We start from the raw sequence: 230,686 nt of genomic DNA on the forward strand, positions 1-230,686 counted from the left end.
GGCGGTGGATCGCTTCGATTTGTAAACGGTGTCAGGTCTGCGGCGGGCAGCGCGAGCCGCTGGCACCCTGCGCGATGTGCGCAGCGAGGCGTTTGATGTTGTTCTGTTGCGCGGTTACCAGTTCGTCGATGCTCGGCCCTGAAGGCGTCTGCAACACCGAGCGACAGCTCAGCAGGGCCGCGTCCGCCGCACCTAATGGGCGCACTCGCCATTTCACGTCGATCAAGGCGTACTGACCGGGAATCGAATCGAAGCGCTGCACGTCGATTCGCACGGAAGCGCGCTGCTGGCCGACGCCGCCGCTCAATTGATCGACCAGCGCACCGCGCAACTCATCGGCAAGGGTGGCGCTCCACCAATCGGTATCCAGGATGGCCACGCCGCTGTTGCCTTGGCGAATCACGATCTGCGCGCGATCGACCTGCGGCGGCACACTGATGCTTTCGATGGCGATGTCGGCGCCGTTGCGGCTGGCACCCGGTTGCGCCGGGGTCAGCGTATGGAAGCTGATCGGGTCGCTACGGCACGCGGCCAGCAGCACGAGCGCAGCGAGCAGGGAGATCTTCAACGGTAAAACCATGGATGCAGCTCCTGTGCTCAATTGCGTGGCGGTCCTTTGAGGTCCAGCGGCGCGGCGTTGTCGGGGCGTCCGCGAATCAGCGACTCAGGGTGGCGACCGAGGTAATCCGACAGCTCTCGCAACGAGCGCGACATGCGCCCGAGTTCGTCGAGGGTTTCGGTCAACTGCTCACGTTGCGGTGAATCCTCGGCCAGGGTCGAATTGGCGGACTGCAAGGTCTTGCTGACGTCGGCGAGGGTGCTCTGTACACCCGGCAGAGTCCTGGCGTTGAACTGCTTCAGGCCCTTGCGCAGCTCGACCAGATTGCCGTCGAGGTTGCTGGCGATGCGTTCAACCGGCAATGCGTTGATCTTGTTGACCATCGCCTCGAGTTTTTCCTGCAATTGCTCGAGGCTGCCGGGGACGGTCGGAATGGTGACCGGCCGTGCCGTAGGGTCAAAAGCGACTTTCGGCGCTTTGGGGTAGAAATCCAGGGAGATATACAACTGACCGGTGAGCAGGTTGCCGTTGCGGGCCTGGGCGCGAAGGCCATTTTCGATGAACGTGCCGATCAGGCGCGCCCCGGTGGCCTCGTCGTTTTCGTCGCCATGGTAAGCCTTGAGCATCTTCGCGTGGGCGCGACCCAGGCGCTGCGGATAGATGACGATGCCGACATTCACCGGGAAGGTGCGCTTGACCTCGTCGAAGTCGAGATTGACTGCCACCACCCGGCCGATTTCAACTCCGAGGAACTCCACCGGCGCGTCAACCTTGAGCCCGCGCAAGGCTTGATCGAAGCGCAGCGCCAGATATTGAGCCTTGCCGTTGGGCGGGGCGAGGGCGGTGGCTTGGTCGGCGAACAGTTCGAAACCCTTGTCTTCACTGGCTGGCGAATCGTTGGGACTGTAATCCGGAGCGCGGAAAGCGATGCCGCCCACCAGCAGGGTCGACAGCGACTCGGTTTTCACCGCAAAGCCGTTGGCACCGACATTGATGTCGATGCCGCTGGCGTTCCAGAAACGGGTGTTTTCGGTGACGTAGGCGTCATTCGGAGAATGCACGAAGACTTCGATGTTGACCCCTTTGCCGTCCTGGTCCAAGGCATAGGACACCACTTGGCCAACCGGGATCTTGCGGTAATAGACGGGGGAGCCGATGTCCAGCGAGCCGAGGTCGGCGGTGTGCAGGGTGAAGCGCTTGCCCGGTTCGCCATAGGTGATCGGCGGCGGGTTCTCCAGACCCTTGAAGTTTTTTGAGCGGGTATTGGCCTGGCCAATGTCGGCACCGATGTAGTCGCCCGACAGCAATGTGTCGATGCCCGATACCCCGCCGGCGCCGATGCGCGGACGTACCACCCAGAATTGCGAGTCCTCGCGGGTGAAGGCTTCGGCCTGCTTGGCGAGTTTGATCGTGGCGTTGACGTGTTTATGGTCGTTGGCCAGTTCAACATCGGAGACATGGCCGATGACTACGTTGCGGTACCTGACTTCGGTCTTGTTGGCGGTCAGGCCATCGCCGGTCTTGAAGGTGACGGTGATCGTCGGGCCTTCCTGGAGGATGTTGTGAATCACCAGCGAAATGCCCACCAGCACCGCCACGATCGGCACGATCCATACCAGCGAGATACCGAATCGGCGGGTTTTGATCGGCGCCTGACCGGGTGCTCGCGGCTCGTCGCTGGCTGACGACTTCATCCATGTCCTCCTCAATTAATCGGGCACTGAGCGTCAGGAACGCAAAAGCACTTCATCAATATAGAAGTGCTTGGCGATAGAGCAAATGTGTATAGCTGGCGTGGGACGCGATTGCAGTCCAGGAGCTGCCGAAGGTTGCGACCTGATCGTTCCCATGCTCTGCGTGGGAATGCAGCCCGGGACGCTCTGCGTCCCAAGATCGCAGCCTTCGGCAGCTCCTACAGGGGCCAGAGTCGTGGCGGGCTCAGCCGAGCATTTCGCGCAGGCGATACCAGAACATGCCCAGCGCCAACAACGGCGAACGCAACGCCGGGCCGCCGGGGAAGGTCATGTGCGGCACGCTGCTGAACACGTCCATGCCCTGGCTATGCCCGGCGTGAATGGCTTCGCCCAGCAATTTCGCGCACCAATGGGTGACGTTGAGGCCATGGCCGGAATAGCCCTGCGCGTAAAACACGTTCGGGTGCTGTTTGAGCCGGCCAACCTGGGGGAAACGATTGGCGGTAATACCGATCTTCCCGCCCCATTGGTAGTCGATGCGCACGTCGGCCAGTTGCGGGAACACCTTGAGCATTTTCGGTCGCATGTAGGCGGCGATATCCGCCGGATCGCGCCCGGAGTAATGACAAGCACCGCCGAACAGCAGACGTCGATCCGCCGAGAGACGGTAATAATCGAGCCCGACTTTCTGATCGCACAGCGCCAGGTTCTGTGGAATCAACTGCGCGGCACGGCTTTCGTCCAGCGGCTCGGTGGCGATGATGTAACTGCCGGCGGGCAGCACTTTGCCGCTGAGTTTCGGCTCGAGGTCATCCAGATGCGCGTTGCAGCCAAGCACCAGGCTGCCGGCGCGTACTGAACCGGTGGCGCAGCGCACCTCGACGGTCGGGCCATGGAGGATTTCCAGGACCGGACTCTGCTCGAAGATCCGCACGCCCAGCGACGCGGCGAGACGCGCTTCGCCCTGAACCAGATCAAGCGGATGCAAATGGCCCGAACCCATGTCGATCAATCCGCCGGCGTACACACCGGCGTCGACCACTTGCGCACGGATCTGCTCCGGCCCGACCAGCCTCGTTGCGTGGGCATAGTCGAGTTCGGCAAGGCTGTCCTGCTCTTGCTGGAGCGCGGCAAATTGCGCGGCGGTGTTGGCCAGTTCGCAAAAGCCCCAGCGCAGATCACAGTCGATGGCGTTTTCAGTGATGCGCTGGCGCACCAGCTCCACCGAATCGATGCCGGCGCGCTGCAGATAGCGCACGCCGTCCTGGCCGACGTAACGGGCGAAACCCTCGACTTCATGGCCGATGCCGCGAATCAGCTGCCCGCCATTGCGCCCGCTGGCGCCCCAGCCGATCTGTCGCGCTTCGAGCAGCACCACCGACAGACCACGCTGCGCCAGTTCAATCGCGGTACTGACGCCCGTGAAGCCGCCGCCGATCACGCAGACATCGGCAATCAAATCCCCGTTTAGCGCAGGGTAGGGCGTGGTCGCCCGCGCAGAAGCGGCGTACCAGGAGCGGGCGTGCTGTGAATTGTGCTGATTCATTTGTTCGACTTCACTTTGCTCCACGACCGGGTCATCAGCCGCATGATCGCCTGGGGCGGGGTCGAGGAAATGTAGAGTTTGTCGAGCACCGACTGCGGCGGATAAACCTCAGGATTGTTGACCAGTTCCTGATCCATGAACGGTTTGGCCGCCGGATTCGGGTTGGCGTAGCCGACGGTGGCGCTGACCTTGGCGATCACCTGCGGATCAAGCAGGTAATTGATGAAGGCATGGGCCTCTTTGGCGTTGCTCGCGTCGGCTGGGATCGCCAGCAGATCAAACCACAGGTTGGCGCCTTCCTTGGGAATGGCGTAAGCGATATTGACGCCGTTCTTCGCTTCCTTGGCGCGGTTGGCCGCCTGGAACACATCGCCGGAGTAACCGAACGCGACGCAGATGTCGCCATTGGCCAGGTCCGACACATACTTGGAAGAATGGAAATAGGTGATGTACGGACGGATGCTCAGCAGCTTGGCTTCGGCCTTTTTGTAGTCTTCAGGGTTTTCACTGCGCGGATCCATGCCCATGTAGTTGAGGATGGCCGGGAAGACTTCGTCGGCGGAGTCCATCATCGACACACCGCACTGGCTGAGCTTCTTCAGATTCTCCGGTTCAAACAACACGGCCCAGGAATCGATGTGGTCGATGCCGAGCACTTGCTTGACCTTGTCGACGTTGTAGCCGATGCCGTTGGTGCCCCACAGATAGGGCACCGAGTGCTCATTGCCTGGATCGTTTTTCTCAAGCAATTCAAGCAGTTTCGGGTCAAGGTTCTTCCAGTTTGGTAACTGTGAACGATCGAGCTTCATGAACGCGCCGGCCTTTACCTGACGGGCGAGGAAGTGGTTGGACGGCACTACCACGTCGTAACCGGTCCGGCCGGCGAGGAGTTTGCCTTCAAGGGTTTCGTTGGAGTCGAAGACGTCGTAGATCACCTTGATCCCGGTCTTGCTCTGGAAGTCGGCGAGGGTGGTTTCGCCGATGTAGTCGGTCCAGTTGTAGACGCTGACCTGGGGCTCGGCGTGGGCTGCTGCACTGAACAGCACGCTCAGCGCGACGGGAAGTATGGATTTCAATGGACGCATATCGACACCTCTTCTTGTAATGATCGTTCCCACGCTCTGCGTGGGAATGCCGCAACGGACGCTCCGCGTTCGGCTTTGGATGGGACGCAGAGCGTCCCGGGATGCATTCCCACGCGGGAGCGTGGGAACGATCAACTGTGCGGCCGTCTTCGCGAGCAGGCTCGCTCCCACAGGGACGGCTGCGCCGTCAGACGCTCAGCAGCAGGAACTCTCGCTCCCACGAGCTGATCACGCGCTTGAAGTTTTCATGCTCGGCGCGTTTGACCGCGACGTAACCGCGGACGAATTTGCTGCCCAGGTATTCGGCGACTTTCGGGCAGTCTTCCATCTGCGTCAGGGCTTCTTCGATGGTGATGGGCAGGCGCAGATTGCGCCGTTCATAGGCCCGGCCTTCGACCGCCGCGCTCGGCTCGATCTTCTCGACCATGCCGATGTAGCCGCACAGCAGGCTCGCGGCAATCGCCAGATACGGATTGGCGTCGGCGCCGGGCAAGCGGTTTTCCACGCGCATCGATTCAGGCCCTGAAGTCGGCACTCGCAGGCCGACCGTGCGATTCTCTTCGCCCCATTCGACGTTGACCGGCGCCGAGGTGTCCGGCAGGAAGCGGCGGAACGAATTGACGTTCGGCGCGAACATCGGCAGCACTTTCGGGATGTATTTCTGCAAGCCACCGATGTGATGACGGAACAGCTCGCTCATGTTGCCCTCGGCATCGGCAAAGATCGGCTGACCCGTCGCGATCTCGACCACACTCTGGTGCAAGTGCATGGCGCTGCCGGGCTCGTCGCCGATCGGTTTGGCCATGAACGTCGCGGTGACGTTGTGCTTGAGCGCTGCTTCGCGCAGGGTGCGTTTGAACACGGTGATCTGGTCAGCCAGATCCAGCGCATCGCCGTGGCGGAAGTTGATTTCCATCTGCGCCGGGCCGTCTTCGTGGATCAGCGTGTCGAGGTCCAGACCTTGCAGTTCGCACCAGTCGTAGACGTCTTCGAACAGCGGATCGAATTCGTTGGCGGCATCGATCGAGAATGACTGGCGACCGCTTTCCGCACGACCCGAACGACCCAGTGGTGCCTTGAGCGGCAGGTCCGGGTCTTCACAGCGTTGGGTCAGATAGAACTCCATTTCCGGCGCGACAATCGGCTTCCAGCCCTTGTCGGTGTAGAGCTGCAGAACTTTCTTCAGAACGTTGCGCGGCGACAGTTCGATCGGATTGCCAAACTTGTCGAAGGTGTCGTGGATGACGATGGCAGTCGGCTCGATTGCCCAAGGAATGACGTACACGGCGTCGGAAACCGGCTTGCAGACCATGTCGATGTCAGCCGGGTCGAGCAGGTCGTAGTAGATGTCGTCGTCGACAAAATCCCCGGTTACCGTTTGCAGCAGCACGCTCTCCGGCAGGCGCATGCCGCGCTCATGCAGGAACTTGTTGGTCGGTGCAATCTTGCCGCGGGCGATGCCGGTCAGGTCGCTGACCACGCATTCGACTTCGGTAATCTTGTGATCTTTCAGCCAGGTGAACAGCTGATCGAAAGGGGCGTTCATAAAGACCTCGTTATTGGTTTTGTAGACGCCGGGGAGGGCGGGTTTCATCTTCCGCCCCTTCCCCTGTGGCGCGTTGGCGACTATCTTGGGCGCGGCTTGCGATTCCATCTATCCACTTTCAGCAGCACCAAAGCGCACCAAAAGAGTGCGCAGGGTCACCCCATGACAACGTGCAATCAGCTTCAGGTTCAAGCGTTCAATACCGCCGATGTGGCCGAGCAAATCCGCGCTACACCGGGCTGGGTCCAGCATTACCAGCAGATGTCGCCGGGGCATTTCGCCGGGCAGATTCGCTATCTGGATCTGCAGGGCGTCGAGGTTTACGAAGAACAGATGAACACCCGGGTCGAACAGAATTTCAGCGCGCCATCCGGGGCTCTGGCGTTCTGTTTTGATCGCAGTGACAACGCGCTGTATCTGCTCAACGAAGAGAGCCGCAACATCTGGATCACCCCGGAGAACTACCGGGAAATCGCTGTGGTGTTCGGCCCGGATTTTGTCCGCGAGCACGGTTTGCAAGTGGCCAAGCTCGAAGGTCTGTTCATGGCGCCGCTGAACTGCGGACAGAACGCTTTGTTCAGCGGCTGGTTAAGCTCGATTCTCACGAAGTTGTCGCAAGCCTCTGATCCACTTGATAAAGATCGCCTGACTCGGCAACTGCTCGAGGACTGCCTGTTCATCCTCGACAACGCTCAAACCCGTCTTGATCGCGGAGGATTGCAGCAGCGCAACAACGAACGCCAAATCATGAAGCGAGTAGGGGAGTGGGCGGCTGATTCGCCGGAAGACACGGTCAATCTGCTCGAACTTTCTCACGTTGCCGGCGTACCGCTGCGCCAGTTGCAACAGGCTTTCAAGGCTTACACCGGGATGACCCCGAGCCACTGGTTGCGCCTGAGGCGGCTAAACAGTGCGCACCGTGAATTGCTCAAGCGTCGGCCGACGGAAACCACTGTTGCGGAAGTGGCGATGCGCTGGTCGTTCTGGCATCTGGGGCGGTTTTCCAGCAGTTACCGCGCGCTGTTCAAGGAGCTGCCGAGCGAAACGCTCAAGCGCTGAGCAGAAAAAGGCTTTGTGTCCTCGCAGAAGTTAAATAGAATCAGTCTCATTTGAATCTACCTTCGCGCAGGGTCTCTTGAGATGATTGAAGCCACGTCACCGTCGGAGCAGAGCCTGCAGCAGTTGTATCGCGAGCACCGCGGCTGGCTGGAAACCTGGCTGCGCCGGCGCATGGGCAATGCGTGGGATGCGGCGGACCTCAGTCAAGACACCTTTGTCCGCGTCCTGTGCAACGCGCCGCCACTGGCTGAATTGCGCGAGCCGCGCGCGTATCTGCTCACCGTCGGCAAACGGCTACTGAGCAATTTCTACACGCGGCGCCATCTGGAAAAAGCCTACCTCGATGCCTTGGCGCAATTGCCGGAAGCGTGCGCACCGTCGCCGGAGCAGCGCTGGTTGCTGCTGGAAACCTTGCAAGCGCTGGATGAATTGCTCGATGGTTTGCCGCGCCCCGTGCGCCGGGCATTTCTTTGGAGTCAACTCGAGGGCCTCGGCTACCGCGAGATTGCCGAGCGCTTGCAGATTTCCGAGCGCACGGTGAAACGTTACATGGCCCAGGCGTACGAGCATTGTTTGCTGGTGGATCTCTGATGCGCGTTGCACCCAATGATGAAATGCGGGAAGTGGCGCGGGCAGCGGCGCACTGGCTGGCACTGCTCGAGTCCGGTTGTGCCAGCGAGGAAGATCACGCGCGATTACAGCATTGGCGCGCCAGCGACAGTCGCCACGAGAACGCGTGGCAGAAAATTCAACAACTGCGTCAACGCTTTGCAGGCTTGCCCCCGGCGCTTGCCCTGGCCACGCTGGATCGGCCGGATCCGGCGCGGCGCGCTGCTCTCAAGCGTGCCTTGGGCGTGGCGGCGCTGGTGCCGGCGGTGTGGTTGATCGGACGCGAGCTGCCGCTGGAGGTCTGGCGCGCCGACCTGCACACCAGCACCGGCGAGCGGCGCAAAGTGCAGTTGGCCCAGGATTCTTCATTGCAACTCAACACCGACAGCGCGGTTAATGTCGATCTGCCTGCACGTCAGCTGACACTGATTCGTGGCGAGATGGCGCTCAACGTCGCGGGCGATTCAGCCTTTATCGTCAACGCGCCTTATGGGCGGATGATCGTCAATCACAGCGACATCTCGGTGCGCCTCAATGCCCGCGATTGCCAGGTCTGCGTGCTCCGTGGTTCGGTGCAATTGCAGCCGCTGCACGGCCCGGCGCTGGTATTGCAGCAGGGCCAGCAAGTCAGCCTGCAAGCTTCGGGCGCGGGAGCGGTGACGGCATTCGAAGCGTTGATGCCCGGTTGGCGCGACGGTGTGGTGATGGCGCAAAACCAGCCGCTGGGTGATTTCCTCCGCGAGCTGAGTCGCTACCGCTCGGGCGTGCTGCGCTGGGATCCGGCGCTGGAATCGCTGCGCGTCACTGGCAGCTTTCGCGTCGACGATACCGATCAAGTGCTGGCACTGCTGGCAGCCAGTTTGCCCGTCGATGTGCATACGCGAACGCGATTTTGGGTGTCACTGGTACCGCGTGCAGAAAAAACTGGCTGAAGCCTGTCCCTTTTTTTCGCCTCACTGGTCATTCCAGGCAAGTGAACAAAATCGAGAGCTTCTTCCAATGCCCGCAGTATTTCCAGGTCGTTTGCGTCCGTTGTTGCAGTTGAGCCTTTTGCTGAGCCTGAGTGCCAGCCCCATGTTGATCCAATCGAGCTGGGCCGACGATGGCAGTCGCCGCAGTTATCAGGTGCCGGCCGGTAGTCTGAGTACAGCGCTGACGCGCTTCGCCGGTCTCGCCGGCGTCAATCTCTCGGTAGATCCGGCGCTGGTCAGCGGCCGTAACAGCAATGGTTTGTCCGGTGAATATGGCGTGGAGGAGGGGTTCAGCCGGTTGTTGCTGGGTTCGGGTTTGCAGCTGCAACCGGTCGGCGATCAGGCTTATACGCTAGTGCCCGCAGCAGAAGGCAGCACCTTGCAGCTTGCGCCGACATCCATTCTGGGCGCGAGCGGTTCAGCGGATGCCGACGTGTTTGCTGGCGGTCAGGTCGCGCGGCGTGGCTCGCAAGGGTTGTTGGGTTCCAGAGATTTCATGGAAACCCCGTTCAGCATGACCACCTACACCAGCGAAACGGTGAAAAACCAACAGGCGCGCACGCTCGGCGATCTGATCAGTACCGACCCTTCGGTACGCGCCACCAACCCTGCCGGTGGCCGCTATGAGCAATTCACCATTCGTGGTTTCAGCCTGTTCAACAGTGATGTTGCCTACAACGGCCTCTACGGAATCTTGCCGACTTACACCATTGATATGGAAATGGCCGATCGCGTCGACATCCTCAAAGGGCCGAGCCAATTGATCAACGGGATTTCGCCACGGGGCAGTGTAGGAGGGGGGATCAACGTCGTGCCGAAACGCGCGACCGACAAGCCGATCACCTCGCTGACAGCCAATTACGCCTCCAACAACCAGGTCGGCGGCGCAGTGGATGTCGGACGGCGTTTTGGCGAAGACAATCAGTTCGGCCTTCGCTTCAACGGGGTTAAACAGTCCGGTGATACAGAATGGGATCATCAGAGTGTCGATCGCGACATGGCAGTACTCGGTCTGGATTTCCGTGGTGAACGCTTGCGACTTTCCACCGATATCGGCCACACCGAACGCGACACCGACGCACCGCAGGAACGCGTGCAAGTGGCGGCCAGTGCCAAGGTGCCGAACGCCCCTGATGTGCGCGATAACTATGCGCAACCCTGGAGCCGGGCGCGAACCAAAGACACTTTCGGCACGGTCAACGGCGAGTTCGATGTCAGCGATTCAGTCATGCTGTATGGCGGCGTCGGCGCCCGGAAAAGCAATCACGACTTCTTGCGCCACGCGGTGTCGGTGACCAATGACGCCGGCGACTTCAGCGTCCAGCCGCGCGACTTCACTCGCGACGAAAACGTTCGCACGGCTACCGCTGGGGTGCGCAACTGGTTCCAGACCGGACCGGTCAGCCATGAAGTGAACCTGGCGGCCAACTACTTTTATATGGACTTCGAAAACGGCGGCGCCCGTTACGCAGCCGGGCGCAGCAATCTCTACGACCCGGTGGAAATAGCCAGACCCGGCACGCCGACCCGCAATGACGCCAAGGTCTACACCGAAAATCGCTTCAGCGGCGTGGCCTTGTCCGACACGCTCGGGTTCTTCGATGATCGACTGCTGCTGACTCTGGGTGCGCGCTGGCAGCGGGTCAAAGTCGATGACTGGAGCGACGGCATCAAGGGCGACACGGCCTACGATGAGGAAAAAGTCTCGCCGTCGGGCGGCATTCTGTTCAAGGCGACAGACAAACTTTCGCTGTACGCCAACTACATGGAAGGTCTGAGCCAAGGCAAGATCGCGCCATCGACGTCGATCAACGAAGACGAAATCTTCCCGCCATTCATCAGCCGCCAGGTCGAAGTCGGCGCCAAGTACGACGCCGGCTCATACGCCCTGACGGCAGCGGTGTTCCGCATCAAACAACCTGCCTACGAAACCAATGCGACCACACGAGTCTTCGGCCCGAACGGCAAACGCGAAAACAACGGCGTAGAACTGAGCGTGTTTGGCGAACCGCTGAAGGGCTTCCGATTGCTGGGCGGTGTGATGTACATCGATAGCGAACTGACCCACACCACCAACGGCACATTCGACGGCAACCGCGCACCGGCGACACCGAAATACAACGTCAACCTCGGCGCGGAGTGGGATGTGCCGACTGTGCAGGGTTTGACATTGACCAGTCGTGCGATCTATTCGAGTTCGCAGTATCTGGATCAGGCGAACGACAAGGAAATCGACTCTTGGGAACGATTCGATGTAGGCACGCGCTATGCTTTCAAGCTGGACGAGAAAACGATCACCTTGCGCGCCAATGTCGAAAACGTGCTGGATAAACGCTATTGGAGCTCGGCGGGTGCATCGGATGATAGTGAGCCGGGGTTGACGCTTTCTACGCCGAGGACGTATCTGCTGTCGGCGGCGGTAGACTTCTAACGGAGCAGGGTAAGTGCGTCGATCGTCGTCGAAAATACGTTAACTACACTAAATGACCGTTTAGTTGAGCTAACAAAAAACCGTACCTGCAACGGAGAAGGCCATGATTCAGCGCAAGCCGAATGCTACAGATGTGATTGCTGCGCTGAATCTACAGCCCCATGTCGAGGGCGGTTATTACCGCAGAACCTATCAAGCCGATCACCGTGCCTGCCTCGAAACGCAGCAAGGCACGCGATATCTGCTGACCTCGATCTACTATCTGCTCACTGAGCAATCGCCGGCGGGCCAGTTTCATTTCAACCAATCCGACATCCTGCATTATTTTCAGTTGGGCGACGCCATCGAATACAACCTGATCCACGCCGACGGCTCACTGCAAACGCTGGTGATAGGCAGCGATGTTTTGGCTGGTCAGCAACTGCAATTGCACGTACCGGGTGGAATCTGGAAAGCCTCTCGATTGCTGGAAGGCTCGAATGGCTTTGGCTTGATCAGCGAAGCGGTTTCGCCTGGGTTTGATTTCGCGGACATGGAAGTCGGTAATCGCGCAAAACTCACGGCACAGCATCCGCAGCATGGAGCGCTGATTGAAATGCTTACGCGCGGTGAAGATTGAGAGTTGTAGATTGGGACAAATGCAGTTTGCAGGGAAAGCTGGTTTTGAAGCGACCGCGCAGATTCAAATCTCTCGGGCAACCACGCTAACCCTGTAACATCTTGTTACGTGTAATGTATATTATGTTAAATCATGTATGCGAATGGCCTCAGGCTTTAGATATCAGATCCACCACTCCCAACCTCTCAGTCTAAGCAACGCCATTCGTTTGCTGCTTCAACAACCAATGTCTCTCGGTAGTCCATCCGATAAAAACCTGAGCACCTTCGCTTGCTTGGCGAGCCTCGGTCAACGGTGCGCCAGAAGCCGCTACTCGCAATCCTCTAATCGCCGGCAGGAACCTTTCACGAAATGCACTAGGCTGAATCGCGAAATGAGCTTCGATACGTTCAATCGCGAAACGCATTTCTGCCTCATCGAGCATCGCTAGATAAAAGACCATTTGCCGCCAGGCATAAGCCGTATTTTTGATCACCACCAGGCTGGAGTGATAAAACCGCAACTTCATCTGCTGGCGTACGCATATCCATCTGAAGCATTCCTCGGCCATCGAAGCCAGGCGATGCTGCAACAGCGCCTTCAACCCGAGCTCACCAAACAACAGCGCAAGGTTTTGCGTCGTCAGGATCTGTTGTTGCTCGATGATTTTCCCGTTAGTCGCCGGTCGCCATGTCCCCAGGCCCGCATCAGCCCGCTGGGAGCACAATCTGGCCAATGCGTCCCTGGAACTAGCGTCAGGTCTGGAGAACCTTTTCCGCCTGGATTTCGGTTGATCAGGAAGCATCGCCAATTGGCTTGCATCAATGTCGTAGTAATTGGCGTATAGCGTGCCACCTGTCAAAGATGCCGCCTGCCTGGCAGCTCTTATGTACTTGTTCGAGAAAGCGCCCATGAAAATGTCCGAGGCGACTTCTTCAACAAAAGGCAGATCCAGCTTGGCCATCGCACCAAGCGCAGCAAATTCCTGAATGAGTTTGTTGGGCAGGATCGCTTGAGGAAAAGCGCAAAGAGTCATCGCTGCGCATTCGATCAGGGCCTGTCTGGCTGCGTCAGCGACCACCGCGTCCGTTTCTCGCTGGTCCTCAACAGCCGCCACCCACGGCAATTCATTCATCCTGACCTGACTTTCCAGATCCAACAGCAACAATGATCGGCGTTGTCGAAAGGCGCGATAGGTTGCTACAGAGAGCATCCGCAGCGACATATCGCGAAATCCTGCACTGCAGATCTCAGCCGTTATCGCTGGCAGCAGCCGCGCCACGGTATCCCCGGATGTAATCAATCCCTTATCGATCAACTCGGCAATTGTGCCCTTTCGACACCGCTCGACGCGTCGACGAATATCAGTAGGAATGCCGATACCTGTTAACAGCGAATATGCGGTCGCTTCTTCGCAGGTAACGGGTTGCAGCAGAGATGAAAAGTCGGAAACTCCGTCCGAACCGGGATACCTGCTCAGACGTGCGGCAACCGCTTTAGCAAATAGATGGTGCCCGGGTGAGGACACGTGACTGCGTTGAGACTCTCTGTGCTTTTGATGAGATTCGGATTCGGGATGACCATGCTTGCGTACGAAATCGTCGACGATCCTGCGAATTCGTCCGACTTGCCGTCCGGTAAGCAACGCCGCATCGCTGGCGCAAACCCCCAGCAGTGCAAACAACTCCCCTACCCGATCCCGCCGGTTTTCAGCTTCACACGGAGCGCTGGGGCAAGAAGCATCGAACTGCCGCTTCAGAATATTCGCCTGCTCAAACCAGCCCTCGGGGTACCGGCGACAAGGCCAATCATCCTGATACGTCAAAAGGAAAAGCGACACCGCCGCATCGTAGAGCGGCAAGCGAGTCTCGATGACATGTTTTTGCGCTGCCAGACGCGTCTGTGCTGGGCGGTTTGAAAGCACGGTTCTGACATCACCGACAGTAAAAACCTGCACTTGCCCTGCTGAAAGCGGCGAACCGTCAGAAGCCATCGGAAAGAATCGCAGCTGTTCAAAGAAAGGCGCTATCGCTTCAACCAGGTCCCATGCGTTCTCTGTACGTTGTTGGCCCAGCAACCAGGCCACCGTCAGCAGTGCAGCTTCTTCTGGCACCTCGATTCGATAATCCCCGCTCGCCAGCTTCGTTTGCAGTACCTCAATCCCCTCCTCCGTAAGGTGCCAAGTGTTGAGATCGAGTCGCTCGAAGCCAGGACGGATACCAGGAATCGAAGCAGCCAAATGTCGCTCGTACTCGGTCAGTGCGCCACCGGCCATGTACTGCCCAGTGGCAAAACCACCCGTGGCGACTTCCAGCGTGACCCACTCAGGCACATCCGCGAATGGAGTTCGTGAGCCATACGACGCAGATCCCTGCAATATGTGCTCGATTACATTGCGCCAGCGCTCGATGCGCTTGCTCGTCTGTCCGTTATCGTCGAGGCCCGATGCAGCGAGTGCCCGAGACAGTTGAAAGGCTGCATAGCCGGCACCTATGCCGGCATTCGCATTCGATTCCCTATCGTCCCTGAGCATGAGTCCTTCCGAGCCTGCGATGTTGTGGGTCCGGGGGCTGGATTCGAACCAGCGCCCACCCGGTTAAGAGCCGAGTGTTCTACCGCTGAACTACCCCGGAACAGAGCGCGGATTGTCCACCAGCGCTGAACGATTGTGAAGATCGAAAATATTGCCGCTTGTGAACCTGAACGTAATCAGGTGATCTCGGGAAGAGTCGTCAAGACCAGCGCAGTTCGATCGAGTCCTTTGCACCGGCGTCGCGAACCAATACGCCTGGAGCCCGACGACTTTATTTCGGGTTGCGGGATTGTCAGCGAGTTTAGCGCTACTGTGCGTAATCGATTACTTCGCCGTTCCAATAGCAATTGTACGGGCTGGAGCGGCCGCGATTGGTATTGCACTCAGAATTCGTTTGAGTTCGATCCCCAGTGCCTCCCTTCTGATTCTGCACTGATTTGCCAGGCTCCGACCCCATAGTCCGCATGATAGGTCGGGCTGATAAGCGCCGTTACTTTGTCTGCCCTAGGTTTCAGCAGCAATGAAACGTCAGGCTTGATGCCCTTCCACTGGAGACTGTCGTGATAAATGTGCGCTGACTCCATTGCATCCAGGAGGCTGGCGCGGGCGCTGCGATACTTCGCATCGAAAACCAAGAAGCGCTTCGTCGAAGGCGAGTCCAACGTCACGACGATGTCCGGATATCGCTCTCGCGATAAGCTTTGAAAACCGCGATGCGCAGGTTGATCAATCGCTGGGCATCGGACTTGGTAACATGCCTCAACGGTCACATCAGCCGCTATTCCCCGCCACACGATTTCTTTTAAACCCATCGATCGATATTCACGACTCCAGACGAGTTCAGGAAACTGACGTTGCAGCTGTGAGACTACAGTTACAAAGCACCACCGCTCATAAACCTCCCATGTTGGGCTGACCCACAGCGTCTCATCAGGATCCTTTCCCAACCAACCTGAACGCAACGCGTACCAACCAAACCGATAAGCTCGCGCGTATGCAGACGGATGCGGAGTCCAACCGCTTGACCGTGTGCGCACTCACCGACGTGCGATCACTCTTCAAGGTTGTTAACGGCCGCTGAGATATCTGTTTGAGCGCGCGGTGAAACCGATCCCCATAGCGCCTCAGCCTCGCAAACCAAGTCGTTGGCTGGCGCTCAGGCCATAATCGCTCGAACCAGAAAATCACCTTGGCCGGACACCTACCTGAGCTCTCAGTCGGCAAAGTTCATATCACTGCACATGAGTTCGTCTTTAGCATGGACGAGAGCAATCGTTGGCGCGCTGCCATGTGCCTCTCACCACACTCGATTCGCTCTTGGGGGCTTCACCCGCCTTAAACCCGGAGAGGCTGCGGACTTCTGAAGCTTTCGATGCCTCTCCGAGTAAAGGACGAAGAAAGATATGGAAATGCATGGCATCAAAAGCTACGGCGAGAGACTTCAGTTCGCATATACCCTTCGTGGGTTTCCAAAACTCTACGCGCTGTCACACCGAATCGGTGTGACGGACAGCGCCCTCAGTCGGTGGTTTCGTTCAGAGCCAATCAGCATGGAGAACTTCGCCAAGCTGTGCGTCGAGCTGAACGTCAATGCCGATTGGCTTCTGCTCGGCCGTGGACGGCACTCGCTCGGCGCCATGCATGACGCGCCGCATCGCAAAGCGCTCGCGGACGTGATTGAAAGAATGGCCGACAACGACGTTCGTAACCTCGCCAAGTTTCTTGATGAAGTAACCACTCCAGCAACTTGAGCGCCACGCAATATTTTCAGGGCAATTCGTGAGCAATGCTCAACCGACTGAGCTTCACGAAGGGTCCGATATTGATAACTTCTAGATGCCCGAGCAATGACGCCTGGGTATGAGCTGGAGATCATCATGTGCACTAAGGAATCTGCAAAAGCTGATGTAGAAGTGAAGTTCGAGTCCCAGAAAACGTTCAGCCTTTTCGGTCGGAACATCTCAACTTGCCAAGCGGCCCTGGGGGCTGGTGCTCACGTGCAAGTCACCAACACAGAAGGCCTGAACTACCATCTGAATGTTTTCGCGAAATGCGAGTGCGACGGACTTCTGAAGAGGCTCAACGTGGCAATCGACAAGTCCATAGGTAACCCTCCCGAAGGCTTGCGTGACGTCCCTTTCACTATCGACCGCACTTCCCATCCCGACTGGCGCTCTCGTCAAGCCTATCTTCGCGATGGTGTGGGATTTACGAGCAGGATCATCACCTGCGCATGGCCTGCCCTTGCGCCGCCTAAGCTGGGCAGCGTGGTAACCGGTGGAACTACGACGACAATCGACGCCACAGCCATCGACTCGCAGTTGGTTTATGCCATGACCGATGCTACCCCGGAGCAGGTCAGCGCATACTCCCACCTGAACCTCTACGCACAGGGGGCTGCGCGTGCGGTCCTGAAAAGCAAGGGCGTGGACATCACCAATACGGACTATCTGCAGACGAAGCAATGGTTCGATGCTGTGGTTTACCAACTGACCGATCTGGGCTTTACCGTAAAGGCAGCGAGTGGCGGCCAGGTCAGGCAGGATGTCTCTTCAGGTAACGTGGACATCGGTAGTTTGCTGACCACCATCGTTGGCACGTATCTGGGAGCGACGGAACTCGAGAGTTTCAAGCAGCTCGCGACGCTCTTGGCCAAGGATCCCAACGATTCGGGCACCCACGACTTCATGACCTTCTGGTGGAACAAGGCCAGCACTAAGGACGGCCGCACGACTGTCGCCTTTGGCCCCATCAAGAACGACCAGGGCATGGCTTCGGTGACGGTGGTTTACCTCGTGTTGGATGTGGAATTCACAGACTGGCACTCATTGTTTGTCAGCTACCACCATGAAGGTGTAATGATCCGCAGCGCAGCCATTACCCTGGATCTCGACATGGAGGTCTACAGCAACAATGAAAAAGCAATCTTCGACGCCATCTCCGGCGCAGTCGCCAATCACATCAAGACTCAGGAGCTGAGTTTCGACTGATAGTCGATCGATGCGGGGCTCCAGCACATATTCGCAACGCTGGAGCCCCGTTTTTTTGTGCAATGGCACTTTCCGCGCTGCCTTTCTTAGTCGACCGTGATCTGCCCTGAGGGACTGGCGCTAAGGAACGCGTAGACGGCTCACCACCCGATTAATCTCCCCTACCACCCGCCCCGTCGCCTCCTCGATCGTTCCCTCATTCCGACACAAAAACCAACCCTGATCGGCAGCGGCCACCTCAAACGCCTCAGTACAAGCGACATGCTCCTCCAGACCGCGAAGCACAGTACTGCTCAAGCCACGCCGTCGCGCCCCCGCCCTCGCCCACGAAATCTCCGCCGCCGTGACCACGCCAACATGCAGGTCGGGCACCTGAACGTTGCGATCACGGTTTAATTGCAGGATTTCAGCAAACGGGACTATCCGGCGAAACGCCGCATCGGACGGGTACCAGCGATCGATCAGGATGATGCTGTCGGCAGGCTGTTTGGTCAGCACGTGCTGGGAAATCCAGCTGCGGCTATCAGCCAGGCGTTGGCAAACTTCCAGTTCCAGATCCCGGTCAGGATGTCGGACGAGTCGGTTCACCAGATGCATTGTCTCGCCCCTGAACGGGTCGCTTTTTTTCTCGCACAACCGGATGACTTTCTGGTTGTCTGCCCTCAAGACTTCAGTGATCGCCTCCAACAGCGAGGTTTTGCCGACGCCTTTGGGGCCATCAAGAGAAATAAACAGCGGACGAGTCATTGTTCACAGGCTTTAACGGGAAGTGGTGAACACTCTAACGGATTTTCAGGTTGAACCTCTTCTGCTCAGGCGGACTCCCAAACCTGAATTCAGGAGAAACCTATGACCCAGACAGCTCTAGTCGTGGGCGCCAGCGGCATTGTCGGCAGCGCCATCACCCAGTTACTTATCGACAACCAGTGGCAGGTCGCCGCGCTGTCGAGGCATCCATCTCAACTTCAAGGCGTGATCCCTGTCGCGGCGGACCTTCAGGATCCAGCCTCTTTGGAACAGGCGCTGAGGGATGTGAAACCCACGCATGTGTTCATTACCACATGGTCGCGGCAAGCCACGGAGGCCGAGAACATTCGCGTCAATGCCGCCATGGTGCGCAACGTCCTCGCCGCCATTCGCCCAGCCAAAAGCGTCAAACACGTAGCACTGGTTACCGGCCTGAAACACTATCTCGGCCCTTTCGAAGCCTATGGTAAGGGCAGCCTGCCACAGACGCCGTTTCGCGAAGAACAGGGTCGTCTGGATGTCGAGAATTTCTATTACGCTCAGGAAGACGAACTCTTCGCCGCGGCTGAAAAGGATGGCTTCACGTGGAGCGTTCATCGCCCGCACACCGTCACTGGGGTGGCCGTGGGCAACGCGATGAACATGGCAACCACCCTCGCCGTCTATGCCTCGATTTGCAAACACACCAATCGCCCTTTCGTATTTCCAGGATCAAAAGTGCAGTGGGACAGCCTCACCGACATGACCGATGCGCGGCAATTGGCGAAACAACAACTGTGGGCGGCCACCACGCCGGCTGCGGCAAATCAGGCATTCAATATCACCAATGGCGATGTATTCCGGTGGAAATGGATGTGGAGCCGAATTGCCGAATACTTCGACCTGCCTGCTGCTGACTATCCTGCATCACCCTCTCCTCTAGAGAAGCAGATGGCGGACGATCAAGCCGTATGGACGCAAATAGTCGCGGAGCAGGGTTTGAAAGAATCCGATATCGATCGCCTGATCTCCCCATGGCATACCGATGCGGATCTCGGCCGGCCCATCGAAGTGGTCACGGATATGTCGAAAAGCCGCCTGATGGGCTTCACTGCCTACCAGGCGAGCGATCAGGCATTTTTTGACGTGTTCGACAAACTGCGCGAGATGCGCTTGATCCCCTAGGCGGTTCCAGACAGATAAGGTGGGCACCTGGCGTGCCCCCTCATTCAACAGTCATTGCCACGCCCTCGCCCCCACATCTGCGACTTTCATTCGCCCTGTGAAATCCTCCCGCCAGTCACCGGCAGAACGCAGCCAATCGTATATCCCAACTCCAAAATAGCGCCTTCGACAGGCACTGCTCTGTATCCAAGTGTGTACGGACGCAAACACGTTACACAACATTGATCTTCCCGCCCCCTCAGACACAAGCGAGATACACCAGCACGATGAACTGCGCCCACGGCCAGCGCAGTGCTCCTGTGCCTGACACCTGTCACTGGGAGCACCTGAACGGCTTCCACTTTCTTGACGACAAGTCGGAGGATTAAACCCATGCAAACAAACGCGTTATCGGTCTTGAATCGGCTGCAACTTAACCTCGATCGCGCTGGAGACTGGATCGCCCCTGTGAGCCTGCGCGTGTTTCTGGCCTGGGAGTTTTTTGAAGCGGGATGGGAAAAGTGGAACGGTGAGAACTGGTTCCCCAGCATTCAAGGGGCCTTTCCTTTTCCCTTCAATCAGCTGCCGGCTACGTTCAATTGGCAGTTATCCATGTGGGCAGAACTGCTCTGTTCCATTGCTTTGCTTGTAGGCCTGGGAACACGCCTCTCGGCACTGATCCTCATAGTGGTCACCGTCGTGGCAACTGCCGCAGTTCACTGGCCAGCAGAGTGGTCGACGTTGAGCGAACTGGCTATGGGCTACTCCATCAGCAACAAAGGCTACGGCAATTTCAAACTTCCTTTGATCTACCTCGTAGCCCTTCTGCCACTCGTGTTCACAGGCGCCGGCAAGCTGAGCCTGGATACATTCTTCGGTCGGTATCTCAAGCGTTTGAATGCACGCTGAGTGTTATCGCGTCATCAAGGGTATCGCTCTCAACCCCCACTAGTTAATCAGGAGTTTCACCATGACCCATATTGATAAAGTGCTGTACACCGGCAAAGTCCATACCTCTTCGGGTGGACGCAATGGCACCGCCCTCAGTGACGATGGCCGACTGGATATAAAGCTGTCGTCGCCTGGCACCTCTGGCGCCGGTACCAACCCAGAGCAGTTGTTCGCCGCTGGTTGGTCGGCCTGTTTTATCGGCGCGATGGGGCTTGCGGCGAACAAGCTGAAAGTCACCCTCCCGGGTGACCTTGCCGTCGACGCCGAAGTGGATCTAGGCACAACCGATGGTGCTTATTTCCTCCAGGCTCGCCTCAACGTCTTCCTTCCCGGGCTGGATCGCAACGTCGCTCAAGACCTGATCGATACCGCACACCAGACATGCCCGTACTCCAAAGCGACGCGGAACAACATCAACGTGGTGATCAACCTCGTTTGAGCAGAACCGTGGCGGGTTTCAATCGCCCGATTCACACCCTCGGCTGCCAACGGTGACCGTGGAGGTGCTGTGGATCGGGGGTTTCAGACGTCGAATCGGAGTATTTAGCTCATGCAAACGAACACTTCATCATCAACGCATTTAGATCCACAGCTTCCCCCTGCGGCGACCGTCGGGCTCGGGTTGCGCCGTGCGCTGCTCAACACGCTTCGTGACGCTCCAGTCGGGGATTTCGATTTTCTAGAGGTTGCTCCAGAGAACTGGATCGGCATCGGCGGCGCGCATGGAGCGGCCCTGCAGATGCTAGCTGAACGTTATCCGCTGTCATGCCATGGTCTGTCACTTTCGCTGGGTGGCAGTGCGCCGCTGGACGAGTCTTTTCTTGAGCAGGTCCGCGGGTTTCTCGATCGCTTCAACGTGCCGTTCTATAGCGAACACCTGAGTTACTGCAGTGACGATGGCCATCTCTACGACCTGCTGCCGTTGCCATTCACTGAGGAGGCAGTTCATCACGTTGCTGCGCGCATCCGCCGTGCACAGGACATTCTCGGTCGTCGTCTTGCTGTAGAAAACGTCTCCTACTACGCCGCTGCTCATCAGGACATGGACGAACTTGCTTTTACCAATGCAGTGCTTCGCGAGGCCGATTGCGACCTGTTGCTCGACGTTAACAATGTGTACGTCAACTCAGTCAACCACCGCTTTGATCCAGCGGTTTTCCTCGCCGGCCTGGAACCCGAACGCGTAGTCGCCATGCACGTGGCTGGGCATTACGACGAAGCCGAGGACCTGATCATCGACACCCATGGTGCGTCGGTCAAACCGGTAGTCTGGTCATTGCTGGGGCAGGCTTATGGCCTTTTCGGCGTGAAGCCAACCCTGCTGGAGCGCGATTTCAACTTTCCGTCCTACGACGAACTGGTGGCTGAACTGAATACCATCAGGCGCTTGCAACGCGACGCCAATGCTTTGGTGCGGGTGACCGTCGATGGCTGACTCCCCTTCAAGTTTGCACAGTCAGCAGCTCGCGCTGACCCGGTACCTGCGTGACCCGGACAGTTATGCGCCGCCAGCGCAGATGAATCCTGCAAGAGCGCAGGTCTACCTCAACCTGGTGTTGAACAATCTGTTGGGGTTGCTGGGTGGAACGTTTCCAGTGCTGATTGCCGTGCTGGGTGATGCCGGTTGGCGTGCGCTGGTACGACGTTTTTTGCGTGACTACCGCGCGCAAACACCACGCTTCGGAGAAATTGCTCGTGAGTTTGTAGACTTCGTAGCGAGCCTGGAAGACTCGCCCGGTCACGAACACCCTTGGTACCCGTTCTTGCCTGAATTGGCTCATTACGAGTGGGTGGAGATGGCGCTGCAACAGTTGGACGCTGCGCCTTTAAAGCCCAGTGATGCGGCGCATTTACTCGATCATCCCCTCAGGCTTTCCCCGCTCGTCTGGCCGCTGGCTTACACATGGGCCGTACATCGTCTCGGCCCAGGCCACTTGCCTTCTGAACCGCCAGAACAACCGACGTTGCTGCTGATCAGCCGTGTGCCGAGTGGCCAGGTGCAATTCTCCCAGGTCAGCCCTCTCGCGTTCCGTTTGTTGCAGCGGATCGAGCACTTCCCTGACATGGATGGACGAGCGCAGTTGCACGCTTTGGCTGCGGAGGCTGGGGCATCAGACGTGACCAGCTTCGTCGCTGACGCACTGGTGCTGCTGCGCCAGCTGCATGCGCAAGCTGTCGTCGGGGTAGCAGCGACACCCGTTTTAAAGCTGTTGTCCTGACTGACGCGCAAAGGCTGAGGTCGGTTTTTGTATCTCTATGTACCCAAACGCTAAGTCTTGGGATTGGCTTACAAATGCTCCGCTCGCCGATACATCGCCGATACATGACTCCCGCTAAATAGGCCTGCCCGAATAAGGTCGCTCTGTCGAAGTGGACGACGCGTGCGCCCTTCGCCTCGAGCTTCCTTGAGGGTCTATCCGCCCTGTGGCATGAACCGCGGCCTCGCCGCGCAAAGCATCTGGAGAAGCACTATGTACCGTAAACCAATGTCGAACAAAACCAGTCTCGGCCTGGCCGCAATTGCTTTAGCCGGTGGCATGAGCCTGGCATCGTCTGCCGCTTTTGCTGTTGAGCCATTGCCCCAAGGCTACCAACTGGCATCGGCCGATAAAACCGGCGAAGGCAAGTGTGGCGAAGGAAAATGCGGCGCCAGCGAAGCCAGCGACAAGTCCGCTACTGCCGAAGGCAAGTGCGGTGAAGGCAAATGTGGGGACGACTCTTTCGCTCGCACAGATACCGACCATGATGGCCTCGTCTCTCTTAAAGAGCTGCTGGCTGTGGCACCTCAGGGCGGTGAAGAATTCAAAGCGATGGACACCAACCACGATGGTTTTCTTTCGGAAGGTGAGGTCTACAAGTTCAGAACCAACCAGTACATTTCCAATGGCAAGAAAGTACCCACCGAGCTATTTACCCGCATGAGCAAAGCGCAGAACTGATTCCTCCCGCCGTAGCATTCGCCCTCCCCGCGCCTGCAGCCAGGGAGGGCGATCTACTTTCTGCAAAGCGCTCAATGTTAAATGCGGATTGATTACACAGCGTTATAAGTGATGTTCTCCGCCCCTGATTTATCCCCTGAACGCAACACTCTAAAGTCGATCCCACTGCTCCCCTCTTCATATCGATGGGGCGCCTACAGGAGACTTATCCCATGCCTTTCATCAGCGTTCGTATCACTCGCGACGGCGTTACCAAAGAACAGAAATCCCAAGTCATCGCCGAGATCACCAAAACCATGCAAACAGTCCTCAACAAGGACCCGCACCTCACCCATATCGTCATTGAAGAGGTCGACACCGATAACTGGGGCTATGCCGGAATTACCACCACTGAGTACCGCCAACAACTGACGGAGTCGAAGAAATGACTTTCCCCGTCAGTATCGACTTTGTGTCGGATGTCGTGTGCCCCTGGTGCGCACTCGGCGCCACAGCGCTGGAACAAGCCATCGCCAATGTTGCCGGCGAGGTTGCCGTAGAACTGACCTTCAAGCCGTTCGAATTGAACCCGGACATGCCGGCCGAGGGCGAGCACGCCATCAAGCACATGATGCGCAAATACGGGCGCAGCGCCGAAGAAGTCGCCACGCGCAATGAAATGATCGTCGCGCGTGGCAATGCCATCGGTTTTCAGTTCGACCTGGAAAAGCGCAGCCATTTCTACAACACCTTCGATGCCCATCGCCTTCTGCTCTGGGCCGTGCAGGAAGGCCGCCAGGTCGCGCTGAAGAAAATCCTGATCGAGGCTTATTTCACCAATGGCGAGAACCCCAGCGACCACGAAACACTGGTGCGCCTGGCCGGTGAAGCGGGACTTTCAACCACCCGCGCCCGCGAGATTTTGACTAGCGAGGCGTTCGCTCTCGAGGTCCGTGAACTTGAGAGCTTTTACCTTGAGCGCGGGATTAACTCGGTCCCGGCCATGGTGCTGAACGGCCGTCAGTTGGTGTCCGGATCGCTATCCGTCAAGGAATACGAACAAATCCTCAGGCAAGTCGCACGAGAGTCCGCCACTGCCTGACAAAGCGACTTAACTGCAATCTCAGTTATCAAGCATTTCGCCGGGGCTTGTTGAAGTGACCGCCCCACTTCCTTCCATCAACGTCAAGTGAACCGTCATGCCTCACGACTTGAATCAACTGGAAACTGCGCTGGCTGCTTACCCCCGAGTGGCGCTGCTGGAAGGCCCGACACCGATTCAGAAACTGTCCCGTCTGAGCCGGGCCGCCGAGCTGCATGGCTGCGATCTCTACGTCAAACGCGATGACCTGATGGGCCTCGGCGGCGGTGGCAACAAACTGCGCAAACTCGAATTTTTGCTTGGCGAAGCATTGGCCGAAGGCGCGGACACACTGGTTACCTGGGGCGGCTTTCAATCCAATCACGCCAGGCTGACCGCCGCCGTCGCGGCCCGCCACGGCTTGGCCTGCGAGCTTATTCTGACTCCGTCTGCGGTGCGCAGCGATGATGATTTTTGTCATAACGGCAACGTATTGCTCGATGGCCTGTTTGGCGCAAAGGTTCATCGACTGCCGCGCGGTTTGACGCCCGATAGCTACGCTGGCGAACTGCTCAGCGCGCTCAAAAGCCAAGGCAAAAAACCCTTCCTCATACCATTGGGCGGCTCCAGCCCCAGGGGCAGTCTGGGCTACGCCGCTTGTGCGGGAGAGATCCTCCGCCAGGCAGACGCGCTCGGTGTGCAATTCGAGCGGATCATCATCCCCAACGGCAGCGCAGGGACCCATTCAGGACTGCAGGCGGGTCTGGCACTGGCTCGATCATCAACCGAAGTGATCGGCTACTCGGTGTTGGCAACTGAGGAGCAGGCCACGGCCGCGACCCTGGGAAAAACTCGGGAAACCTTGCAGCTCCTGGACCCGTCCGCAACCCTTCTGCAAAGCGCAATCACTGTGGATGGCAGTCAACGTGGCGACGCCTACGGCGCACCCACCGAATCGATGCTCGAAGCGGTTCGACTGCTGGCCTCCGTTGAGGGCTTGCTGACGGATCCGGTCTACGGTGGCAAGGCCTTCGCCGGGTTGCTCGCTGCCGTGCGCCGGGGCGACTACCCGCCAGGAAGCAATCTGCTGTTTGTGATGACCGGCGGCTTGCCTGGCCTTTTTGCCTACCGCAGCGCCTTCAACTGACTTGAGCTTTTTCGTCGTCATAAAAAACTGATGCCCGGGCGAGCCCACGGCATCGGTCACTCAACTTGCGTGGAGTACATTGTCATGTCGAACGCCCCTTATCCGCTGAACCGCACCGCTTATCTGCTGGTCGATCCGTACAACGATTTTCTCTCGGAAAACGGCAAGGTCTTCCCCTTGATCAAGCCGATTGCCGAGCAGGTCGGGCTGCTCGACAACCTGCGAGCCCTCGATCGCGCCGTACGGGCGCAGAACATTCCGGTGGTCATCGTGCCGCACCACCGCTGGGAACATGGCGACTATGAAGGCTGGGACCATCCAACACCGACCCAGTGCAAAATCATGCACATGCACCACTTCGCACGCGGTGAATGGGGCGGCGAATGGCATCCCGATTTCGCGCCGAAGGACGGCGACATTGTCGTGCAGGAACATTGGGGCTCCAGCGGCTTTGCCAATACCGACCTTGATTTTCGCCTGAAGCAGAAAGGCATCACCCACGTCATCATCGTCGGCCTGCTCGCCAACACCTGCATCGAAGCGACCGCCCGCTACGCCTCGGAACTGGGCTACCACGTCACGCTGGTGCGGGATGCGACCGCCGCTTTCCGTGCGGAAATGATGCACGCCGCCCATGAGTTGAACGGGCCGACCTTCGCTCATTCAATCGTGACCACCCAAGCACTGATTGAGGCGCTGGCAGCGCAGGAGTAACGGCAGATGGACCTCACCGATTTCGCCAGTTTGCCGAGGTGGTGCGTCAAGGCCGCTTTCTGCAATGGGCGATCGGCCCCCGTCAAAAATGCACCTTGAGCAAGAGACTCAACGCGTTCTGGTCGGTAGGGAATCCGCTCGTGTCTTCAATCCCGTATTTATTCGACCAGTAATCCCACTCAAGTCCCGCATAAAAACGTTTTTGCTGTTGCCCCAGCGCCTTGCCCACGTCGTATTTGACTTGTGGGTTGAAGTGAAAGCTCCTGGCCACATAGTTGGAGGTGCCTTTGCTGCCGACGTCGTTGACGTACCACTCCAGATAGCCGTCGAAAAGAATGTCGGAGCGACCCACCGGGAGGGTCATGGACCAGGTCGGGTTGATCTGCCATTGACCTGAGGCCTTACCGGTGATGCCGTCGGGTTTGCGGTAGTAGGTATTCAGGGAAAAGCGATCGAAGCCTGGAAGCATGAGGTCGACAGCAGGACCCAGCAGGTATTTGCGATTGCGGTTTTCACCGCGCTCGTAGGTGGCGGCGATGAGGACGTCCTTGACGATGCCATAGCTCAGGGAGCGGTCACTGATTTTGCCCAGCGACAGCCGTGGGGAGAATTCACCGTAGTAGGAATGGCCGTCGGCACCCGAGAGTCCGCTGGACCATTTGTTGTCGACGAACATGAAGATATCGCCCCACGTCCAGCCGCTGGCGTGTTCGAAGCTCAGCGTTTGCTGAGTATCGTCGCCTGTGCCGTCGACTTTGAAATGCTGGCCGTAGAGGTAGCTCAAGCTGTTGTCGTTCCACAACAGAGGGCCAGCCTCGGCGCCGGCGCTGGCCAGCGCAAACAGCGGAGGCAGGCTGCGACGCAGCAGCGAAGGTGCAAGTAATGGAATACGCGATGCTTTCATGGGCTGCCCTTTTCAGGTGATTGGCGGATATCACCGGCAAGGCATGGCCGAGCTGCGGATCAAGCAGCTGCTCTGGCCCTCAAATTAACGAGGGGCGACCCTTGCCGGGTACGCGGCGTAATGCCGCCAGAGCAATGCCCTGCACCTCGGGTCCTGTTGAGAGCCCACTGTGCTGACCGCTTCTACTCGATTCCGGACTAAGCAGAGGTTGTGCCAACTGAGCGAATACAATCTTCAACCCTCATTCAGCACAATCGATGCGTAAAACTGAATACTTTGCAGCCATCGGTTGTGCACCAGATTGAGGCGCGCCCACTTGAATTCGCACCGTTGCGATTCGCCTACCCACCTCCTGCTGATTGCCTCGCCCGCCGGATCCCGTGAGGGCGGGCCTGCGACGGCTTGGCACACTTTTGGCTATTACCACTTTCGAGTAGAAGCGGTCAGTGCCAGCAATGGCACCGGGCATTGCTCTTGCGCCCTTCCCTGTGGGCGTACGTCCGATTGGATGCTTGAACGCGGCGCCAGCGCCCCGGGCAAGAGAGAAGTGTCAGCCGTGTAACTACGCATACGCGCCCTCTCTCCTCCCCTTGTTCTCTCCAATCGGTCCCGCGCTGGCGTGCCGATTGGCGCGCGGCGGTTTTCGAATCGTTGTGGAGAACACATCATGAAAATTCGCTTTGCCTTGGGTCAACCGCTTCGCTCGCTACTGGCCACGGCGCTTGTGCCCGCCGCCCTGATCGCGTCTCCACTGGCTTCGGCCAATGACAAGGTGGTGCTGCTCACTTCCTGGTATGCCCAAGCCGAACAGGGTGGTTTCTACCAGGCCCTGGCGGATGGACTGTATGAAAAAGAAGGCCTGGACGTGACCATCCGCATGGGTGGCCCGCAGGTCAATGGCATGCAGCTGCTGCTCAACAAGCAGGCCGATTTCATCGTCAACTACGACTTGCAGATTCTCAAAAGTGTGGAGCAAGGCATGCCGGTGGTGGCCGTGGCCGCGCCCTTTCAAGGTGACCCTCAGGGTCTGCTGACCCATGCCGATGTGAGCGGCCTGGATGCGTTGCAGAACAAGCAGGTGCTGGTTTCCACCTCCGGCCAGCAAACCTGGTGGCCGTGGCTCAAGGGCAAATATCAGCTCAAGGACAGCCAGGCCCGTCCCTACACCTTCAACCTGCAACCCTTCCTCGCGGACGCCAACACCACGCAGCAGGCCTATGCCAGCTCCGAGTTGTTCCAGGCGTTGAAGATTGGGGAGAAAGCCAACTTCTTCCTGTTTGCCGACGCCGGTTACCCGCCCTACGGCTCGACCCTGGCCACTCGCCAGGATGTGATCGATCAACATCCGGATCGAGTCCAGCGCTTCGTTCGCGCGTCCATGGAGGGCTGGAAGCGCTACCTCGACAACCCGAGCGCCAACCACCTGATCAAGGCCGACAACCCGAACATGAGCGATGAATTGCTCGCCTGGGGCTTGTCGACGCTCAAGCAATATCGCCTGGTCACCGGCGGTGATGCCGCCACCCAAGGCATCGGCGTGATGAGCGATGCGCGCTGGCAGGCCACGCGCAATTTCATGGTCGAAGCCGGCCTGCTCGGTGCCGATGCGCCTTGGCAGAAGGCCTACACCACGCGCTTCGTCGAGGACTTGAAGGTACTGCCTGGCGCCGAACAGTCCGCCAGCCGCTGAGCCTGATTGCAAGACTGTTGAACCCAGAGCCCGAGCCCAAGAGCCGGCTGAACGAATACCGTGAGGACACTTGTTATGTTGGTCACCAAACAACCTGTATTGCGCCGTTTCTGGTATGCCCTGCTGCCCATGACCGCGCTGGATGCCGGCCCGCAGCCCTTCACTTTACTCGGTGAGGCGCTGGTGCTGTGGAAGCGCCCCGACGGCACCCCGGTGGCCATGCGCGACCGTTGCTGCCACCGCACCGCCAGGCTCTCGAAAGGTTTTGTGAGCGAGGACGGTAACATCGCCTGCGGCTATCACGGCTGGGAATATGATTGCACCGGTACCTGCGTGAAGATCCCGCAAAACCCCGCTGGCATGATTCCGCCGGGCGCCTCGGTCCAGGCCTTTCACTGCCAGGAAAAATACGGCTACGCCTGGGTTGCCCTCGACGATCCTCTGCAACCAATCCCTGAGTTTCCCGAAGATGGCGCCCCGGGCTACCGGCGCATCTTCCAGTTTTATGAAGAGTGGAAAACCAGCCCGCTGCGGGTCATGGAAAACTCCTTTGACAACTCGCATTTTTCCTTCGTCCACAAAGCCAATTTCGGCCTTTTCGACCAGCCCGCGCCGGCCGGCTACGAGTTTCGCGAAACCGACTATGGCTTCGAGGCGGAGACCCGTGTGCCGATCCGCAATCCTGAGGAGAGCTATCGCATCACCGGCACCCGCGAGCCGATCACCCAGCGCCACCTGATCAACCGCTACTACCTGCCCTTCTCCCGGCGCTTTGGCTGCATGTACCCGGACAGCGGCATCCACCACATCATCTACAACTGCGCGACGCCCATGGAAGACGGGCGCCTGATGCTGGTCCAGTGGTTGTATCGCAATGACAGTGAAGAGCAATGCTCGACCCAGGAACTGATCGACTGGGACGCAGCGATCACCGCCGAAGACCGCGACATCCTCGAAGCCACCGATTACGACGCCTGTGTCGATACTCGCCGGCGAGTGGAACTGCACATGCCGTCGGACAAGCCTGGCCTGGTGATTCGCCGGCAATTGCTGGGCCTGCTCGAAGCTCACGGTGAAAGTGAAGTGTTCCTCAGCCATTGAAGTCAGCGCCCCGGTGTGCCGGGGCTTTACCGGACGCTCATGACCCAAGGGGAGAGCGCTATGTTGATGCAAACCATAACTGGGGCCAACGCCCTGCCACAGGCGTTGCCACGGGGCGACAGCGTCGGCGTGCAAACACCGCTGTTCGCCAATCAGGTGGAAAAAACCTACAGCAACGGTACCCAGGCCTTGAGCCGGGTGAAGCTGGCCATTCAGCGCGGCGAGTTCGTTTCATTGCTCGGCCCTTCGGGCTGCGGCAAGAGCACCCTGCTGAAAATGTTCGCCGGCCTCGAAGAGCCTTCCGCCGGCCACGTGCGCTGGTGGGGCAAAGACAGCCCGGCCAGCCCGACCCAAGGGCAAAGCCTGGCGATGGTGTTCCAGGAGGCGACCCTGATGCCTTGGGCGAAGGTCAGCGACAACGTGCGCCTGCCGCTGGATCTGGCCAATGTGCCCAAAGCCCAGAGCCAACCAAAGGTCGACGCAGCCCTTGCTCTTGTCGGCTTGGACCGCTTCAGCCAGGTGTACCCGCGGGAACTGTCCGGCGGCATGCAAATGCGCGCGTCCATCGCCCGGGCCTTGGCCACCGAGCCCAATCTGCTGTTGATGGACGAGCCCTTCGGCGCCCTGGATGAGTTCACCCGCAACAAGCTCGACAGCGACCTGCGTCAGCTGTGGGCTAGCCGCGACCTGACCGTGGTGTTCGTCACTCACAGCATTTTCGAGGCCGTCTACCTGTCATCGCGGGTGGTGGTGATGGGTGCGCGCCCGGGCCGAGTAATCGCCGACATCGAAATCGACGGCCCCTTGGAACGAGACGAGGCCTACCGCACCTCCCCGGCCTTTATCGCGCAGTGCGCACGCCTGTCCCGGCTGCTGGCCGAGGCCAATGGCGATCCTTGCTGACTTTATTGAGAGCCCGCTCATGAACCCGTCCTTTACTCCCTGGTTACGTCACCCCACGGTGTTGCGCATCGTCTCGCCGCTGCTGCTCGGCGCGGTATTGCTGGGTCTGTGGCAATTGGCATGTGTGGCCTGGAAGGTGCCGGTGTATCTGGTGCCCTCCCCGGTCGATATCGGCCGCACCCTGATCAGCGATGGCCCGATGCTGTTCGGTGCATTGTGGATGACCTTGAAGATCACTTTTTTCTCCTTTGCGCTGGCGGTGCTTATCGGCACCCTGGCGGCCTTTGTGTTTGTGCAGAGCCGCGTGCTGGAAGCCAGCCTGTTTCCCTACGCCATCCTGTTGCAGGTGACGCCGGTGGTGGCCGTCGCGCCGCTGATCATCATCTGGTGCAGCAATACCACGCTGGCGTTGATTATTTGCGCGACTTTGGTGGCGATTTTCCCGATCATCGCCAACACCGTACTCGGCTTGCGCAGCGTCAACCCCGGCCTGCTCAATCTGTTCCGCCTGAACCGCGCCAGCCGCTGGCAGGTGCTGTTGCGCCTGCGCATTCCCAGCGCCCTGCCGTGTTTTTTTGCCGGGCTGCGCATTGCCAGCGGGCTGGCGTTGATCGGCGCGGTGGTGGCGGAGTTCGTCGCCGGCACCGGGGGCACCGGTGCAGGGCTGGCGTATCAGATCCTCCAGGCCGGCTTTCAACTGAATATTCCAAGGCTGTTCGCTGCCCTGCTGCTGATCGCCTTGACCGGTGTCGCGTTATTCAGCCTGATGGCCGTGCTGGCCCGGTTGAGCCTGCGCAACTGGCATGAAAGCGAACTCGGCTGAACCTTTTAATCCGCCGCAGGCGTGGCGCATGGAGCCTCACATGAAGCTTGAAAATAGCTGGCTGGTACGTAACGCCAGCGCCATCCTCACCGGCTTGTCCGGTGCGGCGGCGCGCCACGCCGGGCCTGATATCCGTATCGTCGACGGCCGCATCAGCGCCATCGGCGCCCTGCAACCCCAGCCCGGCGAGCGAGTGCTGGATGCCACCGATTGCGTGGTCTACCCGGCGTGGGTCAATACCCACCATCACCTGTTTCAGTCGCTGCTCAAAGGCATTCCCGCAGGTATCGACCAGAGTCTGGGAGACTGGCTGGGTGCCGTGCCCTATCGCTATCGCGGCGCGTTTGACGAGCAAAGCTTTCGCCTCGCCGCTCGCATTGGCCTGGTCGAATTGGCACGATCCGGCTGCGCCACCGTCGCAGACCATCATTACCTGTACTTGCCGGGCATGGACTTTGACAGTGCCGAGGTGCTGTTCGAGGAAGCCGAACGGCTGGGGCTGCGGTTTGTTCTCTGCCGTGGCGGAGCCACGCAAGCACGGCAAGCCGAAGGCAAGTCCGTGGCCGGGCCGGAGACCCTGGAGCAATATCTGGACGACGTCGAGCGTCTCGTGCGGCGCTACCACGACCCGGCCGCCGATGCCTGGCGGCGGGTGGTGATGGCGCCCACCAGCCCGCCCTACTCCATGCCTGGTGAACACCTGCGCGAAACCGCCCGGGTCGCCCGGCGACTGGGCATTCGCCTGCACAGCCATCTGAGCGAAACCGTCGAATATCAAAATGAGGTGCAGCAACGCCACGGCATGTCGCCAGTGGCGTTCTGTGCCGAGCACGAGTGGCTCGGGCCGGACGTGTGGTTCGCCCATCTGGTGAAACTCGACGCCGAGGAAATCCGCATGCTCGGGACCAGCGGTACGGGCATTGCGCATTGCCCGCAAAGCAATGGCCGCCTGGGCAGTGGCATTGCCGATGTGGTGGCCATGGAGGCTGCGGGAATGCCGGTGTCGATTGGCGTGGATGGCGCCGCCTCCAACGAGGCCTGCGACATGATCAGCGAAACCCACGCCGCCTGGCTGATGCAACGGGCCAGACTTGGCGAACGGGCCCGCCCGCGTTATGCCGGCGGTGACGAGGAAGGCGGTGCCAGCGCGGCCACGGTGGAAGACGTGGTGCGCTGGGGTACGTCTGGCGGGGCTCGGGTGCTGGGGCTGGACGCCGTGGGCAGCGTGCAAGTGGGCATGGCGGCCGACCTGGCGATCTACCGCCTGGACCAGCCGCGATACTTCGGCCTGCATGACCCGGCGATCGGGCCGGTGGTGGGCGGAGGACGCCCGACGTTGCGCGCCTTGCTGGTCGCTGGGCGGTTGACCGTACACGACGACCAGTTGCCTGACTTCGACCTGGCCGAACTCGGCGCCCAGGCCCGGGACGCGGTGCGGCGGTTGCAGCAGGCCGCAGGCGTACGCTCATGAGCTGGTCTCCCCGGCACGTGCTGCCGTGCCAATACTCGCCCGCACCAAATGTCTGGTAAATGGAAAAATACGGCAGAGGTCGACTTGGGACTGTCCTCAGATAGTTTTATGGTCCCGGAGAAGAAAGCAGCGGACGGCGTATCACAAGGCGCTTCTACAACAATTGCTCGCGTAGAAAATCGATGAACGCCATCGTCCGCGCTGAACGTCGCCGCTCGCGGTTGAGTACGGCGCGGACAGGCAGCGCGCTGGTTTGATAGTTGTCGAGTACGGTACTCACCCTGCCCTGCTCGACGTCAGCTGTGAACAGCCATTGCGGTGAGAGGGAAATACCCAGGCCGGAGAGCACCATTTCGCGGATGGCCTCGCTGCTGTTGCTGGTGACGTTGCCCTGGATACCTACATCGAACGCCTGGCCGAGGTGCGTAAAGTGCCAACGGTCGTAATGCTCCAGCAACGTGAAGCCGATGCAGTTGTGTCCTGACAGTTCGCTGGGCTCACGTGGCACGCCGTGTAGATCCAGATAACCGGGCGCCGCATAGACACGCCGTGGGCTATTGCCCAGTGGCAGTGCCACCAATCCCTCGCTCTTCACTACGCCAATGCGGATCGCCAGATCGATGTTTTCCTTGAGCAGGTCTTCATTGTGGTCACTCAGCCGCAGGTCAATCCGCACATCAGGATGGCGTTGCAGGAAAGTCCCTATGAGCGGCGCAATGCATAACCTTCCATAACTGACCGGCGCGGCGACTCGTAAAGGGCCGGCAATCTGCTCTTGGCCACTGGTAAAGCTCCGTGTAGCAGTTTCGACGTGGCCGAGGATTTCCTGGCAGTGGTCGTAGAAGCGTTGACCTTGGTCGGTCAGGGCCAAGTGCCGAGTGCTGCGTGCGAACAATGGCCCACCCAGGTACTGCTCCAGCGCGCGCACTTGTTTACTCACCGCCGGCTGCCCCATGTTCAGTTCACGGGCGACCGCCGAGAAAGACCCGCGCTCCACGACGCGAACAAAGACATGCATGCTGTCGAACAGATCCATCGACGATTGGTTCTCTTTGGGGAATAAGTCATATGCAAATTGGGTTTCTTATCGGAATGATTAAAGCGCGGCAATCTGTAAGCGTCCATCCCAACACAGGTTCCCGTCATGAAACATTCCATGCTTGCCGCCATCGCCGAATCCGCTCAATCCCCGCTGGCCATCCGTCACATCGATCGCCCTGTTGCCGGTAAGGGGCAAGTATTGGTCAAGGTTCACGCCGCAGGGGTCAATCCGCTCGATACCAAAATTGCCGCCGGCGCAGGGGCCCACGCCCGCCAAACGCTGCCGGCCGTGCTCGGCCTTGATCTTGCCGGTACGGTGGTCGAAGTGGGCGAAGCGGTCGACGGGTTCACCCCGGGCCAGGAAGTCTTCGGCATGCCCGGCGGGATCGGCGGTGCCCAAGGCACCATGGCCGAGTACATTGCCGTGGATGCCCGCCTGATCGCGGTCAAGCCACAGACCCTCAGCATGCGTGAGGCGGCTGCATTGCCTTTGGTATTCATCACCGCGTGGGAAGGTCTGGTCGATCGCGCCAATATCCGCTCCGGTCAGCGTGTCCTGATTCATGGCGGCGCGGGTGGGGTCGGCCAAGTGGCTGTGCAACTGGCCAAGGCTCGTGGTGCCGATGTCTACGCCACCGGTTCGGCGGGCAGTCTCGACTTCATACGCTCGCTGGGGGCCACGGCGATCGACTATCAGGCACAGAGCGTTGAGAATTATGTCGAGCACTACACCGCCGGCGAGGGGTTCGACATTGTCTACGACACCGTCGGCGGCAGCACGCTGGATGCATCATTCAAAGCCGTGAAAGCCTATACCGGGCACGTGCTGAGCTGCCTGGGCTGGGGCCAGCACAGCCTGGCACCGTTATCGTTCAAAAGTGCCACCTACTCGGGGGTTTTCACTCTGGCTCCGCTGCTCACCGGCAAAGGACGCGAACACCACGGCGCTATCCTGCGCGAGGCCGCTGCGCTGGCCAATGCGGGTCAACTGACAATCCGCGTGGATCAACAGCACTTTGCGCCGCAAGACGTCAACGAGGCATTTCGCCAAGTCGCCGAAGGCCGCGGCAAGGGCAAGACGGTGATCGAGTTTGTGGCTGCATAGTTCCTTGTAATCTCTTCATAGCGCTAACGGCCAAAAGCGTCCGCCTTTGGCCGTTAGTTGCCACACAAGGGCAACCGCTTTCGGCCAAGAGCTGCCGCCCCCATGGTCTTCTCCAGCCCAAAACGCTGTCGCCAGTTGCTGCCGAACGTATGGCACACCTACTGGCATGGGCCGCACACCATATGGATGGCAACTCGACTCCTGTAGGCGGCTCTTTCTATGAGAGCTGGCCTCTCACCCATTTGTATTTACCTGGCCTGAACAAACCGCTGCTCAAGGTTTTCTTTTGCATTGCTCTTCGGGCGCACCATATCCCCAAGTGATGATGGCTTCGGCCTTATGTTCCCAAAGCGATTCATTACGCCCGACGTACTTGATGCCCATGCCACTGAGTTGCTGGTACATCAGCGATACGCTGTCGCCACGCTCGGCTATTAATGTTGGCGGATCAGTTTCGAAGAACCTGACAGTTACCTCGTTTGCAGGGTTGCCGTCGCATTCGTAAAAGACAGGCCCAGTGCCAGAGATCAGTCGGTACCGTGCTTGCAACTCAGCGATGCGGTTCTGGTATTCCATGCGCAGGCATGCACCGACGTCATCACTCTTCCAGCAATCGTCCCGCCCCTTGATCCACCCCCGCTGCTCTGCTTTGAGCATTGGAGGATGCTCGTTGCCGGCCTTAATACTCGCACTGGCATACACTGCCGAGAGTTTGCGATCGAGGGCAGATAATTCCTTGTCTTTAAATATCAATGCTTCGATACCGCCAGGCTCCGCCTTTGAGCAATCGTAAGATGGACCAGGTGGCGAATTGATAGCCGACGATGTTCCCGTGCGCGCCCCGGTCGACTGTATCGCACTGATTTGCTGATCAATGTAATTGCACCACTGCTCGGAGCTTCGCTCAGGGACATCTGACCCATCTTGAACCCCCAGCTTTATCTCGATCACTGACTTCCATTCATCAGAACCTAGATCCGGTCCGTGCCCTTGCATATCAGCCGTATGCAGAACCTTATCGACCGATTGATACCACGTGTTTGAGCATTGAGATTGCGCCTTGGCAACGCATGTGACGCCAATCAATAGCAAGACCAAATATTTGCGCATGTGCGGTTTGCCTGGATTTACGCAGTCGCCAACCACTCATCTTAGCCGGTCTCATCCGCTAGCGATCGGTGAGTCAATAGTGATTGCAGCATAAGAAGTCCTCGCTGCGCAGGCACGCCTGATGCGTCCAGGCCTCCAGCACAGTTCGGGTTTGCTCAGCAATTTCCAGATGTCGATATTTGGCGATTGTGTATGTACATGGTGGTGCCCTCCACGTGGGTGAAGGACCGGGGTGGATCAGTCGCGCGGCACCGTTGTCGGATTCGGCCAGAAGCAGACACTTAAAAGCTCAACGATCAGGTTCTCATGTCATGAAATCATCCGGCTGCCGTACCATCGGCACATCGACAAAACGGAGGTTGATATGGGAAATGGTCAGGGCAAAAGGGTCGTTGTCATTGGTGCAGGCATCGTTGGCGCGTCATTGGCGTATCACTTGGCAGGTAAAGGCGCGAATGTCACTTTGGTAGAAGCTGAAGATATATCTTCGGGAGTGACTGGCAGCTCATTCGCTTGGCTCAATACCTCACACCCCGAACCCGACCCGATCGCGCAACTGCGCGGTTCTGCCATCAAGGAGTACCACCGACTCGAAACGCAGCTACCTGGTCTGGAGATAAGATGGACAGGCGCCTTGTCTTACAGTGCGCTGGCGATTGAGGCACTGCCAGTCTCAGGTCACCAGGCTTCAGCAAACCTGGTGTCTCGATCGCAGATTCTCGACTTGGAACCAAATCTCAAGAACCCTCCCCAGTCTGCTCTGTATGCAGCTGAAGAAGGAGCGCTGGACGCAGTGGCAGCTACGCATGCGTTGATCGCAGGTGCGCAGGCATATGGGGCGAAGATTCTCACTCAGACGCGAGTGCTCGGTTTTGTAACCCAGGGTGCAACGGTGACTGGAGTCGAAACAACGATAGGCAGCCTCGATGCCGATATTGTCGTACTGGCAGCCGGGACAGGCATCACGAAACTGACAGACATGCTTGGAGTGTTCCTGCCAATAGAGGCCTCGCCTGCCATTTTCATCCGTTACAAATCACAACCCGACCTCGTACACACCCTCATATCCAGCCCTGAAATGGAAGTGCGGCAAAGTTCGGATGGTGCGTTGCTCGCGGCGGAAGATTATCTGAACGATGCCGTGGAAAATCAGCCGGCAGCGATAGCGCTTCGCACTGCCAAGACAATCCAGAACGAACTCCATGGTGTCGTCTCCATAGAACCGGAACGGGCTTGTGTCGGCCTCAGGCCCATGCCTGCCGATGGCATCCCCATCATCGGTTATCTCCCCAATATAGGTGGCGTCTACGTTTGTGCAATGCACCCTGGAATTACTCTGGCGGCGATAGTGGGACGTCTGGCCAGCGAGGAGATCATCGATGACAAGGTGTCCAGTGCCCTTTGCCCATGCCGGCCTGATCGATTTTTGCAAGCGGAGGGAAGCCTCTTGTGAGGCAGAAATCGGCCAAGAGCAGACGTTCGAACCCAAGGTGATGCGATGAAGGGACAAACCAAGAATGACTGCACCTCTGACCAGTAACGCAGCAACCCAGCCTGGGCCTATTACCGGGATCGGCGCGTCAGCCTGAACTGTGGCCAATTGTCCAAGAAACCCGGGGCGTCATTTCGCCCGAAACAGACACTACGCGCGACGTATTTGCCTGATGGCCCAACGCCTGAGTAGAATGCGATTCATTATCAATCATGTATGTCCCGGGATGCCGATGCGTAGCGACGAAACACTAGGTACTGCAGATCCAGGGCTGCTCTATCGCACCCACTTCTCGTGGTTACAGGGCTGGCTGATTCGGCGCATCGGCTGTCGCGACAACGCCGCAGATCTGGCGCAGGACACTTTCGTCCGTGTGCTCAAACACCGTCATCAGTCCGGCGCCCTGCGCGAACCACGTGCTTATTTGAGCAGCATTGCCCGAGGGTTGATGATTGATCAGTATCGTCGTCGCGAACTCGAACGCGCCTACCTGGAAAGCATCACGTTGCTGCCTCAACACGAGGTTCCCTCGGAAGAAAACCGGCTGATGATTCTTGATGCGCTCGAGCGCATAGACCGTCTGCTCGACTCGCTTAAACCAAGAGTACGCCAGGCGTTTTTATTTGCCCGACTCGACGGTCTGACCTGCGCGCAAATCGCCGCAAAGCTCGGTGTTTCCCGCGCGACGGTGGAGCGCGACCTGGCCACGGCCCTGCAACACTGCTACCGCTTGCGTTATGTCGAGGCCTGAGCCTGAGGCGCTGGATCCGGCCATTGTCGAGCAGGCGATCCAATGGCTGGTGCGCCTACGCTTCAATCAAGCCGATGAACAGACACAGCGCACGTTCGAGCACTGGCTGCAGCAGCGCCCGGAGCATGCGTTGGCGTGGCAGCGTGTGGAAACGCTTGGCGATGAATTCGAAGGCGTGCCAGCTCAACTGGCTCGACAAACCCTTAAGGGCGCCCAGCAGGGAATGCGCCGGCGGGAAAGCCTGAAGCTACTGGGCGTATTGGCGACGGTCGGCACGGCAGCCTGGCTCGGCCGCGACTACACCCCCCTGCCCTCCATGCTTGCACAGCAGCGCAGCAGCACCGGCGAGCAACGACGTTTCGAACTCGATGATGGCAGCCTTATCCAGCTCAATAGCGATAGCGCCGTCGACAGCGATTTCGACGCCCAGCGGCGCCTGATCATCCTGCGCCGAGGTGAAATCATCGTGAATGTCGGTGCGGATCAATACTCCCCGCAAGCACGACCGTTGTGGGTGCAATCACGCGACGGAATGATGCGAGCCCACAGCTCGCGCTTTCTGGTCCGCGAGCGTGACGACGGCACTCTGGTCGCGGCCCAGGAAGGATCAGTCACGGTGTTCCCCGGCTCCAGTCAAACGCCTGCGAGCCGCAACGTCCTGGCAGGAAACCAACTGCTGTTCACCCCAACCGGCACCCGAACGTTCAGGGACAACGGCCTTGATCCATGGGGTTGGGGTGACGGAGTGATCAGTACGAACCATATGCGCCTTGGTGACTTCATCGCAGAGTTGTCGCGTTATCGCCCAGGAGTCCTGCGCTGCGCGGAAGAGGTCGCTGATCGACGCGTTTCCGGCACCTTCCAGCTCGCCGACAACGATCGGGTCCTGGCATTGATCGCGCAGTCACTGCGCCTGCACATTGATTACCGAACCCGTTACTGGGTCACCGTAACCGCTGCCACCTGACTCCACCCGAATATTTTTTCGCTACCTGAAAAATAATGAGGTGGTTTCTCATTCTCGTTCGACCTCTAAGGAAGGCCGGAATACAGGCCAGTCTGCCGATATCCTTTCTTGGAGCGAGAAAATGAGTTCGTCCCCGGTTTCACAGCGCCATCCATTAAGTCGTGCCATGCACGGTGCGATCCTGGGTTTGATCGTGAGCAGCTACGCATTGCCATCGCTGGCGCAAACCTCGGGCGCTGATCACAGCAATCAAGTCAAACAGTGGAATATCGCCCCCGGGCCACTGGCGCCAGCGCTTGACCGCTTTGCGCGCGAGGCTGGCATCAGTCTTTCCTTCGACGCCTCGAGTGTTGCGAACCGCACCACGGCTGGCGTGAATGGCACGCTCGATACATCGGCAGCGCTGTCATCCTTGCTCCAGGGCAGCGAGTTGCAGATCGAACAGCAAGGCGCGAATGCTTACCTGCTGACCCCTCAAGCAAAAACCGCCGGCCCGTTAGAGCTCGACGCAACGGCCGCCGAGGACTACCGCCTCGCCCCGCTCATCATCAATGCCAAGGTCCGGGTCAGTGCCGACGACGACGCCAACTCGGTGGTTGCCAAGGAACTCTGGGTGGGCGGCAAGGTGGCAACCAGCATTCTCAATACACCGGCATCGGTGTCGGTGGTGACCAACAAGGAAATGCAGCAACGCAGCGTCAGCACCACGGAAGAAGCGCTGCAATACACGCCGGGCGTGGTCAGTGACTTCTATGGTACGGATGATCGCAACGACTATTTCCAGATCCGCGGCTTCCAGGCCACCACCTACCGTGACGGCTTGACCCTCAGCTCGATGCGCGGCGTACGCGAAGACCCATTCGCCTATGAGCGCATCGAGATTCTGCGTGGCGCCAACTCCACCCTGTTTGGCCCTGCGGACCCGGGCGGTTCGGTAAATTTCGTGACCAAACAGCCGCGCTTCGAGAAGTTTGGCCAAGGCTATGTGACCTACGGTTCGTTTGATCATGTCGAGACCGGCATCGATGTCGGCGATGCGCTGAACGACGAGAAAACCCTGGCCGGCCGTTTTACTGCCAAAGGCCAGAACAGCGATCGCGAGTACGATCATTCGCAGGACGACAACCAGTTGTTCATGGGTGGCCTGACCTGGGCACCGACGGATTACACATCGGCCACGATGATTCTGGACTACCTGAAAACCGAAAGTTCGCCCAACAGCGGCGGCTATCCACTGGATCGGGAATACGACCGCAGCAAGTTTTATGGCGAGCCCAGCTACAACTTCCACGATGTCGAGCGCACCAGCCTCAGCGGTAACGTCACCCATGATTTCGACAACGGCTTCGTGCTGCGCAGCAATCTGCGTTACAGCAAGTTGACCGATGATTTCGGCTACGTGTACCTCAGCGACAGCGCCGCACGTGTCGGTACCACCGTCGATCGCTACCTGTTCGGAACCGACACTGAAGCCGACCAGTTCAACGGCAATCTGATGCTGCAATACGATGCCCGCTTCGAGAACATCGACAGCAGCAGTCTGGTGGGCGTGGAGTACCTCGATTCGACCACCAAGGAAAGCTCGGTCTACGCCCTGACAACCCCGATCGACATTGCCAACCCGGTGTTTACTGGCGTTCCACGCTCAATCGCGCCGTATGCCGTCAACAAGCGAGACGCGACCACCAAGGCTGTGTTTCTTCAGCAGAACCTGTCGTTCTACGAGCGTTTCATCGTCACCGGAGGTGTGCGCAACGACTCGATGGACCTGACCAGCAAAGGCTTGCAATCCACCGAGAAAGACAACTTCTCCGAAACCTCCTACCGAGGTGCGTTGACCTATATCGTCAACGATGAAGTCTCCACCTATGTGAGCATGGTCGAATCCGTCTCGCCGCCGCAGGTCGGCGTGACACCGCAGACAGGCAGGCAGTACGAAGTCGGCGTGAAGTATGCGCCGATGGGGATGGATGCACTGTTCTCCGCCGCCGTGTACGACCTGACCCAGGAAAATGTCACCATCGCTGTGGTGCTGCCGAGCGGCATCATCGAGCAGCAGACGGTGGGCGAATCGAGGGCGCGTGGCCTCGACCTGGAGGCCAAAGCGCAGGTGACGCAGAACCTCAGCCTGATCGGTGGCTATTCCTACATGGAGTCCGAGGTACTGCGCGGTTCGTTGTATGACGGCAGTTCCCTGAAGGGCAACGAGTTCGCCACGGCACCCAAGCATTCCGCTTCGCTCTGGAGTTACTACGACGTACCCGCCACTGATGTCAGCGTGGGCCTGGGTGCGCGCTACGTCGGCGCTTATTACTTCGATGCAGCCAACTCCGGCAAAAGCGATGGCACTACCCTGTTCGACGCCGCCTTCAACTACAAGATCGCCAAGGGCACCGACCTGGCGGTGAACGTCAGCAACCTGCTGGATGAGCAGCACGTGGTCGGCTCCGGCACGGCGAACTTCTACAACCCGGGCCGCGAGATTACCGCCAAACTGAGCTACAACTGGTAATTAGGCGGGTAGCCTATTTTTTCGTAAAGGAAACGGTGCCCGCGTTACCGCGAGCACCGTTAACTACGGGCATACTCAGCTTGATCTACGCTTGAATGAAATCACGCGGAGAACCAGATCATGTCCCTCGCTCCCGGAAGTCTATTGGCCCTGGCTGTGGGTGTCTGCTTTTGCACATCCGTGCTCGGACAAGGGGCAGCAGACAGCGATTCTCCACCGGCGATACTGCCATTGGCATCCGAGAGTGCGCCGAAACTCATTGCCTACGCGCCGCTTGCCGAGCCGCTCGCCCGTGGAGTGGTCATCATCCAGTTTCGAACAGAGCACGCCAGGATCATGCCGGTATTTGGCAAGGTGGCTGCGCAGGTATCACCACGCTTAGGTCACCTTCACGTGACCGTCGATGACTGGAAAGGTACGTGGGCGCACACCAGTGAAGACCCGATTATCCTGGTCGGGCTAACCCCCGGTCCTCACAAGGTTCTCTTGGAAGTGGCCGACCCGACGCACCAGATCATCACCAGTACGACAGTGAGTTTTACAGTACCGGAGAATAAACCGACGGACGCTCCCCGTACTGACGATCATCACGCGGTAAAACCATGACCGCCGTGCTATCACCGTAACAGGCAACAATCGGCGTCTCTGCCAGCGATTGACTGGCTCAATATCTCCAGAAGACCGGGGTCACGAGCACCAACACCGTCAGGATTTCCAACCTGCCTAGCAGCATGCCAACGGTGAGTAGCCATTTGGCCGCATCCGGCAGTGACGAGAAATTACCTGCCGGCCCGATGATTGTGCCCAGGCCGGGGCCGACGTTACACACCGCCGTAGCGGCACCGCTCAGAGCGGTAATCCAATCAAGCCCGATCAGTGCCAGGCCCAAAGCGATGGCGGCAATCGTGATGGTGAAAAAAAACGAGAAGGTCAGCAGCGAACGGACGATCTCCTCGTCGATGGGATGGCCGTTGTATTTTTTCTGAATCACGGCCCGAGGGTGAATCAACTGCTTCAAGCTGCTGACCAGAAGCGCGGCAGCCACCTGAAAACGGAAGATTTTCAGCCCGCCTGCCGTTGAGCCGGAGCAGCCACCGACGAAGGTCAGATAGAAAAACAGCAACACAGCGAAGCTGCCCCACAAGGTGTAGTCGCCAACCGCAATTCCGGTGGTCGTGACGACCGAGGTCACATTGACCGCCACGATACGAAACGCGTCCCACCATCCGTAGTCGCTGTGAAAATACAGCCAGGTACCTACTGCCAACGATGTGACGAGCAGGAATCCAATAAACCCGCGTACCTGGTGGTCCCTGATCAGCGCACGCCGATTGCCCCGACAGGTTGCGACGTACAAGGTGAATGGCAGGCTGCCCAGGATCATGATGACTACCGCCACCCAGTGGATTGCTGGCTGCTCCCAGTGCCCGAGGGAGGAGTCCGACGTCGAGAACCCGCCGGTAGAGATCAACGACATTGCGTGGTTGATCGCTTCGAATGGGGTCATTCCTGCGAGCCAGAGCGCCAAAGTGCCGATACCCGTCAGGCCCAGATAGAGCAAAAGAATGTACTTGGCTGCGACATGAGAACGTGGTGTCACTTTCTCCGACCAGTCCGAGGACTCTGTCTGAAAAAGACGCATGCCGCCGACTCGCAAGAGCGGAAGAATCGCGACAGCCATTCCGATAAAACCGATGCCGCCTAACCAGTGCAGCATGGAACGCCAGATCAACAAGCCGGGAGAGGCGATATCCAGACCGGTGAGTACCGTCGAGCCAGTGGTGGTGATGCCCGACATCGTTTCAAAGAACGCATCGGTGTAGCTGATATCACTGATGAAAACCATGGGTAACGCTGCGAAGGCGCACACAACAACCCAGCTAGCGGTAGTCAACAGGTACATGTCCCTGGGCCGAAGATTGCCAGTCTCCGGACGCCCTCGCACGATCAACAGCAGACCACAGATGAAGGTAATCAGACTCGACCAGAGAAAGGCCGACAGTTCGTCGCTATGCTCATAGATCACCAGCGTCATCATGGGTATAGCCATGCTTACCGCCAGGGTGATCAAAAAAATACCCAAAATGAAGCCGATAAGCCGAATTGCTGCGAGGGACATCACGATACCGTTCCAAATTAGCGCCGCGCAGTATCGGATGCCCTCAATAAAGACTGCGTAAATTCTCCGTAAAATTTTGACCTGCAATCAGTCAGGCTGCGGGAGTCAAAGCGTGGCTATGAGTCAATTACAGGCCTTCGCAACAGGCCGGAAACGGCAGAAGCCGCCAGTGCCAGCCCTCTTCGCATCAAACGAGTCCCGGCCTGACGCTGCATGTTGCGCGTAAAATCTGGCTGCAGCATGCAGCGCCGTGCAAACGGGAGTTGATCTGCGCTGATCGCTCATCAGGAGGAAACGAGTTTCTCGTAATCAGAGAAGGGCTTGAGCGCGCAGTACTGCACGTGTAGCAGATTCCCTTTGACGTAAGGCAGCGCCTCGATGTAATCACGCGCCTCTTCGAAGGTGACGGACTCCAGTTCAAACGCGGCACCGGGACCATCGGCCAGCCCATGAACTGCGCGCACGATACCGCCAGCGAAGCCTTGCCAAACGTGCACTACCTCCGGTTTCGCCAGCCGCTTGAAGTCTTCTGCCGCTCCATCAGCACGGCGAGTCAGAATCACGAAGGTTTTCATGTCACCTCCTCCGTTTTCAGCTGCTTGCGCTGGATTGTTTCACCATAAGCAACGTGCGCCATTATGCCGCTCTGGCCCACGGCCACATTCGGTTTAAGCTCATTGCGGGGAGTGTAGTCCCCACCGTTTTGGGGCCGGAAGGGTATTGGCGCATCTGTGAACAAATCCTCGAGTCGGGTGCGCCAAGCCTCTTTAGCTGCGACGGCATCTGCGGCGGTCAAGTTGCCAGTGCCGTATATGGCGAACGTCGGCAGCACATCGAACCCAGGAAAGTAGAGCGAGCCGTGCGTGATCGGAAACAGCAATTGCTCGAGTGGTCCGTTGATGCCGCGCGGCGAGTAGTCTTCTGCGGGGCCGCCGACAGCGACTGACAACATGGCCCGCTTGCCTTTGAAAGCGCCGTCACCATAGCGGTAGGCGTTGCCAGCGTCCTTGTAGCCGTGGGCGAGTCCGGCTGCCCAGACGCGATCTATCCATCCCTTCATGATGGCAGGCATGCCGTACCACCAGAGCGGAAACTGGAAGATGACTACGTCTGCCGCTAGAACCTTGTCTTGCTCCGCCGCCACGTCAGGGCTTTGGCTGCGATGACGATAGGCGTGGGCGGACTCTGCTCCGAACGAGAGCCGCTGAGGGTTGGCCCGCTGAGGAAAGTCGTGCTCGTCGAATATCGCTTTCCAGCCCATGGCGTATAGATCGGATTGCAGGACCTCGTGTCCTTGCGCAGTCAAGCATTCAACAGACACATCCACCAGTTGCCGCGTTAGCGACGAAGGCTCGGGATGGGCATAGATGATCAGTACTTTTTTCGACATGAAGGACGGCTCCGCTGTGATTTCGAAGGAGTGTCGCGGGGCTCGGGCCATCTGTGAAATCGCAAAATTTTGCTGCTAACATAAGATCGATGGATACCAGACGCCTTGATCTAAATCTGCTTGTGACGTTGGAGGCCCTTCTCATTGAGCAGAACGTGACCCGGGCTGCCGCTCGTCTGCATTTGAGCCAGCCAGCAGTCGGCGCTCAGTTGAGCCGTCTGCGCGACGTCTTCAACGACCCTCTTCTGATCCCCGCGCAGCGTGGAATGACGCCCACCGTCAAAGCCTTGGAGCTGCTCGTGCCGCTTCGCCAGGCACTTGACCAGGTAAGGGCGACCGTCACTACTCATCTGAATTTCGAGCCCGCGACGGCGAGCCTGACGGTATCAATCGCCTGCACGGATTACGTGCAGGCGGTTTTGATCAAACATCTCGTTGTCGCCATGCGACGCGAAGCGCCGGGTGTCCGCATCGCACTGCGCGTCCTGGACGTACCACAGCTGGAGCTGCAGATGACCCGCGGCGAGGTGGATCTGGCCGTGATAAACATGAACGGGGTTCCGCCCGCACTGCACTCGCAACACCTCTATGATGAGAGTTACGTGCTGATCGGGCGTCGTGGGCATCCAAGCCTGCGCGCGGGCCTGACCGTGGATGAGTTCGCGCAGCTGGAACATGTCGTGGTGTCACTGCGCGGCGGAGGCTTCTCTACCTCGGTGGATCACGCCTTGGTAGCGCACGGGCTGCGGCGTAACGTCGTTCATTCAGCGTCGTCATTTCTTCCAGTACCGGAGTTGGTCGCGCAGTCGGATTGTGTGGCCCTGGTTCCAAGTCGTCTTGTAGACGGTCGCAGCGAGCAACTGCTGTGCGTAGCCCCTCCCTTGCCGGTGGAAGGTTTTGCGATTGGCTTGTTCTGGCATGAGCGGTCGGATGGGCACGCCGGCTTCAAATGGGTACGTGAGTTCATCACTCGCGTGGCCGATTCTCGTGCATCCGATTATGGCAACCCAAGAACTCTGACAACCTTAAAACCCGTCCAGACAAGCTAGCGTGTCGAGTACTCGATAGGTCAAAGGCTCGCTGGTTGGCTCGCTCTTGCAAGCTCGCTGAGGCAATAAATTTCCATCCATCTACGTATGGCCGATTATGGTTTTATCGGCATACCTGAATGACTGTTTTTGGCCGGAAGCTGCCTCCCAGGCAGCGAACCGTGAATGGTCACTCGTCAAACAAGGTCCAGCCATGGCAAATGCCGGCAAAGTCTTTTGCCGTAAAAAATAATGTCAGTTCCTTTGGGTCAAATTCTTTGTAGAGCCAATGCCCAGGAATGGGGCCTCTCGTTATCGCGTATTCCAAGCGGTATTTTTGAACAGGTCCAAAACCGATGGAGCGTGAGTTCAACTCAAACCTGTCACCTCTGTTGAGCGCCCATAGCTTTTCAACAAGGCAGTCATCAAGCACCACCTCTCCCGCTACCTCAATGAGATACTTTGAATGAAGTTTCTGTTGAAGCCTAATGCTTCTGGCCATGCATCAACCTACCTATGAATAGTCCGAGCATCGACGCAATAATACTTGAACATGATGACGAGCGCTTTGGGTTGAAAAAAGTTCGCTGGGCGTACGCTCTGGCCGATAGCTGCCATCCGCCACCGGCAGCTATGAGCTGAGACGCCCGCACATCGGCGCCACGCAAGCCGCTCACCAAACCTGACCCCAGGTTTGTCCTGCCTGAAATCCCAAACCCGCACAAAAAAATCACCGATTCATTGTCAGTTGATTTTTTTCGGCCTATCTTGAATAAAACCTATACAGCCAACCTGTATGCGTACAACCTTTTCACCCGACTGTGTCCTTAACCCGCACCGCCACGAGTAACCCGAATGAGCCCACTACTAGCCAGCCATTACCGTGAAATCCTCGTTGGCGTCGGTGAGAACCCGGAACGCGAGGGTTTGCTGGACACGCCCCAGCGCGCCGCCAAGGCGATGCAATACCTGTGCAATGGTTACGGGATGAGCCTGGAAGACGTCACCAATGGCGCGCTCTTCGAGTCGCAGAGCGATGAAATGGTGATCGTCAGCGACATCGAGCTTTATTCGCTGTGTGAGCATCACATGCTGCCGTTTATTGGCAAGGCGCATGTGGCGTATATCCCCACTGGCCGGGTGTTGGGGCTGTCGAAGGTGGCGCGGGTGGTCGACATGTTCGCGAGACGCCTGCAGATCCAGGAAAACCTCACTCGGCAGATTGCTCAGGCGATCCAGCAGATCACCGATGCCGCCGGCGTCGCGGTGGTCATTGAAGCCAGGCACATGTGCATGATGATGCGCGGCGTCGAGAAGCAGAATTCGATCATGACCTCCTCGGTCATGCTCGGTGCCTTTCGCGACAGCTCGACGACGCGGCAGGAATTTCTCCAGCTCATCGGACGGCGCTAGGCCTATACATAATCTGTTACCTGTACAAGCTCAAGGAGTAGGCACATGACCCGATTTCTGCTGGTGTTAGGACTGGCGCTCAGCATCGCAAGCTGCGGCAGTGTCGATGTTGCTCGTTACGCTGACCAGCAACCGGCATTGAATCTGGAGCAGTTTTTCAGCCAGCCCGTCAAAGCCTGGGGAATGTTCCAGAAGCGCAACGGCGAAGTGGTCAAGCGGTTTGAGGTCGATATTGCCAGCCGTCGTGAAGGTGAAAACCTGATCCTCGACGAGCGCTTCCGTTACAGCGACGGCACCCGTGAACGCCGAGTCTGGACCCTCACTCCCGGGGGCAATGGTCAGTGGAGCGGTCGCGCGCACGATGTGGTCGGGGTTGCTCAGGGCCAGATCGCTGGAAACACCTTCCACTGGCGTTATCGCCTGAACCTGCCAGTCGACGACTCGACCTACGAGATGAGCATGGACGACTGGATGTACCTGGTCGACGAGGACACGCTGATCAACCGCACGAGTATGTCCAAGTGGGGTATTGAGGTCGGCCAGGTGACGGTGTTCTTCCGGCGCCAGAACGCTGGGACGAAACCATGAGCAGTGGGTTGACCCTGGCCTCGTTCGGCGACGGTTATCGCGCTCTGGTGATCGGCGCCAGGGGCGCCCTCGGCACGGCGTTTTGCCAACATTTGAAACAGGATCCACGCTGCGCCAGCGTCCGTGCGCTGGGACGCCAGACTGTGCCGAAGCTCGACCTCGAGCAACCCGAAACGATCGCCAGCGCCGCCGCTGAACTGGCAGGCGAAGCGCCCTTTCACCTGATCATTCACGCGGCCGGCCTCCTCCATCGTGACCGGATCAAGCCGGAAAAAAGCTACAGCGCGATCGACGCCGAGTCGCTGCAGGCCGTGTTCCAGGTCAACACGCTGGGGCCTGCATTGCTGCTGCGCGACTTTCTGCCATTGCTTGCACCTCAAGGCGCGATGGCGATGCTTTCGGCAAAAGTCGGCAGCATCGGCGACAACCGTTTGGGCGGCTGGTACGCCTATCGCGCCTCCAAGGCTGCGCTGAACATGCTGATCAAGACCGCCGCCATCGAGCTTTCGCGCACGCGCCCGCAGAGTCGCTTGCTCAGTCTGCACCCGGGCACGGTGGTGTCGCCGTTGTCGCAACCTTTTCGCGGGGCCGCGAGCGCCCGCCCGGCAGACATTGCCGCCGGGCAATTACTGACTCTGATTGACACGCTGACGCCGGCCGACAGCGGCCATTTCTTCGCCTACGATGGAGAACGCCTGCCCTGGTAGGCAAGGAGTGAAGCATGAATCTGCAAACCCTCACCGAACGTGCGGCCAACAGTGAAGTTCGCGAACTGGAGCTGCTGTCACTCGAAGGTGGTTTTTATCTGGCGAGAATTCGCGTGGATCAAGGTCAGTTCACCTTGCTCGATGACGCGGCCAAGCCAATGCACCTGCGTTCGATCACCCACCTGCGCGACTTGCTACAAACCGTGCCGGCGTTTCCCTGCGTACTGGTGCAACAATGCGTGCACGACGAAATGTGCGGCCGGGATTCAGGGCCGGTTGAAGAGCTGCGCATTCCATTTTCGCTGACCACGCCTTTATGAGGCTCAAGCGCGGCGAGCACTGAATGGCAGGCTGATAAGGCGCGCGTCGCCCACCGGCGACGCATTTATCGAACCCCTGCCCCGTCCACGGGTCTGCTTCACATCGATTCCCTGGAAGTAAACCCCATGTCCACTCAACACACGCTTGTCCTGCTTGCCCGAGGCGGATACGCCGCGCGCGGCGTTCTGTATCTGATCATCGGCATCTTCGCGCTGTTGGCAGCGCACGACTCCACCAAACCGAAAGACAGCCACAATAGCCTCGAAGCATTACTCAGTCAGCCATTCGGCTATGTGCTGATCGGTGTTGTGGTCGCCGGCCTGCTGGCCTTCGCCGCGTGGCGTGCGTTGCAAGCGATCCGCGATGTCGACCACCACGGCAGCGAGTTCAAAGGTCTGGTCATCCGTGCAGGTTTGCTTGCTGGCGGTCTGGTCAACGCGGCGCTGGCCTTCTTCGCCTTGGGTCTGTTGGTGAGTGGTCTCAGGAGTTCGGGCGGTTCCGGCGATGGCAAGACCAAGGATCTGCTTGCGCAGCTGCTGTCGTTCGAGCATTCGAACCTGTTGATCTACCTGATCGCGCTGATCCCGCTGGGTGTCGGTATCGCCCACATCATCAAAGGCTGGAAGGCCTCGTTCGAGAAGTACTTCGAAGCGGATGACGAAGTGATGCGTTACGTGCGCCCGGTGTCGCGCTTTGGCTTGATCGCCCGAGGCGTGGTGTTTATCGAGATTGCAGTGCTGATGGCGGTCAGCGGCTCGGTTTACCAGGCAACCAATCCACCCGGCATGAAGGAAGCGCTGGATGCTTTGCAGAATCTTCCGGCAGGTGGCGTGCTGTTGATGCTGATGGCGTTGGGGCTGATCGCATTTTCGGTGTACAGCTTTTCCGAAGCGGCCTGGCGCCGGATCGAAATGGATGTGCCGTTGTAAGCGGCGATTCGAGGGGGCGTGTGCCCCCTCGACTGTTTCCCATCAAGTAAACAGATCAACACCCAACTGGAACGCTACCCACAGCGCCAGACCTGTAGCAAACAACAGCGCGATGTTTTCGAACAGGTTGTTGCGATACTTCTTGTCCAGCAGCGACTTCTGGTTGGACATGATCAGCAAGCCCAGGGAAATCACCGGCAAACCAATGATGTTCAACGCGCTGACGCCAATGGTCAGAGTCACGAAATCCGGCATGCCCGGCATCGACCAGATCAGCGGCGTGACCAGGATGAACAGCATGAACCACTTGTGCATCGGGTCATGATGGAACTCTTTGCCGTACTTCTCGCGACGCTCAGGGCGAACATGCTGGAAGGCATCGGTGATCAGCATCGGAAACGCCGTGGTCTTGCCTGAAATACTGGCGAACAGCGTCGCGAACACACCGATGAAGAACACGTACCAGCCGATCGGGCCGAAGAAGATTTCCAGCGCCTTGCCCAGATCGCCCAAGGTTTTCACCTCGATGCCATTGGGACGCAGGATTTCCGCGCCAACAATCCAGATCGCCAGGTTGATGATGATCCCGACGAACACCGCAAACAGCAGATCGTTACGTTGAATGCGCTTGTGCTGCGGCCCGGTCCAGCCTTTCTGGCGCATGACATAGGGATGCACGAAGTTGGCAATCGAACCGGCAACCGCGCCGATCACCGAAACCGCGACCAGCAACGCGCCATGCACGCCCTCGTCCGGCGGAATGCTGAAGCCGATGGTGCCTTTGATGATGCCGCTCACATCCGGGCCGGACATCACCGCCAAAGCGATGAACGCCAGGGTCATGATCGCCAGCAGCAGCTTCATCACGCCTTCGATCATCGTGTAGATGTTGCGCCCGACCAGCATCCAGACCGCCAGCACCACCGCCACCGAGCACAGCAATGGCTGATCGATCTTGAACAGCATCGCCAGAGACTCCCCTGCCCCCTTGATCATGTAGGCGTTCATCAAGTGCCCCATCAACAAGGCATAAACCAGCATGAACCAGGCGAACACCGGGTTGAGCTGGGCATAGCCCTGCAGAATGGTCATGCCCTGGTTATTGCACAACTGGAAACGGGCAATGATGTTGACGATCAGGTATCTGAGCAACAACGAGACGGCCAGCACCCACATCATGGCGTAGCCGTAGTTCGCACCGGCCACTGAAGACGTGATGAGATCGCCCGCACCGAGCCACGACAGCACGGCGATAATGCCGGGGCCGAGCAGTTTCAGCGTTCGCAGGAACAGGTTTTGCGGTTTCGCAGCGGCCTGATGATCGAGTGGAGCCATGCTCGTCATAGGGGTATCTCCGTTATTGTTTTTGTGAGAGTTGTGGCACTGCGCACATTAGGTAGGATGTCGTACAACAACGCTAATGGGAGAGTATGTAAAAATGTGTCAAAGCTCAATCATGACTACGCTCTCCGATCATTTCTGCTGATCAAAATCATCTATTACGCGCCTATCAAATAAGCATGGCGACTTTGCAGGCTTACCAAAAAGCCATTGATGCCCCAGTAAATCACTCATAGGATGACTGATCACAACAACAATAAGGCTGGAAATGATGAAAAGAACCCTCTTGTTCGCTGCGCTCGCCTCCACGTTGAGCGTGACGGCTAACGCCGCTACTTACGCTTACATCTCAAGCCCCGGCGACGGTCTGATCTCGCAATACCGTCTCGATCAGAACAACGGCGCACTCACCCTCGTTGAGCAGATCCAGGCCGGCGACCAGGTCAATCCCATGGCGCTCACCCCGGACGGCAAAGTGCTGTTTGCAGCCTTGCGGGTCAAGCCCTTCCAGGTCGTGGGTTATCGGATCGATCCCAAAAGCGGTCACCTGACGCAATTTACTCAGGCTCCTCTCGCAGAAAGCATGGCCTACCTGTCGACCGACCGAAAAGGACGCTACCTGCTCGCGGCGTCCTACGGCGCCGATACCCTCAGCGTCCAGAAGATCAGCAAGGATTACCAACCTTCCGCCGATATGGTTCGCTACAAGACAGGCCTGCACGCGCATTCGATTCGCACCGAGCCGAGCAATCGCTTTGCCTACGCTGGCAACCTGGGCACCGACAAGGTTCTGCAATACCGCCTGGATGCCAACACTGGTGAGCTCAGCCCGATCGGCAGCGGCTCGGTCAGCGTCCCGGAGAAAACCGGGCCTCGGCATCTGGCGTTCTCGGCGAACGGCAAATTCCTTTACGTGGTCGGTGAAATGAGCGGCACCGTGACTGCCTTTTCAATCGACGACACTAGCGGCGCGTTGGCGCAACTTGCTGAAGCCAATGGCATTCCCGAACGTTTGAAGCTGGCCCATGGCGAAGTCCGTGATGCGCGCAACAATGACTTGAAAGATGATCCGACCCCACGCATCTGGGCCGCTGACCTGCGCATGTCGCCGGACGGAAAACTGCTGCTGATGAGTGAGCGCACCAGCAGCAGCGTTTCGGCATTTGCCGTGGATCCGGGAACAGGAGCACTCAAGTTTCTCGATAACTACCCGGTGCAAGAACAGCAACCGCGCAATATCGCCTTCTCCCCAGATGGCCACTGGCTGCTGGTGACCGGAGAGAAAAGCGCCAAGGTCGGTACTTACGCGGTGAGCAAGGATGGCGCGCTGAAGCGTGTCGGTGAAGCGGCCTCCGGCAAAGGCGCCTTATGGATCGAGATACTGCAAACGCCTGATGCATGAATATCTGCGGAGCAGCAACTGCTCCGCAGCCCTGCAACTAATTCCCTGCCGCTTCGGTCATTAGCATTGCCGAGGTTGATGCATTTTCGCAGACCTCACTTTCAAGAGACTGCCCCCCGTGATCAGCCATCTCGATCGCCGCAACAACCGTTCGCTGGACAGTCTGAATTTCTTTCTCGCCGATGTCCGCGACGGCCTGGGGCCGTACCTCGCCATTTACTTGCTCGCCGTACACCACTGGGACCCGGCCAGTATCGGCGTGGTCATGACCCTCGCCGGTATTGCCGCGCTGGTCACGCAGACACCTGCCGGTGCACTGGTTGACAACAGTCGGGCGAAACGGGCGCTGATCATCATCGCCGCATTGTTGGTGACGGCGAGTTGTCTGCTGCTGCCCTTCATTTCGTCATTCAGTCTGGTGGCGTTGACCCAAGCCTTGAGCGCGGCGGCAGCGTCTATTTTTGCCCCGGCCATTTCTGCAATCACGCTGGGCATCACCGGCCCGCGAGCATTCACCCGGCGCACCGGTCGCAACGAGACGTTCAACCATGCCGGCAACGCGTGCGCGGCGTTATTGGCCGGTTTGTTTGCGTATCTGTTTGGTCCGGTGGCGGTGTTTTATCTGATGGCGGTCATGGCGCTGGCCAGCGTGATTGCCGTGCTGTTCGTCTCGGCCGAGGCGATTGATCATGACGTCGCGCGCGGCCTCCAGCCTGGCGATCAAAGTCATCAGCCGTCCGGGTTCAAGGTGCTGCTGAGCAATCGCCCGTTACTGATGTTTGCCCTGTGCTGCGCGCTGTTCCACTTGGCCAACGCGGCGATGCTGCCGTTGGTGAGCCAGAAACTCGCGCAAGCCAACTTGCACATGGCCACGCCGCTGACCTCGGCGTGTATCGTCGCCGCGCAACTGGTGATGGTGCCAATGGCCCTGCTGGCCGGTGCGAAAGCCGATGTCTGGGGGCGCAAACCGTTGTTGCTGGCGGGTTTTCTGATCCTGCCGCTGCGCGGGTTGCTCTACATATTCTCGGATGATCCGTATTGGCTGGTCGCCGTGCAGTTGCTCGACGGCGTCGGCGCCGGGCTGTTTGGGGCGCTGTTCCCGGTGATGGTCAAGGATCTGACTCTCGGCTCCGGGCATTTCAATGTCAGCCTCGGTGCACTGACGACAGCGTTTGGTCTGGGCGCGGCACTGAGCAACGGGCTGGCCGGTTTTGTCGTCGAGGCCGCCGGTTACAGCGCGGCATTTCTGACCCTTGCCGCAATTGCAGGAGCAGCGTTTCTGCTGCTGTTGATCGGTGTTCCGGAAACGCTGCAGCGGACTGAGAAATTCGAGTCCGCTGCAGTGATGGGCCAAACCTGAACTAATCGCCACCGCAGCCATCGCCTAAAACGCTGTAAGTGGCGACATGCCGCTGGCCGTGGCTGTCTTCATAGACGACCTCCACCGGAACAATTCCGCAGGCGGCGCTGGTGTCGGTGATGCTGATGGTTTTGGCGATATCCAGTGGCACGCCGGTCTGTGCAGGTTCGGTGGCAGCGAACACGTTGCCGGCGAGGATGGCCAGGGTCAAAGCAAAAAGCGTTTTCATGGTGTGATCTCTCTATAAAGGATGAGGAATTCAGGCCTGACGTTCAGTCAGCAATTGGCGCGCGGAATCGGCCATCACCGGCAGCGCTCCGGCAAGCATCAGGACGTCTTTGAGCACCAGGCGTCCGGCGCCGGACAGATAGGGAAAACCGTGCTGACCATCGCCCATAGCAGCGACCCAGGCTTCAGGTGTGGTGATCAGAAAGCTCAGGGTCACCAGCGGCGTAGCGAACGCCAGCGCGCCACCGAGCAGGCCGGTGCGGCGGGAAAGCCGGTTGGACAGGACCAGCAGACCGATGAGGATTTCCACCACGCCAAGCCCGGTGGAAAAGCCGTAAGTGTTGTTCGCGGTCTGCCAGGCGCGCTTGTCGGCGTTCAGCTCGCCCTCATGGGTCAGGTGCGCCTTGTAGTCCTGCGGGTGTTCGTAGAAGAACGACATCACCGGGCTGTTGGCGACGAAGGGCGTGATGCTGTCGGCTTCGTACGGGACGAATTTCAATGCGCCGATCCACAGAAAGACGATGGCGATGGCCACGCGCATCAGCGGGATGCCGAGGCGATCGAGTTTGCCGAGCTGTTGTAGTCCGGCGTTGATTGAGGTGAACATGCGACTTCTCCAGATCAATGAAAGTGGAGTCAGTCTGCGGTGCTATCGAATCGCGCTTTTGTCGGTCATGCTCAACGTCTTGCTCAATCGTCTCAACTTTGCGGATTTCTATCGTAATGGGTGCCAATGAACTCGCTCGATAAGCTCATCAGCCTGGCCAACGTGCGCGGCAGTCTTGATCTGCGTTGCCAGTTCCAGGGCGACTGGGCGCGCGATCATCAACAGGAAGCCTTGGGCAAGGCGCCCTATCACGTAGTGCTCAAAGGTGAATGCCGCGTTGAGCTGGCCAGCGGGCAACGCCTGGCGATGCGCGCCGGCGATATTCTGCTGTTGCCACGGGGTACGCCGCATGTGCTGCACAGTGCCGGCAAGAACGTAGCGCCGATGTCGCCAACGCTGATTTCCGGCGGGGTGTTGCCGATCTATCGGCTGGGTGGGGCGAGCGCCGATCTGGACATGCTCTGTGGTGGCTTTCATTACAACCGCGCGTCGATGCTGTTCGCCGCGCTCCCCGACTACCTGCTGATTGCCAACGATGGCTTGCCGATTGATGCGCCGCTGACCGCCCTGATTGCGCTGTTGCGCAGCGAAGCCGACAGCGAACAGCCGGGCGCGCGCTTTCTCCTCGATTCACTGTCCCAAGCCTTGTTCACCTTGATCCTGCGTGCGCACCTGGCCCGTGCCGATCAAGCCCAAAGCACCTTGGCGCTGCTCGGCGACCAGCGCCTCGGCCGCACCTGTCAGGCAATCTTGGCCGACCCGGCGCACGAGTGGACCATCGAAGCCATGGCCGATACCGCGAACATGTCCCGCGCGACGTTCATGCGCACGTTCGCTCGGGTCGCTGGCGTGTCGCCGTGGGTCATGCTGACCCAGTTGCGCATGGAGCTGGCGTTCAGTCTGCTCAGCCATTCGCATCTGGGCCTTAACGACATTGCCGTGCAGGTCGGCTACCAGTCGCAAGCTGCATTCAGCAAGAAATTCAAGGAAACCTACGGCGAGGCCCCGGGCAAAGTCCGCCGCGCGATCTGATTGAATGGATCGCTTTGTATCAGCGTGTAGCTTTCGCCGACACAGATACACACGCATGCGAAGTTCGGCCGTGCGCACACACAACTGACACATTTAGCGCGCTAAATACCACTGTCGCTTCCATTCCTACCTTAACCAATCGACAGGACATCACCATGAACAAAGTCTTCGCAACCCTCGCCCTTACCGCCGCCATGTTCGGCGCCACCGCTGCGTTCGCCGCGCCGGTCAAACCCACCGTGGTACTGGTGCACGGCGCCTTTGCCGATTCGAGCAGCTGGAACGGCGTGGTCAAGATTCTCGAGAAGGATGGCTATCCGGTGATCGCCGCTGCCAACCCGCTGCGCTCGGTCAAGGGTGATGCGCAATCGGTGGCGGATGTGCTGGCCAGCGTGAAAACTCCGGTGGTACTGGTCGGCCACTCCTACGGTGGCCCGGTAATCAGTGAAGCCGCTTACGGCAATGCCAATGTCAAAGCGCTGGTGTACGTCGCAGCTTTTGCACCGGAAAAGGGTGAAACCGCCGCTGAGCTGTCCGGGCGTTTCCCTGGCAGCACCCTTGGCCCGACCCTGTCGGCCCCGGTTGAGCTGGCCGATGGTGGCAAGGATTTGTACATCCAGCAGGACAAATTCCACGATCAGTTCGCTGCCGATGTGTCTCAGGCAGATGCGAAGTTGATGGCCGCCACGCAGCGCCCGGTGACCGTCGCCGCGCTCAACGAAGCCGCCACCGAGCCTGCATGGAAAACCGTGCCGTCGTACTTCGTCTACGGTGACCAGGACAAGAACATCCCGGCGCAAGCCTTGGCGTTCATGGCCGAGCGCGCGCACTCCAAGCAGACCGTCGTGGTCAAAGGCGCTTCGCACGTGGTGATGGTGTCCAACCCGAAAGCCGTTGCCAGCCTGATCGAAACGGCTGCGGCCGCGAAGTGATCCAGCGCTGAGTTGAACCTTGAAGCCTTAGCCGTGAACCCTGTTCACGGCTTTCAGCGCTGGGTGGTGTTGCAGCCGCTCGCTGAGAAAATCCACAAACGTGCGCACCTTCGCCGGTACGCGCGGATGTTTCAGATAGACCAGTTGCACAGGTAACGCCGGCGGCTCAAAGGCCTCCAGCACCAATTCCAGTTCACCGGCCGCGACCTGGCTGGCGACTTGATAGGACAGCACCCGGGTAATGCCCCAACCGGAGCTGGCGATGTTGATCGCCGCCTGATTCGCGGTGACCACCAGACGCGGTTCGAAGCGAAAACTCAACGGGCCATCGGCATGGGCGAATTGCCAATCGCTGAGCAAATGACTGGCGGACGACATGACGATATTGGCGCGGCTCAGCTCGTTCGGATGTTGCGGTCGGCCATAGCGGGCGAAGTAATCGGGGGTGCCGCAGATCACCTGACGGACCTCGCCGACCTTGATTGCATGCTGATTGTTCTCGTGCAGATGACCGATGCGCACGGCAACATCGATACCCTCTTCTGCCATGTTCACCACGCGATCAACCAGCAAAGCCTTCAGATGCACCGAAGGAAACGCATCGACGTATTGCGCCAGCAACGGCGCGATGAACAACTCGCCAAACAACACCGACGCGGTCACGCTCAAGTGCCCGCACGGCACCCGATAACTGCCGGCAGCGGCCTCTTCGGCTTCGTCGACGTCGCACAGAATTCTTCGGCAATCGTCCAGATAACGATGCCCGGCTTCGGTCAGGTGCAGGCTGCGCGTGGTGCGCGACAACAGACGCGTGCCGATGCGTTGTTCCAGCGCAGCAATGGCGCGGGTGACGCTGGGTGGCGAGGTGTTCAAACGCCGGGCCGCCGCCGCAAAGCCACCCTCCTCGGCCACGGCCAGGAACATGCGCATTTCCTGAAAACGATCCATAGCTGGGGACCTGTCGAAGATTTTGAAAACCCACCGGCCCCTGTGGGAGCGGGCTTGCCCGCGATGGCGTCCTGTCAGTCAACAACGATGCTGAATGACCCACCGCTATCGCGGGCAAGCCCGCTCCCACAAGGTTTTTTGGCGTGTGCTGATATCAAGCGCTTTGCAGGCCCACCGCTGTGCGCTGCATACCGACGAATTTCGGCAGCGCCTCGACCCGCCCAAGCCACGCCCGCACATTCGGATAATCCTCAAGCGAGACATTGCCTTCCGGTGCGTGGGCGACGTAAGTGTAGGCGGCCACATCGGCAACGGTTGCCTTGTCGCCGGCAAGGAATGCGCTGTTGGCCAACTCGTCTTCCATCACCTGCAACAACGCATGGGAACGCTTGATCGCATCAGCTGCGTCGTAACCGGCGCCGAATACCGTGATCAAGCGCGCAGTGGCCGGGCCGGAGCTGATCTGCCCGGCGGCCACCGATAACCAGCGTTGCACCTTGGCTTGCTCGACCGGATCGCTCGGCAGCCACTGGCCGTTGCCGTATTTGCTCGCCAGATAAACCAGAATGCCGTTGGAATCAGCGAGCACCGTACCGTTGTCGTCAATCACCGGCACTTGGCCGAAACGGTTGAGGGCGAGGAATTCAGGGGTTTTGTGTGCGCCCTTCATCAGGTCGACGAACACCAGTTCGGTCGGAACATCCAGCAGGGACAGCATCAACTCGACGCGATGCGAGTGGCCGGACAACGGATGACGATACAGTTTGACGGCTGACTGAGACATGACGTGCTCCTGGATTTTTTGAGGTCGACCCGCTGATCGTGTCGATGGGCTCATCCTGCTCCCCTGCCGCAAATCGCGGAATCCTCAGCAAATACAATCGAGCATTTCAGCCAGTGAAATAATCATCCTCGTCCTTAGGCGCGCGTAGGGATCATTTCACCGCGTGAAACAGTGGATTGCAGTTTCTGGCCATTCCCTCGCAACCGGCCGAGGGCGAACATGAGCCCACTTGAGCTTCAGCCCCTGGCGGCTCACCGGCCCGTTTGCACCCGAGGAGAATCGAAATGGACACAGCGTCGAAACCGCAGCCCTCGCCCTGGCATGAAGGTGAGCTGACCCTGCAACGTGCCGTCGGCGCGGTGGAAATGATGGTTGGTGTCGGCCAGCGGCAACTGGCCCGCGACTGGATGCCGGATCAGCACCGCGAGTTCTACGCGCAACTGCCCTTCGTCGTGCTCGGCGCCGTTGATGGCCAGGGCGACCCGTGGGCGACGCTGCGCACCGGTCAACCGGGCTTCATGGATTCGCCGTCGCCACAGGTTCTGAAGATCAAACTCGACGCCCAGCCTAACGATCCGGCGAATCAAGGCCTGCAGCCCGGCGACGCGATCGGCATGCTCGGCATCGAGCTGCACACCCGTCGGCGCAATCGCATGAACGGCAACATCAGCCGCCGCGCTGACAACAGCCTCGAGATCGGCGTGACACAGGCTTACGGCAACTGCCCGCGCTACATCAATCTGCGCCATTACGCGTTCGTCGACGAAACCACCGACACCGCGCTCGACCTGCCTGTCAGCGAACCCTTGGTGCGCGACATGATCACCGCCGCCGATTCGTTCTACGTGGCCACTTACGTGGTGCGCGACGGTGAGCGGCAAGTCGATGTGTCCCATCGCGGCGGCAAATCCGGTTTCGTCCATATGGACGAGGACGGCACCCTGACCATCCCGGATTTCTCCGGCAATCTGTTCTTCAACACCCTGGGCAACATCCTGCTCAACCCGCGCGCCGGGCTGACCTTCATCGATTTTGAAAGCGGCGATCTGTTGCAGATGACCGGTAGCGCGGAAGTGCTGCTCGATGATCCGCAAATCGCCGCGTTCCAGGGTGCCGAACGTCTGTGGCGCTTCAGGCCGCAGCGCATCGTTTACCGTCAGGCCGCGCTGCCACTGCGCTGGGCCGAGCAGCCGCAAGGCGACTCGCCCAATTCGCAAATGACCGGCAGCTGGGAGCAGACCCGCGAGCGTTTGCAGGCCGAGGCGCTGCGCAATCAATGGCGCGCGCTGCACGTCACGCGGGTGGTCGATGAGAGTCCGCAGATCCGCTCCTTTTACCTGCAAGCCAACGACGGCTTCGGCCTGCCGCGCTTCGAACCGGGCCAGCACTTGCCGATCAAGGTCTTGCTCGACGGTCAGGATGCCGCGTCGATCCGCACCTACAGCGTGTCCAGCGCGCCGTCGGACGAGTTTCTGCGTATCAGCGTCAAACGCGATGGCTCGGTCTCCTCGCATCTGCATGATCGGGTTCAGGCACTGGACTTGATCGAAGCCCGCGCCCCGCAAGGCGATTTCACCGTCGACGCCACCGAACGCCGGCCACTGGTGCTGTTGGCCGCTGGCGTTGGGGTGACGCCGTTGCTGTCGATGCTGCGCGAGGTGGTCTATCAGGGCAAACGCATCAGCCGCATGCGCCCGACCTGGGTCGTGCAAAGCAGTCGCACCGTTGAGGATCTTGCCTTTCGCGAAGAAATCGATGCCTTGGCTGCACGCGCCGGTGACAAGGTCAAGGTGCTGCGCGTGGTCAGCCAGCCGCCGCTGGAAGCAACAGCGCATGGTTACGATCATGCCGGGCGCATCGACATCGCCTTGCTGAAAAGCCTGCTGCCGCTGGATGACTACGATTTCTACCTGTGCGGCCCGGGCAGTTTTACCCAGGCGCTGTACGACGGCCTGCGCAAAATGCGCATTCCCGACGATCGCATCCACGCCGAAACCTTCGGCCCGTCGACGCTGATTCGCGATGTCGAAATCAGCACCCCAGCGCCGCCGCAAGTGCCGGTCGCGGAAGAGCCGGTCAAGGTGCTGTTTGCCACGTCCGGCAAGGAAGCACGCTGGGAACCGGGCAGCGGCACCTTGCTGGAACTGGCCGAGGCGCGTGGCTTGAATCCTGAGTTCAGCTGTCGCGGCGGCTCGTGCGGCACCTGCAAAACCCGCCTTACCAGCGGCCAGGTGCATTACCTCACTCCGCCCGCCATGCGCCTGGCGGACGACGAAGTGCTGATCTGCTGCGCCGCCCCGGCGCAGGGCAGCGACACCCTGGTGCTGGATGTTTGAATGTTGAGGAGGTGTGCCATGAAGCCGTTTGCCGAAACCAGCGTCGTTTGGCCGCAAGAGAAAACCGGACTGTCCGCCAGCGAATGCGAACGCAGTTTTTTGCTGCCGCAACTGATGGGCTCGCTCGCCGGTGAAACCTGCGCGTTGACGGGCTCATTCAATCAACGTGAGCATCTGCCTTCGAGCCCGAACGGCTGGTTTTCCCGTGGGCTCAAAGCGTTGTTTGCTTAGGCTTTGCCCACCGCCGCCACTCTGCCCGCCGGCCCGTGCTGGCGGCTGGTGACCAGGCCAATGAACGAGATCAGCAGCGCCAGGCCAATGGTCGAGGTCACTTCCAGGCGATGTTCAGGGGTGATCATCATCACCGCCAAAGCCGCGCAGATAAAGGCGATGACCAGCCAGGTGAGCCAGGGAAACAGCCACATGCGCAGGGTCATTTCGACCTTTTCCCGTTCCAGTCGGCGGCGCATGCGCAACTGCGAAATGGCGATCACCAGATACACCAGCAAGGCAATCGCGCCGGAGCTGGCGAGCAGGAACTGGAACAGCCCGGCCGGCATGAAATAGCTGAGTAACGTCACGCCTGCGCCGATCACCGTGCTGGCGATCACCGCCGCGCGTGGCACGCCGGCCGCCGAAGTCACCTTCAATGCCGGCGGCGCATCGCCGCGTCGGCCCAGCGAATAGAGCATGCGCGAGGAAATGTAGATCGACGAGTTCATGCAACTGGCCACCGCGATCAACACCACCACGTCGACGAGGAATTTGGCGTTGGGGATGTTCATCAGTTCCAGTGCGCGCTGGTAGGAGCCGACCGAGGCTAGTTGCGGGTCATTCCAAGGCACCACGGAAATCACCACGAAGATCGACAGCAGATAGAAAATGCCGATACGCCAGATCACCGAACGGGTGGCCTTGGCGATGTTCTGCGCCGGGTTGTTCGACTCCGCAGCGGCGATGGTCACCGCTTCGGTGCCGATGAAACTGAACATGATGGTGATGAACGCGCCAACCACCGCCGACATGCCGTTCGGCGCAAAGCCGCCGTGCTCGGCCATCAGCGTGCTCAAGCCACTGGCTTCGCGCTCGGGAATCCAGCCAATCAGCACCGCAAAGCCCAGGCCGATGAAACCGATGATCGCGATGACCTTGGCCATGGCGAACCAGAATTCGAACTCACCGTATTTCGACACGCTGAACAGGTTGGTGATCACCAGCAGCACGATCGACAGCAAGGCGAACAACCAGGCATCGACCTGGGGAAACCACTGATTGAGCACGTGACCGGCGGCCAGTGCTTCAATGGGAATCACCAGCACCCAGAACCACCAATACAGCCAGCCGATGGTGAAGCCGGCCCAGCGGCCAATGGCTTGATCGGCGTAGGTGGAAAACGAGCCGGTATCGGGATGCGCCACGGCCATTTCACCGAGCATGCGCATCACCAGCACGACCAGCAGACCGGAGAACAGATAAGCGAGCAGCACCGCAGGTCCTGCGGCGGCGATGGCGTGGCCTGAGCCAACGAAAAGTCCTGCGCCGATGATGCCGGCAATGGAAAGCATGGTGACGTGACGCGGTTTGAAACCTTGCGCCAACTGACCGTTGGAGTCCTTGGGGTTCAGACTAGTCATGGGTTCTTATTGTTCTCATGATCGACGTTTGGGCCACTGACTGTGCGTCAGGCGATCATCATTTCCTTAGGTCGACTCGGGCGAAAGCAGCGACGCAGACGCTTTGCCGACGAAATGATGCTTCACCTTACGTGGCCCGACCGCCGCGCAACTAGCCTGAGTGCGGCATGCCGATGTCTGATTTCGACATGCCACTCTCAGGCCACCATGAGTCGGCGGCAACCGCTGCGGCGATTTACAGCGTGTAGGAAATCCCCACCTGCACGGTTCGCGGCGCCCCCGGGTAGGCGTAAACGTTGCCGAAGGCGCCCTCTTCGTAGTCGCGATCGAAGATGTTTTTCACATCGAGATTGAGGCGCACCTTGTCGTTGACCTTGTAGAAGCTCAGCAGGTCGACCACGGTGTAACTGCCCATGGAAAACGCGGTGTTGGCGGTCTGCCCGGCGCGCTCGTCGACGTATTTCAGGCCGGTGCCAAGGCCAAGGCCTTTGAGCGCGCCGTCCTGGAACTCGTACATGTTGAGCAGGCTGAAGCTGTTCTTCGGGATGTTCAGCAGTCGGGTGCCGGAGCGCAGCGTGTTGTCCTTGGTCACCTCGGCGTCGACGTAGGCGTAACCGCCGACTACTCGCCACTCTGGGGTGAGATTGCCGGTGACATTGACGTCGAAACCACGGCTGCGCACTTCACCGGCAGCGACGCTGAAGGTGGAGTCCACCGGGTCGGTGGTCAGCACGTTGCGTTTTTCGATCTGGTAGATCGCCGCGTCGACGCTCAACTGCTGATCCAGCGCTTCCCACTTCACGCCCATCTCGTAGGACTTGCCTTTCTCCGGGGCGAAACCGCCGCCTTCGCGACTGGCGCCGGTGTTGGGTTTGAACGAGCGCGCGGTGTTGGCATAGACCGCCAGGGTTTCGGTCAGGTCGTAGGTGACGCCGATACGCGGGGTGACGGCGTTGTCGCTGGCCTGCCAGCTCTTGCCGCCGGGCACGTAGGTTTCGTAATCGTGCTCGAAGCGCTCGAAACGTGCGCCGGCCAGCACTTTCAGTTTGTCGGTCAGGGCTACCTGATCCTGCACGAATGCCGCGTAGGTCTTGAGGTTCTCTTTGTCGTGAGTCGGTGTGCGGGTCAGCGCCGGGCGTGGCTGGCCGTAGACCGGATTGAAGATGTCGATCGGGTAGGCACTGACCGCGCCGCTGGAGCGCTGGATGATCGACTTGTAATCGTAATCTTCATACTCGATGCCGGTGAGCAAGGTGTGCTGCAGACCGCCAGTGTCGAAATGCCCGGTGAGGTTGAGCTGGGTGTCCTTGTCGGTCCATTCCAGCTTGCGGTAGTTGAAGTTGCGCCCCAGCGTGCGGCCGTCAGCGGCGATGCCGTTGGCCTCGATCGCATTACCCTTGAGCGAGCCGTCGAGCCACTGGAAACCTCCGCCCAAGGTCCAGTCGTCGTTGAGCATGTGCTCGAAACGCAACTGCGCCATGTTGTTGTCGTTGTGCAGCTTGCCGACGTCCTTCTCGCCAAAGAAGGTATCGCGCGAGGCAGTGCCGATCTGCGCCGGGTAGCGCGTGACGCCGCGATCGAGCGGCGCGTTGTTGCGCATGAAGTCGCCTTCGAAAATCAGCTTGGTCGCATCGGTGGCCTGCCAGGTCAGCACCGGCGTGATGCCGTAGCGCTCGGTCTCGACATGATCGCGGAAGGTGTCGCCGCCCTCGCCCACCACATTCAAGCGATAGGCCAGGCGCCCTTCTTCATCGAGCGGACCGGAAGCGTCGAGGGTGCCGCGCTTCATGCCTTGGTCGTTCAACTGGCTGCCTAACGTAACGGTGCGCTCGGGCAACGGCTGTTTCGACACCACGTTGAAGGTACCGCCTGGGTCGCCACGGCCATAGAGCATGGTCGCCGGACCGCGCAGTACTTCCAGACGCTCGATGGTGTTGGCGTCGGGCATGTTCGGGTAGCCACGGTTGATCGGGAAACCGTTGCGGTAGAACTCACCCGTAGTGAAGCCACGCACGGTGAACGTGGTCAGGCCCTGCCCACCGAAATTGTTCGCCCGCCCGACGCCGCCGGCGTAATCCAGCGCATCCTGCAAACGCGTCGCGCCGAGGTCTTCAACGGCATCCTTGGTCACCACGCTGATCGATTGCGCGGTTTCATGAATCGAAGTGTCGGTGCGCGTGGCGCTGGCCGAACGGGTCGCGCGGTAGCCCTGCACCGGGCCGTCTGCCCTTTCGTAATCCGCTGTGCCGACCACGTCGGTGGCTTCCAGCTCAAGCGTTGAAGAAGTCGGTTCGGCTGACTCAGCCCACGAGGAAGAAGACAACGCCTGCAGCACACAAATGGAAAGCAGAGTTCGACGCATGAGGTAAAAACCTTTACGAATAGGCCAGAACGAAGGGCAAAACCGCCAGTGAAAACGTCGCGCATGGTATACGGTCGCATTAGTAATTGAAACGTATTCCTATTTGTCACATTGATCTGGATTGGTGAGCGAGATTCATCACTCCATCCTGAATCCGCGCATTATCAGTGGTGCGTCGATGGCCTAGGCTCGTAGAGATCCGACGTCAACCGATGGCTGCGCCGCGCTACGTGTGCGTCGCCAGCCTGTCTGGAAGGAATTTGCAGATGAAATTCGACACCCCGGCCGGCTCCAATCCGATCGACCAGCTGAAGGTGATCGGCCAACCTGCCGACCGCATCGACGGCAAGCTGAAAACCACCGGCACCGCCCCCTACGCCTACGAGCAAAACGCAGCGGTGCCGGACGCCGCCTACGGCTATATCGTCGGCGCCGGGATCGGCAAGGGGCGTATCGCCTCGATTGATTCGACGCAAGCGCGGGAAGCGTCCGGGGTGATTGCCATCGTCACTTACGAAAACGCCGGGGCATTGGCCAAAGGCGAGTTTTACGTAGCCAGGGCCTTGGCCGGGCCGCAGGTCGATCACTATCACCAGGCCGTGGCGATTGTCGTCGCAGACACCTTTGAACAGGCCCGCGCGGCCGCCGGCTTGCTCGACATCCGCTACGTGGCCGAAGCGGGTTCATTCGATCTGGCGGCGGCAAAAGACTCCGCCACTCCACCGCCACCGGCCGGTTTCGGCCCGCCGCCGCAAACCAGCGTCGGTGACTTCGAAGGCGCCTTCAACGCTGCGCCAGTGCAAATCGATCAGCACTACAGCACGCCTGACCAGGCCCACGCGATGATGGAACCGCACGCAACCATTGCCCGTTGGAGTGGCACGCAGTTGACCTTGTGGACATCGATCCAACAGATCAACTGGGGCGTGCGCGATCTGGCGAAAACCCTCGGCATCGCCAAGGAAGATGTGCGCCTGATCTCGCCGTATATCGGCGGTGGTTTCGGCGGTAAGGGCACGATTCTTTGCGACGCTGTGTTGGCATCCCTGGCCGCTCGACATGCCGGGCGACCGGTGAAAGTCGCGCTGCCGCGGCCGCTGATGTTCAACAACCTGACCCATCGTCCGGCGACGATTCAGCGCCTGCGCATCGGTGCCAACCGTGACGGCGTGATCACCGCGATCGGCCACGAGAGCTGGTCGGGCAATCTGCGCGGCGGACGCGCCGAAGCGGCTACCGCGTCAACCCGATTGCTTTACGCCGGTGCCAATCGCATGACCCGTTTGAATCTCGCCGTGCTCGATCTCGCCGAGGGTTCGGCGATGCGCGCGCCGGGCGAGGCACCGGGGATGATGGCGCTGGAAATCGCCATGGATGAACTGGCCGAAAAGCTGCAGATGGATCCGCTGCAACTGCGCATCCTCAACGACTCGCAGGTCGATCCGGAGCAACCGGCGCGGCCGTTCTCCAAACGGCAGTTGGTGGAATGCCTGAACACTGGCGCCGAACGCTTTGGCTGGCGTCAGCGCAACCCTCAACCCGCTCAGCGCCGTGAGGATGGCTGGCTGATCGGCATCGGGCTGGCCTCGGCGATTCGCGGCGCACCGACCACCGCTTCGGCGGCGCGGGTGCGTCTCGATCGTCAAGGCGTCATCACCGTGGAAACCGACATGACCGACATCGGCACCGGCAGTTACACCATCATCGCCCAGACCGCTGCCGAAATGATGGGCGTGCCGCTGGACCGTGTCGTGGTGCACTTGGGCGATTCGCGGTTTCCGGAATCGTCGGGCTCCGGCGGCCAGTGGGGCGCGGCCTCCTCCACTGCCGGCGTGTATGCCGCGTGTGTGAAACTGCGTGAAGCCGCCGCTCGCGCCGTCGGGATTGACCCGCAGCAAGCCGAGTTTGTCGATGCACAGATTCGCGCAGGCTCGCAGCAGGTTGCCTTGGCTCAGGCCGCAGCCAATGGCGAGCTGACGGGCGAGGACCGCATGGAATACGGTGACCTTGCCCAGCGCTTCGCCCAGCAGACTTTCGGCGCGCATTTCGCCGAAGTCGCGGTCAATGCGGCGACCGGCGAAATTCGCCTGCGCCGGCAACTGGCCGTGTGCGCCGCCGGGCGCATCCTCAACCCGAAAACCGCGCGCAGCCAGATCATCGGCGGCATGACCATGGGCGCTGGTGCGGCATTGATGGAAGAGCTGGCGGTGGATCATCGAATCGGCTTTTTCGTCAATCACGATCTGGCCGGATACGAGGTGCCGGTGCACGCCGACATTCCCCATCAGGAAGTAATCTTTCTCGATGAAGTCGATCCGTATGCAACCCCGTTGAAAGCCAAAGGCGTTGGCGAGCTGGGTATCAGCGGCGCGGCGGCGGCCATCGCCAACGCGATCTATAACGCGTGTGGCGTACGGGTGCGCGATTATCCGATTACGCTGGATAAACTCATCGGCGAGTTGTCCTACCCGGTCTGAGACTCGATCGCGCAGGATATCGCCCATGTACCCCACCACCCCCGATGGCCGCTATTTTGTGGTCAAGCAACAGCTGTGGCGTTGCAGCAACCCATCGTTGCCAGCCGCCGAACGTGAGACGTTTGTAGCCGAACTCATGTCCGCGCGGCGTGCGGTCAAAGAGGCGAAGCGTGCGGAGGATGCACAGGCGTTGAAGTCGGCGAGAGCTCGCGTCAACGAGGCCAAAGTCGCGCTGGGTGAGCGCGGGCCGGTGTGGTGGGATGACGGCAGCCCGGACTACAACCGTTTCAAGGTGAGCAATACACCGTATGCGCAGTGGTTTGCCCAACTGCCTGAAGAGGACAGCAGTTCTGCCTGAGTTTTGAATGATCTCCAATCTCACCAATCAACACAGATCTCCTGTGGGAGCGAGCCTGCTCGCGAATGCATTGGGTCAGTTAAAGAAGATGTTGGATGTGCCGCCGCCATCGCGAGCAGGCTTGCTCCCACAGGGATCTGCGGCGAGGCTCAGACTTGCAACAACTGCCGGGTCATCGCCATCGAAGTTTCCAGCGACTGTCCGGTTCGCTGCAATTTGTTCAGCAGGCTGGCGCCGAGCCAGAGCTGATACAGCGTCTCTGCCAACTTCCGCGCATCGCCCTCGGGCAGGCTTTTGTCATTTTGGCCTTGTTCGATGCATTCGGTGATGCGCGCGACGATGCGTTCGGCGCCGTCGCGCAAGGTCAGGCGCATTGATTCGGACAGGTCGGCGACTTCGGCGCTGAGTTTCACCACCAGGCATTCATCGCCGTGGCCTTCCACGGTGCAGCGGTTCTGCCAGCCTTGCCAGTAATCCATCAAACGTTCGAACGCAGTCAGCCCAGGCAATGTCAGGCGGCGCTCCATGTCGGCGAGGTAGTCGACGAAGTAATCCTCGAGCAGCGCCTGGCCATACAACTCCTTGGATTTGAAGTAGTGATAGAACGAGCCCTTGGGCACGCCGGCGGTCTGCAGGATCTCATTGAGGCCGACGCTGGTGAAGCCCTTCTCGGCCATCATCCGGTGGCCGGTGTCGAGCAAGTGTTGGCGGGTGTCGTCAAAGGTCGGCTTCATGGTGCGCAAAATTCCAGACAATAGACCAGTCGTATACTTTTCAGGACCGGGAGTTTGCCATAACCGACGGGCAAAAACATTTTCTGAAAAAATTACTAGACGACTGGTCTAATTGGAACCTATGCTGCGCCCCGAGACACAAATTCATGCGGTGCCGACGCTGAGCGAATTCCTCGCCCTGTGCCGATGCCTGACCAAACCAAGGGTGCTCTATGAAAATCTTGATGGTTCTGACTTCCCACGATCAACTCGGCAACACCGGCAAGAAAACAGGCTTCTGGCTGGAAGAGTTCGCCGCGCCCTACTTTGCCTTCAAGGACGCCGGCGCCGACGTCACCCTGGTATCGCCTGCCGGCGGCCAGCCACCGCTCGATCCGAAAAGCGATGAGCCAAGCGCGCAGACTGCCGAGACCGATCGCTTCCGCGCTGATTCGGCCGCGCAACAGGCGTTGGCCAACACGGGTCGCCTGGCTGATGTGAAGGCTCAGGATTTCGATGCCGTGTTCTACCCAGGTGGCCATGGCCCGCTGTGGGATCTGGCCGAAGACAAGGCCTCGATCGCGCTGATCGAAGCCTTCGACCGCGCCAACAAACCTCACGGTTTTGTCTGCCACGCACCCGGCGTGTTGCGTCATGTGGTGCGTGCTGACGGCCAGCCGATCGTCAAAGATCGCGACGTCACCGGTTTCACCAACGCCGAAGAAGCTGCTGTTGGTCTGACTGACGTGGTGCCGTTCCTCATCGAAGACGAATTCCAGCGTCTGGGCGGGCGCTATTCGAAAGTCGCCGATTGGCAGGTGCATGTGGTGGCTGACGGTCAACTGGTCACCGGCCAGAACCCGGCCAGCTCCGCCGCCGTTGCCGAAAAGCTGTTGAAGATGCTCGGCTGAATCCCTCGCTCTACCCCGATCAACGCCGCGTGCGTACCGCCCGGCGTTGTTTTTTTGCCCAGTCACTAGTCGACTGGTCTAATCAGATTCAAGGCTTACTCCATGAATAACGCTTTCTTCACGCCTGCCAAATTGGGCGCACACACCCTGAAAAACCGCATCGTCCTGCCACCTCTCACCCGCCAGCGCAGCACGCAACCGGGCAATGTCGCCAACGAATTGATGGCCGAGTATTACCAGCAGCGCGCCGGTGCCGGTTTGCTGGTCACCGAGGGCACCCAGATCGAACCGCGCGGCCAGGGTTATGCGTGGACGCCGGGCATTCACACGCCGGAGCAGATCGCCGGTTGGCGCAAAGTCACAGAGGCGGTGCACGCGGTGGATGGCGTGATCTTTGCCCAGCTCTGGCACGTCGGTCGGGTCTCGCACACGGCGTTGCAGCCTAATGGTGATGCGCCGGTGTCGGCCTCTGCGGTGGCGACGGACCGCGTCAGCGTGTTCATCGAAACCGCGCCTGGTGTCGGTGAACTGGTGCCGCCGTCCGCTCCGCGCGCGCTGAGCACCGATGAAGTGCAGGAACTGATTCAGCTGTACATCCAGGCCGCGCGCAACGCGATGGATGCAGGTTTCGACGGCATCGAACTGCATTGCGCCAACGGTTATCTGGTCAACCAGTTCATCTCCGCCCACAGCAACCTGCGCACCGATCAGTACGGCGGCTCACTGGATAATCGCTTGCGCTTCTTGCGCGAAGTGGTGGCCGGTGTTGCCGAATGCATCGGCAAGGACAAGGTCGGTGTGCGTTTCGCACCGTTGTTCACTACCACCGATGAAGCGCGGACGTATTTGGGCCTGGTCGAGGAAGATCCGCACAGCACTTACATTGCCGCGATCAAGATTCTCCAAGACGTCGGCATCGCCTACCTGTCGATCGCCGAAGCCGACTGGGACAACGCGCCAGCGATGCCGCAGACCTTTCGCCAGGCCGTGCGCGACACGTTCAGCGGCGCGATCATTTATGCCGGTCGCTACACCGCCGAAACCGGCGCGCAATTGCTTGAGTCGGGCCTGGCCGATCTCGTCGCGTTTGGCCGACCGTTCATGGCCAACCCGGACCTGCCGGCGCGGATTGCCCATGACTGGCCGTTGAACCAATTGAATCCGGCGACGGTGTATGGCGGTGGTGCCGAGGGTTATATCGATTACCCGACCTACCCCGCATAAGGACACAACACAAATCCCTGTGGGAGCGAGCCTGCTCGCGAAGGCGGTGTGTCAGTCAGCATTTGTATTTGCTGACAGTACGCTTTCGCGAGCAGGCTCGCTCCCACAATAGGATGTCAGTGGCCGCTAAAACCTATACATAACAAACAATCTGTATAACTATTGGAGTTCGAATCGTTCACCGGACTTAGCTCCATGCCCCCTGCCCACCGTTTGCTCCTGATCCTCGGTGACCAGCTGTCTTTCGACCTGGCCTCCCTGCAGCCACTCGATCCCCAGCACGACCTGCTGCTGATGGTCGAGGTCATGGAGGAAGCGACCCACGTCGCTCATCATCCGCAAAAGATCGCTCTGATCTTCAGCGCCATGCGCCACTTTGCCGAGGCGTTGCGCGATAAAGGCTACCGCGTCCAATACGTCCGCCTCGACGACCCGGATAACAGCGGCTCAATCCCCGGCGAATTGCAGCGCTGGCAAACCCTCACTGGTGCCGACGAAATCCACATCACCGAATGCGGCGACTGGCGCCTTGAGCAGTCAATCAAAGATTCGGGCTTGCCCGTGCACTGGCATTCAGACCGCCGTTTCCTCTGCTCCCGCGAAGAGTTCTCCCATTGGGCCAGCGGCAAGAAGCAGCTGCGCATGGAGTTTTTCTACCGCGAGATGCGGCGCAAGAGTCGGCTGCTGCTGAACGGGGACGGTACGCCGGTCGGCGGTGCGTGGAATTTCGATGCGGAGAATCGCAAGGCGCTGCCCAAACACGCCAAACCGCCCTACCCGGCACGTTTCGCCAATGACGCAATCACCCAAGAGGTGCTGGCGTTGGTCGGCGAGCGCTTTGCCACGCATTACGGCACGCTGGATGACTTCAACTACCCGGTGACCCACGCCGATGCCCTGGCCTTGTGGCAATACTTTCTCGACTATGCGCTGGCCGGTTTCGGTGATTACCAGGACGCCATGGCCAGTGATGAACCGTTTCTGTTTCATGCGCGGATCAGTGCCGCGCTGAACATCGGCCTACTCGATTTGCGCCAGCTGTGCAGCGATGTCGAGGCGGCTTACTGGTCGGGGAGCATAGGTCTCAACGCTGCCGAAGGCTTCATTCGGCAGCTGATCGGCTGGCGCGAATACGTGCGCGGTGTGTACTGGCTGAAGATGCCGGATTACGCCGAGGGCAACGTGTTTGCTAACACGCGTGCGCTGCCGGAGTTCTACTGGACGGGTGAAACGCAGATGAACTGCATGCGCCAGGCCATCGGCCAAAGCCTGCAACATGCCTATGCGCACCACATCCAGCGGCTGATGGTCACCGGTAACTTCGCCTTGCTCGCCGGGATTGCGCCGAAGGAAATCTGTGAATGGTATCTGGCGATCTACATGGACGCCTTCGACTGGGTCGAACTGCCCAACACCCTGGGCATGGTCATGCATGCCGACGGCGGTTATCTCGGCTCCAAGCCTTACTGCGCCAGCGGCCAGTACATCAATCGAATGTCGGATTACTGCGGAGACTGCGCCTACAAGGTCAAGGAAAGCAGCGCGGACGATGCCTGCCCGTTCAATGCGCTGTACTGGCATTTCCTCATGCGCCACGGCGACATTCTGCGTGGCAATCAGCGCATGGGCATGATGTACAAGAACCTCGACCGCATGCCGCTGGCCAAGCAGGACGCGCTGTGGCAGCGCGGGCAGATGCTGTTGGCGAAACTGGATAGCGGCGAAGCTTTCTAGTGCGCCTCAGGCCTGCCCGGCCATCCCGTTGCGCCCCGCCGCTTTCGCCCGGTACAGCGCCTGGTCGGCGGTCTGGATCAACGCCGGCAGCGAATCCAGCTGCGCGCCCGTCCCCACCGCCATACCGATACTCACCGTAATCCGAGCAAACGGACTGCCCGGGTGGGCGATGTTCGCCTGCTGCAAACGCTCGAGCATCAGTTGCGCCACCACGGTCGCACCGGCACTGTCGGTGGCCGGCATGATCACCGCCATTTCCTCGCCACCGTAGCGCGCGACCAGATCCGAGGGGCGTCGCACGCAGCCTTCAAGAATCTTGCTGACCGCTTGCAGGCAGGCATCGCCAGCGACGTGGCCCAAGGCATCGTTGAACAATTTGAAGTGGTCGATATCGATCATCAGCAAGGCCAGCGAGGTCCCGTCACGCTGCGCCCGCCGCGCTTCCACGGTCAGGGTTTCATCGAAACAGCGGCGGTTGGCCAGGCCGGTCAGCGCGTCCTTCAGCGCCAGCAATTCCAGCTGCCGATTGGACGCAAGCAGCTGCTGTTGGGCATCGCGCAACGCCTCTTCAGCCTCAGTGCGGCGGCGGATATCGAGAATCAGGAACCAGCCGATCAATCCGGTCAGCCCCAGCAGCCCGATCACTACCACCGCCGACAGCGCCGCTTCGATGCGCCACGCCGCCAGCGCTTCGTCCTTGCCCAGGGCCACGGTGGTGATCAGCGGCAGCGTTTCGCTTTTACGGAATGCGTACAGCCGCTCGACACCGTCGAGGCTGGAGGTGTAGGAGGCAGTGCCGACCGAGCGGTCGACGAGGTATTTGGCATAGATCGGCGAACTGGAGAAGTTGCGGCCCATGTCCTGCTCGCGGAACGGGTAGCGCACCAGCAGCGTGCCATCGGTGTAAGACAGACCGATCGCGCCGTCCTGGCCAACGTCGAGTTTGCCGAACACCCGCAGGAAGTTCTCCACCCCCAGCGTCACCGCTACCACGCCAGCGAACTGCCCGCCATCGTCGTTGAAGCGCCGACTGATAGTCACCACCCATTCGTGATTGGCACGGCTCTGGATCGGCGGGCCAATGAACGGCTCGCGGCTCGGGCTGTCACGGTGGTGAATGAAATAGGCACGGTCGCTGCTGTTGGCGCCCTCCGGAATCGGCCGATTGGAGGACATCAGCCAATGCCCGTTCCGGTCATAGATGATGATGCCGCTGAGCTGTGGCATCAGCGGCTGCTGGCGGTCGATCAGGCTCTGGATGCGCTGAATCTGCGCCGGGCCGTTGCCCTCGGTTTCCAGACGTTCGACCAGCCCGAGCAAGAGCAGCGAGCTTTGCCGGACGATGCCTTCGGTGTAGGTGTTGAGCGCCTGGGTCAGGTTCAGGCCATGCACATCGACTTCCGCCAGCGCACGCTCGCGCGAAGACCAGACTTTCCAGATCGTCAGCGAAGTCAGGGAACAGCCGATCACCAGCAGCAGGAGCATTACAAGGCGAGTATCACGCTTCACGTCAGTACCTTAAGGAAGTCCGGTATCCATTCCAGCCATCATTCGAACGTCGGCACTCACGGCGGCCACGTGTTCCGGGGCGCAAGCATACAAGCAGTGTGCAGCGGCTGCAGCAACAGAGTGTGCAGCGCTAAGCGGCGGGTTTGAGGATTTCCACGAGAAAATCGATGAACACGTTGATCCGGCTCGATCCACGGTGGTTGGGCAGGTACAACGCGTTGATGCAACTGCTGGCGCTGCCGGGGTTGACTTCATAGTGTTCAAGCAAGCGCGTCAGGCGCCCGGCGGCGACGTCGTCGCGCACCAGCCAGTCGGCCAGCAGCGCCACCCCGCCACCGCCAATTGCCGCTTCGCGCAAGATGTCGGCGTTGTTGCTTTGCAGGCGGCCCGCAACGTTGAGCTGAATCGGCTCTTCGTCGCCCTGAAAGGTCCAGTGATGATGGGTGCCGCCGTAATCGAAACGCAGGCATTGGTGCTCAAGCAGATCCCGCGGATGTTCGAGCACGCCGCTGCGCGCCAGATAATCCGGGCTGGCGACAATCCAACGCTGAAACTGCCCGACGCGTTTGCTGACGATGTCTTCACTGACCACCGTGGAACCGAGCCGCACTGAAACGTCGATCTGCTCGCTGAGCAAATCGCTGACCTGATCGCTCAACGACAGGCTGATCTCCAGCCCGGGATGGCGTTCAAGCAAGCGGCTCAGGTGCGGCGCGATCAGCCGGCGGCCAAACTCCACCGGCACGCTGATGCGCAAGCGGCCTTGTGCTTCACTGCCGCGATCGGCGACTACCGCATCGGCTTCGTCGATGGCATCGAGAATCGCCACGGCCTTCTCGAAATAGGTTTGACCGGCGACAGTCACGCTGGTGTTGCGCGTGGTGCGATTGAGCAGACTGGCGCCCAACTCGTTTTCCAGCCCCGCCACTTGCCGTGTCACCGAAGACGTCGAAATCCCAAGCTTGCGCGCCGCCGAGGAATAGCCCCCGCAGCGCACGGTTTCAACAAACATCTTCAATGCCAGCAACTTGTCCATAAGCGGGATCCGGTGGTGAGGGAACGCCGCTGATTGTGCATCAGTGCTCGCCACACGTCTTGTATCGTCGTGCTTGCCGGGCCTCATCGCGACCTCAGCCATCAGCCTTGCGGCTCAGGAACAACGCCAGCGCCAGCGCCGGCAACACCGCTACGGCGACGGCAGAGAGGTTCCAGCCGAAGTGTTCGTACAGCGGGCTGGCGACCAGTGAACCGAGCGCGCCGCCGACGAAGATGCTGGTCATGTACACCGCATTCAGGCGGGCGCGGCTGTGCGGGTCGAGGGCGTAGACCTCGCGCTGGCCGAGGACCATGTTCAACTGCACGGCAAAATCCAGCAGCACCGCACACACCACCAGCCACACGTAACCACTGCCCGGCAACGCGGCGATCAACAGTGACAGCGGCGCCAGCAGCAACGCCACCAAGGTACCGCGACGACCGTGCCCGGCATCGGCCAGACGCCCGGCAATCGGCGCAGCAATCGCACCCACCGCGCCGACCAACGCAAAGATCGCCACTTGCGCCTGGCTGAAGCCGTGATGACGCATCAGTTCAATCGGCGCGAGGGTCCAGAACAGGCTGAAACTGGCAAACAGCAAGCCTTGATACAGCGAACGCTGGCGCAACACAGGAAAGCGTCGGGCCAAGGCAAACACCGAACCGATCAACGCGACATAGGTGGCTTTGTGCGTCGGCACCCGGCGCGGCAGTGCCACAGCGGTAATCAGCGCGATTACCGCCATCAGTGCCGCCGCGCTGTAAAACACCCCGCGCCAGCCGAACACTTCAACCAACAGACTCGACAGCGGCCGCGACAGCAGAATCCCCAGCAGCAAGCCGCTCATGATGTTGCCAACGACGCGGCCACGGCTGGCTTCCGGTGCCAGATGCGCGGCCAGCGGCACAAGAATCTGCACTGCCACCGAAGTCAGGCCGATCAGCAAAGAGAGCAGCAGAAACAGCGACGGCGAATGAGTCAGGCCAGCGCACAACAGCGTCACGCTGGCGGCGAGGGTGAAGCCGACCACCAGACGGCGGTTTTCCATCAGGTCGGCCAACGGCACCAGCAGCAACAGGCCCAAGGCGTAACCGAATTGGGTCAGCGACACGATCAGGCTGGCATTGGCGCTGGACAGGCCGATCTGCGGCGCGATCAGTTCGACGATGGGTTGTGCGTAATACAGGTTGGCGACGACCGCGCCGCAGCAAAATGCCAGAAACGCGACCATCAGGCCGGAGAGTGAAGCAGGCTGTTCGGCGGGGGCCGCAACGGCAGGGTTGCCCGTAAGCATGGTGACACCTCGTTGAGTTCGGGAAAGTTGTGCCAAGGCTACGGTGAGCCGGCGGGGGCGAGAATCCGTGCCACTGGCAACGCACTGATGCGTGGCGCGCAACGTTGCTTGTGGCGCAACGCGCTGTTGCGCGGGCCGGTGATTCTCCGCTGCAAGGGTCTTCTCTACGCTTTGGCCCTGGCGCTGACGTCCGCATCGGCGCCCTTCCCGGCTGCTACAAGGAGCGTTTCCATGACCCGCACTTCACTCGTCCTGTCACTGTCCGCCGCGTTTTTCTGCCGACCATGAACAGCCATTTGCTCAAATCCAGAACCCTGTGGATCAGCGTCGCCGTGCTCGCGGTGCTCGGCCTGATCGTCGCCGTCGCGCTGATGTGGCGCCCGGCGATCGCGCCAATCAAACGCCCCACGTCATTCGATACTGCGCAATTGCAACGCGGTGCACGAGTGGTCGAGGCCGGCGACTGCGCGGTGTGCCACACCCGCCCCGGCGGCGAATACCTGGCCGGCGGGCTGCCGCTGGTGACGCCGTTCGGCACGCTGTACAGCACCAACATCACTCCAGATGCGCAGACCGGGATCGGCGAGTGGTCATTGCCGGCCTTCGAGCGGGCGATGCGCGAAGGCATTGCCCGCGACGGCCACTTTCTCTACCCGGCGTTTCCTTACGTGCACTACCGGCGCATGAGCTCCGAAGACATCGCCGACGCCTATGCCTACTTGATGAGCGGCCCCGCCGTACATGCGCCCGCCATGCAGAACCAGATGAATTTCCCGATGAACATCCGCCCGCTGGTGTCGTTCTGGAACCTGCTGTTTCTGCATGGCGAGCCACTGACGCCGCTGGCCGAACACAGCGCGGCATGGAATCGCGGACGCTATCTGGTCGACGGCCCAGGCCACTGCGCCGGCTGCCATTCGCCGCTGAACATGATCGGCGCGGAGAAATCCTCGGAGTATCTGCAGGGCGGCAGCGTCGATGGCTGGGAAGCGCCGGCCCTGGTCGGCCTCGGGCAACGCGCCAATCCATGGAATCGCGAGCAATTGGTCGGCTACCTGCGCGCCGATGTGGTCAGTGGTCACGGCACACCCGCCGGCCCGATGCGCCCGGTCAGCCTGAGTCTGGCGCGCTTGCCGGCCAGTGAAGCCGAGGCGATTGCCGACTACCTGCTGAGCCTGCAAAGCCCGCACGCGGTGACCGAAATCACCCCGAAAAAGCAGCCGAGCAGTCCAGCGGATCACAGCACCGGCGCCCTGCTCTTCAGCAGCGCCTGCGCCGGATGTCACGCACCCGCCGCGCCGATGCGTGAAATCGACGGCCGCCCAGGCCTGCAAAGCACTTCGGCGCTACAAGCGGCCAGCTCGCGCAACTTTCTCAAGACCGTGCTCGAAGGCGTGCCCGCCATTCCCGGCGCCCCCGGCCCGGTGATGCCGCCATTCGCCGCCAGCCTCGACAACGCCCAACTTGGCGCACTCGCCGCGTATCTGCGCGAGCAAGCCAAACCCGAGCAGCCATGGACCGACCTTTCTTCCACTATTGAAGCGTTACGTCAGGAGACGAAATGAGCCAGATCACTCTCACCGTCAATGGAGCCACCCAAGCGCTGGAGCTGGAGCCGGACATGCCGCTGCTGTATGCGCTGCGCAATCACCTGAACCTCAACGGTGCCAAGTACGGCTGCGGCCTGGGCCAGTGCGGCGCGTGCACGGTGATCGTCGACGACCAGCCGGTGTTCGCCTGCCTGACACCGTGCGCAGGCCTTGAAGGAAAAAAGATCCGCACCGTCGAAAGCCTCGGCAGCGCAGAGAAACCCGGCCCGTTACAGGCGGCGTTCATCGACAAGCAGGCGGCGCAATGCGGTTACTGCATTGCCGGCATGCTGATGCGCGCGCAGGCGTTGCTCGAACGTGATCCGCACCCGGACGAACAAACCATCCGTGAACACATGGCCGGCAATCTGTGCCGTTGCGGCACCCATTTGCGCATCATCGAGGCGATCAAGCAGGTGGCCGGGCACAACGGGAGCCGGACATGAGCGAAGCAAACGGCTTGAACCCCAGCCGCCGGGCCTTCCTGCGTGGCGGCGCGCTGCTGATGGCCTTCACCCTGATGCCGGTAGCGCGGCGTGTCTTGGCCGACACCGAAGTCGACACCCTCGGCACCGTGGTCCTGGCCCCCGATCTGCCCGGCAGCCTGCGCACCAACCCTTACCTGGACGCGTGGATTCGCATCGGCGCCGACGGCATCACCGTGTACACCGGCAAGGTCGAACTCGGCACCGGGGTGAAAACCGCGTTGCTGCAAATCGCCGCCGAGCGTTTGCAGGTGCCGGCCAGCGCCGTCAATTTGCTCACCGCCGACACCGCGCTGACGCCGAATGAAGGCTACACCGCCGGCAGCCACAGCATTTTCGACAGCGGCACCGCGCTCTACAACGCCGCCGCGCAAGTGCGAGAAATGCTCGTCGACGCCGCCGCGCGCCATTGGCAAGTCGATGCTGCGCAACTGAGCACCCGCGACGGCATCATCGAAGGGCCGAATGGTCAGCGCATGGCATATGCCGACGCGGTCAAGCATGTCGATGTGCACCAATACGCCAAGGCGCAATCACCGACGATGGCGGCGGCCGACTTCAAACTGATCGGCCACAACCTGCCGCGCCTGGACATTCCGGCCAAGGTCAGCGGCGGCGCGGCGTTCGTCCAGGACATGCGCCTGCCGGGCATGCTGCATGCGCGGGTGATTCGCCCGCCGCGTCCCGGCTGCACGCTTCAGGCGTTCGATGCCGCGTCCATCGAGGCGTTGAACGGCGTGGTCAAAGTGATTCGCGACGGCAACTATTTGGCCGTGGTCGCCGGTGATGAGTGGCAAGCGATCAAGGCCATGCGCGCCGGCATGGAAAGTGCCAAGTGGAGCGGCGGCGAAGCGATTCCCGAAGCCGCCGGGATTCATGATTTGCTCAAGCAATTGCCCTCCAAGCGCTATCCGATCAGCAACAACGGCAATCCCGGCAGCGCGACCGAGACTCGCTTCAAGGCGCGGGTGACCAAGCAATATTTGATGCACGGCTCGATCGGCCCGTCCTGCGCGGTGGCCTGGTTCAACGATGGCGTGCTCACGGTGTGGACCCACACCCAGGGCGTCTATCCGCTGCGCGCCGGTATCGCCGAAATGCTGCGGCTGCCGCCGGACCGCGTGCGCTGCATTCATACCGAAGGCTCGGGTTGCTACGGCCACAACGGCGCCGATGATGCCGCCGCCGATGCCGCATTGATCGCCATGCGCCTGCCGGGCACGCCGATCAGGGTGCAATGGATGCGCGAGCAGGAAAACCTTTGGGAGCCATACAGTTCGGCGATGGTCACCGAGGTCGATGCCGGCCTCAGTCAGGGCCGTTTGCAGGACTGGAACTACGAGCTGTGGACCACGCCGCACAACGAACGCATCGTCAATGCCGGGCGCCTGCTGCCGGCACGCCTGTTGGCGAAACCCTTCCCCTCTGCGCCGTCGGTGCCAATCGCCCAGCCCGAAGGTGATGGCGATCGCAACGCGGTGCCGCTGTACGAGCTGGGCGCGACGCGGATCAACATGAATTTCGTCACCACCATGCCGTTCCGCACTTCGGCCATGCGCTCGCTGGGTGCGCACATCAACATCTTCGCCATCGAGGCGGGTATCGATGAGTTGGCGGTCAAGGCCTGGCTCGATCCGCTGGCGTTGCGCCTGGCGCATCTGAGCGACCCACGTGCCCGGGCTGTGATTGAGCGCGTGCGCGACGAAATCGGCTGGCCACACAAGAGCAGCGAGCCCGGTGCTGGGATCGGTTTTGCCTTCGCCCGCTACAAAAACATCATGGGTTACTGCGCCCTTGCGGTGAAACTGCGGGTGCATCCGCAGACCGGCGAGATCCGTGTCGATCATGTGGTGACAGCGGTCGATGTTGGCCAGATTGTCAGCCCAGATGGCCTGCGCAATCAGGTCGAGGGCGGCATCGTCCAGTCGACAAGCTGGACGCTCTACGAACAAGTCGCCTATGACGCGGGCGGCATTCGCAGCTATGACTGGAGCGGCTACCCGATTCTGCGCTTTACGCAATTGCCGAAAAAAGTCGACGTGCACCTGCTCGATCAACCGGGCGAACCCTTCCTCGGTGCTGCCGAAATTGTCCAAGGGCCAATGGCTGCGGCGCTCGGCAACGCGGTCAGCAATGCCACCGGCCGGCGCTGGCTGAACCTGCCGCTGACCCGCTCGAGCCAACCCTCCTGAACCACGCCCGCGCTCGTCATGGATGAGCGCGGGTGCCGTTGCGTTGCGCGCAAAACTGCGTAGCGCCGGCCACGGATTATCAGCCCCGCCACCCCCGGTTAAGTTACCTGCACAGCGCGCGGCACCTGGCTGCCGCACTTGAACCCTACTCATCGAAATCCGGAGCTACCCATGACCCGTCGCCTGTTTCAACCCATCGCACTCGGCCCTTACACCCTTGCCCATCGCGTGGCGATGGCGCCCCTGACCCGCTCGCGCGCTGGCCAGCCGGGCGACGTGCCGACCGCAATGAACGCCGAGTACTACCGCCAACGCGCCAGTGCTGCGCTGATCATTACCGAGGCCACGCAGATCTCTCAGCAAGGCCAGGGCTATGCGTGGACGCCGGGGATCTACAGCGATGCGCAAGTCCAGGCCTGGCGCGAAGTCAGTACCGCGGTGCACGAGGCCGACGGTCTGATCTTCATGCAGCTGTGGCACGTCGGCCGGGTCTCGCACCCAAGCTTTCAGCCTGACGCCGGCTTACCGGTGGCGCCGAGCGCCCTGCCTGTGCCGGGCAAGACCTTTATCGTCGATGAACAAGGCAACGGCGTATGGGGCGATGTACCGGTGCCGCGCGCCCTCGAAACAGCGGAAATCGCCGACATCGTCGAAGACTATCGCCGCGCCGCGCGCAACGCGTTGAACGCTGGAATGGACGGCGTGGAGATCCATGCTGGCAACGGTTATCTGCTCGACCAGTTTCTCAACAGCAACAGCAACCAGCGTGATGACGCCTATGGCGGCAGCGTGGAAAACCGCGCGCGTTTTTTGCTCGAAGTGGTCGCCGCCGTTGCTGATGAAGTCGGCGCCGAGCGCGTCGGCGTGCGCCTGACGCCGATGGGGCGCTTCATGGGCATGGGCGATGACACGCCTGAAGCGACCTTCGGTTATCTGGTCGAAGCGCTCAACCAGTGGAATCTGGCGTACCTGCACCTGGTCGAGCCGGCCATGGTCGGCACGGTCAAGGACGAAAACTTCGACCCGCGCTGGGACGCGATCATTGCCCAGTTGCGCCAGACCTGGAACGGCGTGCTGATCCTCGCGGGCGGTTACGACGCCGAGTCCGCTGAACAGGCGTTGAAAGCCAATCGCGCCGACATCATTGCCTTTGGCCGGCCATTCCTGGCCAACCCGGATCTGCCGCGTCGGCTGCACGACGGGCTTGAACTGAACACGCCGGATCCGAGCAGTTTCTTCGGCGGCGATCAGCGTGGTTATGTCGATTATCCGTTTCACGCTTGAGTTTCTGAGGCGAAGTGCTGGCGTTCGGCTTTGGTATCGCGCCGGATTCACCCCTCATCGGAACGCCGCCCGCCCAGCCCTCTCCCCAGGGAGAGGGAGCTGATCTATGGAGCATTCAGAACCGGAGTTCGACCCGATATCAGCGTCTGGCGTAAATCGCCCAAACAGCTCGGTCAGTCCCCTCTCCCTCTGGGAGAGGGTTAGGGGCTTTTGATTCAGCTGCGCTGCGGGTTTTCTTCGGGCGCCTCGATGACTGGCAACGACGCCGTCATCGAAGCGTGACACACCGCCAGAATCTCCTCGGCCAGCGTTGAGTCATCCGGACAGGCGCGCGAAAGCATGATCGCGCCAACCGCGCGGGCCAGCAGGTCGATCATCCGGGTCCTGCCCTCACCTTGCGGTGCATCCGCTGCCATCGGGTATTTCTCGCCGAGCGTCTGCAACGTGCGCTCGATGCCTTCAGCGAACGCCGCTTTGACATCCCCGGACTGCCGCGCCGCATCGCCGCACAACGCCGCCATCGTGCAACCGGTGGAACGGCCGTCGCGATGGTCGCGCGACACGTACACGTCGATGAAATCCTGCACGCTCATGCTCTCGGCGGCAGCCGTGGACTGCGCCAGGCTGTTGGCCGAGGCTTCGGCCATCAGGTCGGCCTTGGAGCCGAAGTGTTTGTAGAAACCGCCGTGAGTAAAACCGGCGGCCGCCATCAGGTCAGCCACGCCGACCCCGTCATAACCGCGTTCGCGGAACATCACTGATGCCGTTTCGACAATGTGCTCGCGATTGGCCTGAGCCTGGGCTTTGGATACGCGCATATTGAATACCTCCAGCGCTGAAAATTCATGGGGCGATGATACATAGATGTTGGCCATAATCAAAACCGTTGACAGTTTAGATTTGGATCATCATCCTAAAGACCCGCAATCAGTCTTCAACTGACAAAGAGCCCACACCATGACTATTCGCCCTACTGTTCTGATCACTGGCGCCTCCACCGGCATCGGCGCCGTCTACGCCGCACGTTTCGCCCAACGCGGGCACGATCTGGTGCTGGTCGCCCGTGACCAGTCGCGCCTGGACACCCTTGCTGCCGGTTTGCGCGCTGAACACAACGTCAATGTCGAAGTGCTGCAAGCCGATCTGACCCGACTCAGCGATCTGCAAACGGTCGAGGCGCGTCTGCGTGACGACGCGCGCATCGGTATCCTCGTCAACAATGCCGGCGCCGCGCAGTCCGGCACCTTCATCGAGCAGAGCACCGACAGCGTGGCGCAACTGGTCGCGCTGAACACCACGGCGCTGGTGCGTCTGGCCAGTGCTATCGCCCCGCGTCTGGCCAAGGCCGGCGACGGCGCAATCATCAACATCGGCTCGGTGGTGGGCCTGGCGCCCGAGTTCGGCATGTCGGTCTATGGCGCGACCAAGGCGTTCGTACTGTTCCTCTCCCAGGGCCTGAGCCTGGAACTGTCGCCACAAGGCGTGTACGTGCAAGCCGTGCTGCCTGCCGCCACCCGCACGGAAATCTGGGACCGCGCCGGTATCGACATCAACACCCTCACCGACATCATGGAAGTCGGCGACATGGTCGACGCCGCGCTGGTCGGTTTCGACCGTCGCGAAGTCGTGACCATCCCGCCGCTGCACGAAGGCGAGCGCTGGGATGCCCTGCAAGCCGCGCGGCAAGGCCTGTTGGGGCAGATCCGCCAGTCGGCGGTGGCGCAACGTTATCTGACTCAGGCCTGACCTCACCCAGACCCGCCGCTATGCCGGCGGGTTTCTACCGACAAGAGCATCCGCAATGAAGGCATTTTTCATCGAGCGCTACGGCAAGCAGAACGGCCGGATTGGCGACCTGCCCGAACCGCTGGTTGGCGCTCACGACGTGCTGATCGAAGTGCGCGCGAGTAGCGTTAACCCGCTGGATCTGAAGATTCGCAGCGGCGAATTCAAGATGATCCTGCCCTATCAAATGCCTTTGATATTGGGCAACGATGTCGCCGGTGTGGTGCTCAGCACCGGTGCGGCGGTCAAGCGTTTCAAGCCGGGCGATGAGGTTTATGCGCGTGCGCCTGAAAACAGGATTGGCACGTTTGCCGAACGCATCGCTGTCAACGAACAAGCGGTCGCGTTGAAACCCGCCAATCTCGCCATGACCGAGGCGGCTTGCATGCCGCTGGTGGCGTTGACGGCGTGGCAGGCCCTGGTCGAAGTCGCCAACGTGCAAAAAGGCCAGAAGGTGCTGATTCATGCCGGCTCCGGTGGCGTTGGCACGGTCGCCATTCAACTGGCCAAACACCTCGGCGCTTTCGTTGCGACTACGACCAGCACGGCGAATGTCGCGTGGGTCAAGGCGCTGGGCGCTGATGTGGTGATCGATTACAAGCAACAGGATTTCGCTATTGAGCTGCGCGACTACGACGTGGTGCTCAACAGCCTCGGCGGCGATGTGCTGGAGAAATCGTTGAAGGTGTTGAAACCGGGCGGGCAACTGATTTCCCTGTCAGGGCCGCCGACTGCGCAGTTCGCTCAGGAGCAGGGTTTGTCGTGGCTGCTCGGGGTGCTGATGCGCCTGCTCAGCAGTGGTATTCGGCGCAAGGCGCGCAAGCGTGGGGTGGGTTATTCGTTTCTGTTCATGCGTGCCGATGGCGTCCAGTTGCAGAAAATCACTGCGTTGATTGAGGCAGGAGTGATCAAACCGGTGGTTGATCGTACTTTTCCGTTCGATCAGATAGCTGACGCCTTGCACTACGTAGAAAAAGGCCGGGCAAAGGGCAAGGTTGCCATCGCGGCCAACCTCAAAAGCCCCTCACCCTAGCCCTCTCCCAGAGGGAGAGGGAACTGACCGAGCTGAATGCGCGAGTAACGCCGACCTGAAATACCGAGGCGAACACAGGTCTCAAAAAGCCCACAAATCGGCTCCCTCTCCCAGAGGGAGAGAGGACTGACCGAGCTGAATGCGCGAGTAACGCCGACCTGAAATACCGAGGCGAACACAGGTCTCAAAAAGCCCACGAATCGGCTCCCTCTGCCAGAGGGAGAGAGGACTGACCGAGTTGAATGCGCGAGTTACACCGATCTGAGATACCGAGGCGAACACAGGTCTCAAAAAGCCCACAAATCAGCTCCCTCTCCCAGAGGGAGAGAGGACTGACCGAGTTGAATGCGCGAGTTACACCGACCTGAGATACCGAGGCGAACACAGGTCTCAAAAAGCCCACAAATCAGCTCCCTCTCCTCGGGGAGAGGGCTGGGGTGAGGGGTGAATCCAGCGCGGTGTCCAAGCATGTGCATTGCAATACCACGCTCAATCCGCCCCTCATGCTGAAACCTCGAGAAACCCCTCTCAACTTGCGTTTTGCTAATCCTGCACCACGCTTGATTCACAGAAGTGCACGGTTTCATGGCAAAACTGCGGTTAACTGAATGGTTAGTTACCGCTATAATCCCGCGCTTCATTCAAACGGGACTTTCAATGTGAACCACAGTCAACGCGTCTCAGGCGTTTCAACGTTCATTCTGGTCGGCCTTGGCGTGATCATCGCCCTGCTCGGTCTGGCGCTCGCGGTCGGCGGTGTGAAGCTGGTCAGCCTGGGCGGTTCCTGGTACTTCCTGGTCGGCGGTCTGGCGATGACCGTTTCCGGCGTACTGATCGCACTGAAGAAAACTGCAGGCGCCTGGCTGTTCGCCGCATTTCTCGTGGCCACCGCGATCTGGGCCGTGGCTGACGCCGGGCTGGTGTTCTGGCCGGTGTTCTCGCGGCTGTTCATGTTCAGCGCGATCGGCATGGTCGTCGCTCTGGTCTACCCGCTGCTGGCGCGCGCCAATGGCCGCGTGGCCGGTCGTGGCGCGTATGCCGTGGCCGCTGTGCTCGCGGTCGGTGTCGCGGTTGCGGCGGGCAACATGTTTGTCGCTCACCCGACGGTTGCCGCCACTGGCACTGGCCCGGGCCTGACTCCGGTCGAGCCGGCCAAGGCGCAGAAAGACTGGGCGCACTACGGCAACACCGAAGGTGGCAGCCGCTTCGCCGCGCTCGACCAGATCAACCGCAACAACGTCGACAAGTTGAAAGTCGCGTGGACCTACCACACCGGGGACGTCGCCGAGAGCGATGGCAACGGCGCCGAAGACCAGCTCACCCCGCTGCAGGTCGGCAACAAAGTATTCATCTGCACCCCGCACAACAACCTGATCGCCCTCGATGCCGACACCGGTAAAGAGCTTTGGAAGAACGCGATCAACGCGCAATCGAAAGTCTGGCAGCGCTGCCGTGGCATGGCCTATTTCGACGCCACCGCGACCATCGCTCAGCCGAGCAACTCTTCGATCATCGAAGCCAAACCGGCGCCGGCTGCCAACTGCCAGCGTCGTCTGCTGACCAATACCATCGATGCTCGCCTGATCGCGGTCGACGCTGACACTGGCGAGTTCTGCCAGGGTTTCGGCAACAACGGCCAAGTCGATCTGAAGGCCGGTCTGGGTGATGTTCCGGACAGCTACTATCAGTTGTCGTCCGCGCCATTGATGGCTGGCACCACCGTAGTGGTTGGCGGTCGTGTTGCCGACAACGTGCAGAGCGACATGCCGGGCGGTGTGATTCGCGGTTTTGACGTGATCACCGGCGCCATGCGCTGGGCGTTCGACCCGGGCAACCCGCAGGACCGCAACGCACCGGCCGACGGCAGCACCTATGTGCGCAGCACGCCGAACAGCTGGGCGCCGATGTCCTACGACGCGGCGACCAACACCGTATTCCTGCCGATGGGCAGCTCGTCCACCGACATCTATGGCGTCGAGCGCAGCGAACTGGACCACAAGTACGGCGCCTCGATCCTCGCGCTGGACGCCAGCACCGGTGAAGAACGCTGGGTGTTCCAGACCGTGCACAACGATCTGTGGGACTTCGACCTGCCGATGCAGCCGAGCCTGATCGATTTCGACAAGGACGGCCAAAGCGTTCCGGCGCTGGTCATCGGCACCAAGGCCGGGCAGATCTATGTGCTCGACCGCGCCACTGGCAAGCCGCTGACCGAGGTCAAGGAAGTACCGGTGAAAGCCGCGAACATCCCTAACGAGCCGTACTCGCCGACCCAGCCGAAATCCGTGGGCATGCCGCAGATCGGCGCGCAGCACCTGACCGAATCGGACATGTGGGGCGCCACGCCGTACGACCAGTTGCTCTGCCGTATCGACTTCAAGAGCATGCGCTACGACGGTCTGTACACCGCGCCGGGTACCGACAAATCGCTGAGCTTCCCGGGTTCGCTGGGTGGCATGAACTGGGGCAGCATCTCCACTGACCCGGTGCACGGTTTCATCTTCGTCAACGACATGCGCCTGGGTCTGTGGATCCAGATGATCCCGTCGCAGAACAAAGGCCAGGCCGCTGGCGGTGGCGAAGCGCTGAACACCGGCATGGGCGCTGTTCCGCTCAAAGGCACGCCGTACGCGGTGAACAAGAACCGCTTCCTGTCGGTGGCCGGCATTCCGTGCCAGGCGCCGCCGTTCGGCACCTTGACCGCGATCGACATGAAGACCCGGAAAATCGCATGGCAGGTTCCGGTCGGCACCGTTGAAGACACCGGTCCCCTGGGCATTCGCATGCACTTGCCGATCAAGATCGGTCTGCCAACCCTCGGCGGCACCCTGTCGACCCAGGGCGGCCTGATCTTCATTGCCGGCACCCAGGACTTCTACCTGCGCGCCTTCAACAGCGGCAACGGCGAAGAAGTCTGGAAAGCCCGTCTGCCAGTCGGCAGCCAGGGCGGCCCGATGACGTACGTTTCGCCGAAGACCGGCAAGCAGTACATCGTCGTCACCGCTGGCGGCGCACGCCAGTCGACCGATCGTGGCGATTACGTGATGGCTTACGCCCTGCCGTAACTCGCTGCCGCACAACCAACCTCCTCCAAGCGCGCGGTGCCCCAAAGCACCGCGTCGCCGTTTTATTGCGTTAAAGATTTCAGCAGGAAGGATTCACATGTCATCGGCTGTTCGCTTTTCTCGTACCAAGCTTTCCACTGGCCTGTTGCTGGGTCTGAGCTGCACCACTGCCCTACCCGCGCTGGCCGCCAGCGACTCCGATCTGCTGACCCGCAGCACCCTCACCGGTGACTGGGGCGGCTTGCGTCATCAACTCGATGAAGACGGCATCAAGTTCACTGGCGATTACAGCGGCGAAACCGCCTATAACGCCGACGGCGGCCTGCACCGTTCGGCGCGCTACTCGCAGAATATCAAGCTCGGCGTGCAGTTTGATCTGAGCAAACTCTACGGCGTCGACAACGCCGGCAAAGTGCAACTGACCATCAACGACCGGCGCGGCAACAGCGCGTCGGAAGATCTGGTCGGCAACCGGCTGCCGATTCAGGAAAACTACGGCGGTCTGTACACGCGCCTGACTGAACTGAGTTACGAGCGCAGCCTGTTCACCCCGGCGCTGAATGTGAAGCTCGGTTACATGGCGATGGGCAATGACCTCGGCGGCCTCGACAGCGGTATTTTGTGCAACTTCATGAACGCCGGTTTCTGCGGTCACCCGCTGAACATGTCCGGCGGCAGCGGCTGGACCAACTACCCCAACGCGCGTCTGGGCGTGCGGGTCAAATACGACCTGTCGCCGTCCTGGCAACTGCGTGTGGCGGCGTTCAACGTCGACCCCGAGAGCAACGGCAATTCCAGCCGCGCCTGGCATCTGGGGCCGAAGCACACCACCGGCACCGTCGTGCCGATCGAGTTGGTGTACAAGCACGCCGGCGAGCTACCGGGTGAATACAAGCTCGGCTATTACTACGACAGCTCTGACGTCAAACGCATTGGCAGCGACGATGAAGTCTCCGGTCGCGGTGGGCATTATCTGCTGATCGATCAGGCGGTTTGGCGCTCGTCGACTTCCGAGGGCCGCAGCCTGCATGCCTTCGGTCAATACTCGGCGGCCAGCGAAGCGGCCTCGCCGTTCAGCAAGTGGTACGGCACCGGCGTGGTTTTGTACAAACCGTTCGAAGGCCGCCCGCGAGACACCGTGGCCCTGGGCTATGGCCGCGCCGTGCCGAACCCGCGCAGCCGCGATTTGCAACAGGATGCCGCGCTGGCCAATGGTGCTGCGTTTCCGAATCTCGATAGCGCCGAGCAGTTGATCGAGTTGGGCTACGGCTACCAGGCCACCCCATGGCTGACGCTGCGCCCGAACCTGCAATACATCATCGAACCGGGCGCGTTTTCCGGGCAGGACATCGACAATGCGCTGGTGGTGGGCTTGCAGGTGAAGGCTGCGCTATAAGTCCCTGCAAAACACAAAACCACTGTGGGAGCGAGCCTGCTCGCGAAAGCGCTGGGTCAGGCGACTGCGATATTGAATGTAGCGCCGCCTTCGCGAGCAGGCTCGCTCCCACAGGGGATTTGTGTTGGATCAGGGAATTATGATTCGCCGCGCAATATTGTAGGAGTGAGCCTGCACGCGATGGCATGGGCTCAGGCAACAACTATCTTGAATGCTCCAACCAAGCCCTTCAGAGCACCGACCACCCGCCCCACCTGTCGAAATTAATTCCAGCCCATCGGTGAATTATTTCGTGTCCGCATGTATCTGAGCCAGAAGAGCCGGCGCCATCATGGAGATGGCATCGCAGCGGTAATCTGGATCAGCGAGCGGGAACAGCGCAATGAAATCACGCAAGAACACCGTCAAACCGATCGGTTTGAAAGACATCACCATTGTCGATGACGCCAAGATGCGCAAGGCGATTACCGCCGCCGCACTGGGCAACGCCATGGAGTGGTTCGACTTTGGCGTCTACGGCTTTGTCGCCTATGTGCTCGGCAAGGTCTTCTTCCCCGGCGCCGATCCCGGCGTGCAAATGATCGCCGCGCTGGCGACCTTCTCCGTGCCCTTCCTCATCCGTCCGCTTGGCGGTTTGTTCTTCGGTGCGCTGGGCGACAAATACGGACGGCAGAAAGTCCTCGCCGCGACCATCGTCATCATGTCCCTGAGCACCTTCGCCATCGGCCTGATTCCGTCCTATGCCTCGATCGGCATCTGGGCGCCGATCCTGCTGTTGCTGGCGAAAATGGCCCAAGGCTTCTCGGTCGGTGGTGAATACACCGGCGCCTCGATCTTCGTTGCTGAATACGCGCCGGACCGCAAACGCGGCTTCCTCGGCAGCTGGCTGGATTTCGGCTCGATCGCCGGTTTCGTTTTCGGCGCCGGCGTGGTGGTGCTGATTTCAACCATCCTCGGTGAACAGCGCTTCGAAGAATGGGGCTGGCGGATTCCGTTCTTCCTCGCCCTGCCGCTGGGCATGATCGGCCTGTATCTGCGCCACGCCCTGGAAGAAACCCCGGCGTTCCAGCAACACGTGGAAAAACTCGAACAAGGTGATCGCGAAGGCCTCGCCGGTGGCCCGAAAGTGTCGTTCAAGGAGGTCGCGACCAAACACTGGCGCAGCCTGATGACCTGCATCGGTGTGGTGGCGGCGACCAACGTCACCTATTACATGCTGCTCACATACATGCCGAGTTACCTGACGCACAACCTGCACTACAGCGAAAACCACGGCGTGCTGATCATCATCGCGATCATGGTCGGCATGCTCTTTGTGCAGCCGCTGATCGGTTTCATCAGCGACAAGATCGGCCGCAAACCCTTCATCGTCGTCGGCAGCATTGGCCTGTTCATCTTCGCCATTCCGGCGTTCATGCTGATCAACAGCGGCAGCATCGCCCTGATCTTCTCCGGCCTGCTGATCCTCGCGGTGCTGCTCAACTTCTTCATCGGCGTGATGGCCTCGACCCTGCCGGCGATGTTCCCCACGCACATCCGCTACAGCGCGCTGGCCAGTGCCTTCAACGTCTCGGTGCTGATCGCTGGTCTGACCCCGACTGCCGTGGCCTGGCTGGTGGAAAGCACCAACGATCTGTACATGCCTGCGTATTACCTGATGGTCATCGCCGTGGTCGGTCTGGTCACTGGCGTGACCATGAAGGAAACCGCCAACAAACCCCTGCGCGGCGCGGCCCCGGCGGCTTCCGACCTCGAAGAGGCCAAGGAACTGTTGCAGGAACACCACGACAACATCGAGCAGAAAATCGAAGACATCGATGCCGAGATCGCCGAGTTGGAGGCCAAGCGCAAAGTGCTGGTCCAGCAGCATCCGCGCATCAATGAATGATCCGCTGGACGCAGAAAAAATCGGCGGGGCCGTCACCCCGCCGATTACTCGAAGCGCGGCTTGGTGTTAAATAGGCGCCAGTCTTGACCTTGTCGCTTAAAGCCGTGCAACGAGAACCGCTATGAATACCCCTGCCCCAAACAACCACGCTCAACAGGTGACCCAATGATCGAAGTCACCGAAGTCTCCATCGCCCAACTGCGCGCCGCCCTCGAATCCGGCCAGACCACTGCCGTGGAGCTGGTGCAGGCCTATCTGGCACGCATTGATGCCTACGATGGCGCCGACACTTCGACGGCACTCAACGCCGTCGTCGTGCGCAACCCTGAAGCGCTGAACGAAGCCCGCGCCTCCGACGCCCGCCGCGCCAAAGGTGAAACCCTCGGCCCGCTCGATGGCATCCCCTACACCGCCAAAGACAGTTATCTGGTCAAGGGCCTGACCGCCGCTTCCGGCAGTCCGGCATTTGCCGATCTGGTCGCCCATCGCGACGCCTTCACCATCGAACGCCTGCGCGCTGCCGGGGCGATCTGCCTGGGCAAGACCAACATGCCGCCGATGGCCAATGGCGGCATGCAACGCGGCGTCTATGGCCGCGCCGAAAGCCCGTACAACGCCGCTTACCTCACCGCCCCGTTCGCCTCCGGCTCGTCCAACGGTGCCGGCACCGCCACCGCTGCGAGTTTCGCTGCGTTCGGCCTGGCTGAGGAAACCTGGTCGAGCGGCCGTGGCCCTGCGTCGAACAACGGCCTGTGCGCCTACACCCCGTCGCGCGGGGTGATTTCGGTGCGCGGCAACTGGCCGTTGACCCCGACCATGGACGTCGTCGTGCCGTTCGCGCGGACCATGGCCGACCTGCTCGAAGTGCTCGACGTGGTCGTCGCCGAAGACCCGGACACCCGTGGCGACCTCTGGCGCTTGCAACCGTGGGTGCCGATCCCGCGCGTCAGCGAAGTGCGCCCGGCTGCGTACAGTGAACTGGCCGCCGATGCCAAAGCCCTGGCCGGCAAACGCTTCGCCATCCCGCGCATGTACATCAACGCCGACCCCGACGCCGGCACCAGCGAAGCCCCCGGGATTGGCGGCCCGACCGGCCAGCGCATCAACACCCGCGCGTCCGTGATTGATTTGTGGAAGCAGGCGCGCCAAGCCCTCGAGGCCGCTGGCGCCGAAGTCGTCGAAACCGACTTTCCGCTGGTCTCCAACTGCGAAGGCGACCGCCCTGGCGCGCCAACCGTGTTCACCCGTGGGCTGGTGTCGAAAGAGTTTCTACATCATGAACTGTGGGATCTGACCGCGTGGGCGTTCGACGACTTCCTGCAAGCAAACGGCGACCCGAAGCTTAATCGTCTGGTTGACGTCGACGGGCCGAAGATCTTCCCGCACGACCCGGGCACCCTGCCCAACCGCGAAGGTGATCTGGCCGCCGGCATGGACGAATACGTGCGCATGGCCGAACGCGGCATCACGCCGTGGAATGAAATCCCAACCGTGCCTGATGGCTTGCGCGGTCTGGAGCAGACCCGACGCATCGACCTTGAAGACTGGATGGACAACCTCGGCCTCGACGCCGTGCTGTTCCCGACCGTCGCTGACGTCGGCCCGGCCGACGCGGATGTCAATCCTGCTTCGGCCGACATCGCCTGGAGCAACGGCGTCTGGGTGGCCAACGGCAACCTCGCGATCCGCCACCTCGGCGTTCCGACCGTCACCGTGCCCATGGGCGTGATGGCCGACATCGGCATGCCCGTCGGCCTGACCTTCGCCGGCCGCGCTTATGACGACTCGAACCTGCTGCGCTTCGCCGCCGCTTTCGAATCCACCGGCAGCAAACGCCAGATCCCACCGCGCACACCGCCGCTGGCTTAATGCACTGTGTCAGCTCCCACAAACCCTGTGGGAGCTGGCTTGCCAGCGATGGCGGCCTGACGGCCGCCAAAGTTCTAATTGACTACCCCCGACTCAAACTGTGGGAGCGAGCCTGCTCGCGAAAGCGCTGTGTCAGTCAGCATTTTCGTTAACTGACACTCCGCATTCGCGAGCAGGCTCGCTCCCACAGGTTTTGTGGTGAAAGCTGCCAACTCAGCACATCAACCCAATCCTCTTTGTTCCCAATCTTCGATCATCAGCGCCATTCGAATCACCACCGGCCCTGACCATGATCAACCGCGCGCCCTCCCGCCTCACCCTGCTTGCCATGCTCTGCGGTCTGACCGGCACCGCCCATGCCAGCGGATTTTTCGACGATGCCAAAAGCGATGTCCTGCTGCGCAACTTCTACCTCAGCAACGACTACCGCTCGCCCATGCCCTCCGGAAAAAACTACAAACAGGAGTGGGCACAGGGCTTTATCGGCAACTTCTCATCCGGTTTCACCGAGGGCACAGTCGGTTTCGGCATCGACGCCCACGCTTTCGCCGGCCTGAAACTCGACGGCGGCAAGGGCCACTCCGGTACTGGTCTGCTGCCCGTCGACAGCGATGGTCGCAGTGAACACGACTATTCCAGCGCTGGCGGTGCGTTCAAGCTCAAGGTCTCGCGCACCACTTTGGCCTTCGGCGAAATGACCGTGGAAACCCCGGTCTTCGACACTTCCGACAAACGCCTGCAACCGGAATACGCCACAGGCTTTTTGCTCAACAGCGCCGAGCTCGACAACGTCAATCTGGTCGCCGGGCATTTCACCGCGTTCAAGAATCAGGACAGCTCTTCTGGCCAAGGCGATTTCTACGGTTACGGCGCCAACACCGAAGCGGGTGGCATCAGCTTCGTCGGTGCCGATCTGTTCAGCTCAAGCCCGATCGGCGGCGCACTCTACGCCTCAGAACTGAGCGACACCTGGCACCAGTATTACGGCAACCTGCATTTTAAACAGTCCGGCGTGCTGCTCGACGCCAACCTCTACCACACCCGCGACACCGGCCGCGCAGTGGCCGGCGAGATCGATAACACCGCCCTTAGCCTCTCCGGCAAATACAGCTTCGGCCCGCATGCGGTGATGCTCGGCTGGCAGCGGATCAATGGCGACACGCCGTTCGATTTCGTCGGCGGCGACTCGATCTACCTCGCCAACTCGATCAAATACGCCGACTTCAACGGCGCCAACGAACGCTCCTGGCAAGCCCGCTACGACCTCGACCTCGGCGCTTTCGGCATCCCCGGCCTGAACTTCATGACCCGCTACGTCAGCGGCAGCCACATCGACGGTACGCACGCGCCCAAGGGCGGCGCCTACAACCCGTTCGACGCCGACAGCGGCGACTATCAACCGCAACAAGGCAGCGGCGGCAAACACTGGGAACGCGATATCGACCTGAAGTATGTCGTGCAATCCGGCGCCGCGAAGGATCTGTCGGTGCAGCTGTCGCACGTCACCCACCGCGCCAACGAGGCGCAGGCTGGTGATGATATTGACCGGATTTACGTGGTCGTTCAGTACCCGTTGGGTTTTTGAGGTAACACGATCAACCCGCCCACAGGTTCCTGCGTCGGCCACAAACCATGAGTTTGCTCCTTGAGATCAAAATCAAATGATTTCAGCGTACCGCAGCGCCTACAGCGGCTAGCCAAGTGCCATCACCTCGTTTATTCTGCGCCCCCGCATAAAAAGCCAAGCCAGGAAGGCATTGATTGACCTTCCTGTTTGTAGTCAATCAACGCAAGCAGATTCAGGGATGTACATGTTTCAGCTATTCAAACTCGGAGCGGCCGTCGTGCTCGCCGCGACGCTCAGCGGCTGCATTACCGAAAGCGCTTCCTGGGTCAGCGAACCCTTGCAACCCAAGGCAAGCGAGCCAGTCAGTTATCTCGTTGGCTCAATCGGGCCGCAATCACTCAAGCAATCAGCCGCTGACAACCAGCGAATCTTTTTCCGCAAACGCGGTTCCGAATACGGTGCGGCCGGCGTCTGGAAAATGGCCGGCGCTTACTCCACGCCGCAGGATGTTCAGGACGGTGTCGGCGCAGCGAGCGTATTCGTGCTTCCCCTGAAGCCGGGCGATTACGAGTTCTATGATTTCCAGTTCTTTTCCGCACGTTATCAACCTGGGCTAGGCACTGTTTTCACCTCGAGAGAGGCGCGGGAGAAATTCAACCTGCCGATGCGCCTGGAACCCGGCAAGGCCTATTACATCGGCGAGTTCCGCTCGTTCTGCCTGACAGCCGGTTTCTGCGCGTTCCGCTGGAGTGATCAGAACGCCCGCGATGCGCTGATTGCGCAACGTCTGGCGCCAGGATTGCCAACGCTGCAACCGCTGAAACTCGACCTGAACAGTGCTCAGCCCTACATCTTCACCGGCCCCATCCCGGGTATTGCCGTGGACGCCAAACCATGAAAAAAATCATCGCCCTCACCGCCGCCGCTCTGTTGACCGGTTGCGCGGCGACCAACACCTTGCCCGAGCGCACGCTTACGGACGCTCAGGATTATCTGCAGCCGATTCACGTGATGGTCGATGACCCGGAAAACGGCTCCAGCCTGCGCAACCACCTGCGTCAGACCGGTGTGTTCCGCACCATCGAAACCGGCAGCGGTAAAGCTGACGAGTACAACGTGCAGGTCAAACTCAATGTGGAACGTCACCTGCCGCCGTTTCCGGTGATTCTGCTGAGCACCGCGACGTTGTTCTTGCTGCCGCTGTCGAACGAATTCGATACGCAAACCGAATTCACCGTGTACCAGGGTGACAAGCGACTGAAGCAATACACCTATCGCAACATCACTCAAAAATACGTCTGGCTATTGGATCAGGGCGGCGAGATGCGCGAACAGAACCTCGGCCGCATCGCCCGCGCCTTCGCGCAGGATGTGCAGCAGGACCGGCTGATCCCGGCAGTCGCGCAATGAGCCGCGCGATGATAAAAGTCGCCGGCCTGCTCTGTGCCTCACTGATGCTGGGCGGCTGCGCCAACACCTTGCAGCCGCTCGATTACCATGCCGATCAGGCCTACGTGCCGGTCACGCTCGGCATGGGGCCGGCGTATACGCGCATCGACGAGCAGCATCAGCGCGAAACCGTCAGCGTCCTGAAAAAGACCGGCGCGTTCTCGATGCTCGACGGCGGTTACACCCGCAACGGCTACAGCCTGTTGATCACCGAACCCAGCGACGGCAAGGTCAACTGGCTGGCGCTGGTCAACGTCTTCACCCTGTTCACCTTCCCGATGCCCTACCACTACCAGGACAACCTGCGCGGCTCGGTCTTCAAGGATGGCCAACTGCTCAAAACCTACAACTACTCCCGCGAAGGCTGGAGCGTGATGACATGGTATGTGCCGATTCCCGGGGTCGAGAACAAACGGCAGATGCTCGACCAGTTGTTGGTGGAAATGGACCGGGACAAAGTGATTCCGTATCAGCCGTGAGGTTGGGTGATGGGGGCTGGTGCGGTGGACTGCGGCGCAATGAATTGCAATGTGGGAGCGAGCCTGCTCGCGAAGAGGCCATCAGGTTCGGCGCAATTCTTTGATTTAAACGAAGCTGTTTAAAAGACACCTGCGGATACGGTCTCAAGGCTACAAATCCTTGCGCCATTGCCTACAGCCAAGCCAGAATCCGCCGGCTTGTGCGCCTTGGGGGCGGGTTCTATTGTGGTGCGGTCGCTGACGAATCAGCGATCGGGTTTAGCGATCCGACTCATTACAGACGCACCAATGCCCAGTCTCAATTGCATTTTTCGATCTGCACTTGATGTCATGGTGGCTGTGCGTGGGAGACCTTCGGGTCTACCCGGGGTTTCTGTGACCCGGATCGCTAACCTGCGTACAGCCGCCACCTTTACTTGTTTAGCGATGAGCCGTGGCGGCTAAATCAACCACGGAGTCTCACCATGATCAAACCAACACCCAACCCACCCGAAACCGATCCCACCTCCCCCTACGAATCCCTCGACTCCAAAAAACTCCACGAAGCCGCCGATCGCGCCCTCGACCACTACCTCTGCCCACCCGGCTCTACCCCGCCACCCTTCAGCCCCCGCGCCATGTATGCCGTCACCGCCGACACCAAAAACGAAGACCTGCTGGCCAACGCCTGCGAAACCCTCGCCTCCGCCAAAACCATCGCCCAGGAGTTCGCCGGACTGGTGAAACCGTCACAGCGCCGAACGCTGATGGGGATCGCGCAGCTGATCATGCTCGGAGAGTTGGCGGTGAATCGGGTGCTGGATAATCTGGAATTGCCACAGTAGCGGGCCTCGCTAAAGGATGCTGAGTGAGGCGCCTTCGCGGGCAAGCCTACACAGGGTTTTCTGTCAATCACATGGCTTCGTTCACGCCGCCAACTTTGTGGGAGCGAGCCTGCTCGCGAATGCGGTGGGTCAATCTCTGAGATGTCGACTGATATACCGTTTTCGCGAGCAGGCTCGCTCCCACATAAGTTCGCGGCTGCCTCTGAATAACTGGCGAACCAAACGGGCCAGACTACGTTTCTCCTGCATTCAGAATCAAAAGATCGCAGCCTTCGGCAGCTCCTACATCGATTTGTAGGGCTGCGGAAGGCTGCGATCTTTGCTTTTGGGAGACTGGCGGAAGACAGCCGGAGTCGAACCTGCCCGGGAACGGATGCCGTCCCCAACCGGGTTTGAAGCCCGGCCGCGCCACCGGGCGCGATTGTCTTCCTGAACTCAGGGTGCGCAGGCGTTGGCCAGCGCGTTGTCGGGGCGGATCTGGCGGGATTCGCCGAGACGGCGGGTAAGGCCGAGTCGGTCGAAATACTCCAGATACTGAATACAGCGTTTGCGTCCCAAGCCTAGCGCATCACGGAAAGTTGTCACCTCAATCGCTGGATTTTCTTCGGCGAGTTTCAGCAGTAGCGCCGCCATTTGCCGCAGGACGATGTCGCTGATAAACAGGTCGCGCACCACCTGGTGCATCAGGCCCAGCCGTGCGAGTTTGCGCAGCAGCAGGCGGACACTGGCGTCGTCTTCGCCGAGCATTTTCGCGGCGTCGCGTACCCACGGTGGGTCGAAACCGGCCTGTTCGAACAACGGCTGTAATTGCTGCCAGAGGATTTCGTCGTCGGCATTCAGGCGCACCTGATGGTCGGGCAGGTGCAGCCAGGGGCCGCTGGCGAGGATGGAGCCGGCGTTGAGCAGTTCTTCGAGCAGGCTGATGAACGTCGAGCGTTCCAGTGCCAGCGCGCTGAAGCGGCGCAGGCGATCGCGGTCCGGCCCCATCTGGTCGGGTTCCTGTTCGTGAAATCGCGCCAGTTGTTCGAGCAAAGTGAATTTCAACTGGCCCCAGCGCTGCACGTTGAACAGCAGCGGACCTTGGCGGGTGTCGATCAGACGGATGTTGTCCGCCAGCGTCCACTGCGCGCGCGGGCGGTTGAACTGGCGCTCGAGGCGTTGCGGGTCGAGGCCGCCGGGGCTGTGGTTGAGCAGTGCCGGCAGGGCCTGTTCGAGGCTGACGCTAAGGGCAAGGGTTTGCAGTTGCGCGAGGCGTTCCAGGCTGCGGCGTTGGCGTGCCGGAGCGAATGGGTCGAGCACAACAGCGCCGCCCAATGTGCGCTGGGCGCTGGCGTCGCGCAGGATCAATCGATCGCCTTTCACTGCGTGCACCGGCGCGTTGATCAGCAGTTGCGCGAACATGCGCTCGCCGGGGCTCAGGCGCGGGCCTTGCAGCAAGGCGACGCGGGCGATGACATCTTGGGTGCCGAGGTGCAGATGCACCGGGTGGAAGTGTTCGAAGGTGCGCTCGCCCGGCAACAGATGAAAGTCGATGTCGATGCGCTGGGTCGGGGCATGCAGCCAGTCCGCCAGCAGCCATTGGCCACGGTGGATCTGCGCCAGTTCCAGACGTTCGCCGCTGAGGTTCAACGCCACGCGCTGGCCGGCGAAGGCTTGCTCGGCGACCTGGTTTTGCGCGTGCAAGCCCCGGATGCGCACCGATTTGCCTGCAGGCCCCAAGACAAGTTTGTCGCCCACCGCAACCGTGCCCGACAACGCCGTGCCCGTGACCACAATCCCCGCACCCGCGACGCTGAACGCCCGATCAATCGCCAGACGAAAGCCGCCGTAGCAACTGCGCGCCTGCACCTCGCTCTGCGCCTGCGACAACGCCGCGCGCAATCCATCGACGCCCTGCCCGCTCACGCTCGACACGGTAAAAATCGGCGCATCAGCAAATGGTCCGGGCGCGAGCAGGTCCAGGACCTGGCGCTGCACCTCTTCCACCCTGCCCGCTCCCGCCCGGTCGCATTTAGTGATCGCCACCAGCGCGCGGGGAATGCCGAGCAGTTCGACGATCGCCAGATGCTCGCGGGTCTGCGGCATCACGCCGTCGTCGGCCGCGACCACCAGCAACATCAGATCGATGCCCTGCGCACCAGCGAGCATGTTGTGGGTGAATTTTTCGTGGCCGGGCACGTCGATGAAGCCGGTCAGCCCGGCGCCCGCTGCGAGTTCGGCGTAGAGATAACCGAGGTCGATAGTCATGCCGCGTTCGCGCTCCTGCGGGCGGCGGTCGCCGGTTTGTCCGGTCAGCGCTTGCAACAGCGAAGTTTTGCCATGGTCGATGTGCCCCGCCGTGCCGACGATCACGGGTCGACCTGCAATTGCGGCAACTGCGCCAGCCACGCTGGCTCATCGTCGAGCTGGCGTAGATCGAGCCACAGCGCATCGGCGTCGATTCGTCCGAGCACCGGGGTCGGCAAACCGCGCAGCGCTGCTTCGAGATTGAGCAGATACCGCCCGCGCCAGCGCTTGGACACCTGCGGGCGGCAACACAGCGCTGCACTCGGCAAGCGCGCCACCGGTTGGCTGCCGCTGCCGATCATGCCCAACGCCTCGACTGCACTGACCTGCCAGACCTCGCCCAACACATCGGCGAGCAACGGTTGCAAACGCAGAGCCTGAGCATGAATCTCGGCCTGCGGCCGGGTCAGCAGACGCAGACTCGGCAGACGCTCGGCGAGGCGATCCGGATCGCGGTACAGACCGAGCACCGCCTCCAGCGCGGCCAAGGTCAATTTATCGACCCGCAGTGCGCGCTTCAGTGGATTCTTCTTGATCTTCGCGATCAGTTCTTTGCGCCCGACGATCAACCCGGCCTGCGGCCCGCCGAGCAATTTGTCGCCGCTGAAGGTGACGATGTCGGCGCCATCGAGCAATGCCTGACGCACCGTCGGTTCCGCCGGCAGGCCCCAGCGCGTCAGGTCGAGCAGACTGCCGCTGCCCAGATCTTCCAGCAACGGCAAGCCATGAGCGTGTGCCAACTCGGCCAGTTCCGCAGTCGCCACTCGCGCGGTGAAGCCTTCGATGCTGTAGTTGCTGGCATGCACGCGCATGATCAACCCGCTGCGCGGACCGATTGCCGCTTGGTAATCCCGGGCATGGGTGCGGTTGGTGGTGCCGACTTCGTGCAGGCGCACGCCGGCCCGGGCCATGATGTCGGGGATGCGGAAAGCGCCGCCGATTTCGATCAGCTCGCCACGGGAAATGATGCCTTCCTTGCGCGCGCCGAGGCTGTTGAGCGTGAGCAGCACGGCAGCGGCATTGTTGTTGACCACGGTGACGGCTTCGGCGCCGGTCAGTTCGCGGATCAGGCCTTCGATCAGGTCGTCCCGATCACCGCGCTTGCCGCTAGCCAGATCGAACTCGAGATTGAGCGGATAGCGTGCAGCCATCTCCACCGCTTCAATGGCTTCTTCGGGCAGCAAGGCGCGACCGAGATTGGTGTGCAGCACCGTGCCGGTCAGGTTGAACACCCGACGCACCTGACTGCGCTGCTGTTGCGCCAAGCGTTCGCCGACGCGGCCGGCGAGCACTTCGGGGCCAATTTCCACGGCCGCCAATTGCCCGCTTAACACGTCAGGCCTTAGCTCATCGAGCAACTGACGCAGACCAGTCAGCAACAAATCCCGGCCGTAACGCTCGGCCAACGGCGCGCACGCCGGATGACGCAACAACCCATCAATGGACGGCAACCGCAGGGCAACGCTGGAAGACATCAGCCACTCCTGATTTGACCGAAACAGGCCCTTTTGGGAGCAAGCTTGCTCCCAAAAGGGTTTCAGAAGTGTAGACGCACTGCCGGAGCTAGCCTGCTCGCGAATGCGGTGTGTCAGTTGGTGTGGATGTGGCTGACCTGACGCCTTCGCGAGCAGGCTCGCTCCCACAGAGAAATCCGGGGCTGACCGGGCTTTGTGATTCGGCACATAGACTTGTGGGAGCTGGCTTGCCAGCGATTGCGGTGGGTCCGTCAAAGAAGGTGGTGGATGTGCCGACCGAATCGCTGGCAAGCCAGCTCCAACAGGGATTCGGGGCGGAATGAACATTGTTGGTCACCACAAAAACCTGTGGGAGCGAGCCTGCTCGCGAATGCGGTGTGTCAGTTGGTGTGGATGTGGCTGACCTGACGCCTTCGCGAGCAGGCTCGCTCCCACAGGGAAATCCGGGGCTGACCGGGCTTTGTGATTCGGCACATAGACTTGTGGGAGCTGGCTTGCCAGCGATTGCGGTGGGTCCGTCAAAGAAGGCGGTGGATGTGCCGACCGAATCGCTGGCAAGCCAGCTCCCACAGGGATTCGGGGTGGAATGAACATTGTTGGTCACCACAAAAAACTGTGGGAGCACACCCCCTTCCCCAGTTTCGCTCTGGTCATTCGTCCCCCGGGGCCAGCAACAGATTGGGCGCCAGACGCTGATAGCCGTCCTGGGCCAAACGCATGTCCAGCAGCAAACTGCCGAGATCCGCCGACAACGCCTCGGCTTCGGCGTCGTTCTCCAGGTAGAGCAATTTCAGGTAGCTGTTGCAGCTCGGGCAGACTTCGGCGCGCAGCGGCGCCTGTTCGGCGCTGTGCCGGTCGTCTTCCTGGCTCAGATACTCAAGGCCCTTGCTCTGCTCGCAATACACGCATTTGACTCGCACCACATGCCATTCGCAGGCGCACAGCGAACACACCAGATAGCGCAAACCGTTGTGCTTGCCGCGATGGCGAATCACCCCGGCCATGGCCGGCGAACCACAGGCCGGGCATTGGCTGAGGCTGTCGCCGGGATTGAGTTGCAGATTTGGCACGCTGAGCAGCCAGTGGCTCCAGGCGGTTTGCAGCGCCGCGCCGAGAAACGGCACCAGCGCCGCCGGCACCAGCGAATACTGCCCACTGACCAGCGCCACCGCCCACGCGCGCAACTGGCCGGAACTGGCCCCGCGCAGAGTGTCCAGCGCGTCGATCACTGCAGGTTGATCCGCTGGCGCATAGCGCTGCAGCAAGGCGTCAAGCCACGGCTGCCAGGCATCTTCGCGCACCAAGGTATCTGCCGCGAATGGTGGCAGACCGTGTTGCTGACAGGCTTCGAAACGCTGCGCATCAAACGGCGCGGTGAGCGGCGGATCGTCGAAGACCTGCTGCTGCGCCCGGCACAATCCGGCCATCAGCCGTAGATAATCCGCCAACCCATTGCCCTCGGCCAGACGCTCGAGGCGTTCAGCGCGCAGGGCAAACAGGTTACGTGGCGGCAGATACAGAAACGGCGGCGAACTGGCCGCCGCCTCGATTTCCCCAGGTTCAAGAATGCTTGGCAAAAGTCAGCCCTTTTTTGTCATCGGTCGCTCGGGCACGTCCCGAGGCTGTTCGTCGCGGGTCACCTCGCGGTACCACAGTTCATGGTGTTTTCTCGCCCACGGCCGGCTGACCCAGCCATGCAACATGGCGTCGACCGAACCCTTGATCCACAAACCGGCGTAGATGTGCACGATGATGCTCAGCACCAGCACGAACCCGGCCAGCGCATGCAGCAGCATGGCCCAGCGGATCGTGGTGATGCCGAAGTACGCGCTGAACCACGCGCGCCAGATCACCAGCCCGGTGAACAGCAACGCGAGCATGCACAGCAGTAAAGTCCAGAACAGCAACTTCTGCCCGGCGTTGTATTTGCCTACCGGCGGCACGCTTTCTTCGTCGTTGACCATCACCCGGTTGATCCGCCGCAGCCACTGGCGATCATTGGCGATGAAGAAATTGGTGCGCCAGAAGCTGAACACCAGGCCGAGGAACAGCACGAACATGGCGATGCCCATGTACGGGTGCAGAATCCGCGTCCAGGTGCCGCCGCCGAACAGATTACTGAGCCAGAACAGCGACGGATGAAACAACGCCAGCCCGGACAACCCGGCCATGAAAAACAGGATCGCCACCAGCCAGTGATTGGTGCGCTGGTTGGCGCTGTAACGCAAGATCGTCTTGTTGCTCATGGCCGCTCCTCCCCGCGTGGATCGAAGGTGTGCACCGCCGGGTCGACCACGTGCACCGAGGTATCGGGTGGCGTCGGGTGTTCATCCTCCTCGACACGGTTCGGGCCGATGCGCACATAGTGGAAGAACCCGGCCAGCACCGCCGCACCCATCGCCAACAGGCCGAGGGGTTTGCTGATGCCTTTCCACAAGCCCACCAGCGGACTGATCGCCGGATGGTCCGGCAAACCTGCATAGATTTTTGGCGTGTCGGCGTGATGCAGCACGTACATCACGTGGGTGCCACCAACGCCTGCCGGGTCGTACAAACCGGCGTTTTCAAAGCCACGGCTTTTCAGGTCGACGATGCGTTCGGCGGCGTGTTCTTTCATGTCTTCCTTGGTGCCGAAGACGATCGCGCCGGTCGGGCAGGTTTTCACGCAGGCCGGCTCCAGCCCCACCGCCACCCGGTCGGAACACAGTGTGCATTTGTAGGCCTTGTGATCCTTCTGCGAAATGCGCGGGATGTTGAACGGGCAACCGGTGATGCAATAGCCACAGCCAATGCAGTGGTCCTGATCGAAATCGACGATGCCGTTGGCATGCTGAATGATCGCCCCGGGGCTCGGGCACGCGGCCAGACAACCGGGCTCGGCGCAGTGCATGCAGCCGTCCTTGCGGATCAGCCACTCAAGGTTACCGGCGTCGGTTTCGTGCTCGGTGAAGCGCATCAGCGTCCACGAATCCGCCGTCAGATCCTGCGGATTGTCGTAGGTGCCGTGGTTGTGGCCGACCTCGTCGCGCAGCTCGTTCCATTCCGAGCAGGCGACCTGGCAGGCCTTGCAACCGATGCACTTGGTCGTGTCGATCAGCTTGGCAACGCCCTGCTGAGTCCTTACCGACGGCGGCGCAGTGGTGGTGGCCGAGCGGGCAATGATGTCTTGGCTGGCCATTTACAGTTTCTCCACGTTGACCAGGAATGACTTGGATTCCGGGGTCTGAGTGTTGCCATCGCCGAGGAACGGCACCAGGGTGTTGGTCAGGTAACCGTGACGCGTCAGGCCGGTGAAACCCCAGTGCAGCGGGATGCCGATCTGATGCACGACCTGGCCGTTGACCTGCAGCGGCCGGATCCGTTTGGTCACCACCGCCACCGCTTCGATAAAGCCGCGCTTGCAGCTGACCCGCACGCGATCACCGGCAGCGATGCCCTTCTCGTTCGCCAGCACCTCGCCGATCTCCACGAACTGCTCGGGCTGGGCAATCGCGTTCAACTTGCAGTGCTTGCTCCAGAAATGGAAATGCTCGGTAAGCCGGTAACTGGTGCCGGCGTACGGGAAGTCCTTGGCTTCGCCGAGGGTTTCCCAGACCGAATCGAAGATCCGCGCCGCCGGGTTGCTGGTGGCCTTCTTGTTCTGCGGGTGCAGCGGGTTGATGCCGATCGGCGTTTCGAACGGCTCGTAGTGCTCAGGGAATGGCCCTTCGTTCATCTTGTCCACGGCGAAGAACCGGGCCACGCCTTCGGGGTTCATGATGAACGGATTCATCCCGGCTTCCGGCGGCACGTCGGCCTTGTAGTCCGGCACATCGGTGCCGGTCCAGGCCTTGCCGTTCCACCACACCAGTCGTTTTTTCGGGTCCCACGGTTTGCCCGCCGGGTCCGCCGAGGCGCGGTTGTAGAGAATCCGCCGATTCGCCGGCCACGCCCACGCCCAGCCCTGATGCTGGTGCATGCCGAATGGGTCGGCGTTATCGCGCCGGGCCATCTGGTTACCGGCCTCGGTCCAGCTGCCGGCGAAAATCCAGCAGCCGGACGCGGTGCTGCCGTCATCCTTGAGCAAACCGAAGCCGGCCAGTTGCGTACCGGCCTTGACCGTGACGCCGCTGGCATCGGTGAAATCGCTGACGGCGGTGCCGTTGATCTCCCGCGCCAGTTCTTCCGGCGAAGGCTCGTCGGGGATCTTGTACGGCCACGACAGTTTCAGCAGCGGATCAGGAAACTTGCCGCCCTCGCTCTGATAACGCTGGCGCAGGCGCAGGAACAATTCGCTCATGATGCGAATGTCGGTCTGCGCTTCGCCGGGGCCGTCGGCGCCTTTCCAGTGCCATTGCAGCCAGCGGCTGCTGTTGACCAGCGAGCCGTCCTCTTCAGCAAAACAGGTGGTTGGCAGGCGAATGACTTCGGTCTGGATTTCGGCGGTTTTCACATCGTTGTACGGCCCGACGTTCTGCCAGAACTCCGAGGTTTCCGTGGCGAGCGGGTCCATCACCACCAGCCACTTGAGTTTGGCCAAGGCGCCCATCACGCGGTTCTTGTCCGGTAACGCAGCGATCGGATTGAAGCCTTGGCAGAAGTAGCCGTTGACCTTGCCCTGGCTCATCAGATCGAACATTTTCAGCACGTCGTAGTTGGGGATGTCGAGCTTCGGCAAATGATCGAACAGCCAGTTGTTCTCGGCGGTGGCATTGGCGCCGTACCAGGATTTCATCAGGCTGACGTGGAATTTGCTGTAGTTCTGCCAGTACGAAAGCTGCCCCGGTCTGAGCGGAACCTGCGTGCGTTTGAAGATGAACTGACCGTAGTCCTGCTCGCTGTCGCTGGGCAGCGTGAGGTAGCCGGGCAAGGCGTTGGACAGCAGGCCGAGATCGGTCAGACCCTGGATGTTCGAGTGCCCGCGCAGCGCATTGACGCCACCGCCGGGCATGCCAACGTTGCCCAACAGCAGTTGCACCATCGCCGCGCTGCGGATGATCTGCGCGCCGATCGAGTGCTGCGTCCAGCCGAGGGCATAGAGAATCGTCATGGTCTTGCCCGGTGTCGAGCAGGTAGCGATCTCTTCCCAGATTTTCTGCATGGCGTCGACGGGCATGCCGCAGATCTGGCTGGCCAGGTCGATGTTGTAGCGGCTGTAATGCTGCTTCATCAGTTGATAGACGCAGCGCGGGTCTTGCAGGGTCGGGTCGACGCGGACGAAACCGTCCTCGGCGAATTCGTAACCCCAGCCGGACTTGTCGGTATAGCTGCGTTTTTCCGCGTCATAGCCGCTGAACAGGCCGTCTTCGAAGCCATAGCCGGCTTTGACGATGAACGACACGTCGGTGTAATTGCGCACGTATTCGTGCTGGATCTTGTCCTCGGTCAGCAGGTAATTGATCAATCCGCCCATGAAGGCGATGTCGGTACCGGTGCGGATCGGCGCGTAATAGTCGGCCACCGAAGCGGTCCGGGTAAAACGCGGGTCAACCACGATCAGCCGCGCGGCGTTGTGCGCCTTGGCCTCGGTCACCCATTTGAAGCCGCACGGATGCGCTTCTGCTGCGTTGCCACCCATCACCAGGATCAGATTCGCGTTGGCGATATCGGTCCAGGTGTTGGTCATGGCACCACGGCCGTACGTCGGGGCAAGACTTGCCACCGTCGGGCCGTGTCAGACACGCGCCTGGTTATCGAACCCCAGCAGACCGAGGCTGCGAATCACCTTCTGAGTGATGTAGCCGGCTTCGTTGGATGCCGCCGATGCCGCGAGAAAACCGGTGGTCAGCCAGCGATTCACCGTTTGCCCGTTGGCATTTTTCTCGATGAAGTTGGCGTCGCGGTCGGCCTTCATCAGGTCGGCGATGCGATCGAGGGCTTCGTCCCAGCCGATGCGCGTCCATTCATTGCTGCCGGGCTTGCGCACTTGCGGGTACTGCAAGCGGCCGGGGCTGTGAATGAAGTCGAGCAGGCCCGCGCCTTTCGGGCACAGCGTGCCGCGATTGACCGGGTGGTCGGCATCGCCTTCGATGTGAATGATGTTTTGCGCCACGTTCTTGCCGGCATCGCCCTGGCTGTACATGATCAAACCGCAACCGACCGAGCAATACGGGCAGGTGTTGCGGGTTTCACGGGTGTGGGCGAGCTTGAAGTGACGCACCTGCTCGGCGAAGGCCGCTGTCGGGGCCATGCCCAACGCGCCCAGGCTTGAGCCTGCAAGGCCGATACCGGCGACCTTGAAGAACTGACGACGGCTGAGATCCATCGTGCACTCCTGATCAGGTGGAACCCGGTACTTGTGCCGGGCTTTATCTGGACAATCACGGTTGCGACGCCTTGGCGCCGACTTTTTCACTGTAGACAAAGACCTTGCCGATTGTGTGAAAACCGACCGTCGGGTGTCTGGCCCGGATTTCCAGCCAGTACACACCCCCCCTGTGGGAGCGAGCCTGCTCGCGAAAGCGCTGGGTCATCCAACTCGATGCTGCCTGACCCGACGTATTCGCGAGCAGGCTCGCTCCCACACAGGTCGCGTTGCGCATAGAATGTCCGGCAGAACCAACTCCGCCTCGACGAGACCATGCATGACTTTCGATTTTGATCAGCTGTTCGACCGCCACCACACTGGCAGCACCAAGTGGAGCCGTTACCCGACGGATGTGTTGCCGATGTGGGTCGCTGACATGGATTTCGCCGCGCCGCCGGTCATCGTCCAAGCCTTGCAACAGCGCCTGCTGCACCCGCTACTCGGTTACAGCGTGGCCCAGGACAACCTGCGCGACGCCATCGTCGCCGACCTGTGGAACAAATACGCATGGCAGGTCAAACCGCAGGAGCTGATTTTCCTGCCGGGCGTGGAATCGGGATTCAACATGGCGCTCAAGGCTTTGGTGCAGGCGCAGCAGAATGTCGTCGTGCAAGTGCCGAACTATCCGCCGCTGCGCCATGCGCCGGGCCACTGGGGCCTGAACAAGGTCGAGCTGCAATTCGAAGCCCAGGCCGATGGCACTTACGCCACGCCATTGGACGCACTGCGCGAGTCACTGAAAGGCGGCGGCGCCCTGCTGTTGAGCAACCCGCACAACCCGATCGGCAAGGTCTTCGCCCGCGAAGAATTGCAGGCAGTGGCGGACATCTGCGCAGCGCAGGACGCGTGGATCATCTCCGACGAAATTCATGCCGAACTGTGCTTCGACGGCCGCGTGCACATTCCCACCGCCTCGCTGAGTCCGGAAATTTCCAAGCGCACGATCACCCTGATGTCGGCGAGCAAGGCCTACAACATCGCCGGTCTGAAGACCTCGTTCATGATCATTCAGGACGCCGCGCTGCGCGAACGCGTCAACCACGCCCGCTGCGGCATGGTCGACAGCGTCAACCCGCTGGGCATGGAAGCCACCCGCGTCGCCTACAGCGAAGCCGGGCCTTGGCTCGCGGAATTGAAAATCTACCTGCAGGCCAACCGCGACTGGCTGGTGAACGCCGTACGCACGCGGCTGCCGGGCGTGACCATCAATGTGCCGCAGGGCACGTATCTGGCGTGGCTCGATTGCACGGCGCTGGACCTGCCGGATCCGCAGCGGTTCTTCCTCGAACAGGGCAAGGTCGGGCTGAGTGCCGGGCTCGATTTTGGCGACCGGCATCAGCAGTTCGTGCGCTTGAACTTCGGTTGCCCGAGGGCACTGCTCGAAGAAGGGATTGCGCGGATGGAGCGGGCGCTGGCTAATCGCAATCTCTGATCCTGCCCCGAGATTCCCCTGTATAAATGACCCCCTGTGGGAGCGAGCCTGCTCGCGAAAGCGCAGTGTCAGTCGACATATTTATCGTCTGACAGACCGCTTTCGCGAGCAGGCTCGCTCCCACATTGGTTTTGCATAGCCAACTAAATCCAGCGCAAATCCGATCGAACTCAAGGCAAAGCCACCTGGTCAACCCGGAACACTGGCCTTGAAATCAGGAGACCCTGCGATGACTGACTATCCAAAACCACCCTTCCCGAAACAAGCCCAACCGGTGCCCGGCTCGCAACGCAAGATGGAACCGTATCCAGACTGCGGCGAGCAAAGTTACGTCGGTTCCGGCCGCCTCGCCGGCAAGATTGCGTTGATCACCGGTGCCGACAGCGGCATCGGTCGCGCGGTGGCGATTGCCTTCGCCCGTGAAGGCGCCGACGTCGCCGTGGCTTACCTGAATGAACACGAAGACGCCAAGGAAACCGCACGCTGGGTCGAACAGGCCGGGCGTCAGTGCATCCTGCTGCCGGGCGATATCGCCGAAAAGGCTCAGTGCCAGGCGCTGGTCGACAAGACCGTCGAGCGCTTTGGCCGCATCGACATTCTGGTCAACAACGCCGCGTTCCAGATGACCCACGAAAACTTCGAGGAAATCCCCGATGACGAATGGGTGATGACCTTCGACGTCAACATCACCGCCATGTTCAGGATCTGCCAGGCGGCGATCAAGCACATGCGCCCCGGTTCGTCGATCATCAACACCAGCTCGGTCAACTCGGACATGCCCAAGCCGACTCTGCTGGCCTACGCCACCACCAAAGGCGCGATCGCCAACTTCACCGGTGGCCTGGCGCAGATGCTCGGGCCGAAGGAAATTCGCGTCAACAGCGTCGCCCCAGGCCCGATCTGGACGCCGCTGATCGTCTCGACCATGCCCGACGAAGAAGTACAGAACTTCGGCGGCAGCACCCCGCTCGGCCGTCCGGGCCAACCGGTGGAAGTCGCACCGATTTACGTGCTGCTGGCCTCCGACGAAGCCAGCTATATCACCGGCCAGCGCTACGGCGTGACCGGCGGCAAACCGATGCTGTAACCGTGCAGCAGAAAAACTGAACCCGAGCGGCATGGCATCTCTCCATACCTTTAAGCGCCTACGGGCCAACAGGAACAGGAGGTTGTCATGTCCGCCCCCCTCGTCAGACTCTTCACCCAACCCAACTTCGCCTGGACCGATATCCGCCGCGAAGAGGAAACCCATCCCCGCCACTACCTCGCGCATCTGCTGCTGCTCGCGTTGATTCCCGCCGTGTGCCTGTTCATCGGCACCACTCAAGTCGGCTGGAGCCTCGCCGCGGGTGAGAACGTGCGCCTGAGCACGGCCAGCGCCCTGCAATTGAGCGTGCTGCTGTACGTGACGATTGTCGCCGGTGTGGCGGTTATCGGCGGGTTTATCAGATGGATGTCGCGTTCATTCGATGCGCGACCAACGCTGAATCAATGCATCGGTTTTGCCGCTTACACGGTGACGCCGTTTTTCCTCGCCGGGATCGCCGGGCTGTACCCGAGCCGCTGGCTGGCGATTCTGGTGCTCGGCGCGGCGTCAATCTATTCGACGTTTTTGCTGTTCGTCGGCCTGCCGACCTTCATGCATGAGCGCAAGGAGCAAGGCCTGTTGTATTCGGCGTGCGTGTGGGGCGTCGGCGTGCTGGTGCTGGTGACCATGCTGGTGTCGATGATTCTGCTGTGGTTCAACGTGCTCATCCCCGAGTACCTGCGCACGACCGTGAGCTGACCCGGTGCGCCTGTCCTTGAGAATTCACCGAAGTGAGCGGTCATGAGTTTCGGCATATGGGTCGCGGTGCTCGGCGCCGTGCTGCTGACGCTGGCCCTGACGTCGTCGTGGTTGCGCTGGATGCCGGTTACGACCTCGGCAGTGTGCCTGTTGCTGGGCATTGCCATCGGCCCCAGCGGCCTCGAACTTCTGAAACTGTCGCTGGAAGAATCATCATTGTGGATGGAGCACCTGACTGAAGTCGCGGTGCTCTTTTCCCTGTTCGTCTGCGGTCTGAAGCTGCGGTTGCCGTTGGCCCACAAGACCTGGCGTATCGCTTTTGGTCTGGCCGGGCCGGTAATGATTCTGACGATTATCGGCGTGTGCCTGCTGTTGCATTGGGGCCTGCAATTGCCGTGGGGGCCTTCCCTGCTGATCGGCGCGATTCTGGCCCCGACCGACCCGGTGCTCGCCGCACTGGTGCAGGTCAATGATGCGCAGGACGTCGACAGCGTGCGCTTCGGCCTCTCCGGAGAAGCCGGGCTCAATGATGGCGTGGCTTTCCCTTTCGTGATTCTCGGTCTGCTGTTGCTGCACGGTGACGGCAGCGCTGGCGAATGGCAGCACTGGGTGCTTCGCAGTCTGTTGTGGGCGGTGCCGGCGGGTTTGCTCACCGGTTACTGGATGGGGCGCGGCATTGGCCGCATCGCTCTGTTACTACGCATTCACAACGAGGACAGCACCCTCGGCCCGAACGATTACCTGACCCTCGCGCTGATCGCGCTGTCCTACGTGGTGGCCGACGCCATTGGCGGCTACGGCTTTCTCGCGGTCTTCGCTGCTGGCCTGGGTCTGCGTCAGGAGGAAGTGAAATCCACGGGCATCACCCAAGCGCCTGCCGAGCATCTGGTGCAGCCGGTGGTCGGTCATCAGAACGTCGAACCACAGAACGCCGTGCATGGCGACACGGAGCAGTTGGAAGACAGCCAGGTCGCGGCGGGAATCATGATGGGCGACATGCTCGCATTCGGCAGTCTGGTCGAGCGGGCGATGGAAGTGTTTCTGGTGACCCTGCTCGGCGTCGTGCTGATTGCGCATTGGGACTGGCGGGCGTTGTGGATCGGCGCCGTGCTGTTCGGTCTGATCCGACCGCTGAGCGTGGCGCTGATGCCGTGGGGCAATCTGCTCAGCGGGCCGCAGCGTTTGTTGATCGGCTGGTTTGGCATTCGTGGCATCGGCAGCCTGTTCTATCTGTTTTTCGCCCTGAACCATGGCCTCGATTCCGACGTGGCCAAGGTCTGTACCGACATCACGTTGTCGGTGGTGGCCCTGAGTATCCTGCTGCATGGCATCAGCACACAGCCGATGCTGGCGCGCTATGAAAGTCTGAAGCAACGAAAAAGCTGATTCTTCAACCGCTGCGCTTTGCCGAAAATCATCGAAGATTTTTCTACAAAAAAATGGATCGCCGGGCGCGACCCAAGGGTCACACCTTTAACCGCGCCAACCATCCAGCGCGACCCGGCAGGTTCGGTTCCCCTGCGGTGAACAGCCTATCAAACGGAACCCCGACACAAACAAGGTCACAGTCATGAACGAATGCTCGACTCCTGCGCAAATCAAGGCTTGCAGAGCACTGGCTCTGGAACGCAATCGTCAACTGTTCGAAGAAGCCCACGAACTGAACCGAGCGGCCAACGCGCTGCTGGAACAGACCCCGACCGACTTCGAACGCTTTGAGCAATACCGGGCACTGCGCAAGAAAGCCGATGCGAAATTTGAAGATGCGATTGATCATCTGTGTGTGCTGAATGAGGATTTTCCGCCGATTCCGGCAGCGGTGCAGAATGCTGTTACGCCGCGACGTGAGCTGGAAACCGCGTGATAAAAGTCAAAAGCCCCTCACCCTAGCCCTCTCCCCGAGGGAGAGGGGACTGACCGAGGTGTTCTCACGTGCTACACCGACCTGGCATACCGCGCCGAATGTAGATTTTGAAAAGCATGAAGATCTGCTCCCTTTCCCCCTCGCCCCCTTGGGGGAGAGGGCTGGGGTGAGGGGTAAGATCTCACAGACACCACAAAATCCAGCACCTGTCCCCTGCCCCCGACCAATCCACCTCAAGGATTGGTCACCTGAATAAACACCGCATACACCCCCAACATCACCCAGAACGTCGCAAAAATCCAAGGCGTGCGCACTGAGAACAGCAGCGACTTGCGATAGCCCTTGTGGCTCGATTCCATTTCGCTGAACAGTGGAGACTCGTCATACGCCGCGCCCATCACCGGCTCGCTGTGCAGCAACTGGCTCTGTTTGAAGTGCCAGTGATCAATGATGTCGTAAGCCGCGCGAATCCCCGGCCAGGCGTTCAGTGAGCTGAGCACGCCGAGCAGCGCCAGAAAAGGCGGCACGACAAGGGTGAACATCTTGCCCCACTCGGGATTGAGGTTGGCCATGCACGAGGCGAAAGCAATGACCAGAAACGACTGCGCCGCCAGATAGGCGTCGGTGCGGTTGGCGAGGATGCTGGTTTCGTACTGGATTTCCCGGCGATAGAAATCCAGGCGCTCCTTGGGTGAGCCAAACATCTTGGCGTCGTGTTCGGCCAAGGCTTCTTCAACAGCGCTTGGCTGGGTCAATATGCGAGACAAGAGACGTGCCCTCCAAAAGTGAACAAGACTTTTGGAAAGGCACGCGTAAGCACTAGTTCAGCCGGATCGACCAGCGCGTCACTTCATCGACTGGGCGATGATCTGGACCAGATTCAACTGGGTGAACGGTTTCGGCAGGCGCGGCAGATCGGCGGCGAAGCCTTCCAAACGTTCGGCGTATCCAGTGGCGAGAATGATCGGCAGATCCGGCTTGAGCATACGCAAGGCGTGAGCCAGTTGCGCGCCGCTCATTTTTGGCATGGCCATGTCGGTGATCACCAGATCGATGACTTCGCCCTGATCGAACAGCGCCAGCGCCTGGGCGCCGGAGGTCGCGCCGATGACGCGGTGGCCGAGGTCTTCCAGCAGCAGGCTGGTGCTGGTCAGCACCAGCGAATCGTCATCGACCACCAGCACGCTGAGCCTTGGGACCGCAATGGGCGCGGCGTTGCTGTACGCCGGGCGACTGGCCGTTTGCTCTAGCGCCACCGGAATCCACAGTTCGGCCGCCGTGCCGTGGCCCTTCTCGCTTTTGAGAGTAAAGCGCCCGCCCAACTGCTCGATGAAGCCATGCACCATCGACAAACCGAGCCCGGTGCCTTTGCCCAGGCCTTTGGTGGTGAAGAACGGATCGCGGGCGCAGGCCAGCGTGGCGGCGTCCATGCCTTCGCCGCTGTCGATCAGACTCAGGCAGACGTAACGCCCCGCTGCCAGGGTCGAATGAGTTTGTTCCAGTACCACTTCGGCTTGCGCCTGAATGACCACCGTGCCGCCCTCGGGCATGGCATCGCGGGCATTGGTGGCGAGATTGAGGATCGCCAGTTCCAGCTGATTGCTGTCGGCCAGCACTGGCTGCAGATCTTCGGGAAAGCGCGTTTCGATACGAATGCCCGGTCCGAGCGAACTGCGCAGCAGCCCGGTGATGCCTTGCACCAATTGCGGGATATCCACCGATTCGGTCTTGAGTTCCTGACGCCGGGCGAAGGCCAGCATGCGCTGGGTCAGCGAGACACCGCGCAAGGCCCCTTGGGTGGCGTTCTCCAGCAGACGGGCGATTTTCGGCGCGTCGCCGATGCGTTTCTGCACGATCTCGAGATTGCCGAGAATCACCGTCAACAGGTTGTTGAAGTCATGGGCGATGCCGCCGCTGAGTTGGCCGATCGCCTGCATCTTCTGCGCCTGGAACAACGCCTCGCGGGTCTTTTCCAGGGCTTGCTGCGCCTCGTGCGCCTCGGTCACATCGCGGGTGATCTTGGCAAAGCCGAGCAGCGTGCCGGTGTCGCCGCGAATCGCATCGACGACCACGTGGGCAAGAAACCGCGTGCCGTCCTTGCGCATCCGCCAACTGCGGCTCTCGAACCGGCCTTCGCGGGTGGCAATCTCCAGCGAGCGCTGCGGCTCGCCGAGTTCGCGGTCTTCGGGGGTGTAGAAAATCGAAAAATGCTGGCCGATGATTTCTTCCGGCAAGTAACCCTTGATGCGCTGCGCGCCCTGGTTCCAGTTGCTGACGCAACCTTCGGGGCTGAGCATGTAGATCGCGTAGTCGGTAACGCCCTGCACCAGCAGGCGGAACTGCTGTTCGCTTTGCTTGAGGGTTTCCTCGGCCATCTTGCGGTCGGTGAGGTCGCGAGTGATCTTGGCGAAACCGAGCAGTTCGCCGTTGGGATCGATGATCGGGTCGATCACCACGTGCGACCAGAAGTGCGTGCCGTCCTTGCGCACGCGCCAGCCCTCGCCTTCGAAGCGACCTTCACGGATCGCTGTGTCCAGCGCCCGTTGCGGCATGCCGTTGGCGCGGTCTTCAGGGGTATAGAAGCGCGAGAAGTGCTCGCCGATGATTTCCGCTTCTTCATAACCTTTGAAGCGTTTGGCGCCGGAGTTCCAACTGGTGATGGTACCGTCGGGGTCGATCATGTAGATCGCATAGTCGACAACCGCGTCGATCAGCAGCCGGAAACGGCTGTCTTCGATCGCTGCAGTTCTGTTGTTCTCACTCATCACACTCACCAGCCACTGTCATGGGCTGAAGTATGCGTGAATCCGTCGATTTGAAAAGCGCCGGTTCGCTTTTGATCGCCCACCAGCGCGGCAGCAGTTGCTGGATGCGGCTCTCGGCAAAGCGGTCGTCGATGAGCATGACCGTGCCGCGATCCTCACGGGTGCGAATCACCCGCCCGGCGGCTTGTACGACTTTTTGCATGCCCGGGTACAGATAGGTGTAGTCGTAGCCGGCGCCAAAAATGGCGGCCATGCGCCGCTTCATCTGCTCGTTGACCGGGTTGAGCTGCGCCAGCCCCAGCGTGGCGATGAACGCGCCGATCAGCCGCGCGCCGGGCAAATCGATGCCCTCGCCAAACGCGCCGCCCAACACCGCAAACCCCACACCCTGGCTGTCGGCGCTGAACTGGTCGAGAAACGCCTGCCGCGCGCCCTCGGCCATGCCCCGCGATTGCAGCCACAGAGTGATGTGCGGATGGCGCTCGGCCAATAAGGTCGCGACCTGTTGCAGGTAATCGAAACTGCTGAAGAACGCCAGATAGTTGCCCGGTCGCTCGCTGAACTGACGGGCGATCAGCTCGACGATCGGCTCCAGCGAGGCCTGGCGATGGTTAAAACGCGTGGAGATCTGGCTGACGATGTGCACCTGCAACTGCTCGGCGCTGAACGGCGATTCGACGTCGATGCACACCGTGTCGGCGGGCGTGCCGAGCAGGTCGGCGTAGTAGTTGCGCGGGCTCAGCGTGGCCGAGAACAGCACACTGCTGCGCGCCGCTGTCAGGCGCGGACCGATGAACGCCGCCGGCACCACATTGCGCAGGCACAGTTGCGACAGTGGACGCTTGCGGTCGAGGTCGCGTTTGCTGATATCGAACAGGTAATGCTCGTCGTACAGCTCGGCGACCCGGGCAAATTGCAGCAAGTCGAAATAGAAGTTCTGCAGACCGCTGTCGAGGCCTTGCGGATGTTCGTTGAGGTAATCGCCAATGGCCGCGCAACACAGCGAGATGGCTTGCAGGAGCTTGTCCGGCGCCTTGTCGTAGGCCTGATACGCCGCCAGTTGCGGCGCATGCAGCGCGTTCCATTCGCGGTTGACCCGTTGCAGGGCATTCTTCAGCGCGGCCGGCGCGGTTTTGCGCACGCTGGCGAGGGTGAACTGGTCGAGGCTGGCGCTGTACATCTGCCGGCCGCGCTCGACCAGGTTGTGCGCCTCGTCGGCGAGCACCGCGACTTTCCACTGATTGAGCTGGGCCAGACCGAACAGCAGCGCGCTGAAGTCGAAGTAATAGTTGTAGTCGGCAACCACCACATCCGCCCAGCGGGCCATTTCCTGACTGAGATAGTACGGGCACACGCTGTGCTGCGCGGCGACTTCACGCATCGCCGCCTGATCCAGAAGATTGATATGGCTGGCAGATTCGCGGGCAGCCGGCAGGCGATCATAAAAACCTTGGGCCAACGGACAGGATTCACCGTGGCAGGCCTTGTCCGGGTGTTCGCAGGCCTTGTCGCGGGCGACCATTTCCATCACCCGCAGCGGCAAATCCGGCGTTTGCCTGAATAACACCTGGCTGGCATCGAGCGCCAGCTTGCGTCCGGGAGTCTTGGCGGTGAGAAAGAACACCTTGTCCAGTTGCTGCGGCGCCAAGGCCTTGAGCATCGGAAACAGCGTGCCAAGGGTTTTGCCGATGCCGGTCGGCGCCTGGGCCATGAGGCAGCGGCCGGTGCTGACGGCTTTGAACACTGATTCGGCCAGATGTCGTTGGCCGGGACGAAAATCCGCGTGCGGGAACGCCAGTTGCTGCGCGGCCAGATTGCGCGCCTCGCGGTGGGCCATTTCCTGCTCGGCCCATTGCAGGAACAAACCGCACTGCTGCGTGAAAAACGTCTGGAGTGACTCGGCGCTGTGGGATTCGACCAGGCAGGTTTCCTTTTCGCTGACGACGTCGAAATACACCAGCGCCAGATTGATTTGCTGCAGTTGCAGTTTCTGGCACATCAACCAGCCGTAGATCTTCGCCTGCGCCCAGTGCAACTGGCGGTGATTGGCCGGTTGCCTGCTCAGGTCGCCGCGATAGGTTTTGACTTCTTCCAGGCAGTTTTGCGCCGGGTCGTAGCCATCCGCCCTGCCCTTGACCTTCAGCTCGCCGAATTCGCCTTGCAGCGCCACTTCGCTCTGGTACTGCTCGCTGCGCCGCGAGGCCACGGTGCGATGGCCGACGATGCCTTCGAGCGCGGTCGGTGACGGGGTGAAGCGCAGGTCGAGATCACCGGTCTTGGCGGTGAACTCGCACAGTGCACGCACGGCAACGCTGTAACTCAAGCGCTCTGCTCCGCCCATTGCACGTAACACACCGCCACCGGCATCTGGTGCTCGTGGCAGAACTCCAGCCAGCGCAGTTGATTGTCCTGCAAGCGGTCGCCGGGGCCTTTGACTTCGATCATCCGGTAGGTCTTGTGCTGCGGCCAGAACTGGATAAGGTCCGGCATGCCGGCGCGGTTGGCCTTGATGTCGAGCAGCAGGCGATTGAACCAGTGTTTCAAGTGTTCGGCGGGCAGACAGGCCAGCGCCTGCTCCAGCAAGGCTTCATTGAGCGCACCCCAGAACACGAACGGCGACTGAATGCCCCACTTGTCGACGAAGCGCTGGCGAATGGTCTCGGCGTAGCGGCCGTCATCGAGTTCGCCCAGGCAGGCCTGGAACAGCTCGGCGCGGCGCTCGAGGAAGTCTTCGCTGAGCAGATCCACCGGGCCGCGCTGGAACGGGTGAAAGAACGCACCCGGCAACGGCGCGAAGATCGCCGGCCAGCACAACAGGCCGAACAGTGAATTGATCAGGCTGTTCTCGACGTAATGCACCGGGCCGTCATCGGCATGCAAGTGCGCTTGTACGTGAAACTCCACCGACCGCGTCGGATCGACGCGTGGCAAGTGCAAGTCGAGGCGCTCGACCTCTCTGGCCTTGGCACGCTTGAGCGGCGGGCCACCGAGTTTGCGCCGCAGACGCGGGACGATGCGTTGCAAGCCCTGCTGCTCGGCGGCACTTTGCGGTGCCTGTTCGGCCAGCGTGCCGAGTTCCAGCGCCAATGCATATTCGCCGCAGCGTTCGAGCACACGGATCATCCGCAGCCGTGCGCCCGGGTAGGCGCAGTCGCGGTAAACACTCAGGGCCAGGGCAAAGTCGCCGATGCGCTCGGCGTACTGGCCGATCTGGAACAACGCCTTGGCTTGCCGGCGGCGCAGCCACGGGTTGTCGAATTGCACGGCGTCGATCTGTTCGACGATCTCGTCCAGCGCTTCACCGGCTTCAAAGCGCAACTGGCATTGATGCAGGAACAGGCAGGCGTCGACGTCTTCGCGGCTGCGCAGGCCTCGGGAGTCGGCGCAGAACTCGACTTTTTCATAAGTGAAGATGCCCAGGTCGGCCAGCACGAACTCCGACCAGTCCTGATACAGATTGCCGAAGAACATCAGGCGCAGGCGATCGCACAGGTCCATCAGGGTCAGGCTGAACAGCCGCTCAGCCAGTTGCGGCGCCCAGACACGCAGGGGCTGCGCCTCGCTGAACTGTTCGGCCAGCACCGGCAGCCACTCGTCCTTGCGCCCTTTCGGCTGTTCTATAAAGGTGCCGAACGCTTGCAGCAGCTCGGCCTTGAGCAGGACATCAAACAGCTCTGCCAGGGTCAGCGCAGCGTGTTCGTCGAGCCAGCCGTGTTCGAGCAACGGCCGCGCCGCCTCGGCAATGTCGCCGATTTCCAGATAGTTGAGTTTGCTCGCGCGAAAGTGAATGCCCTTGCGCATGACCATGCGCACCAGCAATCCCTGCGAGGCTTGCGGCAGCGTGTTGAAGTCGCGGATGAAGCCGTGCTCGCTTGCGCTCATCACATCGGCATAGCGAAGCCCAAGCCAATCAAGCACTTGCCGGAAGTTGTTGAGGTAATAGAACGGATCGTCGAGAGGGTTGGAGGTCACGGGAATTCAAAGCCACGGCAAGCGAACACTGGTTATGCGTACAGATAACAGCTCAGCCCTGCCCGGCGCAAACGGAAAAAGATCAATGGCATTTTTTCGCGCCGCCATCGAACTTTTCCGCCGCTGCTGGCACCAACCGCGTTACAGGGCCGACAATGCCCGCAATCACATTCAAGCAAGGAGTCAGAGGTGGGTATGAAAATCAAGATGCTGGGCATTCCTGTAGCGGTCGCAGCCCTGTTGGCGCTGGGCGGCTGTTCGACCCAGACCGTGGTGACGTTGCAGAACGGCACCCAGTACCTGACCGAGGACATGCCAAAGACCGAGACCGAGGACGGTTTCTATGAGTTCGAGGATATTTCCGGCGCCAAGGTCAAGGTTCGCGCCGATGAAGTCGCGACCGTTCGCAAGGAAGACTGACTTGGCCTGAATGATCGTTCCCATGCGCAGCAAAGGAATGCCTCCACGGACGCTCCGCGTTCGGCTCTTGAGTGGGACGCAGAGCGTCCCGGGCTGCATTCCCACGCGGAGCGTGGGAACGATCACACACTGGATCTGCGTCGTTCACAAATCCCCTGTGGGAGCGAGCCTGCTCGCGAAGGGGCCGGCACAGGCCCCGCATCAACCTCAGGCGATAACCACCCCGTCGTCGCTCAAACTCCCCAGCGCCACCCCCACCAACGTCACCGAATCCCCACCAAATGTCAGCACGGTATCCTGCCCGACCGCCGACGCGTGGGCACGGAAATCATCCCCCGGCAACACACCCTGTACGCCGAGAAACACCAGTTTGTCATCGGCCGTATAGCCAACGACCCGATCCTGGCCGAACGCGCCGTGGAACAGAAACGTATCCGCCCCGCCGCCCGATTCCAGCAGGTCATTGCCAGCGCCGCCGACAAACACATCATTGCCCGCGCCGCCGAGCAAATGATCATTGCCCTCAAGGCCAAACAGCCAATCGCCGCCCGCATGCGCCTTGAGCATGTCATTGGCAACCGTCCCTTTCATGCTCGACTCATAAGCGGTGAGGTTGCTGTCGACTTTCAGCCCCGTGGCCGTGACGCTGTGCAACACGTCGTCCTTGAACACGCCCCAGAGAAAACCCGGCTCTTTGCTGACAATGCTGCCGATGTCGCGGGTAATGCTGATCCCGCCGTTGGCATCGCGGATGTACAGGTTGCCGGCACCGTCGTTGGCGAAATCAAAGTTCTTCACTGTTTGCTGCAAGTCGAGCGTGTTGTTGCCCTGCCCGCCCAGAATGACGTTGTAGCCGCCGTTGTCGCGGAAGCTATCGTTGCCGGCGCCGCCCTCCAGATAGTCATTGCCGCTGCCGCCCTGAATCAGGTCACTGCCGTCACTGCCAATAATGAACGTGCTGCCCTTGTGGGTTTCGGCGTTACGGTTGAGGTCCTGTACCCAAGTGTTGGCCCGCGCCGGGTCGGAGAGGTTGGCGACGATGATCGTCGAGTCGCGGCTGGTCAGGTCGTAGAACTTCGACTCCAGCACGCGGGTCATGCCGTCGCCGTAGCCAGTGGGCAGGTGCGAAATCCAGGTCGGGACATTCAGGATCGAATACGGCAGCACGTTCCAGGCGTTCGAGGCGTAGTGATCGTTGAAACTGACGATGTTGTCGGTGGTCGAGGCATGCGGCGCGTCGTGCACACCCACCGAGGCACTGCTGAAGGTCGAACCGTCGAGGGCGCGAAACACCGGGTCGTTTTCGTAGCCGATATTCAGCACCTTGTCGCCGCTGCTCTGCGTCGGTGAGGCGTAGGCGATGTAGTTGGAATCGGCGAAGAAACCGCCCCACTTGCCAGCGCTCAAGTCAGCCATGCTGTTCACCGCCAGACCGCCCAGGCTGTGGCCGCTGACCAGCACGTCCTTGCCGCTGAGGCCGTTGGCCCGGGCGAATGCGACGACATCGTTGAGCAGATTGCCGAAAGCTTCGCCGACGTAGTTTTTTGCGTAATCGGCCGGGCCGAACGCTGCGAGCAGATCGTTGATCACGTCGCCAATCGAATCACCAATGAGGATTTCGCGCGGGCCGCTGGTGCCGCGAAAGGCGATACCCAGTTCGGTGAGGTGACCCTGAGCGTCGTACTTGCCGAGGATTTCCACTTGCGCGCTGGTGTAGCCGGCCTTCTCGCCGAAGAACGTCCCGCGTGCATCGGTCTTGCCGTCGTAGCCCAATTGCGCAGCGGTGATGGGCGTCCAGCCAGCCTTTTTCACGGCATCGAGGGCGAGTTTTTCCGAGTCGGGATTCCACGGGATACCGGGGATCACCCCTTGCGAATCGGTGCCGCCAATCAGTGCGGTGACCAGTGTCGCCGGCAGGCCAAGGCCGAAGCCGTTGTGCTGATAACCGGCGGCGAAGCCGTTATCGAGGTTGTGATAGGAATACAGCGTGATCGCCATAGCATCACTGAACAGCGCCGCGGAATCGGCTGTGCCGAAGTTCTTGTAGTCGTATACACCCATTGCCATTGCCTCTCTTGTTGTTGGAATTGTCAGAGATAGCTCACAGCCAGAGCGCGAGGCTCTGGAGCATTCGTTACATCTTGCACATCCTCTGTAGGAGCTGCCGAAGGCTGCGATCTTGTGGGACGCAGAGCGTCCCCGGCTGCGTTCCCACGCAGAGCGTGGGACGATCATGTGTACGCCGTACCTGTGGGAGCGAGCCTGCTCGCGAAGGCGGCAGCACATTCAACATCACAATCGCCTGACCCACCGTTTTCGCGAGCAGGCTCGCTCCCACAATGAGATCTCCTGCACCTTCGGAATCAGGCAAAGACGAAACTCGAGTCCGTCAGGTCAGTCACGCCGACGCCAATCAGCGTCACGGCAAAATCGCCGACCTTCAGCACGGTATCAGCGCCGGACTGCGCGGCATGCTGCTTGTAGTCATAACCCTGTCCCGCGCCCGCGACGCCCATGAACAGCAGTTTGTCGCTGCCTTGATAACCATTGATCGCATCGAAACCAAACGCGCCGCTGAACAGGAAGGTGTTGTGGCCACCCACCGCCGTCATCACGTCGTTGCCGGCGCCACCCACAAAAGTCACCTGCGACTTGTCGCTGATCAGTTGATCATCACCACCAAGCCCGAACAGCCAGTCGCCATCGGCCGTGGCATGCAAGGCATTGCCGTAGCCATCACCGCTGAGCGAATGGTTGTACTGGGTCAGTTCGCTGCCGTTGCTCAGGCCCTTGGCGGTGACGCCCCAGGTGATCTCCTTGCTGCCCCACCACGAACCGGCCTCTTTACTGACCAGCGCGCCGATGTCACGGGTCAGGCTGATGCCGCCGTAGGCGTCGCGCACGTACAGCGTGCCGTCGCCGTCGTTAGCGAAGCTGAAGTTCTGCAACGGTTTCTGCAGTTCGAAGGTGTTATGGCCCTGCCCGCCGAAAATGACGTTGTAGCCGCCGTCATCACGAAAACGGTCGTCGCCGCCCAGCCCTTCAAGAAAGTCGTTACCCGCCCCGCCCTTGAGCCAGTCGCTGCTCTGCGTGCCGATGATGAAGGTGCTGCCGCTGTGCGGCTCGCCGCTGCGGCCCAGGTCCTCGACCCAGGTCTTGCTCCGCGATGCCTCGTCGAGATTGGCGACGATGATTGTCGAGTCGCGCTCGGTCAGGTTGTAGAACGCCGAATCGATCACCCGATTCAAGCCATCGGCGTAGCCCAGTGAACTGTGCGCCGACCAGTTCAGCGGGTTGGCGATGCTGAACGGCACCAGGTTCTGCGCCGTGGAAGCGTAGTTATCGGTGAAGTTGACGAGGTTGTCGGTGGTCGATTCGTGCGGCTTGTCGTGCTTGCCCATCGACGCCGTGCTGAATGTGGTGCCGTCAAGCACGCGGAATACCGGATCGTTTTCGAAACCGATATTGAGCACCTGGTTGCCGGAGTTGCTCTGGGTCGGCGAGGCGAAGGCGATGTAATTGGCATCCTTGTAGAAGCCGCCCCAGTTGTCCCCGCTCAATTCGGCGACGCTGTTGACCCCGAGCCCACCGAGGCTATGGCCGCTGATCAGCACGTCCTTGGCGGCAATGCCGGTGGCGATCGCGAAAGCGGCGACGGCCTTGAGCAGATTGTCGAACGCGTTTTTCGCGTAGTTGCTCGCGTAATCCGAAGGCCCGACCGCCGCGAGCAGATTGTTTTTCAGATCACCGAAAGTGTCGCTGTAACCCAGCCCGCCGGTGCCGCGAAAGGCAATGCCAAGGCCGATCAACTTGCCAGCGGCGTCGTACTTGCCGAGCACTTCGGCCTCGGCGCTGGTGAAGCCATCCTGTTCCCCGAAGAACGTGCCTTGCACGCCGACCTTGCCCTGATAGCCCAGCGCCGTCGCCGTGACCGGTGCCCACGCCGTGGCCGGCAATGGTTTGCCGGTGGGCGTGTAGGCATACAGCGTCAGTGCGATGGCGTCGCTGTACACCCCTTTGCCGTCGGCATTTTTGTAATCGAACAATCCCATGTGCAGCGCTCCTTTTCCTTGAAAAACCGGCAGCCCAGAAGCGCTGCCGGTTACGCCTCAGAACTGCCAGTCGAGGGTCAGACCGACGCCGTGATCCCTCTCGTTCGAGCCGATCAGGCCGTTGTAGTCGAGGTTGACCCGCACGTCGCGATTGAGCGCCAGCCCGGCGCGCACTCCGACCACGGCAGCGTCACGATCCATCGACACGCTCTGCACGGTGAACGCGCTATTGCCGTTGGCGAAGGCCAGATGGCTGTCGGCATCGACGCTGCTCAGGTTGTGCTGCCAGCCGAGGCTTGCGCCCAGTTCCAGCTGATGCTTGTCCGACACAGCGAAGCTGCGCTTGGCGCGCACGCCGAGGGTCGACAGCACCACGTCGCGGTTGTCTTCACCACCCTTGAGCGCGGCAGCGTCACCCTTCTCGGTGAAGCTGTCGGTGTTGAGGTGCACGTAGGACAGATTGGCGAACGGCTCCAGGTTCATCGGTTGCAGGCCCAGATCGTATGCGGCCTCGGTGAACACTTGCGCGGTGGTCGCGTCACGTTTGGTTTTCTGTTTGCCGCTGACGTCGCCGAACTGCAGATCACGTTTGACGTCGATGCGATGCCAGCTGTAGGCGCCGCCGACGGTCAGGCGCAACGCGTCGATTTCATGGCCCAGATACGCACCCAAGTGGTAGCTGTCGACCGACGCCGACGAATGCGTGCCGCTGCCCATGCTCAACGAACTGTCGCTGTAACCTGTGACGAAACCGAGACGGGTATCTTCAGCAATCAGACCGTCGACACCGGCCAGCAGCCCACCGATGGAGCTGTTGGAATCGGCATTGTCGTGTCCGCCGTCACTCTCGCCCCACGAGCCGAGGACCTTGACCCAGACGTTGCTGCGATCATCAGTCGGCGCATCGGCGTTGAACAGATCACGCTCACGCAGGCGCTCGCCGACGGCTTCGCGCAGGTAGCGGCTGTCGTTGATCAGCAGCGTGCCGATGGCCGGGTGAATCTCGCCGGACAACTGTTGAAAGGCCTGCTGCGCCGACGCCGCGTTGGGCGACAGCAACAGGGTTTCGAACAGCGCATTGCCCGCCCCCAGACGTTCGGCGGCGGCACCGACGGCGCGCTGGTTCGGCGTCAGACCGACGCTGGCGAACGATGCCTCATTGCGTCCCACCGCCAGCTGAATGCCGCCCGCCGAGTAATCCAGTGTTCCGCCAAGGAAGGCGTAATTCGGCAAGACCTGACCGAAGCGCCCTTCAATGCCACCTGCCGCTTGCAGGATGTTGTAGCGGGTGCCGAGCAGGCTTTGCACTTCGCCGGTGCTGAGCAAGGTCGGGCTGTTTTCCAGCGACAGGCTCACCGTGGCGCCGTCGATGATGGCTTTGCCGCCCGCAACGATCTGATCGCTGCTGGTTGGCGACAGCTCTACGGCGTAGGTCGAACCCGGCGCGAAGGTCACGTCACCGGCGACGTTCAAGGTGCCGATGGAGTTGCCCGGCGCCACCGTACCGCCGCTGTTCACTGCCAGCGCGCCGATGCGGCCATTGCCGCCGAGGATGCCGCCATTGTTGACAGTGACCGCCGATTGCAGCGAACCGTTGATGGCCAGTCGACCCTGATTGACCAGGGTCGGGCCGCTGTAAGTGTTATTGCCGGTCAGCACCAGGGTGCCGATGCCTTGCTTGGTCAGACCGCCGTGGCCGCCGATGTCGTTGCGCCAGGTGTCGAGGCCGCACGTGATATCGATGCACACGCGTTCGGTGGGTTTGCCCTGATCGATGATCGCACCGATGCCCGGCAAGTCAGCCACGAACTGGCCGGACCCGTAAGCGCCCTGCACGCGGAATTCTTCGGGAATGTCCTGCTCGGTCACGAACATCGCCGGGCCGTCGATGGCCTTGCGCAGGTTGATCATGCCCCAACCGTACAAGGCGTCGATGCCCGGCGCACCGAGGTCGGTCGCAGTGGTGCGCAACACGCTGGCGACCTGGTCGCCGCTCATGTACGGAAAACGCTCCATCAGTACGGCAATGGAACCAGCGACATGCGGCGCCGCCATCGAGGTGCCGTTGTAATTGGCGTAGCTGGTGGTCAGGTTGCCGGCGTTGGTGCCTTCGATGATCGAGCTATAAATCTTGGTGCCCGGCGCCGAGACGCAGTAACTCGCCGTATAGCCGCAGCGCGAGGAAAACGTGCTGATCACGTACGGATTGGCGCTGGCGGTGTCCGGGTTCTGCTGCAACGCGGCGACGGTGATCCAGTTCGGCGCGATGTCCGGGACGAAATAACCCAGGCCGGCAATGGCGTCGGGATTGTTCAGGTTGTAATCGTTGCCGGCGGCAAAAATGGTGACGATGCCGCTGCGAGCGGCGGCGATGGCGCCGTCGTAAGCGCCGCCGGGTTTGGTGCCGAGCAGCGTGCGGATTTCGTTGAATTGCAATTGCGCGTCGTTGACGGTGAAGTGCGGATACGCCGGATCGCGGCCGCCGAGGTCGAAGCGGTCGGTGATGCCGATGCCCCAGCTGTTGTTGATGATCCGCGCCCCGCTGGCGATCAGCGCATCCCAACCGGCCTTGTACACCGCACCATCGTTGCCGCGCACGATGCCGTCTTCCGGGCCTGGGTCGCCGTTATCGGCGCTGATGATCTGCGCACCGAATGCAACACCGTGCATCACCCCGCCGTCGCGACTGCCCGCCGCGATGCCGCCGACGTGCGTGCCATGGGCGCCGAGCTTGCCGTTGGAGCCGACCGAGGGTGAACCGTCATAGAGGAACGCATCGCCGGCCTTTACCGGGATGTACGGGTCGGTGTATTCGCGAATGCCGCTGGTGACCAGGGTGACGACTTTGTTGCTGCCGGAGAACTCCGGATGTGCGGCGTAGACCGGCTGATCGAAGATGCCCAGCTTCACGCCTTTGCCGGTGTAGCCGGCGGCGTAGGCGTAATCCGCGCCGATCGCGCCCAAGCCCCAGTCAGCCTTGAATTCATTGCTGCGCCAGCTCGACGGGTCGCCGCTGCGGCCGTTCTCAACGTAAGGCGCTGCCTGCGCCATCGCACTGGCACAGAGCATGGCGACTGTCAGGGTTTTCAGGGCAAAGCGGCCACCCGATTGCGCGGGGGTATTATTGTTATCCATCCACGACCTTCCTTAGTGATGTTGCGAAAAATCCGGTTGTTTCAATAGTTGTGGCGAGGGGATTCATCCCCGTTGGGTTGCGAAGCGACCCCCAGGAATTTTTCCAACCTACGTAAACACAGGTTTTGCGACTGCTGCGCAGTCGAGCGGGGATAAATCCCCTCGCCACGGTGACTCAAACACATGCAATCAGAACTGCCAGTTCAGGCTCAGGCCAACGCCATGCAGCTGCTCGCGGCTGGCCAGTTGGCCGTTGTAATCGAGGTTGACCCGCACGTCCTTGCTCAAGGCCAGACTGGCCTGCACGCCGACCAGTGCGGCATCGCGTACCAGCGCCGAGCTTTCCACGGAATACGGCGTGCCGCCGCTGGCAAAACGCAAATGCTGCTCTGATTCGATATCGCTGAGGCTGTGCTGCCAGCCGAGACGCGCGCTGACGTCCAGCGCTTGCTGGTTCGAAAGGTTGAAGGTTTTGCTCGCCCGCACGCCCAAGGTGCTCAGCGCCACATCGCGTCGATCTCCAGAGCTTTTGAGCGCAGCGGCATCGCCCTTTTCGGTGAAGCCTTCGGTGTCCAGATGCAGGTAGGTCAGGTTGGCGAACGGTTCCAGCGCCAACGTTTGCAGCTGCAAGCGATACGCCGCTTCGCCGAAGACTTGGGTGGTGGTCGCGTCAACTTTGGCTTTCTGCTTGGCGCTGACCTCGTCGTATTGCAGATCGCGTTTCACATCGCCGCGATGCCAGCTGTAGGCCGCGCCAGTGCTCAAGCGCCAGGCGCCGATGTCGTGCCCGGCGTAAGCACCAAGGTGATAGCTGTCGACTTTCGCCGAAGAATGCGTGCCCGAGCCCATGCTCAAGGAGCTGTCGCTGTAGCCAGTGACCAGACCGATGCGGGTCTGCTCGTCCAGCGCGCCGTCGACACCGGCCAGCAGGCCGCCGATCGAGGTGTTGTAGCCCGCCGTGTCGTGGCCCGAATCGGTACTGCCCCAGGCGCCGAGTGCTTTGATCCAGCCATTGCTGCGTGTCGCCGATTCATCGTGCAGCCGCTCGCCGACCGCATCACGCAACTGGCGGCTGTCGTTGATCAGCATTGTCCCCAGCGCTGGGTAAATCTCGCCGCTCAGTTGCTGGAAGGCTTGCTGGGCCGAGGCTTGAGTCGGTGCACGAAGCACACTTTCGTAAACCGAATTGCCGGCGCCCAGACCTTCAACTGCAGCGGCCACCGAACGCTGGTTCGGCGTTTGCCCGACGCTGGCGAAGCTTGTGGCATTGCGCTGGATATTCAGCTGGATGCCGCTTGCGGCGTAGTCGAGGGCGCCGCCGATGAACAGGTAGTTCGGCACTACTGCAGCGAACTGCCCCTGCACGCCGCCGGCCGCTTGCAGGATGTTGTACTGGCGACCGAGCAGGCTTTGCGCTTCGGCGCTGCTGAGCAAGGTCGGGCTGTTTTCCAGCGCCAGGCTGACGCTGGCGCCGCTGACGGTTGCCGTGCCACCGGCAACGATGCGGTCACTGCTGGTGGGCGATAGCTCGACGGCGTAAGTCGAGCCTGGGGCGAGTGTCACATCACCAGCGACGTTCAAGGTGCCGATGGAATTGCCCGGTGCAACCCGGCCGCCGCTGTTGGCGGTCAACGCGCCGATGCGTCCGGAGCCGCCGAGGGTGCCGCTGTCGTTGACGGTGACCGCTGAGGTCAGCGAACCGTTGACGGTCAGCAGACCGCCGTTGACGGTAGTCGGACCGCGATAGGTGTTTGCGCCACTGAGCAGCAATTGCCCGGCTCCAGACTTGATCAGGCTGCCCTCATACACCCGGTTTGCCGCTGCCGCATCACGCAGCATGCCGACGGCGTAATCGGTCTGGTCCTGCTGACTGGCGCCGGCCGGGACACCGTTCTCCCAGCCTTTGTCCTGTAGGGTTTGCTGCCAGGCGCTGTGCTCGGCGAGGTCTTCGCGCTGGCGCTGGAGCAGCGCCTTGTCAGAGATGTCATTGCTCCAGACATCGCGCTGCCCTGCCCCCAGATTCGCGTCGAACGCACCTAGCAATTGCCCCGGCCCGCGCATTGCCCGGTTGAGGTTGGCGACGCCCCAGCCGACCCGCTCGTTCGGTGCGTCTGTGACCGAGCCATCGAGTTGCGTAGCGGTGGTCAGCAGCACCTCGAGCGTCTGCTGGTTGGTCATGTACGGATAACGCTCCATCACCAGTGCCAGGGCGCCGGTCGCGTGCGGTGCCGCCATCGAGGTACCGGACTTGATCGCATAACCGCCACCGGGAATGGTGCTGTCGATCTTCGCCCCTGGTGTGGTGATGCACCAGTATTTAGCGATGCCGCACTGGTTGTATTTCTGCTGATTGCTCTGATCGAGCCCGGACACCGCCAGCCAGTGACCTTCCAGATCCGGCTGAAAGTACGGCAGCGCCGAACGTACGCTGGCATTCGGGTAGCCGCTGTTGCCGGCGCTGAAGACATTGATCACGCCGCGCCGGGAAACATCGGCAGCGGCGTCGAGCCAGGTGCCCTTGTTCCAGTGCTGTGCGTAGGCGGCATGCAGATCCGCGAGGGTGCGGTAACTGACATCCGGCGGCTGACTGCCCCAACTGTTGTTGATCGCCCGCACCCCGGCATCGGCGAGGCTGTCGTAGACCGCTTTGAAATAACGCGGATCAGGGCCGGGGCCGAAGAGGAAACTGTCGTTCTTGTTGGTGTTGCCGACGTAGATTTGCGCGTTGTACGCCACCCCGTGCATGCCGCTGCCATCACGGGCGGCGCCCATGGTGCCGACCACGTGGGTGCCGTGGGAATCGTTGTTGGGGTTGAGCGTGCCGTCGACGTTGAACGCTGAGCCATCGACGTAGCTGCCGCTGGCGGTTACCGGGTGATAACGGTCGGCGGAGAATTCGGGGTGGGCGGCATCGAAACCGGAATCGAGCGCGCCGATTTTCACGCCCTTGCCGGTGATGCCGGCTGCGTAGGCCTGATCGGCCTGCATGCGTTCCAGGCCCCAGTCGCGCAAGAACTCGGCGCTGCGCCAACTGGCCGGATTGCCGGGCTGGCCGGGTTCCAGGTATTGCGCCTGCGTTGCCGAGGTCACCAGCAATAGCGTGCCGAGCGAAATCGGTTTGATGCGTACGTCCATGGTCATCATTCTCGTTTTTGTTGTTTTGTTCAGGGCTGATAGCGATGTCGCCTGTTCCCCTCACCCCAGCCCTCTCCCAAAGGGAGAGGGAGCCGACCGTGTTGTCTTCAGTTATTCAGCGACCTGGAAAACCAGTCGATTACGGATTCAGCACAGCTCGTTCAAATCGGTGCATCTCGCCAACCTTCCCGGATCGGTCCCCTCACCCCAGCCCTCTCCCAAAGGGGGAGGGAGCCGACCGTGTTGTCTTCAGTTATTCAGCGACCTGGAAAACCAGTCGATTACGGATTCAGCACAGCTCGTTCAAGTCGGTGCATCTCGCCAATCTCCCCGGATCGGTCCCCTCTCCCTCTGGGAGAGGGTTAGGGTGAGGGCTGTTGCGCGACCACAAATGCTTCGTCCACCCGCGCCAGATCCTGCTCATTCAGCGTCCCGGCGTAGTAATGCAATTTGGTCCAGGCCATCAGGTAGTCGTAGCGTGCCTGGGCCAAATCCCGGCGGGTGGTGAACAGTTGCTGCTCGGCGTTCAACGCATCGAGATTGGTACGTTCGCCGCCCAGAATGCTTTGTCGGGTCGAGACCACCAGCGCCTCGGCCGACTTCAGGGCCTTCTGATAAGCGCGCAATTTGCTCACCCCGGACAGGCAGGCGCTGAACTGGCGGCGCAGTTCGATCAAGGTTTCGCGGGTTTTGCCATCCAGTTCGTATTCGGCCTGCTCCATGGTGCGGCTGGCCTGCCGTGTCGAGGCCGACACCCCGCCGCCGGCGTACAGCGGCACGCTGACTTCAAGGCCGATGGTGTTGGTTTCGTAGCGCTGGTTATAGGTGTTGCCGCTTTCGGACTCGTTGTCGCGCATCGAGGCATAGGCGCTTACTTTCGGCAGATGTCCGGCGCGGTTGCGTTCGACTTCATAGCGCGCAACTTCCACGGCCTGACGCTGCGAAGCGAGGTTCGGGTTGTTGCTGATCGCCAGTTCATGCCAGGTGTCGAAGTTGGCCGGTTGCAGGGTGAAGGTCTGAAATTGCTTACCAAGCGGCGCCAGATCGCCGATGTCCACTGCCGGCACGCCGACCAGCGCCCCGAGCTCACGCAAGGCGGCATCCTGCTCGTTGCGCGCTTCGATTTCCTCGGCAGTCGCCAGCTCATAGCGCGACTCGGCTTCGAGAATATCGGTACGCGTGCCCTCGCCCTGCTTGAACATGTGTTCGTTCTGCTGGAACTGCTGTTCGTAGGCCTTCTTCTTCGCCTGGGCGATGTCGATCTGGTCCTGGGCGAACAAGGCTTTGGTGTAGTTATCCAGCACGCGCACCAACAGTTCCTGACTCTTGCCGCGAAACGCTTCGTCGGCGAACAACGACTGCGCCACGCCTTTGCGATACGCCGCGTAAGCCTCGTAATCGAGCAGCGGTTGCTGCACCGTCAGCGCCGAGCCGTAACTGTTGTAGTTGCGCTCATCGGTGCGGTTGCGCGCGCGATCATCCAGAGACGTCGCCTTGGACGAGTTGCGGCCCTTGTTGTAGGTGTAGCCGATCCGTGGCAGCAGCCCGGCGCGGCCAATCGCGCGGTTTTCCAGGCCAGCATCGCGTTCCTTGATTGCACCGAGAAACACCGGATCGTTGCGCAATGCCTGCTCGTAGATCTCAAACGGCCCCATGGCCGCGACTGCCGAGTGACTCGCGAGCAGCATCATTGCCGCCCCCAGCATTGAAAGCTTATTCATACAGCCGAACATCCTTATTCCTCGGTCAACGCAGAACCGGCGCGATCGAGCAGCGGTTTGAACAAATAGTTGAGAAGTGAACGCTCACCGGTGCGCACGAACATTTCCGCCGGCATACCGGGCTTGATCACCAGGCCGTTGAGCTTTTCCATGGCCTGATCGCTGACGCTGCTGCGCAACACGTAATACGGCACGCCGGTTTTCTCATCGACCATCTGGTCGGCGGAGATCAGGCTGACTGCGCCGGGCACGCGCGGGGTTTTGCTCTGGTTGAACGCGGTAAACAGAATGTCCACTGGCAGATGCGCGCCGACCTTGTCGATCAGGTTGACCGGCAAGTGCCCCTCCACTTCCAGGGTGGTGCCTTGCGGAACGATCTCCAGCAGGGTTTCGCCCTGACGCACCACAGCGCCTTCGGTGTGCACACCGAGGTTGACTGCCACGCCATCGGCGGTGGCGAGGATCTCGCTGTGTTGCAGGTCGAAACCGGCGGAGGTCAATTGCTCGGACAGGGTTACGCTTTTCAACTGCGCATCGGCCAGTTGCGTACGCACTTCCTTCTGGTATTCCTCGCCGTGCTGCTGCAACTTCAGGCGCGATTCAAGGATGCCCTGCTCCACGCGCCCGCTTTCGCCGGTGTTTTCCGCCAGTTGCTGCTGCACTTGCGACAGTTGCCGCTGGTAGTCCATCAAGCGGTTGCGCGGGATGTAGCCGTTGTCGGCCAGCGGTTGCAAGTTGCTCAACTGTTGCTGCAAGGAACTGGCCTGAGCATTGAGGTCGCTGCGCGCGCGGCGCATGCCGGCCAGTTGTGCAGTGGCGCCTTCGATATTGGCGCGCAGTGCCGCTTGTTCCCGGGAGAACGCTTCGCGGCGGCTGCTGAACAGTTGCCGCTGGCCTTCCAGCACGAGCGCCAGGCGCGGGTCCGGGTCGTTGCTCAGCTCGGCCGGAAAGGTCACTTGCTTGAGGTTGTCGCGCTCGGCTTGCCAACGCGCCAGGCTGGCCCAAGCCATGCGGTACTGCGCCTGCAGCGATTGCACGTCGGCGGCGACCTGCGTCTGATCAAGGCGGAACAACGGCTGGCCCTGCTTCACGATCTCGCCTTCGCGCACCAGAATCCGGCTGACCACGCCGCTGCTCATCGACTGCACGGCCTTGCGCTTGCCCGAGACCACCACCGTGCCCTGCACCGGAATGCCCTGATCCAGCGGCGCCAGTGCCGCCCAGGTGAAGAAACTGCCAGCGCCGACGATGGCCAGAATCCAGCCCATGCGCGCGAAGAATTTCGCATCACGCTCCGGGCGCTCGGTGAGGTAGGCGTGTTCCATGTTCGCTTCGTTTTCAGTGTTCATGCTGGCGCTGCTCATACACCCGAATTCCTTGTCGAGGGCTGATACTGCCGGCTCATGCTGAGCCCGCCCGGTGTTTGTGCGGCTTTTTCGCGTTGCTGTTCGTGCTGGCCGGAAAGTGCCTTGAGCACATCCTGACTCGGGCCGAACGCCTGCAAACGACCATCGTTGAGCACGAGCAATTTGTCAGCCTGAGCCAGCACCGAAGAACGATGGGTGACCAGAATCACCGTGGTGCCTTGCGCCTTGAGTTGCGCAATGGCGCTGGCCAGAGCGGCTTCGCCGACGGTGTCGAGGTTGGAATTGGGTTCATCGAGCACCACCAGACTCGGCGTGCCATATAGCGCGCGGGCCAGGGCCACGCGCTGTTTCTGGCCACCGGACAAGCCGCTGCCGTCCTCGCCCAGTTGCGTGTCGTAACCTTGCGGCAGGCGCAGGATCATCTCGTGGACACCGGCCTGTTGCGCGGCGGTGACGACTTTTTGCGGGTCGGCTTCGCTGAAGCGCGCGATGTTCTCCGCGATGCTGCCGCTGAACAATTCGATGTCTTGCGGCAGGTAACCGATGTAGGGACCAAGCTGGTCGCGGTTCCAGCGGTGAATATCGGCACCGTCGAGGCGCACCGTGCCGCCCAGAACCGGCCACACGCCGACCAGCACTCGAGCCAGCGTCGACTTGCCGGAACCAGACGCGCCGAGCACGCCGAGCACTTCGCCAGCACTCAGATTGAAATTGACCATGTGCAAAGTGGCCGCACGCTGCCCCGGCGGGCCGGCGCTGACTTGCTCGAAGCTGATCTGGCCTTTCGGTGCCGGCAGTGCCATCGCCTCGTCGCTAGGCGGAAACGCCTGCAACAGCGCATCAAGGCGCCGGTAAGCCAGCTTCGCCCCGCTCCACTGCTTCCAAACGGCGATCAACTGATCGATCGGGCTCAGCACGCGTCCCATCAGGATCGAACCGGCGATCATCATCCCCGCCGTCATGTCGCCCTTGATCACCAGCAACGCGCCCAGGCCCAGCACCAACGATTGCAGGCACAGGCGCAGGGTTTTGCTCAGCGAACTGATCACCGCGCCGGTGTCGCTGGCCTGGTTCTGCAAGCCGAGAAACCGCGAATGCACCCCGAACCAGCGCTTGCGCAGCGAGCCGAGCATGCCCATCGCCTGAATGGTTTCGGCGTTGTGCAAGTGACTGGTAGCCAACTGACTCGACTGCTGGGAAAAACCGGCGGCTTCGCCCAGCGGTTTTTTGGTCATGTATTCGTTGAGGCACGCCAGCGCGATCAACAACAGCGCGCCCGCCGTGGCCAGCACGCCGAGCCAGACGTTGAACAGGTAAATGACAAACAGATAGACCGGGAACCACGGCGCATCGAAGAAGGCGAACAGCGCCGGGCCGGTGACGAACTGGCGAATGTGGGTCAGGTCGCCCAGCGACTGCCCGGCGTTACCCTCGCCCTTGAACAGGTTGCGCTCGAACGCGGCCTGATAGACGCGCAGATTGAAGCGCCGCTCCAATTGGCTGCCGATGCGGATGACGATAAAGCTGCGGATCACTTCCAGCAGGCCGATGAAGGCGAAGAACCCGACCACCATCAACGACAGCATCGCCAGAGTGGTTTCGTTCTGTGACGACAGCACCCGATCGTAAACTTGCAGCATGTAGATCGACGGCACCAGCATCAGCACGTTGATCAACGCGGTGAAACAACCGACGCTGATCAGAATGCTTTTATAGTCGCCCAATGCCTTGATTAACGGAGCGGCCGGAGACTTCGCCATCTTCATTGATTCTTCCTGAGTTCATAGTCTCGTCGGTGCGGACGAGCATTCCATTGATATTTCGCGTACCTGCCAAAGATCATTTGCAAGTAGTGCTTACAATTTCATAACAAGTTGATCGGCTTCGCGGTTATAACGCTCGGTTATTGCAGTACATCAACTTCGCGCAACTACCCAGCCACCGCTTAGTGCCCGATGCGTTCGAGCAAGATAAGCAATTGCGAACTCAACCTGCTTGCGTAAGAGCCATCCCCCCGGCGGCTGAAAAAGGCGATTTTCGAACCCTCCTTGCCAGTGATGGCAATGCCATCGGGTTCTGGAAACCAACCAATCGGGGCTTCGCTCAACCATGCGCCCAGACAATCGGCGCCCTCGCCCAAGGTCTTGTCTGGCGCAAGATCGACAACGCATGTGTTCGACGGCTTGTCTTGCAACGACCGCGTTTCGGGCGTGTCGTGGTGACCGGTCAATGTGGCCTGCCAGCGCCCGGCGAATGCCGAGGGTTCTTCGAGTCTGAGGCTGCTTGCCATGCTTGTCGCTCCGGTCATCATCAGCGTGACTGCCATCAGCCATGCCATCGTCGTGTCAGTTAAAACGTATCGAGTCATAGGAAATTTCACTTCCGCTCGTAGCCTTGCTCGGGGATCAGGCCGATGCAAGCGAAGAAAGCGACGCACGAGGCGCCGCTTTCCTTTCACATCACGCCACGATGTCGCTGGTCGCTGCCTGGCCCACGGTGCTGACGATGAAGTCAGCCACGCCATGCCCGGAGAAATCCACCGACAACAGGCTATTGCCGCCCGACGAGGTCAACACTGCGTCGCCGGCCGAACCGGTGAAGCTGTTGACGAAGTGCAGGCCCGCACCGTTGGTGATGCCGGTCAGGTCGATTTTGTCCAGACCGCTGACAAAATCGAGGATCTGATCGATCGCACCTGGCTTGGAGTCCGAGCTGGCGGCGAACACGAAAGTGTCCGAACCGGCGCCGCCCCACAGCTTGTCGGCACCGCCAGCGCCGTACAGGATGTCGTTACCGGCACCGCCCTTGAGCTCGTTGGCCACGCTGTTGCCGATCAACAGATCGCTGCCCGAACCGCCAATCGCGTTCTCGATGACCGCGCCCTTGGCGATCGACACGTTACCGACCATGCCGCCAACGTCGGAGAACGAAGCGCTGTTGAGGTTGATCTTCTGGTTCTGGGTGAAACCGGAGAAATCCAGGGTGTCCTTGCCGCCGGCATCCCACACCGAGAACACCACTTTGTCGCTCGACGACGACGCGCTGAGGAAATCGCGGCCGGTATTGGAGTTGAAGCCGTAGGTGGTGTCGCCGGTGCGGGTGGTGGTGTTGGCGCCGTAGAGTTTCTGGATGGCTGCGATGTCGTCCATCAGCGGGCCGGACGAATAGGCTTCGACGCCGCCCTTGCTGAAGTTCTGGTTGGTGTTGCTCTCGCTCCAGTAACTCATGACGCTGTAGCCACGGGTGTCCTGGCCGTAGGTCGCGTCGTTGTAGGTCGGGTTGCCGTTGCCGGCGTTGTAGTCGCCAGGGTGAGCAAGGCCCAGGGTATGGCCGATTTCGTGGGTCAGGGTCTGACGACCGTAGTTGTTCAGATCCGGGTTCTTGTTCTGCGTGTAACCGCTGTTGATCAAGTACCACGAGGTGCCGTCATAACCGGCGCCGGTCCCCGGCAGATAGGCAAACGCCGCAGCGCCATCCTGGCCACCGCTGTAGTTACCGAAGGTCATGTGCCCGTCGCCGCCCGAGGCTCTCTCGGTGAAGGTGACATTGGCCACATCGGCCCAGGACTGCATGGCGAGCTTGGCCTGCGCCTGTTGCTGCGCGCTGAACTGACTGAACCCGGTGATCCCGTGCTTGTTCATCGTGCTGTTCGAGGCCGAGGTCAGGAACGTATAGGTGAGTTCGATCTTGCCGCTGCTGTCCTTGTCCTGATAGGCAGCGCCGTCACGCAGCAATTGCGTAGCCGCCTGGTCGACGGAGTACGAGGGTTTGCCATTGACCGTGAGGTTGCCGCCACGGTCGTACTGATGGCTGAAGCTATTGATCTGGTTGTACGCCGAGCTGAAGGCAGCCAGCTGGAAAGCTTGTTCGGCGGAATCAACAGCATTGGTTTTAACTTTCGACATAAACACACTTCCTTGTTTAGCAATGGAACAGTTTTTGTCCGACAGGACGATCTTTGGCGAGATCGTCCTATCACTCGCCCAATGAAGGCGTAACGAACCTGACACAATTGGAAATCTGTCGTAAAGGATTTTTTTGCGATCCAATTTGGTGGTATCAGGAAACTGCCGTAAACAAAGCGTGCGGGGAGGAAAGATTGTTTTTAGTTGTAGCGAGGGCGCAAATTGTCTGACGATTTTCTATTTAAATATTAAATATCGGTAAGTTTGGATTTGTTGGGCAAGTCACACTTTCAGTCAGCGGTGCCAGTGCTTTGATATCAACTATGCTGATTCATTGAATAACAAATGTGGGAGCGAGCCTGCTCGCGAAGGCGCCAAGCCAGTCAACATAAGAGTCGAATGACAAACCGCTTCGCGAGCAGGCTCGCTCCCACAGGGGTCTTGTACGTTGGCCTGAAAAAACTCAGCTGCCGGTACGAATCTTGTTCCAAACCCGCGTCCGGATCCGGTCGATATTCAGCGGCATCGCTTCCAGCGCGAACAGCTTGCCCATCATTTCCGGGCTCGGGTACACCTTGGTGTCGTTCTTGATCGCTGGATCGATGAGCGTGTCCGCCTGTTCATTGCCATTGGCGTAGTGCACGTAGTTGGTGATGCCCGCCATGACGTCCGGGCGCAGCAGGTAGTTCATGAAGGCGTAGCCGGCCTTTTCGTCCGGTGCGTCGGCGGGCATGGCGACCATGTCGAACCAGATGGCCGCGCCTTCCTTGGGAATCGCATAACCGATCTCGACGCCGTTCTTGGCCTCCTTGGCGCGGTTCTCCGCTTGCAGGATGTCGCCGGAAAAGCCGACTGCTACGCAGATGTCGCCGTTGGCCAGGTCACTGGTGTACTTCGAGGAATGGAAGTAGCTGACGTAGGGCCGCACTTTCATCAGCAAAGCTTCGGCTTTTCTGTAGTCTTCGGGATTCTTGCTGTGGTGCGGCAGGCCGAGGTAGTTAAGTGCCGCCGGGAGCAGTTCCGGGCCGTTGTCGAGGATCGCCACGCCGCACTTTTGCAGTTTTTCCATGTATTCGGGTTTGAAGATCAGATCCCAGGAATCCACCGGCGCGTCGTCGCCCAGCACCGCTTTGACCTTGGCGATGTTGTAGCCGATGCCGGTGCTGCCCCACAGATAAGGGAAACCGTGCTCGTTGTTCGGGTCGTTGGTCTGCAAGGCTTTGAGCAGTGCCGGGTTGAGGTTCTTCCAGTTCGGCAACTGACTCTTGTCGAGTTTCTTCAGCGCCCCACCCTGAATCTGCCGCGCCATGAAGTGGTTCGACGGGAAGACCACGTCGTAACCGGATTTGCCGGTCATCAATTTGCCGTCGAGGGTTTCGTTGCTGTCGTAGACGTCGTAGGTCACGCCGATGCCCGTGTCTTTCTGGAAATTCTTTGTGGTGTCCGGGGCGATGTAGTCGGACCAGTTGTAGACCTTGACCGTCTCGGCCGCGTGACTGACGGAAGCGGCCAGCAGCAGCGGCGCCAATGCGAGGGTTTTCTGGATCATGGGGCGATTCCTGTATGGGCTTTTTTTGTTGGCAGGCAATCAAAGGATCGAACAATCAGAAAATCAGCACGTAGCTCTTGCGCACGGTTTCCTGGATATCCCAGATCCCGAGCGTGTTGGCTGGCAACATCAGTGCGTCGCCGCCTTGTATGTGCAGGGTTTCGCCACCACCGTCGGGGGTGAAGGTGCAGCGCCCGGAAATGAAATGGCAGAACTCCTGCGCGGTGATCTGCCGCCGCCAGCGGCCCGGGGTGCATTCCCAGACGCCGGTTTCAACGCCGTCATCGCGCTCGACGCTGGTGGTCGAGGCAATTGCGACGGGCTCGCCGAGGGGCACGGCGACCGGGTTGGACTCCTCGAGTTCGAGCGCGGCGGTGTTCTTGAATTGGGTGATGCTCATGACGTGACCTGTTTATTGAGGGAAACGGCGTTCAGTGCATGAAACCTTCCATGAACCCGGCGACTTGGCTGGCGAGCTTGCGCCGCCAGGGCGCAGTCGCCGGATTGGCCAGCGTCTGGTCTTCATGCACGAAACTTTTGATGATCGCGTTGTAGCCGAGCCAGCGGCATGGCTCTGGCTCCCAGGCACGCAGCGCGTGAATGCCACCGTCGGGCAGGACCCACGGTTGTTGGGTCAGCTCGCTGTCGCGCTCGAGAATCAGATCGGCCAGGGTGCGCCCGCCAAGGTTGCTGGCGCCGACGCCCTCGCCGCCGTAACCGCCCGATAGCGCGATGCCGTTGGCGCGGTCGCAAAGCATGTGCGGCTTGAAATGGCGCGACATGCCGAGGTTGCCGCCCCAGGCGTGGGTGATCTGCACATTTTTCAGCTGCGGGAACAGTTCGCCGAACAGATAGCGGCGCAACTCGACTTCATCGCGAGTGAGGTTGAAGTCATGGCGTAGCTTGCCGGCGAACTGATAACCGCCACGGGCGCCGAAAATCAGGCGGTTGTCGGCACTGCGCTGGCCATAGGTGACCTGACGGCTGAATTCACTGAAGGCCTGGCCGCGATTGAGGCCGATTTCGTCCCAGGTCGCAGCGGACAGCGGCTCGGTGGCGACAATCAGACTTTGCACCGGCAACTGATAGCGACCAAGCGGCGGCAACGTCACCGAATAGCCTTCTACGGCCGGGACGATCCAACGGCTGCGCACGCTGGCCTTGGCAGTGCGCAAACTGCCGGATTGCCAGTGGGTAACCGGGCTGTTTTCGTAGATTTTCACGCCCATGTTCTGCACGGTACGCGCCAGGCCACGGACCAGTTTCGCTGGGTGAATGGTCGCGACATGGGGGGCGAAGATGCCGCCGTAGGGCTTGGCCACGCGGATCTGCTGGGCCAGTTGCTCAGGGCTCAGCCAGCGGTAATCGTCGTCAGTCAGGCCTTGGGCATGCAGCTTGCTCAGGTAATCGCGCAGCACGGTTTCCTGCTCTGGGTAGCGCGCCGCACAATAAAGCACCCCGCCCTTGCGGTAATCGCAGTCGATGCCTTCGCGTTCAACGACGATCTCCACTTCATCGGGGATGCTGTGCAGGAGATCAAACGAAGCCCTGCGCTGCTGCGGCGATAAGCCTGCGAGCAAGCGATCCTCACCCAGCAAGTTACCCATCAGCCAGCCGCCATTGCGTCCGGACGCACCGAACCCGGCGGTTTGCGCCTCGATGATGGCGATATCCAGGCCGGGCGCCTGTTTTTTCAGGTAGTACGCCGTCCACAGTCCGGTGTAACCGGCGCCGATGATCGCCACGTCGACATCCAGATCCCGCTCAAGCGCAGGGCGCGCCAGCAGCGGCTCATCGAGCTGATCCATCCACAAACTGATCGTGCGCCACGCCGACATGCCAGACTCCGCCACTGAAAACCTTCGATGGCGTAGATCCTAGTGGCTGCCTTCAGTGGATGTCTTGCGCGCGTGCCCGCAGAGAAATTTGTTTGGCGTAGGCCTTGGGCGACTGGCCGGTGTGCTCGCGAAAGCATTTGTAAAACGCCGACAGCGAATTGAAACCGGCGGCAAACGCCAGCTCGTCAACGCGCAATGGCGGTGCGGCGCTGTCCAGTGCACGCAGCAAATGCTGCAGGCGCGCCTGGTTGACGTAGCGATAAAAGCTTTGCCCGAGTACCTGATTGAGCAGATAGGAAATCTGATTGCGGCTGTACCCGCACTCCTTCGCCACCCTTTGCAGGTCAAGCTCAGGGTCCAGATAAGGCTGCTGCTTCTCGAAATACTGCTGCAGGTCTTCGGCCATGAAGCTCAGTTGGCGCGGTGACAGACCGAGACGACTGACCGCCGGACGGCTCGGTGCCGAACTGCCGTTGGTTTGGGTACGCACCAGCGAGGCGTATTCATTGACGCGCCATATCAGGCCGTCCTTGACCGTGATCGCTTCGCTGGAACGAAACGACACCAGGCCATCGCCGCCACGCAAGGTCACCTCGTACTGAATGAACGCGGTGTTGCCATCCACCCGGATGCGGTCGCAATGCTCGAGCAGTTCGTCGGATTCTCGCGGCATGCTCACGCGCACGTAGTCGCGTAACTCATCCAGTCTGAGTACGCGATTCTGAAAGAAATCGCTGTACTGGATATCGGCGTGATAAAGCGCCATGACGCTGTCCAGATCCCGGTGTTTCCAGCTCAGGTGATAGCGCATGACCGTGGCGGCCGTGGCCTGGGTCTGTTCTGGGCCGTCGTCATCGGCGTGCATAAGCGGCTCGGCAAAAAAGAACCGAGCTTGCCCAACTTCCTCTGCCGCTTCAATGGAAAATCCATGGTGGCATTTTGGCGATAATCGATGAGCCAGTGACTTACATCAAAAAATGCGAATCAATCGCTAAACGGACTGAAAAAACTCACAGTTTTTTCACACACGGATGCTACTTTTAAAGCTCAAGCACTGGTTGAGCCAATGAAGGCTCTTCCCACCTAACATGAGCAAAAGGAAGCGCTCGATGAAGCAGGCGGGCAACACCATGAATAAAGGGTTCAGCAAAGTCACCTTTCCAAATGCTTGCCAGCTGATGCGCTGGCATTTTCATCCCATGGGTTTCGAGGCGACGATGGATGCGCCGGGCAGCCTGATCGCCCGTCTGTTTGATCGTGCCAGCGGCGAAACCATGATCGCCATCGCTGGCATTCCCTGCGCAACGGTGATGAACGCGGCGGACGTCGAGCGCATCATCGAGGCCATCGAAGATGAGCTGGAAGCTTTCACTCCTCCGGAATCTCTCAAGAACTACGCATAACCGCCTGATTTAAAACAAAAAGCCCGCAGCGATGCGGGCTTTTTTATTGATCAGGCGCTGGCCTTCTCGGTTCGATGATCGACGAAGAACGGCTTGCCCTTGGCAACTCGATCCGATGCCCTCGGCATGTTTACCGCTTGGGTTTCCTGCGGTTCGACGTACCAGTAGCAATGGCTGACGGCGCGCGTGATACCAACGTAGGCAAGGCGCAGGATTTCGTCTTTTTGCGCATTGTCGTACGGCTCGCTATCGCCACTTTTGCCCAATCCCGCCATGCGATACACCTGGTTCTTGTACGGAGAACTGGTCAGATGCTGGCAATCACCCAGCAGGAATACCGCATCAGCCTGCAAGCCTTTGGCGCTGTGATAGGTCAGCTGTTTCAGCCGCCGCGCGTCATAGGGCAAGCTCGAATCCACATTAAGTACAGGCTGAATATGCTGCTCAATCAATAACTTATCGCTGCTTTTTCGATAAAGCATCAGGATTGAATCACCCCGCCGGTAATGCTCGGCCAGACGCTGCCCCAGCGCTTCATCGTCACGCTCAAGCACGTTGACCGGGTGAAGCGGCTTGGGCTCACCACTGGCCTTGGCCTTCTTGCCTGCGATCGCCGGCGCTGCACGGACAATGTGTTCAGCGGCGTCGATGATGTGCTGGTGGCTGCGGTAGTTGTCACTGAGCATGACCCGCGTGGTGCTCGGCGACGGAAATTCCTTGTTGAACTCCATGAAGTAACTCGGAGAACTGCCGCGCCAGCCGTAAATCGACTGCCAGTCATCACCGACGCACAATAGCGACGACCGCTGCGCCCCTCGCCCAACGTGCATGGCCGGGCCACGGCTGCGGATTTCATTGAGGCTGGCGCGAATCCACGAAACGATCTGCGGCGATACGTCCTGGAACTCATCGATCATCAAATGCGCCATAGGCCGCAGCAACTCATCGCTGAGCAGCTTGAGGTTTTCCGGCGAGTGCTCGCTGAACAACGCGAACATGCGGTTGTAGGTCATCACTGGCGGTTTCTGATCCAGCAGATGATCTTCAAATGCGCGCCAGAACAGGCTCAGGGCTTCAAAGAAAAAGCGATCGGGATCGTCCTTGGCGAAGCTCATCCGACTGACCGCGTCCGGCACATCCAGGCCGAGGTTTTCGATAAAGCCTGCTGCGGCGACAAAACAATCCAGCAATGGCGCGGATGCCAGCTCGCCTTTGACCTTGTAATCAAAGCCGGGACCGGCGCTGGCATCTCCGGCCAACGTCGCAAGAACGCGCCTGGATGACTCGTAACTATCCAGCCATATCAATGGCTTACGGCAGAAAGCTTGAAACAGAGTGCGCTTGACCGCCCACTCTGCACGGACACTCAGCTTGGCGTTGGGTCGAGTCAGCTGGGCGTTTTCCTTGGGATCAAAGCCGAGCACCACCCAGGCATCGAGGCTGGGAATATAGCCGTGAGCGTGGAACTTCGAGCCATTGATTTCGAAGGCCTGCCGATTCGGCTCGATGCCTTTAATGGGCCACGCCCCTGCACGAAACCATAAATCTTCAATCACATCGCAGAGCTCTTCATCGCGCTTGGCCGCCAGTTCGGTGACCGCCATGCGTTTCTGCACATCGGGGTGGTCGCGTTCCAGTTCCTTTAATTGCAAACCCGCGCGGGACAGCGGCTGGATCAATTGGCGGAAACGCTCATCCTCGTTGAACAAGCGGTGGTAGCAGGCATTGAGTTGCTGCCGTTGCGCGTCGTTGATCCGCAGGTCAAACGGATTGCTGTCGACCTCCTCTGCGCCACTTTGCGGGCGATCGCTGAGGTTCTCGAAGGCCTGCAAGCGCTCGAAACCCGGCAGGCTGCGCACCATCGGCAGGATGCGCGAGTGGAAGGTTCGCACCAGTTCGCGCGCCTGCTTGAGGTTCAGCGGCTGCCCCCACAACGTGAATATTTCGATGAGCTTGTTAATGAAGTCCTTGCGCGATTCACGGGTGAAGGTCACCACAGTCATCGAATCCAGCTCAAAACCCAGATAATGGCTGAGCAACAGTATGCGCAGCACCAGCGTGGTCGACTTGCCGGCGCCCGCACCGGCGACCACCGAGGTGGACGGCGTATCGCTGAAGATCATTTTCCATTGCGCGGCGCTGGGCTGGGCGTGGGCCGGGAGCAAACGAGCGACGTCAGCCTTGATGCGTTTTTTCAATTCGGCGGTGAGCGGCAGGCGCCAGTCATCGAACAGGTGGTTATCGACACTGGGCGGCCGATGCTCGGTGTTGCGGCTGTCGCGAATCAGCAGCACCTGACGGCCCTCTTCCAGCCCCTCGAGCTTGCCTTCCTTGAAGCCGTACTCGACGCCGGCTGTGTGGCCACTGCGAAATCCGTCGGCTTGCCCGTGCAGCCACGATGCCCGGTGCTGGGCGCGCAATTTTGTCAGACCGTGACCAAAGAATCGCGCAGCCAGACGCTTGAACCAGGGCATCTCGGCCAGTGGACGAAGTTCAGGGGGAAGATCGGGGGTGTGTTGCGCCACGCTGACGGACTCCAGGGTGTGAGGCTGTGGCGGCTATGGTGTCTGGATTTGCTGATGAGTTCTAGCGAAATGCTTACAGGTCATCGGTTTAGGCGACGAATTGAAAGTCGGATGAGACGATTTCGAGGCACATTCTCATCAAATAAACTGATCATGATGCGGCAGTTTTTGCGCTTTTTATCGATGATTGCCTGATAGATGATCGTCGTCATCAACCACGGGGCCCGCCCCCTGACGAACCTAATTTAAGGAGACGATCATGCTTGAACTCAGACCCTTCAGCTCGCTGGGCGGCGCCCATCATGGCTGGCTGGACGCGCATCACCACTTTTCGTTTGCCGAATACTACGATCCGCAGCGGATGAGCTGGGGAAACTTGCGCGTGTGGAACGACGACATCATCGCCGCAGGCACCGGTTTCCCGCAGCATCCGCACCGCGACATGGAAATCATCACTTACGTGCGTGAAGGTGCCATCACGCACCAAGATAATCTGGGCAACCAGGGCCGCACCGAAGCCGGTGATGTACAAGTGATGAGTGCCGGCACCGGCATCGCCCACAGCGAGTACAACCTAGAAGACAAGGAAACCAAGATCTTCCAGATCTGGATTCTGCCGACCGAAACCGGTGCGCCGCCGTCGTGGGGCGCCAAGCCGTTTCCCAAAGGCGAGCGCGAAGGTTTTGTCACCTTGGCCAGCGGCAAGGACGGCGACGATGAGAGCCTGCACATTCGCGCCAATGCGCGCCTGGTGGCGGCGAACATCAAGGCCGGTGAAACCGCCGAATACCGGCTAGACGAAGGGCGTCGCGCCTATCTGGTTCCGGCCACTGGCGTGATCGAGGTCAATGGCTTGCGTGCCCAAGCGCGTGACGGTGTGGCGGTGGCCCATGAGCAAGTGCTGACGGTCACGGCAATCGAAGACAGCGAGATCGTACTGGTCGACCTGGCTTGATCTGCAGGCAATAAAAAAGGGCAACCCTCATGGTTGCCCTTTTTCATGTGCGCATTATTTGCTGGAAATGGCGCCATCTACCAAAGTTTGCGCCTCGGCCACCAGTTGCTTGAGGTGGTCGTCGCCGAGGAAGCTTTCGGCGTAGATCTTGTAGATGTCTTCAGTGCCCGAAGGGCGCGCGGCGAACCAGCCGTTTTCGGTCATGACTTTCAGACCACCAATGGCCTGATCGTTGCCCGGTGCATGGCTGAGGATGCTCTGGATCTTCTCGCCTGCCAGCTCGGTCGAGGTGACCTGCTCCGGCGCCAGCTTGCTCAGCAGTGCCTTCTGCTCAGGGTTGGCCTTGGCGTCGACGCGTACCGAGAACGGTTCGCCCAGTTCGTCGGTCAGCGCGCGGTAGGCCTGGCTTGGATCGCGCCCGGTGCGCGCCGTCATTTCAGCGGCGAGCAAGGCAGGAATCAGACCGTCCTTGTCGGTGCTCCATACGCCGCCATCCTTGCGCAGGAACGAAGCGCCAGCACTCTCTTCACCGCCAAAACCCAGCGAACCATCGAACAGGCCATCGGCGAACCATTTGAAACCGACCGGCACTTCGTACAGGCGACGGCCCAGGCGCTTGGCCACGCGGTCGATCAGGCCGCTGCTGACCACGGTTTTGCCCACGGCGGCATCAGCGCGCCATTGCGGACGGTTCTGGAACAGGTAGTCGATGGATACCGCCAGATAGTTGTTCGGCGCGAGCAAACCACCGGACGGCGTGACGATGCCGTGGCGGTCGTGATCCGGGTCGCAGGCAAACGCCACGTCGAAACGCTCTTTCAGGCCGATCAGGCCCTGCATTGCGTGGCTGGACGACGGATCCATACGGATTTGGCCGTCCCAGTCGACGGTCATGAAACGGAACGTTGAATCGACCTGTTTATTCACCACTTCCAGGTCGAGACGATAGTGTTCGGCAATGGCCGACCAGTAGCGCACCCCTGCTCCGCCCAGCGGATCGACACCCAGACGCAGCTTGGCGTCGCGGATGGCATCGAAGTCGATGACGTTGATCAGGTCGGCGACATAAGTGTTCAAGTAATCGTGGCGATGGGTCGTGCTGGCCTTGAGCGCCTGCTCGTAGCTGATGCGTTTAACCCCGGCCAGTTTGTTCGCCAGCAGCTCGTTGGCCTTGGCTTCGATCCACTTGGTGATGTGGGTATCGGCCGGGCCACCGTTGGTTGGGTTGTATTTGTAGCCACCGCTTTGTGGCGGGTTGTGCGACGGCGTGATGACGATACCGTCCGCCAGGCCAGAGGTACGGCCGCGGTTGTAGCAGAGAATGGCGTGGGAAACTGCCGGGGTCGGGGTGTACTCATCGCCTTCGGCGATCATCACGGTGACGCCGTTGGCGGCGAGGACTTCCAGTGCGCTGGCGCCGGCCGGGGTCGACAATGCATGGGTGTCGATGCCGACGAACAGCGGGCCGGTGATGCCCTGGGCTTCGCGATACAGGCAGATCGCCTGGCTGATGGCCAGAACGTGCCATTCGTTGAAACTTAAATCGAACGAACTGCCGCGGTGGCCGGACGTGCCGAACGCCACTCGCTGGGTAGAAATCGATGCATCAGGCTGGCCGGTGTAATAGGCCGTAACCAGTCGCGGGATGTCGACCAACAGTTCTGCCGGTGCCGGTTTACCCGCAAAAGGACTGAGTGTCATGCAAAAACCTCTGAAATCGGAGTGGTTCAGGAAATGCAGCGCAGTTTACTGGCAGTTTGACCACTGTGCGACGGGATGTATCCGAAACTCGCCCGATGTTTTTTAACGTTATTGGCCGGGCGACAGGCGCAAGGCATCGCCGAGCAAGCCGATGACACTCGGCAAATCCCGCTCGCCATGGTTCAGCGCGCTCAAACGCAGATGATCCGCATGCAAGCCCTGCAGACTGAACAGCTCGCCCGGTGCGACGATGATCTGTTGCTTGAGCAGGCGGTGAAAGACGCTTGCCATGTCGACCGGGCGTAACGAACGTACCCACACCGTCGCCCCGCCCGGCGGCTCGCCAATCTGCAGGGTATCGCCCAGGCGTTCGCGCAGTGTCTGGATCAACACGGCTCGCCGCTCACCCAGCATCCGCCGCAACACGGATAAATGCTGATCAAGCCGTCCGCCATTCAACAGCCGCGCAATTGCCTTCTGGCGAATGGGCGACAAGCGAAACGCCCGCAGCAGAAAATGGCGCTGCAATTCCTCGCGCCAGTGACGCGACAAGACAAAGCCGAATGGTGCTTCGGCGCCGATGAATTTCTCGAAAGTGGAAAACACCAGCAGACGATCAGGATCGAGCCAACTGCGCAAACGCTGCGAATCATTGCGCTCGTCAAGCTCGCTGTAGCAGTCGTTTTCCAGTACCCAGACGCCATGATGATTGAGCAACTGCGCCGTGGCCTGCTGACACTCGCGAGTGAAACCGTTGCCTTGGGGCATGCTCAGCACGGAAGACAGCAGGATCAAACGAACCGGCTCGTTCTTCAGCAGTGATTCGAGTGACGACAGATCGAGCACGCCTCGGGCAAGCAATGGCCACTCGATCACGCGCACCCCGCACGACTCAAGCAGGCGCAGGATGACCCAGTCGCACGGTGATTCGACAATCACGGTGGCCTGACGCAATCCAAGCACCGAAATCAGAATCTCCAGGACGCCACGCAGATCAGCGCCGATATAAATGTCATCGGCATGCCAGAAGTGCTCTGTCGAGCTGGTATACCGCGCCGCCAGCGCAACCCGCAGTTCCAGTTCACCGCAAGGCTGCACGAATGTCTGCAACTGACGCGGGTATTGACGCAAAAGCTCACGTTCCGAGGTCAGCAACGGACTGTCCAACGGTTGCAGCGAGGCCGGTTCGTCAGCACTCAACACACACATCCCGGGACGCCTGGCGTTGACGTACACGGTCTCCAGCAGGTCATTGCCGTTGCCGGGTGCATCCATGCTGAACTGCGCTTGCGCGTAATACCCTGACTTGGCGATCGAATAGACCCGGCCTTCCTTTTCCAGAAGCGAATAGGCGTATTGCACCGTTGAGATGGAGACATTCAGCCGGTCCGCCAGTTGTCGCAAGGAAGGCATGCGTACCGCCGCACCACCCCCGGCAGCATCAATCAACGTTGTCAGATATCGATAAACTGCCTGATAAACAAAGTCGTTGTCCCGCGCGCCCTTCACACCCTCATTTCCGTAGATATTGGTTCACAATCCAGGCTCTGGCTCACCGTCAGCGTTCCGTCGACCGCTCGAACGGCGCAGCCGAACGCGCCTCGTCCGAACCCGAACTCTCCGAGGAGAATTGCGCAGGTGCATCAATCTGCACAGGACCCATTGCATACAGGCGGTTCAACAGCCTGACTGGCAAGCCGCTGACTTCCGTCAGCCACTTCATCACCTGCTCAGGTGCGTGCAGACCCTGCATGGCGCGGTGCAGGTCCGGCATGGCGACCAGCATGCCGGGATGACAATTGCGCAGGAAGCGTTCGAGACCTTTGCCGTTGTCGATGAACGGCGCAAACAGCAGGCACGCCAACTGCGTTTCGGTCAATCCGAAACCATTGCTGAGGTAATCCTCGGCAAGCATCCGCAGTTGTTCTGGCCCGCCGGCGTTGTCGTAGCTGGCCAGCAAGTGCTCGCAGACGGTTTCGGCAACCTGCTTTCGCCGCATGTCGGCCAGCGTGTGCCGGACGTAATCGTCGATGCCCGCCTCATAGGCGCGCCCCTCGATGAACCGTGCGTACAAACCTCGCACATGTGCCGAGATCAAAGGATCAGCAAACACCGCTTCGCCCTGGTACAGCGCCAGATCATCAGGTTCATAACCGAGAAACTCGCCCAACAGCGGCCAGCGATCCTCGAGCTTGCCGACCATCATGTCATTGATGTCGATAAAACTGGTGCGCCGGCAGGCTTCGAATTCGCCTTCCGGCCGCCACACGGTCCGGTCATCATCGGCACGCAGTTCCCGATAAAAGTCATCACCGAGCTCGTCGAGCAGAGGAAAAAGCGTTTCGAATCCGGCATTGACCAGGCCTGGAGCCGGTATTGCCACTCGCTGCATCGCGCGGTTCAGGCCTTCGAGGAAATGCTGCTGACTGCCTTTGGTTTCGGTGCTGATCATGGCGTCGACGCCGTTGTTCCAGCGCGCGATCTGGCTGTAGTACTCGGCCGTCGCCAGGTAGGCGTCATCCCATAATTCAGGTGTTTCCAGCCAGGTGCGACAGTGCCCCACCAGCAGCAGACTGACCCGGCTGGCCTCGCGCCCTTCATTGCTGACAGGCGTGCGATGGTCGAACGGCAGGACCTCGCGGTTATCCACCATCAGCACCTCGACCCGCGGATCGTCATAAAGGAATAGCGCGCTGTAGCTGCGATGCAGGTTTTGCAGGGCGAGCGGGCTGTCGCCATTCCAGCGCAGGGAAGCCACGCGCAGCTGAAAGGTCGCCGGAGCACGGCCGGCAATGGTCAACTGAGCGGCCCGGAGCAAGGCCAGGGTATAGCAGCCGTCCCGCAGGCCGGACTGAGGCACCAGCACCTTGAATTGCCCAATGTTTTCCATGCCGCCAGCGGCCACCACCAAGCGCTGTATCAGCAATTGCAATGCCGTGCGCTCGGCTCGGGAAAAGAAACTCAGCAAACGCTGCAATACTTGCTGATAGACATAGTTCATTGCCTGATCATGGATCGTGCTCATCGGTATTTACCCGGTATCAAAAGTTTCATGCCGCGCAGACATGACAGTAGGCGCGCGGCAATTGGATCAATAAGTAATAGACGCTGAAATGCTAACACTTACAAAGTTGTAGTTATTTGAAACACTTCACCTGAACAAAGCCTTCCAGATGCCAGGCTGGACGCTCAACCACCCGTATTCATTGGCCCTTCGTCACTCAACAATGTTCTGAGGAAACTTCCCACAACGTCCCACGCCAAATCATTACAAGAAAAAGAGAAGCAACTTCCGAATCGCCCTACAGCAATTAAACAGAAATTGACGAAGCCAGCTGAGCCAGCCATTTGATATTGCCTCGGACAAATTGAATGCACAGCCATAGCTCATTCCTTGAGATGAAAGTAATCATTCAATTATCAGTGCTTATAGTGTGATTAGAAGATACAGATGAACGGCAAAAACCAGTTCAGTTGCTGAAAAGGCCAATGCTTCGATATCGGGGAGGGTTTACTGACAGCGGAGGGTATAAACAGAAAAGAGTCCGTGGGGGCCACGGACTCTGATGGGTGGATTTACGCGGTTTCCACTTGCAGGGCCACTCGCTCGCGGCATGGGCATTCGTCCATGTAGCGATGCGCTTCGACGAACTCGTTGAACGGGAATACACGAGTCTTGAGCGGCAAAAGCACGCGGTCAGCGGTCAACTGGTTGATGTCACGCAAAGCACGCTGCAGAGCGACGTGGTCCTGGACAATGCCCAGCTCCGGCTTGCCGGTGAAGTTGCCGATGCAGTGCACAAAGAACTGAATGTTCTTCTGAAACGCTGCACACGCCGGGAACGGGGTCTGGTTACCACCTTGCAGCCCGTACAGCACCAGACTGCCGCGTGGCGCCAGCACATCGCCGAGCAACGACATCTGCGGGCCGCCAAGACCATCGAACACCACATCGACGCCGCGGTTGTCGGTGATCTTGTTGATACGCATCAACAGATCTTCCTCTTCGGTGACGATGACCTTCTCCGCACCGAGGGACAGCAGGTACTCCCGCTCCTCCGCCGATTTGGTCGCGGCGATCACTCGCACACCCAGCGCCTTGCCCAATTGCACAAACGACGGGCCGGCGCAGTGGCTGGCGTCAGTCACCAGCGCAAATTGACCCGGTTTGACCCGCGCCAGATCGGCATAAGCGAAGTAGGCGATCAGCAGCGGCGTGTAATGCACGCTCGCTTCGATCGGGCTGAGCACATCGGGATAACGGGTCAGCGCGGTGCGCGGCAGGACGATCGACTCGCCGTAAACCGGATAGTCGTTCGGGCTTTCCGCAGGAAAACTGGCCACTTTGTCGCCGACGGACAGGTCTTCGACATCAGCGCCCACCGCAGTGACCACGCCAGCCATTTCATGACCGAGGCCCGAAGGCAGACGTGCCTGGGACGACGCCAGATTCTGGCGCCACAGGGTGTCGTACCAACTGATGCCGATTGCCTCGACACGCACCTGCACTTCGCCAGGACCTGGCTGAGCAGCCGCATGCTCTTCGCATTTGAGCACCTCGGCCGGACCAAACTTGTGAAAACGGATCGTGCGGGACATCGCAAACCTCGTCAAAGTAACCTCTAATGCCATGAACTCTATCTGGGCTTTGGACCCAAGACCATCAGTGGCTATTAATAGTCGACATGCCTGTCATTGATTCCGCATCAAGGGCGGCATTGGCAAAATCCATGAAAAAAGGCCTGCCACCGTCGCAGTAAAGCTGAATTTTCCGGTGCAGAGTACCAGCCTTTCCCCGTAAGATTCATGCCGGCCATTGTTCTCATATGGCCGCCCTCGTCAAGTTTGATGACTCTGCCAGGACTCCAGATGAATCGTAATGACCTGCGTCGTGTCGACCTGAACCTGCTGATCGTGTTCGAAACATTGATGCACGAACGCAGTGTGACTCGGGCCGCGGAAAAATTGTTCCTCGGCCAACCGGCTATCAGTGCGGCGCTGTCGCGTCTGCGCAGCCTGTTTGACGATCCCTTGTTTGTCCGCACCGGCCGCAGCATGGAACCTTCCGCCCGCGCGGTGGAAATCTTCGCCCTGCTCTCGCCTGCCCTTGATTCGATCTCGACCGCCGTCAGTCGTGCCGCCGATTTTGATCCGGCGACCAGCACCTCGGTGTTTCGCATCGGTTTGTCCGACGACGTCGAATTCGCGCTGCTGCCCATGCTGCTCAAGCGTCTGCGCGCCGAAGCACCGGGCATTGTCCTCGTGGTACGGCGGGTCAATTACATCTTGATGCCGGGCCTGCTGGCCTCCGGCGAGATTTCGATTGGCGTCAGCTACACCACCGACCTACCGGCCAACGCCAAGCGCAAGGTCCTGCGCCGCAGCGCACCGAAGCTGCTGCGCGCCGACACCGTGCCGGGGCCGCTGAGCCTGGACGACTACTGCGCCCGACCGCATGCACTGGTGTCGTTCGCTGGCGACCTCAGTGGTTTCGTCGATGAAGAACTGGAGAAACTCGGACGCAAACGGCACGTGGTGCTGGCGGTACCGCAGTTCAACGGACTGGGCACGCTGCTGGCGGGCACCGATATCGTCGCGACCGTGCCGGATTACACGGCGGACGCACTGACCGCAGCTGGAGGGCTTCGTGCTGAAGATCCGCCACTGCCGACGCGTACGTTTGAACTGCACATGGCCTGGCGTGGGTCGCAGGATAACGACCCGGGAGAGCGGTGGTTGAGGTCGCGGATTCAGATGTTTTTTGGAGATCCGGATAGTCTTTAGGAACTACTTGCCACCCGTCACATCCAGAAAAGTCCCGGTGACAAACGAAGCCTCCGCGCTGGCCAGCCACAAAATGGCCCGCGCCACCTCTTCCGGCTGACCGCCCCGGCCCATCGGGATCGACTCCTTCACGCGATCCACCCGCCCCGGTTCGCCGCCGCTGGCGTGCATATCGGTATAGATGTGCCCCGGGCGAATGCAGTTGACCCGAATTCCCTCGCGCGCAACTTCCTTGGCAAAGCCGATGGTGAAAGTTTCCAGCGCGCCTTTCGATGCTGCGTAGTCGACGTATTCATTCGGGCTACCCAGGCGCGCCGAGGCAGAAGAAACGTTGATCACTGCGCCACCTGTGCCGCCGTGCCGGTAAGCCATGCGTTTTACCGCCTGCTGCGCGCACAGGATCGGTCCCAGCGCATTGACCGCGAAGATGCGCTGCATGCGTTCGAATCTCAGGTCCTCCATGCGTGACTGTTTCGCCAGCACGCCAGCGTTATTCACAAGAACATCGATACGCCCGAATGAGCGATCGAGGGCCGAGAACAGTTCAGCAACCTGCTCGGGGTCAGCACTGTCAGCACGCACCGCGAGGCCTCTGCGCCCCAATGCTTCGATATCCGCCACCACCGCCAGCGCGGCAGACTCGTTGGCAACGTAGCTGATGGCAACGTCATAGCCTTGCGCGGCGGCGAGTCGGGCGGTGGCGGCGCCGACTCCGCGACTGCCGCCGGTGATCAGAATCAGCGGTGCTTGCGAAAGGTTATTCATGCGACGTTTTCCCGAGCAGTTGGGCTGTGTCAGCCGATGATGATGGCGCCGCTGGCGATGACCACGCAGGCCAGCATCCTGCGGACGGTGAGCTTTTCACCGAGGAACAAATAGCCGAGCAATGCCGCGAACAACACGCTGGTTTCGCGCAAGGCTGACACCGCGCCCAGTGGCGCTTCGTTCATCGCGTAGATAACGATTGCGTAGGCCAGCAACGAGACCAGTCCGCCGACCGCAGCGGTCAGCATGCCGGGCCGTACGGAAAACAGACTGCGGGCGTCGCGCAGGCCGATATACACCAATGGCATCAACACACCCCACAGGGCGCTCATCCACACCGTGTACGCGAGCGGCGCACCGGAAAGCCTGGCGCCAATGCCATCGACGACGCTGTAGGCGGCGATGAAACAACCGGTGCCCAGCGCATACGGCAGGCTCGGCACCGACAGGCTGCGCCCTCGGAACGCCAACGAAATGATCCCCCCGGACACCAGACCAATGCCGAGCAGTTCGCCGGGGGTTATGGTTTCGCCGGCAAACAGCGCGGCGCCGAGGGTGATCAGCGCCGGCGACGACCCACGGGAAATCGGATAGATCTGCCCTAGATCGCCGACCCGATAGCTGCGCACCAGAAACAGGTTGTAGCCGACATGCAGCAGTGCCGAGAGCAGCGCATACCCCCAGCTCTCAGGTGCAGGCGCGGCCATGAAAAAGGCGGCGATGACGCAGACGATGGCGATGGCAACGCACATTATTGTCATCGACCAGAGTCGATCGGCGCCGCCGCGCAGCAACGCGTTCCAGCTGGCGTGCAGGAGCGCGGCGAACAGAACGAGGAGTACGAGATGGATTGGCATGCGGCATTCTAAGCATCCCTGGCATCGGCCTTACAGTGAAGTCTCCTCATTACACCGTGAGCAATTGCTCATACTTCAGCGCTGTGCGCTCTGCACCTTCAGCGCTTCACTGAGTAACCATTGACGAAATCTGAGGATGTGCGGCTGGGCCTCGATGCCTTTGGGGCAGACGAAATAATAAGCAAGCGGCGAAGTGAACGGCACATCGAACAGCCTCACCAGACGGCCGTCGGCAATTTCATTTTCGACATGGCCGCTGCGCACCAATGCAACGCCCTGGCCGAGCAACGCAGCTTCCACCGTCATGTTGGTATCACCAAACCTGACGCCTTCGCGCAGCGGTAAAAACTCCAGCCCGACGGACTGAAACCACACCTCCCATTTCGGCGCCAACTCGGCGCCGTCGCGAATGAGTAACGGCATCTGCAGCAACTCGGCGGGACTGCCCGGCCTGCCGACGCGCTGCAGCAGTTCGGGGCTGGCCACGGGAAAAACCTGTTCGCCGAACAGGAACTCTGAATACAGACCGGGGTAATTGCCCTTGCCCAAGCGGATTGCGACATCGGCTTCGCCATTGGCGAAGTGGATGATCTTGTCCGTGGTATCCAGCGACACCAACAGTTCCGGGTGCAGGCGCGACAGATTCGGCAAGCGTGGCAGCAGCCACTTCAACGCGAACGAATAGGTGGTGCTGACAGTCAGGCGAACCCTGTCCTTTTGCTCGCGCAGATCCTCCAGCGTTGCTTCAAGGCTGATGAAAAACTCGCGCACGATCGGCGCCAGCGTCGCCCCCGCTGTTGTAAGGCGTAACGCCTTGCCGCGCTCGAACAATTGCAAGCCCCAAAGTTCTTCGAGGTGCCGGAGCTGGTGACTGACGGCGCTCTGGGTCACGTGCAGTTCTTGAGCGGCAGCGGTGAACGTCGGGTGCCGGGTGGCCACTTCGAAAGCCCGCAGGGTCGCGGTCGGGGGCAGGTCGCGCATAAAAATGATCCGGGGACGATAAATGTCAGAGCATGAGGTTGCGCTCATGTTAGAGCGAAACTCCCTTGGTTGCCCGTTCCGCGATATTGGCGTATTGCTCCGGCAAGTGGGCGAGGTGCTGGTAACAGCGAGGTATTTAATCGCCGGATAATCCTCCGCGCGCAGCGTCGGTCGCAATCATTGCAGATCAAGCAACACAGAATTGCCTTCAGGCCGATTGTTAGCCTCCTAACGAAAGGTGCATGCTAGAGGGCTGCCTCGGCGCTTATATCATTCCGAATGATAGTTACCTTTGCTTCATTCGATTCGTGCCATCACACCCGCGCCGAGCATCATCCGCCCATCTTCAATACTTCGGCGGATTGCATCCATGGAACAATCACTCAAACATTTGCGCTTCCCGTTGGCCATGCTGGCCGTACTGGTGATGAGCGCCTGCGGCAAAACTCCGGAGACTGCCGGCGCCCCCCCCGCTGCCAAAGTCAGCGTAGCCAAGGTGCTGGAACAACCGGTCAACGAGTGGGACGAATTTACCGGGCGCCTCGAAGCGCCGGAAACCGTTGAAATCCGCCCACGGGTATCGGGCCAGATCGATCAGGTCGCGTTCACCGAAGGCGCGCTGGTCAAGAAAGGCGACCTGCTGTTCCAGATCGACCCGCGTCCGTTCCAGGCCGAGGTACGCCGACTCGAAGCTCTGGTTGCTCAAGCCCGCGCCACCGCCACTCGCAGCGAAAACGAAGCCGCTCGCGGTGAACGTCTGCGTACCAGCAACGCCATTTCCGCTGAACTGGCCGACTCGCGCACCAGCGCTGCCCAAGAGGCCCGCGCCGCCGTCGGTGCTCTGCAGGCACAATTGGACCTGGCCAAACTGAATCTGAGCTTCACCCGCGTGACCGCACCGATCAGCGGCCGCGTCAGCCGCGCCGAAATCACTGCCGGCAACCTGGTGACCGCCGACACCACCGCACTGACCAGCGTCGTCTCCACCGACAAGGTCTACGCCTATTTCGACGCCGACGAACGCGTATTCCTCAAATACACCCAACTGGCCCGCAACGGCCAGCGTGGCGCCACTACGCCGGTGTACATGGGCCTGTCCAACGAAGACGGCAACCCGCACCTCGGCCAGATGAACTTCGTCGACAACCAGGTCAATCCGAAAACCGGCACCATCCGTGGTCGCGCAGTCTTCGACAACGCTGACGGCACCTATACCCCGGGCCTGTACGCACGGCTGAAACTGGTCGGCAGCGGCACCTACAACGCCATGCTGATCAATGACGAAGCCGTGGGCACTGACCTGGGCAAGAAGTTCGTGCTGGTGATGGATGGCGACAACAAGACCGCCTACCGCGCCGTAGAACTCGGTCCGAAGATTGAAGGCCTGCGCATCGTCCGCAACGGTCTGAACAAGGACGACACCATCATCGTCAAGGGCTTGCAACGGGTTCGTCCTGGCTCACCGGTCACCCCTGAGGTGATTCCGATGGCCAGCGAGCAGACCCTCGCCGCCCTCGCTCAACAACGTCAAGCGCTGGAAGCCAGCAACCTGCCCAAAGTTGCCCCTTCCAAGGGTGCATCGGGTTCGGCTGCGAAGCTGGCTGCTACGACCCCACGCGGTTAAGGGACGACAACTCCGATGAATTTTTCCCAATTCTTCATTTCCCGGCCGATCTTCGCAGCGGTGCTGTCGCTGTTGATCCTGATCGCCGGTGCGATCTCGCTGTTCCAGTTGCCGATCAGCGAATACCCGGAAGTCGTGCCGCCGACCGTGGTCGTGCGCGCCAACTTCCCGGGCGCCAACCCCAAAGTCATCGGTGAAACCGTGGCTGCTCCGCTGGAGCAAGCCATCACCGGTGTCGAGAACATGTTGTACATGTCCTCGCAATCGACCGCCGACGGCAAGATCACCCTGACCATCACCTTCGCCCTGGGCACCGACCTGGACAACGCGCAGGTGCAAGTGCAGAACCGGGTGACCCGGACCGAGCCGAAGCTTCCCGAGGAAGTGACGCGCATCGGTATCACCGTCGACAAGGCTTCGCCCGACCTGACCATGGTTGTGCACTTGACCTCACCGGACAAGCGCTACGACATGCTGTACCTGTCCAACTACGCGATCCTCAACATCAAGGATGAGCTGGCTCGCCTGGGTGGTGTCGGTGATGTGCAGTTGTTCGGTATGGGCGACTACTCGCTGCGCGTCTGGCTTGATCCGAACAAGACCGCTTCGCGCAATCTGACCGCCACCGATGTGGTGACCGCGATTCGCGAGCAGAACCGTCAGGTCGCCGCCGGTCAACTGGGCGCGCCCCCTGCCCCGACCGCGCAAAGCTTCCAGCTGTCGGTCAACACTCAAGGCCGTCTGGTTTCCGAGGAAGAGTTCGAGAACATCGTCATTCGTGCAGGCGACGACGGTGAGATCACTCGCTTGAAGGACATTGCACGCATTGAACTGGGTTCCAGCCAATACGCCTTGCGCTCGCTGCTGAACAATCAGCCGGCGGTGGCCATCCCTATCTTCCAGCGTCCCGGCTCCAACGCCATCGACATTTCCAACGAAGTGCGCGGCAAGATGGAAGAGCTGAAGAAAGGCTTCCCGCAGGGCATGGACTACAGCATCGTGTATGACCCGACGATCTTCGTTCGTGGCTCGATCGAGGCGGTGGTGCACACCCTGTTCGAAGCGCTGATCCTTGTGGTGCTGGTGGTGATTCTGTTCCTGCAGACCTGGCGCGCCTCGATCATCCCGTTGGTGGCAGTGCCGGTATCGTTGATCGGTACGTTTGCGGTCATGCACCTGTTCGGTTTCTCGCTCAACGCCCTGTCGCTGTTTGGCCTGGTACTGGCCATCGGTATCGTGGTGGATGACGCCATCGTCGTGGTGGAAAACGTCGAACGGAACATCGAACTCGGCCTGACGCCGGTCGAAGCGACCAAGCGCGCCATGCGGGAAGTGACCGGGCCGATCGTGGCCACCGCACTGGTGCTGTGTGCGGTGTTCATTCCAGCGGCGTTCATTTCCGGCCTCACCGGGCAGTTCTACAAACAGTTCGCACTGACCATCGCTATCTCGACAGTGATCTCGGCGTTCAACTCGCTGACCCTGTCGCCAGCATTGGCCGCTGTGTTGCTGAAAAGCCACGACGCGCCGAAAGACCGCTTCTCGAAAGTGCTCGACAAGATCTTCGGCGGCTGGCTGTTCCGTCCATTCAACCGCTTCTTCGATCGCGCCAGCCATGGCTACGTCGGCACCGTGCGCCGGGTTATCCGTAGCAGCGGCATCGCCCTGCTCGTATATGCAGGCCTGATGGTACTGACCTTCTTCGGTTTCTCCAGCACGCCGACCGGGTTCGTACCCGGCCAGGACAAGCAATACCTGGTGGCCTTCGCGCAATTGCCGGATGCCGCGAGCCTGGATCGCACCGAAGACGTGATCAAGCGCATGTCCGACCTCGCGCTGAAACAGCCGGGCGTGGAAAGCGCCGTAGCGTTCCCGGGCCTGTCGATCAACGGTTTCACCAACAGCCCGAACGCCGGCATCGTCTTCGTGACGCTGAAACCGTTCGACGAGCGTAAAGACCCGAGCATGTCCGCCGGCGCGATTGCCGGCGCCTTGAACGGCCAGTACGCGAACATTCAGGAAGCGTACATGGCGATCTTCCCGCCACCGCCGGTACAAGGTCTGGGCACCATTGGTGGTTTCCGCCTGCAAATCGAAGACCGGGGCAACCTGGGCTACGACGAGCTGTACAAAGAAACCATGAACATCATCAACAAAAGCCACAACGTGCCGGAACTGGCCGGTCTGTTCACCAGCTACACGGTGAACGTGCCGCAGGTCGATGCCGCCATCGACCGTGAAAAAGCCAAGACCCACGGCGTGGCCGTCAGCGATATCTTCGACACCCTGCAGATCTATTTGGGTTCGCTGTATGCCAACGACTTCAACCGCTTCGGGCGCACCTATCAGGTCAACGTTCAGGCTGAACAGCAGTTCCGTCTTGAGTCCGACCAGATCGGTCAGCTGAAAGTACGCAACAACAAAGGCGAAATGATCCCGCTGGCGACCTTCATCAAGGTCAGCGACACCTCGGGGCCGGATCGGGTGATGCACTACAACGGCTTCATCACCGCTGAAATCAACGGTGCCGCAGCCCCGGGCTACAGCTCTGGCCAGGCGGAAAAAGCCATCGAGAAACTGCTCAAGGAAGAACTTCCGAACGGCATGACCTATGAGTGGACCGACCTGACCTACCAGCAGATTCTGTCCGGCAACACCGCGCTGTTCGTGTTCCCGCTCTGCGTACTGCTGGCGTTCCTGGTGCTCGCCGCACAATACGAAAGCTGGAGCCTGCCACTGGCGGTGATCCTGATCGTACCGATGACCCTGCTGTCGGCCATTACCGGTGTGATCATCTCCGGCGGTGACAACAACATCTTCACCCAGATCGGCTTGATCGTACTGGTGGGACTTGCCTGTAAAAACGCGATTCTGATCGTCGAGTTCGCCAAGGATAAGCAGGAAGAAGGCCTCGATCCGCTCGCTGCGGTACTGGAAGCCTGCCGCCTGCGTCTGCGGCCGATCCTGATGACCTCGTTCGCGTTCATCATGGGTGTGGTGCCACTGGTGTTCTCCAGTGGTGCCGGTGCCGAAATGCGTCACGCCATGGGTGTGGCAGTGTTCTCCGGGATGCTCGGGGTGACCTTCTTCGGTCTGCTGCTGACGCCAGTGTTCTATGTACTGATCCGTAACTTTGTCGAACGCGGCGAGCAGCGCAAAGCAGCCAAGGCGCACACTCTTCAAAAGCCACTGGAGGCGCAACAATGAGTCTGAAAGTCTTCCTGCCGAGTCTGCTGGTGCTGGCCCTCAGCGCCTGCGCCGTCGGCCCCGACTACAAGACCCCAGCTACGGAGGCGGCCAACATCACGACCGCCACCGACGGCGCCGCCGGGCAAAAGAACTTCGACCGTTCGAAATTCGAAGGCATCTGGTGGCAGCAATTCGACGATCCGACTCTGAACCAGTTGGTGAGCCAGTCGCTGCAAGGCAACCGTGAACTGCGCGTGGCGTTCGCCCGCTGGAAAGCCGCCCGGGCGATCCGCGACGACGCCAGCAATGATGCGATGCCGACCATCACCAGCCGCGCCAGCAGCGACCTGGGCAAGGGCCAGATTCCCGGCCAGACCACCGACCGGGTCAATAGCGAGCGCTATGACCTCGGTCTGGACATGGCCTGGGAGCTCGACCTGTTCGGCCGCATCCAGCGCAATCTGGAAGCCAGTGACGCCGACCAGCAGGCCGCCGAAGCCGATCTTTACCAGTTGCAAGTCACCATGATTGCCGAACTGGTCGACGCCTACGGTCAACTGCGCGGCGCCCAGCTGCGGGAAAAGATCGCCGTGGCCAACCTGAACAACCAGCAGGAGTCGCGCAAGATCACCATCAGCCTGCGTGACGCCGGTGTCGGTGATCAGCTCGATGTCGAACGCGCCGATGCGCGTCTGGCCAACGTCGAAGCCACGGTGCCGCAGTTGCAGGCGGAACAGGTTCGGCAGAAAAACCGTATCGCTACGCTGCTCGGTGAGCGCCCGGACAAACTGACCGTCGACCTGAGCCCGAAAGATCTGCCGGCCATCGCCAAGGCGCTGCCGATCGGTGATCCGGGTGAACTGCTGCAACGTCGTCCGGACATTCTCAGCGCCGAACGGCAATTGGCTTCGGCCACTGCGCGCATCGGCGTGGCCAAGGCCGACCTGTTCCCACGGGTCAGCCTCAGCGGCTTCCTCGGCTGGACCGCCGGACGTGGTTCGCAGATCGGTTCTTCGGCGGCCAACGCCTGGGCGCTCGGCCCGAGCATCACTTGGGCTGCGTTTGACCTCGGCAGCGTCCGCGCCCGTTTGCGCGGTGCCGATGCTGACGCCGAAGGCGCGCTGGCTAACTACGAGCAACAGGTGCTGCTGGCGCTGGAAGAATCGGAAAATGCCTTCAGCGATTACGGCAAGCGTCAGCAACGTTTGATCTCGCTGATCCGTCAGAGCGAATCGAGTCGCAAGGCCGCTGATCTGGCAGAAATCCGTTATCGCGAAGGCACCACCGATTTCCTCGTCCTGCTCGACGCTCAACGTGAGCGCCTGAACGCCGAAGACAGTCAGGCCCAGGCCGAAGTCGAGCTGTATCGCGGCATCGTCGCGATCTACAAGGCCCTCGGCGGTGGCTGGCAACCGGAGACAGTCGCCAGCAAGTAAAGGTTGTTAAAGAGCTCCTTTGGTTGGCCGCAACCAACCAAATTTTTTGCCCCGCGTATCATTCGGTCGCGGGGTTTTTTTATGCCACTGAATCACCAATCCCGTGTAGGAGCTGTCGAGTGCAACGAGGCTGCGATCCTTGATGGGAATGTAGCCGGGGACGCTCTGCGTCCCAAGATCAAAAGATCGCAGCCTCGTTGCACTCGACAGCTCCTACCAGGGGGATCAGGGTTCCAGTACCGTCACGGTGGCGGTTGTACCGGCGCGCAGGCGATGCTTGCCGGCAAAGTCACCATCAATGCCAATGCGCACCGGCACCCGTTGCGCGAGCTTCACCCAGGTGTAACTCGGGTTGATGTTTGCCAGCAATCGGCTGCCGGGCGCGTTTTCGCGGTCGGCGATGGCGAAGGCGATGCTTTCCACTGTGCCGCCGAAGCGCTCACCACTCATCAATTGAATGCGTACCCGATCACCCTCCGCGATTCGCGGCAGCTTGGTTTCTTCGAAATAGCCGCTGACGTAGAACGAATCGCTGTCGACCAACGCCAGCAGTGCCCCGCCCGCCTGTGCGTAATCACCCTGGCGGGTCAGCAGGTTGGTCACGTAACCGCTCACTGGCGATTCAACGCGGGTGCGCTGCAAATCCAGTTCAGCCTGGGTCAGCGCGGCAATTGCCAGTTGCACATTGGCCTCGGCCAAGCCGAGGTTGGCCTGATTGCGCAACAGATCCGCCTGGGCAACCGCCACGTCGGTACTGGCCTTCTCCCATTCTTCACCGGAAATCGCGAAGCCCTGCTTCAGCGTACGTCGCCGGCGCTCCTCGCTCTGGCGTTGCTTGAGCAACGCTTCACTGGCGACGATTGCCGCTTGCGATTGCCCCAGCGAAGCCTTGGACACTTCAACCGAGCGTCGGGCATGCTCGACCGCCAGTTGATAGCGCGCCGGATCGATCTCCAGCAACAATTGACCTTTGTCGACATGCTGGTTGTCCTGCACCGCCAGTTTGACGATACGCCCCGAAACATCCGCCGACAGCGTCACCACATCCGCCCTCACCCGAGCATCCCGTGTCCACGGCGCGCGGGTGTAATACTCCCAGGCAAACCAGCCGAGGACGATCGCCAGGATCACCACTGCCACGGTCATCATTCGTGCAACTAGTGCTTTCAAGACATCAGGCTCCCATCAACAGAATCAGCGTGGCGCAGACACAGGCGTACAGCGCGCCTTCGAACAGCGCTTCATGCCAGACCAGGCGCAGTACGCCCAGGCGGCGCAAGCACCAGTCCAGCAACATGAAAATCGGGATCGCCAGTAACAGAGCCTGGGCAATCGGCGGCAGATAAACCCCGCCAATTTCGAAATCAATGGGCAAGTTGCGGTTCTCCTTCCAGACCTTGAGGTTGCAAATGTTCGCCGTGGCGCTCGAGGAACGACACCACAATCAGCAGCGCCACACGCATGCGAAAAACCGACCATAAATGTTCATGGCTGGCGGCGTGCAGCTCGTCCAGCTCATCTCCGAGTTGGTGCAACGTCGCCAGCAGCGCCGGGAGCTGCACATCAGCGCGTCCGGCAACCAGGCGACCGGTCTTGCGTAACGCTGATGCCAGGCGCTGGCTGAACGCATCGGTGAGTAACGCGTTGTTCTGCGCCTGCTGCCTCAGCTGATGCATGGCCACGCCCAGGGCTACGCAAGCCAGGCTGATTTCATACAAGCGTTGCATGGCGCGATCGTTTGCCGCTGGCAGCAGGCCGAGCATGCTGGTCAGGCGATCGGTCATCCGACTCTCGAAGGCGAATTGTTGTTCATCGGTGGCCGGCATTTTGCTCAGTTGGTACACCTGCTCCCGCGCTTCGCCGTACAGGCGCCGGATGCGCAAGGCCGGGCGGAACGGGAAGATCAGCGCATAAACGATCAGGGCCAGCATCGCTGCACTGACATAGGCGCCGGCGAATTCGAACCATTGGATCGCCGTATTCTGGCCAGTGCCGGTGTTTTGCGGCCCGAGCATGAGAAAACTCGACAGCCCAAGGCCCATGCCGATGCCGGCGGTGGCCGGACTGGAAATGCCCACGGCAATGGCATACAGCAGCGGCGCCAGCAGCAAGGCCAGCAGCTCGAAATCACTGATCGCGGGCACCAGCATGAATTGATAGAACGCCGACACTACCAGCGCCAGACCCAAGCCTCGCGCATAGCTTTGCGCAGCGATCAGCGGACGCGGAAAAGTCGCCATCAGCGAGCAGAGAATTCCCACCAGAATCATTCCGCCGCGCGCACCATCCCACGCCGTTTCGATCCAGATCAATCCGCTGACCAACAGCGCGGTAAAGGCGCGAATGGCGTTCATCGAGGCCAGGGTGAAATCCAGATGCAACGGACTGCTCTGGCCGCGATAGAGGCAACTGGCCGGTCGCCCTTCCTGAATGGCGTCGCTCAGTTCGAGAATCTGCTCCAGTTGCTGCAGCAGGCGCGCCTGCTCCCAACGCAGCGCCCAGGCCAGTGAACGCAGGGCCGCACTCATGTTCTCGGTCTGCTGCTCGGCCTTGTACGCCAACGCTTCGAACTGTTGCTGCAAGGTGACGAAACGTTGCCGGTCCGCGCCAGACAGCGCACGACCCTGTTGCGCCAGTTGCTCAAGCAACGCCAGTTCCTCGGCCCGCAGTTGCTGCACCTCCAGCGGCAGATCGCCCTCCCAGCGTTCGATGAGCAATTCGCGCTGATGCCGTAGCGCGGTCAGTCGCGACGTCAGCAGCATCAGTTGATTGCCGAGCAGCAACACCAGATTGTCGGCATCGCGCAAACGTGGGGCATCGAAATACAAATGGCGCCGCAACCCCTCCAATGCGCTGATCTCGCCGAGCAGTTGCATCTGCCGACGCTGAAAATCGGCTTCGCTTTCTTCCGTGCGAAGCACTTCGGCGGCGTGGCTGGCGGCCAGTTTGATCACCTGATCGATTTTGGCGAAATAACCTTTGGCCACTGCTTCAGGCCGGGCTGTGAGCAGGCTCACCACGCACACGCAGGCAACGGCCAGCAGGGTTTCGGTGACGCGGGTGACCGCTAGCAAAAACGTGCCTTCCTGATCCGGGATCGCCAGCAAGGCCACCACCACTGCGGTGTAGCCACTGAGCACGAACGCCTGGGAACTGGTGTAGCGCAACAAGGTGCCGCCCGCTGTGCACAGCGCCAGCCACAACGCCAATGTCGTGATGAACGGCAGCGGCGCCTGAGGAAAAATCGCCATGATCAGCACCGCCACCGCGGCACCCACGGTGGTGCCGATCACCTGGCCGAAACTGCGCGCCAGTGCCATCCCTGCCAATGGCTGACTGACAATCACCACAGCCATGATCGACCACTTCGGTTGTTCGAGATCGAAAATGAACGCCAGATAAAGCGTCAACAGCCCGGCGGCGATGGTCCGCAGGGCAAACAGCAGAACAGCCTGACCGGGATGGATCAAAGCCTTGAAATAGGTGTACAGCGCAGACATGGGCACTCTCTTTAAAACGACTTCTGCAAGCGTAGACATTCCAGCAAAAGCCTGACGGATTTCACAGTCGACACGTGTTGTAGGACGATTCGCTGGCAACGGTTTGACTCACGCGCCAAGCTGAACGAAGCTTGCCGCTCTGCTCAAGTTCGAAGCTTTCGGAAACCCCGCATGACTCAGTCCCGCCGCAACCTGCTGATCGGCCTAGGCCTCGTACTGATCCTCGGCGTCGTCTGGCTGTCATGGCGCAGCAGCACACCGACCATCCCCGATGCTATCAAACATGGCTACAGCGAAGCGCTGAACGCCGCGCGCACTGGTGAACCCGGAGCGGCGCGCCAGTTGTACCAGCAATTGGGCCGCCCGGACATCTCGGTCAAACGCCGGGTCTGGCTGCACGGCGAGCTGCCCAACTACCCCAGCCCGCAGGCCTTGAAACTGGCTGACATCGACCTGCATCACGAAGCGCCGCAAGTGCGCGTCGCCGCGATCAAAAGCATCGTCGGGCTGGTGCCCGGCGGGCAACGCAGTCTGCTGCTCGGACCGTTGCTCGACGACGCAGAACAAACCGTGCGGTTCGCCGCGATCAATGCCCTGCTCGGCCTGAGCCCGGACGAGCTCGGCCTGTATTTCGCACCGCTACAGCAGGCTATCGACGGCTGGCAACAGACCTTGGAAAACCAGCCGGAAAGCGCTGCCAACTATGCGCAACTGGCACGTCTTTATATCCATAACGCCGAATACAAACAGGCCCAACAGGCGTTGGACAATACCTTGCGTCTGGAACCGGGCAACCTGGCGGCGCTGGTCATGCAGATCGATGTGCTTGACCGCCAGGGCCAGAGCGATGCCGCACGCCAGTTGCTTGCCCGCCAGCTCAAGGCGCAGCCAGATTCGGCCTATCTGCAACATGCCCTCGGCCTGTGGCTGCTGCACCACGGCCAGCGCGAATATGCCCTGCTCGGCCTGTCCAAAGCCGTCGAGCTGGAGCCGGACAACAAGGATTATCGCTACGACCTCGCCACCACTCTGCACAGCGCGGAAGAACTGGAAGCGGCGCAAAAACAGCTGCAGGAAATCGTCCAGCGCCACCCCGCCGACCGCAAGGCGCGGGTGTTGCTGATCAACTACTGGAAGGAAAGCGGCCAACTGCAGAATGTGCAGATCCTGTTGGCGCAACTGGAGCAGCTGAATCCGGACGACCCGGCCCTGCAACAAGGTCTTTAATCCAGTCAGGGCGGACTCAATTGGCCGCCCGTCCAAGAAAAAGCGGAACCGTGAACACGCCGTGAGGTCAAGTTACTCAGGCGGCTCACTCTAGCCAGCCGCCGGATTACCCTAGTCATAAGAGGGCGTTTTTTGACTACATCAAACGAGTTGATCAGTGCAAAGGCCGCCGTCGGCATTGTAGGTCTGGATGACATCCTTGCCGGTGGCTTGTCTCGCGGCCATGTGTTTTTGCTCGAGGGGGAACCCGGGACCGGCAAAACCACCGTGGCGTTGCATTTCCTGCGCGCCGGTGCGCTGGCCGGGGAACGCTGCCTGTACATCACTCTCTCGGAAACCGAGAAAGAACTGCGTCAAGGTGCGCTCTCCCACGGTTGGGAGCTGAACGAAAACATCAAGATCTTCGAGCTGACACCGCCGGAAAGCCTGCTCAATGCCGAACACCAGCAAAGTCTGCTGTATTCCTCGGACCTTGAACTGGGTGAGGCGACCAGGCAGATTTTCGAAGTGGTCGAACGTTTCAAGCCGACTCGCGTTGTGCTCGACAGTCTCTCGGAGATCCGTCTGCTGGCGCAGAGCTCGTTGCGCTATCGTCGGCAGATTCTGGCGATCAAGCATTACTTCGTGCGCTACGACGCCACCGTCCTGCTGCTCGACGACCTGACCACCGAGTCCCTCGACAAGACCGTGCACAGTGTCGCCCACGGCGTGATTCGTCTTGAAGAGCTGACACCGAGCTACGGCGCTGAGCGTCGGCGCGTTCGAGTGGTCAAGTATCGCGGGCAGAAATACCGTGGCGGTTTCCACGACTTCACCATCATGGGCGACGGCGTCCATGTTTTTCCACGCTTGGTAGCGGCGGAACATCGCGGCGACTACCCACGTCTGCAGCTGTCCAGCGGCATCCCGCAAATGGACGCCCTGCTCGGCGGCGGCATCGAGACCGGCTCAAGCACGCTGATTCTCGGCCCGGCCGGTACCGGTAAATCGCTGATCTCAATGATCTTCGCCGCCGCAGCGGTGGCCCGAGGCGAAAAAGCCGCGCTGTTCATTTTCGATGAAGAGCTGGGCCTGCTGTTCGAACGCATGCGTCATCTCGGTATCGACCTCAAAGCCTTGCAGGCCACCGGTAATCTGCTGATCGAACAAGTAGACGCCGCCGAATTGTCTCCCGGTGAGTTGTCCCATCGGGTGCGGCGTTGCGTCGATGAGCTGGGTATCAAAACCGTGGTGATCGACAGCATCAACGGCTATCAAGCGGCGATGCCGGAAGAAAACGCGCTGGTGCTGCACATGCACGAGCTGTTGCTGTACCTGAACCGCAAAGGCGCGGCGACTTTCATGACGGTCGCCCAGCACGGCCTGGTGGGCGATATGCAGGCGCCGGTCGATATCACTTACCTGGCCGACACGGTGATTCTGTTGCGCTACTTCGAAGCCCTCGGCAAAGTCCGCCGGGCGATCTCGATTATCAAGAAACGTACCGGCAACCACGAGTCGACCATCCGTGAATACCGGATTTCCTCGCGTGGCATGACCATCGGCCAACCGCTGGAATCCTTCCAGGGCGTGCTGCGTGGCGTGCCGACCTACATGGGAGCGAGCAATCCATTGCTTGAGGATGAAAGCTTGTGACGGTCAACACGCCGTTGGCCGAGCGGGTGCTGGTGCTGGCGCCCATGGGTCGCGACAGCCAGATCGCTTTGATGATCCTCAACGAAGCCGGCTACGGCGGCATGGTGGCGCCGAATCTCGGCGCTCTGTGCACCGAGCTGGAGGTCGGTGCCGGACTGCTGGTGATTGCTGCTGAAGCGCTGCGCGGACCTGAACTGGAAGGGCTAATCGCCTACCTTGACCAGCAGCCCGCGTGGTCGGACATGCCAATTGTCCTGCTGACTCATCATGGCGGCGATGAACAAGGCCCTCCGTCGCGCCTCAGTACCCTGCTCGGCAACGTGACGTTTCTCGAGCGCCCCTTCCATCCCGCGACGCTGGTCAGCCTGGTCTCCGCCGCCCTGCGTGGGCGACGACGACAATATGAAGCGCGCGATCGGCTGATCGACCTGAGTGAAAGCGAACGACGCCTGCAATCGACCCTGGAAACCCTCGAGCAGCAAGTCGAAGAACGCACCGCACAACTTCGCCACAACGAAGAAGCCCTGCGCCAATCGCAGAAAATGGAAGCGGTCGGCCAACTCACTGGCGGCATCGCTCACGACTTCAACAACATGCTCACTGGCATCATCGGCAGTCTCGAATTGCTGCGTCGACGTCTGGCCCGAGGCCGCACGGAAGACCTCGACAGCCTGATCGATCTAGGTGTGACGTCAGCGAACCGCGCCGCCGGCCTGACTCACCGTCTGCTGGCGTTCTCGCGCCGTCAGTCACTCGACCCGAAAGCCGTGCAAATGAACACGCTGGTGCTGTCGATGGGCGAGCTGCTGCAACGCAGCCTCAATGAAAGCATTCATCTGGAAATGCGCCTGGACGACAATCTCTGGGTTGCCGAGGCCGATCCCAATCAACTGGAAAGCGCCCTGCTCAACCTGGTGATCAATGCCCGTGATGCGATGCCCGAGGGTGGCAAGCTGGTGGTGGAAACCAGCAATCAGGTGCTGCATCGCGAATTCACGGCTGCGTACAGCAATCTGGAGCCAGGCGATTACGTGATGCTCAGCGTCACTGACAATGGCAGCGGCATGCCCCAGAGCGTGGTCAGCCGTGCGTTCGATCCGTTTTTCACCACCAAGCCGATCGGCCAGGGCACCGGCCTCGGACTGTCGATGATCTATGGTTTCAGCAAGCAGTCGCGTGGGCATGTGTCGATCGACAGTGAAATCGATGAAGGCACCACGGTAAAACTCTATCTGCCGCGTTTCCGGGGTGAGGAAGTAGAAATTCCCGTCTCGGATTCGCAGCAGGCTCCGTATGCGATGGATGGCGAAACCGTACTCATCGTTGAAGACGACCCTGCGGTGCGCGTATTGGTCAGCGCCGTGCTCAGTGAGCTGGGTTACGCGTTCGTCGAGGCCGGTGATGCCGACGGCGCCATGCCGATTCTCAATTCGACGCAACGTATTGATTTGCTCATCAGTGACGTTGGTCTGCCGGGGATGAACGGTCGTCAACTGGCGGAGGTTGGTCGGCAATATCGCCCAGGTCTGAAAGTGTTGTTCATCACCGGTTATGCCGAGCACGCGGCGGTGCGCGGTGGCTTCCTCGACTCGGGAATGCAGATGATCACCAAGCCATTCACCTTTGATCTGCTCACCGCCAAGGTGCGGGAGATGATCAATAGCTGAATCTATAGGAGCTGCCGAAGGCTCGGCAGCTCCTGCATGAGAATCAGGCCAGCAACTCCTGAATCTTTTCCTGCAACACATCCAGATCAAACGGTTTTTCCAGAATCGGTGCGCTGTTGGTAATCGGGCTGCCGGTCTCACGGATTTCCTGCGGATAGCCGCTGATGAAAATCACTTTGAGGTCCGGTCGCAATTTCACCGCCGGATCGGCAATCTGCACGCCGGAGATCCCGCCCGGCAGGCGGAAATCGGTAATCAGTATGTCGAGATGAGGTTTGCTGGCGAGGATCTCGAAAGCCTGCTCGCCATTTTCCGCTTGCAACACGCGATAGCCCTGCCCCGACAGGTAATCCGTCAGGACCATCAAGATAACCGGTTCGTCTTCGACGACGAGTACTACATCTTGCGCATCTACGCTCATGGGAAGCCTTTGTTCGGTCAATAGCTGCTGATACGACCGTGTGGTCACTCAGAGGTTGCGTCGGATATGCCGTTTTCCTGGATCGGCAGACAAACGCGAAACAGGGCGCCCTCGTTGATTTCACTCTCGACGACGATGGAGCCGCCATGGGCGGCGACGATCTGCTCGGAAATGAACAGACCCAGCCCGAGCCCGGCCACCACCGTCTTGGCGGACACCCGTTCGAACTGCTGAAAAATACGCTTCTGGTTCTCGGCGCTGATGCCGATGCCGTGGTCTTGTACCTCGACCCGGGCCTCGTCATCTTCGCGATAGACGCGCACCTGAATCGGGCTGCGACCACCGTAACGCAAGGCATTGGTCAGCAGATTGGACACCACTTGCTCGATGCGGAACTCGTCCCAGCAACCTTCTACCGGCGCCGATGCCTCGAAGGAAACGCTGGTTTCTGCCGCTTCCATTTGCGAGGCAAAATTCTGCAGGAGATTGCTGACCAGTTGCACCAGATCGAAACGACTCGGTCGGATCGACAGTTTGCCGGTGCGGATTCGCGAGACATCGAGCATGTCTTCGATCAGGCGAATCAGGCTTTTGATCTGCCGCTCATCGCGGTCGACCATCGCCTGCATCTTGTCGAGGGTGAACGCTGAGGCGTTGTCTCGCGCCAGATGCATTTTACGCAACTGGGTTTCGAGAATCAGGCCATTGAGCGGCGTACGCACCTCGTGGGCGACGATGGACATGAAGTCATCACGCATGCGCACCGCTTGTTCCAGCTCCAGCTGGGTGCTTTGCAGTTGTTGCAGCAGCGCTTCCTGCTCACGCCGGGCCTGCTCCAACGCCTCGACCTGCTGCTTCATCGCCTTGCTCTGGCGATACAGATCGACGAAAACGTTGACCTTGCTCTTCACCGCATGGATATCCAGCGGCTTGTGCAGGAAGTCCACCGCACCGCTTTCATAGCCTTTGAACGCGTAGTTGAGTTCTCGGCCGGCAGCGCTGACAAAGATGATCGGAATGTTCTTGGTCTTCTCTGTACCGCGCATCAGCTCGGCGAGTTCGAAGCCGTTCATGCCGGGCATCTGCACGTCGAGAATGGCCATGGCGAATTCGTGCTGCAGCAACAGCGACAGTGCTTCGTCCGCCGACAGAGCCTTGTAGACCGTGCGATCCTCGCGCTTGATCAGCGCTTCCAGCGCCAGCAGGTTTTCTGGCAGATCGTCAACGATCAACAGTTTGGCTTGGATATTACTCAGCATGCGATTCGTTCCAGCTCGACTAGCAGACGGCCGATGCCGTGAATGGGTAGGACATGATCCGGCTGCAGAACGTTCAGTGCAGCCTGGGGCATGGTGGCGACTTGTGCATCCTCGGGGTCTTGAACAATGGTCAGGCCGGCGCAACGCTTGACGTAAGCGAGCCCGCGCGCGCCATCGTGATTGGCGCCGGTCAGCAGGACGGCGGCGAGTGTCTGGCCATAAACATCGGCGGCGGATTCAAACAGGTAATCGATTGAAGGCCGCGAATGATGTACGCGGTCCTCCAGGCTCAGTGACAAGCTGCGATCCGCTTCGACCGACAAGTGATAACCGGGCGTGGCGAAATACACCGTGCCGGCTTCAATGTCCTGCTTGTCTTCGGCTTCTCTGACCGGCATCGCCAGGCGCCGGGAGAACACTTCGGCCAGATGACTGCGGCGTTCTTCCGGCAGATGCAAAACGATGATGATCGGCAGCACATAGCCTTTGCGCAACGGCCCGAGCAGGGTCAACAAGGCCTCGACACCGCCCGCAGAGGCGCCGATCACGACAGCCTCGATACGAGGCAGGCTCGGGGTGTCGTTCATGATTTGCGGTAGATCCGTTCTTGTTTGACCAACGCCTCGAACTGATTCGAATAGTTGGAAAAATCCAGGGTTTCCTTGCTGCCCAACACCAGAAAGCCGCGATGCGACAGTGATTCATGGAACAGCCCGAATGCCCGGTCCTGCAGCTTCTTGTTGAAGTAGATCAGCACATTGCGGCAGGAAATCAACTGGGTTTCGGAGAACACGCTGTCGGTGGCCAGACTGTGGTCGGCGAATGTCACGTTCTCGCACAGGCTCTTGTCGAAAATCGCGTAGCCATAGGCTGCGGTGTAGTAATCGGCAAACGAACGCTGGCCGCCGGCCTGCTGGTAATTGGCGGTGTAGGCGCGGACGTTTTCCATGGAGAAAATCCCTTGCTTGGCCTTCTCCAGCGAGCGCGGGTTGATGTCGGTGGCGTAGATGATCGTGCGGTCGAGCAGGCCTTCTTCGCGCAGCAGAATCGCCATCGAATAGACCTCCTCGCCCGTGCTGCAGCCGGCAATCCAGATCTTCAGCGACGGATAGGTGCGCAGCAGCGGCACCACTTCGTTGCGGATCGCCAGGAAGTGCGAAGGATCACGGAACATCTCGCTGACCGGGATCGTCAGCAGTTGCAGCAGCTGCATGAACGCCGTCGGGTCGTGCAGGACTTTCTCTTGCAGGGCCGAGATGGTCGCGCACTCGAACTGACTCAGCGCGTGCTGCACCCGGCGCTTGATCGAAGCGCCGGAGTAGTCGCGAAAGTCATAGCTGTACTTCAGGTAAATCGCCTCGATCAACAAGCGTAATTCGATTTCGCTGTTGCGCTCGGCTGAACTGCTGCGTTCCACTAGATGCGTTCCATTTTCGGTAACCACACACGTATCAGCGAGAACAGACGATCAAGGTCGATGGGCTTGGCCAGGTAATCGTTGGCGCCCGCTTGCAGGCAGCGCTCCTGATCGTCCTTCATGGCCTTGGCCGTTACCGCGATGATTGGCAACTTGCGCCAGCGCGGATCCTTGCGGATTTCCATGGTGGCTTCGAAGCCATCCATTTCCGGCATCATCACGTCCATCAGCACCAGATCGATGTCCTCGACTTCATGAAGTTTCTCAATCGCTTCGCGGCCATTACGGCCGATCACCACGACTGCGCCTTTGTGTTCCAGTGCACTGGTCAGGGCGAAGATGTTGCGCACATCGTCGTCCACCAGCAGCACTTTGCGACCTTCAAAGACCTTGTCGCGGCTGCGCGCGGTCTTGAGCATCTTCTGCCGTTCATGGGACAGCTGCGATTCGACTTTGTGCAGAAAGAGTGTGACCTCGTCGAGCAACCGCTCCGGGGAGCGCGCGCCCTTGATGATGATCGAGCGTGAATACTTGCGCAGCTCGGCCTCTTCATCGCGGGTCAGGTTGCGGCCGGTGTAGACAATGACCGGCGGGAACGAGCAGATGTCCTCGGTGGACATGCGCTTGAGCAAATCGTTGCCGAGCATGTCCGGCAGCTTGAGGTCGATGACCATGCAGTCGTAGATGGTCGTGCGCAGCAATTCCAGAGCGTCCTGGGCCAGGCCGACCGCCGTGATTTCAATGTCTTCGTCGCCAATCAGCCGCGCGATGCTTTCACGTTGCAGATCGTCGTCTTCGACCAGCAGCACGCGTTTGACCTTCTGCGTCAGCTTGGCTTCGAGACGGGCGAACACATCCTTGAGCTCTTCGCGGGTGGTCGGCTTCACTGCGTAGCCGATGGCGCCCATGTGCATGGCAGCCTCGACGCGGTCTTCCACGGAAATCACGTGCACCGGAATGTGCCGGGTTTCGGCGCGTTCTTTCAGGCGTTGCAGCACGGTCAGACCGGAGTGATCCGGCAGGCGCATGTCGAGCAGGATCGCATCCGGCACGAATTCGCGGGCCAGGTCGTAACCCTCGTCGGCGCCGTGGGCGACCAGACACATGTAACCCAACTCATGGGCCAGGTCATAGAGGATACGGGCGAAGTTCGGTTCGTCCTCCACCACCAGAATGCAGCGGGTGGCGAACGGCGCCTTGTCGCGATCGTCGGCGAAGCGCGGGATGACAGCCGGAATCGCTGACGCCAGCGGTGCCGCAACGGCCACTGGTGTAGCCACCGCAGGCGCTGCATGAAAGGTCAGCGGCGCGGCCGGCGTATCACCGAATTCGTGATACTGACGCGGCAACAGCAGCGTGAACGTGCTGCCCTGCCCCGGTACGCTGTCGACGCTGATCGAGCCGCCCAGCAACGTTGCCAGATCCCGCGAGATCGACAGGCCCAGGCCGGTACCGCCGTACTTGCGGTTGGTGGTGCCATCCGCCTGACGGAACGCTTCGAAGATACTTTCCTGCTGATCGGCAGCGATACCGATCCCGGAATCCTTGACGCTGAAAGCGATGTGATCATTCGGCTGCGCGGTGATACTCAGGCTGACGGCGCCGTGCTCGGTGAACTTGATCGCGTTGGACAGCAGGTTCTTGATCACCTGCTCCAGCCGCTGCCGGTCGGTGAACAGTAAGCCGGGAGCGTCCGGCTGGACCTCGACAGTGAAAGCAAGGTGCTTGTCGGCAGCAAGCGGTTCGAACATCGAGCGCAAGCCATCGACCAGACGATCGACGCGGGTGTTTTCGGCAATCACTTCAAGCTTGCCGGCCTCGACCTTGGAAATGTCGAGGATGTCGTTGATCAGGTTGAGCAGATCGTTGCCGGCCGAATAGATCGATTCGGCAAACTTGACCTGTTCCGCCGACAGATTCTGCTGCGGGTTTTCCGCCAGCAGCTTGGCCAGAATCAGCGAACTGTTGAGCGGCGTGCGCAGTTCGTGGGACATGTTGGCGAGGAATTCGGACTTGTACTTGCTCGAGCGTTGCAGCTCTTCGGCACGCTCTTCGAGTTGAATCTGCGCCTGATTCAACTCGGTGTTTTTCTTGTCCATCGCATCGCGCTGTTCGGCGAGCTGCTCGTTGGTCTGCTCCAGCTCCACTTGCTGGGTTTCCAGATGCGCCTGGGATTCCTTGAGAATCCGCGACTGTTCTTCCAGCTCTTCGTTGGCGGTCTTCAGCTCTTCCTGCTGCACTTGCAGCTCTTCATTGAGCTGCTGGGTTTCGGCGAGCACTTCCTGCAAGCGTTGACGGTAACGCGCCGCTTCGATCGAGGTGCCGATGTTGCCGGCAATCAGCTCCAGCAGCTCGATGTCGCGCTCGGACAGCGGACGCAGGAAACCCAGTTCGATCACGCCATTGACGCGGTCATCATCACTGGTAGGCACCACCAGCACACTGTGCGGCAGGCCTGCGCCGAGGCCGGAGCTGACTTTGAAATAGTCGCCAGGGACCGCGTCGAGACGGATCAGGCGTGCTTGTTCTGCGACTTGGCCAACGATGCCTTCGCCGCTGTAAATCGTTTGATTCAGTTCTTCCTGCTCGCGGGAGAAGCCATAAGTCGCCACACGCTTGAGGCCGCCATGTTCTTCGCGCACATAAAGCGCAGCGACGGCTGTGCCGAGGTATTGCGCGCAGAATTGCAGAATGTTGCGCCCCAGCAGGTTCAGCGTCAGTTGCCCCAACACCTGCTCGGCCAATTGTGTCTGGCCGTTGCGCAGCCACGCCTGCTTCTCCAGGCGTTCAGCGCTGGCCAGCTGCGCGGCGAGGTTGGCGCTGTAATTGGTCGACAGGTTGAGCAGATCACGGCGGCCGATGTAGGCCAGCAAACCGCTGATCCCGACGATGAAGATCAGATAAAGAGTGATGCTCCAGATGGTGGTGCGACGCACATCCTCGTTGCGCGTGGCGCGCAGCACTTGCTCGGTCTCGATGACGTCCTCGAATTGCTTGCGGATTTCATCTGTCAGGCGCTTGCCCCGCCCGGCCTTGACCGCGCCTCGATAATCACCGCTGCTGCGCTGCAGATCGATCATCGATTGCGCGTAGTTGGCCCATTCCACCTGCAAGGCTTGCAAACGGCGCAAGCGATCGGTCTGCACCGGATTATCGGCGGTCAGCTCCAGCAACGTATTGAGAGCGACGTCGATACGCGGCTTGGCAACTTCGTACGGGTCGAGAAAGTGCTCATCACCGCTAAGCAGATAGCCGCGCATGCCGGTTTCGAGATCGACAGTGAGTTTCACCGCCTCATTGGCGTTATTGATCACCCGGTCGGTATGCTCGACCCACTGGATGACGGACAGCAAATAGGTGATCAGTGAGACGAAAAACACCGCACTGAGCACGCCGACGCCCAGCGGCAGGCTGACGTTGCGACTCAGAAGTTTGCGGAACCGTTGTTCATCAACCGAGGACGGAGAGGACATGGGGCAGCCTTGTCGAACTGTTGAAAACCCGAGAGTTTGCCCCAAAACCCCGCCATGGATCCATTTTTCTCACACAAATGATGGCATTTTCCTACGCACACCTGCGCATTGGACGACGCCAACGGTTATCCTTGCCTCACCGCACTGACCTGTTCTTTTTTGTATCAGCTCGGGAACTTGTGGCTATGCGCCACTTACTCATGCAAGAGTCCGGCAAATTCGCTTGCCCGGTATCCCCCGATTTCATTTTTCTGAGAGTCCTGCCATGTCTGCCACTCCATCCACTATCCTGGTCGTAGAAGACGACTCCATCGTGCGCATGCTTATCGTCGATGTGCTGGAGGAGCTGGAATACACGGTATTGGAGGCTGATGACGGCAACGCGGCACTCGAAATCCTTGCGGATCCTGGCAAAGCCATCGATTTGATGATGACCGACTACGGCCTGCCTGGCATGAATGGCCGCGAACTCTCTCAAAAGGCCCGTCAGCTGCGCCCTGCTCTGCCCATCCTGTTCGCCAGCGGCTATGCCGAGAGTCTCGAAGTACCCGATGGCATGCATGTCATCGGCAAGCCATTCTCCATCGATCAATTGCGCGACAAAGTTAAAGGCATTCTGAAATAAACCTGATAAATGCCCGTCGCAGATGCAACTTGTCACATCCGAAAATAATCAGCAACTAACTAACACTGCCATTGCTTAACCTGCCAGCTCTATCCTGAATCATCTTTGGCCGCGTTAATAAATAACGAAATACAGCCAGGGAACTTTCGATACTCATTCAGGATAGTGCCCATGCAGTTCATTTCTTCCGACGTGCCTGCCGCCGTCGATTGCTCCGCTTCTGACAAACAGGAACGCGCGCTTATTGTTCAGTTACTTGTTGAAGCCCTTAAGGCAACTGAGTTTGAAGTCTCGGCCGACAGTTACTCGGCAAGCGCCTCGCTGCCGGTCGCCACTGTATTCAATGTGCAAGATCGCTTCATACCCCGGGTCATCGGCAGCAGTTTTGACGAACGCTGTGAACCAGCACGCAATGCCTTGAAAAATTTAATTGCAACCCCGGAGTTTGCGCAGCTGTTACGCAACCATTCTTTTTCAGCTGATATTCAACTAGCAGTGGATACCAACGCCGGAGTTCTCGTTGTTTATGACTCAGAGTTCGAATCCCATCGTTTCAGTATTGCACTGGATAATGCTGAAGTTTCGGTGTTTTCCGAAGAACTCGATATGCTCGCCGATTTGGCAAAAACCATCGGCGGCGTCGTTTATTCCGGCCAAGTGATTGGCATAGTGCAATGGTTGAAGTTCAACGGTTATGACGTGCCGACGAACATTGCCGAAACCCGGGCACTGATTGAATGGCTGGCCTTCGAACTGCCCGAGCCACCCGCCTTGGGCGACTACCACGAATTGCTCCACGCCGATGAGTCGTCACCGTTTCATTTATCGATAGCGAACCGCAAAGTCATAACCCAGACAGTGCATGAGCTGACCCAAGGTGCGACAAGCCTGTTGCAGGTACTGGCGTTCGCCAACTTCAACCTGATTCCGGCACAGGACATACGCGACAACGCGGACAAGTTCCTGCACAACTTCCTGAGGCGAAAAACCGCTCGCGCCCTGGGAGAAACCCTGCATGCACGCCTTGGCTGGCATCTGGAAGCCAATAACGCGGACGTGCGCGAACGCCAGGTCAATGAGTTAGTCATCGCTGCGCTGATCATCGACATGCAATTGCGCTCCGATCAGCCTCTTGTCGCCGGCTATGACTTCTATCAACCGGCGAATTCCACACTCAGCGCTGCCGAAGTACGCGTCCTGTTCGAACAGCATCTGGTTGATCTGGGCCTGAGCGAAGCGCACAACGCGCCACTGGCAGCGCATCTATTGATCGCGGGTGCAGCACCGGAGTTGCTGATCGACCAGATCCCGCCCGGGCTCACGCTGGACAAGCCAGGCTGGGTAACTGCACGCCAGAGCGCTGCCGTGGTCGAGCACGCCGCACCTGGCAGCTCGCGTGCAATGACGTTTGCACAACTCAAGGCGTTTTCCGAGCTGACCCCGGTTTCCGGTGAGCTCGACAAGTTGTACGAAGCGGCGGCGATCCCGGCGGTGGTGGACTGGGCGGTACTCAACGGAGTCATCCCTTACCGCAGCGACAAAGACTACGACAAGACCACGGTGATCAAGGCCAGCGCGTATTTCTCGCGTTACATGGAGGCTCTGGCCCAGTCTGAAACAGGCTTGTCCACCGCGCCACCGGACCGGCGCAAAATCGCTTTGCGTGCGCTGGAGCAAGTGATGCCCGCCGGCGCCTATCTCGAACAGCCGGCCTTCGAAATAAAGTACCTGGACAGTTTCGGCGAACGTAGCTGGCTCGAAGGGTTGAAGGCTGCGCATCCGGCGGGGATTCTTACCGAGTTCTGGAATTTCCTCGCCAGCGCCACTGACAACAACCAATACGCGATCAACGGCCTGTTGCGCCTACGCCTGTCGATTCTCGATCTGTATCTTTCCGGCGATCTGGTTGAAGACGGACAACTTTCGGACAAATTCAAGACCCGCGACAACTTCCACCCCCCGGCCGATGCCTTCACCCGCCTGGCCGAACTGCAATCGCCGTCGCAACTGTTTGACCAGGCGTTTGATCGTTACTACCGGAACGTGCGCGAGGGTCTATCGTCCCTGATCAAAATGGCGATCACGCAGATGCCAGAGCATGATCGTCAGGCCTTGACCAGCGGCCAAATGACCTTCTACACCGTCAGGAAGGAAGTCAATCCACTGAATACGCAGCAAGAAACGCAAATCCAGCGAGATGAGGCCAATGGGCGTTACGGGATTATTCTTTGCTGCGACAACGGTGATCGGCTGCGTGCTTACGAATTGTTCACGCTGCGCGGCGTCTGCTACGAGCGTCCGGATCTGGCGCTCAAGCTGCAAGACACCGGCCTCATTCATCAACGGCCGACCCTTTCATACACTGGCAGCAAGTACGATTTTCAAGACAAGAACAAAGCCAGCGAGTGGCCCCTCGATTACGCCGCCTACCGCGAAGGCAGCGAACCACGCCAGGGCATGACTTCCAAAGTAGTGGTGGAGAAGCTCTGGCAGTTGCAACTGCAAGAGACTGATGTGCGCGCGGTTCCGCTGTTCTTTTCTGCGCAACTGGATGAGATCGCCCAATGCGTACTGGATAACCATCCTGTCGCCCGCCGCGAAGAGTTGTATGCCGCACTGGATGTGCGCAACGGCCTGGAAGAATGGCGTGACACCAGGGAGATCGTCGAGAATCTGGCAATCAACGTCATCGTGCCGTTCAAACAGTGCATTGAAGACATTCGTTCCGGACGCACCGACCGTGTCGCCGAAGGCATTGGTGGCTGCATTCTGGATGGCCTGTCGGTCATCGGCCTGCTGGTCGGTCTTGGCGCGTCGGCAGCGAGCATCATCGCCAAGACCGGGTCAACCACCCTCAAACTGCTGAAAGTCGCCAAAGCCGTGGCCCGAGCGGCCGTGTCGCTGATCAACCCGCTCGACGGTTTGCCCGCCCTCGCCCGCAAAGGTTTTCGTCTGGTCAAACGCGGCGTGGTCTTTGCCGGTGAAACCGCGCTCGACACCGCGCACACCGCCAGCGTGCAATTGAAAAGGTTGATCCATGGCGTCGAGAGTCGGGACTGGATCAGGCTCTCCCACACCGGCGATGTGCGTCAGGCGACCTGGCGAGGCGCCGACGCGCTTGGCGAGGCGATCGACATCGCAGTGCTGGAACGCAACCAGGATTGGCATGCGCTGAGCATCCGCACCGGCGGTGCCTGGGGCCCGCGCCTGAAACTGCTCGACCTGGGTAACTTCGCCCCGTTGAAGCGCCTGTTCGGCCGCTTCAAGCCATTCAGTTACACCCGCGGTTATCTGAAAAAAGCCATTCCCCGCGCCCGGACCAAGCTGGACAACTCCATCAACGCGCTGTCGCAACCGTCTTCCAACGACGACATTCGCGCGGTGCTCAAGCATGTGTTCGGTAACGATTCCGATGAAGTGGCACAGCACGTGTCGAAACATCTCAGCGCGATGCGCAAGGATCTCGAGTCGATCAGTTTCAGCAATGTGACGTTCCGCCCGCATCAACCCGGCGTGATCGCCTCGCTTTCGCCACCGGCCTATAAGCGCTGGCAGACAGCGCTGCGCACAGGCGAAAAAATCGATGAGTCCGCAGGCCGGTTTCTGTCGATCTACCCGGACAATCTCGATGAGTTTTACAAGTTGTCGCGTTACGACGACGGCAGCGTCGCCGACGTGCTGATTCACGAAATGTCCCACGGTGGCCCGGACACCCTCGACCTGTACTACGGCAAGGTCTACCCGGAGTTGCATCAGGCGGAGTTCGATGCGGTCGGACTGCTGGAGCTGGCTCGGGACGCGCGCAAGGCGCATCCGGACAACCTGATCAATCCACATCACGCTCTGGCGCACCGACCGGGATTCGTCGAGTTCAACCAGGTAAAAACCAGTCTGCCGAAACTGGTCCAGGACCATCCGGCGCTGGCCAACGCTGAGTCATACATGCTTGCGGTATCGCTGCTCGATCAAGCACAAACGCGTCCGGCCATATTGAGCTTCAATGTGAAGACCATCGACGATGCCGTGCGCAACACCGCTGCAGGCAAGTTTCTACAAGGGCCGCTGCTGCTCAACCTCGCCAAACCGGTCATTTAAACGCTGAAACGGCTGGTCGGTGGACAGGGTGCATTTCAATCACTTCGCTGTGGTTTAATTGCGCCCTTTTTTCTTCCATGGGTCAGAGGATCAGTCGTGAGCCATTCGCGTACCACCAAAGTTCTGGTCATCGGCTACGTCTGGCCAGAACCGCGCTCATCGGCGGCCAGCGGGCATGTCATGCAGATCCTCGAGACATTTCTCGATCAGGGATGGGACATCACGTTCAGCAGCCCGGCCGGCCCGGGTGAACACAAAGCTGATCTGACGGCGCTGGGCATTCGCGAAGTATCGATCGAGCTCAACAACAGCAGTTTCGACGTGTTCATCAGCGAGTTGGCGCCGGATATCGTGCTGTTCGATCAGTTCATGATGGAAGAACAGTTTGGCTGGCGGGTGGAGAAACACTGCCCGGGCGCCCTGCGCCTCCTGGAAACTTCCGACCTGCAAAGCCTGCGGCATGCGCGTCATCAGCGCCTGAAGGACCGGCTGAAAAGCAACGACGAGCAGACTGATTTCACCGGGCTGTTTGCACCGGCATTGCACGAAGAATTCCAGCTGATGGCCGGCACCGATCTGGCCAAACGGGAAATCGCTGCGCTGTATCGGTGCGACTTGAACCTGATGATTTCCGAAGTCGAGATCGACCTGCTGGTGGAGGAATTTGGCCTGCCTCGGCAAATCCTGCATTGGTGTCCGTTGATGATTGATCTTCCGGACACCGCCCCGCCAGGTTTCGAAGAGCGGGAGCATTTCCTCAGCATTGGCAACTTCCGTCACGCGCCGAACTGGGATGCCGTGCTCTGGATGAAGACCACCCTCTGGCCGCTGATCCGCGCGCGCTTGCCTCGCGCGCAACTGCATATCTATGGCGCCTATACGCCGCCCAAAGCCACCGCACTGCACAACCCGGCCCAAGGCTTTCACATCATGGACTGGGCCGAAGATGCACTTGAAGTGATGTCGGCAGCGCGAGTCTGCCTTGCGCCATTGCGCTTCGGCGCGGGAATCAAGGGCAAACTGCTCGATGCCATGCTCTGTGGCACGCCGAGTGTGACCACACCGATCGGCGCCGAAGCCATGCACGGCGACGCTCCGTGGCCGGGAGCCGTCGCCCTCGACGCAAACACCTTTGCCGAACAGGCGGTGCAACTGTACGAAAATCCGGCGCGCTGGCAGCAGGCGCAGATTCAGGCTTCGGCACTTTTGCAGCAGCGTTATCAGCGCAGCGTACATGGCCCGCGTCTGATCAACCGGATAGATGATTGCCGACAACACTTGGCACAACTTAGAAACGACAACTTCACCGGCGCCATGTTGCGACATCACACACTCAAAAGCACTCAATACATGGCTCAATGGATCGAAGCCAAAAACCAGTTGAGCCCAACAGAGCGCTGATTACATCAATTACATGACTTGCATTAAAAGCCAACTTTCGCAATAACACGAACATGCTTATAAACATCCTGCGCGCAACTTACTAACCACTTCGCAGGATGTGCAACATGGAAAACTTCGACGATATACCAACCCATCAATGGATGGCTTATTCACCACAAATCGATAATCTTTCGTTATTTGAAATGACCCTGCCCGGCGCGCATAACGCCGGTTGTGACTGGGAAGCGTCTTACGCCCTGATTCCCGGGAAAAACTGGCTTGCCTGCCAAGACGTTTCGTTTTATTCGCAGTTGAATCGCGGCGCTCGCGCACTTGATGTACGCCTTGTTTACAACAGCAAGGCGAAACAACTGGCGAAGTTTCGTTTCCATCACAATGGATTCAACTCTTCGCGAACGCTTGAAGACCTGATCAGGGACCTTAAGGGGTTTTATGAAAGAAGCCCGAACGAGTTTATCGTTCTGGACTTCCATGAACTTTCCAACGCTACAGATCCATTCAACCATGAGGAGTTCAAAACAGCTTTGCTGGAGCACCTCGGGGAACGGATTATTCCCACCGACAATCTGCACCTGACAATCGGCGAACTCAAAGCCATCAATCCATTGCAACGCATCATGGTGGCCGCGCCGATGACCTGGGAAAGCGAAGACTTTCGTTTCTACAGACCAATCAATCACAAGTGGATCGGCAAATCACAGGTCAGCACCTCGGATCTTTATGGCTATATAGACAACGTACTGAGCACACCTGTCAGTACGCTTCGCCCATGGTCGCTGTCGGCAACCAGTTACACACTCGGCGGCCCACAGCGGATCCTCGACAGTCTTGACGAGTGGTTCGACCCGGAAAAATCCGATTGGGCGCGCAAGTGCAACATTATCAATTTCGACTTCATCAAAAATTCCAACATCGTGCGTTTCTGCCAAATGGCCAACCTGCAAAAGGCACGCGACAAGCTCAGCTGAGCGGTAACCAAGGACGGCCGGTCGGAAGTGGCACAAATGGCAAAAAACGAGGCATGATCGCGCAGCGATAATAAAAAAGTGCCCCGTCATGACCCGAACCGCTCGCGTGACCGACCCTTCCTACGAGTTGATGGACGACCATAACGGTTTGTCCATCATCTACCGCCAGCACGGCTTCCCCTGCCCGCTGGTGCGCTGGCATTTCCACAAGGAGTACGAGCTGCACCTGATCGTGGCCAGCTGCGGCAAGGTGTTCATCGGCGATTACATCGGCAACTTCTATCCAGAGACTTTGTTTTTGACCGGTCCCAACCTGCCGCACAACTGGATCAGCCAGGTCGCCGAGGATGAAGTGGTGGAGAAGCGCGACATGCTGGTCAACTTCACCGACGAATTGTTCGAGAGCGGGCACCAGGTGTTCGCTGAGCTGAAATCCCTGGCGCCACTGCTTGAGCGTGCGCAGTACGGCATCGAATTTCGTTGCAAGCGCACGATCCGTCAGGCCATGACACTGATGCAGCGGATCGCCGACAGCACCGGCATCACTCGCCTCGGGCACTTTTTCATTCTGATGGAATTGCTCGCGGCCAGTGATGACTTCCAATTGTTGTCCGGTGCCACCACGCCGCAACTGGCCGACGAACACAACATCGACCGCACCAACCGCGCGGTCGATTACATCTTCAGCCACTACGCGCGGGACATCTCACTGGAAGAAGTGGCCGAGCACCTGGGCATGACACCGACCTATTTCAGCCGGGTATTCAAGCAGGCCACCGGGCGCAACTTCATCGAATTCGTCAATCGCCTGCGCATCAGCAAATCCTGTGAGCTGCTGGCCGACGGCGACAAACCGGTGACCGAGGTGTGCTTCGAGTCGGGCTTCAACAATATTTCCAACTTCAATCGACGCTTCCAGCAACTCAAGGGCATGACGCCGTCGCACTATCGACGGCTGGCGGTGCAGCGACTGACTGAACAGAACCATCTCTGACGACACGCCACCTGTGGGAGCGAGCCTGCTCGCGAAAGCGGTCTGTCAGTGAAAAATCCTGTGGCTGACACACCATCTTCGCGAGCAGGCTCGCTCCCAAAAAAAACCGTGCCCCGGCTGGCGAAATCTGTACGCATTCGCTAACGCCCCCTCGCGCAAAACCCCTTCCCTGCGTTCCCCTGCCCAAACCCCAGTGCAAAAAAGTATCAACAAAAGTGCTAGGGATGATTTGTCAGCTCCGCCTTGGAAGGCTGTAATCAGCGCAGATTCTTCCTGCATTCGGAAGACACAAAAACAATAACTGTCCTTCTGCCCCGTCGGGTGCCAGAAAAGGAGTGCACGATGCAACCCACTGCAAAAGCTCTGCTCGCTCTCACCTGCATGACCCTCAGCAGCGTCAGCCTTGGCGCCCAGACCCTGACCATCGCCACCGTCAACAACAGCGACATGATCCGCATGCAGAAACTCTCGAAAACCTTCGAGAGCGAGCATCCGGACATCAAGCTCAATTGGGTGGTGCTGGAAGAAAACGTCCTGCGTCAGCGCCTGACCACCGACATCGCCACTCAGGGCGGCCAGTTCGACGTGTTGACCATCGGCATGTACGAAGCCGCACTCTGGGGCGGCAAGGGTTGGCTGGAGCCGATGAAGGACCTGCCGGCCAGTTACGCCCTCGACGATGTCTTTCCGTCGGTGCGCGAAGGCCTGTCGGTGAAGGGTTCGCTGTATGCGCTGCCGTTTTACGCGGAGAGTTCGATCACCTATTACCGCACCGACCTGTTCAAGGAAGCCGGGCTGACCATGCCGGAGCGGCCGACCTGGGAAGAGATCGCCGGGTTTGCGGAAAAGCTCACCCACAAAGACAAAGAGCAGTACGGCATCTGCCTGCGCGGCAAGGCCGGCTGGGGCGAGAACATGGCGCTGGTCACCACGGTCGCCAATGCTTATGGCGCACGCTGGTTCGATGAGCAATGGAAACCGGAATTCAGCGGCCCCGAATGGAAAAATGCGCTGAATTTCTACGTCAACACCATGAAGAAATCCGGCCCGCCGGGCGCATCCAGCAACGGTTTCAATGAAAACCTCGCCCTGTTCAACAGCGGCAAATGTGCGATCTGGGTCGACGCCAGCGTCGCCGGCTCGTTTGTCACCGACAAGACCCAGAGCAAGGTCGCCGATCACGTCGGTTTCACCTTCGCTCCGCATCAAGTCACGGATAAAGGCTCGGCGTGGCTGTATTCGTGGGCGCTGGCGATTCCGACCAGCTCCAAGGCCAAGGACGCAGCAAAAACCTTCAGCGCCTGGGCCACGTCCAAAGAGTACGGCGAACTGGTTGCCAAGACCGATGGCATCGCCAACGTGCCGCCGGGCACCCGCGCTTCGACCTACAGCGATGCTTACATGAACGCCGCGCCGTTTGCCAAAGTGACGCTGGAATCGCTGAAAGCCGCTGACCCGAGCAAACCGACGCTGAAACCGGTGCCGTACATTGGTATTCAACTAGTGACCATTCCTGAATTCCAGGCAGTCGGCACCCAGGTCGGCAAGCTGTTCTCGGCAGCCCTGATCGGCCAGACCACGGTGGATCAGGCGCTGGCGGCGGCGCAGCAGACCACGGAACGCGAGATGAAGCGAGCGGGTTATCCCAAGTAACCGCTGAATGCCTTGCTCCTGCCTCTTGTGGGAGCGAGCCTGCTCGCGAAGGCGTCGTGTCAGCCAACACACATGACACTGATCCGGCGCTTTCGCGAGCAGGCTCGCTCCCACATGGGGATCTCCATAGGTCTGTATGACTCGGTTGTGAATGCCATGAATACTTCAACTGCCAAAGCCCACATCGACCTGTCGCCACCGCAGCGCAAGCTGCGCGTGCGCAATCCCGGCTGGTTTCTGGTCAGTCCTTCGGTGGCGCTGTTGCTGCTGTGGATGATCGTGCCGCTGGGCATGACCCTGTACTTTTCGATGATCCGCTACAACCTGCTCTACCCCGGCGAGAATGAATTCGTCGGGCTGGAGAACTTCACCTATTTCCTCACTGATTCGGGTTTCATGCCCGGTGCGACCAATACATTGCTGCTGGTTGGCAGTGTGCTGCTGATCAGCGTGGTCTTCGGCGTATTGATCAGCGCGTTGCTGGAGGCCAGCGAATTCCTTGGGCGCGGCCTGGTGCGAGTCATGCTGATCTCGCCGTTTTTCATCATGCCCACCGTCGGCGCGTTGATCTGGAAGAATCTGATTTTCCACCCGGTCTCGGGGATCCTCGCCTACATCTGGAAGCTGTTCGGTGCGCAACCGGTGGACTGGCTGGCGCACTACCCGCTGCTGTCGATCATCATCATTGTTTCGTGGCAATGGCTGCCCTTCGCGATCCTGATTCTGATGACCGCGATGCAATCGCTGGATCAGGAACAGAAAGAAGCTGCACGCCTGGACGGTGCCGGCCCGATCGCGATTTTCTGGCACTTGACCCTGCCGCACCTGGCGCGGCCGATCGCTGTGGTAGTGATGATCGAAACGATCTTCCTGCTCTCGGTGTTCGCCGAAATCTTCACCACCACCAACGGTGGCCCCGGCTACGCCTCGACCAACCTCGCCTACCTGATCTACAACCAGGCGCTGGTGCAGTTCGACGTCGGCATGGCTTCGGCCGGCGGTTTGATTGCCGTGGTCATCGCCAACATCGCCGCGATCATTCTGGTGCGAATGATCGGCAAAAACCTGACTGACAAAGCGTGAGGCCTGCCATGACGCTCCAACAATCCCGTCGCCTGCAAAGCCTGCTGCTCGGCACGCTGGCCTGGGCCATCGCGATCGTGATTTTCTTCCCGATCTTCTGGATGGTGATGACCAGTTTCAAGAGCGAAATCGACGCTTTCGCCACGCCGCCGCAGTTCATCTTCACGCCAACGCTGGAGAACTACCTGCACATCAACGAGCGCAGCGATTACTTCAGCTTCGCCTGGAACTCGGTGGTGATCTCGTTCAGCGCCACCGCCCTGTGCCTGTTGATCGCGGTGCCGGCGGCCTACTCGATGGCGTTCTACGAAACCCAGCGCACCAAAGGCACGCTGCTGTGGATGCTCTCGACCAAGATGCTGCCGCCGGTGGGCGTGCTGATGCCGATCTACCTGCTGGCCAAGAGTTTCGGCCTGCTCGACACGCGCATCGCGCTGATCGTGATCTACACGCTGATCAACCTGCCGATCGTGGTCTGGATGGTTTACACCTACTTCAAGGACATCCCCAAGGACATCCTCGAAGCCGCCCGCCTCGACGGTGCGACGCTGTGGCAGGAGATGGTCCGCGTGCTGCTGCCGATCGCCAAGGGCGGCCTCGCCTCGACCGTACTGCTATCGCTGATCCTGTGCTGGAACGAGGCGTTCTGGTCGCTGAACCTGACCTCTTCGAATGCTGCACCACTGACCGCATTGATCGCCTCGTATTCAAGTCCCGAAGGATTGTTCTGGGCCAAGTTGTCGGCGGTCTCGACCCTGGCCTGTGCGCCGATTCTGATCTTTGGCTGGATCAGCCAGAAGCAACTGGTACGCGGCCTCTCCTTCGGTGCCGTGAAATGAACATCCCGAATCCAACCCTATCCCCTGTGGGAGCGAGCCTGCTCGCGAAAGCGGAGTGTCATTCAACCCTGATGTCGACTGACACGGCCCCTTCGCGAGCAGGCTCGCTCCCACAGAAAAGCCGATCTGGTTTAACCCAATAATAAATTGCGGAGGCCCATCTCATGGCCAACCTGAAAATCAAGAATCTGCAAAAAGGCTTCGAAGGTTTTTCCATCATCAAGGGCATTGACCTGGAAGTGAACGACAAGGAATTCGTAGTCTTCGTCGGCCCGTCGGGCTGCGGCAAATCCACCCTGCTGCGCCTGATCGCCGGCCTTGAAGAGGTCAGCGGCGGCACCATCGAACTCGATGGCCGCGATATCACTGAAGTCAGCCCGGCCAAGCGTGATCTGGCGATGGTGTTCCAGACCTACGCGCTTTACCCGCACATGACGGTGAAAAAGAACATGTCGTTCGCCCTCGATCTGGCCGGCGTGCCGAAAGCCGAAGTCGAGCGCAAGGTCGGCGAAGCGGCACGTATTCTTGAACTCGGGCCGATGCTCGAGCGCAAGCCGAAACAGCTCTCCGGCGGCCAGCGCCAGCGCGTGGCGATCGGCCGTGCCATCGTGCGCAACCCGAAGATTTTCCTCTTCGATGAACCGCTGTCCAACCTCGACGCGGCGTTGCGCGTGCAGATGCGTCTGGAGCTGCTGCGCCTGCACAAAGACCTGCAAGCGACGATGATCTACGTGACCCACGATCAGGTCGAAGCGATGACCATGGCCGATAAAGTCGTGGTGCTCAATGGCGGCAGGATCGAACAGGTCGGCTCGCCGCTGGACCTGTATCACAACCCGGCCAACCTGTTTGTCGCAGGCTTTCTCGGCACGCCGAAAATGGGTTTCCTCAAAGGCAAGATTGCCCGCATCGACGGCCCGAGCTGTGAAGTTTCGCTGGACGCCGGCACGCGCATCACCCTGCCGTTCAACGCTGCCAGCCTCAGTGTCGGCAGCGCAGTCACGTTGGGCATTCGCCCGGAACATCTGGAGCTGGCGCAACCCGGCGATTGCACGTTCCAGGTGACTGCCGACGTCAGCGAACGCCTCGGCAGCGACACCTTCTGCCACGTGACCACCAGCGCTGGTGAAGCCCTGACCATGCGCGTGCGCGGCGATCTGGCCAGCCGTTATGGCGAGCAATTGAGCCTGCGTCTGGACCCGACTCACTGCCACCTGTTCGACGCTGAAGGTGTGGCGCTGACCCGCCCACTGCGCGCTGCCGCCTGATTTCGAGACTATCCGATGAAACTCAACCAACAGAACCTCAACCGCCTCGCCGCCGAAGTGCAACTGCCGGGCTACAACCTGAGCGACACGCGCCAGGGCATCGCCCACATCGGCGTCGGTGGTTTCCATCGTGCGCATCAGGCGTATTACACCGATGCCTTGATGAACACTGGCGAAGCACTGGACTGGGCAATCTGCGGCGTCGGCCTGCGCCCGGAAGATCGCCGCGCTCGCGATGATCTGCGCGAGCAGGATTACCTGTTCACTTTGTTTGAACTGGGCGACAGCGATGACACCGAAGTGCGCGTCATCGGCGCAATCCGCGACATGCTGCTGGCCGAAGATGGCGCGCAAACGCTGATCGACAAACTCGCCGGACCACAGATCCGCATCGTCTCGCTGACCATCACCGAGGGCGGCTACTGCATCGACGACAGCAACGGCGAGTTCATGGCGCATCTGCCGCAGATTCAACACGACTTGGCCCATCCCGAGGCGCCGGGCACCGTGTTCGGTTTCCTCTGCGCCGCGTTGGCCAAACGGCGTGCGGCGGGCGTTCCGGCATTTACTGTGATGTCCTGCGATAACCTGCCCCACAACGGCGCCGTCGCCCGTAAGGCGCTGCTGGCTTTCGCCGCCCTGCGTGATCCGGATCTGCGCGACTGGATCGACCAGAACGTCAGTTTCCCCAACGCCATGGTCGATCGCATCACACCGATGACCAGCACCGCGCATCGCCTGCAACTGGCCGACAAACACGGCGTCGACGATGCCTGGCCGGTGGTCTGCGAACCGTTTGTGCAGTGGGTGCTGGAGGACAAATTCGTCAACGGCCGCCCGGCGTGGGAAAAGGTCGGCGTGCAGTTCACCGACGACGTATCACCGTACGAAGAGATGAAAATCAAACTGCTCAACGGCAGTCACCTGGCGCTCACTTATCTGGGCTTCCTCAAGGGCTATCGCTTCGTCCACGAGACCATGAACGATCCGCTGTTCGTGCGTTACATGCGCGCTTATATGGATCTGGATGTCACGCCGCAGTTGGCCCCGGTACCGGGCATTGATTTGAGCGAATACAAGGACACGCTGGTCGCGCGGTTTTCCAATCAGGCGATTGCCGATCAACTGGAGCGTGTGTGTTCGGATGGCTCGTCGAAATTTCCCAAGTTCACCGTGCCGACGATCAATCGCCTGATCGCCGATGGCCGCGAGACCAAACGTGCAGCGCTGGTCGTGGCGGCGTGGGCGCTGTATTTGAAGGGCGTGGATGAGAATGGCGATACGTATTCGATTCCGGATCCGCGAGCGGCGTTTTGCCAGGGGCTGGTGGCGGACGATGGGTTGATCACGGAGCGGTTGCTGGGTGTTGAAGAGATTTTCGGCACAGCGATACCGAAGTCGGCGGAGTTTGTTGCGGCGTTCGAGTGGTGCTGCCAGAGTCTGCGCGAGGTTGGAGTTTCGCGGACTCTGGAACGGGTGCTCGGCTGAAAAGCCCCTCACCCTAGCCCTCTCCCGGAGGGAGAGGGAACCGACCGCGTGGTTCTTCCGTTATTCATCGACCTGAAATTCCGAGTCGAATACAGAGTGTGAAAGGCATGAAAATCTGCTCCCTTTCCCCCTCGCCCCCATGGGGGAGAGGGCTGGGGTGAGGGGGTAGCTCTTGATCTTCAGCGCAATCTGACAGGCCCATACATGACAACAACAAAGCTCTTCCTGGGTATCGACTGCGGCACCCAAGGCACCAAAGCGATCATCCTCGATGCCGGCAGCGGCCAGGTGCTCGGTCTGGGCGCGGCGCCACACACGATGATCAGTGGCGCCAACGGCCGCCGCGAACAAGACGTTCAGCAATGGCTCGACGCGTTCGTCAGCGCCACCCGCCAGGCCTTGCAAGCGGCGAACGTCGACGGCCAGGCGATCCTCGGCGTTGGCGTCTCCGGCCAGCAACACGGTTTGGTCCTGCTCGATGAGCAAGGCGCAGTGCTGCGCCCGGCCAAGCTCTGGTGCGACACCGAAACCACGCCGGAAAACGAGCGCTTGCTCGCGCAAATGGGCGGCGAGCAAGGTTCGCTGGAACGCCTCGGCGTGGTCATTGCGCCGGGCTACACGGTGTCGAAACTGCTCTGGACCAAAGAGCAGCATCCCAATGTGTTCTCACGCATCGCGCGGATTCTGTTGCCTCACGACTACCTCAATTACTGGCTCACCGGCCGCGCCTGCAGCGAATACGGCGACGCTTCCGGTACCGGCTATTTCAACGTGCGCACGCGGCAATGGGATGTGCAGATCCTGCGCGACATCGACGCCAGCGGCCGTTTGCAAGCCGCGCTGCCGGAGCTGATCGACGCGCACGCCGCCGTCGGCACCCTCCTCCCGGCAATCGCCGAGCAACTCGGCATCAACCCCAACGCGGTGGTCTCGAGCGGCGGTGGCGACAACATGATGGGCGCCATTGGTACCGGCAATATTCAGCCCGGCGCGATCACCATGAGCCTCGGTTCGTCCGGCACGGTCTACGCCTATTCGGAGGAGCCGAACGTCAGCGCCGATGCCTCGGTTGCCACGTTCTGTTCCTCCAGCGGCGGCTGGCTGCCGCTGATCTGCACCATGAATTTGACCAACGCCACCGGTGCGATTCGCGAACTGTTCAGGCTCGATCTGCCGACCTTCAACCAACTGGTCGCGCAGTCGCCGATCGGCGCCGAAGGCGTGAGTATGCTGCCGTTCCTCAACGGTGAGCGCGTTCCCGCCCTGCCCCACGCTACCGGCAGCCTGCACGGGCTGACGATGGACAATCTGACCCAGGCCAATCTGTGCCGCGCGGCCGTCGAAGGCACCACCTTCGGTTTGCGTTACGGGCTGGATTTGCTTCGCCAGAATGGTTTACAAAGCCTGCGCATCTGCCTGATCGGCGGCGGCTCGAAGAGCGCGGTGTGGCGGCAGGTCGTCGCCGACATCATGAACGCCCCGGTGATCTGCACAGAACAAAGCGAAGCCGCCGCACTGGGCGCGGCGATTCAGGCAGCGTGGTGCGCGTCGCGCTCGAACGGCGATGATGTGTCCCTGGCCGATCTGTGCGAACGCTGCGTCAAACTCGACGCGCGCAGTGAAACCCTGCCGATCGCCGCCAATGTCGCGGCGTTCCAGCAGGCCTACGAACGCTATCAACAGCATGTCGCAACCCTATAACGAGCAAACAACTATGTACCTGGTGTGTGGCGAAGCCCTGTTTGATTTTTTCAGCGAAAACGACGCCAGCGGTCTGGCCTCGAAAGTCAATTTCAAGGCGATTGCCGGCGGCTCGCCGTTCAACGTTGCCGTAGGTTTGCGGCGTTTGGGCGTGGACTCGGCGCTGTTCGGCGGGTTGTCCACCGACTACCTCGGCCGACGTTTGCAGCAAGTGCTGCAGGACGAAGGCGTGCGCCCGGAATACCTGGTGGATTTCGCCGCGCCGACCACCCTGGCGATGGTCGCGGTAGGCGCCAATGGCTCACCGCACTACAGCTTCCGTGGCGAAGGCTGTGCCGACCGGCAACTGAGCGAGGCGCATCTGCCGACACTTGGCGACGAGGTGCGCGGCCTGCACATCGGCTCGTTTTCGCTGGTGGTGCAGCCGATTGGCGACACGTTGCTGAAACTGGTCCAACGCGAAAGCGGCAAACGCCTGATCAGCCTCGACCCCAACGTGCGCCTCAATCCCGAGCCGAACATCGAGCTATGGCGCGAACGCATCGCCACGCTGGTACGACTGGCTGATCTGATCAAAGTCAGCGACGAAGACCTGAGCCTGCTCTATCCCGAGCAGGATCCGCAGCATGTTATTGAAAGCTGGCTCGAGCATCGCTGCCAGATCGTGTTCCTGACACGCGGTGGCGACGGCGCAACGGTGTTCAGTCGCACCCATGGCTCGTGGTCGGTGCCGGCCAATCAGGTTCAGATCGCCGATACGGTAGGCGCCGGCGACACCTTCCAGGCCGCGCTGATCACCTGGCTGACCGAACATTCGCTGGACTCGGTCGAAGGCGTCCAGCAGCTCAGTCGAGAGCAAATCGACGGCATGCTCAGGTTCGCCGTACAAGCCGCCGCACTGACCTGCAGCAAAACCGGTCCGGATCTGCCCTATCGTCATCAATTGAGCTGAGCGCGTAGACTGTCGGCCTTTTTGCGCACGACGGAAAACAGCTTTTGAATCACAGGCACATCCTCGCCCTCCTGACCATGGCCACCCTGCTGAGCGGTTGCGGCACCTCGCCGCCCCGCTCCCCGGAAGACATCTGCGCAATCTTCCGCGAGAAAAGCGATTGGTACGACGCTGCGCAAGTCACGCAGAAACGCTGGGGCGTGCCGATCCAGGTGCCGTTCGCGATCATGTATCAGGAATCCGGCTACCGCTACGACGCCAAGACGCCGCGCAAATACCTGCTCTGGGTGATTCCTTGGGGCCGCGTCTCAACCGCTTCCGGTTATGCGCAGGCCAAGGATGAAGTCTGGGCCGACTACCAGAAAAGCACCGGCCGCAACTGGGCCGATCGCGAAGACTTCGACGACGCCATCGACTTCGTCGGCTGGTACATGGACAAGACCACCTCGATCAACGGCGTGTACAAATACGACGCCTATAACCAGTACCTGAACTACCACGAAGGTTGGGGCGGCTTCCGCAACAAGACCTACGCGAGCAAAGCCTGGCTACCGCCGACCGCGCGCAAGGTGCAGAACCGTTCGGATCTGTATGCGCAGCAGTATGCCGGCTGCAAGGAAGACCTCAATCGCGGGTTCTGGAGCCGGTTCTGGCATTGGTTGTAGAAGCCCTTCGCGAGCAGGCTCGCTCCCACAAGACCTTAGTGAACGCCGATTTTGTGTACACCCGAGAAACCTGTGGGAGCGGGCTTGCCCGCGATGGCAATCTCTCAAACACCATCAAAGTCTATGAAAGGCCCGATTTCACTGACCCAAACCGCCCTCCTAAGGGTTTTCCCTATGGCACTGACGCGCCACACCTACGCCATTTGCGCCTTGAATGAGGCCGTCTAATCCTGCAACATCCATCACCTGCTTATTCAACGGACGGAATTCAAGGCATGCTGGACGCCAATGCAACCCACATCACCCTCTCGATCGAAGACGCCAACGCCGACCTGCAAGTCCTCAGCTTCAGCGGTCGCGAAGCCCTCAACGAACCGTTCCGTTTCGACCTCGAACTGGTCAGCGCCCGCCCCGACCTGAAGCTCGAAGAGCTACTGCACAAGCGCGCGTGCCTGACGTTCGGCGCCACCGGAGAAGGCAAGATTCACGGCCAGGTCTATCGCATCGAGCAGGGCGACTCCGGCAAGACCCTGACCCGCTACAGCATCAGCCTGATGCCGCAACTGGCCTATCTGCAGCACAACCATGATCAGCAGATCTTCCAGCAACTGACGGTGCCGAAAATCATCGCCCAGGTGTTGGAAGATCGCGGCATTCTCTCTGACGCCTACAGCTTCCAGCTCGGCGCCGAGTACCCGGAGCGTGAGTATTGCGTGCAATACGACGAGTCCGACCTGCATTTCATCCAGCGCCTGTGCGAAGAAGAAGGCATTCACTTCCACTTCCAGCACAGCAGCAGCGGCCACAAACTGGTGTTCGGCGACGACCAGACCGTATTCCGCAAACTGAAGCCGGTCAGCTACCAGCAGGACTCCGGCATGGCCGCCGAGAAACCGGTGATCAAGCGCTTCAACCTGCGCCTGGAAACCCGCACCACCCGCGTCAGCCGTCGCGACTACGATTTCGAAAAACCCAAGCTGCTGCCCGAAGGCGCGGTCAAATCCGAATTTGCCCCGGACCTGGAAGACTACGATTACCCCGGCCGTTTCACCACCCGCGAGCGCGGCAAGTTCCTCTCGACCCGCGCCCTCGAACGCCATCGCAGCGACTACAAACTCGCCGAAGGCAAAGGTGATGAACCGACGCTGACCAGCGGCCATTTCCTCACGCTCGCCGAACACCCGCGCGCCGAGTGGAACGACCTGTGGCTGCTGCTGGAAGTCTTCCACGAAGGCAAACAGCCGCAAGTGCTCGGCGAAAACGTCACCAGCGACATCACCGATAACAAGAGCGATTTCCACCAGGGCTACCGCAACAGCTTCCTCGCCACCCCGTGGGACGCGCACTACCGCCCTGCCCTCGAACACCCGAAACCGAAAGTCCTCGGCAGCCAGACCGCCGTCGTCACCGGCCCGCCCGGCGAAGAAATCCACTGCGACCAATACGGCCGCATCAAAGTGCAATTCCACTGGGACCGCGACGGCCAGTCCGACGATAAAACCACCTGCTGGATGCGCGTCGCCAGCGGCTGGGCCGGCGCAGCTTACGGCGGCATTGCCGTGCCGCGCATCGGCATGGAAGTCCTCGTCACTTTCCTCGAAGGCGACCCCGACCAGCCCCTCGTCACTGGCTGCCTGTATCACAAGGAAAACGTCGTCCCCTACGACCTGCCCGCCAACAAGACCCGCAGCACCTTCAAAACCCTCAGCTCCCCGGGCGGCAAGGGCTACAACGAATTCCGCATCGAAGACAAAAAAGGCGCCGAACAGATCTACATCCACGCCCAGCGCGACTGGGACGAAAACATCGAACACGACCAGAAAATCCGCGTCGGCAACGAACGGCATGACACCGTTGAAGCTAACGTGTTGAGCGAGTTCAAGGTTGAAGAACACCGGATCACCCATCTGGACCGAATCAGCGAAATGCGCGCGGATGATCACCTGACAGTGGGTGTGACGCAGCATGTGAAGGTTGGGACTGGGCAGTTTGTTGAGGCTGGGACGGAGATTCACTATCACGCTGGTGACAAGGTGGTGGTTGAGGGTGGCATGGAACTCACCGCCAAGGCTGGTGGGAGTTTTGTGAAGGTTGATGCGGGTGGTGTCACGATTAGCGGCGCTGAGGTGAAGGTGAATTCGGGTGGTGGTCCGGGAGCCGGCACCGGCATTCAGATCCTCGCCCCATTCATTCCGGGACTCGCAGCCATTGATAACGCCGGACGCCTGATGCAAACGCGCGCTAACCAGATGATGCAGGCGGAATCCCTCGCCGTGACGCCGAAACTCAAAGCACCTACCGGCATCTGCGTCGAATGCCTGAAAAAAGCCATGCGTGAAAAACTCGCCCTGCAATCGGGGGCCAATTGATGACAAAGAGTGACGCAGCGAAAGCCTGGAGCGAAGCGCAAAAGAACGCTCAGTCGATATTCGCGATCGTTGAGATCGGCCTGTTGCCGGAACCCGCTCGATTGCAGTTCGTCAGAGTTGACCCGTCACGACGGCCGTTGATGGTGCAACCGGAATTCGCCGAACTGCGCAACTACGGCCCGTGGCTGGTCGACGTTAGCCACATGGAATTCGAGGCCTTTCTCGCTCACGAACACTTCACCGGCTGCACCGCGATGGCCAGTTGGATTCGTACCGACTGCCCAGCCGACAAGCTCGCCGCTCACCTGAGTGATGCGTTGCTGGCAAAAAATGAAGCTGGCGAAGTCCTGATGATCCGTAGCTACGCGCCAGAAGTCGTGCCGATGCTGCACGCACGCGATGATCTGCCTTGGCATGCGTGGCTGTTTGGCCCAGTGCAGGAGTGGTGGGTGCCAGCAGAAGAAGATCAATGGCACTGTCTGAAGGGACTCAACCTTGAAAAGCCCGGAAGATACGAGCCTATCTTTCTTGACGGAAAGCTGTGGACGGACATGGAGATCGATCCTCTACCCTACAGCCTCACCACTGAACTGGAAAAAGAAGCGCCTGAGGTCTTCACCAGCAGTTGTCACGGTGCCCGTTTGAAACAAGTGAAAGAAGCGCTGGACGCTGGCCGCGATGAAGGCTTGACCGAACCGGAAGACGTCACCCTATTTGCCAGCCTGCAATTGATGGACCGCGAATTTCCGTCGAACTGGCCGATGTGGGAGAAGGCGAAAGAACGGGCAATTGGAGAGAAGTTGCCGCTTGGTGTGGTGATGCGAGAGTTGTCGGCGTGAGTTTCATGATGAACATACTGATCAGAACTTTCTGTCTTATAGCTTTCTGGATATTCAAGATACATTGCTGGATAAGGAATTTAGGTAAATGTTCATAAGCATGAATACTCAACGGCAAAAAACCTGGCGTCGCCGCAACCTTGTCATCGGGGTATTCGTTTTACTGCTGCCTTTCATTGGATCGTATCTTTATAACCAGTTTCGTACGCCGGGTGCGATGTTGACTTCTGAAAACTATATGAAAAGACCAATTTTCAGTTTTTGGGTGAACGATTTTTGGGGCGGCAACTTAAGTGCGATGGGTAGCGGCGGGATCACATGCTGCCAAGCGATAAAGGGACCTACTGTAAAGATAACTTGGATACTAAGCACGACAGAAGAGCAAGAAAAGAGGGGCTTGAAACAAGAAACTCACGAAACGACTTTGACTCTTCCGGAGCAGCGTCGAACTGATCGATATCTCCATGTACGTTTTCTGGAAAATAACTCTGTTCAAATAATGTGGAGCCCGAACCTCGACAGTCCTTTTGATACCAATCCATCAGCAGCCAATTGAAAAACAAGGAGGTTTATGATGAACGCGACAAACCTTGATCGTGCTCAATCAATTTCTGCAAAAACTTGTCTTAATGCAACCGAGAGAAAATCTGTTCTGCCTTGCGAAGCTACGCTATACATTGGGTTCTTTTTTGACGGCTTTGGACGCAACCTAGTCGAAGATCTTAAAGAAAATCGCCTTACAAATGTCGCCCGTTTGTTTTTAGCTTATCCAGGTGATACTAAAAACTTAGAAGCTCAGCCGGAGGCACACTATCGAAGATTTTACATTTCCGGCTTAGGGAAAACTTTTGATGAATCCTTGGGCGGTAGTGCGCAGCTTAGCAATACTGGGCTAGACGGAGCATTAAACAGGGCCAAAGACAGCGCTATCAAAACTCCCGAAGACACGATAAAAAATAGCCCGCTTGACGCGATAAAAGACGTCGTTACGGGAAAAAAATGGTGGGAGAGCGCATACAGTAATCTAAAACCCGGGAGTCTTTTGTCCAGTTTGGCTAAAGCCGCAGCCCCAGCAACCCTGGATGTGTTTTCAGTCACGCGCGACAACGAAATTACGGCAACCTTTTTCAAAACGGGAGTTGATACGAGGCTAGAAGCCGCATTCAGTGTTTTGGAAGACGTGCTCACTAAAATCAAAGGCGAATCCGGAGCGCTTGTAAAAAAAATCTCGGTTTCTGTTTATGGCTTTGACTATGGGGCCACACTAGCTCGCGCTTTCGCTCATAAATTATTCGAGGAATGTGATCCAGCGACGACCATTTTTAAAGGTGCGAAGCTCGAAGTAAGTTTCGTTGGCCTTTTCGACTCTGTCGACCGTAGTGGCGAAAACTCCATTGTTATGGAGTATTTGATCCCGTTCGTAAACGTCGTCGACGACGGAGAGTGCCTTCCAGGCCCAGTTAAGTCAGCTTTACACCTCGTTGCAGCACATGAGTGCCAAGATGCTCGCCGATCCAGATTGATCGGTACGGGACCACTAACCCCTAGGTGGGAGGAGCGCTTGGTTCCTGGAACATCTTATGACGTAGGGGGTGGCTTGGGTAAACAAGATGTGCCACATAGTACTGAACTGCACTTAGCATGCCTCCACGAGATGTATGAAGCTGCAATCCGTGCGGGTGTACCGTTCCCAACTCTTGACGAAATAAAACGCACCGACACTAGCGTCGCCAAGCTTTTCACTTTGAATGACCATATAAATGGTATCAGCGCCATCGGTGCAAGCGCTAACTACATGAATAAAGCAGGAAATAAGAAACTGTCTACTGAAGGATTCCTTGCTCATCGACGCTTATATATCCAACGCTTGCGCAACTTATGGGAACTATATCGGGGACAGCATAAAGCTTATGATGATGAGGAAGAGCGCCTCCAACGCCCTATGTTGAACAAGGATGGTCCAATTGCACGCGCACTAGGAATTAGCAGCGAGAGCGAAGTAGAGGTAGCCAAACGCGAGCGAGCCATTAAACAAACGCAAAAAAACAAGGCAGCCCTTCGCGCCGAACTGAGTTGGCTTGAAGATATTGATCGAGAAGCGCAAAGGTTAAAAGTCAGCTTCCCCAGTGCTTCTGTTAAAGCTCTTTTGGATGAATGGTTCGTCACATCACCGAAGGGACTCAGCCCCGATGTTGAAGACTTACTTGAGTATTACATAAATGATCAATTCATGATTCAACAAATTCCTATAGGCACGGGCGCACCAATACCAAAATATTTCCGCATCCGAGAGTTCGACATCCCTAGTCTAAATAAAACAAAAGGTTTGGCACCTGACTATATGGACCAAATGAAGTATAAATCCTAGCCCAACAAGTTTGTCCGACGACTCAAGATCCGTTATGCCTGAAAATCGGATGGATAAAATAATGGCATTGAGCAAAAATCTAGCTAGGGACGGTCAAATCCGAATTCGCCACGGACCTGGAAGACTACGATTACCCCGGCCGTTTCACGACTCGCGAGCGCGGCAAGTTGCTCTCGACGCGCGCTGGAACGCCATCGCAGCGACTACAAGCTCGCCGAAGGCAAAGGTGATGAACCGACCCTCACCAGGGGCCATTTCCGTTTGGTATAAAGGAGTAAGCGGGAGAACAAGAGTATTGCAAAAATCGCATGTCACTGGATAGTTTCATGCCGGAAAGCGTTCAAAGCCTCTTTGACGATACAATTTTTGAAGTACGTAAAAACTATAAATCGCACGCAAAATTACTTGGCGCAAATCTGGCTGATTATTGTCAACAAAATTATGTCCCATCACCAACCTACTCGCTGAGTGGGGCGACACCCGATTTAAAAGGCTACCAATGAACAGACTTATAAAAATCAAATTAAATCAGATTATTCTAATGTTCAGCTTAGGTTTGATTTCAGTGTCGCCGTATAGCGCCAATTTTACCAATGCATCCGCAGTCCCTCAGCAAAGTGGACCAAGCGGAATCATTCTTTACAACCAGATGAAAATAGATGCGGCCATTCCACAGCTAGAGCGAGAGGCAAAAGACGGCGTAATAGAATCACAGTATTATCTTGCCGAAGCTCTTCGAAAGAAAAATGGATACATGACTCCCGAAGCCCAATTTTGGTATGAATCGGCAGCAGAGAAAAAAAACATATACGCAATGATTCAGTTGGGTCGAGCAAAAAAAGATCTTTGCGCAACGATGGGAAATTGCCCGTCGTCAAAAAAAACTCAAGCAGAATGGTTCGTAGAGGCAAAAAAAATAACGTTACCTAAGGCAAATGATGGCGATCCTGAATCTTTATACTTGATGTACGAAATCACGCTGGATCACCATTGGTTAGAAAAATCTGCTAATGCAGGCTATCCGCTCGCGCAATATTGGATGGCGATCAGCGAAAGGCAGGGAGAGGGTTACTTCTTTACTCCTGGAGGACGTGAAGCGTCGGTCAAAAAATGGCTGCTACTCTCTGCGGAAGGTGGCAACCCTAAAGCTATGATGCAATATCTAGAGACGCTTTATAAGCAAGGAGACATGGCGAGCATTCGACATTGGCTCGAGAAGGCTGCCGCAACAGGCGAACAAGCTGCAATGAGTAACTATGGTGCGTACATTTCACATACGCCAGATAAAGTAGGTTACTCTTTGGATTTAGTCAAAGGCTACGCTATTTTCTCTTTGTTAAAAGAACTCGGTGACGCCGGTGGCGTGCAAGATTATGTCGACCGTAAGATCGAAAAAATTTCTGAAAAGATGACACCAGAACAAATTGAAGAATCAAAAATCGTCGCTGAAGAATGGAAAACCAATCACCCACCGCTGTCTTTCTTCCCCGACAAGCTGAGTAATTGAGTATATTTTTAGGTTGTCCGCACCCAAATTCCATCTAGATAAATTATCGCCACTGCCCTTGATGAACGACTGAATAGGCAAAGACTTCAATGAAACTGCTGGCCACTGCGTTAACATTTTTAAGCCTAGTATCAGCCCAGTCAAACGCGCTTACGAACGAACAATCTCAGGCAAAAATCAAGGGCATTGAACTATACAATCAACACAAAGCCATCTCCGCAATTGAAACATTACAAATAGCAGCCGAAGGCGGTGATGATGAAGCACTTTACTATTTGGGAGAATCTATAAGAAAAAACAACAGATACATGACTCAAGAAGCGCGAAAGGCTTACGAGGAATCAGCAAAAAAAGGCAATATTTACTCTATGATTCGGCTCGGTGGCGCGGATCAAGATTTGTGCGTAACTATGAACAATTGTTCTTCCTCTGAGCAATCCCCTAAAGATTGGATGAACAAAGCCAAAAACCTTGCTACAGATCAGGCATCTCATGGTGACGCTGAGTCGATGTACCTACTATGGGAGATAACAGGAAACGATGAATGGCTTGAAATGTCCGCAGAAAAAGGTTTTGCATTAGCTCAATTTCGTTTAGCGACCAAGTATCAAGAGGGGGGAGGCATGTTCCTACTACCCTCTAGCAGATCAGATGAAATCGAAAAATGGATGAAAGCCGCTGCAGAGAATGGTTATCCACCAGCCATGATGGGATTTGCCGCTACCAGGATTGAAAAAGCCGATTTGTCATCATTTAGAAAATGGAATGAAAAAGCTGCAGCCTCAGGCTATGCATCTGCAGTTTTTGGTTACGCGTCATATATTGGCGAAGCTGAACCAAAATACGGGTTCGAATCAGACCCGGTAAAGTCATACGCACTATTGTCGAATCTACTGGAGCTTGATGGTGGTGGAAACGTAATAAACAACGTTAACGACGTATTGCCGGAAGTAGAAAAAAAGCTGTCAAAAGAGCAATTAGAAAAAGCAAAAGAACTCGCAAAAACGTGGAAGGCCACTCACCCACCGCTCTCGTTTTTTCCAGATAAGTTAGGGTACTGAAATTTAGCAGTACAGCCTTATCATTAATTTTTTTCAAGCACGTCAAAGCCCGTACCCTAATGATTCATATCGCAAACGACAAAATGCCCGAGACAAGGGAAAAGCAACCGTAAATAACTCAGCTCATGTTCACATCGGTTAACTCGGCCTTAACGCCACAGTCAGAGACTCCATATCACCGCACACCCTCAGCTCTCCCCCGCTGACGCCCAGTGCGGCAGGCTCGCCCGGATTCGTGCCGGGCGCCTATCCGTTACGCTGGAGTCCTCTCATGAACATTCGTCCCTTCCTGCTCACCGCCACCCTCGCCTGCACCTCATACGCCGCACAGGCCCAAGCCAACGACACCTCCGCCACATCGAATCAAACACCCTACCAATACGGCATGCCACTACACGTGGCGAAGGTGCTTTCGCTAACCGAGCCGCCGACCCTGGAATGCAAAGTCATCACCGCCGACATGAAATACATAGACAACACCGGCAAGCCCGCACAAATCAGTTACAGGAAATTATCTGACGCATGCAGTCAACAGAACTGACAGACGCTTCTGATTTTCCGGTTCGCCATAGGCGTGGGGTGGCTCCGGCGGTTATGCTCGGGGCCTTCCATACTGCCGCAAGGATTGGCCATGCAGTTGTCGTTCCGCACGTTGTCGAGCTTCACTTCAATCCTGTGTTTTCTGCTGGCGCTGGTCTGGGGATTTTTTCCGGAGGCGTTGCTGGCGATCTGGAGTATTGGCTATTCGGAAGGCACTGGCGTAGTCGCAAGGCGCAGCGCGGTGCTGTTTGCGGCGTTGGCGGTGATGTTTTGTTTGCTGCGCAATGCTCCGCCGTCAGTGGCACGCAGTGCACTGAGCAATGGTTTTATCGTCGGCTGTTTCGGTTTGGCGGCGTTGGGTTTTGGCGAATGGCTCAATGGCCATGCCGGCCCCGGGATTTTGCTCGCGGTGCTGGTCGAGTTCGCGCTGGGCCTTGGTTTTGTGCAGGCCCGGCGCGTGACGGTCGAACTGGGTGAGACGGTGGGTTAAACGGCTCGAGAACGAGCGCTGGTTTGATGTGTTGTGGTCTGTTGCGCGAGGTCGGAACGCAGGCCAGCGACCAGGTTGTTGATTTCACGGCAGCTGTTCAGGCGGCTGGCGTCGATTCCACTGACATAGAGATCGGCCTGGTCGGTTCGATGGTCGCCAAATACTTTGACGGACATCGACAAGTCTGGTGTCAACGTGCACTGGCAGCGTTTCGGCAGGAAGCTGCTTTCAATGATGTTGCGTAATTCCAAGGCAGATAAAAACATGGCGAACCCTCTCCTTTCTGTGCGATTGCCAATCAAGTATTCACGCTGACCCTCTGCTGCGCCTTCACGGGTGTGCCCCCGCTGTTTCCCTGGTGCGGCAAGTGGTGGTACTGCGAAATGCCCATTGGAGTGTAGGCGCCCAAATCCTGTGCGCCTCACCAAAAGAACGCATAAAACGTGCCTTTGATCGGTTCGTTTTGCTCCCTTCAAAATCAAGCACTTGGAAATGTGGCCAGTATCCTGCTATTTGCAAATTGCATGAATCGACCACCCGTCCACTGCAATCTGCAATCTCCGGGCAAATTTGCTTTCGCAGACTATGACGGCAAGAATGTCTCCCATTGCAATTCAACCCGCACGGAGGCCTCCATGAATTCTTTAAGCGTTTGCGCGATCACCGGCCTGTTGATCGCCAACCTTTCCACCCTCGCCCACGCCGCCAAGCTCGAAGACATCGCGCCGTATCCCAAAGCCGAAGCCGGGTTTACCCGACAAGTCATCCATCTGCCCAAGCAAGAGCAGGAAGAGAATTTCCAGGTAGAAATTCTCGCCGGCAAAACTCTGGAAGTGGATTGCAATCGCCAGCGTCTGGGCGGTGTGCTCGATGAAAAGAATCTGCAAGGCTGGGGCTATCCGTTCTATCGCCTGGAAAAAGTCATCGGCCCGATGAGCACGATGATGGCCTGCCCGCCTGGCAGCCAGAAAAAGCGCGCTTTCGTTCCGGTCGTCGGCGATGGCTTCATGTTGCGCTACAACAGCAAGCTGCCAGTCGTGGTGTACGCCCCTTCGGACGTCGAAGTGCGCTATCGCATCTGGTCGGCGTCGGACAAAGTCGGCACCGCCCTGCAGGAATAACCCGAGCGCTTGTTACGCCGGCACGCCGCAAGCAGCGGCGCGTTCGGCGACATGGCGCAGGCTGTCGAAGTTGATGTTGGCCCCGGAGTCGATGGCGACGAATGTCTGATCGCGAACCCCACTGCGCGCCACGTACTGCTTGATCCCCGCAACGGCCAGCGCCCCCGACGGTTCAGTGATCGAACGGGTATCGTCGTAGATATTCTTGATCGCGGCGCAGAGTTCGTCATTGCTGACCGTGATCACTTCATCTACGCAGAAGCGGCAAACCTCAAAGCCATACGCGCCAATCTGCGCAACCGCTACGCCGTCGGCGAAGGTGCCGACGCTAGGTAGAACCACCCGCTCGTCCGCATTTAAAGCCGCTTGCAGGCACGCCGAATGTTCGGATTCGACGCCGATGATCCGCACTTCCGGGCGCAGGTATTTGACGTAGGCCGCGATACCGGCGATCAAACCTCCGCCCCCGACCGGGATGAAGATGGCGTCCAGCGCGCCTTGATGCTGGCGCAGGATTTCCATTGCCACGGTGCCTTGTCCGGCGATCACGTCAGGATCATCGAACGGTGAAACAAACGTGCATCCGGTCTGCTCGGCCAAGTGCAACGCATGGGCCAAAGCAAAGGGGAAACTATCACCGTGCAGCAATGCGTCGGCACCGCGACTGCGCACGCCGAGCACCTTGAGCTCAGGGGTGGTAGACGGCATGACGATCGTCGCGGCAATGCCCAATTCCCGTGCCGCCAGCGCTACACCCTGCGCGTGATTACCCGCCGATGCAGTGATCACTCCCCGCGCTCGCTGATCATCGCTCAGTTGCACGAGTTTGTTGTAAGCACCACGGATCTTGAAAGAGAACGTCGGTTGCAGATCTTCGCGCTTGAGCAGGACCCGATTGCCCAATGCTTGCGACAATGCCGGCGCAGGCTGCAACGGGGTACGCACCGCAATGTCGTACACCGGCGCGGCCAGGATTTTCTTTACATAGTGCTCGAGCAGGGATTGCTGGTCGGGGCTGTGCGGCATGGTCGTCTCCTGACATTTTTCAGAACCCCGGAGACAGAAAGTAAAAACCCGCCTCTAGGGCGGGTTGGGTGCTGCAGTCGTGAGCTAGCCCGCCAAATAAGGAATGGCGGTAATAATGCTTGGCTGGCAGCGCGATACGGTGAAAGTCATGGACTGGAAATTAGCCTGCCGTTGGATGACAAGTCAATGGCCCGCTGCAGAACTTTGAATCTTCCGCAGAACTGAGCAGTCACTGCAAAGGAGAACAACAACTTCTGCTCCAAGCCGATGAAAGTGGAGATCGACCATGAATATCCGCCAAATGCTGTTCGCCGTCCCGCTGCTGGTCGCCGCCCTGTCCAGCCCTGCTGCTTTCGCCGTCGATGAAAGCGACGCCGTGAAAAAGCCCGAATGTCCGAAAGGCCAGGTGTGGGACAGTAAAACCCAGCAATGTGTGTTGCAGACCAGCGGCACAACGCAGCCCTGAAATTCGTCATACGGTTCAGGCCATGGCCGGCAACCACAGCCTGAATCGCGCCCCACCCAGCGGCGAACTCTCAACGGTAAGTGTGCCGCCCTGCGCTACGAGCGCTCGGCGGCTTATCGCCAAACCGAGGCCGAACCCACCCGTCGCGCGATCACGGCTGCGGTCGAGCCGATAGAACGGTTCGAAAATCCGCTCGCGCTCATCGTCGGGAATGCCGATGCCATCGTCGTCAACCCATATCTCACACCCGCCGGCAATGACCTGCACGCCAATCTGAATGCGCTTTTCGCAATAGCGCATGGCATTGCGCAGAAGGTTCTGGATGGCCCGGGCGGTCAGGCGCGGATCCAGCGCGAAGCGTTCGAGTTGACCGTGCAGCAGAACGTCAATCACGATGTCTGGCGACTCCAACTCCTCATCGACGCTGCCGAGAATGCTGTCGATGAATTCGTCCAGCGACACCTCGATGCGCTCAGGCGACTGCGCCGGATTCTGCAAACGGCTGTAGGAAAGCAACTCCAGCACCAATTCATCCAGCTCACGAATATGGGCGACCAAACTCTGCAGGCGCTCGCGGCTGGCAGCCGGCAAGTCTTCTGACAATGCCAGCGCCAGGCCGAAATCCAGACGCGTCAACGGCGTACGTAGCTCATGGGAAACGGCGTTGAGCAGATCACGTTGCTGGTTGAGAAGGTTTTCGATATCGCCGGCCATGGTGTCGAACACGTTGGCGAGGCTGCCGATGTTCGAACTAGGGGCGATTCTGGTTCGCTCGCTCAAATGCCCCTTGCCGAAGCGTTCGGCAGTGCCCTTCAAACGTTCAAGATCGCGCCAGTGCGGGCGCAACCAGAGCAGCAGGCAGCCGAGCAACATGGCGCCGATGAGCACATTAATGCTCCAGTACAACAGATCGACGTCGACCGGATCCGGCGGTACGACCATGCGCACGGCCATGTCCGCATTCAGCGGAGTCACCGCCAGCGTTCGCCAGCCCCAATCGCCGATGCGCACCACGTTCTCACCACGGTGCAACCGTTCCTGCTCGATGGGCGTGAACACCGGGTCGTCGATTGGCGTCAGGACGATGTGCAGCGGCTGGAATTCCTTGTCCATCGCCGCCGCAATCGCCGGCCATTGCTCTTGCGGCGCAGCATGAAACTGCTTGGTGATCAGCGATTGCAGACCTCGGGAGAATTCCAGATTGTAGGTGACGAAGCGATCCCGAAAGGCCATGACCACTAGATCCGGCACCAGATAGATCGCCGCACTATAGGAGACGATCGTCACCAGATACAGGCGAAACAGAATGCGAAACATCAGCTCAACATTCCCATTCGGAGCGGCTGAACAGATAGCCCTTGCCCCACACGGTCTTGATCTTGCGCGCCTCGCCGGCGTGATCATCGAATTTGCGCCGCAGCTTGGAAATCGCCACGTCCACCGAGCGGTCAGTGCCATTGAACTCGATGCCGCGCAGCCGCTGAAGAATCTGATCGCGACTCAGCACTTCGCCAGCGTGCCGGGCCAGCACCACCAGCAAATTGTATTCGCCGCTGGACAGTTCAACCGCTTGATCACGCCAGGTCACGGTGCGCTCGGACAGATCGATGCACAGATTGCCCATGACGATCCGATCGTTGACCGCCAGCGGTTCGCCGAGGCTGCTGCGCCGCAACAACGTGCGCACCCGAGCCAGCAGCACCCGTGGCTCGCAGGGTTTGGTGACGTAGTCGTCAGCGCCCATTTCCAGGCCCAGCACCTGATCATGGCTGTCATCGCGGGCCGTGAGCATGAGGATCGGCAGTGTCGCCGAATCGGCACGGAGCAAGCGGCACACCTGCAAGCCGTCGAGGCCCGGCAGCATGAGGTCGAGGATCACCAGGTCCGGCGGACTGATCCGCGCCCGCTCGCGCACATGGTCGCCACGGCCGATGACGCTGACGGAATAACCGTTGCGCTCCAGGTAGCTGGAAATCAATTCGGCGAGGGCGGTGTCGTCTTCGACCAGGAGGATGTTGGGCATGGGGTGTTCCAGAGAATGCTGTGGCGACAGTCGGGACTCATTCGCTCGCACATTGAAATGCGATCTCCTGTGGGAGCGAGCCTGCTCGCGAAAGCGATCGAACTGTCGCAATAAATTTCAAGGCCTGCAGGATATACGCCCTCGCGCACCACCGAGCAAAACCCTTACACAATTTCACACAGCAGCTACAAAGCTTCACCGCTAACCTCCCCGTCTGGCCGTAGGATGCGGCCTTCAATATTGGGGGTTGTACATGTCTGGAAAACTGCTGGCCGGGCTCGGCCTGATCGCATTGGCGCTGACGCTGAGCGCCTGTGACTCATCCTCGAACGCCGAAGAGCAAGCACCACCAGCCACCGTGCGCATCGAGACCATCAAAACCCAGCCATTGTCGATCAGCAGCGAACTGAGCGGCCGCATCGCCGCGCCACGGATTGCCGAAGTGCGTGCGCGAGTGGCCGGCGTAGTGTTGCAACGCACCTACCGCGAAGGTAGTGACGTGAAAAAAGGCGATGTGCTGTTCCGCATCGACCCGGCACCTTTCAAGGCGGATCTGGACAGTGCCGAAGCCGCGCTGCGCAAAGCCGAGGCCAACGCCTTTCAGGCCAGATTGCAAGAACAACGCTATGCGCAGTTGATCGAGGACCAGGCCATCAGCGGTCAGGACTACGACAACGCCCGCGCCGCTGCCCGGCAGACGGCAGCTGATGTCGCGGCCAGCAAAGCGGCGCTTGAACGGGCGAAACTGAACCTCGGTTATGCCACCGTGACCGCGCCGATTTCCGGCCGCATTGGCCGCGCGCTGGTCACCGAAGGTGCGCTGGTCGGGCAGAACGAAACCACGCCGCTGGCGTTGATTCAGCAACTCAACCCGATCCATGCCGACCTCACCCAGTCGACCCGCGAGCTCAATGAACTGCGCCGGGCATTGCGCTCCGGGCAGTTGCAGGAAGTCGGTCAGGATCAAGCGAAGGCCACGCTGATTCAGGATGACGGTAGCGTGTATCCGTTGCCCGGCAAGCTGCTGTTCAGCGACATCACGGTCGATCCCGGCACCGGGCAGATCATTGTGCGCAGCGAGTTTCCCAATCCGGATCTCGACTTGCTGCCGGGCAGCTTCATCCGCGTACGCCTTGAGCAGGCAACCATCCAGAACGGCATCACCGTGCCGCAACGCGCGGTGCAGCGTGACAGTGCCGGCATTGCCCAGGTGCTGACTGTCGATGAACAGATGCGCGTGGCGCAGCAACCGGTGCAACTGGGTGCGGTGCAGAACAATCGCTGGATTGTCACCGGCGGCCTGAAGCCCGGCGACCGTGTTGTCATCGAAGGCCTGCAACACGCCCGTCCCGGGGAAAAGGTGCAGATCGACGAAACCCCACTTCCACTTGCCCAGACCACTGGTCAGTAAGCAGGACGCTTCTATATGCCGCAGTTCTTTATCGACCGCCCGGTGTTTGCCTGGGTGGTCGCCCTGTTCATTCTGTTGGCCGGTGCGCTGGCCATTCCGCAGTTGCCGGTGGCGCAATACCCCGACGTCGCCCCGCCGCAAATCGAGATTTACGCCGTCTACCCTGGCGCCTCGGCGCAAACCGTCGATGAAAGCGTGGTCAGCCTGATCGAGGAAGAGCTCAACGGCGCCGATCACTTGCTCTATTTCGAATCGCAGAGCAGCCTGGGCAGCGCGACGATCAAGGCAACCTTTCAGCCGGGCACCAATCCCGAGCTGGCGCAGGTCGATGTGCAAAACCGCCTCAAGGTGGTCGAGTCGCGCCTGCCGCAAGCGGTCAATCAGCAGGGATTGCAGGTGGAGAAGGTCTCTTCCGGTTTCCTCTTGCTGATCACTTTGACCTCCAGCGACGGCAAGCTCGATGACGTGGCGCTCAGCGATTATCTGGCGCGCAACGTGATGAACGAGATAAAGCGTCTGGACGGTGTCGGCAAGGCGCAGTTGTATGGTGCCGAGCGGGCTATGCGCATCTGGATCGATCCGCAGAAGCTCATCGCGTTCAACCTGACGCCGGCCGATGTCAACGACGCCATTGTTGCGCAGAACGCCCAGGTTTCGGCAGGTAGCATCGGTGATCTGCCGTCACCTTCGACGCAGGAAATCACCGCGACAATTCTGGTCAAAGGCCAATTGTTGACTCCGCAGGAATTCGCCGACATCGTGCTCAAGGCCAATCGCGATGGCTCCACGGTGCGCATCGGTGATGTCGCGCGAGTGGAGATCGGCAGTCAGGAATATCAGTTCGGTACACGCCTGAACGGCAAGCCGTCCACCGCCGTTGGCGTGCAGCTTTCTCCAGGCGCCAACGCGCTGAACACCGCGACACTGGTGCGGGCGAAGATGGATGAACTGGCGCGCTACTTCCCGGCCGGCGTGGAATACAAGATTCCTTACGACACTTCGCCGTTCGTCAAAGTCTCGATCACCAAAGTGATCTACACCCTCGGCGAAGCGATGCTGCTGGTATTTGCAGTGATGTTCCTGTTCCTGCAAAACGTGCGCTACACGCTGATCCCGACACTGGTGGTGCCGGTGGCGTTGATGGGCACTTTCGCGACCATGCTGGCGCTGGGGTTCTCGATCAACGTGCTGACCATGTTCGGCATGGTGCTGGCCATCGGCATTCTGGTGGATGACGCCATCGTCGTGGTGGAGAACGTCGAGCGCATCATGGCCAGCGAGGGCCTGTCGCCCAAGGAAGCCACGCGCAAGGCGATGACGCAGATCACCGGGGCGATCATCGGCATTACTCTGGTGCTGGTCGCGGTGTTTATTCCGATGGCGTTCATGCAGGGTTCGGTAGGGGTGATCTATCAACAGTTCTCGCTGTCCATGGCCACCTCGATTCTATTCTCGGCGTTCCTTGCTCTGACGTTGACCCCGGCATTGTGCGCGACCTTGCTCAAGCCTGTTGCCAAGGGCGAGCACCACGAGAAGTCCGGATTTTTCGGCTGGTTCAATCGTCGCTTTGAGCAATTGACCGACCGCTATCAGGGTTGGGTCGGCTATGCGCTCAAGCGTACGGGTCGCTACCTGATGATCTACGTGGTCCTGCTGATTGGACTCGGAATCTGTTTTGCGCGCCTTCCCTCTTCGTTTCTGCCGACCGAGGATCAGGGCTACACCATCACCGATATTCAGCTGCCACCCGGCGCAACGAAGAACCGTACTGTACAAGTGGCCGAACAGCTCGAAGCGCACAACGCCGGTGAGCCGGGAATCAGTGACAGTGTGGTGATCCTGGGTTTCAGTTTCTCCGGTAGCGGGCAGAACGCAGCGCTGGCGTTTTCGACACTCAAGGATTGGTCGGAACGTGGCAGTGACGATACTGCCAGCTCAATCGCCGACCGCGCCAACGCGGCGCTGAGCCAGATCAAGGACGCCATGGCCTTCTCGGTGCTGCCGCCGCCGGTGGATGGCCTTGGCACGTCCAGCGGTTTCGAGTTCCGCTTGCAGGATCGCGGTGGTCTGGGCCATGCGACGTTGATGCAGGCGCGTACGGAACTGCTCGCCGCCGCCGAGAAAAGTCCGGTATTGATAAACGTCCGTGAAAGCGCGCTGGCCGAAGCACCGCAAGTGCAACTGATCGTAGACCGCAAGCAGGCGAATGCCTTGGGCGTATCGTTCGCCGACATTGGCAACGTGCTGTCCACTGCCGTGGGTTCGAGCTACATCAATGACTTCCCCAATCAGGGCCGCATGCAGCGGGTGGTCGTGCAAGCCGAAGGTGATCAGCGCAGTCAGGTGGATGATTTGCTGAAAATGCATGTGCGCAACAACGCCGGGAACATGGTGCCGCTGTCGGCCTTCGTTCAGGCCAACTGGATTCAAGGCCCGGCGCAGTTGACTCGTTACAACGGCTATCCAGCGATCGCGATATCTGGTGAACCGTCACCTGGGCACAGTACCGGCGAGGCCATGGCGGAAATCGAACGACTGGTTGCGCTGGGGCCGAAAGGTCTGGGTCAAGAGTGGACCGGTTTGTCGTTGCAGGAACGCCTGTCCGGCAATCAGGCGCCGATTCTGCTGGGCCTGTCGCTACTGGTGGTATTCCTGTGTCTGGCGGCGCTGTACGAGAGCTGGTCGATTCCGACCTCTGTATTGCTCGTTGTCCCGCTTGGTGTGCTCGGCGCGGTACTCGCCGTGACACTGCGCGGCATGCCCAACGACGTGTTCTTCAAGGTCGGACTGATCACCATCATTGGTCTGTCGGCGAAGAACGCGATCCTGATCATCGAGTTCGCCAAGAGCTTGTATGACGAAGGTCACGATCTGATCGATGCGACGTTGCAGGCCGCGCGTTTGCGTCTGCGGCCGATCGTGATGACATCGCTGGCGTTCATTCTCGGTGTGGTGCCGTTGGCGATTGCAACTGGCGCGAGCTCGGCAAGTCAGCAAGCAATCGGCACAGGTGTGATTGGCGGGATGATCACTGCGACACTGGCGGTAATCTTCGTGCCGGTGTTTTTCGTCGTGGTCATGAAGCTCGTACAACGATTCACCAAACAACGCTGATCAAACTGTGGGAGCGAGCCTGCTCGCGAATGCGTCCGGTCTGCCAACATTAATGTTGAATCTGCTGACGTCTTCGCGAGCAGGCTCGCTCCCACAAGGATTGGCCAACATCATGCGCAGTGGCCACATCTGTCATCGCTGGGCTAAGGTGGTGAAACCTCCCTCGCCTACCGAGCTTTCATGCGCTTCCTCGCCCGCACCCACCCTCGCCTTTCCGCTGCCGCCTCGCTCGGCCTCGCCAGCGGCCTGTTGGTCCCGGCCGGTTCCATCGTCAGCAAAATCCTCATTGGCTGGAACGTCGGTGTCTGGACATACCTGATTCTGATGTTCTGGCTGACCATACGCGCCAAGGCCCCGGACGTGCGACGCATCGCTGAAGTCGAAGACGAGAACGCCGGGCTGGTGCTGTTTGTGGTGTGCATTGCCGCGTTGGCCAGTCTCGCCACCATCACCCTTGAACTGGCCGGCAGCAAAGACCTGGAAACCTCACGCAAACTCATGCACTACGGGTTCACAGCGCTGACAGTGACCGGCTCATGGCTGCTGATAGGTGTGATCTTCTGTGTGCACTACGCCAGATTGTTTTACACCTGGGACGGCAAAGAGCCGGCGCTGCGTTTTGCTGAAGGACTGACCACCCCCAATTACTGGGATTTTCTGTACTTCTCGTTCACCATCGGCGTGGCTGTGCAGACTTCGGATGTGGGTGTTGCAACGCGGAATATTCGAAAGATTGTGCTGGCGCAGTCGTTGATCGGTTTTGTGTTCAATACGGCGATCCTCGGGTTCTCGATCAACATTGCAGCAGGATTGTTCGGCTGAAAAACACGGCTTGTTCTGGCAGTTCAAAGCTCACAAAAACGTACGCCTGTAAACTGTCAACACTGACAGTTTACAGGCGTACTGTATTCACGCTTCCATACAACATCCAGAAGTAGGACGGGTCAGTCTTTGGATGTCCCCAACCATATTGTATGGAGATAAAACTCATGAGCTATGCAGCCCGAGCCTACACGACGATCTCTCCGGTTTTAGCGCCGACCTATTTGTCAGCCACTATCAACGGCGATGCCAACCCAAACTACAGGTTTGTCAAAATCCCTCAATTCATGGAGTTTCGATCTACCTCTGTACCTTCCTTCGGGCCGAAGCCCTACCCGGAAGGCCTGCGTTACGTTCTGACAGCTGGACACACTAAGGATGGTGTGACGCGTACGCTTGAGTTTGTGTTCCCTTTTAAACCCCAATCGTTGACCTATGAACTCTCCAAAGATAGCGATGATGTCAGAAGTACCTACTATTCCAATCCTGCGACGGGTGATCTGCACGTCTCTGTGAGCGGGAGCCTGACATTGAAATATGACGACATTGAAAAAACCCTGAGTGGCACTTGGTCCGGCACATATGACCATGGTGGAGAGAGCGGCAACGAAGAGTTTCCGATCACTGGGGAGTTTGTCGCTAACGCAGACCTGAGCAAGAGAAAAAACGCTTACTGACTACGACAAAAAGGAAGCTGCGAGGCTTCCTTTTTTTAATGCTGATGCAATCAGAAACTGAAGCTCAGCCCAACACTCCCTCCTAGCTCCTGGTCAGCTTTGCTGCCCCTGCTGGTCCCTATCTCGCCATACAGTTGCCATTTGTTATTGGCCGGAACCCAATTGAGGCCCCCGGTCAGTTCGAGGCTGGTGCTGGACAAATCGTTGTTGAATCCAGTGTCATTCACGCTGACACGATTATTGTTGACGAATTCATGACTTAACGCCGCGTGCAGCCTGGGTTGCAATTTTCCGCCATTGTTCAGCACCACCTCGCGACCAACGGTCATTCCGACCTTGCCGAGCAATGAGCGGGTCTCGTTGCTGTCTACCTGCAGTCCGTTGTCCAACTTGTAGTCCTTGCCTTTTACCGTCGCAACACCAACCTGAGCAGAGGGCTCGATGAAGTAACCTCGGTTAAAGACTATATGCTTACCTACTTCGACGGTTCCACTGATGCCGAGATTATCGAAGTCACCCTTTGTTCGAGTGTCATCGCTCAAGGTGACTTTGACGTCATTACTGAAACGGTTGATTTTGCCAACGGTATCCACGTAATACCCGGTCGTTTCGTCATACCAGGACAGATACATCCCGCCATAGGTGCTGTTGATCGTGCCGGCGCTGCCGCGGGCCAGGTTAAGGCGAGTGGTGCTGTAGCCACCAAAAACCCCGATCAACCATTGGCCATCACCTATCGGTAGTGGCGTGTCCACCCCCAATGAGACGCCAGTCTGATTTTGTTTATAACCATCACCGTAGGCATTCTTGACGTTGTACTGATTGGCATGAGTGCGTATCCACAGGCCGCTGGTCGCGTTCTGATTATCTGAGTCCAGTGACGCAATCGATCGCGATCGGGGCTGAGTGCCGGCCATGCGACGGTCGCCGAGGCGGGTATTGAGAGTGGTCATTTCCGAATAGATAACAGTAGGAGCGGTACCGGCAATTGCCAATGCTGTTTGTGAACCAGTGCTCGGCGTTGTCCCATCAGGCCGCAGGAAAATACCTTCGCCCTCTCGCACCAGTTTGTACGCCAAAGCACCACGATCAACCTGACCGTTTCTCAGATCGAACTCAGCATCCCCGCCAGCGATGTTAGCCACTTGAAGCGGTGCACCGGTGACAGGTTCGCTGGCGCTTGCACCAACTACCAGCTCGTGACGGCCACTGGCTGATTCCGTGACATTGAGAAAGTCCGTTTCACCGGTGGACACGTCAGCATCCAAAAAAAACCGGCCGTTGCCTGACAGGTTGGCAACATCCAGGCGGACGAACTCGGCGGGCGTGCCGAATCTCACATTCCCGCCCTGCATTTCGAGATTCGATAACGAATTGCTGCCAACCAGGTTCCATTCAGCGCCACGCCCGATGGACATAGCACTGACGCCGGTAACCGAACCGTGCAGGATCGAGTCGTTATCCAGCATCACGACGCCAGTCCCGGAGCCCTGAATGTTACCGGTGAGTATGCTTCGGGTATCGAGCGAAACAGAATCGACGTTGGTCAAATCGCCGTCAAGGCTGGCATTGTTTTGCAAGAAAACCGCGGCGGTCCCGCCGTCAGCAACCGCTACATTGCCGGTCAACTGGCTGTCGTCGATTTGAAAGCGCGCTGCTGCGCCATCCATGACCTCGAGGATATTACCGTTGCCGCCGATCAGATTCGAACGGTTAGCTATCTCGATCAATACCGGTTGATCGTCCGGCGTCGCAAAATCGACTTTGATCGCTGCGCCAGTGCGGCCCTGCACGGTTGACCCATCAATCTTCAGTACACTCTGTGCGGTGACATCGCTCGGGTTCAGGACAGTATCCTCGCCAAAGATGATCCCATCCAGTTCTCCGATGACCTCGCTGGCTGCACTGATGTTGGCGTTGCCGCCGTAAAGTTCGAGGCCAACACCGTCTGCGTCGGTCCCTTCAACCCGGCTGTCCACCAGATTCAACGTACTGAGGGATGTCACCGCTGCACCCGAAAAACCGCCTGTCAACGTACTGCCAGTGACGGTCGCTGTTGAGCCAACGGGTATATTCAGGTCGCGCGCAAGCGACATTGCTCTGCCATCGCTGGACAGCGTACTGCCGGATACCACTGCCGAGCTGTCGGTCAAGCTCAGCGCAGTGTCGAAATTGCTAGCCGTCACCGTTGCCGCGTCCAGAGACACTCGGGCGTCTGCTGAGGCTTCAATCTGTGAAGTGCTGGCGGAAATCGCGTTTAACGTCCCACCGCCGACAACGATGTTCAGCGTATCACCGCCATTGACGTTAAGCGTGGCAGTGGCAGGGATGAACCAGGCTTCTGGCGTAGCACCGACGGATACGGTTTCGACTTCACCAGGATTGAGATTTCGGGAAAAGGCCGTCTCGGATATTGCGATCAGTAATGCTGCACAAGAGAGCGTGCCAGTGAGTTTCAAAACTGTCGGTCCCAAGCTATTTTCAAACGTCATATACACTTCTCGTTGAGGTTTATCGGGACGGAAGAAGGACGGTTCAGACGTACATATTCCATCAGACGACCTTTGTAGGCGACGCCGGAGAATACCTGCTAGTCTGGACTTTCTCTGTAGGACTAATCCTCTTAGTAGGTGGGCTTAATCGCCCACTCGCGACATTTCGAGCTATTTCTTGCTTCCCCAATTAAATTGCATTGCCTGAAGAGGTTGGCTCTCCGGCAATGCAATGATCGCGAATGCCGTTTATGGAGCAGGCGCAGGATCCCAGCCCGGTTCCGATTCGCAGTACAAGAAGTCAGCATTGAGCAGGTAGACAATCATTTCCTGAACTTCTGACGTGGTTACAATTGGCGTCGAATACCAGATTTTGACATAACCTGCGTAAAAGTCGGTCGGATCAGGCGTGGTAGCAGGTGGACGAGGAAGATTACGAATAAAAGGTGCGTATGGCACTTCCCAAAGCATCCCCTCCGTTAACTCGAGCGAAGTGATCGCACGAGTATCGGAAAAAACCGTATCCGGCGGTGCGTCTATGGTGTATTTATCGTCATGCCAGCCTTGCCAATTGAATGTGATATTCATCCCATCGGTGAAATGATCATTAGGTTTGATCTTGAACGTCGCAACGTGATCATCCCCCGTCAAGCTCTCGCAAATAATGTATGGGTCTTCGGTGCCATCTGTAGGTGGGCGTTGGAATTCTGGCTTATCGAGAACGATGACTACAGTATTGACAGTTACCGTCTCCTTTGCCGAGTCTTGAGTATTATTCCGGGCGGGGTTTTCATATGTCCACCAAGCCTCTTTAAGCCCGATACCACCCGGACCGACAACGGTATATGGCAAATCTATCTGAACGACATTATTGATATTCGACTGAGTCATTTGAATGGAATTAACGATAATTTCGCCTTGATCCCCAAGATACTTCAGGGTAACCAGATCGCCCGGTTCGGGATCGGGAAACGACGTCCCGGCGGTGACAGGCGAGACATCGATGTGAGCCTTGGCTGTCTGATCGACATCCTGAGGGCCCAGTAAGTTATCCGTGACAGGTGGCTGTCCGCGGACGATCAGTTTCCGGAATTCGGGATTAACTTCAGGGGGCGGGGTCGTCGGGTCGACGGTATAAGGCGGATGCGTCGAGAAATCTGTTTTGACAGTTGTTGATCCGTCGTCGATGGATAAGCCGCCACGCATCAAGTCAGCTTTGACGACCACGTCCAATTCAAAATTCGTACCCGTCTGGTTATCAAAGTATTGTTTGCTCAGACTCGACCAAGGAATGGTGAACTCCAGCTCCGTGAGTGCGTTGAATGGCAGATCCTGGGCTGGTTGAGCGCCGTATGTCAGGCTCACTACGTCGGTGCCGATTGTATCTACCAACCGGCTGACTTTTACCTTCACACCTGCACGCGCATCTTTTAAATCGATCAGACCATCTTCGTTTGCCGGGACGGTAATGACGCCCAGTTTGGGCAGTGGCAGAAAACGCACGTTTTTGAAATACACGCCCCATGCGCTCTGGTTGCCAGCAGCGTCAGTAATGATGAACCAGATGAAGGCCCGGCCGCTCGTTACCTTGCGTAGCTCTGCGGTCGGGATGGACAGCTTGCCATCGGTGGGCATCGGTCCGTTGAAAAAAGGGGGCACCTGCGGAGGGTTGGTACGTGTACCTGCCACGTACAGGGTCAACGTGTCATCCGGCTGAACGTTGGCGTAGCCGGTATCAATTTGTACCTGCAATCCCCCTTCGTTACCTGGCTGACCCGCCCATGTGTCATCCAGATCCCCGGGGGCATTTGGAAAGGTGGCTGGCGGAATTGTTCTGGCGCCTGGAACCTGTCCTGGATTTGTACCTGTTTGTGCAGGTTTCGCTTGCCAGGCACCAGTACGGTCGATAAAAAACTTCATCACCGGACCGGTCAGCGGGTTGAGCCCCCGCTCATACAGCACGCTACGCACCCAGATCGGCGTCGGCCCCACCGGGGTTGCATCCTCACCCAGAAATTCGGTAGGCACTGTGATCGGAAAATCTACAGGACGGCTGGCCACGTCGCCGAGGTTTACCCTGTTTAACCGCGTGAAGTCTGTCGGCAGCGGATTGGCAGGAGGCTGGGTTCGCGTAACGTCAAGGGCGATCTGATCTCTGCTGTTAGGATTCGACCACACATTGGTCTTGACCATAAGTGTCAGCGCGGCGCCCACAGGTATCGCAGCTATCGGAATGATGTCCTTGTTCGTGCCGCGCCCGTCTGGCAATTCGGGGGTAGGTGCGACCAGAACGCCCAAGGGTGTGCCTGACTCCGCAGTTTGAATACTTGTCATGTGCCTTCTCCATTGCGTAGAAAATGTTTTTTGATCCATGCATCTTCGACAATGGCGAATGTCGCCAACTGCAGTCGTAATATCGCTGCTACTGTTGCGGCCTGATCACTTCATCCAACTTGCATCCGAGCAATACTTGCTTTCTCCCGGAATTTTCCTGTCTACCTTCACCAGCCCGGTAAACGAGCGAAAGATAGGTACACCGTCGCGCAATAGTTGGTAATTAACTAAGGCCGAATCGTTTTCCTCCATGGGTTCTATATGTGAAGCAAAGGGCTTGATTACAATCTTCACTGGCTCCTTGGTCACAACATCTGTCACAACCTCAGTAAAGTTAAACACCTGTGTCAAAGGGTTTCCCGACCCGTTTAAAGAATCCCATGCCTGCCAATCCAGGCTGAGGACATCCGCAAGCTGAAACAAGTCATCGAAAGGAATTTCGATACGTACCCCTTCCCAGATAAACAAGGCTTCCGGATCGTCGGGATGGTTCTTGTAACATCCGATATATCCCCAGGCATCCGCATCGGGAAAAGTAACCTCCTTCAAAAGTTGCGGCGGCTTAACTATCGCAAAAGTCAGGCGTCGTGAAGGTGACGTAGTAGGGTTGATCGAACGTACTGTGTAGAAAAGCTCAAACGTAGCCACATCCGGAAGTTTCTCGGGAGCTACTGGAATACGAAACTCCGGTGCATCGTCCGCGGCCCCATACTCGCCAAAGGCGACGAAATCAGGGTTACCAACAATGAAAATTTCAACACGATCTTTATTCACGCCTGAAACAGGAAAGTTCGGCCAGCGGTCAATAATACAAACGATGCCCACCTGTTTTGCGTCCGGCGGCAATGTTCCGGCCGGGTCAAGCGGATCGACGCCTTCCACTCGTGGCAGGCTCAGAAGCACGCCGGGATTCAATGGATTGCTGGAGGTAGTCGGCGTTTCGATCGGCATGGAATTTCTCACTGGCTGGTCATCTAGGCCTGAAAGAAATTAAGCGCTGGTATTGGAAAGATGCCTACTGTCAGATCTGACAGGTAAAGCAACCGTTTGTCGGAAATCCATTTTGCCGTGACTGCTTCCGCTGCATTTGAAGGTTGACGGCTCAAGGTCAGATAGTGTCTTCTGAAACCGGTTTCAGCGGTATCCATGCCGTTAAAACGCTACATTTCAAAAATAAGGTCTGCCCCATTGAACGACTTCTCCGCCGCCCAGCGCAGCCGCGTGACCATGCTTGATGTTGCCGAACGCGCCGGTGTATCCAAGGCCAGCGTCTCGCGCTTCATCGGCGAAGACCGCGCGCTGCTCTCCGATGCCATTGCCCGGCGCATCGAGCAGGCGATTGATGAACTCGGTTACCGCCCCAACCAAATGGCCCGTGGCCTGAAACGCGGACGCACTCGGCTGATCGGCATGCTCGTCGCCGATATCCGTAACCCCTATTCGATTGCCGTGATGCACGGGGTGGAAACCGCCTGCCGTGCGCACGGCTACAGCCTGGTGGTGTGCAACACCGACCGCGATGACGAGCAGGAACGCCAGCATCTGGCGCTGTTGCGCTCGTACAACATCGAAGGGCTGATCGTGAACACGCTGGGCCATCACCGGGACGAACTGCATGAGCTGCGCCGCGAGATGCCTATGGTGTTGGTGGATCGCAAGGTCGACGGGCTCGACAGCGACATGGTCGGACTGAACAACTCGCAAGCAGTTGAAATGGCGCTCGCGCACCTTGAGCAGCGCGGATATCAGGATTTATTGCTGGTAACCGAACCGTTTGATGGCACCAGTTCGCGGATCGAACGGGTCAGCAGTTTTCAAGCGCAGATTGCCCAACGCTCGGCCCTGACCGGGGCGGTGCTGGAAACCGGCGATGATCTGAAGGCGCAACTTCAAACTTTTTTAAACACCCACGTTGACGGTCCGAAAGCACTGTTTTGCGCCAATGGCGTGGCGGCGCTGGCGGCGACTCACGCGTTGCGCGCACTCGGTGTGCGCTTGTTCGAGGATGTCGGGCTGATTGCTCTGGATGATCTGGATTGGTATCCGCTGGTGGGCAGCGGGATTACCGCGCTGGCACAGCCGACGCAAGAGATAGGCGCGCGGGCGTTTGAGTGTCTGCTCAAGCGCTTGCGCGGGGATGATGAGGTGGCGCGAATTGTGGATTTTGCGCCGGTGCTGATTGAGCGGGGTTCGACCCGAGGGATTGGCGGCGTCTGATCTGGCGCTTTCGCGAGCGGGCTCGCTCCCACAGGTGACCGTGTTGCAAATGTGCGGGCGAGCCTGCTCGCCAAAGGGCCTGCAAAAACACTACAGAATCACCTGATTTTTTTTGAACAAAAATGAAACCGGTTTCAGAGGTCAATAACAATGAATAAACCCGCCGTTTCCATCAGTCTGTCCAGCTACGGTGCCGAGCTCGTGCGCCAGCGTGGGCAGGATTGTTTTATCGACATCCTCGCGGCAGCCGGGGCGAATCGCATCGAGTGGCGTGAAGAGCTGCTGACCCGTGAAGACCCGGCGCAACTGGCTCAGGCTACCCAGGCGCAGGGCCTGCAAAGCATTTACTCCTCACCCACCGAACTCTGGCTCGCAGGGCAAGCGCAGCCAAATCCCGAACTGATTACCGCGCTGCAGCAGGCCCAGGCATTTGGCTCGAAATGGCTGAAAGTGTCCCTCGGTTATTTCACCGACAACTCTGACTTGCAGGCACTGGCCGAGCGACTCAAGCAAAGCCCGGTGCAACTGCTGGTGGAGAACGACCAGACCTTGCACGGCGGACGTATCGAACCGTTCCAGCGTTTCTTTACCGCCGTCGAGCAACACAACCTGCCGATCAAGATGACCTTCGACATTGGCAACTGGCACTGGCAGGACCAGTCCGCCGCCAGCGCCGCACGCGCGCTCGGCCGTCACGTCGGTTATGTGCATTGCAAAGCCGTTGCGCGCCGCGCCGACGGCAAACTGATCGCCGTACCGCCGGCCATCAGCGATCTGCATCTGTGGGAACAACTGCTGCGGCACATGGACCAAGGCGTTATGCGCGCCGCCGAATACCCGCTGCAAGGCGATGACCTGGTGCAACTGACCCGTGAACACGTCGCCGCCCTCGCCCGCCTCGGTCAATCGCGCCTGGAGCCTGCTCATGTCTGAGATCGATATTCTTTCTTTCGGTGAAACCATGGCGATGCTGGTCGCCGAGCAGACCGGCGATCTGGCCAAGGTCGAGCAGTTTCACAAACGGATTGCCGGGGCCGACAGCAACGTCGCGATCGGCTTGTCGCGCCTGGGTTTCAACGTCGCGTGGCTGAGCCGGGTGGGTAACGATTCGCTCGGACGCTTTGTGGTGGAAACGCTGATCAAGGAAGGTCTGGACTGCAGCCACGTCGAAGTCGATAAAAACCAGCCAACGGGTTTCCAGTTCAAATCGCGCAACGACGATGGCAGCGACCCGCAGGTCGAATATTTCCGGCGCGGTTCGGCAGCCAGTCATTTGTCGCCGAACTCCATCAGCGACAACCTGCTGAGCGCCCGCCATTTGCACGCCACCGGTATTCCGCCGGCGCTGTCAGGCTCCAGCCGGGAAATGTCCTTCGAGCTGATGACCCGGATGCGCAACGCCGGGCGCAGCGTGTCGTTCGACCCGAATCTGCGCCCGAGCCTGTGGGCCAGCGAGGGCGAGATGATCCGCCAGATCAACCGCCTCGCCGCCCTTGCCCACTGGGTCCTGCCGGGGTTGAGTGAAGGTCGCTTGCTCACCGGTTTCGACGACCCGGCCGACATTGCTGCGTTCTATCTGGATCAGGGCGCCGAGGCCGTGGCGATCAAGCTCGGGCCTGCGGGTGCTTATTACCGCACGCAGCTGGATCAGGGTTTCGTTGCCGGCGTGCCGGTGAGCAACGTGGTCGATACCGTGGGTGCCGGAGATGGCTTTGCGGTCGGCATGATCAGCGCCCTGCTCGAGCACCAGAGTTTTGCCGAGGCCGTGCAGCGGGCGAACTGGATTGGCAGTCGCGCGGTGCAGAGTCGCGGGGATATGGAGGGGTTGCCTTCTCGCTTGGAGTTGACCGCTGAATTCGCGAGCAGGCTCGCTCCCACAGGGGAACGCATTTCACATGTAGGAGCGAGCCTGCTCGCGAAGAGGCCCGCCTGATTACCGCAAATCAATGAACCTGCTGCGACAAAAACAACAAGCTCAGGAGTCACACCGATGAAAACTGCAACCCTCGCCACCCGCCGCTGGTGGTACATCATGCCGATTGTGTTCATCACATACAGCTTGGCCTATCTTGATCGCGCCAACTACGGTTTTGCCGCCGCGTCGGGCATGGCCGAAGACCTGATGATTACACCGGGTCTGTCCTCGCTGCTCGGTGCGCTGTTCTTTCTCGGTTACTTTTTCTTCCAGGTTCCCGGCGCGATCTACGCGCAAAAGCACAGCGTCAAGAAGCTGATTTTCGTCAGCCTGATCCTCTGGGGTGGTCTGGCCACGTTGACCGGCGTGGTGTCCAACGCCTATTGGCTGATCGTCATTCGCTTCATGCTCGGCGTGGTCGAAGCGGCGGTGATGCCGGCGATGCTGGTGTATCTGTGCCATTGGTTCACCCGTGCCGAACGTTCGCGGGCCAACACCTTTCTGATCCTCGGTAACCCGGTGACGATGCTGTGGATGTCGGTGGTGTCGGGCTATCTGGTGCAGCATTTCAGCTGGCGCTGGATGTTCATCATTGAAGGTCTGCCGGCGGTGCTGTGGGCGTTTATCTGGTGGCGTCTGGCCGACGACCGCCCGGCCCAGGCCAAGTGGCTCAATGAGCAGGAAAAACACGATCTGGAAAGCGCGCTGGCCGCTGAGCAGGTCGGGATCAAAGCGGTGAAGAACTACGCCGAGGCGTTCCGCTCGCCGAAGGTGATAATCCTGGCGCTGCAGTTTTTCTGCTGGAGCATCGGCGTCTACGGTTTCGTTTTGTGGCTGCCATCGATCCTCAAGGCCGGCGCGCAGATGGACATGATCGAGGCTGGCTGGCTGTCGGCGCTGCCGTATCTGGCGGCGGTGATCGGCATGCTCGCGGTGTCGTGGGGTTCGGACAAATTGCAGAAGCGCAAACGCTTCGTCTGGCCGCCGCTGCTGATCGCCTCCATCGCGTTCTACGGCTCTTATGCCTTGGGCGCCGAACACTTCTGGTGGTCGTACACGCTGCTGGTCATTGCCGGCGCCTGCATGTACGCGCCATACGGGCCGTTCTTCGCCATCGTCCCGGAGATCCTGCCGGCCAACGTTGCCGGTGGCGCCATGGCGCTGATCAACAGCATGGGCGCGCTCGGTTCTTTTGGCGGCTCGTATCTGGTCGGCTATCTGAACAGCTCCACCGGTTCGCCCGGCGCTTCCTATCTGCTGATGAGCGGCGCGCTGCTGCTGTCGGTGGTACTGACGATTTTCCTCAAGCCCGGCGCCAGTGATCGCGTCGTCGCCAAAGCCGCCGCCACACCGCGTGTGCCGGCGCATTCCTGAAAGGACTTTTGCCATGAAAAAACAGGTCGTGCTGTACAAGAAACTTTCGCCCGCGCTGATGGCGCGCCTGCAAGAGCAGTTGGACGTGACGCTGATCGAAAGCCTCGACGCCGATGGCCTCATGCAGTTGCGCGATGCCCTGCCCCGCGCCCACGGTTTGCTCGGCGCCAGTCTGAAACTCGATGCCGCGCTGCTGGATCTGGCGCCGCAGCTGGAGGCGATTGCCAGCGTCTCGGTGGGTGTTGACAACTACGACATCGAGTATCTGAACCGGCGCAAGGTTCTGCTGACCAACACCCCCGACGTGCTCACCGAAACCACCGCCGACACCGGTTTCGCCCTGATCCTCGCTGCCGCGCGGCGGGTGGTCGAACTGGCGAACATGGTCCGTGGCGGGCAGTGGAGCCGCAACATCGGCCCGGCGCATTTCGGCACCGATGTGCACGGCAAGACGCTGGGCATCATCGGCATGGGCCGAATCGGCGAAGCCTTGGCCCAGCGCGGGCATTTCGGTTTCGGCATGCCGGTGATCTACCACAGCCAGTCGCGCAAACCGGCGGTCGAGGAGCGTTTCGACGCACAATATCGCAGCCTCGAAGAGTTGCTCCAGCAGGCCGATTTCATTTGCCTGACCTTGCCGCTGACGGCGCAGACCGAACGCTTGATCGGCGCCGAGCAATTTGCGCTCATGCGGCCGGAAAGCATTTTCATCAATATCTCGCGGGGCAAGGTGGTTGATGAGGCGGCGATGATCGAGGCGTTGCGCAGCAAGCGGATTCGCGCGGCGGGGCTGGATGTGTTCGAGCGCGAACCGTTGAATCATGACTCGCCGTTGTTGCAGTTGAGCAACGTGGTGGCGACGCCGCACATGGGCTCGGCGACTCATGAAACGCGTGAGGCAATGGCGCGGTGTGCGGTGGAGAATTTGTTGGCGGCGTTGAATGGACAGCGGCCGGCGAATCTGGTGAATCCTCTAAACTGATCGTTGCTGATCGTTCCCACGCTCAGCGTGGGAATGCAGCCCGGGACGCTCCGCGTCCCTTCCGAAAGTTGGAACGCGGAGCGTCCCTAGAGGCATTCCCACGCGGAGCGTGGGAACGATCAGCAAGGCGCCGGGGCAGGCAATGCAAGACCCTCAGGCACTCCGCGCCTGCAACAGCTGCACCGCACACAACGCAATCCGCGCGCAGGCATCCGCCAGTTTGACCCGATCCACCACCAGCCCGATGCGAATATGCCCCGCCGCGCTCGGCCCGAACGCTTCACCGGCCAACACTGATACCCCGTAACCTTCCAGCAAGCGCTCGGCAAATGCCTGGGCGCCGAGGCCAGTCTGGCGCACATCGACCATCACGAACATGCCGCCATCCGGGCGAATCGGCTGCAACCCAGGGCAACCGTGCAAACGCTCGCACACCAGATCGCGCCGCAAGCGGTATTCCTCGCGCATCTGAGAGACTTCCGGCAGATCACTTTGCAGCGCCACTTGCGCGGCCTTCTGTACAAAATCCGGCAGACCGAAGAGCATGCTCAGCGACAGATTCACCAGATGCTCGGCCAAGGGTTTCGGGCCGATCATCCAGCCGATACGCCAACCGGTCATCGCATGGGATTTCGACAGACTGTTGATCGTTGCGGTGCGCTCGGCCATGCCCGGCAGGCTCGCCGGGCTGATGTGCTCGCCTTCATATAACAGCTCGCTGTACACCTCATCGCTGATCAGCCACAGATCATGACGAATGCACAGCGCTGCCAGCTCCTGCCAGATCAGCAAGGGCAAACTCGCGCCGCTGGGATTGTTCGGACTGTTGAGCAGCATGGCGCGCGTTCGCGGGGTAATGCGCTCGGCAACATCGGCCGGGTCGACACGGAAACCGTTCTCCGGGCGCACCGGCACCGCAATCACCTTGGCACCGCAGGCGCCAAACACACCTTCGTAAGTGACGTACATCGGCTCAGCGACGATCACCTCGTCACCCGGATCGAGCAGACACTGCGCCACCGAGTACACCGCGCATTGCGCGCCGGGCAGGACAATCACCTGATCAGGATCAACACGCTGACCACTGCGCTGGCGATGACGCTCGGCAATCAGCCTGCGCAGCTCAAACCGCCCACGCACATCGGCGTAATGGGTATCACCGGCCAACAGGCTATCGATCGCGCCATGGACGATCGGCAACGGCGTATCGAAATCCGGATCGCCGACGCTCAACAACAAAACATCAACGCCCTCGGCGCGCAGTTCCAGCGCTCGGTCGTGAATCTGCCAGGCAGCGGCACCCTCCCCGGCGATTCGTTGGGTCAAGGCTGAATAGCGCATGTACGTCTCCTGTTAGCGCGGTTTCCAGCCTTCACCGTATCTCAAATCACGAAACGCGCCACCATGGCGTTCAAATCCACTGCCAGTCGCGACAGTTCGTGGGTCGCGGCACTGGTCTGATTGGCGCCGGCGGCCGATTGCGTGGCGAGGTCGCGGATGTTGACCAGGTTGCGATCGACCTCACGGGAGACTTGCGCCTGCTCTTCCGACGCGCTGGCGATAACCAGGTTGCGTTCGTTGATCTGGTGAATCGATTGCGTGATCTGCTCCAGTGCCACGCCCGCCGCGCGGGCCATTTCCAGTGTGGACTGGGTGCGCTGATTACTTTGCTGCATCGACGAAACCGCTTCACCCGTGCCGTTCTGGATGCCGGCAACCATTTTCTCGATTTCCTGGGTCGACTGCGCGGTGCGATGGGCCAAGGCGCGCACTTCGTCAGCCACCACGGCAAAGCCACGGCCAGCCTCGCCGGCACGCGCCGCTTCAATCGCAGCGTTGAGCGCCAGCAAGTTGGTCTGCTCGGCGATGGCGCGAATCACGTCCAGCACTTTGCCGATGTCGCGCCCTTGCGCGGCGAGGCCTTCGATCATCTGCGCGGTGTTCTGCACGTCGTGGGTCATGGTCTGGATCGCGTCGACGGTTTTCACCACTTGATCGCGACCTTCGCGGGCGGCGTGGGTCGACTGGTTTGACGCTTCGGAAGTCGAGACGGCGTTGCGCGCCACTTCTTCCACCGCAGCGGTCATTTCGTTGACAGCAGTGGCGGCCTGTTCAATTTCGTTGTTCTGTTGTTGCAGGCCGCGCGAAGCCTCTTCTGTAACAGCGCTGAGTTCTTCGGCAGCGGCGCCCAGTTGCGTCGCGGAACCGGCGATCTGCTCGATGGTTTTGCGCAGGTTGGTCTGCATCGCTGCCAAGGCTTCAAGCAAGCGCGCCGGTTCGTCCTTGCCGTCGACTTCGATGGCTTTACTGAGGTCACCGCCGGCAATGGTTTGCGCAGCGAGCACGGCGCGGTTGAGTGGTGTGACGATGCTGCGGGTCAGCAACCAGGCAAGCAACACGGTGGCCAGCGCCGCGATGACGGCGACGATAATGATCCCGGTGATGGCGCTGTCATAGTTTTCACCGGCCTTAATGGCCGCCGCTCTGGCCCCGGCGGTATTCATGCCGATCAGCTTGTTGAGCTGCTCGCCCATCTGATCGGTGCCTTCCTTGATGCGGGTGTTGATCAAGGCACGCATTGCTTCCAGATCGCCCTGGCGCGACAGCTCAAGCATCCGGTTCTGCGCTTGCAGATAGTTATCGAGGGTGGTCGAAAACGTCTGGAAAACTGCGTGCTCTTCAGGACCTGCCGGCAACGCAGCATAGCTGGCCTGAGCTTTGCGCACCTTGTCGACCAGCACCGCGATGCGGGTTTCTGCCTCTTGCAGGCTGGCCGGTTCGCGATTGACCAGCACACGGAACGAGAGAATGCGCATGCGCAGGACGTTTTCCGTGACCACGCTGAGGTGGGTCACGCTTGGCAATTGGTTGGTGTCCATGTCGACCGACGCCTGACGAATGACCGTCATGCGGCTGACGGCGAATACGCCGAGGACAATCACCAGCAAGGCGATAAAGGCAAAACCGAGGAAAGCACGTGGCGCGATATTCAGGTTACGCAGGGACATGGTCGGACTCTCGAAAGAAAGAAACTACGAGCGTCCATGCCGTGAGCACTGGCCCATAGCGGGCGACAGTCCGGCGGCACTGAATTGTGGTTTTGTGTGCGCCTGACCGTTGTATCGGCCAGGCTTAAGGAAGGTTTCGGGTCTGCGGTAAATATTTTTCAGGACGTGGCAACAATCAAAAACTGCTCCGCTGCCCTTGGTAGGAGCTGTCGAGTGCAACGAGGCTGCGATCTTTTGATCCTGCTTTTAAAAGTCAAAAGATCGCAGCCTCGTTGCACTCGACAGCTCCTACATAGGCAAGCCGATCAGCGTTGGGCGGCGAGTTGCCAGACCCGAGCAATATCGGTGGCGCGTTCACGCAGCAGGCGCGGTGCTTCGGCGCAGGCTTGTTCGAGTGTCATCGGTCCGCTGGTCACGGCGAAAGCGGCGTCGATGCCGTGTTGATAGAGTTCCTGGTAGCCCTCGCCCAAGGTCCCGGCGATCACAATTACCGGCACAGCGTGTTGTTTGGCAACTCGCGCAACACCGAACGGCGTTTTGCCGCGAAGGGTTTGCGCATCGAAGCGGCCTTCTCCGGTAATCACCAGATCCGCACCCTTGACCGCGTCAGCGAGCCCGACCAGTTCCGCTACCACCTCGACGCCCGCCTGAAACTGCGCACCGAGAAAAGCCTTGGCCGCAAACCCCAGACCACCCGCCGCGCCGCTGCCCGGTTCATCGCGCACGTCTCTGCCCAATGCTTGCGCGCAGAGTTTGGCAAAGTGCCCCAGCGCCTGATCAAGTTGCTCAACCTGCGCAGGCGATGCGCCCTTCTGCGGGCCGAAAATGGCCGAGGCGCCGTGGGGGCCGCAGAGCGGATTGTTGACATCAGCGGCGATGTCGAAACGCACATCGGCCAGACGTCGATCAAGTCCACTCAGATCCAGTCGCGCCAGTTGCGCCAAGGCGAGGCCGCCGGGCACCAGCGACTGATTCTGCGCATCCAGCAACTTCACCCCCAGCGCCTGCATCGCCCCGGCGCCGGCGTCATTGGTCGCGCTGCCGCCAATCGCCAGAATCACCCGTTGCGCGCCGGCATCCAGCGCTGCACGAATCAATTCACCTGTGCCAAACGTGCTGCTGATGCAGGCATCGCGCTGTCCCGGCGGGACCAGTTGCAGACCGCTGGCCTCGGCCATTTCGATGATCGCGGTGTGGTTGTGCGGCAGCCAGCCCCATGCGGCTTCGACCGGCGCGCCCAGTGGACCGCGCACGCGGGTGCGGCGTAACTCACCTTCGCAGGCTGCGAGAATCGACTCGACCGTACCTTCGCCGCCATCGGCCATCGGGCATTTGATCAGCGTCGCCTGCGGCCAGACCTGGGCCAGTCCGAGGGCAATGGCTTCGGCAACGCCTTGGGCACTCAGGCTGTCCTTGAACGAGTCGGGGGCGATGACGATTTTCATGGGAGTTCTCCGGTTGCAGTGGCATTCATGCTGCCAGTCGGCCTGCGCCTTGACGCCGGTCGAGTGCACAAGTGGCGTCGGCGTTTATTGTTCATTTCCACAAAAGATATGTGTTGGTCGTACCGGCCTCATCGCTGGCAAGCCAGCTCCAACAGGGTTCTGCGGTGACTATGGAAGTTATGAACGCCTTCTGACCTGTGGGAGCTGGCTTGCCAGCGATGGCGGCCTCAAGGACAACTCATGGCAATGGATCAGTCTGCGGCAGCAGCTGCACCCCCAGATACAACGCCAGCATCCCGTCCAGCTTCAACGGATCAACCCCGCTCAACTCGGCAATCCGCTCCATGCGATAACGCAAACTATTGCGATGAATGCCCAACGCCTCGGCGCAGGCCTGGCTCTGCCCGTCGTGCTCGCACCAACTGCGCAGGGTCGCCAGCAACTGGCCGTTGCTGTCCTTGGCGATGACCTGGCGCAGCGGCTTGAGCAGTTCGTCCAGCGCATCATCGTTGCGATGACGCCACAGCATGACCGGCAAGCGATAACGATTGAGCGTCAGCAGTCTCGAATTCGGCAGCACGTCACGACCATAAGCGAGCAAATCGCCGACTCGTCGGTAACAGCGACGCAACCCGGCCAGACCATCCGCCTGCCCGCCGACGGCGATGCGCAAAATCTTCCAGCCGAGGCCATCGAGTTTTTCCAGCAGTCGATCGTGCTCGACGTTCT

General features: G+C 59.7%; 187 protein-coding genes, 2 tRNA genes and 3 pseudogenes (2 of these 192 running past the window's edge). 110 read left to right on the forward strand and 82 right to left on the reverse strand.

Annotated elements, in window-relative coordinates:
- Nucleotides 1-25 carry the 3' end of a tyrosine recombinase XerC gene (xerC, locus tag J2Y39_RS06180; protein WP_305965242.1) on the forward strand. 914 nt of this gene lie to the left of the window's left edge, so 25 of the gene's 939 nt are visible here — the last part of the coding sequence; its start codon lies off the left edge, out of view; it ends in the stop codon at nt 23-25.
- 6 nt (nt 26-31) lie between these two features.
- Here xerC and J2Y39_RS06185 read toward each other — a convergent pair whose 3' ends face one another.
- The 5 genes from J2Y39_RS06185 to J2Y39_RS06205 form a co-directional block, all read right to left on the reverse strand.
- Nucleotides 32-580 carry a membrane integrity-associated transporter subunit PqiC gene (locus J2Y39_RS06185; RefSeq protein WP_095180019.1) on the reverse strand — a complete coding sequence of 183 codons (549 nt, stop codon included), beginning with the start codon at nt 578-580 and terminating at the stop codon, nt 32-34.
- Between the two features lie 17 nt (nt 581-597).
- A complete protein-coding gene (locus J2Y39_RS06190; RefSeq protein WP_252886201.1) occupies nt 598-2,253 on the reverse strand; it encodes an intermembrane transport protein PqiB in 1,656 nt (551 codons plus the stop codon).
- 244 nt (nt 2,254-2,497) lie between these two features.
- Entirely contained in the window at nt 2,498-3,799 is a 1,302-nt protein-coding gene (locus tag J2Y39_RS06195) for an FAD-binding oxidoreductase (RefSeq protein WP_310215983.1), read from the reverse strand.
- The gene (locus J2Y39_RS06200) at nt 3,796-4,884 is read right to left on the reverse strand and encodes a polyamine ABC transporter substrate-binding protein (RefSeq protein WP_310215984.1); all 1,089 of its coding nucleotides are present in this window, start codon (nt 4,882-4,884) and stop codon (nt 3,796-3,798) included. Before J2Y39_RS06200 ends, J2Y39_RS06195 begins: the two co-directional genes overlap by 4 nt.
- Nucleotides 4,885-5,071: 187 nt before the next feature.
- On the reverse strand, nt 5,072-6,430 hold the full coding sequence (locus tag J2Y39_RS06205; protein WP_041480368.1) for a glutamine synthetase family protein: 1,359 nt from the start codon (nt 6,428-6,430) through the stop codon (nt 5,072-5,074).
- A gap of 162 nt (nt 6,431-6,592) precedes the next feature.
- Between J2Y39_RS06205 and J2Y39_RS06210 the strand changes: the two genes are divergently transcribed.
- From J2Y39_RS06210 to J2Y39_RS06230, 5 genes are all read left to right on the forward strand, one after another.
- Nucleotides 6,593-7,489, forward strand: coding sequence for a helix-turn-helix domain-containing protein (locus tag J2Y39_RS06210; RefSeq protein WP_310215985.1), 897 nt, complete (start codon nt 6,593-6,595; stop codon nt 7,487-7,489).
- An 81-nt stretch (nt 7,490-7,570) separates the two neighbouring features.
- Complete coding sequence (locus J2Y39_RS06215) at nt 7,571-8,080, forward strand: sigma-70 family RNA polymerase sigma factor (protein ID WP_256809803.1); 510 nt, start codon at nt 7,571-7,573, stop codon at nt 8,078-8,080.
- Nucleotides 8,080-9,030, forward strand: a complete 951-nt coding sequence (locus J2Y39_RS06220) for a FecR family protein (RefSeq protein ID WP_310215988.1) — start codon at nt 8,080-8,082, stop codon at nt 9,028-9,030. The genes J2Y39_RS06215 and J2Y39_RS06220 overlap by 1 nt, the downstream gene beginning before the upstream one ends.
- 67 nt (nt 9,031-9,097) lie before the next feature.
- The gene (locus J2Y39_RS06225) at nt 9,098-11,500 is read left to right on the forward strand and encodes a TonB-dependent receptor (RefSeq protein ID WP_310215991.1); all 2,403 of its coding nucleotides are present in this window, start codon (nt 9,098-9,100) and stop codon (nt 11,498-11,500) included.
- Between the two features lie 103 nt (nt 11,501-11,603).
- Nucleotides 11,604-12,119 carry a cupin domain-containing protein gene (locus J2Y39_RS06230; RefSeq protein ID WP_310215993.1) on the forward strand — a complete coding sequence of 172 codons (516 nt, stop codon included), beginning with the start codon at nt 11,604-11,606 and terminating at the stop codon, nt 12,117-12,119.
- A gap of 190 nt (nt 12,120-12,309) precedes the next feature.
- Here the strand turns inward: J2Y39_RS06230 and J2Y39_RS06235 are convergent, their stop codons facing one another.
- The 4 genes from J2Y39_RS06235 to J2Y39_RS26435 form a co-directional block, all read right to left on the reverse strand.
- A complete protein-coding gene (locus J2Y39_RS06235; protein WP_310215996.1) occupies nt 12,310-14,631 on the reverse strand; it encodes a hypothetical protein in 2,322 nt (773 codons plus the stop codon).
- Between the two features lie 25 nt (nt 14,632-14,656).
- Nucleotides 14,657-14,731 (reverse strand) — tRNA-Lys (locus tag J2Y39_RS06240).
- A 283-nt stretch (nt 14,732-15,014) separates the two neighbouring features.
- Nucleotides 15,015-15,668 carry a nuclease domain-containing protein gene (locus tag J2Y39_RS06245; protein WP_310215997.1) on the reverse strand — a complete coding sequence of 218 codons (654 nt, stop codon included), beginning with the start codon at nt 15,666-15,668 and terminating at the stop codon, nt 15,015-15,017.
- On the reverse strand, nt 15,562-15,819 hold the full coding sequence (locus J2Y39_RS26435; RefSeq protein ID WP_353956547.1) for a DUF2357 domain-containing protein: 258 nt from the start codon (nt 15,817-15,819) through the stop codon (nt 15,562-15,564). Before J2Y39_RS26435 ends, J2Y39_RS06245 begins: the two co-directional genes overlap by 107 nt.
- Nucleotides 15,820-16,034: 215 nt before the next feature.
- Between J2Y39_RS26435 and J2Y39_RS06250 the strand changes: the two genes are divergently transcribed.
- Both J2Y39_RS06250 and J2Y39_RS06255 read left to right on the forward strand, forming a co-directional pair.
- On the forward strand, nt 16,035-16,382 hold the full coding sequence (locus J2Y39_RS06250) for a helix-turn-helix transcriptional regulator (protein WP_310215999.1): 348 nt from the start codon (nt 16,035-16,037) through the stop codon (nt 16,380-16,382).
- 126 nt (nt 16,383-16,508) lie between these two features.
- Nucleotides 16,509-17,621, forward strand: a complete 1,113-nt coding sequence (locus J2Y39_RS06255; protein WP_252886207.1) for a hypothetical protein — start codon at nt 16,509-16,511, stop codon at nt 17,619-17,621.
- A gap of 120 nt (nt 17,622-17,741) precedes the next feature.
- Here J2Y39_RS06255 and J2Y39_RS06260 read toward each other — a convergent pair whose 3' ends face one another.
- Nucleotides 17,742-18,368 carry a dTMP kinase gene (locus tag J2Y39_RS06260; protein ID WP_310216003.1) on the reverse strand — a complete coding sequence of 209 codons (627 nt, stop codon included), beginning with the start codon at nt 18,366-18,368 and terminating at the stop codon, nt 17,742-17,744.
- A 102-nt stretch (nt 18,369-18,470) separates the two neighbouring features.
- Between J2Y39_RS06260 and J2Y39_RS06265 the strand changes: the two genes are divergently transcribed.
- From J2Y39_RS06265 to J2Y39_RS06310, 10 genes are all read left to right on the forward strand, one after another.
- A complete protein-coding gene (locus J2Y39_RS06265) occupies nt 18,471-19,532 on the forward strand; it encodes an SDR family oxidoreductase (protein WP_310216006.1) in 1,062 nt (353 codons plus the stop codon).
- Between the two features lie 372 nt (nt 19,533-19,904).
- The gene (locus J2Y39_RS06270) at nt 19,905-20,420 is read left to right on the forward strand and encodes a DoxX family protein (RefSeq protein WP_310216009.1); all 516 of its coding nucleotides are present in this window, start codon (nt 19,905-19,907) and stop codon (nt 20,418-20,420) included.
- 61 nt (nt 20,421-20,481) lie between these two features.
- Nucleotides 20,482-20,901 carry an organic hydroperoxide resistance protein gene (locus tag J2Y39_RS06275; RefSeq protein WP_310216012.1) on the forward strand — a complete coding sequence of 140 codons (420 nt, stop codon included), beginning with the start codon at nt 20,482-20,484 and terminating at the stop codon, nt 20,899-20,901.
- A 111-nt stretch (nt 20,902-21,012) separates the two neighbouring features.
- Complete coding sequence (locus tag J2Y39_RS06280; RefSeq protein WP_150742175.1) at nt 21,013-21,897, forward strand: DUF692 domain-containing protein; 885 nt, start codon at nt 21,013-21,015, stop codon at nt 21,895-21,897.
- Nucleotides 21,890-22,681, forward strand: coding sequence for a putative DNA-binding domain-containing protein (locus J2Y39_RS06285; protein ID WP_310216014.1), 792 nt, complete (start codon nt 21,890-21,892; stop codon nt 22,679-22,681). Before J2Y39_RS06280 ends, J2Y39_RS06285 begins: the two co-directional genes overlap by 8 nt.
- 252 nt (nt 22,682-22,933) lie before the next feature.
- On the forward strand, nt 22,934-23,401 hold the full coding sequence (locus J2Y39_RS06290) for a hypothetical protein (protein ID WP_041480354.1): 468 nt from the start codon (nt 22,934-22,936) through the stop codon (nt 23,399-23,401).
- A 212-nt stretch (nt 23,402-23,613) separates the two neighbouring features.
- Nucleotides 23,614-23,829: a 4-oxalocrotonate tautomerase family protein gene (locus J2Y39_RS06295; RefSeq protein ID WP_016774741.1), complete on the forward strand. Its 216-nt coding sequence runs from the start codon at nt 23,614-23,616 to the stop codon at nt 23,827-23,829.
- Nucleotides 23,826-24,482 carry a DsbA family oxidoreductase gene (locus J2Y39_RS06300; protein ID WP_310216017.1) on the forward strand — a complete coding sequence of 219 codons (657 nt, stop codon included), beginning with the start codon at nt 23,826-23,828 and terminating at the stop codon, nt 24,480-24,482. The genes J2Y39_RS06295 and J2Y39_RS06300 overlap by 4 nt, the downstream gene beginning before the upstream one ends.
- A gap of 97 nt (nt 24,483-24,579) precedes the next feature.
- Nucleotides 24,580-25,608: a D-cysteine desulfhydrase family protein gene (locus J2Y39_RS06305; RefSeq protein ID WP_310216019.1), complete on the forward strand. Its 1,029-nt coding sequence runs from the start codon at nt 24,580-24,582 to the stop codon at nt 25,606-25,608.
- A gap of 84 nt (nt 25,609-25,692) precedes the next feature.
- Nucleotides 25,693-26,322, forward strand: coding sequence for an isochorismatase family cysteine hydrolase (locus J2Y39_RS06310; protein ID WP_310216021.1), 630 nt, complete (start codon nt 25,693-25,695; stop codon nt 26,320-26,322).
- An 82-nt stretch (nt 26,323-26,404) separates the two neighbouring features.
- Here the strand turns inward: J2Y39_RS06310 and J2Y39_RS06315 are convergent, their stop codons facing one another.
- Nucleotides 26,405-27,226 carry an outer membrane protein OmpK gene (locus J2Y39_RS06315; protein WP_310216023.1) on the reverse strand — a complete coding sequence of 274 codons (822 nt, stop codon included), beginning with the start codon at nt 27,224-27,226 and terminating at the stop codon, nt 26,405-26,407.
- 667 nt (nt 27,227-27,893) lie between these two features.
- Between J2Y39_RS06315 and J2Y39_RS06320 the strand changes: the two genes are divergently transcribed.
- The 5 genes from J2Y39_RS06320 (at nt 27,894) to J2Y39_RS06340 (ending at nt 33,214) form a co-directional block, all read left to right on the forward strand.
- Nucleotides 27,894-28,916 (forward strand): ABC transporter substrate-binding protein, encoded by a 1,023-nt coding sequence (locus tag J2Y39_RS06320; RefSeq protein WP_310216026.1) that lies wholly within the window; start codon nt 27,894-27,896, stop codon nt 28,914-28,916.
- A 75-nt stretch (nt 28,917-28,991) separates the two neighbouring features.
- Nucleotides 28,992-30,017 (forward strand): aromatic ring-hydroxylating dioxygenase subunit alpha, encoded by a 1,026-nt coding sequence (locus tag J2Y39_RS06325; protein WP_133337697.1) that lies wholly within the window; start codon nt 28,992-28,994, stop codon nt 30,015-30,017.
- A 60-nt stretch (nt 30,018-30,077) separates the two neighbouring features.
- A complete protein-coding gene (locus J2Y39_RS06330; protein ID WP_310216028.1) occupies nt 30,078-30,920 on the forward strand; it encodes an ABC transporter ATP-binding protein in 843 nt (280 codons plus the stop codon).
- Nucleotides 30,921-30,939: 19 nt separating this feature from the next.
- Nucleotides 30,940-31,743: an ABC transporter permease gene (locus J2Y39_RS06335; protein ID WP_056786061.1), complete on the forward strand. Its 804-nt coding sequence runs from the start codon at nt 30,940-30,942 to the stop codon at nt 31,741-31,743.
- Between the two features lie 40 nt (nt 31,744-31,783).
- A complete protein-coding gene (locus tag J2Y39_RS06340) occupies nt 31,784-33,214 on the forward strand; it encodes an amidohydrolase family protein (protein WP_310216031.1) in 1,431 nt (476 codons plus the stop codon).
- Between the two features lie 154 nt (nt 33,215-33,368).
- Here the strand turns inward: J2Y39_RS06340 and J2Y39_RS06345 are convergent, their stop codons facing one another.
- Nucleotides 33,369-34,250, reverse strand: a complete 882-nt coding sequence (locus J2Y39_RS06345) for a LysR family transcriptional regulator (RefSeq protein ID WP_310216033.1) — start codon at nt 34,248-34,250, stop codon at nt 33,369-33,371.
- Nucleotides 34,251-34,358: 108 nt separating this feature from the next.
- Between J2Y39_RS06345 and J2Y39_RS06350 the strand changes: the two genes are divergently transcribed.
- Entirely contained in the window at nt 34,359-35,360 is a 1,002-nt protein-coding gene (locus tag J2Y39_RS06350; protein ID WP_310216036.1) for a zinc-dependent alcohol dehydrogenase family protein, read from the forward strand.
- Nucleotides 35,361-35,633: 273 nt separating this feature from the next.
- Here J2Y39_RS06350 and J2Y39_RS06355 read toward each other — a convergent pair whose 3' ends face one another.
- Nucleotides 35,634-36,470: an MliC family protein gene (locus tag J2Y39_RS06355; protein ID WP_310216039.1), complete on the reverse strand. Its 837-nt coding sequence runs from the start codon at nt 36,468-36,470 to the stop codon at nt 35,634-35,636.
- A 91-nt stretch (nt 36,471-36,561) separates the two neighbouring features.
- Nucleotides 36,562-36,636, reverse strand: a pseudogene (locus J2Y39_RS06360) (integrase); the annotation flags it as partial.
- Between the two features lie 198 nt (nt 36,637-36,834).
- Here J2Y39_RS06360 and J2Y39_RS06365 point away from each other — a divergent pair.
- The 5 genes from J2Y39_RS06365 (at nt 36,835) to J2Y39_RS06385 (ending at nt 42,798) form a co-directional block, all read left to right on the forward strand.
- The gene (locus J2Y39_RS06365) at nt 36,835-37,923 is read left to right on the forward strand and encodes an FAD-binding oxidoreductase (protein WP_310217314.1); all 1,089 of its coding nucleotides are present in this window, start codon (nt 36,835-36,837) and stop codon (nt 37,921-37,923) included.
- Between the two features lie 271 nt (nt 37,924-38,194).
- Entirely contained in the window at nt 38,195-38,713 is a 519-nt protein-coding gene (locus J2Y39_RS06370) for a sigma-70 family RNA polymerase sigma factor (RefSeq protein ID WP_310217317.1), read from the forward strand.
- Nucleotides 38,700-39,680, forward strand: a complete 981-nt coding sequence (locus J2Y39_RS06375) for a FecR domain-containing protein (RefSeq protein ID WP_310216040.1) — start codon at nt 38,700-38,702, stop codon at nt 39,678-39,680. Before J2Y39_RS06370 ends, J2Y39_RS06375 begins: the two co-directional genes overlap by 14 nt.
- A 121-nt stretch (nt 39,681-39,801) precedes the next feature.
- Complete coding sequence (locus tag J2Y39_RS06380) at nt 39,802-42,192, forward strand: TonB-dependent siderophore receptor (protein ID WP_310216042.1); 2,391 nt, start codon at nt 39,802-39,804, stop codon at nt 42,190-42,192.
- A gap of 120 nt (nt 42,193-42,312) precedes the next feature.
- Entirely contained in the window at nt 42,313-42,798 is a 486-nt protein-coding gene (locus tag J2Y39_RS06385) for a DUF6130 family protein (protein WP_310216045.1), read from the forward strand.
- Between the two features lie 58 nt (nt 42,799-42,856).
- On the opposite strand, the gene J2Y39_RS06390 is transcribed toward J2Y39_RS06385, so the two are convergent.
- The 3 genes from J2Y39_RS06390 to J2Y39_RS06400 all read right to left on the reverse strand — a co-directional run bounded on the left by J2Y39_RS06390 (nt 42,857) and on the right by J2Y39_RS06400 (nt 45,701).
- Nucleotides 42,857-44,311 carry a TrkH family potassium uptake protein gene (locus J2Y39_RS06390; RefSeq protein ID WP_252867630.1) on the reverse strand — a complete coding sequence of 485 codons (1,455 nt, stop codon included), beginning with the start codon at nt 44,309-44,311 and terminating at the stop codon, nt 42,857-42,859.
- Nucleotides 44,312-44,595: 284 nt separating this feature from the next.
- Nucleotides 44,596-44,886, reverse strand: coding sequence for a hypothetical protein (locus J2Y39_RS06395; protein ID WP_122706234.1), 291 nt, complete (start codon nt 44,884-44,886; stop codon nt 44,596-44,598).
- Nucleotides 44,883-45,701: an NAD(P)H-dependent oxidoreductase gene (locus J2Y39_RS06400; protein WP_252867631.1), complete on the reverse strand. Its 819-nt coding sequence runs from the start codon at nt 45,699-45,701 to the stop codon at nt 44,883-44,885. The genes J2Y39_RS06395 and J2Y39_RS06400 overlap by 4 nt, the downstream gene beginning before the upstream one ends.
- An 89-nt stretch (nt 45,702-45,790) precedes the next feature.
- Here J2Y39_RS06400 and J2Y39_RS06405 point away from each other — a divergent pair, with 89 nt between their 5' ends.
- Nucleotides 45,791-46,750 (forward strand): LysR family transcriptional regulator, encoded by a 960-nt coding sequence (locus J2Y39_RS06405; protein WP_310216049.1) that lies wholly within the window; start codon nt 45,791-45,793, stop codon nt 46,748-46,750.
- A gap of 169 nt (nt 46,751-46,919) precedes the next feature.
- Here the strand turns inward: J2Y39_RS06405 and J2Y39_RS06410 are convergent, their stop codons facing one another.
- Nucleotides 46,920-47,231: a hypothetical protein gene (locus J2Y39_RS06410; RefSeq protein ID WP_130927275.1), complete on the reverse strand. Its 312-nt coding sequence runs from the start codon at nt 47,229-47,231 to the stop codon at nt 46,920-46,922.
- A 353-nt stretch (nt 47,232-47,584) separates the two neighbouring features.
- On the opposite strand from J2Y39_RS06410, the gene folE reads away from it, so the two are divergent.
- From folE to J2Y39_RS06435, 5 genes are all read left to right on the forward strand, one after another.
- Nucleotides 47,585-48,142, forward strand: a complete 558-nt coding sequence (gene folE / locus J2Y39_RS06415; protein ID WP_041480339.1) for a GTP cyclohydrolase I FolE — start codon at nt 47,585-47,587, stop codon at nt 48,140-48,142.
- Between the two features lie 45 nt (nt 48,143-48,187).
- Nucleotides 48,188-48,730 (forward strand): DUF3833 domain-containing protein, encoded by a 543-nt coding sequence (locus tag J2Y39_RS06420; protein WP_310216053.1) that lies wholly within the window; start codon nt 48,188-48,190, stop codon nt 48,728-48,730.
- On the forward strand, nt 48,727-49,437 hold the full coding sequence (locus J2Y39_RS06425) for an SDR family oxidoreductase (RefSeq protein WP_310216056.1): 711 nt from the start codon (nt 48,727-48,729) through the stop codon (nt 49,435-49,437). Before J2Y39_RS06420 ends, J2Y39_RS06425 begins: the two co-directional genes overlap by 4 nt.
- 14 nt (nt 49,438-49,451) lie before the next feature.
- Nucleotides 49,452-49,757, forward strand: coding sequence for a DUF6482 family protein (locus J2Y39_RS06430; RefSeq protein ID WP_016774774.1), 306 nt, complete (start codon nt 49,452-49,454; stop codon nt 49,755-49,757).
- 126 nt (nt 49,758-49,883) lie between these two features.
- Entirely contained in the window at nt 49,884-50,687 is an 804-nt protein-coding gene (locus tag J2Y39_RS06435) for a DUF1206 domain-containing protein (protein WP_310216059.1), read from the forward strand.
- 42 nt (nt 50,688-50,729) lie between these two features.
- On the opposite strand, the gene J2Y39_RS06440 is transcribed toward J2Y39_RS06435, so the two are convergent.
- Nucleotides 50,730-52,022, reverse strand: coding sequence for an Nramp family divalent metal transporter (locus J2Y39_RS06440; protein WP_409037407.1), 1,293 nt, complete (start codon nt 52,020-52,022; stop codon nt 50,730-50,732).
- 274 nt (nt 52,023-52,296) lie between these two features.
- Here J2Y39_RS06440 and J2Y39_RS06445 point away from each other — a divergent pair, with 274 nt between their 5' ends.
- Together J2Y39_RS06445 and J2Y39_RS06450 are read left to right on the forward strand one after the other, a co-directional pair.
- Nucleotides 52,297-53,430, forward strand: a complete 1,134-nt coding sequence (locus J2Y39_RS06445; protein ID WP_310216062.1) for a lactonase family protein — start codon at nt 52,297-52,299, stop codon at nt 53,428-53,430.
- Between the two features lie 118 nt (nt 53,431-53,548).
- On the forward strand, nt 53,549-54,790 hold the full coding sequence (locus J2Y39_RS06450; RefSeq protein WP_310216063.1) for an MFS transporter: 1,242 nt from the start codon (nt 53,549-53,551) through the stop codon (nt 54,788-54,790).
- A 1-nt stretch (nt 54,791) separates the two neighbouring features.
- Here J2Y39_RS06450 and J2Y39_RS06455 read toward each other — a convergent pair whose 3' ends face one another.
- Both J2Y39_RS06455 and rclC read right to left on the reverse strand, forming a co-directional pair.
- Nucleotides 54,792-55,019 carry a DUF2790 domain-containing protein gene (locus tag J2Y39_RS06455; RefSeq protein WP_041480333.1) on the reverse strand — a complete coding sequence of 76 codons (228 nt, stop codon included), beginning with the start codon at nt 55,017-55,019 and terminating at the stop codon, nt 54,792-54,794.
- A 30-nt stretch (nt 55,020-55,049) separates the two neighbouring features.
- On the reverse strand, nt 55,050-55,625 hold the full coding sequence (gene rclC, locus J2Y39_RS06460; protein WP_310216065.1) for a reactive chlorine resistance membrane protein RclC: 576 nt from the start codon (nt 55,623-55,625) through the stop codon (nt 55,050-55,052).
- Between the two features lie 126 nt (nt 55,626-55,751).
- Here rclC and J2Y39_RS06465 point away from each other — a divergent pair, with 126 nt between their 5' ends.
- Both J2Y39_RS06465 and J2Y39_RS06470 read left to right on the forward strand, forming a co-directional pair.
- Complete coding sequence (locus tag J2Y39_RS06465) at nt 55,752-56,657, forward strand: AraC family transcriptional regulator (RefSeq protein WP_310216068.1); 906 nt, start codon at nt 55,752-55,754, stop codon at nt 56,655-56,657.
- Nucleotides 56,658-56,812: 155 nt separating this feature from the next.
- A complete protein-coding gene (locus J2Y39_RS06470) occupies nt 56,813-57,589 on the forward strand; it encodes an alpha/beta fold hydrolase (RefSeq protein WP_071172489.1) in 777 nt (258 codons plus the stop codon).
- Between the two features lie 27 nt (nt 57,590-57,616).
- Here the strand turns inward: J2Y39_RS06470 and J2Y39_RS06475 are convergent, their stop codons facing one another.
- Both J2Y39_RS06475 and J2Y39_RS06480 read right to left on the reverse strand, forming a co-directional pair.
- A complete protein-coding gene (locus tag J2Y39_RS06475) occupies nt 57,617-58,537 on the reverse strand; it encodes a LysR family transcriptional regulator (RefSeq protein ID WP_041480329.1) in 921 nt (306 codons plus the stop codon).
- 154 nt (nt 58,538-58,691) lie between these two features.
- A complete protein-coding gene (locus tag J2Y39_RS06480; RefSeq protein WP_252886230.1) occupies nt 58,692-59,321 on the reverse strand; it encodes a glutathione S-transferase family protein in 630 nt (209 codons plus the stop codon).
- A 284-nt stretch (nt 59,322-59,605) separates the two neighbouring features.
- Here J2Y39_RS06480 and J2Y39_RS06485 point away from each other — a divergent pair, with 284 nt between their 5' ends.
- Together J2Y39_RS06485 and J2Y39_RS06490 are read left to right on the forward strand one after the other, a co-directional pair.
- Nucleotides 59,606-61,657 (forward strand): pyridoxamine 5'-phosphate oxidase family protein, encoded by a 2,052-nt coding sequence (locus J2Y39_RS06485; protein WP_310216071.1) that lies wholly within the window; start codon nt 59,606-59,608, stop codon nt 61,655-61,657.
- A gap of 18 nt (nt 61,658-61,675) precedes the next feature.
- Nucleotides 61,676-61,888, forward strand: coding sequence for a hypothetical protein (locus J2Y39_RS06490; RefSeq protein ID WP_041480326.1), 213 nt, complete (start codon nt 61,676-61,678; stop codon nt 61,886-61,888).
- Here J2Y39_RS06490 and gabP read toward each other — a convergent pair.
- Both gabP and J2Y39_RS06500 read right to left on the reverse strand, forming a co-directional pair.
- Nucleotides 61,885-63,291, reverse strand: a complete 1,407-nt coding sequence (gabP, locus tag J2Y39_RS06495; RefSeq protein WP_310216073.1) for a GABA permease — start codon at nt 63,289-63,291, stop codon at nt 61,885-61,887. The two genes, J2Y39_RS06490 and gabP, sit on opposite strands and share 4 nt — an antisense overlap.
- Nucleotides 63,292-63,526: 235 nt before the next feature.
- A complete protein-coding gene (locus tag J2Y39_RS06500) occupies nt 63,527-65,653 on the reverse strand; it encodes a TonB-dependent siderophore receptor (protein WP_310216075.1) in 2,127 nt (708 codons plus the stop codon).
- Between the two features lie 266 nt (nt 65,654-65,919).
- Here J2Y39_RS06500 and paoC point away from each other — a divergent pair, with 266 nt between their 5' ends.
- Together paoC and J2Y39_RS06510 are read left to right on the forward strand one after the other, a co-directional pair.
- Nucleotides 65,920-68,130, forward strand: a complete 2,211-nt coding sequence (gene paoC / locus J2Y39_RS06505) for an aldehyde oxidoreductase molybdenum-binding subunit PaoC (protein ID WP_310216077.1) — start codon at nt 65,920-65,922, stop codon at nt 68,128-68,130.
- 25 nt (nt 68,131-68,155) lie between these two features.
- Nucleotides 68,156-68,488 carry a hypothetical protein gene (locus J2Y39_RS06510; RefSeq protein ID WP_310216079.1) on the forward strand — a complete coding sequence of 111 codons (333 nt, stop codon included), beginning with the start codon at nt 68,156-68,158 and terminating at the stop codon, nt 68,486-68,488.
- 149 nt (nt 68,489-68,637) lie between these two features.
- On the opposite strand, the gene J2Y39_RS06515 is transcribed toward J2Y39_RS06510, so the two are convergent.
- Nucleotides 68,638-69,222: a TetR/AcrR family transcriptional regulator gene (locus J2Y39_RS06515; protein ID WP_122746171.1), complete on the reverse strand. Its 585-nt coding sequence runs from the start codon at nt 69,220-69,222 to the stop codon at nt 68,638-68,640.
- A gap of 212 nt (nt 69,223-69,434) precedes the next feature.
- Here J2Y39_RS06515 and J2Y39_RS06520 point away from each other — a divergent pair, with 212 nt between their 5' ends.
- The 3 genes from J2Y39_RS06520 to J2Y39_RS06530 all read left to right on the forward strand — a co-directional run bounded on the left by J2Y39_RS06520 (nt 69,435) and on the right by J2Y39_RS06530 (nt 73,070).
- Nucleotides 69,435-70,112 (forward strand): type 1 glutamine amidotransferase domain-containing protein, encoded by a 678-nt coding sequence (locus J2Y39_RS06520; RefSeq protein ID WP_310216084.1) that lies wholly within the window; start codon nt 69,435-69,437, stop codon nt 70,110-70,112.
- A gap of 102 nt (nt 70,113-70,214) precedes the next feature.
- Nucleotides 70,215-71,336, forward strand: a complete 1,122-nt coding sequence (locus tag J2Y39_RS06525; protein WP_310216085.1) for an alkene reductase — start codon at nt 70,215-70,217, stop codon at nt 71,334-71,336.
- Between the two features lie 195 nt (nt 71,337-71,531).
- A complete protein-coding gene (locus tag J2Y39_RS06530; RefSeq protein WP_310216087.1) occupies nt 71,532-73,070 on the forward strand; it encodes a cryptochrome/photolyase family protein in 1,539 nt (512 codons plus the stop codon).
- A gap of 6 nt (nt 73,071-73,076) precedes the next feature.
- Here the strand turns inward: J2Y39_RS06530 and J2Y39_RS06535 are convergent, their stop codons facing one another.
- From J2Y39_RS06535 to J2Y39_RS06545, 3 genes are all read right to left on the reverse strand, one after another.
- Nucleotides 73,077-74,579, reverse strand: a complete 1,503-nt coding sequence (locus tag J2Y39_RS06535) for a sensor domain-containing diguanylate cyclase (protein ID WP_310216090.1) — start codon at nt 74,577-74,579, stop codon at nt 73,077-73,079.
- Nucleotides 74,580-74,709: 130 nt separating this feature from the next.
- The gene (locus tag J2Y39_RS06540; protein WP_310216093.1) at nt 74,710-75,615 is read right to left on the reverse strand and encodes a LysR family transcriptional regulator; all 906 of its coding nucleotides are present in this window, start codon (nt 75,613-75,615) and stop codon (nt 74,710-74,712) included.
- A 94-nt stretch (nt 75,616-75,709) separates the two neighbouring features.
- Nucleotides 75,710-76,909: an MFS transporter gene (locus J2Y39_RS06545; protein ID WP_076562840.1), complete on the reverse strand. Its 1,200-nt coding sequence runs from the start codon at nt 76,907-76,909 to the stop codon at nt 75,710-75,712.
- A 296-nt stretch (nt 76,910-77,205) separates the two neighbouring features.
- On the opposite strand from J2Y39_RS06545, the gene J2Y39_RS06550 reads away from it, so the two are divergent.
- From J2Y39_RS06550 to J2Y39_RS06565, 4 genes are all read left to right on the forward strand, one after another.
- Nucleotides 77,206-78,474: a c-type cytochrome gene (locus J2Y39_RS06550; RefSeq protein WP_409037400.1), complete on the forward strand. Its 1,269-nt coding sequence runs from the start codon at nt 77,206-77,208 to the stop codon at nt 78,472-78,474.
- On the forward strand, nt 78,471-78,944 hold the full coding sequence (locus tag J2Y39_RS06555; protein WP_310216100.1) for a 2Fe-2S iron-sulfur cluster-binding protein: 474 nt from the start codon (nt 78,471-78,473) through the stop codon (nt 78,942-78,944). The genes J2Y39_RS06550 and J2Y39_RS06555 overlap by 4 nt, the downstream gene beginning before the upstream one ends.
- On the forward strand, nt 78,941-81,175 hold the full coding sequence (locus J2Y39_RS06560; RefSeq protein ID WP_310216105.1) for a molybdopterin cofactor-binding domain-containing protein: 2,235 nt from the start codon (nt 78,941-78,943) through the stop codon (nt 81,173-81,175). Before J2Y39_RS06555 ends, J2Y39_RS06560 begins: the two co-directional genes overlap by 4 nt.
- Before the next feature lie 171 nt (nt 81,176-81,346).
- Nucleotides 81,347-82,459: an alkene reductase gene (locus tag J2Y39_RS06565; RefSeq protein ID WP_310216107.1), complete on the forward strand. Its 1,113-nt coding sequence runs from the start codon at nt 81,347-81,349 to the stop codon at nt 82,457-82,459.
- 215 nt (nt 82,460-82,674) lie between these two features.
- Here J2Y39_RS06565 and J2Y39_RS06570 read toward each other — a convergent pair whose 3' ends face one another.
- Nucleotides 82,675-83,277, reverse strand: coding sequence for a TetR family transcriptional regulator (locus J2Y39_RS06570; protein ID WP_310216109.1), 603 nt, complete (start codon nt 83,275-83,277; stop codon nt 82,675-82,677).
- A 139-nt stretch (nt 83,278-83,416) separates the two neighbouring features.
- On the opposite strand from J2Y39_RS06570, the gene J2Y39_RS06575 reads away from it, so the two are divergent.
- The 11 genes from J2Y39_RS06575 to J2Y39_RS06630 all read left to right on the forward strand — a co-directional run bounded on the left by J2Y39_RS06575 (nt 83,417) and on the right by J2Y39_RS06630 (nt 97,814).
- A complete protein-coding gene (locus J2Y39_RS06575; protein ID WP_310216112.1) occupies nt 83,417-84,205 on the forward strand; it encodes an SDR family oxidoreductase in 789 nt (262 codons plus the stop codon).
- Nucleotides 84,206-84,260: 55 nt separating this feature from the next.
- The gene (locus J2Y39_RS06580) at nt 84,261-85,277 is read left to right on the forward strand and encodes an NADP-dependent oxidoreductase (RefSeq protein ID WP_310216114.1); all 1,017 of its coding nucleotides are present in this window, start codon (nt 84,261-84,263) and stop codon (nt 85,275-85,277) included.
- A gap of 659 nt (nt 85,278-85,936) precedes the next feature.
- On the forward strand, nt 85,937-88,342 hold the full coding sequence (locus tag J2Y39_RS06585) for a glucose/quinate/shikimate family membrane-bound PQQ-dependent dehydrogenase (protein ID WP_310216117.1): 2,406 nt from the start codon (nt 85,937-85,939) through the stop codon (nt 88,340-88,342).
- A 97-nt stretch (nt 88,343-88,439) separates the two neighbouring features.
- On the forward strand, nt 88,440-89,738 hold the full coding sequence (locus tag J2Y39_RS06590) for a carbohydrate porin (protein ID WP_310216119.1): 1,299 nt from the start codon (nt 88,440-88,442) through the stop codon (nt 89,736-89,738).
- Between the two features lie 382 nt (nt 89,739-90,120).
- Entirely contained in the window at nt 90,121-91,626 is a 1,506-nt protein-coding gene (gene proP, locus J2Y39_RS06595) for a glycine betaine/L-proline transporter ProP (protein ID WP_041480305.1), read from the forward strand.
- Between the two features lie 165 nt (nt 91,627-91,791).
- The gene (locus J2Y39_RS06600) at nt 91,792-93,495 is read left to right on the forward strand and encodes an amidase (protein ID WP_252882072.1); all 1,704 of its coding nucleotides are present in this window, start codon (nt 91,792-91,794) and stop codon (nt 93,493-93,495) included.
- Nucleotides 93,496-93,784: 289 nt separating this feature from the next.
- Nucleotides 93,785-95,080, forward strand: a complete 1,296-nt coding sequence (locus tag J2Y39_RS06610; protein ID WP_310216123.1) for an OprD family porin — start codon at nt 93,785-93,787, stop codon at nt 95,078-95,080.
- Between the two features lie 226 nt (nt 95,081-95,306).
- A complete protein-coding gene (locus J2Y39_RS06615; protein ID WP_056786867.1) occupies nt 95,307-95,960 on the forward strand; it encodes a hypothetical protein in 654 nt (217 codons plus the stop codon).
- Nucleotides 95,957-96,472, forward strand: a complete 516-nt coding sequence (locus tag J2Y39_RS06620; protein ID WP_024013038.1) for a hypothetical protein — start codon at nt 95,957-95,959, stop codon at nt 96,470-96,472. The genes J2Y39_RS06615 and J2Y39_RS06620 overlap by 4 nt, the downstream gene beginning before the upstream one ends.
- An 8-nt stretch (nt 96,473-96,480) precedes the next feature.
- Nucleotides 96,481-96,990 (forward strand): hypothetical protein, encoded by a 510-nt coding sequence (locus tag J2Y39_RS06625; RefSeq protein WP_016774812.1) that lies wholly within the window; start codon nt 96,481-96,483, stop codon nt 96,988-96,990.
- A 464-nt stretch (nt 96,991-97,454) separates the two neighbouring features.
- Nucleotides 97,455-97,814: a DUF6124 family protein gene (locus tag J2Y39_RS06630; RefSeq protein WP_217863473.1), complete on the forward strand. Its 360-nt coding sequence runs from the start codon at nt 97,455-97,457 to the stop codon at nt 97,812-97,814.
- Nucleotides 97,815-98,148: 334 nt separating this feature from the next.
- On the opposite strand, the gene J2Y39_RS06635 is transcribed toward J2Y39_RS06630, so the two are convergent.
- From J2Y39_RS06635 to J2Y39_RS06670, 8 genes are all read right to left on the reverse strand, one after another.
- A tRNA-Sec gene (locus tag J2Y39_RS06635) sits at nt 98,149-98,244 on the reverse strand.
- A gap of 5 nt (nt 98,245-98,249) precedes the next feature.
- Nucleotides 98,250-100,166 (reverse strand): selenocysteine-specific translation elongation factor, encoded by a 1,917-nt coding sequence (gene selB, locus J2Y39_RS06640; RefSeq protein WP_310217320.1) that lies wholly within the window; start codon nt 100,164-100,166, stop codon nt 98,250-98,252.
- Nucleotides 100,163-101,575 (reverse strand): L-seryl-tRNA(Sec) selenium transferase, encoded by a 1,413-nt coding sequence (gene selA, locus J2Y39_RS06645; protein WP_310216129.1) that lies wholly within the window; start codon nt 101,573-101,575, stop codon nt 100,163-100,165. Before selA ends, selB begins: the two co-directional genes overlap by 4 nt.
- A gap of 650 nt (nt 101,576-102,225) precedes the next feature.
- A complete protein-coding gene (gene fdhE, locus J2Y39_RS06650) occupies nt 102,226-103,152 on the reverse strand; it encodes a formate dehydrogenase accessory protein FdhE (protein WP_310216132.1) in 927 nt (308 codons plus the stop codon).
- 3 nt (nt 103,153-103,155) lie between these two features.
- Nucleotides 103,156-103,821, reverse strand: coding sequence for a formate dehydrogenase subunit gamma (locus J2Y39_RS06655; RefSeq protein ID WP_310216137.1), 666 nt, complete (start codon nt 103,819-103,821; stop codon nt 103,156-103,158).
- A complete protein-coding gene (gene fdxH / locus J2Y39_RS06660; RefSeq protein ID WP_122698222.1) occupies nt 103,818-104,753 on the reverse strand; it encodes a formate dehydrogenase subunit beta in 936 nt (311 codons plus the stop codon). Before fdxH ends, J2Y39_RS06655 begins: the two co-directional genes overlap by 4 nt.
- Nucleotides 104,754-107,819: a formate dehydrogenase-N subunit alpha gene (fdnG, locus tag J2Y39_RS06665; protein WP_157115948.1), complete on the reverse strand. Its 3,066-nt coding sequence runs from the start codon at nt 107,817-107,819 to the stop codon at nt 104,754-104,756. It abuts the gene before it with no gap.
- A gap of 55 nt (nt 107,820-107,874) precedes the next feature.
- Nucleotides 107,875-108,096 (reverse strand): hypothetical protein, encoded by a 222-nt coding sequence (locus J2Y39_RS06670; protein ID WP_236169804.1) that lies wholly within the window; start codon nt 108,094-108,096, stop codon nt 107,875-107,877.
- Nucleotides 108,097-108,138: 42 nt separating this feature from the next.
- Here J2Y39_RS06670 and J2Y39_RS06675 point away from each other — a divergent pair, with 42 nt between their 5' ends.
- The 5 genes from J2Y39_RS06675 to J2Y39_RS06695 all read left to right on the forward strand — a co-directional run bounded on the left by J2Y39_RS06675 (nt 108,139) and on the right by J2Y39_RS06695 (nt 112,943).
- Complete coding sequence (locus J2Y39_RS06675; RefSeq protein WP_236169805.1) at nt 108,139-109,293, forward strand: MalY/PatB family protein; 1,155 nt, start codon at nt 108,139-108,141, stop codon at nt 109,291-109,293.
- Nucleotides 109,294-109,522: 229 nt separating this feature from the next.
- Complete coding sequence (locus tag J2Y39_RS06680) at nt 109,523-110,380, forward strand: glucose 1-dehydrogenase (RefSeq protein ID WP_016774822.1); 858 nt, start codon at nt 109,523-109,525, stop codon at nt 110,378-110,380.
- Nucleotides 110,381-110,467: 87 nt separating this feature from the next.
- On the forward strand, nt 110,468-111,079 hold the full coding sequence (locus J2Y39_RS06685) for a Yip1 family protein (RefSeq protein ID WP_236169806.1): 612 nt from the start codon (nt 110,468-110,470) through the stop codon (nt 111,077-111,079).
- Between the two features lie 42 nt (nt 111,080-111,121).
- Nucleotides 111,122-112,465, forward strand: coding sequence for a sodium:proton antiporter (locus J2Y39_RS06690; protein WP_236169807.1), 1,344 nt, complete (start codon nt 111,122-111,124; stop codon nt 112,463-112,465).
- A gap of 184 nt (nt 112,466-112,649) precedes the next feature.
- Nucleotides 112,650-112,943, forward strand: coding sequence for a hypothetical protein (locus J2Y39_RS06695; protein ID WP_039761510.1), 294 nt, complete (start codon nt 112,650-112,652; stop codon nt 112,941-112,943).
- A 233-nt stretch (nt 112,944-113,176) separates the two neighbouring features.
- On the opposite strand, the gene J2Y39_RS06700 is transcribed toward J2Y39_RS06695, so the two are convergent.
- The 4 genes from J2Y39_RS06700 to J2Y39_RS06715 all read right to left on the reverse strand — a co-directional run bounded on the left by J2Y39_RS06700 (nt 113,177) and on the right by J2Y39_RS06715 (nt 119,680).
- The gene (locus J2Y39_RS06700; protein ID WP_016774826.1) at nt 113,177-113,710 is read right to left on the reverse strand and encodes a hypothetical protein; all 534 of its coding nucleotides are present in this window, start codon (nt 113,708-113,710) and stop codon (nt 113,177-113,179) included.
- Nucleotides 113,711-113,788: 78 nt separating this feature from the next.
- Nucleotides 113,789-115,708 (reverse strand): PAS domain S-box protein, encoded by a 1,920-nt coding sequence (locus tag J2Y39_RS06705; RefSeq protein ID WP_310216145.1) that lies wholly within the window; start codon nt 115,706-115,708, stop codon nt 113,789-113,791.
- Nucleotides 115,701-118,031 (reverse strand): ATP-dependent DNA helicase, encoded by a 2,331-nt coding sequence (locus tag J2Y39_RS06710; protein ID WP_310216148.1) that lies wholly within the window; start codon nt 118,029-118,031, stop codon nt 115,701-115,703. The genes J2Y39_RS06705 and J2Y39_RS06710 overlap by 8 nt, the downstream gene beginning before the upstream one ends.
- Nucleotides 118,028-119,680 (reverse strand): VRR-NUC domain-containing protein, encoded by a 1,653-nt coding sequence (locus J2Y39_RS06715; RefSeq protein WP_310216151.1) that lies wholly within the window; start codon nt 119,678-119,680, stop codon nt 118,028-118,030. Before J2Y39_RS06715 ends, J2Y39_RS06710 begins: the two co-directional genes overlap by 4 nt.
- Before the next feature lie 195 nt (nt 119,681-119,875).
- Here J2Y39_RS06715 and J2Y39_RS06720 point away from each other — a divergent pair, with 195 nt between their 5' ends.
- Entirely contained in the window at nt 119,876-120,100 is a 225-nt protein-coding gene (locus J2Y39_RS06720; protein ID WP_016774830.1) for a YgdI/YgdR family lipoprotein, read from the forward strand.
- Nucleotides 120,101-120,307: 207 nt separating this feature from the next.
- Here J2Y39_RS06720 and J2Y39_RS06725 read toward each other — a convergent pair whose 3' ends face one another.
- From J2Y39_RS06725 to J2Y39_RS06785, 13 genes are all read right to left on the reverse strand, one after another.
- Nucleotides 120,308-122,161 (reverse strand): polyurethanase, encoded by a 1,854-nt coding sequence (locus tag J2Y39_RS06725; protein ID WP_310217322.1) that lies wholly within the window; start codon nt 122,159-122,161, stop codon nt 120,308-120,310.
- A 302-nt stretch (nt 122,162-122,463) separates the two neighbouring features.
- Entirely contained in the window at nt 122,464-124,152 is a 1,689-nt protein-coding gene (locus J2Y39_RS06730; protein WP_310216153.1) for a polyurethanase, read from the reverse strand.
- Between the two features lie 57 nt (nt 124,153-124,209).
- On the reverse strand, nt 124,210-127,287 hold the full coding sequence (locus J2Y39_RS06735; protein WP_310216156.1) for an autotransporter domain-containing protein: 3,078 nt from the start codon (nt 127,285-127,287) through the stop codon (nt 124,210-124,212).
- Between the two features lie 189 nt (nt 127,288-127,476).
- Nucleotides 127,477-130,422: an autotransporter domain-containing protein gene (locus J2Y39_RS06740; protein WP_409037401.1), complete on the reverse strand. Its 2,946-nt coding sequence runs from the start codon at nt 130,420-130,422 to the stop codon at nt 127,477-127,479.
- A gap of 362 nt (nt 130,423-130,784) precedes the next feature.
- Nucleotides 130,785-132,155 (reverse strand): TolC family outer membrane protein, encoded by a 1,371-nt coding sequence (locus tag J2Y39_RS06745; protein ID WP_310216163.1) that lies wholly within the window; start codon nt 132,153-132,155, stop codon nt 130,785-130,787.
- Between the two features lie 2 nt (nt 132,156-132,157).
- Nucleotides 132,158-133,507, reverse strand: coding sequence for an HlyD family type I secretion periplasmic adaptor subunit (locus J2Y39_RS06750; protein ID WP_310216165.1), 1,350 nt, complete (start codon nt 133,505-133,507; stop codon nt 132,158-132,160).
- On the reverse strand, nt 133,504-135,276 hold the full coding sequence (locus tag J2Y39_RS06755; RefSeq protein WP_252867671.1) for a type I secretion system permease/ATPase: 1,773 nt from the start codon (nt 135,274-135,276) through the stop codon (nt 133,504-133,506). The genes J2Y39_RS06750 and J2Y39_RS06755 overlap by 4 nt, the downstream gene beginning before the upstream one ends.
- 179 nt (nt 135,277-135,455) lie before the next feature.
- Nucleotides 135,456-135,878: an AprI/Inh family metalloprotease inhibitor gene (locus J2Y39_RS06760; protein WP_191636954.1), complete on the reverse strand. Its 423-nt coding sequence runs from the start codon at nt 135,876-135,878 to the stop codon at nt 135,456-135,458.
- 91 nt (nt 135,879-135,969) lie between these two features.
- Nucleotides 135,970-137,415, reverse strand: coding sequence for a serralysin family metalloprotease (locus J2Y39_RS06765; protein WP_095180087.1), 1,446 nt, complete (start codon nt 137,413-137,415; stop codon nt 135,970-135,972).
- A gap of 463 nt (nt 137,416-137,878) precedes the next feature.
- Nucleotides 137,879-138,964, reverse strand: a complete 1,086-nt coding sequence (locus tag J2Y39_RS06770) for a polyamine ABC transporter substrate-binding protein (RefSeq protein ID WP_310216172.1) — start codon at nt 138,962-138,964, stop codon at nt 137,879-137,881.
- A gap of 55 nt (nt 138,965-139,019) precedes the next feature.
- Entirely contained in the window at nt 139,020-139,364 is a 345-nt protein-coding gene (locus J2Y39_RS06775; protein WP_252867673.1) for a cupin domain-containing protein, read from the reverse strand.
- A 31-nt stretch (nt 139,365-139,395) separates the two neighbouring features.
- Complete coding sequence (locus J2Y39_RS06780) at nt 139,396-140,802, reverse strand: FAD-binding oxidoreductase (RefSeq protein WP_252884278.1); 1,407 nt, start codon at nt 140,800-140,802, stop codon at nt 139,396-139,398.
- Nucleotides 140,803-140,854: 52 nt separating this feature from the next.
- Entirely contained in the window at nt 140,855-141,667 is an 813-nt protein-coding gene (locus tag J2Y39_RS06785) for a nuclear transport factor 2 family protein (protein ID WP_310216177.1), read from the reverse strand.
- Nucleotides 141,668-141,932: 265 nt separating this feature from the next.
- On the opposite strand from J2Y39_RS06785, the gene J2Y39_RS06790 reads away from it, so the two are divergent.
- Nucleotides 141,933-142,205 (forward strand): DUF1652 domain-containing protein, encoded by a 273-nt coding sequence (locus J2Y39_RS06790; RefSeq protein ID WP_041480416.1) that lies wholly within the window; start codon nt 141,933-141,935, stop codon nt 142,203-142,205.
- 50 nt (nt 142,206-142,255) lie between these two features.
- On the opposite strand, the gene J2Y39_RS06795 is transcribed toward J2Y39_RS06790, so the two are convergent.
- A complete protein-coding gene (locus tag J2Y39_RS06795; protein WP_310216180.1) occupies nt 142,256-144,730 on the reverse strand; it encodes a UvrD-helicase domain-containing protein in 2,475 nt (824 codons plus the stop codon).
- A gap of 259 nt (nt 144,731-144,989) precedes the next feature.
- Here J2Y39_RS06795 and J2Y39_RS06800 point away from each other — a divergent pair, with 259 nt between their 5' ends.
- On the forward strand, nt 144,990-145,685 hold the full coding sequence (locus tag J2Y39_RS06800) for a pirin family protein (protein WP_305380849.1): 696 nt from the start codon (nt 144,990-144,992) through the stop codon (nt 145,683-145,685).
- A gap of 54 nt (nt 145,686-145,739) precedes the next feature.
- On the opposite strand, the gene pgm is transcribed toward J2Y39_RS06800, so the two are convergent.
- From pgm to J2Y39_RS06820, 4 genes are all read right to left on the reverse strand, one after another.
- The gene (gene pgm, locus J2Y39_RS06805; RefSeq protein WP_095180093.1) at nt 145,740-147,386 is read right to left on the reverse strand and encodes a phosphoglucomutase (alpha-D-glucose-1,6-bisphosphate-dependent); all 1,647 of its coding nucleotides are present in this window, start codon (nt 147,384-147,386) and stop codon (nt 145,740-145,742) included.
- A gap of 108 nt (nt 147,387-147,494) precedes the next feature.
- Nucleotides 147,495-148,895, reverse strand: coding sequence for a PLP-dependent aminotransferase family protein (locus J2Y39_RS06810; protein WP_310216184.1), 1,401 nt, complete (start codon nt 148,893-148,895; stop codon nt 147,495-147,497).
- Nucleotides 148,896-148,944: 49 nt separating this feature from the next.
- Nucleotides 148,945-150,411, reverse strand: coding sequence for a hypothetical protein (locus J2Y39_RS06815; RefSeq protein WP_236169046.1), 1,467 nt, complete (start codon nt 150,409-150,411; stop codon nt 148,945-148,947).
- A 551-nt stretch (nt 150,412-150,962) separates the two neighbouring features.
- Nucleotides 150,963-151,985 carry a zinc-dependent alcohol dehydrogenase family protein gene (locus tag J2Y39_RS06820; RefSeq protein ID WP_095180096.1) on the reverse strand — a complete coding sequence of 341 codons (1,023 nt, stop codon included), beginning with the start codon at nt 151,983-151,985 and terminating at the stop codon, nt 150,963-150,965.
- A gap of 270 nt (nt 151,986-152,255) precedes the next feature.
- Here J2Y39_RS06820 and J2Y39_RS06825 point away from each other — a divergent pair, with 270 nt between their 5' ends.
- Nucleotides 152,256-153,170, forward strand: coding sequence for a LysR family transcriptional regulator (locus tag J2Y39_RS06825; protein WP_225926638.1), 915 nt, complete (start codon nt 152,256-152,258; stop codon nt 153,168-153,170).
- A gap of 3 nt (nt 153,171-153,173) precedes the next feature.
- Here J2Y39_RS06825 and J2Y39_RS06830 read toward each other — a convergent pair whose 3' ends face one another.
- The 3 genes from J2Y39_RS06830 to gcvA all read right to left on the reverse strand — a co-directional run bounded on the left by J2Y39_RS06830 (nt 153,174) and on the right by gcvA (nt 155,773).
- Nucleotides 153,174-153,935, reverse strand: coding sequence for an SDR family oxidoreductase (locus J2Y39_RS06830; RefSeq protein WP_310216189.1), 762 nt, complete (start codon nt 153,933-153,935; stop codon nt 153,174-153,176).
- Between the two features lie 29 nt (nt 153,936-153,964).
- Nucleotides 153,965-154,792: a DMT family transporter gene (locus J2Y39_RS06835; RefSeq protein WP_310216192.1), complete on the reverse strand. Its 828-nt coding sequence runs from the start codon at nt 154,790-154,792 to the stop codon at nt 153,965-153,967.
- A 75-nt stretch (nt 154,793-154,867) separates the two neighbouring features.
- On the reverse strand, nt 154,868-155,773 hold the full coding sequence (gcvA, locus tag J2Y39_RS06840) for a transcriptional regulator GcvA (RefSeq protein WP_076562754.1): 906 nt from the start codon (nt 155,771-155,773) through the stop codon (nt 154,868-154,870).
- Between the two features lie 370 nt (nt 155,774-156,143).
- Between gcvA and mexE the strand changes: the two genes are divergently transcribed.
- Genes mexE through J2Y39_RS06855 form a run of 3 tightly spaced genes read left to right on the forward strand, consistent with a single transcriptional unit; the run spans nt 156,144 to nt 162,022 of the window.
- Nucleotides 156,144-157,397 (forward strand): multidrug efflux RND transporter periplasmic adaptor subunit MexE, encoded by a 1,254-nt coding sequence (gene mexE, locus J2Y39_RS06845; RefSeq protein ID WP_095180098.1) that lies wholly within the window; start codon nt 156,144-156,146, stop codon nt 157,395-157,397.
- Between the two features lie 15 nt (nt 157,398-157,412).
- Complete coding sequence (locus J2Y39_RS06850; RefSeq protein ID WP_041480270.1) at nt 157,413-160,604, forward strand: efflux RND transporter permease subunit; 3,192 nt, start codon at nt 157,413-157,415, stop codon at nt 160,602-160,604.
- The gene (locus J2Y39_RS06855) at nt 160,601-162,022 is read left to right on the forward strand and encodes an efflux transporter outer membrane subunit (RefSeq protein WP_039761555.1); all 1,422 of its coding nucleotides are present in this window, start codon (nt 160,601-160,603) and stop codon (nt 162,020-162,022) included. The genes J2Y39_RS06850 and J2Y39_RS06855 overlap by 4 nt, the downstream gene beginning before the upstream one ends.
- A 225-nt stretch (nt 162,023-162,247) precedes the next feature.
- On the opposite strand, the gene J2Y39_RS06860 is transcribed toward J2Y39_RS06855, so the two are convergent.
- From J2Y39_RS06860 to J2Y39_RS06870, 3 genes are read right to left on the reverse strand one after another with little or no spacing between them, the layout of a single operon-like run.
- Complete coding sequence (locus J2Y39_RS06860; protein ID WP_409037408.1) at nt 162,248-163,171, reverse strand: biotin/lipoyl-binding protein; 924 nt, start codon at nt 163,169-163,171, stop codon at nt 162,248-162,250.
- A 25-nt stretch (nt 163,172-163,196) separates the two neighbouring features.
- Entirely contained in the window at nt 163,197-163,397 is a 201-nt protein-coding gene (locus J2Y39_RS06865; protein ID WP_016774855.1) for a DUF1656 domain-containing protein, read from the reverse strand.
- Complete coding sequence (locus J2Y39_RS06870) at nt 163,387-165,522, reverse strand: FUSC family protein (protein ID WP_310216198.1); 2,136 nt, start codon at nt 165,520-165,522, stop codon at nt 163,387-163,389. The genes J2Y39_RS06865 and J2Y39_RS06870 overlap by 11 nt, the downstream gene beginning before the upstream one ends.
- A gap of 171 nt (nt 165,523-165,693) precedes the next feature.
- On the opposite strand from J2Y39_RS06870, the gene J2Y39_RS06875 reads away from it, so the two are divergent.
- The 3 genes from J2Y39_RS06875 to J2Y39_RS06885 all read left to right on the forward strand — a co-directional run bounded on the left by J2Y39_RS06875 (nt 165,694) and on the right by J2Y39_RS06885 (nt 170,051).
- Nucleotides 165,694-166,749: a tetratricopeptide repeat protein gene (locus tag J2Y39_RS06875; RefSeq protein WP_150635168.1), complete on the forward strand. Its 1,056-nt coding sequence runs from the start codon at nt 165,694-165,696 to the stop codon at nt 166,747-166,749.
- 132 nt (nt 166,750-166,881) lie between these two features.
- The gene (locus J2Y39_RS06880; protein WP_095180104.1) at nt 166,882-168,384 is read left to right on the forward strand and encodes an ATPase domain-containing protein; all 1,503 of its coding nucleotides are present in this window, start codon (nt 166,882-166,884) and stop codon (nt 168,382-168,384) included.
- A complete protein-coding gene (locus J2Y39_RS06885) occupies nt 168,381-170,051 on the forward strand; it encodes an ATP-binding protein (protein WP_150635167.1) in 1,671 nt (556 codons plus the stop codon). Before J2Y39_RS06880 ends, J2Y39_RS06885 begins: the two co-directional genes overlap by 4 nt.
- A 43-nt stretch (nt 170,052-170,094) precedes the next feature.
- Here J2Y39_RS06885 and J2Y39_RS06890 read toward each other — a convergent pair whose 3' ends face one another.
- From J2Y39_RS06890 to J2Y39_RS06910, 5 genes are read right to left on the reverse strand one after another with little or no spacing between them, the layout of a single operon-like run.
- Complete coding sequence (locus J2Y39_RS06890; protein ID WP_056789776.1) at nt 170,095-170,472, reverse strand: response regulator; 378 nt, start codon at nt 170,470-170,472, stop codon at nt 170,095-170,097.
- 44 nt (nt 170,473-170,516) lie between these two features.
- A complete protein-coding gene (locus J2Y39_RS06895) occupies nt 170,517-171,731 on the reverse strand; it encodes a hybrid sensor histidine kinase/response regulator (protein WP_041480260.1) in 1,215 nt (404 codons plus the stop codon).
- The gene (locus J2Y39_RS06900) at nt 171,725-172,318 is read right to left on the reverse strand and encodes a chemotaxis protein CheB (protein ID WP_150740917.1); all 594 of its coding nucleotides are present in this window, start codon (nt 172,316-172,318) and stop codon (nt 171,725-171,727) included. The genes J2Y39_RS06895 and J2Y39_RS06900 overlap by 7 nt, the downstream gene beginning before the upstream one ends.
- Entirely contained in the window at nt 172,315-173,148 is an 834-nt protein-coding gene (locus J2Y39_RS06905; protein WP_016774863.1) for a protein-glutamate O-methyltransferase CheR, read from the reverse strand. Before J2Y39_RS06905 ends, J2Y39_RS06900 begins: the two co-directional genes overlap by 4 nt.
- Nucleotides 173,148-176,621 carry a response regulator gene (locus tag J2Y39_RS06910; protein ID WP_310216207.1) on the reverse strand — a complete coding sequence of 1,158 codons (3,474 nt, stop codon included), beginning with the start codon at nt 176,619-176,621 and terminating at the stop codon, nt 173,148-173,150. Before J2Y39_RS06910 ends, J2Y39_RS06905 begins: the two co-directional genes overlap by 1 nt.
- Nucleotides 176,622-176,886: 265 nt before the next feature.
- Between J2Y39_RS06910 and J2Y39_RS06915 the strand changes: the two genes are divergently transcribed.
- From J2Y39_RS06915 to J2Y39_RS07020, 23 genes and pseudogenes are all read left to right on the forward strand, one after another.
- Entirely contained in the window at nt 176,887-177,246 is a 360-nt protein-coding gene (locus J2Y39_RS06915; protein WP_095180108.1) for a response regulator, read from the forward strand.
- 606 nt (nt 177,247-177,852) lie between these two features.
- Nucleotides 177,853-181,341 carry a hypothetical protein gene (locus tag J2Y39_RS06920; protein ID WP_310216211.1) on the forward strand — a complete coding sequence of 1,163 codons (3,489 nt, stop codon included), beginning with the start codon at nt 177,853-177,855 and terminating at the stop codon, nt 181,339-181,341.
- Nucleotides 181,342-181,437: 96 nt separating this feature from the next.
- Nucleotides 181,438-182,742 carry a glycosyltransferase gene (locus J2Y39_RS06925; RefSeq protein ID WP_310216213.1) on the forward strand — a complete coding sequence of 435 codons (1,305 nt, stop codon included), beginning with the start codon at nt 181,438-181,440 and terminating at the stop codon, nt 182,740-182,742.
- A 107-nt stretch (nt 182,743-182,849) separates the two neighbouring features.
- A complete protein-coding gene (locus J2Y39_RS06930) occupies nt 182,850-183,713 on the forward strand; it encodes a phospholipase (RefSeq protein WP_310216216.1) in 864 nt (287 codons plus the stop codon).
- Between the two features lie 88 nt (nt 183,714-183,801).
- Complete coding sequence (locus J2Y39_RS06935; RefSeq protein WP_252882106.1) at nt 183,802-184,707, forward strand: AraC family transcriptional regulator; 906 nt, start codon at nt 183,802-183,804, stop codon at nt 184,705-184,707.
- Nucleotides 184,708-185,049: 342 nt separating this feature from the next.
- Complete coding sequence (locus J2Y39_RS06940; RefSeq protein WP_236169056.1) at nt 185,050-186,360, forward strand: sugar ABC transporter substrate-binding protein; 1,311 nt, start codon at nt 185,050-185,052, stop codon at nt 186,358-186,360.
- 156 nt (nt 186,361-186,516) lie between these two features.
- The gene (locus J2Y39_RS06945) at nt 186,517-187,443 is read left to right on the forward strand and encodes a carbohydrate ABC transporter permease (protein WP_041480415.1); all 927 of its coding nucleotides are present in this window, start codon (nt 186,517-186,519) and stop codon (nt 187,441-187,443) included.
- 8 nt (nt 187,444-187,451) lie between these two features.
- On the forward strand, nt 187,452-188,282 hold the full coding sequence (locus J2Y39_RS06950) for a carbohydrate ABC transporter permease (RefSeq protein ID WP_016774872.1): 831 nt from the start codon (nt 187,452-187,454) through the stop codon (nt 188,280-188,282).
- 164 nt (nt 188,283-188,446) lie between these two features.
- Entirely contained in the window at nt 188,447-189,550 is a 1,104-nt protein-coding gene (locus tag J2Y39_RS06955; protein WP_310216221.1) for a sn-glycerol-3-phosphate ABC transporter ATP-binding protein UgpC, read from the forward strand.
- Nucleotides 189,551-189,565: 15 nt separating this feature from the next.
- The gene (locus tag J2Y39_RS06960) at nt 189,566-191,038 is read left to right on the forward strand and encodes a mannitol dehydrogenase family protein (RefSeq protein WP_310216224.1); all 1,473 of its coding nucleotides are present in this window, start codon (nt 189,566-189,568) and stop codon (nt 191,036-191,038) included.
- A 204-nt stretch (nt 191,039-191,242) separates the two neighbouring features.
- Nucleotides 191,243-192,739 (forward strand): xylulokinase, encoded by a 1,497-nt coding sequence (gene xylB, locus J2Y39_RS06965; protein ID WP_310216227.1) that lies wholly within the window; start codon nt 191,243-191,245, stop codon nt 192,737-192,739.
- 13 nt (nt 192,740-192,752) lie between these two features.
- The gene (locus J2Y39_RS06970; RefSeq protein WP_310216230.1) at nt 192,753-193,691 is read left to right on the forward strand and encodes a carbohydrate kinase; all 939 of its coding nucleotides are present in this window, start codon (nt 192,753-192,755) and stop codon (nt 193,689-193,691) included.
- A gap of 77 nt (nt 193,692-193,768) precedes the next feature.
- Nucleotides 193,769-194,356 (forward strand): lipoprotein, encoded by a 588-nt coding sequence (locus J2Y39_RS06975; protein ID WP_041480414.1) that lies wholly within the window; start codon nt 193,769-193,771, stop codon nt 194,354-194,356.
- A gap of 275 nt (nt 194,357-194,631) precedes the next feature.
- On the forward strand, nt 194,632-196,725 hold the full coding sequence (locus tag J2Y39_RS06980; RefSeq protein ID WP_252886287.1) for a type VI secretion system tip protein VgrG: 2,094 nt from the start codon (nt 194,632-194,634) through the stop codon (nt 196,723-196,725).
- A complete protein-coding gene (locus J2Y39_RS06985; RefSeq protein WP_236169062.1) occupies nt 196,725-197,564 on the forward strand; it encodes a DUF4123 domain-containing protein in 840 nt (279 codons plus the stop codon). Before J2Y39_RS06980 ends, J2Y39_RS06985 begins: the two co-directional genes overlap by 1 nt.
- A gap of 88 nt (nt 197,565-197,652) precedes the next feature.
- Nucleotides 197,653-198,120: a DUF3304 domain-containing protein gene (locus J2Y39_RS06990; protein ID WP_236169063.1), complete on the forward strand. Its 468-nt coding sequence runs from the start codon at nt 197,653-197,655 to the stop codon at nt 198,118-198,120.
- 18 nt (nt 198,121-198,138) lie between these two features.
- Nucleotides 198,139-199,932 carry a DUF2235 domain-containing protein gene (locus J2Y39_RS06995; protein ID WP_236169064.1) on the forward strand — a complete coding sequence of 598 codons (1,794 nt, stop codon included), beginning with the start codon at nt 198,139-198,141 and terminating at the stop codon, nt 199,930-199,932.
- Nucleotides 199,933-200,045: 113 nt separating this feature from the next.
- Nucleotides 200,046-200,190 (forward strand): annotated as a pseudogene (locus tag J2Y39_RS26440) (type VI secretion system tip protein VgrG); the annotation flags it as partial.
- 68 nt (nt 200,191-200,258) lie between these two features.
- On the forward strand, nt 200,259-200,435 hold the full coding sequence (locus tag J2Y39_RS07000) for a hypothetical protein (protein WP_252867685.1): 177 nt from the start codon (nt 200,259-200,261) through the stop codon (nt 200,433-200,435).
- Nucleotides 200,432-201,439, forward strand: a complete 1,008-nt coding sequence (locus J2Y39_RS07005) for a tetratricopeptide repeat protein (protein WP_236169066.1) — start codon at nt 200,432-200,434, stop codon at nt 201,437-201,439. Before J2Y39_RS07000 ends, J2Y39_RS07005 begins: the two co-directional genes overlap by 4 nt.
- An 89-nt stretch (nt 201,440-201,528) precedes the next feature.
- On the forward strand, nt 201,529-202,500 hold the full coding sequence (locus J2Y39_RS07010) for a tetratricopeptide repeat protein (protein WP_236169067.1): 972 nt from the start codon (nt 201,529-201,531) through the stop codon (nt 202,498-202,500).
- Nucleotides 202,501-202,771: 271 nt separating this feature from the next.
- Complete coding sequence (locus J2Y39_RS07015) at nt 202,772-203,041, forward strand: DUF2790 domain-containing protein (RefSeq protein WP_310216242.1); 270 nt, start codon at nt 202,772-202,774, stop codon at nt 203,039-203,041.
- Between the two features lie 90 nt (nt 203,042-203,131).
- Nucleotides 203,132-203,530, forward strand: a complete 399-nt coding sequence (locus tag J2Y39_RS07020; RefSeq protein WP_310216245.1) for a hypothetical protein — start codon at nt 203,132-203,134, stop codon at nt 203,528-203,530.
- On the opposite strand, the gene J2Y39_RS07025 is transcribed toward J2Y39_RS07020, so the two are convergent.
- Nucleotides 203,527-203,796 (reverse strand): DUF1652 domain-containing protein, encoded by a 270-nt coding sequence (locus J2Y39_RS07025; protein WP_041480220.1) that lies wholly within the window; start codon nt 203,794-203,796, stop codon nt 203,527-203,529. The two genes, J2Y39_RS07020 and J2Y39_RS07025, sit on opposite strands and share 4 nt — an antisense overlap.
- 369 nt (nt 203,797-204,165) lie before the next feature.
- Between J2Y39_RS07025 and eco the strand changes: the two genes are divergently transcribed.
- Nucleotides 204,166-204,651: a serine protease inhibitor ecotin gene (eco, locus tag J2Y39_RS07030; RefSeq protein ID WP_150635153.1), complete on the forward strand. Its 486-nt coding sequence runs from the start codon at nt 204,166-204,168 to the stop codon at nt 204,649-204,651.
- 36 nt (nt 204,652-204,687) lie between these two features.
- Here the strand turns inward: eco and ilvA are convergent.
- Nucleotides 204,688-205,677, reverse strand: a pseudogene (gene ilvA / locus J2Y39_RS07035) (threonine ammonia-lyase, biosynthetic); the annotation flags it as partial.
- A gap of 286 nt (nt 205,678-205,963) precedes the next feature.
- Between ilvA and J2Y39_RS07040 the strand changes: the two are divergent.
- A complete protein-coding gene (locus tag J2Y39_RS07040; RefSeq protein WP_252876388.1) occupies nt 205,964-206,143 on the forward strand; it encodes a hypothetical protein in 180 nt (59 codons plus the stop codon).
- Nucleotides 206,144-206,158: 15 nt separating this feature from the next.
- Here the strand turns inward: J2Y39_RS07040 and J2Y39_RS07045 are convergent, their stop codons facing one another.
- Both J2Y39_RS07045 and J2Y39_RS07050 read right to left on the reverse strand, forming a co-directional pair.
- Nucleotides 206,159-207,460 (reverse strand): ATP-binding protein, encoded by a 1,302-nt coding sequence (locus J2Y39_RS07045; RefSeq protein ID WP_252878281.1) that lies wholly within the window; start codon nt 207,458-207,460, stop codon nt 206,159-206,161.
- A gap of 4 nt (nt 207,461-207,464) precedes the next feature.
- Complete coding sequence (locus tag J2Y39_RS07050) at nt 207,465-208,166, reverse strand: response regulator transcription factor (protein ID WP_016774890.1); 702 nt, start codon at nt 208,164-208,166, stop codon at nt 207,465-207,467.
- Between the two features lie 253 nt (nt 208,167-208,419).
- On the opposite strand from J2Y39_RS07050, the gene J2Y39_RS07055 reads away from it, so the two are divergent.
- The 4 genes from J2Y39_RS07055 (at nt 208,420) to J2Y39_RS07070 (ending at nt 214,190) form a co-directional block, all read left to right on the forward strand.
- Nucleotides 208,420-209,577, forward strand: a complete 1,158-nt coding sequence (locus J2Y39_RS07055) for an efflux RND transporter periplasmic adaptor subunit (RefSeq protein WP_041480213.1) — start codon at nt 208,420-208,422, stop codon at nt 209,575-209,577.
- Nucleotides 209,578-209,592: 15 nt separating this feature from the next.
- The gene (locus tag J2Y39_RS07060) at nt 209,593-212,691 is read left to right on the forward strand and encodes an efflux RND transporter permease subunit (RefSeq protein WP_310216252.1); all 3,099 of its coding nucleotides are present in this window, start codon (nt 209,593-209,595) and stop codon (nt 212,689-212,691) included.
- Nucleotides 212,692-212,871: 180 nt separating this feature from the next.
- A complete protein-coding gene (locus tag J2Y39_RS07065; RefSeq protein ID WP_310216254.1) occupies nt 212,872-213,513 on the forward strand; it encodes a DUF1345 domain-containing protein in 642 nt (213 codons plus the stop codon).
- 167 nt (nt 213,514-213,680) lie between these two features.
- A complete protein-coding gene (locus J2Y39_RS07070; RefSeq protein WP_252886295.1) occupies nt 213,681-214,190 on the forward strand; it encodes a hypothetical protein in 510 nt (169 codons plus the stop codon).
- A 50-nt stretch (nt 214,191-214,240) separates the two neighbouring features.
- Here J2Y39_RS07070 and J2Y39_RS07075 read toward each other — a convergent pair whose 3' ends face one another.
- The 3 genes from J2Y39_RS07075 to J2Y39_RS07085 all read right to left on the reverse strand — a co-directional run bounded on the left by J2Y39_RS07075 (nt 214,241) and on the right by J2Y39_RS07085 (nt 219,967).
- Nucleotides 214,241-216,682, reverse strand: a complete 2,442-nt coding sequence (locus J2Y39_RS07075; RefSeq protein ID WP_252886296.1) for an autotransporter outer membrane beta-barrel domain-containing protein — start codon at nt 216,680-216,682, stop codon at nt 214,241-214,243.
- A gap of 249 nt (nt 216,683-216,931) precedes the next feature.
- The gene (locus J2Y39_RS07080; RefSeq protein ID WP_056789691.1) at nt 216,932-219,016 is read right to left on the reverse strand and encodes a hypothetical protein; all 2,085 of its coding nucleotides are present in this window, start codon (nt 219,014-219,016) and stop codon (nt 216,932-216,934) included.
- A gap of 105 nt (nt 219,017-219,121) precedes the next feature.
- A complete protein-coding gene (locus J2Y39_RS07085) occupies nt 219,122-219,967 on the reverse strand; it encodes a hypothetical protein (protein ID WP_310216261.1) in 846 nt (281 codons plus the stop codon).
- A 237-nt stretch (nt 219,968-220,204) separates the two neighbouring features.
- Between J2Y39_RS07085 and J2Y39_RS07090 the strand changes: the two genes are divergently transcribed.
- The 5 genes from J2Y39_RS07090 to J2Y39_RS07110 all read left to right on the forward strand — a co-directional run bounded on the left by J2Y39_RS07090 (nt 220,205) and on the right by J2Y39_RS07110 (nt 225,504).
- The gene (locus tag J2Y39_RS07090; protein WP_310216262.1) at nt 220,205-221,233 is read left to right on the forward strand and encodes a LacI family DNA-binding transcriptional regulator; all 1,029 of its coding nucleotides are present in this window, start codon (nt 220,205-220,207) and stop codon (nt 221,231-221,233) included.
- A 150-nt stretch (nt 221,234-221,383) separates the two neighbouring features.
- Nucleotides 221,384-222,166, forward strand: coding sequence for a sugar phosphate isomerase/epimerase (locus J2Y39_RS07095; RefSeq protein ID WP_252878284.1), 783 nt, complete (start codon nt 221,384-221,386; stop codon nt 222,164-222,166).
- A complete protein-coding gene (locus tag J2Y39_RS07100) occupies nt 222,159-223,166 on the forward strand; it encodes a sugar kinase (protein WP_252884303.1) in 1,008 nt (335 codons plus the stop codon). The genes J2Y39_RS07095 and J2Y39_RS07100 overlap by 8 nt, the downstream gene beginning before the upstream one ends.
- Nucleotides 223,167-223,223: 57 nt before the next feature.
- Nucleotides 223,224-224,522, forward strand: coding sequence for an MFS transporter (locus J2Y39_RS07105; protein WP_186569106.1), 1,299 nt, complete (start codon nt 223,224-223,226; stop codon nt 224,520-224,522).
- A gap of 13 nt (nt 224,523-224,535) precedes the next feature.
- Complete coding sequence (locus J2Y39_RS07110; RefSeq protein ID WP_310216269.1) at nt 224,536-225,504, forward strand: D-glycerate dehydrogenase; 969 nt, start codon at nt 224,536-224,538, stop codon at nt 225,502-225,504.
- A 153-nt stretch (nt 225,505-225,657) separates the two neighbouring features.
- Here J2Y39_RS07110 and J2Y39_RS07115 read toward each other — a convergent pair whose 3' ends face one another.
- From J2Y39_RS07115 to J2Y39_RS07130, 4 genes are all read right to left on the reverse strand, one after another.
- Nucleotides 225,658-226,845 (reverse strand): pyridoxal phosphate-dependent aminotransferase, encoded by a 1,188-nt coding sequence (locus J2Y39_RS07115; RefSeq protein ID WP_252876395.1) that lies wholly within the window; start codon nt 226,843-226,845, stop codon nt 225,658-225,660.
- Nucleotides 226,846-226,886: 41 nt separating this feature from the next.
- Complete coding sequence (locus J2Y39_RS07120; RefSeq protein WP_310216274.1) at nt 226,887-228,512, reverse strand: methyl-accepting chemotaxis protein; 1,626 nt, start codon at nt 228,510-228,512, stop codon at nt 226,887-226,889.
- A gap of 305 nt (nt 228,513-228,817) precedes the next feature.
- Nucleotides 228,818-229,957, reverse strand: a complete 1,140-nt coding sequence (locus J2Y39_RS07125) for a glycerate kinase (protein ID WP_310216278.1) — start codon at nt 229,955-229,957, stop codon at nt 228,818-228,820.
- Between the two features lie 238 nt (nt 229,958-230,195).
- A protein-coding gene (locus J2Y39_RS07130; RefSeq protein WP_150635138.1) for a sugar diacid recognition domain-containing protein crosses the window boundary here: on the reverse strand, nt 230,196-230,686 show its 3' portion. It continues 631 nt past the right edge of the window; the window shows 491 of its 1,122 coding nt (coding positions 632-1,122); its start codon lies beyond the right edge, outside the window; the stop codon is at nt 230,196-230,198.

The organism is Pseudomonas sp. 2957 (assembly GCF_031456345.1).
Classification (GTDB): domain Bacteria; phylum Pseudomonadota; class Gammaproteobacteria; order Pseudomonadales; family Pseudomonadaceae; genus Aquipseudomonas; species Aquipseudomonas siliginis.

Bases quoted from the DNA above. Each gene is read 5' to 3' on its own strand.
- J2Y39_RS06935 (WP_252882106.1), top strand. From the start codon at position 183,802: ATGACCCGAACCGCTCGCGTGACCGACCCTTCCTACGAGTTGATGGAC.
- J2Y39_RS06445 (WP_310216062.1), top strand. From the start codon at position 52,297: ATGATGAAAAGAACCCTCTTGTTCGCTGCGCTCGCCTCCACGTTGAGC.
- J2Y39_RS06515 (WP_122746171.1), bottom strand. From the start codon at position 69,222: ATGAAGCCGACCTTTGACGACACCCGCCAACACTTGCTCGACACCGGC.
- J2Y39_RS07010 (WP_236169067.1), top strand. From the start codon at position 201,529: ATGAAACTGCTGGCCACTGCGTTAACATTTTTAAGCCTAGTATCAGCC.
- J2Y39_RS06720 (WP_016774830.1), top strand. From the start codon at position 119,876: ATGAAAATCAAGATGCTGGGCATTCCTGTAGCGGTCGCAGCCCTGTTG.
- J2Y39_RS06610 (WP_310216123.1), top strand. From the start codon at position 93,785: ATGATCAACCGCGCGCCCTCCCGCCTCACCCTGCTTGCCATGCTCTGC.
- J2Y39_RS06915 (WP_095180108.1), top strand. From the start codon at position 176,887: ATGTCTGCCACTCCATCCACTATCCTGGTCGTAGAAGACGACTCCATC.
- folE (WP_041480339.1), top strand. From the start codon at position 47,585: ATGAGCCCACTACTAGCCAGCCATTACCGTGAAATCCTCGTTGGCGTC.
- J2Y39_RS06480 (WP_252886230.1), bottom strand. From the start codon at position 59,321: ATGTCTCAGTCAGCCGTCAAACTGTATCGTCATCCGTTGTCCGGCCAC.
- J2Y39_RS06670 (WP_236169804.1), bottom strand. From the start codon at position 108,096: ATGCGCAACGCGACCTGTGTGGGAGCGAGCCTGCTCGCGAATACGTCG.
- J2Y39_RS06410 (WP_130927275.1), bottom strand. From the start codon at position 47,231: ATGGCCAGAAGCATTAGGCTTCAACAGAAACTTCATTCAAAGTATCTC.
- J2Y39_RS06455 (WP_041480333.1), bottom strand. From the start codon at position 55,019: ATGAAAACGCTTTTTGCTTTGACCCTGGCCATCCTCGCCGGCAACGTG.
- J2Y39_RS06250 (WP_310215999.1), top strand. From the start codon at position 16,035: ATGGAAATGCATGGCATCAAAAGCTACGGCGAGAGACTTCAGTTCGCA.
- J2Y39_RS07045 (WP_252878281.1), bottom strand. From the start codon at position 207,460: ATGTTTCGCATTCTGTTTCGCCTGTATCTGGTGACGATCGTCTCCTAT.
- J2Y39_RS06365 (WP_310217314.1), top strand. From the start codon at position 36,835: ATGGGAAATGGTCAGGGCAAAAGGGTCGTTGTCATTGGTGCAGGCATC.
- J2Y39_RS06270 (WP_310216009.1), top strand. From the start codon at position 19,905: ATGCAAACAAACGCGTTATCGGTCTTGAATCGGCTGCAACTTAACCTC.
- J2Y39_RS06220 (WP_310215988.1), top strand. From the start codon at position 8,080: ATGCGCGTTGCACCCAATGATGAAATGCGGGAAGTGGCGCGGGCAGCG.
- J2Y39_RS06975 (WP_041480414.1), top strand. From the start codon at position 193,769: ATGGCCACCCTGCTGAGCGGTTGCGGCACCTCGCCGCCCCGCTCCCCG.
- J2Y39_RS06835 (WP_310216192.1), bottom strand. From the start codon at position 154,792: ATGCCAATCCATCTCGTACTCCTCGTTCTGTTCGCCGCGCTCCTGCAC.
- J2Y39_RS06390 (WP_252867630.1), bottom strand. From the start codon at position 44,311: ATGTCCCTCGCAGCAATTCGGCTTATCGGCTTCATTTTGGGTATTTTT.
- J2Y39_RS06440 (WP_409037407.1), bottom strand. From the start codon at position 52,022: ATGGCTCCACTCGATCATCAGGCCGCTGCGAAACCGCAAAACCTGTTC.
- J2Y39_RS07070 (WP_252886295.1), top strand. From the start codon at position 213,681: ATGAGCTATGCAGCCCGAGCCTACACGACGATCTCTCCGGTTTTAGCG.
- J2Y39_RS06930 (WP_310216216.1), top strand. From the start codon at position 182,850: ATGGAAAACTTCGACGATATACCAACCCATCAATGGATGGCTTATTCA.
- J2Y39_RS06745 (WP_310216163.1), bottom strand. From the start codon at position 132,155: ATGTTCGGCTGTATGAATAAGCTTTCAATGCTGGGGGCGGCAATGATG.
- J2Y39_RS06470 (WP_071172489.1), top strand. From the start codon at position 56,813: ATGAACAAAGTCTTCGCAACCCTCGCCCTTACCGCCGCCATGTTCGGC.
- J2Y39_RS06945 (WP_041480415.1), top strand. From the start codon at position 186,517: ATGAATACTTCAACTGCCAAAGCCCACATCGACCTGTCGCCACCGCAG.
- rclC (WP_310216065.1), bottom strand. From the start codon at position 55,625: ATGTTCACCTCAATCAACGCCGGACTACAACAGCTCGGCAAACTCGAT.
- J2Y39_RS06895 (WP_041480260.1), bottom strand. From the start codon at position 171,731: ATGCTGAGTAATATCCAAGCCAAACTGTTGATCGTTGACGATCTGCCA.
- J2Y39_RS06730 (WP_310216153.1), bottom strand. From the start codon at position 124,152: ATGGGATTGTTCGATTACAAAAATGCCGACGGCAAAGGGGTGTACAGC.
- J2Y39_RS06215 (WP_256809803.1), top strand. From the start codon at position 7,571: ATGATTGAAGCCACGTCACCGTCGGAGCAGAGCCTGCAGCAGTTGTAT.
- J2Y39_RS06875 (WP_150635168.1), top strand. From the start codon at position 165,694: ATGACTCAGTCCCGCCGCAACCTGCTGATCGGCCTAGGCCTCGTACTG.
- J2Y39_RS06575 (WP_310216112.1), top strand. From the start codon at position 83,417: ATGACTATTCGCCCTACTGTTCTGATCACTGGCGCCTCCACCGGCATC.
- J2Y39_RS07115 (WP_252876395.1), bottom strand. From the start codon at position 226,845: ATGCGCTATTCAGCCTTGACCCAACGAATCGCCGGGGAGGGTGCCGCT.
- J2Y39_RS06615 (WP_056786867.1), top strand. From the start codon at position 95,307: ATGTTTCAGCTATTCAAACTCGGAGCGGCCGTCGTGCTCGCCGCGACG.
- J2Y39_RS06185 (WP_095180019.1), bottom strand. From the start codon at position 580: ATGGTTTTACCGTTGAAGATCTCCCTGCTCGCTGCGCTCGTGCTGCTG.
- J2Y39_RS06355 (WP_310216039.1), bottom strand. From the start codon at position 36,470: ATGCGCAAATATTTGGTCTTGCTATTGATTGGCGTCACATGCGTTGCC.
- J2Y39_RS06870 (WP_310216198.1), bottom strand. From the start codon at position 165,522: ATGTCTGCGCTGTACACCTATTTCAAGGCTTTGATCCATCCCGGTCAG.
- J2Y39_RS06370 (WP_310217317.1), top strand. From the start codon at position 38,195: ATGCGTAGCGACGAAACACTAGGTACTGCAGATCCAGGGCTGCTCTAT.
- J2Y39_RS07050 (WP_016774890.1), bottom strand. From the start codon at position 208,166: ATGCCCAACATCCTCCTGGTCGAAGACGACACCGCCCTCGCCGAATTG.
- J2Y39_RS06765 (WP_095180087.1), bottom strand. From the start codon at position 137,415: ATGTCGAAAGTTAAAACCAATGCTGTTGATTCCGCCGAACAAGCTTTC.
- J2Y39_RS06855 (WP_039761555.1), top strand. From the start codon at position 160,601: ATGAGTCTGAAAGTCTTCCTGCCGAGTCTGCTGGTGCTGGCCCTCAGC.
- J2Y39_RS07005 (WP_236169066.1), top strand. From the start codon at position 200,432: ATGAACAGACTTATAAAAATCAAATTAAATCAGATTATTCTAATGTTC.
- J2Y39_RS06430 (WP_016774774.1), top strand. From the start codon at position 49,452: ATGAATCTGCAAACCCTCACCGAACGTGCGGCCAACAGTGAAGTTCGC.
- J2Y39_RS06290 (WP_041480354.1), top strand. From the start codon at position 22,934: ATGTACCGTAAACCAATGTCGAACAAAACCAGTCTCGGCCTGGCCGCA.
- J2Y39_RS06705 (WP_310216145.1), bottom strand. From the start codon at position 115,708: ATGAGTGAGAACAACAGAACTGCAGCGATCGAAGACAGCCGTTTCCGG.
- J2Y39_RS06675 (WP_236169805.1), top strand. From the start codon at position 108,139: ATGACTTTCGATTTTGATCAGCTGTTCGACCGCCACCACACTGGCAGC.
- J2Y39_RS06565 (WP_310216107.1), top strand. From the start codon at position 81,347: ATGACCCGTCGCCTGTTTCAACCCATCGCACTCGGCCCTTACACCCTT.
- J2Y39_RS06725 (WP_310217322.1), bottom strand. From the start codon at position 122,161: ATGGGTGTATACGACTACAAGAACTTCGGCACAGCCGATTCCGCGGCG.
- J2Y39_RS06735 (WP_310216156.1), bottom strand. From the start codon at position 127,287: ATGGATAACAATAATACCCCCGCGCAATCGGGTGGCCGCTTTGCCCTG.
- J2Y39_RS06950 (WP_016774872.1), top strand. From the start codon at position 187,452: ATGACGCTCCAACAATCCCGTCGCCTGCAAAGCCTGCTGCTCGGCACG.
- J2Y39_RS07095 (WP_252878284.1), top strand. From the start codon at position 221,384: ATGAATAAACCCGCCGTTTCCATCAGTCTGTCCAGCTACGGTGCCGAG.
- J2Y39_RS06820 (WP_095180096.1), bottom strand. From the start codon at position 151,985: ATGTCCCGCACGATCCGTTTTCACAAGTTTGGTCCGGCCGAGGTGCTC.
- gcvA (WP_076562754.1), bottom strand. From the start codon at position 155,773: ATGCGCGACCTGCCCCCGACCGCGACCCTGCGGGCTTTCGAAGTGGCC.
- J2Y39_RS06330 (WP_310216028.1), top strand. From the start codon at position 30,078: ATGTTGATGCAAACCATAACTGGGGCCAACGCCCTGCCACAGGCGTTG.
- J2Y39_RS06485 (WP_310216071.1), top strand. From the start codon at position 59,606: ATGGACACAGCGTCGAAACCGCAGCCCTCGCCCTGGCATGAAGGTGAG.
- J2Y39_RS06500 (WP_310216075.1), bottom strand. From the start codon at position 65,653: ATGCGTCGAACTCTGCTTTCCATTTGTGTGCTGCAGGCGTTGTCTTCT.
- J2Y39_RS06685 (WP_236169806.1), top strand. From the start codon at position 110,468: ATGTCCGCCCCCCTCGTCAGACTCTTCACCCAACCCAACTTCGCCTGG.
- J2Y39_RS06985 (WP_236169062.1), top strand. From the start codon at position 196,725: ATGACAAAGAGTGACGCAGCGAAAGCCTGGAGCGAAGCGCAAAAGAAC.
- J2Y39_RS07015 (WP_310216242.1), top strand. From the start codon at position 202,772: ATGAACATTCGTCCCTTCCTGCTCACCGCCACCCTCGCCTGCACCTCA.
- proP (WP_041480305.1), top strand. From the start codon at position 90,121: ATGAAATCACGCAAGAACACCGTCAAACCGATCGGTTTGAAAGACATC.
- J2Y39_RS06970 (WP_310216230.1), top strand. From the start codon at position 192,753: ATGTACCTGGTGTGTGGCGAAGCCCTGTTTGATTTTTTCAGCGAAAAC.
- J2Y39_RS07120 (WP_310216274.1), bottom strand. From the start codon at position 228,512: ATGTCCCTGCGTAACCTGAATATCGCGCCACGTGCTTTCCTCGGTTTT.
- J2Y39_RS07085 (WP_310216261.1), bottom strand. From the start codon at position 219,967: ATGCCGATCGAAACGCCGACTACCTCCAGCAATCCATTGAATCCCGGC.
- J2Y39_RS06860 (WP_409037408.1), bottom strand. From the start codon at position 163,171: ATGATGACCGTGGCAGTGGTGATCCTGGCGATCGTCCTCGGCTGGTTT.
- J2Y39_RS06800 (WP_305380849.1), top strand. From the start codon at position 144,990: ATGCTTGAACTCAGACCCTTCAGCTCGCTGGGCGGCGCCCATCATGGC.
- J2Y39_RS06400 (WP_252867631.1), bottom strand. From the start codon at position 45,701: ATGTCGAAAAAAGTACTGATCATCTATGCCCATCCCGAGCCTTCGTCG.
- J2Y39_RS06340 (WP_310216031.1), top strand. From the start codon at position 31,784: ATGAAGCTTGAAAATAGCTGGCTGGTACGTAACGCCAGCGCCATCCTC.
- J2Y39_RS06345 (WP_310216033.1), bottom strand. From the start codon at position 34,250: ATGGATCTGTTCGACAGCATGCATGTCTTTGTTCGCGTCGTGGAGCGC.
- J2Y39_RS06295 (WP_016774741.1), top strand. From the start codon at position 23,614: ATGCCTTTCATCAGCGTTCGTATCACTCGCGACGGCGTTACCAAAGAA.
- J2Y39_RS07020 (WP_310216245.1), top strand. From the start codon at position 203,132: ATGCAGTTGTCGTTCCGCACGTTGTCGAGCTTCACTTCAATCCTGTGT.
- J2Y39_RS06990 (WP_236169063.1), top strand. From the start codon at position 197,653: ATGTTCATAAGCATGAATACTCAACGGCAAAAAACCTGGCGTCGCCGC.
- J2Y39_RS06280 (WP_150742175.1), top strand. From the start codon at position 21,013: ATGCAAACGAACACTTCATCATCAACGCATTTAGATCCACAGCTTCCC.
- J2Y39_RS06335 (WP_056786061.1), top strand. From the start codon at position 30,940: ATGAACCCGTCCTTTACTCCCTGGTTACGTCACCCCACGGTGTTGCGC.
- J2Y39_RS06770 (WP_310216172.1), bottom strand. From the start codon at position 138,964: ATGATCCAGAAAACCCTCGCATTGGCGCCGCTGCTGCTGGCCGCTTCC.
- J2Y39_RS06545 (WP_076562840.1), bottom strand. From the start codon at position 76,909: ATGCTTACGGGCAACCCTGCCGTTGCGGCCCCCGCCGAACAGCCTGCT.
- J2Y39_RS07105 (WP_186569106.1), top strand. From the start codon at position 223,224: ATGAAAACTGCAACCCTCGCCACCCGCCGCTGGTGGTACATCATGCCG.
- J2Y39_RS06285 (WP_310216014.1), top strand. From the start codon at position 21,890: ATGGCTGACTCCCCTTCAAGTTTGCACAGTCAGCAGCTCGCGCTGACC.
- J2Y39_RS06325 (WP_133337697.1), top strand. From the start codon at position 28,992: ATGTTGGTCACCAAACAACCTGTATTGCGCCGTTTCTGGTATGCCCTG.
- J2Y39_RS07125 (WP_310216278.1), bottom strand. From the start codon at position 229,957: ATGAAAATCGTCATCGCCCCCGACTCGTTCAAGGACAGCCTGAGTGCC.
- J2Y39_RS06510 (WP_310216079.1), top strand. From the start codon at position 68,156: ATGTACCCCACCACCCCCGATGGCCGCTATTTTGTGGTCAAGCAACAG.
- J2Y39_RS06230 (WP_310215993.1), top strand. From the start codon at position 11,604: ATGATTCAGCGCAAGCCGAATGCTACAGATGTGATTGCTGCGCTGAAT.
- J2Y39_RS06560 (WP_310216105.1), top strand. From the start codon at position 78,941: ATGAGCGAAGCAAACGGCTTGAACCCCAGCCGCCGGGCCTTCCTGCGT.
- J2Y39_RS06205 (WP_041480368.1), bottom strand. From the start codon at position 6,430: ATGAACGCCCCTTTCGATCAGCTGTTCACCTGGCTGAAAGATCACAAG.
- J2Y39_RS06530 (WP_310216087.1), top strand. From the start codon at position 71,532: ATGCCCCCTGCCCACCGTTTGCTCCTGATCCTCGGTGACCAGCTGTCT.
- J2Y39_RS06305 (WP_310216019.1), top strand. From the start codon at position 24,580: ATGCCTCACGACTTGAATCAACTGGAAACTGCGCTGGCTGCTTACCCC.
- mexE (WP_095180098.1), top strand. From the start codon at position 156,144: ATGGAACAATCACTCAAACATTTGCGCTTCCCGTTGGCCATGCTGGCC.
- J2Y39_RS06375 (WP_310216040.1), top strand. From the start codon at position 38,700: ATGTCGAGGCCTGAGCCTGAGGCGCTGGATCCGGCCATTGTCGAGCAG.
- xylB (WP_310216227.1), top strand. From the start codon at position 191,243: ATGACAACAACAAAGCTCTTCCTGGGTATCGACTGCGGCACCCAAGGC.
- J2Y39_RS06980 (WP_252886287.1), top strand. From the start codon at position 194,632: ATGCTGGACGCCAATGCAACCCACATCACCCTCTCGATCGAAGACGCC.
- J2Y39_RS06320 (WP_310216026.1), top strand. From the start codon at position 27,894: ATGAAAATTCGCTTTGCCTTGGGTCAACCGCTTCGCTCGCTACTGGCC.
- J2Y39_RS06255 (WP_252886207.1), top strand. From the start codon at position 16,509: ATGTGCACTAAGGAATCTGCAAAAGCTGATGTAGAAGTGAAGTTCGAG.
- J2Y39_RS06260 (WP_310216003.1), bottom strand. From the start codon at position 18,368: ATGACTCGTCCGCTGTTTATTTCTCTTGATGGCCCCAAAGGCGTCGGC.
- J2Y39_RS06475 (WP_041480329.1), bottom strand. From the start codon at position 58,537: ATGGATCGTTTTCAGGAAATGCGCATGTTCCTGGCCGTGGCCGAGGAG.
- J2Y39_RS07000 (WP_252867685.1), top strand. From the start codon at position 200,259: ATGCCGGAAAGCGTTCAAAGCCTCTTTGACGATACAATTTTTGAAGTA.
- J2Y39_RS06780 (WP_252884278.1), bottom strand. From the start codon at position 140,802: ATGTCGGCGTGGCGCACGATCAGTTTGTGGATGGATCAGCTCGATGAG.
- J2Y39_RS06910 (WP_310216207.1), bottom strand. From the start codon at position 176,621: ATGTCCTCTCCGTCCTCGGTTGATGAACAACGGTTCCGCAAACTTCTG.
- J2Y39_RS06525 (WP_310216085.1), top strand. From the start codon at position 70,215: ATGAATAACGCTTTCTTCACGCCTGCCAAATTGGGCGCACACACCCTG.
- J2Y39_RS06210 (WP_310215985.1), top strand. From the start codon at position 6,593: ATGACAACGTGCAATCAGCTTCAGGTTCAAGCGTTCAATACCGCCGAT.
- J2Y39_RS06680 (WP_016774822.1), top strand. From the start codon at position 109,523: ATGACTGACTATCCAAAACCACCCTTCCCGAAACAAGCCCAACCGGTG.
- J2Y39_RS06300 (WP_310216017.1), top strand. From the start codon at position 23,826: ATGACTTTCCCCGTCAGTATCGACTTTGTGTCGGATGTCGTGTGCCCC.
- J2Y39_RS06350 (WP_310216036.1), top strand. From the start codon at position 34,359: ATGAAACATTCCATGCTTGCCGCCATCGCCGAATCCGCTCAATCCCCG.
- J2Y39_RS06620 (WP_024013038.1), top strand. From the start codon at position 95,957: ATGAAAAAAATCATCGCCCTCACCGCCGCCGCTCTGTTGACCGGTTGC.
- J2Y39_RS06590 (WP_310216119.1), top strand. From the start codon at position 88,440: ATGTCATCGGCTGTTCGCTTTTCTCGTACCAAGCTTTCCACTGGCCTG.
- paoC (WP_310216077.1), top strand. From the start codon at position 65,920: ATGAAATTCGACACCCCGGCCGGCTCCAATCCGATCGACCAGCTGAAG.
- J2Y39_RS06600 (WP_252882072.1), top strand. From the start codon at position 91,792: ATGATCGAAGTCACCGAAGTCTCCATCGCCCAACTGCGCGCCGCCCTC.
- J2Y39_RS06420 (WP_310216053.1), top strand. From the start codon at position 48,188: ATGACCCGATTTCTGCTGGTGTTAGGACTGGCGCTCAGCATCGCAAGC.
- J2Y39_RS06490 (WP_041480326.1), top strand. From the start codon at position 61,676: ATGAAGCCGTTTGCCGAAACCAGCGTCGTTTGGCCGCAAGAGAAAACC.
- J2Y39_RS06195 (WP_310215983.1), bottom strand. From the start codon at position 3,799: ATGAATCAGCACAATTCACAGCACGCCCGCTCCTGGTACGCCGCTTCT.
- J2Y39_RS06225 (WP_310215991.1), top strand. From the start codon at position 9,098: ATGCCCGCAGTATTTCCAGGTCGTTTGCGTCCGTTGTTGCAGTTGAGC.
- J2Y39_RS06940 (WP_236169056.1), top strand. From the start codon at position 185,050: ATGCAACCCACTGCAAAAGCTCTGCTCGCTCTCACCTGCATGACCCTC.
- J2Y39_RS07075 (WP_252886296.1), bottom strand. From the start codon at position 216,682: ATGACGTTTGAAAATAGCTTGGGACCGACAGTTTTGAAACTCACTGGC.
- J2Y39_RS06995 (WP_236169064.1), top strand. From the start codon at position 198,139: ATGAACGCGACAAACCTTGATCGTGCTCAATCAATTTCTGCAAAAACT.
- J2Y39_RS06385 (WP_310216045.1), top strand. From the start codon at position 42,313: ATGTCCCTCGCTCCCGGAAGTCTATTGGCCCTGGCTGTGGGTGTCTGC.
- J2Y39_RS06760 (WP_191636954.1), bottom strand. From the start codon at position 135,878: ATGACTCGATACGTTTTAACTGACACGACGATGGCATGGCTGATGGCA.
- J2Y39_RS07060 (WP_310216252.1), top strand. From the start codon at position 209,593: ATGCCGCAGTTCTTTATCGACCGCCCGGTGTTTGCCTGGGTGGTCGCC.
- J2Y39_RS06740 (WP_409037401.1), bottom strand. From the start codon at position 130,422: ATGGACGTACGCATCAAACCGATTTCGCTCGGCACGCTATTGCTGGTG.
- J2Y39_RS06960 (WP_310216224.1), top strand. From the start codon at position 189,566: ATGAAACTCAACCAACAGAACCTCAACCGCCTCGCCGCCGAAGTGCAA.
- J2Y39_RS07110 (WP_310216269.1), top strand. From the start codon at position 224,536: ATGAAAAAACAGGTCGTGCTGTACAAGAAACTTTCGCCCGCGCTGATG.
- J2Y39_RS06920 (WP_310216211.1), top strand. From the start codon at position 177,853: ATGCTCGCCGATTTGGCAAAAACCATCGGCGGCGTCGTTTATTCCGGC.
- J2Y39_RS06190 (WP_252886201.1), bottom strand. From the start codon at position 2,253: ATGAAGTCGTCAGCCAGCGACGAGCCGCGAGCACCCGGTCAGGCGCCG.
- J2Y39_RS06275 (WP_310216012.1), top strand. From the start codon at position 20,482: ATGACCCATATTGATAAAGTGCTGTACACCGGCAAAGTCCATACCTCT.
- J2Y39_RS06625 (WP_016774812.1), top strand. From the start codon at position 96,481: ATGATAAAAGTCGCCGGCCTGCTCTGTGCCTCACTGATGCTGGGCGGC.
- fdxH (WP_122698222.1), bottom strand. From the start codon at position 104,753: ATGGCCAGCCAAGACATCATTGCCCGCTCGGCCACCACCACTGCGCCG.
- J2Y39_RS06380 (WP_310216042.1), top strand. From the start codon at position 39,802: ATGAGTTCGTCCCCGGTTTCACAGCGCCATCCATTAAGTCGTGCCATG.
- eco (WP_150635153.1), top strand. From the start codon at position 204,166: ATGAATTCTTTAAGCGTTTGCGCGATCACCGGCCTGTTGATCGCCAAC.
- J2Y39_RS06750 (WP_310216165.1), bottom strand. From the start codon at position 133,507: ATGAGCAGCGCCAGCATGAACACTGAAAACGAAGCGAACATGGAACAC.
- J2Y39_RS06850 (WP_041480270.1), top strand. From the start codon at position 157,413: ATGAATTTTTCCCAATTCTTCATTTCCCGGCCGATCTTCGCAGCGGTG.
- J2Y39_RS06815 (WP_236169046.1), bottom strand. From the start codon at position 150,411: ATGAGCACGATCCATGATCAGGCAATGAACTATGTCTATCAGCAAGTA.
- J2Y39_RS06310 (WP_310216021.1), top strand. From the start codon at position 25,693: ATGTCGAACGCCCCTTATCCGCTGAACCGCACCGCTTATCTGCTGGTC.
- J2Y39_RS06425 (WP_310216056.1), top strand. From the start codon at position 48,727: ATGAGCAGTGGGTTGACCCTGGCCTCGTTCGGCGACGGTTATCGCGCT.
- J2Y39_RS06655 (WP_310216137.1), bottom strand. From the start codon at position 103,821: ATGAGCAACAAGACGATCTTGCGTTACAGCGCCAACCAGCGCACCAAT.
- J2Y39_RS06315 (WP_310216023.1), bottom strand. From the start codon at position 27,226: ATGAAAGCATCGCGTATTCCATTACTTGCACCTTCGCTGCTGCGTCGC.
- J2Y39_RS06690 (WP_236169807.1), top strand. From the start codon at position 111,122: ATGAGTTTCGGCATATGGGTCGCGGTGCTCGGCGCCGTGCTGCTGACG.
- selA (WP_310216129.1), bottom strand. From the start codon at position 101,575: ATGTCTTCCAGCGTTGCCCTGCGGTTGCCGTCCATTGATGGGTTGTTG.
- pgm (WP_095180093.1), bottom strand. From the start codon at position 147,386: ATGACACTCAGTCCTTTTGCGGGTAAACCGGCACCGGCAGAACTGTTG.
- J2Y39_RS06825 (WP_225926638.1), top strand. From the start codon at position 152,256: ATGAATCGTAATGACCTGCGTCGTGTCGACCTGAACCTGCTGATCGTG.
- J2Y39_RS06630 (WP_217863473.1), top strand. From the start codon at position 97,455: ATGATCAAACCAACACCCAACCCACCCGAAACCGATCCCACCTCCCCC.
- J2Y39_RS07065 (WP_310216254.1), top strand. From the start codon at position 212,872: ATGCGCTTCCTCGCCCGCACCCACCCTCGCCTTTCCGCTGCCGCCTCG.
- J2Y39_RS06900 (WP_150740917.1), bottom strand. From the start codon at position 172,318: ATGAACGACACCCCGAGCCTGCCTCGTATCGAGGCTGTCGTGATCGGC.
- J2Y39_RS06790 (WP_041480416.1), top strand. From the start codon at position 141,933: ATGAATAAAGGGTTCAGCAAAGTCACCTTTCCAAATGCTTGCCAGCTG.
- J2Y39_RS06200 (WP_310215984.1), bottom strand. From the start codon at position 4,884: ATGCGTCCATTGAAATCCATACTTCCCGTCGCGCTGAGCGTGCTGTTC.
- J2Y39_RS06755 (WP_252867671.1), bottom strand. From the start codon at position 135,276: ATGAAGATGGCGAAGTCTCCGGCCGCTCCGTTAATCAAGGCATTGGGC.
- J2Y39_RS06955 (WP_310216221.1), top strand. From the start codon at position 188,447: ATGGCCAACCTGAAAATCAAGAATCTGCAAAAAGGCTTCGAAGGTTTT.
- J2Y39_RS06570 (WP_310216109.1), bottom strand. From the start codon at position 83,277: ATGCGCGTATCCAAAGCCCAGGCTCAGGCCAATCGCGAGCACATTGTC.
- J2Y39_RS06775 (WP_252867673.1), bottom strand. From the start codon at position 139,364: ATGAGCATCACCCAATTCAAGAACACCGCCGCGCTCGAACTCGAGGAG.
- gabP (WP_310216073.1), bottom strand. From the start codon at position 63,291: ATGACTAGTCTGAACCCCAAGGACTCCAACGGTCAGTTGGCGCAAGGT.
- J2Y39_RS07100 (WP_252884303.1), top strand. From the start codon at position 222,159: ATGTCTGAGATCGATATTCTTTCTTTCGGTGAAACCATGGCGATGCTG.
- J2Y39_RS06830 (WP_310216189.1), bottom strand. From the start codon at position 153,935: ATGAATAACCTTTCGCAAGCACCGCTGATTCTGATCACCGGCGGCAGT.
- J2Y39_RS06785 (WP_310216177.1), bottom strand. From the start codon at position 141,667: ATGCACGCCGATGACGACGGCCCAGAACAGACCCAGGCCACGGCCGCC.
- J2Y39_RS06695 (WP_039761510.1), top strand. From the start codon at position 112,650: ATGAACGAATGCTCGACTCCTGCGCAAATCAAGGCTTGCAGAGCACTG.
- J2Y39_RS06520 (WP_310216084.1), top strand. From the start codon at position 69,435: ATGAAAATCTTGATGGTTCTGACTTCCCACGATCAACTCGGCAACACC.
- J2Y39_RS06890 (WP_056789776.1), bottom strand. From the start codon at position 170,472: ATGAGCGTAGATGCGCAAGATGTAGTACTCGTCGTCGAAGACGAACCG.
- J2Y39_RS06235 (WP_310215996.1), bottom strand. From the start codon at position 14,631: ATGCTCAGGGACGATAGGGAATCGAATGCGAATGCCGGCATAGGTGCC.
- J2Y39_RS06555 (WP_310216100.1), top strand. From the start codon at position 78,471: ATGAGCCAGATCACTCTCACCGTCAATGGAGCCACCCAAGCGCTGGAG.
- J2Y39_RS06435 (WP_310216059.1), top strand. From the start codon at position 49,884: ATGTCCACTCAACACACGCTTGTCCTGCTTGCCCGAGGCGGATACGCC.
- J2Y39_RS06405 (WP_310216049.1), top strand. From the start codon at position 45,791: ATGGATACCAGACGCCTTGATCTAAATCTGCTTGTGACGTTGGAGGCC.
- J2Y39_RS06265 (WP_310216006.1), top strand. From the start codon at position 18,471: ATGACCCAGACAGCTCTAGTCGTGGGCGCCAGCGGCATTGTCGGCAGC.
- J2Y39_RS07025 (WP_041480220.1), bottom strand. From the start codon at position 203,796: ATGTTTTTATCTGCCTTGGAATTACGCAACATCATTGAAAGCAGCTTC.
- J2Y39_RS06580 (WP_310216114.1), top strand. From the start codon at position 84,261: ATGAAGGCATTTTTCATCGAGCGCTACGGCAAGCAGAACGGCCGGATT.
- J2Y39_RS07055 (WP_041480213.1), top strand. From the start codon at position 208,420: ATGTCTGGAAAACTGCTGGCCGGGCTCGGCCTGATCGCATTGGCGCTG.
- J2Y39_RS07080 (WP_056789691.1), bottom strand. From the start codon at position 219,016: ATGACAAGTATTCAAACTGCGGAGTCAGGCACACCCTTGGGCGTTCTG.
- J2Y39_RS06465 (WP_310216068.1), top strand. From the start codon at position 55,752: ATGAACTCGCTCGATAAGCTCATCAGCCTGGCCAACGTGCGCGGCAGT.
- J2Y39_RS07040 (WP_252876388.1), top strand. From the start codon at position 205,964: ATGAATATCCGCCAAATGCTGTTCGCCGTCCCGCTGCTGGTCGCCGCC.
- J2Y39_RS06395 (WP_122706234.1), bottom strand. From the start codon at position 44,886: ATGAAAACCTTCGTGATTCTGACTCGCCGTGCTGATGGAGCGGCAGAA.
- J2Y39_RS06540 (WP_310216093.1), bottom strand. From the start codon at position 75,615: ATGGACAAGTTGCTGGCATTGAAGATGTTTGTTGAAACCGTGCGCTGC.